154 protein-coding genes, 2 pseudogenes and 1 riboswitch (1 of these 157 running past the window's edge) are annotated in these 198,205 nt (G+C 73.4%); of the genes and pseudogenes, 99 read left to right on the top strand and 57 right to left on the bottom strand.

The features are described 5' to 3' along the window. Window positions 1-158: 158 nt before the first annotated feature. From ACIP82_RS03025 to ACIP82_RS02990, 8 genes are all read right to left on the bottom strand, one after another. Window positions 159-1,385 (bottom strand): cytochrome P450, encoded by a 1,227-nt coding sequence (locus ACIP82_RS03025; RefSeq protein WP_363604260.1) that lies wholly within the window; start codon window positions 1,383-1,385, stop codon window positions 159-161. Continuing rightward, on the bottom strand, window positions 1,382-8,755 hold the full coding sequence (locus ACIP82_RS03020; RefSeq protein WP_400650210.1) for an amino acid adenylation domain-containing protein: 7,374 nt from the start codon (window positions 8,753-8,755) through the stop codon (window positions 1,382-1,384). The genes ACIP82_RS03025 and ACIP82_RS03020 overlap by 4 nt, the downstream gene beginning before the upstream one ends. 18 nt (window positions 8,756-8,773) lie before the next feature. Then, on the bottom strand, window positions 8,774-15,067 hold the full coding sequence (locus ACIP82_RS03015; protein ID WP_400650207.1) for an amino acid adenylation domain-containing protein: 6,294 nt from the start codon (window positions 15,065-15,067) through the stop codon (window positions 8,774-8,776). 184 nt (window positions 15,068-15,251) lie between these two features. Further along, window positions 15,252-17,561 carry a lantibiotic dehydratase gene (locus tag ACIP82_RS03010; RefSeq protein WP_400650205.1) on the bottom strand — a complete coding sequence of 770 codons (2,310 nt, stop codon included), beginning with the start codon at window positions 17,559-17,561 and terminating at the stop codon, window positions 15,252-15,254. 10 nt (window positions 17,562-17,571) lie between these two features. Next, window positions 17,572-17,835, bottom strand: coding sequence for an acyl carrier protein (locus tag ACIP82_RS03005; protein WP_363604266.1), 264 nt, complete (start codon window positions 17,833-17,835; stop codon window positions 17,572-17,574). Beyond that, window positions 17,832-18,848 carry a pyridoxal-phosphate dependent enzyme gene (locus ACIP82_RS03000; RefSeq protein ID WP_363604267.1) on the bottom strand — a complete coding sequence of 339 codons (1,017 nt, stop codon included), beginning with the start codon at window positions 18,846-18,848 and terminating at the stop codon, window positions 17,832-17,834. Before ACIP82_RS03000 ends, ACIP82_RS03005 begins: the two co-directional genes overlap by 4 nt. Beyond that, complete coding sequence (locus ACIP82_RS02995) at window positions 18,845-20,356, bottom strand: amino acid adenylation domain-containing protein (protein WP_363604268.1); 1,512 nt, start codon at window positions 20,354-20,356, stop codon at window positions 18,845-18,847. The genes ACIP82_RS03000 and ACIP82_RS02995 overlap by 4 nt, the downstream gene beginning before the upstream one ends. Further along, entirely contained in the window at window positions 20,356-22,725 is a 2,370-nt protein-coding gene (locus ACIP82_RS02990; protein WP_400650201.1) for a lantibiotic dehydratase, read from the bottom strand. The genes ACIP82_RS02995 and ACIP82_RS02990 overlap by 1 nt, the downstream gene beginning before the upstream one ends. A 239-nt stretch (window positions 22,726-22,964) precedes the next feature. Between ACIP82_RS02990 and ACIP82_RS02985 the strand changes: the two genes are divergently transcribed. From ACIP82_RS02985 to ACIP82_RS02930, 12 genes are all read left to right on the top strand, one after another. Next, window positions 22,965-23,180, top strand: a complete 216-nt coding sequence (locus ACIP82_RS02985; protein WP_363604271.1) for an MbtH family NRPS accessory protein — start codon at window positions 22,965-22,967, stop codon at window positions 23,178-23,180. Between the two features lie 164 nt (window positions 23,181-23,344). Next, window positions 23,345-23,779, top strand: coding sequence for a PPOX class F420-dependent oxidoreductase (locus ACIP82_RS02980; RefSeq protein WP_363604272.1), 435 nt, complete (start codon window positions 23,345-23,347; stop codon window positions 23,777-23,779). 156 nt (window positions 23,780-23,935) lie between these two features. Beyond that, window positions 23,936-24,664 carry a DUF5995 family protein gene (locus ACIP82_RS02975; RefSeq protein ID WP_400650198.1) on the top strand — a complete coding sequence of 243 codons (729 nt, stop codon included), beginning with the start codon at window positions 23,936-23,938 and terminating at the stop codon, window positions 24,662-24,664. A gap of 337 nt (window positions 24,665-25,001) precedes the next feature. Continuing rightward, window positions 25,002-25,589, top strand: coding sequence for a lytic polysaccharide monooxygenase (locus ACIP82_RS02970; protein WP_363604275.1), 588 nt, complete (start codon window positions 25,002-25,004; stop codon window positions 25,587-25,589). Window positions 25,590-25,720: 131 nt separating this feature from the next. Further along, window positions 25,721-26,404: a hypothetical protein gene (locus ACIP82_RS02965; RefSeq protein ID WP_400650195.1), complete on the top strand. Its 684-nt coding sequence runs from the start codon at window positions 25,721-25,723 to the stop codon at window positions 26,402-26,404. Window positions 26,405-26,525: 121 nt separating this feature from the next. After that, on the top strand, window positions 26,526-27,401 hold the full coding sequence (locus ACIP82_RS02960; protein ID WP_400650192.1) for a hypothetical protein: 876 nt from the start codon (window positions 26,526-26,528) through the stop codon (window positions 27,399-27,401). A 240-nt stretch (window positions 27,402-27,641) separates the two neighbouring features. Next, on the top strand, window positions 27,642-29,063 hold the full coding sequence (locus ACIP82_RS02955; RefSeq protein ID WP_400650190.1) for an MFS transporter: 1,422 nt from the start codon (window positions 27,642-27,644) through the stop codon (window positions 29,061-29,063). Between the two features lie 147 nt (window positions 29,064-29,210). Beyond that, the gene (locus ACIP82_RS02950; protein ID WP_363604281.1) at window positions 29,211-29,510 is read left to right on the top strand and encodes a hypothetical protein; all 300 of its coding nucleotides are present in this window, start codon (window positions 29,211-29,213) and stop codon (window positions 29,508-29,510) included. After that, window positions 29,507-30,454: an acyl-ACP desaturase gene (locus tag ACIP82_RS02945; protein ID WP_400650187.1), complete on the top strand. Its 948-nt coding sequence runs from the start codon at window positions 29,507-29,509 to the stop codon at window positions 30,452-30,454. The genes ACIP82_RS02950 and ACIP82_RS02945 overlap by 4 nt, the downstream gene beginning before the upstream one ends. Before the next feature lie 140 nt (window positions 30,455-30,594). Then, window positions 30,595-30,999 (top strand): acyl-CoA thioesterase, encoded by a 405-nt coding sequence (locus ACIP82_RS02940; RefSeq protein ID WP_400650184.1) that lies wholly within the window; start codon window positions 30,595-30,597, stop codon window positions 30,997-30,999. Between the two features lie 66 nt (window positions 31,000-31,065). Then, window positions 31,066-32,670 (top strand): AMP-binding protein, encoded by a 1,605-nt coding sequence (locus ACIP82_RS02935; protein WP_400650181.1) that lies wholly within the window; start codon window positions 31,066-31,068, stop codon window positions 32,668-32,670. 204 nt (window positions 32,671-32,874) lie between these two features. Next, on the top strand, window positions 32,875-33,543 hold the full coding sequence (locus ACIP82_RS02930; RefSeq protein WP_400650179.1) for an enoyl-CoA hydratase/isomerase family protein: 669 nt from the start codon (window positions 32,875-32,877) through the stop codon (window positions 33,541-33,543). 245 nt (window positions 33,544-33,788) lie between these two features. Here ACIP82_RS02930 and ACIP82_RS02925 read toward each other — a convergent pair whose 3' ends face one another. Beyond that, window positions 33,789-34,118: a hypothetical protein gene (locus ACIP82_RS02925; RefSeq protein ID WP_400650176.1), complete on the bottom strand. Its 330-nt coding sequence runs from the start codon at window positions 34,116-34,118 to the stop codon at window positions 33,789-33,791. Window positions 34,119-34,524: 406 nt separating this feature from the next. On the opposite strand from ACIP82_RS02925, the gene ACIP82_RS02920 reads away from it, so the two are divergent. The 3 genes from ACIP82_RS02920 (at window position 34,525) to ACIP82_RS02910 (ending at window position 40,461) form a co-directional block, all read left to right on the top strand. Then, window positions 34,525-35,559, top strand: coding sequence for a hypothetical protein (locus ACIP82_RS02920; RefSeq protein WP_400650173.1), 1,035 nt, complete (start codon window positions 34,525-34,527; stop codon window positions 35,557-35,559). 118 nt (window positions 35,560-35,677) lie between these two features. Next, entirely contained in the window at window positions 35,678-37,537 is a 1,860-nt protein-coding gene (locus tag ACIP82_RS02915; RefSeq protein WP_363604292.1) for an HSP90 family protein, read from the top strand. Continuing rightward, a complete protein-coding gene (locus ACIP82_RS02910; RefSeq protein WP_400650170.1) occupies window positions 37,537-40,461 on the top strand; it encodes a hypothetical protein in 2,925 nt (974 codons plus the stop codon). The genes ACIP82_RS02915 and ACIP82_RS02910 overlap by 1 nt, the downstream gene beginning before the upstream one ends. Window positions 40,462-40,653: 192 nt before the next feature. On the opposite strand, the gene ACIP82_RS02905 is transcribed toward ACIP82_RS02910, so the two are convergent. Beyond that, window positions 40,654-41,970, bottom strand: a complete 1,317-nt coding sequence (locus tag ACIP82_RS02905) for a carbohydrate-binding protein (protein ID WP_400650167.1) — start codon at window positions 41,968-41,970, stop codon at window positions 40,654-40,656. A 281-nt stretch (window positions 41,971-42,251) separates the two neighbouring features. On the opposite strand from ACIP82_RS02905, the gene ACIP82_RS02900 reads away from it, so the two are divergent. Continuing rightward, window positions 42,252-44,342 (top strand): NB-ARC domain-containing protein, encoded by a 2,091-nt coding sequence (locus tag ACIP82_RS02900; RefSeq protein WP_400650164.1) that lies wholly within the window; start codon window positions 42,252-42,254, stop codon window positions 44,340-44,342. A 20-nt stretch (window positions 44,343-44,362) separates the two neighbouring features. On the opposite strand, the gene ACIP82_RS02895 is transcribed toward ACIP82_RS02900, so the two are convergent. Together ACIP82_RS02895 and ACIP82_RS02890 are read right to left on the bottom strand one after the other, a co-directional pair. Then, window positions 44,363-46,012 carry a translation initiation factor 2 gene (locus tag ACIP82_RS02895; protein ID WP_400650162.1) on the bottom strand — a complete coding sequence of 550 codons (1,650 nt, stop codon included), beginning with the start codon at window positions 46,010-46,012 and terminating at the stop codon, window positions 44,363-44,365. 382 nt (window positions 46,013-46,394) lie between these two features. Further along, complete coding sequence (locus tag ACIP82_RS02890; protein WP_400650159.1) at window positions 46,395-47,297, bottom strand: LysR substrate-binding domain-containing protein; 903 nt, start codon at window positions 47,295-47,297, stop codon at window positions 46,395-46,397. Between the two features lie 200 nt (window positions 47,298-47,497). Here ACIP82_RS02890 and ACIP82_RS02885 point away from each other — a divergent pair, with 200 nt between their 5' ends. The 3 genes from ACIP82_RS02885 to ACIP82_RS02875 are packed head-to-tail and all read left to right on the top strand — an operon-like array spanning window position 47,498 to window position 50,346. Continuing rightward, a complete protein-coding gene (locus ACIP82_RS02885; RefSeq protein WP_400650157.1) occupies window positions 47,498-48,385 on the top strand; it encodes a DMT family transporter in 888 nt (295 codons plus the stop codon). Between the two features lie 9 nt (window positions 48,386-48,394). Next, window positions 48,395-49,702, top strand: a complete 1,308-nt coding sequence (locus tag ACIP82_RS02880) for a sensor histidine kinase (RefSeq protein ID WP_400650154.1) — start codon at window positions 48,395-48,397, stop codon at window positions 49,700-49,702. Next, window positions 49,690-50,346, top strand: coding sequence for a response regulator (locus ACIP82_RS02875; protein WP_400650152.1), 657 nt, complete (start codon window positions 49,690-49,692; stop codon window positions 50,344-50,346). Before ACIP82_RS02880 ends, ACIP82_RS02875 begins: the two co-directional genes overlap by 13 nt. Here the strand turns inward: ACIP82_RS02875 and ACIP82_RS02870 are convergent. Continuing rightward, a complete protein-coding gene (locus ACIP82_RS02870; RefSeq protein WP_400650342.1) occupies window positions 50,328-51,497 on the bottom strand; it encodes a glycosyltransferase family 4 protein in 1,170 nt (389 codons plus the stop codon). The genes ACIP82_RS02875 and ACIP82_RS02870 overlap by 19 nt on opposite strands. Beyond that, window positions 51,404-52,891, bottom strand: coding sequence for a hypothetical protein (locus tag ACIP82_RS02865; protein WP_400650149.1), 1,488 nt, complete (start codon window positions 52,889-52,891; stop codon window positions 51,404-51,406). Before ACIP82_RS02865 ends, ACIP82_RS02870 begins: the two co-directional genes overlap by 94 nt. Before the next feature lie 144 nt (window positions 52,892-53,035). On the opposite strand from ACIP82_RS02865, the gene ACIP82_RS02860 reads away from it, so the two are divergent. The 9 genes from ACIP82_RS02860 (at window position 53,036) to ACIP82_RS02820 (ending at window position 64,727) form a co-directional block, all read left to right on the top strand. Then, a complete protein-coding gene (locus ACIP82_RS02860) occupies window positions 53,036-53,665 on the top strand; it encodes a TetR family transcriptional regulator (RefSeq protein WP_363604307.1) in 630 nt (209 codons plus the stop codon). A gap of 84 nt (window positions 53,666-53,749) precedes the next feature. Then, a complete protein-coding gene (locus tag ACIP82_RS02855; RefSeq protein ID WP_400650146.1) occupies window positions 53,750-55,333 on the top strand; it encodes an FAD-dependent monooxygenase in 1,584 nt (527 codons plus the stop codon). A gap of 189 nt (window positions 55,334-55,522) precedes the next feature. Then, window positions 55,523-56,539 carry a GNAT family N-acetyltransferase gene (locus tag ACIP82_RS02850; protein WP_400650143.1) on the top strand — a complete coding sequence of 339 codons (1,017 nt, stop codon included), beginning with the start codon at window positions 55,523-55,525 and terminating at the stop codon, window positions 56,537-56,539. Further along, window positions 56,532-57,320 carry an aminotransferase class IV gene (locus ACIP82_RS02845; protein WP_363604312.1) on the top strand — a complete coding sequence of 263 codons (789 nt, stop codon included), beginning with the start codon at window positions 56,532-56,534 and terminating at the stop codon, window positions 57,318-57,320. Before ACIP82_RS02850 ends, ACIP82_RS02845 begins: the two co-directional genes overlap by 8 nt. A 207-nt stretch (window positions 57,321-57,527) precedes the next feature. Beyond that, window positions 57,528-58,322 carry an ABC transporter ATP-binding protein gene (locus tag ACIP82_RS02840; RefSeq protein ID WP_363604314.1) on the top strand — a complete coding sequence of 265 codons (795 nt, stop codon included), beginning with the start codon at window positions 57,528-57,530 and terminating at the stop codon, window positions 58,320-58,322. After that, window positions 58,319-60,868, top strand: a complete 2,550-nt coding sequence (locus ACIP82_RS02835) for an FtsX-like permease family protein (RefSeq protein ID WP_400650139.1) — start codon at window positions 58,319-58,321, stop codon at window positions 60,866-60,868. Before ACIP82_RS02840 ends, ACIP82_RS02835 begins: the two co-directional genes overlap by 4 nt. Before the next feature lie 264 nt (window positions 60,869-61,132). Beyond that, window positions 61,133-61,612: a hypothetical protein gene (locus ACIP82_RS02830; RefSeq protein WP_363604317.1), complete on the top strand. Its 480-nt coding sequence runs from the start codon at window positions 61,133-61,135 to the stop codon at window positions 61,610-61,612. After that, entirely contained in the window at window positions 61,609-63,204 is a 1,596-nt protein-coding gene (locus ACIP82_RS02825; RefSeq protein WP_400650136.1) for a multicopper oxidase family protein, read from the top strand. The genes ACIP82_RS02830 and ACIP82_RS02825 overlap by 4 nt, the downstream gene beginning before the upstream one ends. Window positions 63,205-63,368: 164 nt before the next feature. Next, on the top strand, window positions 63,369-64,727 hold the full coding sequence (locus ACIP82_RS02820) for a DUF2252 domain-containing protein (RefSeq protein WP_363604320.1): 1,359 nt from the start codon (window positions 63,369-63,371) through the stop codon (window positions 64,725-64,727). Window positions 64,728-64,732: 5 nt separating this feature from the next. Here the strand turns inward: ACIP82_RS02820 and ACIP82_RS02815 are convergent, their stop codons facing one another. Next, a complete protein-coding gene (locus tag ACIP82_RS02815; protein ID WP_400650133.1) occupies window positions 64,733-66,307 on the bottom strand; it encodes an MFS transporter in 1,575 nt (524 codons plus the stop codon). A gap of 85 nt (window positions 66,308-66,392) precedes the next feature. On the opposite strand from ACIP82_RS02815, the gene ACIP82_RS02810 reads away from it, so the two are divergent. The 3 genes from ACIP82_RS02810 (at window position 66,393) to ACIP82_RS02800 (ending at window position 71,659) form a co-directional block, all read left to right on the top strand. Continuing rightward, window positions 66,393-67,052, top strand: a complete 660-nt coding sequence (locus ACIP82_RS02810) for a TetR/AcrR family transcriptional regulator (protein WP_363604323.1) — start codon at window positions 66,393-66,395, stop codon at window positions 67,050-67,052. A gap of 357 nt (window positions 67,053-67,409) precedes the next feature. Beyond that, window positions 67,410-71,339, top strand: a complete 3,930-nt coding sequence (locus ACIP82_RS02805) for a hypothetical protein (RefSeq protein WP_400650130.1) — start codon at window positions 67,410-67,412, stop codon at window positions 71,337-71,339. A gap of 182 nt (window positions 71,340-71,521) precedes the next feature. Continuing rightward, window positions 71,522-71,659, top strand: a complete 138-nt coding sequence (locus tag ACIP82_RS02800) for a hypothetical protein (RefSeq protein ID WP_400650127.1) — start codon at window positions 71,522-71,524, stop codon at window positions 71,657-71,659. Here ACIP82_RS02800 and ACIP82_RS02795 read toward each other — a convergent pair. Then, window positions 71,656-72,192 (bottom strand): GNAT family N-acetyltransferase, encoded by a 537-nt coding sequence (locus ACIP82_RS02795; protein ID WP_400650124.1) that lies wholly within the window; start codon window positions 72,190-72,192, stop codon window positions 71,656-71,658. The two genes, ACIP82_RS02800 and ACIP82_RS02795, sit on opposite strands and share 4 nt — an antisense overlap. Window positions 72,193-72,572: 380 nt before the next feature. Between ACIP82_RS02795 and ACIP82_RS02790 the strand changes: the two genes are divergently transcribed. Together ACIP82_RS02790 and ACIP82_RS02785 are read left to right on the top strand one after the other, a co-directional pair. After that, window positions 72,573-74,438: a histidine decarboxylase gene (locus ACIP82_RS02790; protein ID WP_400650121.1), complete on the top strand. Its 1,866-nt coding sequence runs from the start codon at window positions 72,573-72,575 to the stop codon at window positions 74,436-74,438. 110 nt (window positions 74,439-74,548) lie between these two features. Further along, window positions 74,549-75,292: a pyridoxamine 5'-phosphate oxidase family protein gene (locus ACIP82_RS02785; protein ID WP_400650119.1), complete on the top strand. Its 744-nt coding sequence runs from the start codon at window positions 74,549-74,551 to the stop codon at window positions 75,290-75,292. Here ACIP82_RS02785 and ACIP82_RS02780 read toward each other — a convergent pair. Together ACIP82_RS02780 and ACIP82_RS02775 are read right to left on the bottom strand one after the other, a co-directional pair. Next, window positions 75,267-76,274 carry a diacylglycerol kinase gene (locus tag ACIP82_RS02780; protein ID WP_363604328.1) on the bottom strand — a complete coding sequence of 336 codons (1,008 nt, stop codon included), beginning with the start codon at window positions 76,272-76,274 and terminating at the stop codon, window positions 75,267-75,269. The two genes, ACIP82_RS02785 and ACIP82_RS02780, sit on opposite strands and share 26 nt — an antisense overlap. Continuing rightward, the gene (locus tag ACIP82_RS02775) at window positions 76,271-77,839 is read right to left on the bottom strand and encodes an FAD-binding oxidoreductase (RefSeq protein ID WP_400650116.1); all 1,569 of its coding nucleotides are present in this window, start codon (window positions 77,837-77,839) and stop codon (window positions 76,271-76,273) included. Before ACIP82_RS02775 ends, ACIP82_RS02780 begins: the two co-directional genes overlap by 4 nt. Before the next feature lie 74 nt (window positions 77,840-77,913). Between ACIP82_RS02775 and ACIP82_RS02770 the strand changes: the two genes are divergently transcribed. Both ACIP82_RS02770 and ACIP82_RS02765 read left to right on the top strand, forming a co-directional pair. Next, window positions 77,914-78,513, top strand: coding sequence for a TetR/AcrR family transcriptional regulator (locus ACIP82_RS02770; RefSeq protein WP_363604331.1), 600 nt, complete (start codon window positions 77,914-77,916; stop codon window positions 78,511-78,513). Next, complete coding sequence (locus ACIP82_RS02765) at window positions 78,510-80,120, top strand: glycerol-3-phosphate dehydrogenase/oxidase (RefSeq protein WP_400650113.1); 1,611 nt, start codon at window positions 78,510-78,512, stop codon at window positions 80,118-80,120. Before ACIP82_RS02770 ends, ACIP82_RS02765 begins: the two co-directional genes overlap by 4 nt. Window positions 80,121-80,128: 8 nt before the next feature. Here ACIP82_RS02765 and ACIP82_RS02760 read toward each other — a convergent pair whose 3' ends face one another. Next, complete coding sequence (locus ACIP82_RS02760; RefSeq protein WP_400650110.1) at window positions 80,129-80,422, bottom strand: hypothetical protein; 294 nt, start codon at window positions 80,420-80,422, stop codon at window positions 80,129-80,131. Between the two features lie 214 nt (window positions 80,423-80,636). On the opposite strand from ACIP82_RS02760, the gene ACIP82_RS02755 reads away from it, so the two are divergent. Continuing rightward, entirely contained in the window at window positions 80,637-81,212 is a 576-nt protein-coding gene (locus tag ACIP82_RS02755; protein WP_363604335.1) for a TerD family protein, read from the top strand. Here ACIP82_RS02755 and ACIP82_RS02750 read toward each other — a convergent pair. Next, the gene (locus tag ACIP82_RS02750) at window positions 81,194-82,471 is read right to left on the bottom strand and encodes an FAD-dependent monooxygenase (protein ID WP_400650107.1); all 1,278 of its coding nucleotides are present in this window, start codon (window positions 82,469-82,471) and stop codon (window positions 81,194-81,196) included. The two genes, ACIP82_RS02755 and ACIP82_RS02750, sit on opposite strands and share 19 nt — an antisense overlap. Before the next feature lie 207 nt (window positions 82,472-82,678). Between ACIP82_RS02750 and ACIP82_RS02745 the strand changes: the two genes are divergently transcribed. From ACIP82_RS02745 to ACIP82_RS02725, 5 genes are all read left to right on the top strand, one after another. After that, window positions 82,679-84,736, top strand: coding sequence for an FAD-dependent oxidoreductase (locus tag ACIP82_RS02745; protein WP_400650106.1), 2,058 nt, complete (start codon window positions 82,679-82,681; stop codon window positions 84,734-84,736). A gap of 109 nt (window positions 84,737-84,845) precedes the next feature. Beyond that, the gene (locus ACIP82_RS02740; protein WP_400650103.1) at window positions 84,846-85,385 is read left to right on the top strand and encodes a PadR family transcriptional regulator; all 540 of its coding nucleotides are present in this window, start codon (window positions 84,846-84,848) and stop codon (window positions 85,383-85,385) included. A gap of 108 nt (window positions 85,386-85,493) precedes the next feature. Next, a complete protein-coding gene (locus ACIP82_RS02735) occupies window positions 85,494-86,270 on the top strand; it encodes a hypothetical protein (RefSeq protein WP_400650100.1) in 777 nt (258 codons plus the stop codon). Window positions 86,271-86,426: 156 nt separating this feature from the next. Further along, a complete protein-coding gene (locus ACIP82_RS02730; protein ID WP_400650098.1) occupies window positions 86,427-86,861 on the top strand; it encodes a hypothetical protein in 435 nt (144 codons plus the stop codon). Between the two features lie 243 nt (window positions 86,862-87,104). Next, on the top strand, window positions 87,105-89,543 hold the full coding sequence (locus ACIP82_RS02725; protein ID WP_400650095.1) for a PKD domain-containing protein: 2,439 nt from the start codon (window positions 87,105-87,107) through the stop codon (window positions 89,541-89,543). A gap of 179 nt (window positions 89,544-89,722) precedes the next feature. Here ACIP82_RS02725 and ACIP82_RS02720 read toward each other — a convergent pair whose 3' ends face one another. Further along, window positions 89,723-94,213, bottom strand: coding sequence for a LamG-like jellyroll fold domain-containing protein (locus ACIP82_RS02720; RefSeq protein ID WP_400650092.1), 4,491 nt, complete (start codon window positions 94,211-94,213; stop codon window positions 89,723-89,725). Window positions 94,214-94,596: 383 nt separating this feature from the next. Here ACIP82_RS02720 and ACIP82_RS02715 point away from each other — a divergent pair, with 383 nt between their 5' ends. The 6 genes from ACIP82_RS02715 to ACIP82_RS02690 all read left to right on the top strand — a co-directional run bounded on the left by ACIP82_RS02715 (window position 94,597) and on the right by ACIP82_RS02690 (window position 105,172). Continuing rightward, window positions 94,597-101,616, top strand: coding sequence for an RHS repeat-associated core domain-containing protein (locus ACIP82_RS02715; RefSeq protein WP_400650090.1), 7,020 nt, complete (start codon window positions 94,597-94,599; stop codon window positions 101,614-101,616). A 266-nt stretch (window positions 101,617-101,882) separates the two neighbouring features. Beyond that, window positions 101,883-102,314: a hypothetical protein gene (locus ACIP82_RS02710; RefSeq protein ID WP_400650087.1), complete on the top strand. Its 432-nt coding sequence runs from the start codon at window positions 101,883-101,885 to the stop codon at window positions 102,312-102,314. A 197-nt stretch (window positions 102,315-102,511) separates the two neighbouring features. After that, window positions 102,512-102,835, top strand: a complete 324-nt coding sequence (locus ACIP82_RS02705; RefSeq protein WP_400650084.1) for a hypothetical protein — start codon at window positions 102,512-102,514, stop codon at window positions 102,833-102,835. 201 nt (window positions 102,836-103,036) lie between these two features. Continuing rightward, entirely contained in the window at window positions 103,037-103,432 is a 396-nt protein-coding gene (locus tag ACIP82_RS02700) for a hypothetical protein (protein ID WP_400650081.1), read from the top strand. 551 nt (window positions 103,433-103,983) lie between these two features. Further along, a complete protein-coding gene (locus tag ACIP82_RS02695; RefSeq protein ID WP_400650080.1) occupies window positions 103,984-104,190 on the top strand; it encodes a hypothetical protein in 207 nt (68 codons plus the stop codon). Window positions 104,191-104,746: 556 nt separating this feature from the next. Continuing rightward, window positions 104,747-105,172, top strand: a complete 426-nt coding sequence (locus tag ACIP82_RS02690; RefSeq protein WP_400650077.1) for a spore-associated protein — start codon at window positions 104,747-104,749, stop codon at window positions 105,170-105,172. A gap of 112 nt (window positions 105,173-105,284) precedes the next feature. On the opposite strand, the gene ACIP82_RS02685 is transcribed toward ACIP82_RS02690, so the two are convergent. After that, complete coding sequence (locus ACIP82_RS02685; protein WP_400650074.1) at window positions 105,285-105,944, bottom strand: hypothetical protein; 660 nt, start codon at window positions 105,942-105,944, stop codon at window positions 105,285-105,287. A 121-nt stretch (window positions 105,945-106,065) separates the two neighbouring features. On the opposite strand from ACIP82_RS02685, the gene ACIP82_RS02680 reads away from it, so the two are divergent. The 9 genes from ACIP82_RS02680 (at window position 106,066) to lanL (ending at window position 118,504) form a co-directional block, all read left to right on the top strand. After that, a complete protein-coding gene (locus tag ACIP82_RS02680; protein WP_400650073.1) occupies window positions 106,066-106,461 on the top strand; it encodes a hypothetical protein in 396 nt (131 codons plus the stop codon). 754 nt (window positions 106,462-107,215) lie between these two features. Next, the gene (locus ACIP82_RS02675) at window positions 107,216-108,691 is read left to right on the top strand and encodes an aldehyde dehydrogenase family protein (protein ID WP_363604358.1); all 1,476 of its coding nucleotides are present in this window, start codon (window positions 107,216-107,218) and stop codon (window positions 108,689-108,691) included. Window positions 108,692-108,766: 75 nt separating this feature from the next. After that, on the top strand, window positions 108,767-110,341 hold the full coding sequence (locus ACIP82_RS02670) for a GMC family oxidoreductase N-terminal domain-containing protein (RefSeq protein WP_363604359.1): 1,575 nt from the start codon (window positions 108,767-108,769) through the stop codon (window positions 110,339-110,341). Between the two features lie 64 nt (window positions 110,342-110,405). Continuing rightward, entirely contained in the window at window positions 110,406-111,620 is a 1,215-nt protein-coding gene (locus ACIP82_RS02665) for an LLM class flavin-dependent oxidoreductase (protein WP_400650068.1), read from the top strand. 12 nt (window positions 111,621-111,632) lie between these two features. Beyond that, on the top strand, window positions 111,633-112,775 hold the full coding sequence (locus ACIP82_RS02660) for a substrate-binding domain-containing protein (protein ID WP_363604362.1): 1,143 nt from the start codon (window positions 111,633-111,635) through the stop codon (window positions 112,773-112,775). After that, window positions 112,772-114,388, top strand: a complete 1,617-nt coding sequence (locus ACIP82_RS02655) for a sugar ABC transporter ATP-binding protein (RefSeq protein WP_400650065.1) — start codon at window positions 112,772-112,774, stop codon at window positions 114,386-114,388. The genes ACIP82_RS02660 and ACIP82_RS02655 overlap by 4 nt, the downstream gene beginning before the upstream one ends. Beyond that, the gene (locus ACIP82_RS02650; RefSeq protein WP_400650062.1) at window positions 114,385-115,434 is read left to right on the top strand and encodes an ABC transporter permease; all 1,050 of its coding nucleotides are present in this window, start codon (window positions 114,385-114,387) and stop codon (window positions 115,432-115,434) included. Before ACIP82_RS02655 ends, ACIP82_RS02650 begins: the two co-directional genes overlap by 4 nt. Before the next feature lie 146 nt (window positions 115,435-115,580). Next, complete coding sequence (locus tag ACIP82_RS02645; protein ID WP_363604368.1) at window positions 115,581-115,748, top strand: SflA family class IV lanthipeptide; 168 nt, start codon at window positions 115,581-115,583, stop codon at window positions 115,746-115,748. Window positions 115,749-115,885: 137 nt separating this feature from the next. Beyond that, on the top strand, window positions 115,886-118,504 hold the full coding sequence (gene lanL / locus ACIP82_RS02640; protein WP_400650059.1) for a class IV lanthionine synthetase LanL: 2,619 nt from the start codon (window positions 115,886-115,888) through the stop codon (window positions 118,502-118,504). 527 nt (window positions 118,505-119,031) lie between these two features. Here lanL and ACIP82_RS02635 read toward each other — a convergent pair. Further along, complete coding sequence (locus ACIP82_RS02635) at window positions 119,032-119,784, bottom strand: SDR family NAD(P)-dependent oxidoreductase (RefSeq protein WP_400650057.1); 753 nt, start codon at window positions 119,782-119,784, stop codon at window positions 119,032-119,034. A 359-nt stretch (window positions 119,785-120,143) separates the two neighbouring features. Beyond that, window positions 120,144-120,398, bottom strand: a pseudogene (locus tag ACIP82_RS02630) (YciI family protein); the annotation flags it as partial. A gap of 87 nt (window positions 120,399-120,485) precedes the next feature. After that, a riboswitch (ZMP/ZTP riboswitch) is annotated at window positions 120,486-120,571 on the top strand. A 48-nt stretch (window positions 120,572-120,619) separates the two neighbouring features. On the opposite strand from ACIP82_RS02630, the gene ACIP82_RS02625 reads away from it, so the two are divergent. After that, on the top strand, window positions 120,620-121,453 hold the full coding sequence (locus ACIP82_RS02625) for a bifunctional 5,10-methylenetetrahydrofolate dehydrogenase/5,10-methenyltetrahydrofolate cyclohydrolase (RefSeq protein ID WP_400650055.1): 834 nt from the start codon (window positions 120,620-120,622) through the stop codon (window positions 121,451-121,453). A 294-nt stretch (window positions 121,454-121,747) separates the two neighbouring features. On the opposite strand, the gene ACIP82_RS02620 is transcribed toward ACIP82_RS02625, so the two are convergent. Together ACIP82_RS02620 and ACIP82_RS02615 are read right to left on the bottom strand one after the other, a co-directional pair. After that, on the bottom strand, window positions 121,748-122,158 hold the full coding sequence (locus ACIP82_RS02620) for an Imm10 family immunity protein (RefSeq protein WP_400650052.1): 411 nt from the start codon (window positions 122,156-122,158) through the stop codon (window positions 121,748-121,750). 71 nt (window positions 122,159-122,229) lie between these two features. After that, a complete protein-coding gene (locus ACIP82_RS02615) occupies window positions 122,230-122,706 on the bottom strand; it encodes a DUF1453 domain-containing protein (RefSeq protein ID WP_400650050.1) in 477 nt (158 codons plus the stop codon). 71 nt (window positions 122,707-122,777) lie between these two features. On the opposite strand from ACIP82_RS02615, the gene ACIP82_RS02610 reads away from it, so the two are divergent. Both ACIP82_RS02610 and ACIP82_RS02605 read left to right on the top strand, forming a co-directional pair. Beyond that, a complete protein-coding gene (locus ACIP82_RS02610; RefSeq protein ID WP_400650048.1) occupies window positions 122,778-123,395 on the top strand; it encodes a TetR/AcrR family transcriptional regulator in 618 nt (205 codons plus the stop codon). 121 nt (window positions 123,396-123,516) lie between these two features. Beyond that, the gene (locus tag ACIP82_RS02605; protein WP_400650045.1) at window positions 123,517-124,392 is read left to right on the top strand and encodes an aminoglycoside phosphotransferase family protein; all 876 of its coding nucleotides are present in this window, start codon (window positions 123,517-123,519) and stop codon (window positions 124,390-124,392) included. Window positions 124,393-124,660: 268 nt separating this feature from the next. Here ACIP82_RS02605 and ACIP82_RS02600 read toward each other — a convergent pair whose 3' ends face one another. Next, window positions 124,661-125,131, bottom strand: a complete 471-nt coding sequence (locus tag ACIP82_RS02600) for an ATP-binding protein (protein WP_400650043.1) — start codon at window positions 125,129-125,131, stop codon at window positions 124,661-124,663. A gap of 189 nt (window positions 125,132-125,320) precedes the next feature. Here ACIP82_RS02600 and ACIP82_RS02595 point away from each other — a divergent pair, with 189 nt between their 5' ends. From ACIP82_RS02595 to ACIP82_RS02555, 9 genes and pseudogenes are all read left to right on the top strand, one after another. Then, window positions 125,321-126,151, top strand: a complete 831-nt coding sequence (locus ACIP82_RS02595; protein WP_400650041.1) for a Scr1 family TA system antitoxin-like transcriptional regulator — start codon at window positions 125,321-125,323, stop codon at window positions 126,149-126,151. After that, window positions 126,148-126,336, top strand: coding sequence for a DUF397 domain-containing protein (locus ACIP82_RS02590; RefSeq protein ID WP_400650039.1), 189 nt, complete (start codon window positions 126,148-126,150; stop codon window positions 126,334-126,336). The genes ACIP82_RS02595 and ACIP82_RS02590 overlap by 4 nt, the downstream gene beginning before the upstream one ends. A gap of 85 nt (window positions 126,337-126,421) precedes the next feature. After that, a complete protein-coding gene (locus ACIP82_RS02585) occupies window positions 126,422-126,610 on the top strand; it encodes a DUF397 domain-containing protein (protein ID WP_400650037.1) in 189 nt (62 codons plus the stop codon). Between the two features lie 87 nt (window positions 126,611-126,697). Continuing rightward, window positions 126,698-126,886, top strand: coding sequence for a DUF397 domain-containing protein (locus ACIP82_RS02580; RefSeq protein WP_400650034.1), 189 nt, complete (start codon window positions 126,698-126,700; stop codon window positions 126,884-126,886). A 586-nt stretch (window positions 126,887-127,472) separates the two neighbouring features. Beyond that, the gene (locus tag ACIP82_RS02575; RefSeq protein WP_400650031.1) at window positions 127,473-128,003 is read left to right on the top strand and encodes a DUF6879 family protein; all 531 of its coding nucleotides are present in this window, start codon (window positions 127,473-127,475) and stop codon (window positions 128,001-128,003) included. 27 nt (window positions 128,004-128,030) lie between these two features. After that, a pseudogene (locus ACIP82_RS02570) lies at window positions 128,031-128,234 on the top strand (helix-turn-helix domain-containing protein); the annotation flags it as partial. A gap of 62 nt (window positions 128,235-128,296) precedes the next feature. Continuing rightward, on the top strand, window positions 128,297-129,529 hold the full coding sequence (locus tag ACIP82_RS02565; protein ID WP_400650029.1) for an ASCH domain-containing protein: 1,233 nt from the start codon (window positions 128,297-128,299) through the stop codon (window positions 129,527-129,529). After that, a complete protein-coding gene (locus ACIP82_RS02560; protein ID WP_400650026.1) occupies window positions 129,522-129,944 on the top strand; it encodes a low molecular weight phosphotyrosine protein phosphatase in 423 nt (140 codons plus the stop codon). The genes ACIP82_RS02565 and ACIP82_RS02560 overlap by 8 nt, the downstream gene beginning before the upstream one ends. A gap of 36 nt (window positions 129,945-129,980) precedes the next feature. After that, window positions 129,981-130,184, top strand: a complete 204-nt coding sequence (locus ACIP82_RS02555; protein ID WP_400650024.1) for a DUF397 domain-containing protein — start codon at window positions 129,981-129,983, stop codon at window positions 130,182-130,184. Between the two features lie 67 nt (window positions 130,185-130,251). On the opposite strand, the gene ACIP82_RS02550 is transcribed toward ACIP82_RS02555, so the two are convergent. Beyond that, window positions 130,252-130,743: a pyridoxamine 5'-phosphate oxidase family protein gene (locus ACIP82_RS02550; protein ID WP_400650022.1), complete on the bottom strand. Its 492-nt coding sequence runs from the start codon at window positions 130,741-130,743 to the stop codon at window positions 130,252-130,254. 419 nt (window positions 130,744-131,162) lie between these two features. Here ACIP82_RS02550 and ACIP82_RS02545 point away from each other — a divergent pair, with 419 nt between their 5' ends. From ACIP82_RS02545 to ACIP82_RS02535, 3 genes are all read left to right on the top strand, one after another. Further along, window positions 131,163-131,873, top strand: coding sequence for a hypothetical protein (locus ACIP82_RS02545; RefSeq protein WP_400650019.1), 711 nt, complete (start codon window positions 131,163-131,165; stop codon window positions 131,871-131,873). Between the two features lie 195 nt (window positions 131,874-132,068). Beyond that, window positions 132,069-132,218, top strand: a complete 150-nt coding sequence (locus ACIP82_RS02540) for a hypothetical protein (protein ID WP_400650017.1) — start codon at window positions 132,069-132,071, stop codon at window positions 132,216-132,218. Window positions 132,219-132,510: 292 nt separating this feature from the next. Next, window positions 132,511-133,155 carry a dihydrofolate reductase family protein gene (locus ACIP82_RS02535; protein ID WP_363604601.1) on the top strand — a complete coding sequence of 215 codons (645 nt, stop codon included), beginning with the start codon at window positions 132,511-132,513 and terminating at the stop codon, window positions 133,153-133,155. Window positions 133,156-133,299: 144 nt separating this feature from the next. On the opposite strand, the gene ACIP82_RS02530 is transcribed toward ACIP82_RS02535, so the two are convergent. Then, window positions 133,300-133,503 carry a hypothetical protein gene (locus ACIP82_RS02530; protein WP_400650014.1) on the bottom strand — a complete coding sequence of 68 codons (204 nt, stop codon included), beginning with the start codon at window positions 133,501-133,503 and terminating at the stop codon, window positions 133,300-133,302. Here ACIP82_RS02530 and ACIP82_RS02525 point away from each other — a divergent pair. After that, the gene (locus ACIP82_RS02525) at window positions 133,502-133,984 is read left to right on the top strand and encodes a hypothetical protein (protein ID WP_400650012.1); all 483 of its coding nucleotides are present in this window, start codon (window positions 133,502-133,504) and stop codon (window positions 133,982-133,984) included. The genes ACIP82_RS02530 and ACIP82_RS02525 overlap by 2 nt on opposite strands. Before the next feature lie 114 nt (window positions 133,985-134,098). Here the strand turns inward: ACIP82_RS02525 and ACIP82_RS02520 are convergent, their stop codons facing one another. The 3 genes from ACIP82_RS02520 to ACIP82_RS02510 form a co-directional block, all read right to left on the bottom strand. Further along, window positions 134,099-135,430, bottom strand: coding sequence for a M64 family metallopeptidase (locus tag ACIP82_RS02520; protein ID WP_363604403.1), 1,332 nt, complete (start codon window positions 135,428-135,430; stop codon window positions 134,099-134,101). A 262-nt stretch (window positions 135,431-135,692) separates the two neighbouring features. Further along, window positions 135,693-136,163: a GNAT family N-acetyltransferase gene (locus ACIP82_RS02515; protein ID WP_400650009.1), complete on the bottom strand. Its 471-nt coding sequence runs from the start codon at window positions 136,161-136,163 to the stop codon at window positions 135,693-135,695. Window positions 136,164-136,229: 66 nt separating this feature from the next. Continuing rightward, a complete protein-coding gene (locus ACIP82_RS02510; protein ID WP_400650006.1) occupies window positions 136,230-137,417 on the bottom strand; it encodes a GDSL-type esterase/lipase family protein in 1,188 nt (395 codons plus the stop codon). Window positions 137,418-137,758: 341 nt separating this feature from the next. Here ACIP82_RS02510 and ACIP82_RS02505 point away from each other — a divergent pair, with 341 nt between their 5' ends. The 3 genes from ACIP82_RS02505 (at window position 137,759) to ACIP82_RS02495 (ending at window position 139,599) form a co-directional block, all read left to right on the top strand. Continuing rightward, window positions 137,759-138,742: a DUF4331 family protein gene (locus ACIP82_RS02505; RefSeq protein WP_400650004.1), complete on the top strand. Its 984-nt coding sequence runs from the start codon at window positions 137,759-137,761 to the stop codon at window positions 138,740-138,742. 120 nt (window positions 138,743-138,862) lie between these two features. After that, window positions 138,863-139,237, top strand: coding sequence for a type II toxin-antitoxin system RelE/ParE family toxin (locus ACIP82_RS02500; RefSeq protein ID WP_400650001.1), 375 nt, complete (start codon window positions 138,863-138,865; stop codon window positions 139,235-139,237). Next, a complete protein-coding gene (locus ACIP82_RS02495; protein WP_400649998.1) occupies window positions 139,234-139,599 on the top strand; it encodes a helix-turn-helix domain-containing protein in 366 nt (121 codons plus the stop codon). The genes ACIP82_RS02500 and ACIP82_RS02495 overlap by 4 nt, the downstream gene beginning before the upstream one ends. Window positions 139,600-139,717: 118 nt before the next feature. Here ACIP82_RS02495 and ACIP82_RS02490 read toward each other — a convergent pair whose 3' ends face one another. Continuing rightward, window positions 139,718-139,993, bottom strand: a complete 276-nt coding sequence (locus tag ACIP82_RS02490; RefSeq protein ID WP_363604410.1) for a hypothetical protein — start codon at window positions 139,991-139,993, stop codon at window positions 139,718-139,720. Further along, on the bottom strand, window positions 139,990-140,334 hold the full coding sequence (locus ACIP82_RS02485) for a hypothetical protein (protein WP_363604411.1): 345 nt from the start codon (window positions 140,332-140,334) through the stop codon (window positions 139,990-139,992). Before ACIP82_RS02485 ends, ACIP82_RS02490 begins: the two co-directional genes overlap by 4 nt. A 389-nt stretch (window positions 140,335-140,723) precedes the next feature. Between ACIP82_RS02485 and ACIP82_RS02480 the strand changes: the two genes are divergently transcribed. Together ACIP82_RS02480 and ACIP82_RS02475 are read left to right on the top strand one after the other, a co-directional pair. Continuing rightward, window positions 140,724-141,836 (top strand): right-handed parallel beta-helix repeat-containing protein, encoded by a 1,113-nt coding sequence (locus ACIP82_RS02480; protein ID WP_400649994.1) that lies wholly within the window; start codon window positions 140,724-140,726, stop codon window positions 141,834-141,836. Continuing rightward, entirely contained in the window at window positions 141,833-142,216 is a 384-nt protein-coding gene (locus tag ACIP82_RS02475) for a hypothetical protein (RefSeq protein ID WP_400649993.1), read from the top strand. The genes ACIP82_RS02480 and ACIP82_RS02475 overlap by 4 nt, the downstream gene beginning before the upstream one ends. Before the next feature lie 250 nt (window positions 142,217-142,466). Here the strand turns inward: ACIP82_RS02475 and ACIP82_RS02470 are convergent, their stop codons facing one another. The 4 genes from ACIP82_RS02470 to ACIP82_RS02455 all read right to left on the bottom strand — a co-directional run bounded on the left by ACIP82_RS02470 (window position 142,467) and on the right by ACIP82_RS02455 (window position 146,811). After that, the gene (locus ACIP82_RS02470; RefSeq protein ID WP_363604414.1) at window positions 142,467-142,637 is read right to left on the bottom strand and encodes a hydrophobic protein; all 171 of its coding nucleotides are present in this window, start codon (window positions 142,635-142,637) and stop codon (window positions 142,467-142,469) included. Between the two features lie 74 nt (window positions 142,638-142,711). Further along, entirely contained in the window at window positions 142,712-143,065 is a 354-nt protein-coding gene (locus ACIP82_RS02465) for a hypothetical protein (RefSeq protein WP_363604416.1), read from the bottom strand. Further along, window positions 143,062-143,535 (bottom strand): hypothetical protein, encoded by a 474-nt coding sequence (locus ACIP82_RS02460; protein ID WP_363604417.1) that lies wholly within the window; start codon window positions 143,533-143,535, stop codon window positions 143,062-143,064. The genes ACIP82_RS02465 and ACIP82_RS02460 overlap by 4 nt, the downstream gene beginning before the upstream one ends. Before the next feature lie 102 nt (window positions 143,536-143,637). Next, window positions 143,638-146,811, bottom strand: coding sequence for a putative bifunctional diguanylate cyclase/phosphodiesterase (locus ACIP82_RS02455; RefSeq protein WP_400649989.1), 3,174 nt, complete (start codon window positions 146,809-146,811; stop codon window positions 143,638-143,640). Between the two features lie 168 nt (window positions 146,812-146,979). Here ACIP82_RS02455 and ACIP82_RS02450 point away from each other — a divergent pair, with 168 nt between their 5' ends. Next, a complete protein-coding gene (locus tag ACIP82_RS02450; RefSeq protein WP_400649986.1) occupies window positions 146,980-150,459 on the top strand; it encodes an amino acid adenylation domain-containing protein in 3,480 nt (1,159 codons plus the stop codon). 91 nt (window positions 150,460-150,550) lie between these two features. After that, a complete protein-coding gene (locus ACIP82_RS02445; RefSeq protein WP_400649983.1) occupies window positions 150,551-151,339 on the top strand; it encodes a leucyl/phenylalanyl-tRNA--protein transferase in 789 nt (262 codons plus the stop codon). A 28-nt stretch (window positions 151,340-151,367) separates the two neighbouring features. Here ACIP82_RS02445 and ACIP82_RS02440 read toward each other — a convergent pair whose 3' ends face one another. Continuing rightward, the gene (locus ACIP82_RS02440) at window positions 151,368-151,838 is read right to left on the bottom strand and encodes a PH domain-containing protein (protein ID WP_363604425.1); all 471 of its coding nucleotides are present in this window, start codon (window positions 151,836-151,838) and stop codon (window positions 151,368-151,370) included. A gap of 166 nt (window positions 151,839-152,004) precedes the next feature. Here ACIP82_RS02440 and ACIP82_RS02435 point away from each other — a divergent pair, with 166 nt between their 5' ends. Continuing rightward, window positions 152,005-152,763 carry a serine hydrolase gene (locus tag ACIP82_RS02435; RefSeq protein ID WP_363604427.1) on the top strand — a complete coding sequence of 253 codons (759 nt, stop codon included), beginning with the start codon at window positions 152,005-152,007 and terminating at the stop codon, window positions 152,761-152,763. Window positions 152,764-152,864: 101 nt separating this feature from the next. Here the strand turns inward: ACIP82_RS02435 and ACIP82_RS02430 are convergent, their stop codons facing one another. The 6 genes from ACIP82_RS02430 to ACIP82_RS02405 form a co-directional block, all read right to left on the bottom strand. Beyond that, on the bottom strand, window positions 152,865-153,998 hold the full coding sequence (locus ACIP82_RS02430) for an FAD-dependent monooxygenase (RefSeq protein ID WP_400649980.1): 1,134 nt from the start codon (window positions 153,996-153,998) through the stop codon (window positions 152,865-152,867). A 73-nt stretch (window positions 153,999-154,071) separates the two neighbouring features. Then, entirely contained in the window at window positions 154,072-154,674 is a 603-nt protein-coding gene (locus ACIP82_RS02425) for an ATP/GTP-binding protein (RefSeq protein ID WP_363604431.1), read from the bottom strand. 3 nt (window positions 154,675-154,677) lie between these two features. Further along, window positions 154,678-155,100, bottom strand: a complete 423-nt coding sequence (locus ACIP82_RS02420; protein ID WP_400649977.1) for a DUF742 domain-containing protein — start codon at window positions 155,098-155,100, stop codon at window positions 154,678-154,680. 7 nt (window positions 155,101-155,107) lie between these two features. Next, window positions 155,108-155,551 carry a roadblock/LC7 domain-containing protein gene (locus ACIP82_RS02415; RefSeq protein WP_363604433.1) on the bottom strand — a complete coding sequence of 148 codons (444 nt, stop codon included), beginning with the start codon at window positions 155,549-155,551 and terminating at the stop codon, window positions 155,108-155,110. Next, window positions 155,551-158,727, bottom strand: coding sequence for a nitrate- and nitrite sensing domain-containing protein (locus ACIP82_RS02410; protein ID WP_400649973.1), 3,177 nt, complete (start codon window positions 158,725-158,727; stop codon window positions 155,551-155,553). Before ACIP82_RS02410 ends, ACIP82_RS02415 begins: the two co-directional genes overlap by 1 nt. A 403-nt stretch (window positions 158,728-159,130) precedes the next feature. Next, complete coding sequence (locus tag ACIP82_RS02405) at window positions 159,131-159,823, bottom strand: FadR/GntR family transcriptional regulator (RefSeq protein WP_400650339.1); 693 nt, start codon at window positions 159,821-159,823, stop codon at window positions 159,131-159,133. A gap of 223 nt (window positions 159,824-160,046) precedes the next feature. On the opposite strand from ACIP82_RS02405, the gene ACIP82_RS02400 reads away from it, so the two are divergent. The 4 genes from ACIP82_RS02400 to ACIP82_RS02385 all read left to right on the top strand — a co-directional run bounded on the left by ACIP82_RS02400 (window position 160,047) and on the right by ACIP82_RS02385 (window position 163,561). Continuing rightward, window positions 160,047-161,831, top strand: coding sequence for a 2-isopropylmalate synthase (locus tag ACIP82_RS02400; RefSeq protein WP_363604437.1), 1,785 nt, complete (start codon window positions 160,047-160,049; stop codon window positions 161,829-161,831). Then, window positions 161,828-162,229: a YbaK/EbsC family protein gene (locus ACIP82_RS02395; RefSeq protein ID WP_400649970.1), complete on the top strand. Its 402-nt coding sequence runs from the start codon at window positions 161,828-161,830 to the stop codon at window positions 162,227-162,229. The genes ACIP82_RS02400 and ACIP82_RS02395 overlap by 4 nt, the downstream gene beginning before the upstream one ends. 460 nt (window positions 162,230-162,689) lie before the next feature. After that, window positions 162,690-162,899 (top strand): hypothetical protein, encoded by a 210-nt coding sequence (locus ACIP82_RS02390; RefSeq protein ID WP_400649967.1) that lies wholly within the window; start codon window positions 162,690-162,692, stop codon window positions 162,897-162,899. Continuing rightward, entirely contained in the window at window positions 162,899-163,561 is a 663-nt protein-coding gene (locus ACIP82_RS02385; protein ID WP_400649964.1) for a restriction endonuclease, read from the top strand. Before ACIP82_RS02390 ends, ACIP82_RS02385 begins: the two co-directional genes overlap by 1 nt. A 231-nt stretch (window positions 163,562-163,792) precedes the next feature. Here ACIP82_RS02385 and ACIP82_RS02380 read toward each other — a convergent pair whose 3' ends face one another. Together ACIP82_RS02380 and ACIP82_RS02375 are read right to left on the bottom strand one after the other, a co-directional pair. After that, entirely contained in the window at window positions 163,793-164,158 is a 366-nt protein-coding gene (locus ACIP82_RS02380) for a S26 family signal peptidase (protein ID WP_363604444.1), read from the bottom strand. A gap of 40 nt (window positions 164,159-164,198) precedes the next feature. Next, the gene (locus ACIP82_RS02375; RefSeq protein WP_363604446.1) at window positions 164,199-164,645 is read right to left on the bottom strand and encodes a protein phosphatase; all 447 of its coding nucleotides are present in this window, start codon (window positions 164,643-164,645) and stop codon (window positions 164,199-164,201) included. Between the two features lie 113 nt (window positions 164,646-164,758). On the opposite strand from ACIP82_RS02375, the gene ACIP82_RS02370 reads away from it, so the two are divergent. Continuing rightward, the gene (locus tag ACIP82_RS02370; RefSeq protein WP_400649961.1) at window positions 164,759-165,154 is read left to right on the top strand and encodes a hypothetical protein; all 396 of its coding nucleotides are present in this window, start codon (window positions 164,759-164,761) and stop codon (window positions 165,152-165,154) included. Window positions 165,155-165,218: 64 nt separating this feature from the next. On the opposite strand, the gene ACIP82_RS02365 is transcribed toward ACIP82_RS02370, so the two are convergent. Next, the gene (locus ACIP82_RS02365; RefSeq protein WP_400649958.1) at window positions 165,219-166,577 is read right to left on the bottom strand and encodes a LuxR C-terminal-related transcriptional regulator; all 1,359 of its coding nucleotides are present in this window, start codon (window positions 166,575-166,577) and stop codon (window positions 165,219-165,221) included. A 328-nt stretch (window positions 166,578-166,905) separates the two neighbouring features. Here ACIP82_RS02365 and ACIP82_RS02360 point away from each other — a divergent pair, with 328 nt between their 5' ends. From ACIP82_RS02360 to ACIP82_RS02350, 3 genes are all read left to right on the top strand, one after another. Continuing rightward, the gene (locus ACIP82_RS02360) at window positions 166,906-167,838 is read left to right on the top strand and encodes an NADP-dependent oxidoreductase (protein ID WP_400649955.1); all 933 of its coding nucleotides are present in this window, start codon (window positions 166,906-166,908) and stop codon (window positions 167,836-167,838) included. 301 nt (window positions 167,839-168,139) lie between these two features. Beyond that, window positions 168,140-168,877 (top strand): MIP family channel protein, encoded by a 738-nt coding sequence (locus tag ACIP82_RS02355; protein ID WP_363604453.1) that lies wholly within the window; start codon window positions 168,140-168,142, stop codon window positions 168,875-168,877. A gap of 83 nt (window positions 168,878-168,960) precedes the next feature. Next, complete coding sequence (locus ACIP82_RS02350) at window positions 168,961-169,764, top strand: SDR family NAD(P)-dependent oxidoreductase (RefSeq protein ID WP_400649950.1); 804 nt, start codon at window positions 168,961-168,963, stop codon at window positions 169,762-169,764. A 119-nt stretch (window positions 169,765-169,883) separates the two neighbouring features. On the opposite strand, the gene ACIP82_RS02345 is transcribed toward ACIP82_RS02350, so the two are convergent. The 4 genes from ACIP82_RS02345 to ACIP82_RS02330 all read right to left on the bottom strand — a co-directional run bounded on the left by ACIP82_RS02345 (window position 169,884) and on the right by ACIP82_RS02330 (window position 173,747). Beyond that, window positions 169,884-170,987, bottom strand: a complete 1,104-nt coding sequence (locus tag ACIP82_RS02345) for a PP2C family protein-serine/threonine phosphatase (RefSeq protein ID WP_400649947.1) — start codon at window positions 170,985-170,987, stop codon at window positions 169,884-169,886. 166 nt (window positions 170,988-171,153) lie between these two features. Beyond that, window positions 171,154-171,576 carry a MarR family transcriptional regulator gene (locus ACIP82_RS02340; protein ID WP_363604456.1) on the bottom strand — a complete coding sequence of 141 codons (423 nt, stop codon included), beginning with the start codon at window positions 171,574-171,576 and terminating at the stop codon, window positions 171,154-171,156. 71 nt (window positions 171,577-171,647) lie between these two features. Further along, window positions 171,648-172,895: a M48 family metalloprotease gene (locus ACIP82_RS02335; protein ID WP_400649943.1), complete on the bottom strand. Its 1,248-nt coding sequence runs from the start codon at window positions 172,893-172,895 to the stop codon at window positions 171,648-171,650. A 90-nt stretch (window positions 172,896-172,985) separates the two neighbouring features. Then, a complete protein-coding gene (locus ACIP82_RS02330; RefSeq protein WP_400649941.1) occupies window positions 172,986-173,747 on the bottom strand; it encodes a universal stress protein in 762 nt (253 codons plus the stop codon). A gap of 218 nt (window positions 173,748-173,965) precedes the next feature. On the opposite strand from ACIP82_RS02330, the gene ACIP82_RS02325 reads away from it, so the two are divergent. Continuing rightward, window positions 173,966-175,093 carry a CapA family protein gene (locus tag ACIP82_RS02325; RefSeq protein ID WP_363604460.1) on the top strand — a complete coding sequence of 376 codons (1,128 nt, stop codon included), beginning with the start codon at window positions 173,966-173,968 and terminating at the stop codon, window positions 175,091-175,093. A 314-nt stretch (window positions 175,094-175,407) separates the two neighbouring features. Here ACIP82_RS02325 and ACIP82_RS02320 read toward each other — a convergent pair whose 3' ends face one another. Beyond that, window positions 175,408-176,127 carry an alpha/beta fold hydrolase gene (locus tag ACIP82_RS02320; RefSeq protein ID WP_363604461.1) on the bottom strand — a complete coding sequence of 240 codons (720 nt, stop codon included), beginning with the start codon at window positions 176,125-176,127 and terminating at the stop codon, window positions 175,408-175,410. Window positions 176,128-176,815: 688 nt separating this feature from the next. Between ACIP82_RS02320 and ACIP82_RS02315 the strand changes: the two genes are divergently transcribed. Continuing rightward, entirely contained in the window at window positions 176,816-177,328 is a 513-nt protein-coding gene (locus ACIP82_RS02315; protein ID WP_363604463.1) for a hypothetical protein, read from the top strand. Window positions 177,329-177,346: 18 nt separating this feature from the next. Here the strand turns inward: ACIP82_RS02315 and ACIP82_RS02310 are convergent, their stop codons facing one another. Together ACIP82_RS02310 and ACIP82_RS02305 are read right to left on the bottom strand one after the other, a co-directional pair. After that, complete coding sequence (locus tag ACIP82_RS02310; RefSeq protein ID WP_363604464.1) at window positions 177,347-178,048, bottom strand: siderophore-interacting protein; 702 nt, start codon at window positions 178,046-178,048, stop codon at window positions 177,347-177,349. Between the two features lie 65 nt (window positions 178,049-178,113). Beyond that, window positions 178,114-178,761, bottom strand: a complete 648-nt coding sequence (locus tag ACIP82_RS02305; RefSeq protein WP_400649935.1) for a TetR/AcrR family transcriptional regulator — start codon at window positions 178,759-178,761, stop codon at window positions 178,114-178,116. 257 nt (window positions 178,762-179,018) lie between these two features. On the opposite strand from ACIP82_RS02305, the gene ACIP82_RS02300 reads away from it, so the two are divergent. From ACIP82_RS02300 to ACIP82_RS02275, 6 genes are all read left to right on the top strand, one after another. Beyond that, entirely contained in the window at window positions 179,019-179,801 is a 783-nt protein-coding gene (locus ACIP82_RS02300; protein ID WP_400650336.1) for a 2,3-dihydro-2,3-dihydroxybenzoate dehydrogenase, read from the top strand. 154 nt (window positions 179,802-179,955) lie between these two features. Beyond that, window positions 179,956-181,158, top strand: a complete 1,203-nt coding sequence (dhbC, locus tag ACIP82_RS02295; RefSeq protein WP_400650334.1) for an isochorismate synthase DhbC — start codon at window positions 179,956-179,958, stop codon at window positions 181,156-181,158. Next, window positions 181,155-182,861, top strand: a complete 1,707-nt coding sequence (locus ACIP82_RS02290) for a (2,3-dihydroxybenzoyl)adenylate synthase (protein WP_400649932.1) — start codon at window positions 181,155-181,157, stop codon at window positions 182,859-182,861. The genes dhbC and ACIP82_RS02290 overlap by 4 nt, the downstream gene beginning before the upstream one ends. Before the next feature lie 13 nt (window positions 182,862-182,874). Beyond that, window positions 182,875-183,507 carry an isochorismatase family protein gene (locus tag ACIP82_RS02285; protein ID WP_363604471.1) on the top strand — a complete coding sequence of 211 codons (633 nt, stop codon included), beginning with the start codon at window positions 182,875-182,877 and terminating at the stop codon, window positions 183,505-183,507. Between the two features lie 5 nt (window positions 183,508-183,512). Continuing rightward, window positions 183,513-183,737, top strand: a complete 225-nt coding sequence (locus ACIP82_RS02280) for a phosphopantetheine-binding protein (protein WP_363604473.1) — start codon at window positions 183,513-183,515, stop codon at window positions 183,735-183,737. Beyond that, window positions 183,737-184,564, top strand: a complete 828-nt coding sequence (locus ACIP82_RS02275) for an AMP-binding protein (RefSeq protein WP_400649929.1) — start codon at window positions 183,737-183,739, stop codon at window positions 184,562-184,564. Before ACIP82_RS02280 ends, ACIP82_RS02275 begins: the two co-directional genes overlap by 1 nt. A gap of 74 nt (window positions 184,565-184,638) precedes the next feature. On the opposite strand, the gene ACIP82_RS02270 is transcribed toward ACIP82_RS02275, so the two are convergent. Beyond that, complete coding sequence (locus ACIP82_RS02270; protein ID WP_400649926.1) at window positions 184,639-185,775, bottom strand: M20 family metallopeptidase; 1,137 nt, start codon at window positions 185,773-185,775, stop codon at window positions 184,639-184,641. 121 nt (window positions 185,776-185,896) lie between these two features. Here ACIP82_RS02270 and ACIP82_RS02265 point away from each other — a divergent pair, with 121 nt between their 5' ends. From ACIP82_RS02265 to ACIP82_RS02255, 3 genes are read left to right on the top strand one after another with little or no spacing between them, the layout of a single operon-like run. Continuing rightward, entirely contained in the window at window positions 185,897-193,126 is a 7,230-nt protein-coding gene (locus tag ACIP82_RS02265; protein WP_400649924.1) for an amino acid adenylation domain-containing protein, read from the top strand. Next, the gene (locus ACIP82_RS02260) at window positions 193,119-193,316 is read left to right on the top strand and encodes an MbtH family protein (RefSeq protein ID WP_363604479.1); all 198 of its coding nucleotides are present in this window, start codon (window positions 193,119-193,121) and stop codon (window positions 193,314-193,316) included. Before ACIP82_RS02265 ends, ACIP82_RS02260 begins: the two co-directional genes overlap by 8 nt. Continuing rightward, on the top strand, window positions 193,301-194,716 hold the full coding sequence (locus ACIP82_RS02255) for a DHA2 family efflux MFS transporter permease subunit (protein ID WP_400649921.1): 1,416 nt from the start codon (window positions 193,301-193,303) through the stop codon (window positions 194,714-194,716). The genes ACIP82_RS02260 and ACIP82_RS02255 overlap by 16 nt, the downstream gene beginning before the upstream one ends. Window positions 194,717-194,866: 150 nt before the next feature. Here the strand turns inward: ACIP82_RS02255 and ACIP82_RS02250 are convergent, their stop codons facing one another. Next, window positions 194,867-198,205 carry the 3' portion of a S8 family serine peptidase gene (locus ACIP82_RS02250; protein ID WP_400649918.1) on the bottom strand. 360 nt of this gene lie beyond the right edge of the window, so the window shows 3,339 of its 3,699 coding nt (coding positions 361-3,699); its start codon lies beyond the right edge, outside the window; the stop codon is at window positions 194,867-194,869.

The following is a 198,205-nucleotide window of genomic DNA, read 5'->3' as shown; positions in this document are numbered from 1 at the left end:
GGGGGGGGCGGGGGGGGGTGGGCTTTGGGGGGGGGGGGGGGGGGGGGGGGGGGTTGGGGGGTGTGTGGGGGGGGGGGGGGGGGGGGGCGGGCGCGGCGGGGGGGGGGGGGGGGCCCCCCCCCCCACGGCGGGGTCGGCAGCGGTCTGCCGGGGGGCGCTCAGTACCGGACGGGCAGTGCGGTCAGGCTCCGGTTGAGCAGTGACAGCTGCCAGTTGAGCCGTTGCCCGTCCAGGGCCAGGCCCGGGTAGTCGCGCAGCAGGGTGGCGACCACCACGCCGGCCACCAGCCGGGCGAGCGCGGCGCCGATGCAGAAGTGCGCGCCGAAGCCGAAGCCCAGGTGGGTGGTGACCTCGCGGTGCAGGTCGAACCGGTCCGGGTCGGGGAACCGCCCGGGGTCGCGGTTGGCGGCGGCGGTGACCAGGAAGATCCGGTCCCCGGCGCGGATGGTCCGGCCGTCCAGCTCGAAGTCGCGGGCGGCGTTGCGGATCGACATCTTGGACGGGCCGTCCAGCCGCAGCGTCTCCTCCACGGCCGCCGCCACCAGCTCCGGTTCGGCGCGGACGGCGGCCAGCTGCTCCGGCTGCCCGAGCAGCGCGAGCAGGGTGTTGGCGATGAGGTTGCTGGTGGTCTCCCCGCCGGCGAAGGCCATCTGGGTGAGCATCCCGACGAACTCCTCCTCGCTGACCGAGTCGCCGATCCGGCCGCCCGCGAGGACGGAGCTGATCAGGTCGTCCTTCGGTTCGGCGCGGCGCTCGGTGACCAGCCCGCCCAGGTACTCCTCCAGGCTGACCAGGGACTGCAGCGAGGTGCGGTACTCGCGCTCCTCCTGGGCGGCGCCGAGCACGAGGTCGGCGACCCGGGCGTTCCAGTACCAGAACGACGGGCTGTGCGACTGCGGGACGCCCAGCCAGCGGGCGAAGACCAGGGCCGGCAGCGGCTTGGCGATGTCGGCGGCGAGGTCGCCGGTGCGGCCGGGGGCGGCCCGGCGGGTGAGCATGGCGCCGGTGGCCCGTTCGGTGAAGCCGCGGTAGCGGGCCACCGCGCGGGCGGCGAACTGCTCCTGGAACACCTGGCGCAGCCGGCGGTGGGTCGGCGGGTCGTTGAACACCATCCAGCGGGAGAGGATGCCGAACGCGCGCTCGGCGTCCTCGCGGGCGCCCTGCGGGACGGCGTCCATCAGCGGCCGGACCCGGTCGGCGGAGACCGCCGGGTCGCGCAGGCACTGCATCACCGGCTCGTAGCCGGTGACCAGCCAGGCCCGGTGCATGGCGCTCCAGTACACCGGCCGGTGGTCGCGGAGCGTGTTGAGGTACTCGTACGGGTCCGCGTTGACGGCGGGGTCGAGCAGGTACCGCTCGGTGAAGCGGACGGTGGTGAGGGTCATCGCCGGGCCTCCGCGCCGGTCGTGGCCGAGCCCGTGCCGCTCGCGCCGGTGGTGTCGCTGGTGCTGTTCATGCTGCTCGTGCCGTTCGTGCCGTTCGTGCCGTTCGTGCCGTTCGTGCCGATGGTGTCGAGCAGGGCCGCGAGGCCGCGGACCAGGGGCTCGGCGAGCATGGACATGTGGTCGCCCTCGCTGATGTGGACGGTGAGCCCGCCGAGCGCCAGTTCGCGCCAGTGGTCCACGTACGCCCGGTAGTCGACGTCGAGCCCGGGCATCGGCTCGCCGGCCGGCAGCCCGGCGGCCTGGGTGCCGACCACCAGGTGCACATGGCCGGGGTAGGGGCGGACCTCGTAGTCGGCGAGGGCGGTGAGCAGCGAGTGCCAGACCTCGATCGGGGCCTGCTCGACCAGGGCCGCCTCGCCGGGGCTCATGCCCGCGCCGAGCAGCAGGGCGGTGAGTTCGGCCGCCGCGGTGTCGCGCCCGGGGGACGGCGGCAGGGTGCGCAGCCGGTCGCGCATCCGCAGCGCGTCCCGCATGTCGCGGCCGACGCCGGCGAGGCGGGCCCGGGCCGCCGGGTTGGGCAGATAGGGCTCGATCAGCACCAGCGGCTCGACGGTGTGGCCGGCCTCGTGCAGCTGGGTGGCCATCTCCAGGGCGATGTTGGCGCCCATCGACCAGCCGAGCAGGTCGTGCGGGCCGTGCCCGCCGTGGTCGGCGATCTCCCCGGCGTAGTTGGCCGCGATGCCCGCGATGGTGCTCGGGTCCACCCCGCCCAGCAGGCCGCGGGCCTGGAAGGCGTGCACCGGGCGGCCGGGCGGGAGCTCCCGGGCGAGCGGTACGAACCAGGCGGCGCTGCCACCGCTGGGGTGGACGCACCAGAGCGGGGCGCCCTCGCCTTCGCGCAGCCGGACCTCCGAGGTGACCGCCACGGGGGCGGCGTCCGGGGCGGTCGCCTCGGCGCGGGCGGCGAGCCGGGCGAGGGTGGGCCGTTCGATCAGATCCCGGACGGAGACGGTCAGTCCGCGCTCGGCCGCCATCGCGGCCACCCGGACGGTGGAGAGCGAACTCCCGCCGATCCGGAAGAAGTCGTCGTGCACCCCGATCAGGGAGAGGCCGAGCACCTCCCGCCAGATCTCGGCCAGCACCTTCTCGGTGGCGGTGGCGGGGGCGACGTACGCCGTGTCGGTGCTGGCCCGTTCGGCCGGGGGCAGCGGCAGCGCCCGCTTGTCGATCTTCCCGCTGCGGTTGACCGGGAGCTCGTCCAGGAAGACGAACCGGCCCGGCACCATGTAGGCGGGCATGGTGGTGCGCAGCGCGCCGGTGAAGCGCTCGACCGTCGGCTTGGTGCCGCCCCGGGCGACCACGTAGGCGACCAGGGCCGGTTCGCCGGGCAGGTCGGTCCGGTGCAGCACCACCGCCTGGCGCACGTCGGGCAGTTGCCGCAGCGCGTGCTCGATCTCGCCCAGTTCGATCCGGAAGCCGCGGAGCTTGACCTGGGTGTCCCGGCGGCCGAACACCTCCACCGCGCCGTCGGGCCGGACGGTGCCGAGGTCGCCGGTGCGGCAGAGCCGCTCGCCGGGGGCGCCGTACGGGTCGGGCACGAAGGTGGCGGCGGTCAGCGCGGGCCGGTTCAGGTAGCACCGGGCGATGGCCTGGCCGCCCAGGTAGACCTCACCGGTCACCCCGACCGGGACGGGCCGCAGGTCCTCGTCGAGGACCAGCACCCGGGTGTTGCGGATCGGCGTGCCGATCGGCGGGCGCCCCTGGCCCGGGGAGAGTTCGGTGGCGACGGACCACACGGCCGTCTCGGTGAGGCCGTAGGCGTTGTGGAAGCGCCGGCCGCGCGACCAGGTGTCCGCGAGCTCCGCCGGGCAGCCCTCGCCCGCGACCTGGAGCACCTCGATCGCGGGGAAGCGGTCCTCGCCCAGCACGGTGAGCGCGCTCGGCGGGAACATGGCCCGGTTGACGCCGTGGGCGAGCAGGGTGCGGGCCAGGTCGGGGCCCGGCCGCAGGTCGTCCTTGGACGCGGTGACCAGCCGGCCGCCGTTGGCCAGGGCCCAGGTCAGCTCCATGACGGAGACGTCGAAGCCGAAGGAGGCGAACTGGAGCACCCGGTCGTCCGGGCCCGGCTGGACCAGGTCGCGCTGGCCCTCCAGCATGTTGGTCAGGCCGCGGTGCGGGACGGCGACGCCCTTGGGCGTGCCGGTGGAACCCGAGGTGTAGATGACGTACGCCATGGTGTCCGGGCCCGGGGCGAAGGCCGGCCGCGCCGGGGGGCGGCCGGTGGACGCGGTCCAGGTGGCGGGGTCGTCCAGGAGCAGGACCGGGCCGTCGAAGGGCACGGTGCCGGCCAGCGAGGTCTGGGTGAGCAGCACCCGCATCCCGCTGTCCGAGGCCATGAACGCGAGCCGGTCGGCGGGGTGTTGCGGGTCCAGCGGCAGGAACGCGCCGCCCGCCTTCAGCACGCCGAGGGCGGCGCACACCTGGTCGGGCCCGCGGTCGGTGCAGATGCCGACCGGGGTCTCCGGGCCGACGCCGAGCGTGCGCAGCCGCTCCGCCAGCCGCCCGGCCGCCCCGTCCAGCTCGCGGTAGGTCACCTGCCGGTCGCCGTGCTCGACGGCCACCGCGTCCGGGGTGCGCGCGGCGTGTGCGGCGACGTGCTCGTGGAACATCAGCGGGCTGTTCTCCCGGGCCGGCCCGTTGCCCCGGGCCAGCGCCGTGTCGAGGGCGGCGCCGGTCAGTGCGGGCGGGGTGACCCTGCCGTGCGGGTCGGCGACCATCGTCGCGAGCAGGGTGTGGAGCACGTCCGCGAGCTGCTCCGTGGTGGCCGGGGAGACGTACTCCGGGTCCACGTCGATGGTGAAGGCGCCCACGCTCGCGTTGATCATCAGCGGGAACATGGTGCGGGCGATCTCCAGGGACTCGTCCCAGGCGTCGTGGGAGAGCCGGTGGAAGTTGACGTAGTTGAAGACGGCCTCGACCATGTTCGGCTCGCCGGGGCGCAGTTGGGCCATCCGCGCCAGCGGCATCCGGCGGTGCGGCAGCATCTCCTGTTCGGCCGCGAACACCGCGCGCAGGTACTCCAGCCAGCTGCCGCGCGGACGCGCCACGCCGAACGGCACGGTGTTGAGGAACAGCCCGCGCATCCGGTCCGCGCCCGGTACCTCGGGCCGGCCGTTGGTGACCAGGCCGATCGAGTGGCCGACCGCGTCCTCGTCGCGTTCCGCGAACAGGCTCATCACGTGGTGGAAGGCGGTGGCCAGCACGGTGCGCCGGGGCACCCCGGCCGACTGGGCGAGGCGCCCGATCGGCTCGGCGAGCGCGTCGTAGGAGCGCCGCACCTCGTGGACGGGCGCGTCGTCGGGGGCGGGGGCGCCGCGCCGGGCGAAGCGGACCGGGCGCAGCTCGGCCAGGGAGGAGCGCCAGAACTCCAGCGCCTCCTCGCTGTGCAGGGTGGCCCGTTCGAGGGCGACGTACCCGGCGAAGGCGGGGGCCGCGGGCGGCGCCGGGGGCCGGCCGTGCGCGACCGCCCGCCGGTGCAGGTCGAGCAGGTCGGCGATGAGCGAGGTCAGGCTCCAGCCGTCCAGCACGACATGGCAGTCGGTGAGCACCAGCCGCAGCTCGTGGTCGGTCAGGTGGTGCAGGTGGATGCGGACCAGCGGCGGGGCCGCCAGGTCGAAGCGGCGGGCGAACTCCTCGTCGACGAAGCGCCGCAGGGCGGCCCGCTGCTCCTCCCTCGGCAGCTCCCGCAGATCGGTGTAGCCGACCGGCAGCGCGGCCTCGGTGTGCACCAGTTGGAGCGGCTCGCGGTAGGAGACCAGGTCGATCGAGGAGCGCAGGATGCTGTGGCCGCGGACCACCGCGTCCACCGCGGCCTGGAAGGCGGCCAGGTCGAAGCCCTCCGGGGTGGTGATCTTGAGGTCGGTGACGTTGTGGTACGCGCCGCGCCGGGGGTCGGCGAGCATCTCGTGCAGCATGCCGACCTGGAGCATGGTCAGCGGGTAGGCGTCGTCGAGGCCGTCCGGCAGCCGGGCCGCGTCGGCCGGGTCCAGCTGGGAGAACGGCGCGACCGGGTCGGGGGCCTCGACGGCCTCGGTGGTCAGCCGGGCGAGGTCGGCCAGAGTGCGGGCCCGGAACAGGTCGGCCACGGTCAGCCCGAGGCCGGCCGGGCGGGCCAGGCCGATCACCCGCAGCGCCAGGATGGAGTCGCCGCCGAGGTCGAAGAAGTTCGCCGTCCGGCTGACCCGTTCGGTGCCCAGCACCTCGGCCCAGATCCGGGCCAGCGCGATCTCGGTCGCCCCGGCCGGCGGGACGTGGCCGCCGGCCGCGGCGGTGCCGTCGCCGGCCACCGCCGTCAGCGCCCTGCGGTCCACCTTGCCGTTGGCGGTGATCGGCAGCCGCGGGTGGCGGACGAACAGCGCCGGCACCATGTACTCGGGCAGGGTGAGCCGCAGCCGCTCGCGCAGCGCCGCCGCGTCCAGCGGCCGGCCCTCGGTCATCACCACATGGGCGACCAGCCGGGCGCCGCCGTGCGGTTCGGAGCGGGCCACCACGGCGGCGTCGGCCACCCCGGGCTGACCGCGCAGCGCGGTCTCGATCTCGCCGGGCTCGATCCGGTAGCCGCGGATCTTCACCTGGTGGTCGGCCCGGCCGACGTACGCCAACTGGCCGTCGGGCAGCACCCGGACGAGGTCCCCGGTGCGGTACATCAGGGCGCCGGGCGGGCCGAACGGGTCGCTGGGGAAGCGCTCCGCGGAGAGCTCCGGCCGGTTGCGGTAGCCGCGGGCGACGCCGCCGCCGGTGACGTACAGCTCGCCGGCCGTGCCCTGCGGGACCAGCCGGCCGGCGGCGTCGAGCACGTAGCCGTGCTGGCCGGCGAGCGGCCGGCCGATCGGGGAGCGGACCTCGCCCGCCACGTCCTCGGCGGTGATCAGGCGGTACGTCACATGCACGGTGGTCTCGGTGATCCCGTACATGTTGACCAGCGCGGGCCGCCGCCGCTCGGGGGCGGCGAACCAGTCGCGGTAGTCGCGGACGTCGAAGGCGTCGCCGCCGAAGACCACCGTGCGCAGCGCCAGGTCGGCGAAGTCGGCGCCCTGCTGGGCGAGATGGGCGCGCAGGCCCTTGAACGCGGCGGGCGTCTGGTTGAGCACGGTGACCCGCTGCTCGCGCAGGACGGCGTGCACGGCGGCCGGGTCGCGGACCTCGTCCTCGGTGAGCACCACGACCCGCCCACCGCTGCTCAGCGGCCCCCACAGCTCCCAGACGGAGAAGTCGAAGGCGGGGGAGTGCACCAGCGTCCAGACGTCCGCGGGGCCGAACGCGAAGTGCTGGTCGGCGGCGCCGAGCAGCCAGGCCAGGTTGGCGTGGGTGATCTCGACGCCCTTCGGCCTGCCGGTGGAGCCGGAGGTGTAGATGACATAGGCGAGGTCGCGCGGCGCGGGCCGCGCGTCCCCGGTGTCCGGGCCCTCTTTGGTGTCCGGGCCCTCGGCCGCCGGTCCGGCGCCGTCCAGCGGGATCACCCCGACCGGCAGGCCCTCGACGGCGGCGCGGCCGGCCTCGTCGACGACCACCCAGGAGACCCCGGCGTCGGCGACGGTGAACTCCCGGCGGGCCCGGGGGTGGGCCGGGTCCAGCGGCAGATAGGCGGCGCCGGCCCGCCAGACGCCGAGCAGCGCCACGGCCAGGTCCACCGAGCGGCCCAGGCAGACCCCGACCAGCGACTCGCGGCCGATGCCGGCCGCGCGCAGCCGCCGGGCCAGCGCGGAGGCGGCGGCGTCCAGCTGGGCGTAGGTGAGCGTCCGGCCGCCGCCGCTGACGGCCACCGCGTGCGGGGTGCGGGCGATGTGCCCGGCCAGCCGCTCGGGTGCGGTGCGCGGGGCGGGCCCCGCGCCGGTGTCCGGGTTGGCCGGGCCAGCGGGGCCCAGCAGCCGGGCCCGCTCCTCGGCGGTCAGCGGGTCGACCGTGCCGAGCGGGGCGTCCGGCGCCTCGGTGAAGGCGCGCAGCAGCGCCACGGTGTGCGCGGCCAGGGCGGCCACCGAGGAGGCCTCGAACAGGTCGGGCCGGTGGACGAAGACCAGCTCCAGGGCGCCGCCGCTCTCGCGCAGCTCCAGCGCGAGGTCGAACTTGGCGGTGGTGAGGTCGATCGGGAACGCCCGGCCGGTGGCCCCGCCGAGGACGAGGGAGCCGCGCTCCACCGCGGCGTGCGTGAACAGCACCTGGAACAGCGGGTTGCGGGTGAGGTCGCGCTCCGGGCTCAGCTCGTCCACCACCCGCTCGAACGGCAGGGTCTGGTGCGAGAGCGCCCCCAGGACGCTCTCCCGGGTGCGGGCCAGCAGGGCCGCCGGGGTCGGGTCGTCGGACAGGTCGGCGCGCAGCACCAGCGTGTTGACGAAGAACCCGGCCAGCTGCTCGGTCTCGGGCCGGTCCCGGTTGGCGACCACGGTGCCGATGGCGATGTCGCTCTGCCCGCTGTGGAAGGCCAGCGCGGCCTGGAACGCCGCCATCACCGTCATGTACGGGGTGGTGTCGGTCCGCCGGCCGAGGGCGGCGAGCGCCTCCGACAGCTCCGCCGGCAGGACGGTGGTGTGCACCGCGCCGGTGTGGCAGGGGGTGGCCGGGCGGGGGTGGTCGGTGGGCAGGTCGAGCGGGGTCAGCCCGGCCAGCCGGGTGCGCCAGTAGGCGAGGTCGGCGCTCTCGTCGGCGCCGCGCAGCCAGACCGCGTAGTCGGTGTACTCGATCGGCAGCTCGGGCAGCCGGGGGGCGTCGCCCGCCGTCCTGGCCCGGTAGAGCTCGCGCAGGTCGCGCACCAGCAGGTCCAGCGACCAGCCGTCCGAGACGATGTGGTGCATGGCCAGCACCAGGACGTGGTCCTCCTCGGCGGCCTTCAGCAGGGTGGCCCGGAAGGCGGGCTCGGCGGCGAGGTCGAAGGGGCGGACGGCGGCCGCCCGCACGGCCTCGGCGAGGTCGTGCTCCGCGGCGCCGGTCAGGTCCACCAGGTCCAGGCCGGCCCCGTCGGCCGGGTGCACCCGCTGGGCGGGCACGCCGTCCTGGGCCGGGAAGGTCGTCCGCAGCTGCTCGTGCCGGGCGACCAGGTCGCCGACCGCCGCGTCCAGCGCCGCCAGGTCGAGCGGGCCGCTGAACCGCCAGGCGGCGGGCAGCAGATAGGTGGTGGCGCCGGGGTCGAGCTGGTCGAGGAAGTAGAGGCGCTGCTGCGCGGCGGACAGCGGGGCGTACTCGGGGCGGGGGTCGAGCCGGGGGATCCCGGCCGGCGCGGCGGCGGTCAGTCCGCGCAGCCGCTGCTCCAGCAGCCGCCGGGCGGCCGGGGACAGTCCCGCGCGAGCGGTCTCGGGCTGCATCTCCGAAGTGGTCATGGCGCGTTCCGTCCAATCTCAGTCTTGGTAGTCCACCGTCAGGGAGAGGTCGATCTCGTCCTCGCTCATCGCGGAGATCAGTTCGACGAGCTGCCGCTCCACCTCGGCGGCGAGCAGCTCGACGGTGGGGTGCTCGAACAGGTCGCGCACCTGGATGGGGCAGTCGAAGGCGGCCCGCAGGCGGGACGCGGCGGCCACGGCGCGCAGCGAGTGCCCGCCGAGGGCGAAGAAGTCGTCGTGGACGCCGACCCGGGCGATGCCGAGGACCTCGGCCCAGATCTGCGCCGTCACCGTCTCGGTGGGCGTCCGCGGCGGTACGAAGACCGCGGGGGCGGGGAGTTCGGGCTCGGGCAGGGTGGCGGTGTCGAGTTTGCCCTGGACGGTCAGCGGCAGCGCGTCGAGCAGGACGAACGCGCTCGGCACCAGGTAGCCGGGGAGTTCGGAGCGGCAGTGCGCGGCCAGTGCGTCGGCGGCCAGCCCGCTGCCCGCGACATAGCCCACCAGGGCGTGCTCGCCGCGCAGTTCGCGGACCAGCACGGCGGCGGAGTGGACGCCAGGGTGGCGGCGCAGCACCGCCTCGGCCTCGCCCGGTTCGACCCGGAAGCCGCGGATCTTCACCTGGTTGTCGCTGCGGCCGACGAACTCCAGGTCACCCGAGGCGAGTCGGCGCACCACGTCGCCGGTGCGGTAGAGCCGGTCGCCCTCCTCGCCGAACGGGTCGGGGACGAACCGCTCGGCGGTCAGGCCCGGCCTGCCCAGGTAGCCACGCGCCAACTCGGGCCCGCCGACGAGCAGTTCGCCGGGGACGCCGATCGGTACCAGGGCGCCGTGCGGGTCCGCCACGTACGCGCGGCGCGAGCCCAGCGGGCGGCCGATCGGCACCCGGCCCTCGACCGGGTCGGTGAGCCGGTACGCGGTGGCCGAGATGACCGACTCGGTCGGGCCGTAGGTGTTGACCACCGGCACCCCGGGCAGATGGGCGAACCAGCGCTCCAGCGGCCCGGCGGGCAGCACCTCGCCGCCGGTGACCAGCAGCCGCAGGCTCGCGAGGTCGGCGGCGACCACGTCCAGCCGGGCCACCACCTCCTCCCAGTAGGAGGGCGTGAGTTCCATGACGGTGACGCCCTCGGCGCGCACCCGGGCGGCCAGTTCCTCCACCGACCAGATCTCGTCCGGGCGGATCACCACCCGGGCGCCGGTGCCCAGCGCGGGCAGGATCTGCTCCAGCGAGGCGTCGAAGGAGAGCGAGGCGAAGGTCAGCACCCGGTCCCCGGCGGTGATCCCGAACAGCTCGCGGGCGGCGGCGACATGGGCGGCCAGGGCGTGGTGCTCGACCCCGACGGCCTTGGGCCGGCCGGTGGAGCCGGAGGTGAAGATGGTGTAGGCGAGATCCCCCGGGTCGGGGGTGTGCCGGGGGCCGTCCGGGGCGGGCCGCACCTCCTCGACCGGGACCAGCGTCACCCCGAGCGGGGCCAGCGCGGGGGCGGTCGCGGCGTCCGCCACCACGTGGCCGACCCCGGCCTCGTCCAGCATGAACCGCAGCCGCTCGGCGGGCAGGCCGGCGTCCAGCGGGACGTAGACGCCGCCGGCCCGCCAGATCGCGGCCAGCGCGGCCACCGACCACGTCCCGCGCCGTACACAGACACCCACCGGGCTGCCCGGGCGCACCCCGGCGGCGGCCAGCCCGGCGGCCAGCCCGCCGGTCAGGCCGTCCAGTTCGCCGTAGCGCAGGGAGCGGCCCTCGCAGACCAGCGCCACCGCGTCCGGCTCGCCGGCCACCGTGAACGGCGGCACCGCGACGGCCGGTCCGTCCGTCGCCGGTCCGGCCAGTTCGGCGCGCTCGGCCGGGGAGAGCAGGTCCACCCGGTCCACCGGCGTGCCCGGGTCGGCCAGGACGGCCGCCAGCACCCGGCCCACGTGCCCGGCGAAGCGGCTCGCCGTCGAGGCGTCGAACAGGTCGGCCGCGTACTCGACGTTGAGCGCGAAGCGGTCCGGGTACAGCAGGAAGGTGGTGGTCAGGTCGAACTTGGCCGAGCCCCACGGCAGGGTGAAGTCGGCGGCCTCCAGGCCCTCGATCCCGGGCCCGCCGGTGGCGCTCTCCTGGACGTCCACCATCACCTGGAACAGCGGGTTGCGGGACAGGTCGCGCTCCGGCCGCAGCCGCTCCACCACCCGCTCGAACGGCACGTCCTGGTGGTCGAAGGCGCTCAGCACCGTCCCCCGGACGCGGTCCAGCAGCTCGGTGAAGGTCGGCCCGCCGGACAGGTCGCCGCGCAGCACCACGGTGTTGACGAAGAAGCCGATCAGCCGCTCCAGCTCCACCCGGCCGCGCCCCGCCACCGGGGTGCCCACCGGCACGTCGTGCTGCCCCGACCAGCGGGCCAGCACGATCTGCACCACCGCCAGCAGCACCATGAACCTGGTCGCCCCGTGCTCCCGGGCGAAGGCGTCCAGCCGGGCGGCGAGCCCGGGCGGCAGCGCCAGGTCCACCGCGCCGCCGCGCCCCGACCAGCCCGCCGGGCGCGGCCGGTCGGCCGGCAGCTCCAGCACCGGGACGCCGGCCAGGGCCGTCTCCCAGTAGTCCAGCTGCCGGTCCAGCCCGCCGCCCTCGGCCCGGTCGCGCTGCCAGACCGCGAAGTCGCCGTACTGCACCGGGACGGGCGGCAGCACGGCCGCCCGCCCGGTCAGCCGGGCCCGGTAGTAGGCCGTCAGCTCCTCGATGAAGACGTCCTTGGACCAGCCGTCGGTCGCCACGTGGTGGAAGACCAGGACGGCGACGTGGTCGTCCGGGGCCAGCTCCCAGACCCCGGCCCGCAGCATCGGCGGGCGGTCCAGGTCGAAGCGGCGGGTGGCCAGCGCCGAGGCCCGCTCCCGGACCGCGGCCAGCCGGGCCGCCTCGCTCGCGCCCTCCGGGGCACGGTGCCACTCCAGCGGCACGCCCATCGGGTCGCAGACCTGCTGCGCGGGGCGGCCGTCCACCTCGACCAGGGCCGTGCGCAGCACCTCGTGCCGGGCCGTCATGTCGTCGAGCGCGCCCTGCCAGGCCGCGCGGTCCAGGCCGCCGCGCAGCCGCCAGGAGAACCAGAGCACGTACTCGTCGCCGACGTCCGAGGTGCGGTCCAGGAACCAGAGGCGCTCCTGGGCGAAGGAGAGCGGCAGCGGGCCGGAGCGGTCCACCGGGACGACCGCGCCGCCGGCGGCCTGCCGGGCGGCGGCCACCCGGGGGCCGAACGCGCGGACGGTGGGGTTCTCGAACAGGGTGCGCAGCTCGATGTCGCGGCCGAGCCGTTCGGCGACCCGGGAGACCGCCATGGTGGCGAGCAGCGAGTGGCCGCCCAGGTCGAAGAAGCCGTCGTCGAGGCCGACCCGGTCCACGCCGAGCACATCGGCCCAGATCGCGGCGATGATCCGCTCGTCGTCGGTGCGCGGCGCGGTGTAGGCGGCGCCGCTCGCGGACCGGTCCGGGCGGGTGTCCGGCAGGGCGGCCCGGTCCAGCTTCCCGGAGGCGCCGACCGGCAGCGCGTCCAGCGTCAGGAAGTCCGAGGGCACGGCGTACCGCGGCAGCCGCTCGGCGCACCAGGCCCGCAGCGCGGACGGTTCGAACGGTCCGCCGACGACGTAGCCCGACAGGCTCTGCCCGGTGGCGGTGTCCGGCCGGACGGCCGCGGCGACCACCCCGGGGTACTCGCGCAGCACCGCCTCGACCTCGCCGAGCTCGATCCGGAAGCCGCGGATCTTGACCTGGTCGTCCCGGCGGCCGACGAACTCCAGCTCGCCGGAGGGCAGCCACTGGACGAGGTCGCCGGTCCGGTAGAGCCGGCCGCCGTCACCGCCGAACGGGTCGGGGACGAACCGCTCGGCGGTCAGCGCGGGCCGTCCGAGATAGCCGCGGGCCACCTCGGGGCCGCCGATCAGCAGCTCGCCGGGGACGCCGACGGGGACGGGTTCGTCGTCCTCGTCCACCACGTACACCCGGCGTCCGCCGAGCGGGCGGCCGATCGGCACCCGGCCCTCCAGCGGGCCGTGGGCCTCGTAGGTGGCCGAGGTGACGGTGGTCTCGGTCGGGCCGTAGGCGTTGACCACCCGGACCTCGGGCACCGCGGCCCGCCAGGCGGCCAGCGCGCCCACCGGGACGGACTCCCCGCCCAGGATCAGCAGCCGCAGCGGGGCGAGCGCGGCGGCGGCGCGGCGGTCCAGCGCGAACGCCAGCTCGGTCCAGTAGGTCGGCGGGACGTTCACCACGGTGAGGCCGTACCGTTCGACCACCTCGGGGACCTGGGTGGGCAGCCACGGCTCGTCCGGGCGGATCACCACCCGGGCGCCGCAGGTCAGCGCGGGGAGCAGCTGGTCGAGCGAGGCGTCGAAGGAGAACGAGGCGAAGGCGAGCACCCGGTCCCCGGCGGTGATGCCGAACCGGGCCCGGGCGGCGGCGACATGGCTCGCCAGCGAGCGGTGCTCGACCCCGACGGCCTTGGGCCGGCCGGTCGAGCCCGAGGTGAAGATGACGTGCGCCAGCTCGCGCGGGTCGGGGGTGTGCCGGGGGCCGTCCGGATCCGGCCGTACGGCGTCCACCCGGACGACGGCGGGCCCGAGCGAGGCGGCCAGCGCGGCCGTCGCCGGGTCGGCCACCAGGCAGGCCAGATTGGCCTCCTCGACCATGAACTCCAGCCGCTGGACGGGCAGATCGGGGTCGAGCGGGACGTACACGCCGCCCGCCCGCCAGACCGCGGCCAGCGCGGCCACCGACCAGACCCCGCGCCGCAGCAGCACCCCGACCGGGCGCCCGGGGCGGACCCCGGCGGCGGCCAGCGCGGCCGCCAGCCCGCCGGTCAGACCGTCCAGTTCGGCGTAGGTCACCTCCTGGTCCGCGCAGACCAGTGCGACGTCCCCGGGCCGGCCGGCCACCGTGACCGGCGGCGCCCCGCCCAGCGGACGGTCGGCGGCGGCCGACCACTTCTCGGCGGGAAGGGCGTGCGCCGCGCCGGGCATCGGGTCCAGCCGCCCGGCGAGCTCCCGCACCGGGGCCTGCGGTTCGGCCAGCACCGCGCGCAGCAGCTCGACGTAGGCGGCGCTGAACGCCCGCATGGTCTCCGGGTCGAACAGGGCGGTGGCGTACTGGAGCCGGGCCGCGATGCTGCCGTCCGGCAGGAGGTTGAGGTCCAGGAAGACGTCCAGCGCGGTGCCGGTCAGCGGCGGCGGCACCAGCTCCACGTCCAGGCCGGGCAGCCGGACCGGCTGGTGGGCGGCGTTGAGCAGGGTGAACGAGGCCTGGGCGAGCGGGTGTCGGGACAGGTCGCGCTCACCGCCCACCGCGCCGACCACCCGGTCGAACGGCGCGTCGGCGTGCGAGAGGTCCTTCAGCACATCGGTGCGGACCCGGTCCAGCAGCGCGCCGAACGACGGCCCGCCGGAGAGGTCGGTGCGCAGCACCACGGTGTTGACGAACGGGCCGATCAGATCCGCCACCTCGCCGTGGCCGCGGTCGGCGAGCGTGGTGCAGACGGCGATGTCGTTGCGGCCGCTGCACCGGCTCAGCAGCGCCTGGTAGACGGAGAGCAGCAGCATGTAGCGGGTGGCCCGGTGCTCGCGGGCAACCCGGTCCACCCCGGCCACCAGCTCGGCCGGCAGGCTGAACCGGACGACGTCACCGGAGCCGTCCCAGAACCGGGGCCGGGGACGGTCGGAGGGCAGGGTGAGCGGGGCGGCCCCGGTCAGCCGGTCACGCCAGTAGCCGAGCAGCCGCTCCATCCGGGGGCCGCTCAGCCGCTCGGCCTGGGCCCGGGCGAAGTCCGCGTACTGCAGCGGCGGCGGCGCCACCGTCTCGCCCCGGTAGCCGGCGGCCAGTTCGCGCAGCAGCACGTCCCAGGACCAGCCGTCGACGGCGATGTGGTGGACCACGACCAGCAGCAGGTGCTCGTCCGCGGAGATCCGGGCCAGTGTCATCCGCAGCGGGTGCTGGGTGGCCAGATCCAGCGGGCGGGCCAGCTCCCGGGCGAACAGCTCCTCGACGCTGCCGGCCTCGGTCCGCTCCAGCACGGCGCCGCCCGGCCCGTCCACCACCGGCACCGGCTCGCCGCCGACCGCAGTGAAGCGGGTGCGCAGCACCTCGTGGCGGTCCACGATCCCGGTCAGCGCCCGTTCCAGCGCCGGCTCGTCGAGCGGGCCCCGGATCCGCAGCGCCAGCGGGAGCAGCGAGCCGGAGGAGTCCTGGGCGAGCTGGTCCGTGAACCACAGCCGCCGCTGGGCGAAAGATGCCTTACGCGTGTCGTCACCGTGCTTCGCCCCGCCGGGGGCGGCTGCGCCTGCAGTCACTGTGGGCCTCCATGCCGTGTTTTCCAGCAGACTGCCGTCCGGGGGAGGCCGGTCACCAGGGAAGAAGACGCAGCCCCGAACGCAGCCCGCCCTGCGCGTCCGTCCCGGCCGGGGGACACGCCGGCGCGGCGGGCCGACCGGGGCCTCCGGTCCGCCCGCCGCGCCGGCGGTGCTGTCGTCCCTGTCAGCTCTGCTCTCCAGGCTCCCCCTGCCGGCCCTCGTCGACCGCGACGAAGCGCAGTTCTGAGGTGTAGGAACGGCCCTGGTCGTCGGTCAGCCAGGTCTGCTCGGGGGTGGGCAGCATCTCGGTGAGGACGACCCGGCCGTCCGGGTCCTTGCGGGCCAGCCGGCGCATCGCCTTGGCGAAGACGGTGACGTAGACCGGGCTGTCGAAGTCCACGTAGAACGGGCGGGACTCGGTGGGCGAGAGCACGAAGACGAACCGTGGCAGGCCGTGCTCCTCGCGCCAGCGGCGGGCCCGGACGAACCGGCGTCCCTCGTCCTTCTCGGCGGCGAAGTCCAGCCCGGCGGCCGGCAGCCGCCAGGTCTCCCGGGCCACCACCAGCCGGTCCACGGTGACCCGGGTGGAGTGCTCGCTCTCCGGCAGCACCTGGAAGAGGTCCATCGCGAGGGTGGTCAGGACGTGCGAGAACACGTCCACGGCCGGGAATTCGGCGCCGTCGGGCAGCACGACCAGCAGCTCGCCGTCCCGCTCGGTGACCGTCACGTCCGCGCTGGGCACGGTGCGCGGGCGGTTCGGGTCGGCGGTGAAGTCCACCAGGGCCACCTGGTAGTCCTCCGGCCGGACCAGGGCGTGCCGGACCCGCGCGGAGAGCCGGGAGCGGTGCTCCTTGGGCAGCAGCGGCATCAGCCGGGGGCCGGGGTGGTCGCGGTCGGTGAGGGCGGTGAGCTCGCGCCGGTCGGGGTGCTGGTGGACGAAGAGCGAGGCGCCCAGCGTGTTGGAGGCCAGGTGCAGTTCGCCGAGGACGAGTTCGAAGTCGCCGCGGGCCACCGCCGCCGCCCCGTCGGCGGCGATCATCACGTCCGGGCTGAGGTAGCGGGCCGCCGTCCAGCCGCCGCCCGGGCCGCCGAACCGCTCCCGGACCGGGCCGGCGATGTCCGCCAGGGTGAGACGGACCCGCCGGGCGCCCGGCGGGGGTGCCAGGATCTCCGCCCAGTGGTCGCGGAACGCCTGCTGGAGCCCGGCCGTCGCGGTGCGCGCGTCGCCGTGCAGGACGGGCATACAGGCGAACCAGAAGCTGGCGAGGTCCACCGGGCCCCGGGCGGCGTGCTCGGCGTACACCTCCCGGGCCCGGGCCATGACCGCCTCGGCCAGCCGCGCGGTGAGCCAGCCCGCGCTGGTCAGCAGCGGCTCCAGCGGCGCCAGCGCGCCCCGGACGGCCGGGCCGAGCCTGGCCGTGGCGGCACGCCGGCAGTCGGAGTAGACCAGGGACCGGCAGGGGGCCGTCCCGGCCGACTTCTCGCGCACCGCGGCGGTCTCCGTCAGGGTGGCGAACTCCTGCTCCAGCGCGGCCAGTTCGGTGACCAGCTGGTCCGCTCCGGCGGCAGCGCCGACCCGGGCACGGCCACGCTCCAGGGCGTCCAGCACGGCCAGGCCGCGCTGCCGCGCCGCCCGGTCGCCGACCGTGTCCAGCCAGGCCCGCAGGTCGCGTTCGGGGTGGGTGCCGGCCGGTACGTCCAGGCGCCAGTGCGCCCAGCGGCGGGCCACCAGGTCGGCCAGCACGGCGGGCACGTCCGTCCCGGGCAGCGCGGCGGCGATCTCCCGGGCCGGGCGGACCCCGTCGCAGAGCGCGAGCACGGCGCCGGTCCGTGCCGGTACGGTCTGCGGCGGGCGGCCCGGGACGGTCACCCGGGTGCCGTCGCCGTCCAGCCGGACGAACGGCACCCGCCGGGGCGCCACCCACTCCCGCAGGGCCGGGTCCGCGCCGACCGTCGCGGCCAGCGCGTCGACCGCCCAACTGGCCCAGTACACCGTGGACCCGGCGGTCAGTCCGGTCCCGGCGTCCACCGCGACCCCGGCCGTGCCGGCGTCCCAGCGGCCCCAGCCGACCGGGCCGAAGAAGCCGATGGTGTCGTTCTTGACGCAGAACCGCTGCCAGTAGTGGGCGACGAGCTCCTCGCGCTGGCGGGGCATGCTGGTGCGGCCCGCGGCAGTGGGCGTCCAGTTCAGGAACGGCGCGATGCCCGAGTCGAGCACCGGCCGGTTCTGCCAGGCCACGGCCTCCCGGAAGGCGGGGGTCCGGGCGATCTCCTGGAGGGTGTGCGCCGTCTCCACGGCGGCCTCGGCGAACAGGGCGGCGAACGCGTCCCAGTCACCGCCGGAAAGCCCGTCCCGCGGGCCGAACTTGTCGGCGGCCTCGGCGACGCCGGGCGGGGCCAGCCGCAGCACCCCGTCGGCCGGGAACCCCGGCCCGCGCAGCGCGAACTGCTCCCAGAGCCGCCAGCGGCCGCCCGGCAGAAAGGTGTCGGTCACGGCGGGCTCCTCAGGACTGGGCGAAGTCGGCGTCGACGACGGCGGCGAGGTCGGCGGGCGAGGGGTAGGCGAAGACCAGGGCGACCGGGACCTCCACGCCCAGCGCCTCGCGCAGCCGGCCGGTGATCTGGAAGGCGCTCAGCGAGTCGCCGCCGGCCTCGTAGAAGTCGCTGTCCCGGTCGAGGCGGGCCGCGCCCAGGGTCTCCCGGTAGACGGCGACCAGCAGGTCCTCGGTGCTGACGGCGGTGCCGGCCGGGGTGGTGGCGGTGCTCATGAGATCTCCTTCAGGCGGGAATCGAGGGGGGTGACGTGATGGGAATCCGGGTGGGAACCGGTAGGCGGATCGCGGTGCGCGCCGGGGTGGGAGCGGGCCGCCGCGGCGCTCAGGGCCGCGGCGGTGTTGCCGCCGGAGACGATGGCGACGGCGCGGCCCCGGTGGCCCGCGACCAGCACCCCGGCCAGCGCGACGGCGCCGCTGGGCTCGGCCTCGATCCCGTACCGGCCCAGCAGGGCGGCCGCGGCGAGGATGTCGGTGTCGTCCACCGCGACCAGGTCGTCGACCCGGTCCCGGATGATCGGGTAGGTCACCGCGCCGGGCTGCTGCCCGCGCAGCCCGTCGGCGACGGTGCTGCTCGGCGGCAGCCGCACCGGGCGGCCCGCGGCCAGCGAACGGGCGTAGCGCGCGGCGGCGGCGGGCTCGACGCCCACCACCCGCACCGGGTGGCCCTGGGCGGCCAGGCAGACGCCGGCCAGCAGCCCGCCGCCGCCGGTGGGGACGTAGACGGTGTCCAGGTCGGGCGCCTGCGTCAGGATCTCGCCGCCCACCGTGCCCTGGCCGGCCACCACCAGCGCGTCGTCGGAGGAGGGCACGAACACCGCGCCGGTCTCCCGGGCCAGCGACCGGGCCCGCTCCTCCCGCTCGGCCACACCGCCGGCCACCGCGAGGGTGTGTGCGCCGAGGGCCTGGATCAGGGCCGCCTTGGCCGGGTTGGCACCGGCCGCCATGACGACGGTCAGCCGGATTCCGAGCCCGGCGGCGAGCCCGGCCAGCGCGATGCCGTGGTTGCCGGAGGAGCCGGTGACGATGCGCCGGGCCCCCAGCGCGAGGACGGCGTTGGCCGCGCCGCGCAGCTTGAACGAGCCGCCGTACTGCAGGTGTTCGGCCTTGAGTAGCAGCCCGGGCAGCACCGGCGGCGCCGGCAGCAGCGGGGTGCGCAGGACGTGCCCGGCGATCCGTTCGGCGGCGGCCCCGACGTCGGCCGGGCCGAGACCGGTGGCGGTGGTCATGCGGTGCCTCCCACGGGGGTGAGGGCGCGGCGGTCGGCCTTGCCGCCGCGGGTGGTGGGCAGTTCGGCCAGCCGGACGAAGCGGCGCGGCATCAGATGCGGCGGCAGGGTGCGGCCCAGGTGGGCGCGGAGCGCGGCGTCGGTGGTCTCCGCCAGTTCGCCGGTGACATGGGCGACCAGGTACACCCGGCCCTGCTCGTCGCTGGGCGCGGTGACCACCGCCCCCGCCACCCCGGGGTGGGTCAGCAGCGCGCCCTCGACCTCGGCCGGGTCCACCCGGTAGCCGCGGATCTTCACCTGGCGGTCGCCGCGGCCCAGGTAGCGCAGGCCGTCCGGCCCCGCCGTGGCGAGGTCCCCGGTGCGGTACAGCCGGCTGCCGGGCGGGCCCAGCGGGTCCGGGACGAAGCGCTCGGCCGTCCTGGCGGGCTGCCCCCGGTAGCCGCGCGCCACCCCCGTCCCGCCGATGCACACCTCGCCGACGGCCCCCTCGGGCACCGGCGCCAGGGCGTCGTCGAGCAGCCGTACCACCACCCCGTCGATGGGCGTGCCCACCAGGTCGGCGGTGGTGTCCGGCTCCGGCGGCACGGCGTAGCGGGTGGACGTCATGGTGCACTCGGTCGGGCCGTACTGGTTGACCAGGGCGCCGTCGACCAGCGACCGGCCGCCGGCGGTCAGGAAGGGCCGCAGCGACTCGCCGCTGGAGACCACCAGGCGGACCCCGGCGAGCAGCCGCCGCGGCTCCGGCTGCCCGGCCAGGAAGGCGAGGAAGGAGGGCGTGACGCTCAGCAGCGTGTTCACGCCGTGGGCGCGGACGGCCTCGCCGAACGGCTCGGGCCGCAGCAGCCGCGCCCTGGGGACGATCACCAGCCGGCCGCCGGCCAGCAGCGGGGCGAAGGTGTCCCGGACGGACGCGTCGTAGCCGAGCGGCGCGACCTGGAGGGCGGTGGTGTCCGGGCCGAGGCCGTAGTCGCGGGCGACGAAGCGCAGATAGGAGTCCAGGCCGCGGTGCTCGATCAGGACGGCACTGGGCTCGCCGGTGCTCCCGGAGGTGTGGCTGACGTAGGCCAGGGTGTCGGGCCCGGGCGCGGGGAACCCGCCGGGGGCGGCTGCCCCGGGGGAGAGCCGGTCCAGCCGGTCCAGCAGCAACGGCCGCCCGGGGACGGGCAGTTCGAGGCGTTCGGCCAGGCCGGAGGTGGTCAGCAGCAGATCGGCCTGCCCGCTGCGGACCAGCGCGGCCAGCCGGGCCGGCGGCTGCTCGACGTCCAGGGCGAGGAACGCCGCCCCCGCCCGCACCACGGCGGCGACGGCCGCCACGGCGTCGGCGCCGCGCTCGACCGCGACCGCGCAGACCACCTCGGGGCCGGCCCCGCGGGCGCGCAGGGCGGCTGCCAGGGTGTCGATCCGGGAGACGAGTCCGGCGTAGCTGAGGTCGCCCTCGGGGGTGCTGAGCGCCACCCGCCCCGGGTGCCGGGCGGCGTGCGCGGCGAGGTCGTCGACGAAGGTGCGCATCACGCCCCCTCGGGGGTGGCGGCGTCGGTGCCGGTGCCGGTGGCCTCGGTGACGCTCCGGTCCACGGCGACGAACCGCAGCTCGGAGGTGTAGCCGTCGCCCTCGTCGTCGGTCAGCCAGGCCTGCTCCGGCGTCGGCAGCATCTCGCTGATCTTCAGCCGGGCCGACGGGTCCTTGCGGGCCAGCCGGCGGGCGGCCTTGGCGAGGATGGTCAGATAGACCGGGCTGTCGAAGTCGACGTAGAACGGCCGGGGTTCGGCCGGCGAGACGACGAACACGAACCGGGGCAGGTCGTGCTCCCGCTGCCAGTGCCGGGCCCGGACGAAGCGCCCGGCCTCGGTCTTCTCCTCGGCGAAGGCGAGGCCGGCCACCGGGAACGTCCAGGTCTCCCGTGCCACGACCATCTTGTCGATGGTGATCCGGGGCGTGTGGTCGCCCTCGGGCCGCAGGGTGAAGCGGTCCATCACCCGCTGGGTGAGCGTGTTGGCGTAGGCGTCCAGCAGCGGGAACTCCGCGCCGTCCGGCAGCACCGCGACCAGCCGCCCGTCCCGCTCCTCGACCAGGACGTCGCCGCTCAGCACGGTACGCGGCCGGTGCGGGTCGCCGGTCTGGTCGACCAGGGCGACGTAGTAGTCCTGCGGCCGGTCCAGCGAGGGCCGGCTGCGCGCCGACCACTTCAGCGGCAGCTCCTTGGCCAGCATCGGCAGCAGCCGCGGCCCGGGGAAGTCCCGGGTGGTCTCGGCGACCAGCTCGGCCCGGTCGGGGTGCTGGTGGACGAAGAGCGAGGCGCCCATGGTGTTCAGCGCGCAGTGCATCTCGCCCAGCACCAGCTCGAACTCGCCGCGCGCCACCGCCTCCTGGTCCTCGGCCAGCACCAGCACGTCCGGGCTGAAGTAGCGGGCCAGCGACCAGCCGGCGCCGGGCTCGCCGAACTCCGCCGCCACCCGGTCGGCGAGGTCCGCCGCGGCGAACCGGACCGTGCGCGCGCCCTCGGGCACCGCCAGGATCCGGGCCCACTTGGCGCGCAGCTCGGCCTGGACGGCGGCGATGTCCGCCGCCGCCTCCGGGTGCGGGGAGGGCAGGCACTCCAGCCACATCGAGCCGAGGTCCACCGGCCCGCCGGCCGCGCGCAGCCGCTCGTACACCGCGCGGATCCGGGCGCCGACGGCCTCGGCGAACCGGTTGGTCATCCAGCGCGCCGCGGTCAGGCAGAGCTCCAGCGGCGCCAGTTCCCCGAGGACGGCGGTGCCGACGGTGGCCGTCGCCGCGCGTCGGGCGTCGGAGTAGACCAGCCCGCGGCACGGCGCCGTCCGCTCGCCCTTGGCCCGCTGGGCGTCGGTCGCGGTCAGCGCGGCGAAGTCCGCCTCCAGTGCGGCGATCGCCCCGGTGAGGGCGTCCGCGTCCGTCCCGGCGGCCTGCACCGCGTCGCGCCCGCGCTCCAGCACGGCCAGCTTCGCCAGCGCGCGCTCGCGCGGCTCCCGGTCGCCGACGCGCTCCAGGACGGCCCGCAGCGCGCGCTCCGGGAAGGTGTCGGCCGGTACGTCGAGGCGCCAGTGCACCCACCGCTTCCCGGCCAGCCACCGGACGGTCTCGGTGGCCTCCGCCACCCCGGTCCCGACCGCCCCGGCGATCGCGGCCACCGTCCGGGTGCCGTCGCACAGTTCCAGCACGGCCCGGGCCGCCTCGGTGATCTCCTGCGGCGGCCGGCCCGGCAGCCGGACGGCGCCGTCCACCACCCGGACGAACGACACCCGGTAGGGCGGGATCCAGGCCAGCAGCGCCTCGTCCTCGGCGAGCGCCTTGGCCAGCGCGTCGATCGCCCAACTCGCGAAGTACACCCGGGAGTCGGCGAGGAAGCCGGTGCCGGGATCGACGGTGACGCCGCGGCTCGCGAGGTCCCAGCGGCCCCAGCCGACCGGGCCGAAGAAGCCGATGGTGTCGTTCTTGACGCAGAACCGCTGCCAGTAGTGGGCGACGAGTTCCTCGCGCTGGCGGGGCATGCTGGTGCGGCCCGCGGCGGTGGGCGTCCAGTTCAGGAACGGCGCGATGCCGGTACGGAGCACGGCCGGGTTCTGCCAGGCCACCGCCGCCCGGAAGCGCGGCAGGGCGGCGATCTCCTGGAGCAGCTCGGCGGTGTGCACGGCGGCGGTGTCGAAGGCCGCGCCGAAGGCCCGCCACTCCGGGCCCGCCAGGGCGTCCTGCGGGCCGAACTTGTCGGCGGCCAGGCCGAGTCCGGCCGGCGCCAGGCGCAGCACCCCCTCGGCCGGGAAGCCGGGGCCGCGCAGCGCGAAGTGCTCCCACAGCCGCCACCCCCCGGCGGGCAACTGCACGTTCACCGGGACGTGCTCCTTCTCCGGGACGTCCGACATGGCGGAACTCCTTCCAGGGGGTTCGGCGGGTTTGGGCGCCTGCTACGGATCGGCCCGGGCCCGTCCGATCCGTGAGACGCGCCCTCTGGCAGCACACTGCCGGGCCGGGCACCGCACCCACCAGAGAAGAACCGGCAGCGACGCGCGCCGCTCCCGCCGCGTGTTTGCCCCTGGGCCCGCCCGGCCGGCCCAGGGCACGCTGGGCTCGCAGACGAGCGAGTACAGGAGGACACACAACGATGAGCGACACCGACACCGACGGGACCGGCTACCTGGTCGTGCGCAACGACGAGGACCAGTTCTCCATCTGGAAGACGGACCGCGAACTGCCCAGCGGCTGGCACCCCGAGGGCACCACCGGCACCCGGGAGGAGTGCCTCGACCACATCGGCCGGATCTGGACGGACATGCGTCCGCTCAGCCTGCGCCGGCGGATGGCGGAGGCCGGCGCCTGAACGGAGGCCACGTCCGGGCGGAGGCGGTCTCGCGGGGCCGGGTCCTTCGGGGCCCGGCCCCGCGCCGTCGTGCGGCCGTCGCGGTGGCTTTCCACGGCGTGCCCCGGCTCCGACGCGGGCCCCGGCTCCGCATGGTGTGGGCCGGCGTCGGGCAGGCTGGGCGCATGGTCGAAATCTCGAAGGACGTGCGCGCACGGCTCGAAGCGGGCCACATCTGGTACGTCGCCACGGTCAACGCCGACGGCTCACCGCACGTGAGCCCGATGTGGGTGGGGACCGAAGGGGACCTGGTGCTGTTCAACACCTCGGTGGGCCGTGTCAAGGAGCGCAACCTGCGCCGCGATCCGCGGGTCTGTCTCTCCCACGCGGACGCGGCCGACCCCTACGACCGGGTGCAGATCCGGGGCCGGGTGGTCCGCTTCGTCGAAGGGCCGGAGGCGGACCGGAACATGGACCACCTCGCCGGGGTCTACCTCGGGGCCGACCACTACGAGTGGATCGTGCCCGGCGAGCGGCGTGTCGTCGTCCTGGTCGAGCCGTCGCGGATCCGCCGGGTGGTGGGCGTCGAGCCGTTCCCGCCGGGCGCCGTGCCGTCCTGAGCCGGGCGGCGGGGCGGTCCCGGGCGCGGCGTGGTGGGGCGGTTCGGGTGATGCCGGGCGGTGTCCGCGCAGCGCGGCCTTTCGTGGTGGCGGGCGGTGTGTATACGTGGCAGGCGAGCCGAACGCCGCTCGCCCGTCACCACGGAAGGAACAGGTATGACCCACTCGCAGATCCGGGCCGCGCGGAGCGTCGAGGAGGTCATCGAGCGGATGCGGGCGATCGAGGCCCGGCTGGACCCGCGGGACGGCGTGGCCTGTTTCAACCGTATGTACCTGCGGGTGACCGAACTCGTCGGCCGGAACCTGCGGGCGGGCACCTTCCAGGACCGGACGTTCGTCGAGCGCCTGGACGTGATCTTCGCCAACCTCTACTTCGACACCGTGGACGCCGCCGAGGCCGGCCGGCAGCCGAACGAGGCCTGGCAGCCGCTGTACGACGCCCGCGCCGACCGGACCGTCTGGCCGATCCAGTTCGCCTTCGCCGGGATGAACGCCCACATCAGCCACGACCTCCCGCTGGCGCTCGTCACCACCTGCATCGAATGCCGCACCACGCCCGAGACCCCGCCCGTCCACGCCGACTATCTGACGGTCAACGACCTGCTCGCCCAGGCCGAGGCCGAGGTCCGGGCCTCCTTCGAGGCCGAGATCGGGAAGGTCGCCACCCGGGCCGCCGAACCGCTGAAGCACATCGTCGGCAGCTTCGCCATGGTCCGGGCCAATGACGCCGCCTGGGCCACCGCACAGGCCCTGTGGCACGAGCGCAACCTGCGCCCGTTCTACGACGCCACCCTGACGGCCGGCACCGCCGGCGCGGCCCTGGCCGGGCGGATGCTCGTCACCCCTGTCGTGGCGCCGGTCGGGCAGTCCGGCGGGAGCGACTGACCGAGCCCGAGCCCGAGCCCGAGCCGGAGTTCGAGTCCGAGCCCGAGTCCGAGTCCACGACCGATGGCCCCGGCCCCGTGCAGCGGGCGCTGTCGGTGAATACGGAGTCCTGATCACGTCGCCCCGCCGGGCAGCTGCTCGGCGGGGCGACGTCGTGCGAAGCGGGCCGGGAGCAGAGCCGGAAATGGTTCAGACCATTGACGGCCCGGGTGGCGGATTCTACGGTGTGGGCACCGACCTGGCGCAGGCATGCCAGCGATCTCCGGAGGCCGCCGCACCCCCACGCGCGCGCGTCTGTGTCCGGCGCACTCTCCATCCACCCCCACGGAGGAGCATCATGCGCAAACGTCATCTCGCCGGCGCGGCCGTCGCCGCGATCGCGATACCGCTCACGCTGGCCCTGCCGGCGCAGTCGCACGGCTTCATCAACCTGCCGCCCAGCCGGTCCGCGCTCTGCGGCGCGGGCGTCGTCACCAACTGCGGCGACATCCAGTGGGAGCCGCAGAGCGTCGAGGGGCCGAAGGGCTTCCCCGGCCGGGGCCCGGCCGACGGCACCATCTGCGCCGGCGGAGACGCGCGATGGGCCCCGCTGGACGCCCCGCGCAACGGCAACTGGCCGACCACCCAGGTGACGGCGGGTCAGCAGCTCACCTTCACCTGGAACATCGAGGCCAGGCACGCCACCACCACGTTCAAGTACTACCTCACCAAGCCCGGCTACGACGCCACCCAGAAGATCACGCGGGCCGGTCTGGACCTGACCCCGTTCCTGACCGTCGCCTACAACGGCCGACAGCCCGCCGCCACGACCACCCACACCGCGACCGTTCCCAGCGGCCGCACCGGACACCAGGTGGTGGTGGCGGTCTGGGAGATAGCCGACACGGACAACTCCTTCTACTCCTGCACCGACGTCCGGTTCTGACCGGAGCGCGGGGCTGACGTCGTCGTCGGCCCCGTCGTCCCGCCGCCCTGTCGCCCCCTGCCGGCCGGGGGCGGCAGGGGGCGCGGGCGGTGGGGTGACACGCCCCGGCCCGGTGCGGAAGGATTCGTCGGGTGAGTACCCCGTTCATGGAGCACGGCCAGCACCCCGCCACCTGGGTGGGCGCGGCGATTCCGAGACCGCTGATGGTCGCGCTGGAGAAGCGCGGCGGTATCCCGCACACCGTGCGAGGGGAGATCGGCCGTCAGATCGAGGGTGGTGTCGCGCCGCAGCGGCTGCGTGACCGTGTCGAGCGGCGCTGGTTCCTGCGCTACTCGCACCTGACCGGCGAGGCCCTGCTGTCGCGGGCCGACGACATCGCCCTGGAGCTGGTTCTGCCGCCGCAGTGCCCGCGCGGGGCGTGCGAGGACGGCTGGCTGCTCGACGACTCGGGGAGCTGCCCGGAGTGCCTGCCCAACGCGACGGTGGTCGACGTGGCGGACAACCTCTCCCACGGCCGGCAGGCGGGACCGGAGACGTACCGGCGTGCCGCCGCGTCCGTGCGGGCGCAGCTGCGCAGCGGGCACCGGTCGCTGCACGCGGCGGAGGAGCGGGCCCGGGCGGAGCGGGACGAGCACGGGCGCCGTGTCCCGGTGACGATGCGGTGCGCCGGCTGCCAGGAGACCGTCGTGCCGGCGCTGCGCTGGCAGGGGCGACCGTACTGCCGTCCGTGCCTGGGTTCGTGCCGGGGCTGCTCGGCGATCCAGCCGGTGGTGATGCTGAGCGAGGAGCACCTCTGCGCCGACTGCGGCGCCTGAACCCGACCGGCCCGGATCGGGGCTGAGCTCCGGGGGTGTTCTCGCCGGGGAGGGGTTCCCGTCCGCCGGCCGGGGTGGGCTGGCTATCTTGATGGTCCACTGACACGAGAGGGAGCGGGCGATGGGGACGATCAGTCGGAGGGTGGCCGCGGTGGCGGCGGCGGGGGTTCTGCTGGGTGTCCTGACCGCCTGCGGGTCCGGAGGGTCCGGTTCGTCCCGGGACACGGCGAAGGCGGCGGCGGGCGGTGCGTCCGCCACGAGCGCGTCCGCCGGTACGAACGGCGGGGCCGGGGCGGCGGCTTCGCCCTCGGCCGCTGCGGGCGGGACCACCGCCGGAGCGGCCGACGGCGGGACGCCCGCGCCCGGGGCGAGCGCGCCGGCCGCCGGAACGGGTGGCGCCGGAACGGGTGGCGCCGGTAAGGGCGGTGCCGGTACGGGCGGTGCCGGTACGGGCGGTGGTGCCCAGCCGGCCGCCGGGGCCGACCTGGACACGCCGCTGCTCGACGACAAGCTCGTCCTGCAACTGCTGCCCGATCAGAAGGCGATGACCGGCTGGGAGGAGGAGAAGCGCCGGGTGGACACCGCGGACCACACCCTGACCTGCACCGGCGCCGAACCGTGCGGCGGCAAGCCGCTCAGCGGGACGGCCCGGTTCTCCTCCGGCGACGTGACGGTGCGCTTCGCCGTCGACACCCTGCCGAGCAAGGCCGCCGCCAAGGACAAGCTCAAGGAGGCGTACGCGGGCTTCGGCGGCGAGCAGTACAAGCCGATCGACCTGGCCGCCCTCGGCAGCGAAAGCCGTTCGTTCCGGGGTCAGTTGGCCGGTCGCGAGGGCGTCGGAATCGTGCTGCGGGCCGGTACGGTGGTCGCCACCGTGACGACCGAGGGCGAGCCCGTCGATCCCCAGGTGACGCAGCGCCTCGCCGTGCTGTTCGTCCAGCGCATCGAGCAGGCCCAGGCGGGCCGGACCCCGGACGCCGCCCTCGGCGCGGCCTGAGCCGGCCTTCCCCGGCGTGTGCCGGACGCCGAACGCCCCTGCCGACGGCCTCGCCGTCCCTCGCGCCTGAACCGGTGCGAGCAGTGGTGCGGCAGCCGTATCGGCATGAGGCCGACGGTCCATCAGGCATGGGCATTGGACGGGACGGTGGGGATTGACACTGGCGGGTAACAAAGCGCATGGTGATCGGGCCCACCGGTGTGCGCCCGTCCGCCCGTCCGCCGAGGGAAGGACGCATGCATGGCCGACCTGCCCGTCGGCTCCGACAAGAGCCTTGACATCGTGGCGAGTTCACCCGGAAGGCCGCCCGTCGGACTGGTGCTGCTCTGCTGCCTGGGGGCGTTCGTGGCCTTTCTGGACAGCACCATCGTGAACGTGGCGTTCCCGAACATCGCCAAGACCTTCTCCGGCTCCGACCTGCCCACCCTCTCCTGGGTGCTCAACGGCTACAACGTGGTGATCGCGGCCTTCCTGATGCCCGCCGGCCGGGCGGCCGACCGGCTGGGCTGCCGGCGGGCCTTCGCCGTCGGCCTGACCACCTTCACCCTCGCCTCGGTGGTCTGCGGGGCCGCGGGCTCGGCGGCGGTGCTGATCGCGGCCCGGCTGGTGCAGGCGGTGGGTGCCGCGATCCTGGTGCCGACCTCACTCGCCCTGCTGATGCCGATGTTCCCGATGGCGCGGCGGCTGATCGCGATCACCATCTGGGGCGCGGCGGCGGCGCTGGCCGCCGGGATCGGCCCCGGCCTCGGCGGACTGCTCGCCGAACACTGGTCCTGGCGGGCGGTCTTCCTGGTGAACCTCCCGATCGGGACCGTCGCCGTGTGGGCCTCCCGGCGCCTCACCGAGCAGCGTGAACCCCGTGGCCCGACCCCGGACGTGCTGGGCGCGGCCCTGCTCGGCGCCGCGCTCGGCCTGCTCGCCCTGGGGCTGGTCAAGGGCCCGGACTGGGGGTGGACGAGTGCGGGCACCCTCGGCTCGCTGGCCGTGGGCGCGCTGTTTGCGGTCGCGGCGGTGGCCCGCAGCGCCCGCCACCCGGCGCCGGTGATCTCGCTCGACCTGCTCCGCTCGCGCAGCGCCGTCGGCGGCAACATCGGCTCGATGCTCTTCTCGGTCACCTTCTACGCCGTCATCCTGAACAACATCCTCTTCCTGACCGGGCATTGGCACTGGTCGCTGATCGCGGCGGGCCTGGCCACCACGCCGCCGCCGATCGCCACGGCGCTGATCGCCCGGCCGGCGACCCGGTTCGCGGACCGGTTCGGGGACCGCCCGGTGGTCGTCGCCGGCTGCCTGATCTACATCGCCGGCACCCTGCTGCTGCTCTGGGGCGGCGGACGGAGCCCCGACTTCCTCACCCACTGGCTGCCCGGGGCGGCGGTGATGGGCCTCGGGGCCGGCCTGGTCTGGCCGGTGCTCGGCGCGGTGGCCCTGGCCGGGGTCGAGCCCGCCCGGCTGGCCACCGCGAGCGCGGCCAACGCGGCCTTCCGGCAGCTCGGCGCGGTGCTCGGGACGGCCCTCGCGGTGTCCATCGTGACCTCCTCCGCGGCCGACGTGCTGGGCGGGGCCCGCACCACCTGGTATCTGGCGATCGGCTTCGCGCTCGCCGTCGCGGTGCTCACCGCCCTGACCGTCCGCCGCGGTGCCCGGCCGGCACCCGCCTAGCGGCCGGGAGGAGGGCGGTCACCAACCCCGGTGCAGGAGAAAGGGGTTGATCCGGCATGCCTGGATATTTTGACTGATGAATCGTCAGTTATTATGTAACTTGGATCACTTGGCTGTTGCGGTTACCAGCCAGTATGGTTCTGAGCCATGGTGACGCCCGAAGTTGAGTCCTACATCCGGCAGAAATTCGGCGAGCACGCCGGCCTCGCGGACGACGAGGTTTTCGCCGACGACGTGACGCTGGCCGCGGTGATCGGCCGCAGCCCGAAGATGACCAACAGCATCGACCTCATGGAGGCGTTCGCCCGGACGGCCAACGGCCTCCGCAAGGATTACGGCGTGCGGGTGCGGCTGCCTTCCCTGCCCCTCGACACCCCGACCACCACGGTGCTGCAGGTCTTCCTGGCGGAGTTCGAGAAGCAGAAGGCCAAGGAGGAGGCCGCGTGAGCATCAGCGAGGCGGACACCGCCGTTCCGGTCATCCGAAAGCCGATCGTCTCCAGCGCGCCGCCGGCCATCATCACCGACCTCTGGGACGCGCTGACCGTCCGCAGGATGTCCCTGGTCGACGTGGTCTGGGAGCAGCAGCGGCTGCACGAGTCCCGCCGGTGGAGCGTCGTCGAGCTGCTGTCCGCCGTCGACCTGGACAGCCTCACCCCGCTCGACCGCAACCTGGTCTGGAACGCCGGCCGGGCCGAACTCACCACCAAGCCCGGCGCGGACCGGCTGGAGCGCCAGGCCGAGGCCGAGGTGCGCCGCTGGGAGAGGACCAACCCGGCGCTCGCGGCGGTCATGGAGGCCTGCGGCACCTGGAGCCGGTACTGGAACGAGGAGGAGGCCCACCACGAGACGGTCTTCAACCGGCTGGCCGACGTCAGCGGGATGGAACCGATCGACGACGAGACCTTCCTGGCGTTCCGCAAGGTGTTCCCGGACGACGACATGCTGCGCACCCTGGTGCTGCTCGCGATCTCCGAGATCACCGCCGCGGTCAACTACGGCCAGTGCCAGCACGTGATCCAGGACGAGGGCCTGCGCCGCATCTTCAAGCAGGTCGCCGCCGACGAGATCCAGCACCGCAACTACTTCGTGTCGTTCGCGAAGGCGTTGGTGGACAGCGGCGAGTACCCCGCCAAGGACGCCTTCGCGGTGGCCCACCTCTTCCTCCGCGAGGACGGCGAACTCCAGGGCAGCGCCCGGGACCAGAAGGAGGACCGGGGCACCCACGTCAACTGGTGGGACCACCTCGACACGGCCGACACCGGCTACCGGCCCGAGGCGCTGGAGAAGAAGGAGCAGCTGGTCTGTGGCGCCCTGAAGAAGATCACCGGAATCGAGGTCCACTCCCGCGAGGAGGTCGAGGACACCTGGATGGACCTCCTCGACAACTGACGTGGCCGCGGCCCCGGTTGTCGCGGTCCCGGTTGTCGCGGCCCCGCCCGCGGGGCGCCGGCGGGGTATCCGGCCGGCCAGGATTCTTTCGGCACGAGCAAAACGGACGGTCCGACGTGTTCTTCGGCGAAACACGCCTCATGCTCCCGGTGCGCCCCAACGACCTCGACGCGCTGGGGCACGTCAACAACGCGGTCGCCCTCGAGTACCTGGAGGCCGGGCGGTGGGACTGGCTCGGCGGACAGGGTCTCGTCCACGGCGACCGAGTGATCGCGGTGGTCGCCCGTGCCGAGATCGACTACCGGGCGGAGATCCCGCGCGGCCGGGTCGAGGTCCGGACCGCCCTGGAGTCGCCCTCGGTGGAGGAATGGGACGAGGACGGCCTCACCTTCCGCGCCCGGTTCCGCCAGCGGATCCACCTGCCCGAGGCCGGCGGCTCCGGCGACCCGGCGGTGGACGCGCTGGTGACGGTGGCCTTCCTGGACGCCGGGAAGCGGTGCCTGGTGTCCCTGCAGGACTTCATCGCCGCTTCCGCCAAATTCTGATGGATCATCAACAGCTGTGCGGTGAAGGCGTGATGTGCGCACTGACGGAGGAGTGGGAGGGGTCAGGTGCTCGAGTACATCCAGCGCAACCAGGAGTGCCCGCCCGAGCGGGGGCTCTATCTGTACGACAAGTTCGACGACCCGCCGGAGTTCACGGCCTACCGGGACTTCCCCGAACAGGTCGCCGCCTACGCGGACTTCTTCCGTGAGCAGGGGATCGAGCCCGGCACCCGGGTGGTCTTCCCGTACGAGACCTCCCTACCGGTGATCCTCGCGTTCCTGGGGCTGATGGAGCTCGGTGCCGTCCCGCTCTCGGTCAAGCCGTTCGTGCTGAACACGCCAAGGGACGGCTACCAGGAGTTCCTGGCCCGGATCGCGGCGGACTTCGGCGCGGCCCGGATCCTGGCCGTGCCGACCCTGGCCGCCGTCGACCCGCCGGCGGACGTGCTGCCGCTGCCGCTGCCACCGGCCGGGATCCGCAAGGCCGGTGCCCGACTGCGGACGCCGGGGGCGGACGAGCCGGCGTTCGTGCAGTTCTCCTCCGGGTCGACGTCCTTCCCCAAGGGCGTCCCGGTCACCCAGGGGCGGCTGCGCGCCAACCTCGCCATGATCACCCGTACCGACGGGCGCCGGCCCGAGGAGCGGGTCAGCAGCTGGTTGCCGCTCTACCACGACATGGGTCTGGTCGGCGGCATGCTGTCCTGCTTCGCGGCCGGCTGCGACCTGCTGCTCGCCGAGCCGGTGACCTTCCTGTTCGACGCCCGCGGCTGGTGGGAGCACCTGGGGCGGGAGCGGGCCATCGGCACGGTGATCCCGAACTTCGCCGTGGACTACTCGCTGAAGCTGATGGAGGGCCTGGACGAGGAGGAGATCGCCGCGATCGACGTCTCCGGGATCCGGTCGGTCTACCTGGGCAGCGAGCCCATCAACCTGCCGAACCTGGAGGCCTTCCTGGACCTGATGGCACCGGCGGGCCTGCGGCGGGACGTCTTCATGCCCTGCTACGGCATGGCCGAGGCGGTGCTGCTGGTGGCGAGCAGGCCGGTGGGCGGCGAGATCCGGGTGGTGGACTCGCCGTCCGGTGTGCCGGCGATCTCGGTGGGCCCGCCGATGGCGGAGTTCACCGTCCGGCTGCGGGGCGAGGACGGGCGGCTCTGCGGGGAGCGCGAGCTCGGCGAGATCGAACTGGCCGGTGGCAGCCTGGCCGAGGCCTACTTCGACCGGTCGCACCCGATCCGGGGCGCGGACGGCTACTACGCCACCGGTGACATCGGCTTCCTCGACGGCGGGGAGCTGTTCATCACCGGCCGGATCAGCGACCGGATCAAAGTCGGCGGCCGCAGCCTGTTCGCCGCCGACTTCGAACAGGCCCTGGAGCGGCTGCCGTTCGTCCGCGAGGGCCGGACGGCCGTCGCCCAGATCGGCACCGGCATCGTCGTCCTGGCCGAGGTGGACCGCGAGGCCCGCGAGGACATACCGGGCAGCCGGGCGCGGATCGTCGAGTATCTGGCGGGCGCGATCGGCGTCACCGTGCGGGCCGAGGACGTGCACTACCTCAAGCCCGGACAGCTGCCGCGCACCAGCAGCGGCAAGCTCCAGCGGCGCGCCATCGTGGCCGCGTACGAGCAGGGGCGGCTGGAGGGGCTGACCCTGACCGGGTCGGCGGGCTGACACCGGGGTTCGGGGCTGCGGGGTGCTGGGCGGGCAACGGCTGACGGATGACAAGTTTCAGATAACAGATTTCGAAATCTGTTATCTGTTATCTGAAACCTGTCATCTGTTGCCGCCGCCCGTCGTCCACCCCCCGCCGTCCCCGGCGCTTCACCGTCCGTGCCGTGGGGCACGGACGCCACCATCACGCGACAGGAGTGACGCATGCCGAAGCTGGAGCGGGACGGCGAGGTCTTCGTCCTGCATCTCGACGCCGACGACGAGAACCGGTTCCACCCCGACCGGCTCACGGTGCTGGAGGCCGCGTTCGACGAGGTGGAGGCCGCGTCGGGCCCGAGGGCGCTGGTCACGGCGGGCAGCGGCAAGTTCTGGTCGAACGGACTGGACCTCGACTGGCTGCTGAACAACGGCGACCGGTTCGCCGCTTACCTCGACCGGGTGCACGCGCTGCTCGCCCGCACGCTGGCCTCGCCGGTCGTCACCGTCGCCGCTCTGAACGGGCACACCTTCGCCGCCGGGGCGATGTGGGCGCTGGCCCACGACAGCCGGGTGATGCGGGTGGACCGCGGCTACTTCTGTCTGCCCGAGGTGGATCTCGACCTGTCCTTCGAGCGGGGCATGTCGGACCTGATCCGGGCGCGGCTCGCTCCGCAGGTCGCGCACGAGGCGATGACCACCGGCCGCCGCTACGGCGGCGGCGAGGCGCTCGCGGCCGGGATCGTCGAGGAGGTCGCCGACGAGGCCGGGCTGCTGGCCGCCGCCGTCGAGCGGGCCCGGGCGCTGGCCGGCAAGACCCGTCCGGCGCGCGGCCGGATCAAGGAGATGCTGTACTCCGAGACCCTCGCGTCGCTGCGCACCCCGACCGTGGTGTGACGACGCTTCGGGCAGAGCGCGTCGAGCCCCGGGCCACCGTACGAGCGCCAGTGGTCCGGGGCTTCGGCTCGCTCGGCTCGCCGTCGGCGGGTGTCCGTGTCGGCATCCGGAGCCGGCGCCGGAGTGCCGTGACGCCCTGAGGCCAGCCCGGCCGCGCCCCGGCCGAGCCCGGTACGCCCGTCGGTCGGAGCCCTCGCCGCGCCCGCCGCAACTGCGTTCACCTGCAAGGAGGTTGGGTTTCGGCCTCAGCGGCAGGTGGGCAACTCGGGCAGGCCCAGCGCCAACCAGGAGTCGGCCTCGCAGTGTCGAAGCCGCCATCCCTCCAACGTCCCACCCGCCTCGGCCAGTTCGAGGCAGGAGGCGCGCAGTGCGGCCTCGGCCTCCAGCAGGCAGCCGGCCGTCACGAACACCACCGCGTCCACCGCGTCCGCCGTCACCCGGATCCGGGCGTGGTCGAGTCGGGCCGGCCCCCGGAGCCCGCGCTCCAGCCCGTCCCGCACGGCCGGCGCCGCCACCGGACCGCCGGGCCGCGGCCGCCCATCCGGAGTGTCCAGATGGATGCGAATCGCGTACATGCTCCACAGAGTGACGGATCGCCGGCCCGGCCGGTCGCGCCCGCCGCCGTCACAAATCTGCCTGGCAGCAACATGTCACCGTAACGCGTGGGCGGGTGGCCTTCACTACCGTGGTCACGCGGCCGACCGGCTTGCCTCCCCGCACGGTTCGCGCACCGGGCCACCTGCGTCCCCCCGGGCCACCCGCTTTCCCCCGTCACGCCCCGGCCTCCTCCCCGCCACACCCCAGCCCCTTCCGCGATACCACCCGGCGGTATGCCCATCGGCGGTGACCTGGGCCGGAGCACCGGTCGGGAGGGCCGGGGCTGCCGGGCGGCGGGTCGGCGGCGCGTGATATGTACTGCGTCTGGGGTGGCCGGCGTGCGGCCATGCGAAAGATGCCAATGATGTTCGAGGGGGCCACACCATGCCGCTTTTCCGACGCCGCTCCGACGAGGACGCTCCGGAGGGTCGGTCCGGCCGGTGGGGGCTCGGATTCGGCAGACGGACCGCCTCCGGTACCACCGCCCGCGGCACCGTCGAGCCGGTGCTGGACCAGGCCCTCGGCGACGAGGAGCTGCGGCTGATGCTGGCCCAGGCGGCCGCGGGGGACTGGGTCGCGCTGGGCCCGGCGCTGGCCGCCGTCGAGGACGCCACCGAGCTGACCCGGATCCTGATCGCGCTGTCCGAGGTCGGCGGCGTCGAGGCGTGGACGGACAGGGCCGTCGCCGCCGAGCCCGGCGACGCGCTGCCGCTGCTGCTCTCCGGAGCCCGGCACGTCTCCTGGGCGTGGGAGGCCCGCACCCGGGCCCGGGCCGCCCATGTGACGGAGGAGCAGTGGAAGCTGTTCCACCAGCGGCTGGAGACCGCCGAGGAGCAGCTGTTCGAGGTGGCCGAGCGCGAGCCGAGCTGGCTCGCCCCCTGGTACTTCCTGCAGATCAGCGCCCGCGGCGCCTCGCTCGGCCGGGACGTCGCCCGGTACCGGTTCGAGGCCGCGCTGCGCCGCCACCCCGGGCACCTGGCCTCGCACAAGCAGCGGCTCCAGCAGCTGTGCGCCAAGTGGGGCGGCTCGCACGACCAGATGCACGAGTTCGCCCGCGCCTCGATGCTCGCCGCACCCGAGGGCAGCCCGCTCGGCGAGCTGGTCGCCCTCGCGCACCTGGAGCGCTGGCTGGACCTCGCGGACGGCGAGGACCACGCCTACCTCACCAGCCCGGCCGTCCGGGCCGAACTGCACGAGGCGGCCCGGCGGTCCGTCCTGCACCCGGCGTACCCGCGTCCGCGCGGCTGGCAGAGCGCCTACAACACCTTCGCGATGGCCTTCTCGCTCGCCGACGAGCGGGAGACGGCGCACACCCTGTTCGAAGCGCTCGACGGGGCCGTCACCGACTCGCCCTGGGGCTACCTGGCCGGCGACCCCGTGGCCAACTTCCGCGCCCACCGCGACCGGTGCGCCCGCTAGGACCGCCACCCGAGCTGCCCGACCTGGTACCGCCCGCCCGAGGCCGCACCCCGGCCCCGCCCCGAACGCCTGCACACCCCCGAACACCTCCACACCCACGCGAGCGAAAGAGCCTCCGGTGTCCCCATCCGAGAACCCGACGAGTGCGCACACCTTCCAGGTGGACCTGCGCGGCCTGGTGGACCTGCTCTCCCACCACCTCTACTCCAGCCCCCGGGTCTACCTGCGTGAACTCCTGCAGAACGCGGTGGACGCGATCTCCGCCCGGCAGGCGCTCGACCCGGCCGCGCCCGCCCGGATCACCGTCGTGGCCGGCGACGACCTGACCGTCACCGACACCGGCATCGGCCTCACCGAGGCCGACGTCCACACCTTCCTCGCCACCATCGGCCGCAGCTCCAAGCGCGACGCCGAGGGCCGCCTCGACGGCGCGGGGCTGGCCCGGGCCCGGGGCGACTTCATCGGCCAGTTCGGTATCGGCCTGCTGGCCTGCTTCGTGGTGGCCGACGAGATCACCGTCGTCACCCGCTCCGCCGCCACCCCGGACGCCCCCGTCATCGAGTGGCGCGGCGGCTCCGACGGCCGCTACACCATCCGCACCCTGCCGCCGGAGGCCAAGCCCGAGCCCGGCACCACCGTCCGGCTGGCGCCGCGCGCCGACGCCGCCGAGTGGACCCGCTCCGACCGGGTCCTCGCGCTCGCCCGGGACTTCGGCAGCCTGCTCCGCCACGAGGTGACCGTGGTGGACGCCCGCGGCACCGCCACGCCCGTCAACCGGACGCCGCCGTGGGCCGACCGACACGGCTCCCCGCTGGCCCGCCGCGACGCGCTGGCCGAGTACTGCCGTGCCACCTTCGACTTCACCCCGCTGGACACCATCGAGCTGGACCTCCCGCTGGTCGGCCTGCGCGGCGTCGCCTACGTCCTGCCGGACGCCGCCCCGCCGTCCCGCCGCTCCGGCCACCGGGTCCACCTCAAGGGCATGCTGCTCTCCGACCAGGCCGACGAACTCCTGCCCGAGTGGGCGTTCTTCGTCCGCTGCGTGGTCGACACCGACAGCCTGCGCCCCACCGCCTCCCGCGAGGGCCTCTACGCCGACGAGACGCTCGCCGCCGTCCGGGACGCGCTCGGCGCGCGCATCCGCGACTGGCTCACCGGCCTGTCCGCCAGCGACCCGGCGCTGCTGCACCGCTTCATCGGCGTGCACCACCTCGCCGTCAAGGAACTGGCCCGCTACGACGACGAACTGCTGCGGATGCTGCTGCCGTGGCTGCCGTTCGAGACCACCGACGGCAACGTCACGCTCGACGAGTTCGCCCGCGCCCACCCGGTCGTCCTGGTCACCCGCACCGTCGAGGAGTTCCGCCAGGTCGCCCCGATCGCCGGCGCGGCCGGCCTCGGCGTCGTCAACGGCGGCTACACCTACGACCGCGACCTCGTCCACCGGCTGCCCGAGATCCGGCCCGGCACCTCGGTGGCCGACCTCGACCCGGGGACGGTCACCGCGCACCTGGACACCGTCGACCCGGCCGCCGAACTCGCCGCCTCGGCCTTCCTCACCATCGCCCGCGAGGTGGTCGGCCGCTTCGACTGCGACGTCGCCCTGCGCAGCTTCCACCCCACCAGCGCCCCGGCGCTGCTGCTGGACAACCGCGAGGCCCGGCACGAGCGCACCCGCGCCCAGCTCGCCGAGGAGGCGGACGGGCTCTGGGCCGACATCCTGGGTTCGCTGCGCGCCGAGGTGCCCCGCGCCCAGCTGGTGCTCAACCACCTCAACCCGCTGGTGCGCCGGGCCGCGTCCATCACCAGCCGCGAACTCGCCGTCACCGCCGTCGAGGCCCTGTACGGCCAGGCGGTGCTGCTCACCCGCCGCCCGCTGCGGTCGAGCGAGAGCGCCCTGCTCAACCGGTCGTTCATCAGCCTGCTCGACCACGCCATGCTCGGCCACGAGTCGGCCGGCCCGCAGAAGGAGTCGTAATGCTGGACACCACCGACGCGGTGATGGCCGCCCTGCGGGAGAACGACGCCCGCCCGTACGGCCGCGTGCGGACCGTCACCGCCGAGGAGATCGTCGACGCCGCCGAGCAGTTCGACGACACCGGGGTGCGCTCGATGGCGCTGCTGGAGCTGATGGAGGCGTACGAGTACGACGGCGAGCGCAGCAAGGCCCCGGTGGTCTTCGCCCGGGTGCTGAAGCTCTGGGACACCGATCCGGACGGCTTCGGCGACTGGGCCCGCCACCAGGTGTTCTGGCGCTTCAAGTGGGTGGCCACCGCGCTGATCGGCACGCCCGACGTCCCGCTGGCGGCCGTCCGCCGCTGGCACACCGAGATGCGCGAGCGCTACCGCGCCGCCGGGTACGGCCTCCAGCCTTACTACGCCCAGCGCTTCCACCTCGCCGCGCACACCGGCGTGGACGCCGAGGACGCCTTCGAGCTGTGGGCCGCCCGCCCGCGTACCGAGCTGAGCGACTGCCACGCCTGCGAGATCCGCTCCCAGGCCGCCCACCACCTGCGCGCCGGGGACGACCGGCGGGCGCTGGAGGCCTGGCGGCCGGTCTTCGCCGGCGAGAGCACCTGCGCCGAGGAGCCGTACCTCAGCCACGCCTACGCGCTGCTGCCGCTGCTGCGTCAGGGCCGGCTGGACGAGGCGCGCTCCAGCCACCTGGTCGGCTACCGCTTCGCCCGGGGCAAGTCCGGCATGGCGCGGGCGGTCGGCCTGCACGTGGAGTTCTGCGCGCTGTCCGGCAACGAGCCGCGCGGGCTGGAGATCCTCTCCGAGAACCGCGACCTGTTCGACGTGACCGGCGACCCGATCGGCCGGCTCGACTTCCTCACCGGCGTCGAGGTGCTGATCGCCGGTCTGGCCCGGCGCGGCCACGGCGAGCTCACCGTCAGCGGCCCGCCCGGGGTCTCCTGGACGGTCGACTCGCTGCTGGCCCACCTGCGCACCGAGGCGGACGCGCTGGCGGCCCGCTTCGACGCCCGCAACGGCACCGACGCGGTGGGCGCGCGCCGCCGGGCCCGGCTGGAGCGGGAGCCGCTGCTCGCCGAGCCGCTCGCCCTCGGGGTGCGGGCCGCCGCCTCGCCCGAGCTGGCGGGAGCCCCGGCCGTCACGTCCGCGCCCGCACCGCGCCGCGAGACCGAGCCGGAGCCCGAGGACTTCGCCGCCCTGGTGGTAAGGGCCCGTGAGCTGGACGCCCTCGGCCACCCGGACGCGGACCGGCTCTGGCGGAGCGTCACCGCGCGCTTCACCGCCGAGGACTACGTCCACACGGAGGGCACCGAGGCCGGCCCGGCCGGGCTGCTGCGCGCGGAGATCGCCGAGCAGCGGGCCCACACCGCGCTGGACCGGGACGACTTCGCCGCCGGCAAGGCCGGACTGCTGGAGGCCGCCGAGCTGTTCGAGCAGGAGGGGCTGCTCGGCCAGGCCCTGGTGGTGCGCACCCGCACCCTGGTGGTCGAGCTCGGCGACGTCGAGGGCGTGACGGTGGACTGGCCCGCCCTGGACGCGGCCCTGCACCGCGCCGAGGAGCTGCTGGCCGACGAGAACGGTCTGGCCGCGGACGACTATCTGATCGTCCTTCAGTGCCGGGCCTTCGCCGCCCACCACGACCTGGTGCGGTCGCTGCCGGAGCCACCGGCCGAGGCCGTCGAGCGCTTCGAGACGGCCGTCGCCGCGTACCGGCGGGAGAGCGCCGAGCGCGGCTCGGCCCGGCGCGCCGCCACCGCCCACCAGTACAGCGCGGACGCGGCGGCCCGGCAGGGCCGGCTGGCCGAGGCCGCGGCCGAGCTGCGGCGGACCCTGGAGCAGCTGGACGCCGCCGAACTGCCCTGGCAGACACCGCGGGTGCTCGGTCTGCTGGGCCAGGTGCTGCTCCAGAGCGGCGAGTCCGCCGAGGCCGTGACGGTCCTCCACCGGGCCCTGGCCGAGGCCACCCGGTGGGCGGACGACTCCTACCCGTTCGCGCCGACGTACATGATGCTCGGCCACGCGAGCGCGCACCTCGGGGACACGGGCGCGGCCGTCCGGGCGCTGTCCGAGGCCGCCGCGAGGTACGACCGCAAGGGTGCGGCGGGCGCCGAGGAGGCGGCCCAGGTCCGGCTGCAACTCGCCGACCAGCTGCGGGAGAGCGGCCGGGCGGCCGACGCGGTCGCCGTCCTGGAGTCGGTGCTGCACGACGCCGGCGCGGCGGAGCTGGACGAGCGGATGCTGGCGCAGGTCCGGCTGGACCTCGCCCGGGGGCTGTTCGCGCTGGAGGAGTTCCGGGACTCGGCGGAGGAGTACCTGCGGCTCGCCGACCTCGTCGCGGGCTGGGAGGACCAGCAGACCCACACCGTGGTCGCCTGCGAGGCGACCGTCGCGCTGGCCGAGGCGGGCCGCTGGGAGGCCGCGCACGCCGCCCGCGAGCGCGCCCTCGCCGCCCACGCCAAGGCGCCGCGCGCCGACCAGATGGCCGCCACGCTCCGGGAGTTCGCCCGGCTCACCATGCACGCGGAGGGCCCCGGCGGGCTGGACTCGGCGCTGGAGCGCCTCGTCGAGGCCGACGCCGTGCGGGCGCGGGCCGAGGAGGAGGGCCAGCCGTTCACCGCCTGGCACCAGAGCGGCGCCGCCCACTTCGAACGGGCCCGGGTCTACGCCGTCGCCGGCCGTCACGAGGAGGCGCTGGCCTCGGCTGACCTCGCGATCACCGCCTACGAGGCGGGCGGCGCCGAGGCGGAACTGCCGCGGGCCGAGGCGGTCCGGGTCGCCGCGCTGATCGAGGGCACCGACCTCGGCCGCGTCGACGCCGCCCGGGCCAGGCTCGGCACCGCCATCGAGCGCTGCCGCCGGGCCGACCTCGGGGAGGCGGCCGGCATCCTGGCCAACCTGCGCGACCGGCTCGCCGATTCGCCGTCCTGAGCCGGTTTCCCGTGGCCGTCCCTGCGACCGTTTCCGAGCCCGTGCCGCGGTTTCGCCACCCGGGAATGCGGCACGGCCGCGCGGGGGGTTCGCCCGGTCATGAGAATCGGAGAGATCGATGTGCTGCCCGTCCACGACGCCGTCGGGGTGGAGGCGGCCCGGGAGATCCCCCTCGCACGCGGTTCCGGCCGCTCAGCAGGGGCCGTCGTCGGACCAGACGCCCCACTGGCCACTGGCGGACGGGTTCTCGTTCAGCGTCCACCACTTGGCGTGGTACTCGTGGCTGTTGTAGGAGACCTTGCTGCCGGTGGTGTAGGTGGTGGCGGCGCTCCACGCCGGGTCGGCGCAGGTGCCCGGGCTGGTCGGCGGCGGGCTGGTGGGCGGGGTGCTCGGGCTGGTGGGCGGGGTCGCGCCGGCGAACTTCACGGTGTACTTGGTGAAGTCCCAGTCGTTCTGCGCCACGCTGGAGCAGGAACCGGAGAGCCCGGGGTCGACCGGGCCGGGGCACTGGCGGTCGCGGTTGACGGACCAGTAGGTGTACCGGGCCAGCTTGTGCGCGGTGGCGAAGTCGAGCACGGTCTGGAAGTCCGCCTGCCGGAAGTACTCGGCGGCGTCGGTGCGGCCGTTCATCAGTGAAACGCCCTCGTGCGCGTAGGCGTTGGACTCCGTCCAGCCGAAGGTGGTCTGGAGGATCTGGTTGAACTTGACCAGCGCGTCGGTCTGCGCGGACGCGCCGTTGAAGCCGCCGTCGAACGGCATGATCGAGTAGTTGTCGGGCGTGAAGCCCTGCGACTTGGCCTCGTTGAGCATCTGCTGGCCGAACCAGCCGGTGCCCGCGCTGGTGCCGGCGGTGGTGATCGAGATGTACAGGCCCGGGTTGTTCTGCTGGAGGATCCGGGCGGCGCCGATCTCGTTGTGGATGGCGGCGGAGTTCTCGTACTCCGGCTCCTCCAGGTCGATGTCGATCGCCTTGAGCTGGTACTTGGTGATCACCTTCTGGTACCCGGCGGCGGTCGCCTCGGGCGTGCCGCAGCCCTGGCCGAGCTTGTTGCCGCCGTAGCCGCCGACCGACACCGAGACGTCGCCGCCCTTGGCGCGGATGGTCTGGATCACGGCGGGCATGGTGGTGTCGGTGTCGATCGAGGAGGTGCCGCCCCAGGCCGGGCTACAGCCGCCCTTGTCCAGGATGAAGGCCAGCTGGAAGGCCTTCTGCCCGGTGGCGTCCATCACCGCCGCAGCGTCCGGCGGGCTGTTGTCCTCGGGCATGAGGTACGGCGCGGACGCGTACCAGTTGCTGCCCAGCCCGGTACCCGCGTCGGCGGGCCCGGCCGCGGCCAGCGCCGCCCCGGTCCCGGCGAGCGCGGCGAGCCCGCCGGCCACCAGCCCGAGCACCCCGGCGACGGCCACGGCGGTCCGCCGCCCGCTCCGGCGCCGTCCGGGCCCGGTCCGCTCGGGGGTCTGCTGTCCGAACAGCTGGGGATTCCGCTGTGGGGGAAGAGCGCGTTCCATCGGAAACCTCTCCAGGAAACGGCAGGGGAAGGCCCACCCGCGCCAACTGTGGGGGCGGCGCGCCGGGCTCAACAACCCACCGGCGGGCCGTACTTGCCGTGGGTCCTCACTGGTATAGACCTGTCCGGAAACCGCCGTCAACCCCGTCTTGGTCAAGACCCGCCGTCCCCCCCGGCCGCCGGGGCCCCGGCGTGCGGCCTGCGGTGCCTGACGGTCGGACTGCGTGCGCCGAACCGTGTCGACCGGCACCGTGCCGGACGGTTCGGCCCTAGAGTTGGCGGGTGGCCAAGGAGACGTGGAACAGGGTGGACGGGCAGGCGCGGGCCGGGTCCATCGTGCAGGCGCAGAGCATTGGGCAGCTGCATGTGTACGGGCCGGAGGGGGCGGTGTCGGCCCCGTGCCAGCTGCCGCCGGAGCTGGCGCACTTCGAGGACCGGGCGGACGAGCAGGCTCGGGTGCTGGAGGCGGTGGCGGAGGGGTCGGGGTCCGGGGGCGGGCCGCTGGTGGTGGCGCTGAGCGGGATGGGCGGGGTCGGGAAGACGGCGCTCGGGTTCCGGCTGGCCCGTGAACTGCGGCAGCGGGGAAGCTGCCCGGACGGTGTGCTCCACGTCGATCTGGACGACCTGCGGCGGGACGGCGCGGTCGAGGTCGCCGACGCGCTCGGCGGCCTCATCGGCTCGCTGGACCCGGAGACCGCGGTGGCGCGGAGCTTCGCCGACCGGGCCCGCCAGTACTGGGATCTCACCCAGGACAAGCGCCTGGTGGTCGTGGTGGACAACGCCCAGAGCGGGGCCGAGGTGCAGCCGCTGCTGCCGTCCTCGTCCGCCGGTGTGGTCATCGTGACCAGCCACGGTCCGCTCTACGACCTGGACGGGGCACGGTCGGTGGAACTGCCGATCGGGCCGCTGTCCGGCGAGGACGCGGTGAGCCTGCTGCGCGCGACCGTCGCCGACTCCCGGCTGGTCGCGGACCCGGAGGCCGCCGCCGAACTGGCCCGCCGCTGCGAGGGCCTGCCGGCCGCGCTGCAGGTGGCCGGCCGCTGGGTGCGCAAGCACCGTCACCGGGAACTCCGCCGCCTGGTGGAGGAGTTGACCGCCGAGCTGCACCGGAACGGATTGCCCGTGGTGGAGGCCGTCTGGGACGCCGCGTACGCCGGCCTGGACCCCGACGCGGCGCGGCTGTACCGGCTGCTGCCCCACCACCCGGGGCCGGTGGTCACCGGGCACGTCGCGGCCGCGCTGCTCGGCGTCGGGCTGGAACGGGCCGAGGACGCGCTGGCGGAGCTGGAGACCGCCGGACTGCTGCAACGGCGGCCGGACGGACTGGGCATGCACGCCCTGTTGCGCGGTCACGCCCTGCGCCGGGCCGGGCGGCGGTCCGAGGACGGTGAGGCGGCGGCCGGGCGGCACCGGCTGGTGCGCTGGTACCGGCGGCAGGCGGGCCGGGCCGACCTGCTGGCCGCCGGGCCGAGGCTGACGGTCTCCGGCCCGGTGCCGGACGGGCCCGCCCAGGGCGAGGCGCCGGACGTGGAGTTCACCGACAAGTACCGGGCGATGCACTGGCTGGAGTCCGAGCGGCTGGCGCTCTACGGCTGCGTGCGGATCGCGTACGAGGACGGGCTGGACGCCGACGCGGTGGCGCTCTGCGAGGCGCTCTGGACGCACTTCCTGGACCACCAGCACTACGCGGACGTGACCGACGCCTTCGGCCACGGTGTCGCGGCCGCCGTGCGCGCCGGGGACATCGCCGCGATCGTCCGGATGCGCTGCCAACTCGCCCGCCCGCTCTGGGAAAAGCACCGCTACCAGGAGGCGGCGGAGGAGCTGCGCCTGGCGGTGAACGGCTCCGGGCTGCTCGGCGACGAGCCGCCGGCGCGCAAGCTGCGGGCCTCGGCGATCGAGTTCCGGGGCAAGCTGGCCTCTGTGCAGGGCGACTGGGCCGCCGCCGCACCGGACTTCGAGGCGGCGCGACAGGAGCACCTGGCGATCGGCAACGACTACGGCGTGATGCTGCAGACCTACCTGCTGGGCCGGGCGGCCGTGGGCATGGGTGAACCGGGGCGTGGCGTCGAGCTGTTGACGCAGGCGCACGCCATGGCGACGGCCCTCGGCCGCGAGCGGATGACCTCGCGGACCGGCTTCGAACTGGGCGGGGCACTGCGCCTGGCGGGCCGCCGGGAGGAGGCCGCCCGGCTGTACGAGGCGGCGCTGGCCGGGGCCCGGGCGCGCGACTCCGTCCAGGACGAACTGCGGGTCCTGGAAACGCTGGTGGAGTTCTGCGAGGAGTCGGGGGACGAGGGCGGCGCCGACGGGCACCGGGCCGCCGTGCGGGAGCTGCGCGAACGGACGGGCGATGCGCGGCCGGCCGAGTAGGGCGTTCGCTTGACGCTTCGTCAGATCGGCTGCTGTAGATCGGAGTCGGCGGCGGGCTCCAGCCGGGCGCGGTAGGGTGTGCCGCCGATGCGGCAGATCAGCTCGGTCGGCGGCCAGTGCTCCGGGCCGCCCCCGGTTTCGCTTCCGGCCCAGGCGTGGACGGCGGAGAGCACGGCGGCCGGGTCGGTGAGCCGCACCCGGCCGCCGTCCCGGTGCGGTTCGATCCGGACGGTGAACGGCTCGCCGCCGCGGCGTCGGAGCAGACAGACGGTGGGGGAGAGGACGATCCCCGCGGTCCGGCAGCCGGGGTACTCGGCGAGCATCACGGCGGTCCAGTCCGCGGCCGTCCGGTACTCCTGGTGCCAGGCCGGGGAGGGCGCGCCGACGCGGCGGTAGAGCAGGGCGGCGCTCTCCAGCTGGCGGGTCCCGGCACGCCCGTACTCGGCGGCCCGGTGGTGGAACGGCAGGTCCGTCCAGGTCGGCAGCCGGTCGATGCCGACCTCCCGCCCGTCCACCCGGGCCCGGACCGCGAAGGCCGACGGGGCGGGCGGGGCGGCCGGTGGGACGGGCAGCGGCCGGGGCTGGACCGGGTACGGCGGCGGGACCAGTCCGAGCAGCTTGTAGAGCTCGGGGCGGAGGGTGTCCAGGGACTCCCCGGGGAGGGCGAAGGCGGCCTCGGCGAAGCGGCGGGTGCCGACGGGGGCGTCCGTGGGCGGGTCGAGCAGGGCCGGAGCCGTCTCCGGGTCGGCGAGGTCCAGCTGGGGCACCGCCGCCAGCAGCCGTGCCATCGGGCTGTCCGGCACCAGCTCGCCCCGGCCGTCACAGGCGGCGACCAGGTGCCGGTCCAGCGCCGCCGCGTAGAGCGCCACCGAACCGTGGTCGGTCACCACGGTGTCGGCGGCGACCAGCAGCGCCGCCCACTGCTCGTACGGCCCGGCCAGCACCATGCCCGCGTCCAGTGCGGGCCGCAGCCGGCGGGCGAGGTCCATCCGGCCGGTCCTGCTGTACTCGTTGGGGTGCACGATCAGCGCCAGCTGGAAGGCGTCGTGCGGCAGGCAGGAGGCCAGCAGCGCGGGCAGTTCGGGGCGGCGGGCCAGCAGCGACTCCGGGCCCCAGGTGGAGGAGAGCACCACCAGCCGGCGCCCGCCCGTCCCGAGCGCGGCCCGGAAGGTGTCGCGGCGGTCGCGGGAGACCAGGACGCGGTCGAGGGTCGGGTCGCCGGCCACCATCGCGCGGTCGGTGGCCGCCGGGCACTGGTCGGCCAGCCGTTCGACCTGGGCAGGGTGGGCGAGGGCGTGCAGGGCGGCGGTCGGGCGGCCGTCGGTGAGCAGGAAGGCGGGGTCCAGGCCGGACGGGAGGGCGGCCGAACCCTCGTCGGGGAGCGCCTTGTTGAAGCCCGCGCCGTGCGGCAGCAGCACCTGGTGGCCGCGCAGGGATCCCAGGTCGCCCTTGGGGCTGGCGGTCAGGATCAGATCATGCCGGGACGCCAGCGCCCGGTGCCAGGGCAGGCAGCGGGCGCCGGAGGACTCGACGGCCGCCAGCGCGTCGGTGTCGAACTCCGAGCCGGGGACGAGGGTGAAGCGGCAGCGGACGCGTTCGTCGCCCTCGAAGACCGGGAGGAGGTCCAGCAGCCGGTGCAGCGCGGCCGCCGACCGGACCGCGAACAGCACGTCGGCCACCGCCGACCGGCCCGCCCGCTGGCTGGCTGGCTGGCTGGCTGGCTGGCTGGCTGGCTGGCTGGCTGGCTGGCTGGCTGGCTGGCTGGCTGGCTGGCTGGCTGGCCAGGCTGTGGTATACCACAACTCAGCACCCCCTGTCGAGGGTGCCCGGGCAGCCGCTCGGGGTCCCCGGCGAGGTGGTACGGCGCTGGCATAGGGGCGATGGTAACCGGCCGGGCGGCGCGACGGGCGGGATCACCCGGACCGGAGCCCGGCGCTGCCGGCTCTCCATCTGTCCCCCTCGATCGGACGCCTCGTCAGTACTCCCCGAAATCTATCGCGGCAGGTCAGCGCCCCGGTCGGGCGGGGCAGCGGTCGGCCCCCGGTCGGGCGGTCAGCCCCGCGCCGCAGGCACCCCCGCCGCCGCCCCGCGGTCACGGGCGGTGGCCAGCAGACCGGCGACGGCCGGGGACCACGGACGGCTGCCCGGGCCGGTGAGGGTGAGGGTGCGGTGGACGGCGGGGCGGAGGGGGACGAGCACGCAGTCCGGCGGCAGCATGGTGAGGGCGAGGGCGGGCATCACCGAGACGCCCACGCCCGCGTGCACCATGCCGATCAGCGTGTTGAGGTCGCGGATCCTGTGCCGGGGCGCGAACCGGGCGCCGGCCCGCCGGTACGCCTCGCGGATACGGGCCTCGCAGCCGCCCTCGGAGAGCAGGAAGTCGTCGTCCTCCAGGTCGGCCACGTCGACGGCGGGCTGCCCGGCCAGCGGATGGTCGCGGCGGAGGAGCGCGTGCATCGAGTCCGCGCCGAGCGGGATCGCCCCGGGCGGTGCCGGGTCTGCGTCGACCAGCACGGCGGCGTCGACGGTGCCGGCCTCCAGCCAGACGGCCAGTTCGTCGTCCTCGCCCTCGAAGACCCGGACGGTGACCCGGGGGTGTGCCGCCCGCCAGTCCCGCAGCAGTCCGGGCAGCAGCCCCTGGCAGACGGTGGCCGGCGCGGCCAGCCGTACCGTCCCGGTGAGGCCGCCCGAGTGCAGGGTGGCGATGGACCGGACGGCGGCGGCGGAGGCGACCGCCGTCCGGGCGTGCGGAAGGATCCGCTCGCCCAGCGCCGTCGGGCGGGCCGGGGTGCCACGGTGCAGGACGGGCGCGCCGAGGGTGCGCTCCAGCGCGGCCACCGCGTGCGAGACGGCGGACTGGCTGATCCCCAGCTCGCCCGCCGCCGCGCCGAACCCGCCCGCGTCCGCGACCGCGATCAGCGCTCTGAGCTGGGCCAGATTGACCTCCGAGGTCATGAGACTTCCTCATCTCTCCCGCACTGGAACTTGTTGGACTCATGATTCGCCCGCGCGCCACGCTCTGTCCACGCGGCCACGGCGACAAGGACAGCAGCCGCGGTGACCAGGACCACAGCCACGGCGGCGGAGACAGCAGCCGGGGCGACCGGACGGAAGAGGGCGGGTGAGGTGCGGTGCGGCGCTGGTGGCCGGGCTTTGTGGCACTGTCGGCGATCTGGGGCGCGAGCTTCGCGCTGATCAAGGTGGCCGTCGACGCGGGGGTGCCACCGCTCTGGGTGGCGTGCTGGCGGTGCGTCCTCGGGGCGGCGGCGCTCTGGGCGATCCTGGCGCTGCGCCGCGAGGCCGTCCCGCGCACTGCCGCCACCTGGGGTCATTCGGCGGTGGTCGCGGTGCTGCTCAACGCCGCGCCGTTCGTCCTCTTCTCCTACGGCGAGACCAGGGTCAGCTCCGTCCTCGCGGGCGTGATGAACGCGACCACCCCGCTGTTCACCCTGCTCTTCGCGGTCGTCACGGTGGCGGAGGAACGCCACCCGGGGCCGCGCCGACTGGTCGGCCTCGGGCTCGGCTTCGCCGGGGTGCTGACCGTCCTCGGGGTGTGGCGCGGACTCGGCGCGGGGGAGGCCGCCGGCGGTCTGCTCTGCCTGGCCGCCGCCTGCTGCTACGGCGCCGGCTTCGCCTACCTGCGCCGCCATCTCGCCGCCCGCCCCTACTCGGCGACCGCCCTCTCCGCCGTCCAGATCACCTGTGGCGGCGCCGAACTGGCCGTCGTCGCCCCCTTCGCGGCCGGCGCCCCGCACTGGCCCGGTCCCGGCCCGGCGGCCGCCCTGCTGGTGCTGGGTGTGCTCGGCACCGGCGTCGCCTACATCCTCAACCTGGGCCTGGTCCGCACCGCGGGCACCGCCGTCGCCGCCGCCGTCACCTATGTGACGCCGCTCTGGTCGACCGCCCTCGGCGCCCTCCTGCTCGCCGAACCGGTCGGCTGGAACGCCCTGGTCGGCGGCCTCGCCGTGATCGCCGCCGTCGCCCTGACCAGGCAGCCGACGGTGCCCGCCGCCCGCCGGAAGGCCCGTCAGCCGGTTGGCTAGAGTGGCCGGATGAGCGAGGAGCAGCAGCCGGTGGCCGTCTGGGCGGCGCTGCGCGCGCACCCCGGGCGCTTCCCGTTCACCGTCCGCGCGCTGCGCTGCTGGGCCTATCTGCTCAGCGGCGCGCTGCTCGGGCCAGTGGTGCTGGTGGTGCTGGCCGGGCTGCTGCTGGTGGGCCTCCCGCTGTCCGTCGTCGGCATCGGCCTGCCGGTCCTGGCCGCCCTCGTCCTGTCCGGCCTCCCGGCCGCGGCCCTGGAACGGCGCCGGCTGCGCCTGGTCGAGCCGGTGGTGGTGCCCGACCCGCACCGCCCGCTGCCCGGGGCCGGCCGCCCGGCCTGGCTGCGCACCCGGCTGCGGGAGCGCGCGACCTGGCGCGAACTCGCCCACACCGCGCTCCTCGGCACGGTGCTGAGCGCCGTCTGCCTCGGCTTCACCGCCCTGCTGCTGTTCTCCGCGGCGCTGGTCACCACCCCGGTGGTGGTGTGGGCGCTCGCCCCGGAGACCGTGATGGTCATCCCCGGCCGGGCGATCCCCGGCCCGGTCGAGGCCCTGCCCGCGACGGCCGCCGGGCTGGCCGGCCTGCTGTTCTGCGCCTACACGGGTGCGCTGCTGACGACCGCCCACGTCCTGCTCGCCCGGCTCCTGCTCGGGCCCCGGGACGAGGACCTCGGCCGCCGGGTGCTGGAACTCACCCGCTCCCGGGCCCGGCTGGTCGACGCCTTCGAGGCCGAGCGCCGCCGGATCGAACGCGATCTGCACGACGGCGCCCAGCAGCAGCTCGTCGCGCTCAGCATGACGCTGGGCCTGGCCGCCTACGAGCTGGGCGAGCGGGGCGGGCGGGGCGGCGACGACCCGGCCGCCACGCTGGTCGCCCGGGCCCGCGACGAGGCCCGGCGGGCTCTGGAGCAGCTGCGCGGCCTGGTCCGCGGCATCCACCCGCAGGTGCTCACCGACCACGGACTGGCCGCTGCCGTCGCCGAGGTCGCGCTGCGCCACCCGATCCCCGTCGAGGTCGACATCGACCTCCCGGAGCGGCTGCCCGGCCCGGTCGAGACGACGGCCTACTTCACCGTCACCGAGGCGCTCACCAACGCGGCCAAGCACAGCGGCGCCACCACGATCACCGTGCACGGCCGGGTCGAGGCCGCCCGGCTGGTCCTCCAGGTGACGGACGACGGCCGCGGCGGGGCCGACCCGGCCACCGGGGCCGGACTGCAGGGGCTGGCCGACCGGGTGGCGATCCTGAGAGGAAGACTGATGGTGACGAGTCCGATCGGCGGGCCGACCAGGCTCCGGGTGGAGGTGCCGTGCTCCGGCTAGTCATCGCCGAGGACGCGGTGCTGCTCCGCGCCGGGCTGGTCGAACTGCTCACCCGGGGCGGCCACCAGGTCGTCGCGGCCGTCGGCGACGCGGACGCGCTGGCCGCCGCCGTGGACGCGGACCGCCCGGACGTCGTCATCACCGACGTCCGGATGCCCCCGGGCTTCCACGACGAGGGCCTGCGCGCCGCCCTCGACCTGCGGGAGCGGCACCCTGGCCTGCCGGTGCTGGTGCTCTCCCAGTACGTGGCCACCCCGTACGCCACCCGGCTGCTGGGGGCGGCCGGTGCGCAGCCGGCCGGGCTCGGTTACCTGCTCAAGGACCGGGTGGGCGAGGTGGCCGACTTCCTGGACGCGCTGCGCCGGGTGGCCGCCGGGCAGACCGTGATCGACCCGGAGGTGGTCCGGGTGCTGCTCCGCCAGCAGTCGGGGGAGCGGCCGCTGGCCCGGCTGACCCCGCGGGAGCGGGAGGTGCTGACGCTGCTGGCGGAGGGGCTGAACAACCAGGCCATCGGCGGGCGGTTGAGCATCACCGAGGCCTCGGTGGTGAAGCACTGCGGCAACATCTTCATGAAGCTGGACCTCGATCCGGCCGAGGGCAACCGGCGGGTCCTCGCGGTCCTGGCTCATCTGCGCGGGGAGTGAGTGGGCGAGGCCGCCTCGCCGGTGTCCTGGGCACCCACGAAGCCCACGGAGCCTGCGGGGCCCACGGCGTCCTCGGCCTGCTCGGTCTCCTCGGGGTCGAGCAGCCGGGCCAGACGGTGTGCGGACGCCTCCCACGACCACTCCTCCTCGACCCATCGCCGCCCGGCCGCCCCCGTCCGGGCGCGCTCGGCCGCCGGTGAGCGCAGTATCCGGCCGACCGCCGCCGCGACGCCCGCAGGGCTCCGCCCGTCGACGACCGTTCCGCTCACCCCGTCGAGCACGGCGTCGGGCGCGCCGCCGGAGTCGCCCGCGACCACCGGCAGCCCGGCGGCCGCGGCCTCCAGGAAGACGATGCCCAGGCCCTCCGCCTCCAGCCCGGCCCGGCGGGTGCGGCAGGGCATCGCGAACACGTCCGCCGCCGCGTAGTACGCGGGTGTCGCCGCGTGTTCCAGGCCGCCCGCGAACACCACGGAGCCCGGCTCGGTGTGACGGCGGGCCAGCGAGCGCAGCCGCCGCTCGTCCGGGCCCCGGCCGACCAGGACCAGGACGGCACCCGGGACGGTCCGCCGGATCAGCGGCAGCGCGCGGATCAGGGTGTCCTGGCCCTTGCGGGGGACGAGCCTGGCGACGCAGAGGATCACCGGCGCGGCCGGCCGTGCGCGGGCGAGGGCGGTGTCCTCGGCGGTGCCCCCGGCCGGGCGGAACCGGGCGGCGTCCACGCCGGGGACCAGCCGTTCCAGCCGGGCCTGCGGACCGAGCGCGGGGGCGATCCGCTCGCGGGTGTACGCCCCGAGGTAGGTGACCACGTCCACGCTCCCGCCGATCCGCCGCAGCAGTCGGCGGGCCCCGGGGGTGCGCGCCCACCAGATCTCGTGGCCGTGCGTGGTGGCGACCGTCCGGCGGATCCCACCGGCCTGGCGGCGCAGTGCGGGCGTCATCGCGGCGAGCGGGGCGGCGGCGCCGAACCAGACCCGGTCGCAGTCGTGGGCGCGGGCGATCTCGGCGGCCCGCCGGGTGACCCGGCCGGTGGGCAGCAGGGTCCGGGACGGGTCGCGGATCACCGGGAAGGGGAGAGCGGCGTCGTAGCGGTCCGCGCCGGGTTCGTCCGAGGTGTAGACGACGACCTCGCCGGCGGGCAGGCGGGTGGCCAGGGCGTGGACGAAGGTCTCGATGCCGCCCTGGCGGGGCGGGAAGTCGTTGGTGACGACGAGAGTGGTGCCCATGGGATCGGTACAACCTCGGTTCGCGGGTCGACGGGGGAGTTCGGTCCGAAGGAGTTCGGCTCGAAGGGATGCGGGGCGAAGGAGTTCGGCTCGAAGGAGCGGGGAGCGGGCCGGCCGGCGGACCGGGACCGGGCCCAGACGGCGAGGGCGAGCGGCAGCGCGAGGTACCCGAACCGCCCGGCGGGGGCCAGCAGGAAGGCCAGGCAGAGCCCGAGGGCCAGCCGGTCGGCGGCGCCGACGACGTCCCGGGGCGGGCGCAGCACCAGGGACACGGCGACGGCGAGCCCGGCGAGCAGCAGCAGTGCGACGGCGGCGGACCAGCCGACGGGGCCCAGGTCCGCGAGCAGCCGCCCGGGCAGCGGGCTGCCGGCCGGGGTCGGCAGATCGCCGCGCCCGGTCGGAAAGGCGAACACCTGCCGGAGCATCGGACCGGGCGAGCGCAGCGCGCCCGGCAGGACGAGGACGGCCGTGCCGGCCACCGCGACCGCGGTTCCGCGCAGGGCCGCCCGCCGTCCCGTGGTCGCGGCCAGCAGCCCGGCGACGACCGGGAGCGCCGGCCAGGCCGTCCACTTGAGCGAACAGGCGGCGGCGAGCGCCAGGCCGGCGCCGACCGGGCGGCCCCGGGCGGCGCCGGCCAGCGCCAGGCAGCAGAGGCCGGTCATCGGCAGGTCCACCCCGCTGACGCAGAGCGGCAGCGCGACCACCGGGGAGGCGGTCAGCAGCGCGACCCCGGCCCGCCGGGGGCCCGAGGCACGCAGCAGACAGCCGAGGAACACGGCCGCGCACCAGAGGCGGGCGTCGCCCAGCAGCCGCGCCGGCCACCCCTCCACCCAGGGCAGCGCCTGCGCCCAGGGCAGGGCCTCGGACAGCGCCCGGGGCAGCCCGAAGGCGGCCATGCCCGGCAGGTACGGCGTGTACTCGGCGAGGGTGCGCGGCTCGGCCGCGTACGGGGTGCCGTCGTCGAGCAGCCGTGCCGCCGAGCGCTCGATCACGCCGACCTCGCTCTGCCCCTGCCCGGTCAGCACCAGGAGCAGCAGCGGGACGAGGACGGCCCCGCAGAGCGCGACCGCCACCGACGCCGCCCGGGCCCGCCGACGGGGCAGCACGACCACGGCGACCGCCGCGGCCAGGTAGCCGATGGCGGCGCAGACGCCCCAACTCCGGTGCGGTCCCAGCCCGGAGACGAGCGGGAGGGCCCCGGCCCAGCCGGCCGCGACCAGCCAGCCACCGCACCACAGCGCCCTGCGGCCCGAGCCGCCCCGCGCCCATGGATCCCACCGGTCCCACCGCGCCCACCGACCCTGCCGGGCTTGCTGATTCATCACCCCTTCATTGCATCGGCCCAGGTCAGCGCGGTCATGACGGTCAGGTCGAGACTTGTGGTCGGGTTTCCCCTACCACCACCCCGAAAATCTTGCCGTATCGGCAACTTTTCCATTCCGGCAAGATGGTCTACGGTGGCTGGCATGACGCAGGGGGAAGACGCCCGGATCGGGCTGCGTGAGCGCAAGAAGCGGGAGACGCGCGTCTCGCTGAGCCAGGCCACGATTCGGCTGTGCGTCGAACGCGGCTGGGACGACGTGACGGTGGAGGACATCGCCGACGCGGCCAACGTGTCCGTGCGCACGTTCCGCAACTACTTCTCCGGCAAGGCCGAGGCGATCGCGGCCGGCCACCTGGAGCGCATGCTGCGGATCGCGGACACGCTGCGCGCGCGTCCGGCCGCCGAGCCGCTGTGGGACTCGGTCCTCCACGCCGTGCTGGCCCAGTTCGCGCAGGGGGACGAAGCGGGCGCGAGGTCCGCCCAGGACCAGCGCTGGCGGGACGGACTCCGGCTGATGCTGGCCGAACCGGCACTGCAGGGCGAGGTCGTCAAGGCGAACGCGGCCGCGCAGGAGGTGCTGGCCGAGGCGGTCGCCGAGCGCACCGGCACCGACGCGGCCCGCGAGGTGTACCCGAAGCTGGTCGCCGCGGTGATCGGGGCGGGCAGTGCCGTGGCCGTGGAGCACTGCCTGCGTGCCGATCCGCCCACCCCGCTCGTCCCCGTGCTGCGCGACGTGTTCGACCGGCTCGCCGCCGGTCTTCCCACCCCGTAGGAACCCGTGCGAACCGATCAGGCCCGGCCGTCGCCGGGCCGATCCGTCCTGCCCTTTTCCGGGCCCAACAGAGAGGACGCGCCAATGACCGCCGATGTGGTCATCGTCGGAGGAGGCCCGAACGGGCTGATGCTGGCCTGTGAGCTGAGCCTGGCCGGTGTCCGGCCCGTCGTACTGGAAAGCCTGTCCGAACCCGGCGAGGAACCGAAGGCCAACGGGCTGCTCGGCCAGGTCGTCCCCATGGTCGACCGGCGGGGCCTGTACCAGCGCCTCGGCGGCGACCCGGGGCCGCCGCGGCCGAACTCCGCCTACTTCATGTTCGCCTCGCTGCCCCTGAACCTGGGCATGCTGAAGGACAGTCCGCTCCACGGCCTGCCGGTGCCGCAACGCCGCATCGTCCAGGTCCTGGAGGAACGCGCCACCGAACTCGACGTGGACATCCGGCGGGGGCACCGGGTCGTCGCCATCGCGCAGGACGACGAGGGCGTCACCGTCGACATCGACGGCCCCGACGGCGCCTACCGGCTGCGGGCCCGTTACCTGGCCGGCGCGGACGGCGCGCACAGCATCACGCGCAAGCAGGCCGCCATCGGCTTCCCCGGCGTCAGCTACGACCGGACGACCAGCCGGGCGGCCCATGCCACCGTCCCGGCGGAGTGGGTGGATCCCGCGACCGGGGCGCTGAACGTACCCGGTTACGGTGCCGTCCTGCCGTTCCTGCCGCACCGCACCGAGCAGGGAGGGTTCTCGTACGCGCCGTTCCCCGGCCACCCGCCGCTGGTCAGCACCATGGAGTGGGACCAGCCCGAGCCGGACGGGCCGATGAGCCTCGACGAACTGCGGGCGAGCGTCCGCCGGGTGCTCGGCGCCGACGTCCCGCTCGACCCGCCCGCCGGTGCGGGGCCGCATGTGCTGCGCCGGTTGTCCGGCGGCAACACACGTGTCGCCGAACGGTTCCGGGACCGCCGGATCGTTCTGGTCGGCGACGCCGCCCACGTGTACGCCGCGGGAGGCGGGCCCGGGCTCAACCTCGGCCTGCAGGACGCCGTCAACCTCGGCTGGAAGCTCGCCGCCGAGATCCGGGGCAGCGCCCCGCCCGGACTCCTGGACAGCTACGAGCCCGAGCGCCGGGAAGCCGCCCGCCGCATGGTCATGAACGCCCAGGCGCAGTCCGCGCTGATCGCACCCGGCAGCGACGTCACCGCGCTGCGGGAGCTGCTCGCCGAACTGCTCGGACACCGGGACACGGTGCAGCACCTCGCCGACCTCGTCGCCGGTACCGACGTCCGGTACGACATGGGCGGGAACGACGGGCACCCGCTGGTCGGCCGGTTCGCGCCGGACCTGGACCTGCGCACCCCGGCCGGGACGGTCCGGCTGACGGAACTCGCCAGATCCGCACGGCCCCTGCTGCTCGACCTCACCGAAGACTCCTCGGCGGCCCGGGCGATGGCGCCGTGGCGCGACCGCGTGGACATCGTCACCGCGCAACCCCAGGCCCCCGCGCCCGTGGCCACCGCCCTGCTGCTCCGCCCCGACTGCTACGTGGCGTGGGCATCCGGCTCACCCCGCCCGGACCAGGCGGGCCTGGAGGCGCTCCGGGCCGCCGCGCGGCGCTGGTTCGGCATCGCGGACGCCGAGCACGACTCCCGCCCGATGGAACGCTGACTCGCCAACCGGCGTGCATGCAGTGCTTCCTTCCTCTCGCGAACCGCATCCGTGAACCGCGCCCGTGAACCGCATCCGCAAACCGCATCGGACCGGGGCATCCGGCCCGTTGGCATTCGTATCCGACCCTGACGCTCGGTGTCCAGTGAATTACGTTCGGCGACCGGAGCTCGCTATCGTGGGCGTGTGGTGAGGTCCTGGGATGCGGCGGTGGAGCGGGCGCAGGAGCGGCTGGGGGCGGTGGCCCGGCTGCGACCGGTGGCGTCCGGCGATGACGGGCGGCGGTTCGCCCGGTGGGACTTGGCGTCCCTGGCCGAGGGGGAGTCGGGCGAACCGGTGGACCCGGACGCGCTGACCCCGCCGGCCGAGCGGCGGCTGCGCGAACGGCTGGGCGAGAGCGGCCGGGAGTGGCCGTGCGGCGAGCTGTACCGCCGCCGCTACTGGGTGCTGGGCCGGGACGGCGAGCCCGTCGGCACGGTGGCGGTGGACAACTGGACCAGGGGGCCGGGCCAGTTGGCCGTCTCCTCGCTCTACCTCCGCCCGGGGGCGCGCGGCCTGGGCCTCGCCGGGGAGACCCTCGCCGAGGTGTACCGGGCGGCGACCGCCGAAGGCCTGCCCGGCTACCGCCTGGAGGCGCACTGGACCTGGCAGCACGCCGTCCGCTACTACCTCCGGCGCGGCCTCTGGGTGGTCTCCTGGAAGCACGCGATCGGCTTCGCCCGGATGCCCCAACTCCCGCCCTACCGGGTACGGGAGGAGGGCGGGCGGCTGCTGTTCCTGGTCGCCGACCGCCCGCACGACCCGCCCGACCCGCAGGACCCGGACGACCCACCCGGCCCGGACGTCCGGAGCGAAGCCCCGCACGGCACCCTCCACTCCTGGACCCCACTGCTCGCCGCCGGCCGGGAGGGCCGCTGGCTGCGGCTCGACGAGACGGCCGCCTACCGCCAGGCGGACGGCTGGGTGCGCGGCTACGCCCGCACCACGCTCGCCCTCCATCTCGCCCTCGCCGGCCACCCGCTGGTGCGCGGACCGCAGTGGTGGGCGGAGGCGTGGCGCTGGTCCGACACCGGCGAACCGGAGGGCCTCGCGTACAAGATCGAGCACTTCGAGCAGCTCGCCCGGGACGGCGGCCGACGGGTCGTCACCCCCTACCGCCCGGTGGTCACCGCGTCCCGGCGGCTGGGAGACTCGGGGGATGGCTGAGATCGAGATCGACGGGGAGCCGGCCGACGCCGGGCAGGTCGCCGCGCTGGGGCTGCTGAACTACGGGCACTTCACCACGGTGCGCGCCGAGGCCGGCCGGGTCCGCGGCCTGGGCCTGCACCTTGACCGGCTGGTCCGGGACGCCCGGGTGCTGTTCGCCGCCGACCTGGACCGCTGCCTGCTCCGCGACCGGATCCGCCGGGTGCTCCCGGCGGACGGCGCCCCGGCGATCGTCCGGGTCACCGTCTTCGACCCGGCCCTGGGTCTGGAGCGTCCGGGCGCGCCCGCCGCGCCCCGCCTGCTGGTCACCACCCGCCCGGCCCCGACGGCGGCGCCCGGCCCGCTGCGCGTCCGCACGACGGCGTACACCCGCGAACTGCCGGAGGTGAAGCACGTCGGCCTGTTCGGCCTGATCCGCCACCGCCGGCTGGCCCAACTCGATGGCTACGACGACGCGTTGCTGGTCGACGCCGACGGCCGGGTGACCGAGGGGGCCACCTGGAACATCGGCTTCCACGACGGCCGGCGACTGGTCTGGCCGGACGGTCCGAGCCTGCGCGGCGTCACCGCCGCCCTGCTGGCCCGCGCCCACCGCGGCCCACAGCTGCGCGAGCGGGTCGAGGCGGCCGGGCTGGACCGCTTCGAGGCGGCCTTCGCCGTCAACGCGGGCGTCGGCGTCCGCCCGATCGCCGCGATCGACGGTACGCGCTTCGATCCCGCCCACCCCGCCCTCGCCGAGCTGCGCGCCGGGTACGAGCGGATCGACGGCGAGGAGGTCTGAGCCCGGGACCACGTCCGGCCCCGGAGCCGGCCCCGGAGCCGGTCCGGTGCCGGCTCCCGCGCCGGTCCCGGCGGCAGGTCCGGTCGCAGGGTGGGTGGGGATAACCCCACCCTTCTCTCGCCAGCGGCCTGCATGGTGTGGACCATGCGCCATTCCTAGGGTGGAACACGTCGACGACCTGCGACGATCACCGAAGGAAGGCCCACCATGGCACCCCGCCACGACCGTTCACAGACCGATCAGTACGGGCGTCCCGCCCAGGCCGCGATCGAACTCCGGACGGTGCGGCGCAGCTACGGCCGCGGCAACGAGACCGTGCACGCCCTGCGCGGCATCGACCTCGCGCTCGGCCACGGCACCTTCACGGCGGTCATGGGCCCCTCGGGCTCCGGCAAGAGCACCTTCCTGCAGTGCGCGGCCGGCCTGGACCGCCCCACCTCCGGTGATGTGTACCTCGGCGGCGAGGAGATCTCCCGGCTGAGCGAGAACCGGCTCACCAAGCTGCGCCGCAGCCGGATCGGCTTCGTCTTCCAGTCCTTCAACCTGCTGCCCTCGCTGACCGTGCTGCAGAACGTGCTGCTCCCGCAGCGCCTGGCCGGTGAGCGCCAGGACCGCCGCCGCGCCCAGGAGCTGCTGGCCCAGGTCGGTCTCGGCGAGCACGCCGGCCGCCGCCCCGGCCAGCTCTCCGGTGGACAGCAGCAGCGCGTCGCGATCGCCCGCGCGCTGATCACCCGCCCGGACGTGGTCTTCGCCGACGAGCCGACCGGCGCGCTGGACACCCGCACCGCCCACGAGGTGCTCGGCCTGCTCCGTCACGCCGTGGACACCATGGGCGCGACCGTGGTCATGGTGACCCACGACCCGGTGGCCGCCTCGGTCGCCGACCGGGTCGTCTTCCTGGCCGACGGCGCCCTGGTGGACGAGCTGTACCGCCCCGACCCGAAGACGGTCGCGGACCGGATGGTCACCCTGACCGCCCGCCCGGTGGGAATCGCGGCATGAGCAACGGACTCGCGCGCGCCTCGGTGCGCTTCAGGCCCGCCTCCTTCGTGGGCACCTTCCTCGCCCTGCTGCTCGGCGCGGCCGTCATCATGGCCTGCGGCACCCTGCTGCAGACCGGCATCACCGCGAGCGTCCCGCCGGTGCGGTACGCGGGCACGCCGGTGGTCGTCGCCGCCGAGTCGACCGTCTCCTTCACCCACAAGGTGGGCGAGGACACCGAGACCGAGGAGCAGGCCGTCCCCGAGCGGGCCCGGGTGGACGCCGCGCTCGCCGGGCGGATCGCCGCCCAGCCCGGTGTCGCGGCCGCCCGCCCCGACACCGCCTTCCCGATCACGGCCGGTCAGGGCGGGGCCGACAGCGCCGCCGCGGCCAACCCCGCCCTGACCGGCCGCGCCTTCGCGGCGCTGGGTATCGCCGGCAACGGCGACAAGCTGGTCGAGGGCCGCGCGCCCGGCGCGGGCGAGGTCGTCCTGGACGCCGACACCGCGCACGCCGCCCACCTCGCGCCCGGTGCCACCCTCACGCTCACCGCGCCCGGCGGCGCCGGCGGCTACCGGATCTCCGGCCTCGCCGCCCCGCAGAGCGCCGGCCCCACCGCCTGGTTCGCCGACGCCGCCGCCGGGCAGCTCTCCGGCCACCCCGGCCGGGTGGACGCGATCGCCGTCCAGCCGCGCGAGGGCGTGGACGCCAAGACCCTCGCCGCCCAGGTCCGCCAGGCCGTCGGCGGTGATGCCAAGGTGCTGACCGGCGACGACCGCGGCACCGTCGAGCAGCCCGAGCTCACCGAGAGCCGCACCATGCTGACCGCCCTCGGCGGCTCCTTCGGCGGCACCGCCACCATGACCGCGGTCTTCGTGGTGATGAGCACCGTCGCCCTGGCCACCGGCCAGCGCGCCCGTGAGTTCGCGCTGCTGCGCGCCATCGGCGCCACCCCGCGCCAGATCCGCCGCACCATCGCCACCGAGGCGATGCTGGTGGCGCCCGTCGCCGGCGCCCTCGGCATCCTCCCCGGACTGGCCCTGGCCCACTGGTGGTTCGGCGAGATGGTGACGCGCGGCGCCGTTCCCGAGGACGTCTCGCTGAGCGTGGGCCCGATCCCGATGCTCGCCGCCGTGGGCACCTGCAGCCTGGCCGCCCTGCTCGCCGGCTTCCTGGCCTCCCGCCGCCCGTCCCGGATGCGGCCCAGCCAGGCCCTCGGCGAGGCCGCGATCGAGCCCGGCGGCCTGGGCAGGGTGCGGACCGTCATCGGGCTGGTCTTCACGGCCGGCGCCGTGGTGCTCTCCGTCGTCGCCTCGACCCTGGACGGCAGCGACGCCGCCAACACCGCGCTCGGCGTCGTGATGTGCTTCCTGATGGCCGTCGCCCTGCTCGGCCCCTTGGTGGCCCGGATCGCCGCGGGCGTGCTCGGCGCCCCGCTGCGGGCCGGTGGCGCCCCCGGCTCGCTGGCCGCCGACAACACCCGGGCCAACGCCCGCCGGCTGGCCTCCGCGATCACGCCGATCGTCATGGTCACCGCCTTCTGCGGCACCCTGCTGTTCATCCAGACCACCATCAGCCACGCCACCGGTGAGCAGGTGCGCACCGGCATCACCGCCGACCACGTGGTCGGCCCGACCGGCCCCGGCCTGCCGGCCACCACCGCCGGCCAGGTGGCCGGGGTGCCCGGCGTGGACGCCGCCGTCGGCGTGCTGCACACCGGCGCCGTCTACCGCGCCGGCCAGGTCCTGGCCACCGCCACCGCGCTGGGCGTCAACGGCGACCCGGCGAAGCTGCCCCGGGTGCTGGACCTCGGGGTGAAGAGCGGTTCGCTGGCCGACCTCGGCCGCTCCGCGGACACGGTCGCCCTGGACGCGGGCCTCGCCGACACGCTCGGCGTCAAGGTCGGCGGGCGCGCTCCGCTCTGGCTCGGGGACGGCACCAAGGTCCAGCCGACGGTGGTCGCCACCTACGAGCGCGGCCTCGCCTTCGGCCAGGTACTGCTGCCCCGCGCGGCCGTCGCCGAACACGTCACCGCCGGGTACGACAGCCAGGTGCTGGTCGCCGACGCCCCCGGCGCGGACCGGGCCGCGGTCGCGGCGAAGCTGGCGGGCCTCGCCGGCACCACCGTCACCGACCGGGCCGGCTACGCCGCGCAGGCCGACCGCGCGCAGGAGCTCAGTGCCTGGGCCAACACCGTGATGGCGGGCGTGCTGGGCGGCTTCGCGGCCGTCACCGCCGCCAACACCCTGGTGATGACGGTGCTGGACCGGCGCCGCGAGGTGGCGCTGCTGCGCCTGGCCGGCACCACCCGGCGGCAGGTGCGCGGCATGATGCGCTGGGAGGCGCTGCTGGTCGCCGCGACGGGCCTGGTGCTCGGCGGCGCGATCGCCTGGATCACGCTGCTGCCGATCGCCCGCGGTATCGCCGGCGTCGCCCCGCACATCCCGGCCGGCATCGCCCTGCCCCTGGCCGTCGGGGCCGTGCTGCTCTGCCTCGGTTCGACCGGCCTGCCGGTCCGGGCCCTGCTGCGGACCCGACCGGTGGAGGCCGGCGGCGGTCGCCAGTAGCGGAGGGCGGGAGTTCGACGACCGGCCCTAGGCCGAACGGGCGGTGCGCGGCGGCGCACCGCCCGTCCGGGTGACAAACCTGCCGCAACCAGGCGCAATGGGGTGTCCGAAGACGTCACAATCGTTGATTGACAACGGCCGTGACGTGATGTCAGTTACGCCCTCCGTCGCGCCGTCCGGCGGTTTCCGGCCCGGCCCGCTCCTCGGGCCGCCGGCCGCCCCGACCGGCGCGTTCCCGCCCCGCCGAGCAGAGAGAAGCCCGACATGAGCAGTCCTCCCGCGGCCCCCGCGCCCCGCTGGCCGCTGATCCTGCTGCGCACCACCGCGACCTCGCTGGCGGCCCTCGGCCTCCTGCAGACCATGCTGGCCGGCAGCTTCCTCAACGGCACGTACGAGTCGCTCAAGGACCACGAGGTCGCCGCGATGACCCTCGCCACCGTGGTGATCGGCCAGTTCGCCGTCGCGGCGCTGGTCCGCTGGGTCGGCCGCGGGCCGCTCTGGCCACTGTGGACGACGGCGCTCCTGGCGGTGGCGGTCACCGGCCAGACCTTCGCCGGGTACGAGCGCGAGGTGGGCGCCCATGTGACGCTCGGCGTGCTGCTGGTCAGCGCTCTCTTCTTCGGCGCGGTCGGCGCCTGGCGGGCGCCGCTGCCGGCCCGCGCGGACGTGGCGGCCGAGCCGGACGGCGGGGACGGCACCGGGCGGCTGCCCCGGCCCGGCGGACCAGTCGAGGTGGCCAAGTGAATCGCCGCCGGTTCCTGGGCCTCGGCTCGGCGGCGGTCGGCGCGGGCGCGCTGACGGCCGTCGCCGTCCCCGCGGCGGCCCGGATGTTCCGCAAGGGCAGCCCCGGCCGGCTGCTGAGCAGTGAGGTGGACCTGCCGGAGCCGTTCCGGCTGCCGCTGCCGGTGCCGCCGGTGCTGGCACCGGTCCGCACGGAGGGCACCACCGACTTCTACGAGATCACCCAGCAGGTCGCCAAGCTGGAGATCCTGCCCGGTCTGCGGACGGACGTCTGGACGTACGGCGGTATCTTTCCCGGGCCGACCCTGTCGGTCCGGGCCGGCCGGCGGACGGCGGTGCTCCACCGCAACCAACTGCCGGTGCCGACCACGGTCCACCTGCACGGCGGCCACACCCCGGCGGACAGCGACGGCTACGCGATCGACCTGACCCTGCCGGCCGGGGCCACCGGCTCCCGTGGCGCGGGCGGTATGGCGGGGATGCCGGGCATGGAGCGGTACGCCGACGACCCCGCCGACACCCCGCTCGGCAACACCTCGAACGGCGAGCGGACCTACACCTATCCCGGCAAGCAGCGGGCGGCCACGCTCTGGTACCACGACCACCGGATGGGCTTCACCGGCCTCGCCATCTGGAGCGGCCTGATCGGATTCCACCTGATCCACGACGAGGAGGAGGACGCGCTGCCACTGCCGCGCGGTGAACGCGACCTCCCGCTGATGCTCGTCGACCGCTCGTTCGGGGAGGACGGCGCCTTCCGCTACCCGACCGTCGACGCCGAGCGCCTTGTCCCCGGCGTCAGAGCCGGTTACATGAACGGGGTGCTCGGCGACGTCATCCTGGTCAACGGCGCGCCCTGGCCACGGCACCCGGTGGACCGGGCGCGCTACCGGCTGCGCCTGCTGAATGCCTCCAACGCCCGCGTGTACCGCCTCGAACTGGACCCGCAGCCGCCCGGCGGCGACGCGCTGGTGCAGATCGGCGGCGACGGCGGTCTGCTGGAGGCCCCACGGGCGCACGATGTCGTGGACATCGCTCCGGCCGAGCGCTTCGACCTCGTCGTCGACTTCTCGCGCTTCGAGCCGGGGACGTCGGTGCGCCTGATGAACCGTTTCGGCACCGGCTCGGCGAGGGAGGTGATGCGGTTCGACGTGTCCTCCCGTACCGTCTCGGACGACTCGAGGGTGCCCGAGCGGCTCTCCACCATCGAGTGGCTCGACCCCGCGGACGCCGTCATTACCCGGAACTTCCGCTTCCGCCTCAGCAAGGGCGACGGCTGGACCATCAACAAACGGCTCTACCTGCCCGGCCGGGCGCTGGCCCGGCCGACCCTCGGCGCCGTGGAGCGCTGGCGGTTCTTCAGCGACCTGCACCACCCCGTCCACGTGCACCTGAACCAGTTCCAGGTGCTCTCGCGCAACGGCTCCGACCCGGGCCCGTACGACGCCGGGTGGAAGGACACGGTGGACCTGCGGTCGGCCGAGGCGGTGGAGGTACTGGTGCGCTTCACCGACTACCCGGGGACGTACATGATGCACTGCCACAACCTGGAGCACGAGGACATGGCGATGATGGCGGACTTCGTCGTGGAGTAGGGACCACGGTCCCACCCCCGTCGATCCCTCTTCTGAATTCACCCGTTCGGCTGAGCGCGGGTGGGCGTGTCGCACGCCCGCCCGCGCTTCGACATGCCGGGCCTGTGCCGTTGTTCTAGCGTCGCGAGGAGGTAAAACCCCTTCCACCGGCCGAGGAGCAGCGCATGACCAGTCCCGCCGAACGCCGCCGGCGCGGCCGCGCGGCCCGCGAACGGGTGTCGCGCTCCTCCCACGGCCGCTGGATCCCGGCCGCCGACCGCCCCGACCCCGTCGGGGTGCTGGAACGCCAGGGCGCCGACCGGGTCGCCGAACTGCTGCCGATCCGCTACGGCCGGATGGCCGACTCCTCCTTCGCCTTCCTCCGGGGCTCCGCCGCCGTGATGGCCGCCGACCTCGCGGCCGGCCCGGACACCGGGCTGATCGTCCAACTCTGCGGTGACGCACACCTGCTGAACTTCGGCGTGTACGCCTCGCCGGAACGCGCGCTGCTCTTCGACGTCAACGACTTCGACGAGACCTACCCCGGCCCGTTCGAATGGGACGTCAAGCGGCTGGCGGCGAGCGTCGCGGTCGCGGCCCGTGACAACGGCAACGACGAGGACAGCGCCCGCCGCGCCGCCCTCGCCGCGGCCCACGGCTACGCCACCGCGATGCGGCGGCTCGCCGGGCACGGCGAACTCGACGTCTGGTACGCCCGCATCGACACCGGCGACCTGCTGCCGCTGCTCCGGAAGCCCAGGCAGCGCAAGCGGGCCGAGGCGAGCCTCGCCCGCGCCCGGCGGCGCACCAGCCTCCAGGCCTTCGGCAAGCTCACCGAGACGAAGGACGGCCGGCGCCGCATCATCAGCGACCCGCCGCTCATCCAGTCGCTCCCGAGGACCGAATTCCGCGCTGTCGGCCAGGTCTTCAGCGACTACCGCGCCACCCTCGCCGACGACCGCCGCGTCCTGCTCGACCGGTACCGGTTCGTCGACGCCGCCCGGAAGGTCGTCGGCGTCGGCAGCGTCGGCACCCGCTGTTACATCCTCCTGCTGGAGGGGCGCGACGAGCGCGATCCGCTCTTCCTCCAGATCAAGGAGGCCGGCCGTTCCGTCCTGGAGGACCACCTCCCCGCCGTCCGCCCCGACGCCGAAGTGCCCGTCGCCCACGGCGGACACCGGGTCGTCACCGGCCAGCACCTGATGCAGGCCGCCAGCGACATCTTCCTCGGCTGGACGGCAGGCCCGGCCGGCCGCCACTTCTACGGCCGCCAGCTCCGCGACATGAAGGGCTCCGTCGAGGTCGCCGACCTGACGCCGGGCGGCTTCCGTGCCTACGCCGACCTCTGCGGCCGCACCCTGGCCCGCGCCCACGCCCGCTCCGGCGACCGCCTCTCCATCGCCGGCTACCTGGGCGGCGCCGACACCTTCGCCGAGGCCGTCGCCGACTTCGCCGTCCGCTACGCGGACCAGACCGTTCTCGACCACGCGGCCCTGCTGGCGGCGATCGAGAACGGTTCGGTCAAGGCGCGGCGCGGCATCTGACGCCGCTACCGGGCGGCCGCCCTTTCGGCCGCGTTCTCGGTCGGGGTCGGAGCGGCGCCGGTGCTGGGCGCGGTGGCGGCGGGCCGGCCCAGCCAGGCGAGCGCCGCCACGGCGCCGGCCAGGGCGAGCAGGGCGCAGCTCAGGGTGGCGACGGTCATGGCGGTGGTGAAGGCCTCGTCGGCGGCGGCGACCAGCCGGCCGGCCTGGGCGGGCGGCAGCCCGGTGGCGAGCAGGTGGGCGGCGGTCAGGTCGTGGCCGGCGGCCTCGGGCGCCCCCGGCAGTGCGGTCGTCAGGTGGGCCCGGTAGGAGGCGGAGACGATGGTGCCGACGGCCGCGATGCCCAGGACGCCGCCGAGTTCGCGGACCACGCTGTTGACCGAGGCGGCCATCGGGGCCTTCTCGCGGGGCAGCGCGGCCACGATGGACGCGCTGGCCGGTGCCGTGATCAGGCCCATCCCGGCGCCGACGACCCCCATCGTGAGGGAGAGCAGGGCGAACGGCGTGCCGGTGGTGACGAGTGACAGTCCGGCGAGGCCGAGGGCCACGGTGGCCAGCCCGGCGGCGATGGTGTGCCGGTGGCCGAAACGGGCGGCGCTGCGGTCGCTGGTGCCGGCGGCGACGGCCATCGACAGGGCGAACGGCAGGGCGCCGAGACCGGCCTCCAACGGGCTGTAGCCGTGCACCAGTTGCAGGTACTGGGTGTAGACGAACAGCACGCCGAACAGGGCGAAGAAGGTGATGGCGAGAACGGCGCAGGCGGTGCTGAAAGCGCGGTTGGCGAACATCCGCATGTCCACCATGGGGTGGGGGGCCCGCAGTTCCCAGAGGGTGAACGCGGTCAGCAGGGCGACGGCGGCGCCGGTCTCGACCAGGGAGGTCGCGGACAGCCGGCCGCGTTCGGGGCCCCGGACGATGACGTCGACGAGCGCGACCAGACCGCCGGCCGAGAGCAGCAGCCCGGGGCCGTCGAGGCGGCCGGCCCGGCGGCCCGGGAGTGCCGGGATGAGGGCCAGGGCGGCCACGAGCGCGGCGGCGACCAGGGGCACGTTGATCCAGAAGACGCTGCCCCAGGCGAAGTGGTCGAGCAGGAGGCCGCCGGTGACCGGGCCGAGCACGATGCCCAGACCGGCGGTCGCGGCCCAGATGGCGATGGCCTTGCCGCGCTGCCGGGCGCCGAAGAGCATCACGATGATCGACAGGGTGGCCGGCATGACGAACGCCGCGCCCAGGCCCATGAGTGCGCGGTACCCGATGAGCGGTCCGACGGTGGTCGTCGTCGCGGCGGCGATCGAGCCCGCGGCGAAGACCCCCAGACCGCCGACCAGGGCGCGGCGGTGGCCGATCCGTGCGCCGAGACCGCCGGCGGCGATCAGCATCGAGGCGAACACCAGGGTGTAGGCGTTGTTGATCCACTGGAGATCGGCGGTGGAGGCCCGGAGCGCCTCGGCGAGCGTGGGGAGGGCGGTGTTGAGCACCGTGTTGTCGATGGTGGTGACCACCAGGGCGGCGCAGAGCGCCGCCAGTGCCGACCAGCGGCGCGGGTGGCCGTCGTCGGGATCGGGGTTCTCCTGGAGGCTCATGGTTTCCTCATCTGCGTAACCTTACGTATGTAAGTTTTCGGAGGGAAAGCTAGTCCACTCGGCTAACGCATGTAAAGTCAGGCTCATGAAGAAGGTCTCCGCAGTCGCCGAACCCGCTCCCGGCCAGGAGGAGGAGCCGCCGGCCCGGCCCCGGAACCGGCGTGGCGAAGGGGTGCGGCTGCGCGAGGAGATCGTGCGGGCGGCGACCGCGCTGATCGTGCGCACCGGGTCCGATCAGGCGGTCACCCTGCGCTCCGTGGCGCGTGAGGTCGGCATCGCCGCCCCCTCGATCTACGCCCACTTCGCCGATCGGGACGCCATCGTCGAGGCCGTGGTGGCGGAGGCGATCGCGCAGCTGCACGAGATGGTGACCACCGCCGTCGCCGCGCACGACGACCCGGTCGAGGCGCTGCTCGCAGGCTGTGGCGCGTACGTCGAGTTCGGCGTCCGGGAACCGGCGCGCTATCGCGTCCTGTTCGGATGGGCCCGGCCCAAGCCGAAGTCGCCCGACGGTGAGGACGCGGGAGACCGAGGGCTCGACGCGTTCCAGACGCTGGTCGACAACCTCGAAGCCTGTGCCCGCGCCGGACGGTCGGCCAGTACCGACCCCTTCGGCGACGCCGTGACCCTGTGGACGGCGCTGCACGGCCAGGTCATGCTCCGCGCCGACCTGCCGGACTTCCCTTGGCCCCCCACCGACACGGTGGAGCCGATGGTGCGGCGCCTCGGCCGCATCGCGCCCTGACGGCTCGAAGAACAAGCACCGCACCGGGCCGAACGGCACGACGCCGGAAAGACGGTCAAACGCGCCGGGTCGGTCAAGGAACACCAAACCCACCGGCGTTGAGCGCCAAGCCCGAGGCCCCTGATGGCCCGAAATATTCGCATCGCGCACGAGGGTTTCTCATGACACTCTCATCTTCGCCGGAGTCCGTGATCAAGGTGTGAGTGCGGCTCGCTAGACTCCGGCTGCCCTGAGCTCCCGTGATGGTCATGGGAGTCGGGCATTTCCTGAGATGGGGGAAGCATGAGAATTCTGCCGTCAGGCAGAAGCATGCGACACAGGAGGAGACGGGCGGGCATAGCCGCTCCGGGGGTCCTGTTGTTCGCAGTTCTGGCCACATTGGGAGGCCAGATCAACCCGGCCGCCGCAGCGGTGAACCCGCCCGCGGCCACCTCGTCCGCGAGCGCACCGGCGGGATCGCCGACGAGCGCGCCCGCCGAGCAGAGCCCGGGCGCCAACCCGGGCGCCAACCCGAGCGCGGCGCCCACCGCCGGTCCGACGGCCACGCCCAAGGCGGATCCGAAAGCCGAGCACGAGGCCGCCGTCCAGCAGCTCAAGGAGGCCGACCCGACCGGCCCCTGCCCGGCGTCCCTGACCCCGGGCACGGTCTCCAGCTGCGCGATCGACCCGAACGGGACGGTCTCCGTCGCGTTCACGGTGACGCAGCCCAAGGACCTGGTCTACATCCAGGCCGTCGCGGTCTACTGGACGGTCTACCCGCAGGTGACCGCGCCGGACGGCACCGCGGTCAGCTGTGACAGCCTCTCCAGCGTGCTGCGCTGCGCCACCAGCCAAGCGGGCACCTACACGCTGCAGCTCCGCAACGGCGACTTCCGGTCGAACGGCGTCTCGGTGTCGTACCTCCCGCTGCTCTCCGGTCCCAGCTGCACGACGGTGGCCGCCGCCGACCGCAACCTCGGCGCGCGGAAGAACTTCCACAACACACTGGCGCAGGGCTCCGCGGGTGACTGCTACACGCTGGACCTCGCTGCCGACGACACGCTGCGGACCTATGTCTCCGGCCTGCCCAACGAGCAGATCTTCGACGCCACCGGCACCGAGCTGTGCAAGGACCACCGTTTCGGCGACCAGATCGTCTGCAAGCTCACGGGGACGGCACCGTTCCGGGTCCTGGTGCAGCGCACGGGGGGTGACTCCGTGGCCTACGACCTGGCCATGGAGCGGCTCTCCCCGGCCGAGGGCTGTCTGACGGTCGAGCCCCAGCCGTTCGGGTCCGCCCCGGACCTGACGTCGACGGTGCGCTGCCGCCTCCTCCACGTCACCGCGGCCGGCAAGTACTCCTTCGCCCAGGTCACGGCCGACGGCTCCACCCTCGCCGGCGAGCTGTACACGGCCGACGGCACCCGGTTGTACGGCGACTGCTACAAGGCCGTCGGCTGCGAGCTGACGCCCGGCAACTACACCTGGGCGCTCGAGGCCCGTAACTTCGACACCCCTGCGTTCGGCATGGTCTTCCGCTCGGACAGCGAGACCCGGGGCTGCACCGCCACCAAGGACGACGGCCTGGTCTCCGGCCCGGCCGCCGGCACCTTCGGCGCGCGCGGTCAGGCGGACTGCCTGACCCTGCCGACGGCCACCGGGAACGGCGTCTACCTGCTCAACCGGCCGCCCACGGACGGCGAGAGCGCCACCGCCGCCGTCTTCGACGCGGCCGGTGCCAGGCAGTGCGACAACGGCGGCTACCCGTCGCAGGTCTGCAAGCTGACCGGTACCGCGCCGTTCCGCTTGGTGCTGACCGGCACCCCGGGCAAGGCCTACCAGCTGGTGGTCCACCGGACCGGCAACACGGCGGGCTGCCAGGCCTGGCCGCAGAGCCCCTTCGACGGCAGCTGGGGCGCGGAGTTCACGGTCACCGCGGCCGTGAAGCAGGCCTGCCTGGGCCTGCCGGCCAACCAGCACTCCACCATGGAGCAGTTCGACTACACCAACACCCAGAACAGGGTCAACGCCTCGTTGCAGGTCGTGGACCCGCAGGGCACTGTGGTCTGCTCCACCAGCACCAGCTCGGCCTTCAGCTGCGTTTTCAACGCCGGTGTGGCGTACACGGCGCTGCTGGTCAACAACGCCTGGGGCGACAGCTACAAGGTGGTGCGGCGCGACATCTCGCCCACCGCGAACTGCCTCACCCCGAGGTCGACCGCCGTCGGCGGGCAGTCCCTCCCGATGGACCTCTCCTCGGCGCTGGACGCCCGGTGCGTCCGGGTCACCGCCGCCGCCTCGGACAAGATGTGGCTGGTGGCGCGTCCCACGGGCGGCGCGGTCGAGTCGCAGGTCATCGACGCCAACGGCAAGTACGTCTGCACCCAGTGGGCCGGCGGCGTGAGCCCCTGCCTGCTCACCGGCTCGACCTCGTACACCATGGTCGTGCTCGCGGCCGGGTACAACGGCACCACCATCCACGCCAACGTGGACACCTGGAAGGTCGGCACGGCGAGCGGCTGGGCGCCGGAGTGCACCGCGCACCAGGCGTCGATCGCCGGGTTCCCGGGGCAGAGCGGGGTGTTCACCGAGTCCTCCTCCGCCTACTGCGCGGTGCTCGACATGAAGCCCTCGCAGGCGTTCAAGGTCTTCGGCATCAGCAGCGCGACCGGTACCGCGCAGCCGTTCATCCGGCTGCTGAGCCCGGTCAAGTGGACCGGCGACGACTACACCTACCAGTGCTCCAACAACTACGGTGAGTTCGGCGCCCGCTGCCAGAGCCTCAGCAGCGCCGACGCCGGTCAGGCCATCCTGATGATCATCCCGTCCGGTGCGGCGACGCCGGTCGAGTACAGCATCCAGGGCTCCTGCGAGTACCCCAACTGCACCGGCCCGGCCGCGCCCCTGACCGTGGCCGGGGCGAGCCCCGCCACCGGCGCCGCCGGGACGCAGGTCCAGGTGGAGATCCGTGGCAGCGGCCTCACCCTGGGCAGCAAGCTGAACCTGTGGCGCGCCGGCGTCTCGACCCAGCCGGCCATGAAGCCGCTTTCGGTCAACGCCGACGGCACCTCGCTGCACGCCCTGGTGGACACCAACGGCCTGGAGCCGGGCAGCTACGACATCCAGGCCGATGGCTACCGGCCGCTCCTCGCCAACGGGTTCACCGTCACGGCGGCCCAGACGCCGACCAAGGGCAAGTTCGTCCCGGTCCCGCCGTCGCGCATCCTGAACACCGTCTCGGGCGTCGGCGCGCCGGCCGGCCGGGTCCGCCAGGGCGGCGTGGTGACGCTGCAGGTGGCGGGCGCCGGCGGGATCCCGGCCAGCGGCGTGACCGCGGTCGTGATGAACGTGACGGCCGTCAACCCGACGCGCAACAGCGCCATCTCGGTGTACCCGAGCGGCCAGGCGGTGCCCGACCTGCCGACCGTCAGCTTCGCGGCCGGGCAGAACGTGCCCAACCTGGTGACCGTGCCGCTGTCCAACGGCAAGGTGGACCTGCGCAACGCCTGGGGCGAGGTCGACCTCGGCGTCGACGTCGCCGGGTACTACACCGACGGCGGCGCCGGCTCCCTGCTGAGCCCGATCAACCCGACGCGCATCCTGAACACCGTCTCGGGCGTCGGCGCGCCCGCCGGCCGGGTCGGCTGGGGCGGCGTGGTGCCGCTGAAGGTGACCGGGGTCGCCGGGGTCCCGGCCAGCGGCGTGACGGCGGTCGTGATGAGCGTGACCGCCGTCAACCCCTCGCGGACCGGCTACGTCACCGTGTACCCGGACGGCCAGGGGGTGCCCGACGCGTCGAACGTCAACTTCACCGCCGGGCAGAACGTCTCCAACCTGGTGACCGTCCCGGTGGGCGCGAACGGGAAGGTGGACCTGTACAACGCCTGGGGCGAGGTCGACCTCGGCGTCGACGTCGTCGGGTACTACTCCGACAAGGGCGCCACCTACTCGTCGTCCAACCTCGTGCGGCTGATGGACACCCGTACCGGTGAGGGCGCCCGCATCGGCACCCTGGGCGGGGCGGGCGACGTGGTCAGCCTGAAGGTGGCCGGGGTCGAGGGCGTGCCCTTGACCGGCGTCACCGAGGTGCTGATGAACGTCACGGTCGTGTGGCCCACCAACACCAGCTTCCTGACGGTCTACCCGCACGGGACGGGCCGTCCGGATGCCTCGAACATCAACTACCGGCCGGGCGACGTCGTTTCCGCGCTGGTGATGGTTCCGGTGGTGGACGGGCGGGTGTCGTTCACCAACCAGTGGGGCAGCACTCATGTGGTCGCCGACCTGATCGGCTACTTCTCGGCCTGAGCCCGCTGAGCCCACGGGGTCTGCTGATCCGGTGGTGGAAGCCTGCCGCGTCGTCCGGATGCCCCGGACGGCGCGGCAGCGCTGTTTTCCGGGGAACTCCCCTTCGGCCGATGTCGAGGGCCCGTCGTGGGATCCGACCACAGCGCGCCGACGGGGCGCGCGGGGTGGAAGGAACGCCCGGGATGAAGTACCTCGCGACGGTCTACGGCAACCAGGTCACGTGGGAGGCTTTCCCCGCCGAGGCGGGCCCGGAGACGATCGCCGAGCAGGAGGCGTTCAACGCCGAGTACCGGGAGAGCGGCGAACTGCTCGGCACCTAAGGGCGACCGCCCCACTCCTCGGCGAGCAGGCCGAGGATCACCTCGTCGGCGAAGGTGCCGTAGACCCAGGCGTTGCGGCGCAGCGTGCCCTCCAGGGTGAAGCCGGCCTTCGTCGCGGCGCTGATCATCGGGGCGTTGTCCGCCAGCGTCTCCAACTGCAGCCGCTGCAGCCCGCGGACGGCGAAGCCGTACTCGCAGAGCGCCCGGACCACGTCGCCGCCGAGCCCGCGCCCACGGAACGACGGGCGCAGCGAAATGCCCAGGTGGGCCGTCCGGTTGTGCGCGTCGATGCCCCAGAGCAGCGCCTCGCCCGCGAGGTCCCCGGTGGCCAGCTCCTGCACGGAGAAGAAGGCGACGTCGTCGGACGGCTCGCTGACGGAGTACGGGGAGTGTTCGGGGAGCGGTGGGATGGGCCGCCAAGGGCGGGAGTCGGCGCGCGAGCGGGTCGCCACGTCGTTGTACAGCTCGGCGTGGAGTACTGCCACGTCGTCCTCGTGCCGGGCCCGCAGCCCGATCTTTTCACTTGTGATCACCCGGTATTGCTATCGGAAGCCACCTGGCCGCACAACCGGTTTTCGGCGCTCGTCCCCGCCCCGGCGCCGGAAGCCGGCGTGGGTGGTTGGTCGGGGCGCCGCGTGGCGGTCGGCCATTCGCGTGATCGCTCGGCCGTTCGCGTGACTGGCCGCCGGGGCCGGTGTGCGCCGCCATCACCGGCCCGGGCGGCGGTGGTTGGGAGGAAACGCCGCCGTCGATCCGGTGGCGGGGCGGCTTGTGGGGCGGCGGGAACGGGGGTTCTGGCGAAGACTCGGTGTGCCGGTGGTCGGCCGTGCTCCCCGTGGGACTCCGCGGGCCGACAGCGCGCTTCGCCCGACGCCACCGCCAACCCCATCTCCCCATCTCTTCAGGATTTGCCATGACGAACGTCCGTACTCGCTCCAAGCTCGCCCCGTTCCCGTTCGGTCCCGACGGCCAGACCTGGGAAAAGGCCCTGTCGGACCAGGGCGTGCACAACGGCAAGGCCGATCTCGTGTCGGCGCCCTTCGAGGACCCGCGCGACGTGTACAAGACGGGGGACCCGGGCCTGAAGTACCAGGATTTCGAACTCCAGATCTCGGGCTTCACGGACAAGCAGCGGAACGAGGCCCTCGCCGCGCTCGAGAAGTACCTGGCCGAGAAGCACAAGCACATGCTGGGTTACCAGTTCACCCAGGACATGAACGGCTACCAGCAGGATCTCGGCCGCTTCCTGGCGAACCACACCAACAACATCGGCGACCCGTTCGTCATCAAGGGCGGCTACCAGGTCAACACCCGGATCGCCGAGCGCGCCGTCCTCGACTACTACGCCGCCCTGTGGCGCGCCACCTGGCCGCACGACCCCGACAATCTTGATTCCTACTGGGGTTACATGCTCTCGATGGGCTCCACCGAGGGGAACATGTACGGGGTGTGGAACGGGCGCGACTACCTCAGTGGCAAGGCGTTGTTCTCCGAGCACGACCCCAAGTCGTCGACCGCCCCGCTGCGGTGGGTCCAGGCGGCCGTTCCCCAGGGGAAGCCCGACACCTACTACCAGCCCGTGGTCTTCTACTCCGAGGACGCCCACTACTCCTTCGCCAAGGCGGTGCGCATCCTCGATGTGGACACCTTCTCCACGCTGGGCGAGCGGCTGTACCAGGGGAAGTGCCCGCTCAAGGGCTCGCAGGGCAAGTGGCCCACCGAGGTGCCCTCCCGCAACGGAGAGTCGGGGACCTCCGCCGACGGTCCGGGCGAGATCGACGTCGACGCGCTCGCGACCCTGGTCGAGTTCTTCGCCGCCGAGGGCCACCCGATCCTGGTCAGCCTCAACTACGGCTCCACCTTCAAGGGCGCGCACGACGACGTCCGGGCCGTGTGCGACCGCCTGCTCCCGATCTTCGAGAAGTACGACCTGATCGAGCGCGACGTGCTCTACATGAACGACGCGAAGGGCAACGCCAAGCCCGAGAAGCGGCGGGGCTTCTGGATCCACGTCGACGGGGCGCTCGGCGCCGGGTACGCGCCCTTCCAGCGCATGGCGTTCAAGGACAAGGACCTCGGCTGGACCCCGGACGTGGACCTGCCGGAGTTCGACTTCGGCCTCAAGGCGAAGAGCGCGAAGCACGGCGAGATCGACATGGTCTGTTCCATGTCGCTGAGCGGCCACAAGTGGCCGGGCGCGCCCTGGCCGTGCGGCATTTACATGACCAAGGTCAAGTACCAGATGAAGCCCCCGAGCCAGACCCAGTACATCGGCTCCCCGGACACCACCTTCGCCGGGTCGCGCAACGGCTTCTCGCCGCTGGTGCTCTGGGACCACCTGGCCCGCCACTCGTACAAGGACCAGGTCAAGCGGATCAAGGAGGCCCAGGAGCTCACGGACTACCTGGAGCAGCAGCTCAAGACGCTGGAGAAGGAGGGGGGCCTGGTGCTGTGGACCGCGCGCACCAAGGGCACCCTCGCCGTCCGCTTCCGCCGGCCCAGTGACGAGACGGTGGCCAAGTGGTCGCTCTCCACGCTGACCGTGAAGTACCCGGACCAGAAGAGCGGCGGCCAGATCGACCGCCCCTACGCACACGCCTTCGCGCTGCCGGGCGCCAGCAAGAAGCAGATCGACGAGCTCGTGGCGGACCTCCGCAAGGACCCGGTGCTGACCAAGCCGCCGGCGCTGAAGCCCACCACCCCGCGGCCCATCGCCCAACTCGCCGAAGGGGCCGTCCCGATCGGGCTGGTCCACATCACCGGACGCGGCATGCAGTAGCGGTACGGCCCCGAGCCGCGGACCGGCGGCACGGGGACGTCGGGCGTCGGCCGGACCGGAATCCGGCCGACGCCCGCGGAGCAACGAGTAACCACCAAACAGGAGATGTCATGGAGCTGTCCGCCGCCGGTCTTGCCAAGCACACGCCCCCTTCGAAGGACACGAAGGACATCAGGCAAGTCCTCAAAGAGGGCTTCGTCTGTCACGTCGCGTACATCGACCCCACGTCAACGCCCAACCGCCCACTGGCGGTGCCGATGGTGTACGGGTACAAGGAGGGCAAAGACCCCGAACTCGGAACGCTGTACGTGCACGGCGCGAAGGACCATCCCAAGTACCCCAATCCTTCTCGACTGCATGTCCTGGCGAGCAGAAGCGGGAAGGAGGGGGTGCCCGTCTGCCTGACGGTGACCCTGCTGGACAGCCTGATCATCGGACGCTCGCCGTACCACAACTCCGTGGGCTACCGATCGGTGGTGGTGAAGGGCACCGCGTACGCGATCGAGGAGAAAGAGGTCTGCGACGCGCTGAAGACGCTCGTCGACCACGTCGTCCCGGGCAGCTGGGAAACCGCGCGCAAGCCCAATGAGTACGAGGTTGAAGGGGATTCGAAGAATCCGGACAAGTACCCCGGGACCGTGGTCCTGCGCCTCGGCCTGGACACGCCGGCCGAGGTCACGTTCAAAGCCCGTACCGGCGGGCCGAAGAGCGAAGAGAAGGTGGATGTGGACAGCGACTACTGGGCCGGGACGCTCCCGATCACGGAGGTCTACGGACCCCCGAGCCCGGCGAGCAATCTCAAATCCGGTATCAAGACCCCCGACTACCTCACGAAATACTCCCGGAAGGGGTGACGCCCGGGCGCGGCATCGTCGGTGGCGCGGCCGGACGGGGCGTCAGGACGTGCAGGGCGCCCCGGGTGACGGTGACGTCGATCGGGAGCGGGGCGATGAACTCGCCGTCGGCGTAGGCGGTGATGCCGGGGGACTCGACGCGTACCGATGCGGTGCGGTGGGTGGTGACCTCCGGGTGGTGGACGTGGGTGCCCTTGAAGATGCTGGGGAAGAAGCGGGCGATCCGCAGCCGGGGCATGGCCGCGACCAGGGTGAGGTCGAGGAGGCCGTCGGTGTGGTCGGCGGCCGGGCAGATGATCATGCCGCCGCCGTAGCTGCGGGTGTTGCCGATGGCGGCCAGGGTGAGATCGCGTTCGATGACGGTGCCGTCGGCGAGGGTGAGGCGGAACGGCAGCGGGCGCAGGTTGGCGAACTCCGCGAGGATGGCGAGGTTGTAGCGCATCCGGCCGCGCGGCCGTCGCAGGCGGTTGGCGCGGTCGCTGACCAGCGAGTCGAACCCGGTGGCGAGGACGGAGCCGAACCACCGGGACGCCCCGTCGGCGCCGGTGATCCGGCCGAGGTCCACGGCCGTGGTGTGCCCGCCCGCTATCACCTCGGCGGCGGCCTCGGGGGAGCGGCGCGGGAGACCGTACTCGCGGGCGTGGTCGTTGCCGGTGCCCGCCGGGACGATGCCGAGCGGGACGGCGGTGCCGGCCACCGCCTGGAGGGCGAGGTTGACCATGCCGTCGCCGCCGACCACCACCACCGCGTCGTAGCCGTCCGCCACGGCCTGCCGGGCGAGACGGCGGGTGTCGTCCGCCGAACCGCCCGCCAGGGAGGCCGTGTCGACGCCGAGCGCGCGCAGCCGGGCGGTGGCGCGGCGGGCGGCGGGTTCGGCGTGACCGGCGCCCGCCGCCGGGTTGGTGAGCACGGCCACCCGGCCGATCCGTCCGGGGCCGTCGGCGTGACCCGGCTCCTTGACGGGACCCCCCGGCCCGGTCATGGGATCAGCTTGCCGGGGTTGAGGATGCCCACCGGGTCGACGGCGGCCTTGACCGCGTGCAGGATCCGGACGCCCAACTCGCCGATCTCGTCGGCCATCCAGGGCCGGTGGTCGGCGCCGACGGCATGGTGGTGGGTGATGGTGGCGCCGGCCGCCGCGATGGCGTCCCCGGTGGCGCGCTTGGCGGCGGCCCACTGGGCGAGCGGGTCCGGGCCCTGCGCCGCGACCACGGTGAAGTAGAGCGAGGCGCCGGTCGGGTAGACGTGCGAGATGTGGCAGAGCACGAGGGAGCCGGGGAGCGCGGTGGTCAGCGCCGACGTCACCGCGGCCCGGAGGGCGGGCAGGCGGCGCCAGTCGGTGGCGGTCTCCAGGGTCTCGCAGAGGGCGCCCGCGCCGAGCAGCGAGTCGCGCAGATAGGGCGCGTTGAAGCGGCCGTGCTCCCACGCCCTGGCCGGTGCCTCGCCGAGCGAGGTGCCGCCGGCGGCCAGCAGGACGGCCCGGGTGAGCCGGTGGCGGGCGGTGACCTGCTCGGCGTCGCCCTCGAAGACCGTCACCGCCAGGCAGCCGCTCACGGCCGCTTCCCCGCCGATCTGCTCGGTCATCGCCAGGTTGACCGCCGTCTCGGCCTCGTCGGAGAGCCGGATCACGGTCGGGCCGGTGCCCCGCTGCTCGACCGCGCGCAGCGCGTCCGCGCCGGTCGTGAAGTCCGGGAAGTTCCAGGCCTCGTAGGCCTTCACGGCCGGGACGGGGTGCACCCGCACCCGGACGGCGGTGATCACGCCGAGGGTGCCCTCCGAGCCGAGGAACAGCTCGCGCAGGTCAGGGCCGGCCGCCGAGGCGGGGGCGCGGCCGAGGTCCAGGACCCCGGCCGGGGTGACGACGCGCAGGCCGCGCACCATCTCGTCGAAGCGCCCGTACCCGGCGGAGTCCTGGCCGGAGGAGCGGGTGGCCGCGAAGCCGCCGATGGTGGCGAAGCGGAAACTCTGCGGGTAGTGGCCGAGTTCGAAGCCGCGCTCGGCCAGCAGCGCCTCTGCCGCCGGACCGGTGAGACCGGCGCCGAGGACGGCCTCGCCGGAGATCGCGTCCAGGTCGAGCAGCCGGTCGAAGCGGCGCAGGTCGAGCGAGACGACGGCGGTGAAGCCCCCGCGCTCGGGGTCGAGGCCGCCGACCACGCTCGTCCCGCCGCCGAACGGCACCACGGCGATGCGGCGTTCGGCGCAGAGCGCGAGGACGGCCGCGATCTCGTCCTCGCTCCCGGGCAGCACGACGGCGTCGGGCGCGTCCTGCGGGGCGCGGCTGCGGCGGCGCAGCAGGTCGGGGGTGGACTTGCCGCCGGCCCGGGGGAGCCGGTCGGCGTCGGCGTCGCTGAGGTGCGCCTCGCCGACGACGGCGGCGAGCGCCTTCAGGTCCGCCTCCGTCAGCAGCGAGGGGCGCAGCACGACCTCGGCGGCGGTGGGCCCGGGGCCCGCGTCGCCGGTCACGCCGAGGGCGGCGGCCAGCAGGGCCTTGATGTCGGCGGGCAGTTCCCTGGCGAGGGCCGGATCGCCCCAGGCGTCCCACTTCATCGGGGGGAGCGGAAGCGCGGCGCCGGCCGGTCCCGCTTGCGTCTCGGATGCCATGCGTTACAGTTTCACACATCATGTCAAGTAGTAACGCTGAGCAGCCAGGGGTGTCCGAAGCCCGCAGCACCGACGACGCGATCCTCGACGCCGCCGCCGACCTGATCGTCCATCTCGGCGTGCGCCGAACACAGTTGGCCGAGATCGCCCGCCGGGCGGGGGTCAGCCGGCCGACCGTCTACCGGCGCTGGCCGGACGTCCGCGCCGTCATCGGAGCGCTGCTCACCCGCGAGATCCGCGCCACCCAGGCCACCGTGGCGCTCACCGGGGAGGACCGCGCGGCCTTCGTCGACGGGGTCGTCGAGGTCGCCGTCCGGCTGCGCGACCACCCGGTGCTCGGCGCGCTGCTGCGCTCGGCCGACTCCGACACGCTCTTCGAGTACGTCGTCGAACGGCTCGGCACCAGCCAGCGCGGCCTGCTCGAAGCGCTCCGCGCCGGTATCGAGCAGGGGCAGGCGCACGGGTCGATCCGGGCCGGCGAGCCCGTCGAACTGGCCGCCATGGTGCTGCTGATCGCCCAGTCCACCGTCCAGTCGCACCGCATGGTCGCCCAGTTGCTGCCCGAGGCGGCGTGGCGGCGCGAACTGGCCAGAGCACTGAACGGATACCTCGCGCCATGACCCCGAACGCCCGGCCGCCCGCCCAGCGTTACGCCGGCCCGACCGTCGGGCCCTTCGCGGGTACGACCCGGCTCAACGCCCGCCGCCGCACGGTGGAGCTCGAAGCGCTCGCCGGGCGCCCGGCCGTCGACCTGCTGGTCATCGGCGGCGGCGTGACCGGCGCCGGGGTCGCCCTGGACGCCGCCGCGCGCGGGCTGCGCACCGTCCTCGTCGAGGCGCGCGACCTCGCCTTCGGCACCAGCCGGTGGAGCTCCAAGCTGGTCCACGGCGGCCTGCGCTACCTCGCCTCCGGCCGGATCGGCGTGGCCCGGGAGAGCGCCGCCGAACGCGGCGTCCTGATGACCCGCACCGCCCCGCACCTCGTCCGCCCGCTGCCCCAACTGGTGCCGTTGCTCCCGGGGTTGATGCGCCCCGGGCAGGCCGCGCTGGTGCGGGCCGGCTTCCTCGCCGGGGACGCGCTGCGCCTCGGTGCCGGTACGCCGGGCACGTTGCTGCCCCGGGTGCGCCGCGTCGACGCGGACCGGGCGCGCCGGCTGGTGCCCGGCCTCAGAGCGGTGGGCCTGGCCGGCGCCCTGGTCGCGCACGACGGCCAACTGATCGACGACGCCCGGCTGGTGGTGGCGCTGGCCCGGACCGCCGCGCACTACGGCGCCACCGTGCTCACCCGGGTGCGGGCGGGCGCCGTCACCGGCACCTCGGCCCGGCTCACCGACGCGCTCACCGGGCAGTCGTTCACCGTCACCGCCGGTGCCGTCGTCAACGCCACCGGCGTCTGGGCGGGCGAGGTGGACCCGTCGATCCGGCTGCGGCCCAGCCGGGGCACCCATCTGCTGTTCGACGCCGCGGCCCTCGGCCACCCGACCGCCGCACTCACCGTGCCCGTCCCCGGCTCCACCAGCCGGTTCGTCTTCGCGCTGCCGCAGCAGCTCGGCCGGGTGGCGGTCGGGCTGACCGACGAGGACGCGCCCGGGCCGATCCCGGACGAGCCGGTGCCGACCGACGCCGAGACCGGCTTCCTCCTGGACACCGTCAACGCGGCCCTGCACACCGCGCTGACCAGGGCGGACGTACGCGGCGCCTACGCCGGACTGCGGCCGCTGCTGGACACCGGCGGCGGTGGCACCGCCGACCTCTCGCGGGAGCACGCGGTGCTGGAGTCCCCGTCCGGCGTGATCACCGTGGTCGGCGGCAAGCTCACCACCTACCGGCGGATGGCCGAGGACGCCGTGGACACCGCCGTCCGGCTGCGCGGGCTGTCCGCCCGCGCCTGCTGGACGGCCCGGCTGCCGCTGGTCGGCGCCCCCGGGCACCGGGACGGCCACCCGCTGCCGGTGGACGGCGCGCCCGCCTCGCTGCTCGCCCGGTACGGCGGCGAGGCCCGGTCCGTCCTGGCGGTCGCCGAGGCGCGGCCGGGTGCCGCGTGTGCCCCGATCGCCGAGGGCATCGACGTCACCCGCGCGGAGATCGCGTACGCCGTGACGCACGAGGGCGCGCTGGACGTCTCCGACGTGCTCGACCGCCGGACCAGGATCGGTCTGGTCGCCGAGGACGCCGAGCGCGCCCGCCCGGCCGTCGAGGAGATTCTGACGGACCGTCAGGCGGGTTGACGGCGCCGTCAGCGCTCCACGTGCTCGGCCATCGGCCGCACCGTCCCGCCCAGTTCCAGGACGCAGGCCAGCGGATGCCCGGCCACACCCGTGCGCTCCAGGCGCACCGAGAGCGGCAGCGGCGGCTCCTCCGCCAGCTGGGCGGCCAGCGTGAGCGGATAGCCGCCGTGCCCGTGGACGCGGTGGAAGGCGCACTCCTTGCCGTCCACCAGGACTTCCGTCTCGGTGATCCACCCGGAGCGGACGTTCACGGTGACGGAGTGGCCGGCCTGGTCGAGGTGGAAGCTGTGCCGCTGACGCATGGGGACCTCCCGCGCGGGGGCCTGGACGGGCGTACCGCCCGCACGGTCAGTGTAGGTCGGCCGCCGCCGCGGGGCCGGGCGGGAGGACGGGTGAGGGGGCGGGGGAGTGAGTGAGCGCGGGGTGGCCGGCGGACGCCACCGTCTGCGGGTGGATTCTCGTGATCTCTACAGTGTTGTAGATTCATCGAAAGGGAGAGCAACCGAGGAGGGCATCGTGGGAGTTTCGCTGGCCAAGGGTGGCAACGTCTCGCTGAGCAAGGAGGCGCCGGGCCTGACCGCCGTCATCATCGGTCTCGGCTGGGACGTGCGCACCACGACCGGGGCCGACTACGACCTGGACGCGAGCGCGTTGCTCTGCAGCGCGCTCGGCAAGGTGGTCTCGGACCAGCACTTCGTCTTCTTCAACAACCTGCGCAGCCCCGACGGCTCGGTCGAGCACAGCGGCGACAACCTGACCGGTGGCGGCGACGGCGACGACGAGCAGATCAAGGTCAACCTGGCCACCGTCCCGGCGGACGTGGCCAAGGTGGTCTTCCCGGTGTCGATCTACGACGCCGACGCGCGGCTGCAGAGCTTCGGCCAGGTCCGCAACGCGTTCATCCGCGTGGTCAACCAGGCCAACGGGCAGGAGATCGCCCGTTACGACCTGACCGAGGACGCCTCGACCGAGACCGCGATGGTCTTCGGCGAGCTGTACCGCAACGGCACCGAGTGGAAGTTCCGCGCCATCGGCCAGGGCTACGCGTCCGGCCTGCGGGGCATCGCGACCGACTACGGCGTCAACGTCTGAGCCGCTGAGGCGTTCTGACGGTGTTTCGGCGGCTGCCCGAGCGCGTGGCCGCCGAACCCGCCGGTGCCGGCGAGCTGGTGCCGCCACCATGCGGTCATCGCGGCCTCGTCCATGGTCGCCCAGTCCGGTGCCGCGGTGACCTGCGCCTGCCCGAGGCGGCGGCCGATCTCCACCAGCTCCTGCCCGGCGGCTCCGCGTTCGCGGTCGTACGTGGAGAGCAGGCCGGTCCAGCCGTCCGCCGCCCGCCAGGCGTCCTCGAAGGCGCAGGCGTCCTGGACGGCCTTGACCGCGCCGCTGGTGTTGTGCGGGCGGACCACGGTGGCCGCGTCCCCGGCCAGCAGCAGCCGGCCGGCGGTGCGGCGCGGGGTCGCCAGGTCGTAGATCGGCTGGAGGAAGGTCCGTTCGCGCGGGGTCAGGCCGATCACCCCGGCCCAGTAGGCCGGCAGGTGCCGCTCGGCGAGCTGCGCCAGCTCGTCGAGCCGTGCCGGGGTGAGCGTGCCGGCCGGGATGCTGGTCGGGCCGTCCAGCGGGAGCCAGTGCGGCGTGGGGGCGTAGAACACCCAGTTGACCTGGGTGGAGCCGGGCGTCAGGCCCGGGATGCGGTAGAGCACCACCTGGCCGCCGCGGTAGCAGACGGTGATGACCTCGTTCTCCGGCCAGAGCGCCGGGCCGCCCGGCAGCTCCTCCAGCAGTTCGGAGCCGAAGCTGCCGCGCCAGCAGACGTAGCCGGCGTAGTCGGGGCTAGCCTCGGGGCAGACGGCCTCGCGGACCACCGACCGGTAGCCGTCGGCGCCGATCACCAGGTCGTGCCGCTCCCGTTCGCCGTCCGGGCCCGCCACCCAGGCGTGTTCGTCGTCGCCGCCCACGCCCGTGACCGTCGCGTCCAGCCGGAAGGCCACGGTGTCGGGAGTGCGCTCGCGCAGCGCCTGCCAGAGCACACCCCAGTGGTAGGAGTGGAACGGCATCGCCTGCGCCCAGAGCCGCCGCCCGCGCGGGTCGGCGCCGCCGTCCCGGCCCTCGCGGGTCACCCAGTGCCGGGTGGTGATCCGGTGGCGGCGGATGCCGTCGTCGAGGTGGCCGGCGCGGACCAGTTCGGCGTAGCGGTCGTCGTGGACGCAGAGCCCGACGCCGCGGTCCTCCAGCCGGCCGGGGCTGCGCTCCAGCACCACCACGCGATCCGCGCCGCCGCGGGCGGCCGCCCGCGCGAACGCGCACCCCGCGATGCTGCCGCCGACCACGGCTATCGATCGGTCTCGCATGGCCGTTCCCTCCCCGAAGAGCTGCGAAGACTTCACTTCGATACGACAATACGCACACCGTGGCCTGGGCTGGTGGGCAGTTGGCGAATTTCGGGCCGGGGCGGGTGGGGCGAGTGTCGGAGTCTTATGCAACTTGTTGCATAGCGGTCGGACCTTCCCCTACCGTGTGGTAACAACGAGCCGCCGCACGCCGCACAGGAGACGTCGATGAGCGCCACCGCCCAGCAGCCCCAGGTGTCCCCCGCGCCCTACCCCCACCTCCTCAGCCCGCTCGACCTCGGCTTCACCACCCTCCCCAACCGCGTGATCATGGGCTCGATGCACGTCGGCCTGGAGGAGGCCCCCGGCGGCTTCGACCGGATGGCCGCCTTCTACGCCGAACGCGCCCGCGGCGGCGTCGGCCTGATCGTCACCGGCGGCATCGCCCCCAACGAGGCCGGCCGCCCCTGGGAGGGCGGCGCCATGCTCACCACCGAGGCGGAGGCCGCCCGGCACCGCGTCGTCACCGACGCCGTCCACGCCGCCGGCGGCCGGATCGCGCTGCAGATCCTGCACTTCGGCCGCTACGCCTACCACCCGGACCTGGTCGCCCCCAGCGCCCTCCAGGCCCCGATCAGCCCGTACCCGCCGCACGCGCTCACCGCCGAACAGGTCGAGCGGACCATCGAGGACTTCGTCCGCTGCGCCGCTCTCGCCCGGGCCGCCGGGTACGACGGCGTGGAGATCATGGGCTCCGAGGGCTACCTGATCAACGAGTTCATCGCCGCCGCCACCAACCACCGCGAGGACGAGTGGGGCGGCCCCTACGAGCGGCGGATGCGCTTCCCGGTCGAGATCGTCCGCCGGGTCCGCGAGCGGGTCGGCCCCGACTTCATCCTGATCTACCGCCTCTCCATGCTCGACCTGATCCCCGGCGGCTCCACCCTGGCCGAGGTCGTCCGGCTCGCGCAGGCCGTCGAGGCCGCCGGCGCGACCGTCATCAACACCGGCATCGGCTGGCACGAGGCCCGGATCCCCACCATCGCCACCTCGGTGCCGCGCGGCGCGTACGCCTGGGTGACGAAGAAGGTGATGGGCTCGGTGAACGTGCCGTTGGTCGCCACCAACCGCATCAACACCCCGGAACTGGCGGAGCGGTTGCTCGCCGAGGGCAGTGCCGACCTGGTGTCGCTGGCCCGGCCGCTGCTCGCCGACGCCGACTTCGTCGCCAAGGCCCGGGCCGACCGGTCCGCCGCCATCAACACCTGCATCGGCTGCAACCAGGCCTGCCTGGACCACACCTTCAGCGGCCGGATCACCTCCTGCCTGGTCAACCCGCGCGCCTGCCACGAGACCGAACTCGTGCCGGGACCGACCAGGCGGCGCAAGCGGATCGGCGTCGTCGGCGCCGGACCGGCCGGCCTCGCGTTCACCGTCTCGGCCGCCGAACGCGGCCACACCGTCACCCTCTTCGACGCCGCCGAGACGATCGGCGGGCAGCTGAACATCGCCCGGCGCGTGCCCGGCAAGGAGGAGTTCGACGAGACGCTGCGCTACTACCGCACCCGACTGGCCGAGTTGGGCGTCGAGCAGCGGCTCGGCGCGCTGGTGGACGCGGAGCGGCTCGCCGCCGAGGGCTTCGACGAGATCGTCCTCGCCACCGGCGTCACCCCGCGAACCCCCGCCGAAATCCCCGGAGTCGACCACCCCAGCGTCCTCGGCTACCTGGACGTGCTGCGGGACGGCGCGCCCGTCGGCGAGCGGGTCGCCGTCCTCGGCGCGGGCGGGATCGGCTTCGACGTCGCCGCCTACCTCACCGACCAGGGCGACGGGGCCAGCCTCAACCCGGCAGTCTTCCAGCGCAATTGGGGCATCGACCCCGAGTACCGCGAGCGCGGCGGCCTGCGCCGGCCCGAGCGGCCCACGCCCCCGCGCAGCGTCCACCTGCTGCAACGCAAGACCACCAAGGTCGGCGCGGGCCTCGGCAAGACCACCGGCTGGATCCACCGCACCGAGCTGAGGCACCGCGGCGTCACCATGGTCGCCGGGGTGACCTACGAGTTGATCGACGATGCCGGCCTGCACCTCGTCGTGGACGGCGAGCGAAAGCTGCTGCCCGTCGACACCGTCGTCCTCTGCACCGGCCAGGAGCCGCGCCGCGAACTGGACGCCGCCCTGCGCGCCCTCGGCCTCACCCCGCACCTGATCGGCGGCGCCGACGTGGCCGCCGAACTGGACGCCAAGCGGGCCATCCGGCAGGGCACCGAACTGGCCGCGGCGATCTGAGCCGGCTCGCGACCGGAGCCGGCTCACGGCCGGGCCTCCCGGGGCCGGACTCTCCGGGAGGCCCGGGCCTCCCGGAGAGTCCGGGCCGGCCCGTCCTAGGATCGGCCGCATGTCCCTGCCGCACGCCATCCTCACCGCCCTGCTGGAGAAGCCGTCCTCCGGGCTGGAGCTGACCAGGCGGTTCGACAAGTCGATCGGCTTCTTCTGGTCCGCCACCCACCAGCAGATCTACCGCGAACTGGGCCGGCTGGAGACGTCCGGCCTGATCCGGGCCCTCCCGCAGGCCGGCCCGGTGCGCGGGCAGAAGAAGGAGTACGAGGTGCTGCCCGCCGGTCGTGCCGAACTGGCCCGCTGGACGGCCGACGGCGGCGAGCCCAAGGCCGTCCGCGAACCGCTGCTGCTGCGTCTGCGTGCGGCGGCGGCGGTCGGAGCGACCGGCCTGGACGCCGAGCTGACCCGCCATCTCGCGGTGCACCGAGCGCAGTTGGCCGACTACCAGGAGATCGAGCGGCGGGACTTCCCGGCCGAGAAGGCCGCGGACGAGAACCGGCTCCAGCACGCCGTGCTGCGGGCCGGGATCGGCCTGGAGAACTTCTGGGTGGAATGGCTCACCGAGACCCTCGCAACCCTCCCTCCGGAACGGCCCTGACCTGCGACACCGCCGTCCCGGCGGGCGGCGGACCGGGCCCGGTGGGAGACTGGACGCCTGTCCCTGCCCGAACTCTCGACCGGGGGCCGTATGTCTCGTATACCGCGCATGTCCCAGCCGAGGCCTCTCCTCGCCCTCGCCGCCGCGGCCGTCGCCACGGTGGTCACCCTGGGCACCGCCGACATCGCCGCCGGGGCCGCCGTCCGGCCGGTCCCGGCGGCCGGCCCGCTCCGGCCCCCTGCCGCCGCCCCGGCCGACGGTCTGCCCACCGCGGACCAGTTGAAGGCCGCGCTGCTCACCGCCGCCGAACTGGGCCCGGACTTCACCGAAGCGCCGGCCGCGGCGAGCCCCTCGCCGGGCAGTGCCCCGGCCCCGGCCGGCGGCTGCACCGGGCTGACCGCCCTGCTGCACCGGCACAACACCCGGCTGTCGCCCCAAGCCGTCCACCAGGAGACCGAGTTGGACGGTCCCGGCTCGAACCCGATGGTGACCGAGGCCCTCACCGCCGAGGATCCCGCCGGGCTCACCGCCGATCTCGCCGCCGCCACCGACGCGTTCACCAACTGCCACAGCCTGACCTTCGGAGCCGGCACCGACCAGGCCGTGACCTTCACCGTCACCCCCCTCGTCCTCGGCGACCGCCCTGGCACGCCCGCCGTCCGCCTCGACGGCACCCTCTCCGGCGTGCGGCTCAACGGCTGTCTCGGCATCGAGCGCTTCGGTTCCGTCGGCCTCTTCTACGGCTTCTTCCAACGCGACAGCGACTCCCCCCAACTCGCCTCCCTCTACTACCGCGCCGCCGTCGCCAAGGCCGAACGCACCCTGGGCACCCCGGCCGGCAGCGCCGCCTCCCCGGCCGCCACGACGGTGGTCTTCAGCGGCTGAGCACGACGGCCGCCGCCCGCCCGGCCCTCCTCGGCCCGCCGCCGCGACGGCCGGTGCGGGTGCCCCCGGTGATGGAACCGTTCGGCCGGCTGCCGCGTCCAGATCTCAGAGACCGGTCGCCCTCGTGCGCCAGGACAGCTTGCCGGGAGACGCGTCATGAGTTCTGCGAGAAGCCGGGCGGCGGGTTGGGCGTTCGCCGTCGCGGCCGGCGTGGCGGGGATCGTGGCGACGGTGGCGGCCCCGTTCGGCGCCCTGTCCGAGGGCTTGTCGGCGGACCGCGATTCCGTCCTCGGCGGCCGGGTCGAGATCGGCCTCGTCGGCACCGCCCACCCGGGCGGCTTCGGGGAGTTCGGGACGTCCTCGCTCGTGCTGCCGACGTTCGACTCCGTCGCCGACGCGCTGCGGGCGGAGGTCGCCCGCCTGGCGGGGAACGGCTGGCAGCTGCCCACCCCGACCGCGAGCGCGACCGTCTCGATCGTCAGCCCCGGCGGCACCGGCGCGGCCACCATCGAACTCGCGGACGGCGCCCTCGGCACCTCCACCGACGACCGGACCGTCAGGTCGGCGGAGTCGCCCCATCAGACGCCCTGAGGGGTCCTGAGGAACCATCAGGGCCTGGCTGTCCGTATGCGTCACAGGGGGAGGCCGGGGCGCCGGCGGGCTCGCCGGCCCGGGTGGCGGGGATGGGGCGCCGTGCGCGGGAAATGGGGCACCTCTGTGAAGGGTGTGCGGATGCCTCGTGGATACTGATTGCCAAGTCATGGGGATGGTTCGAATACTTGGCATCCCTAAGGCGATACAAAAGTCAGTACTTTAACTATGGGGGGATCAACTGTGTTCATTCGACGCCGCGTTGGCCTAGCCGTCGCCGTCGCGAGTTCGGCGATCGTCGGCATCACACTGCCGCCGGTCGCCCACGCCGAGGTCGCCGTTCTCTTCGTGGACAACGCTTCAACCGCGAACTGCTCAAATGCCGGTACCGGCACCCAGGCACAGCCGTACTGCACCATCCAGGCGGCCGCAGACGCCGCGCAGCCGGGGCAGACCGTCCAGATCGCGAACCACGAGTACCCGGAGCAGGTCACGGTCAAGCGCTCGGGCCTTCCGGGCAAGCCGATCACTTTCAAGGCCGACATCCCCTACCAGGTGCCGGCCACCAGCGTGGGCACCCGTTCCTGGAACGGGAACACGCCTCCCGCCCCGCACGGCTTCGTGCTCTCGGGCGTGCACGACATCACCGTGACGGGCCTGCAGATCATGGCCCCGCAGGAGGGCGTGCTCGTCCAGGACGCCGAGCGGATCGTGCTGGACCGCAACATCATCGCTGCCGGTGACCCCGTCTTCAACGGTGTCTCCTCCTACCCGCAGCCGACCCCCAACGTCCGGATCACCGGGAAGACCGCGGACACCACGGTGAGCCGCAACTCGATCTACTCCCCGGCCATGGTCGGCGTCGCCGTCGAAGCCGGTGTGACGGGGACGGTCGTCACCACCAACCAGGTGACCCGCAGCCGTGCCCAGGGCGTCGTGGTCACCGACGCCCCCGGAACGGTGGTGGCCAGCAACACCTTCGCGGACAACTGCCGCAGCGACATCGTGCTCGCCGGGAACTCCTCGGGGGCCTCGGTCGAGAACAACGTTCTCACGAAGCGCCGTTACGTCTTCTGCGCCGACCCGAGCCCGGTGACCGACCTGCTGTCGGTCTCGGCCGGCTCGACCGAGGGCACCAAGGCCGACTACAACGTGGTCGCGCCCGGGACGGGGGGTGTCGGCTACTCCTGGGGCGGTACGTCCTACCGGACCCCGGCCGAGTTCCGGGCCACCGGCCAGGGCGCGCACGACACCGACGTGGACCCGCAGATCGGCGGCGTCGCCGGCGACTACGTCCCCACCGCGGCCGAGGGTCTGACGGACGCCGCCGACGCATCGGCCCCCGGGATGCTGGCCACCGACTTCTACGGCAAGCCGCGTGCCGACCACCCGAAGATCGCCAACACCGGTACCGGTGTGGGCTACTACGACCGAGGCGCGGTCGAGCTCCAGGACACCATGGGCGTCACGCTGTCGTCGATGGTCTTCACCCGGGACAACCACCCGCTGAACGCGCAGTTCCAGGCCTGGTACAACGCGGGCTGGGCCCCGGCCGGCGCGAAGCTGGACTTCGGTGACGGCAGCGAGCCGATCTGGATCGAGGCCGGCTACCGCAGCTACGATCACGACTACCCGGCTGCCGGCACGTACACGGCGACGCTCACCGCGACCAGCGACACGGGTCTGACCCGCACGGCCACCAGCACGGTGACCCTCGCTCCGGTTCGGGAGATCAAGCCGGGCTTCTCGGTGGCCACCCCCGACCGGACCGTTGCCCGGGTCACGGTGACGGACAAGACCTCCAGCCCCTGGCCGGTCGCCGCGTACGTCTTCGACTTCGGTGACGGTACGCCGCAGGTGGTCAGTGAGGGCCGGGCCGCACCGACCGACATCAGCCACGACTACGGCGTCGCCGGGACGTACACCATCACCGAGACCGTCGCCGACGACCATGGTCGCTTGGCCACCACCTCGGTCCAGACCTATGTGGCCGGTCCCCTGCCCGGGGTGCCGTTCGCCGGTAACTTCGCCGGCCCCACCACGCACGTGGGGGTCTTCGACAACGGCCGCTGGAGCGCCAGCTCCCAGAAGGTGTCGAGCCCGGCGGGCATGACCTGGCAGTTCGGCGACCCGGGGGACATCCCCGTGGTCGGGGCCTGGGACAACGTCTGCCAGTGCCGACTGGGCATCTACCGCCCGAGCACCGGCACCTTCGCCCTGCAGCACGCCGACAAGTCCGTCTCCACCGTGCAGTTCGGTGAGCCGGGCGACCTCCCGGCGGTGGGCGCCTGGGACCACAACGGCCACGACCAGCTCGCCATCTACCGTCAGAGCACCGGCACCCTCGCCGTGCGCCACGACAACGGCACCGTGACCACCCTGCGCTTCGGTGAGCCGGGCGACCTCCCGGTCGTCGGTGACTGGGACGGCGTGCGCCACGCCCAGCTCGGCCTCTTCCGTCCCGGCCGGAACGCGGGCGACCCGAACCAGTTCATCCTGCGCCACGACGACGGCAGCGTCTCCACCGCCTACTACGGCGCCAAGGGTGACGTTCCGGTCGTCGGCGACTGGCTGGGCCGGGGCCGGACCACCTTCGGCGTCTTCCGCCCGAGCACCCACGTCTTCGCCCTCAGCAACGCCTACGGGGGCCAGGCCGACTCGGTGTTCACGATCTACGCCTGACCAGGTGTCGCACGGCCGGGGCGCGGGAAGTCCGCCGCCCCGGCCGTGCGGCGTCCGCAGGGCCTGTCGCCGCCACGACCCGTGCGGCGGCGGAGTCCGGCCGGTGACCATGGCCGTGGCCCCCTGCCGAGCCAAGCTCGGCAGGGGGCCACGGTGAGGATGCGGCGGATCAGAGGTGTCTACTTCGTCTGGGCCTCGAAGAACCAGCGCTGGTTGGGGTTGCCGTTGCACTGCCAGACGCCCAGTGCGGTGCCGTTCTGGTCCTTCCAGTCGGGGAGTTCGAGGCAGGTGCCGGAATCCGGGTTGTAGAGCGACCCGTCGTAGCGGCGCACCCACGTCTGCGCGGCGGCGTCGCCGCAGGGCTGGAACGTGACGGTGCTTCCCCAGCCCGCCGGCTTGTCCTTGGTACCGAGGCACCTGGTGGTGCCCGGGACCTGGATCTGGTTCGTGGCGGTCAGGGTGAAGTGCTGGGCGTCACCGTTGTAGCAGTCGTACAGGGCGGCGTTGGCGCCGATCGTGCCACCCCAGTTGTCGATGCACTTCCCGGCGTTGTAGACGCTGCGGATCTGGACCGTGGAAGAGGTCGTGGCCAGCGTGTTGGCCTGCTGGTCGGTCAGCGGGTACGGGTACACCCGGACGTCGCTGACGGCGCCGTTGAGCCTGCTGTCGGGGCCGGGGTACGTGGAGGTCGTCTCGCCGCCGATGTTCAGGCTGCCGTTGACCTTCCAGGCGGTCGGGACGTTGGTGACGCCGGCGGCCTTGCCGTTGACGAACAGGGTGGCGGTGCCGGTCCCCGCGTTGTATGTGCCGACCAGGTGGGTCCACACGCCCACCGAGGGCGCCTGCCGGTCGACGGCGGAGTAGTAGGCGCCGGTGTTGTAGGAGTCCGCCCCGGACATGACGAATGCCCACTTGCCGAGCATGGCCGAGTACTGCAGGTAGAACGGGCTGCGCTCGTTGCCGGCCATGGAGACGGCGGTCTGGTAGCCGTTGGTGTTGTTGAGCTTCACCCAGGCGGCGATGCTGTAGCTCTGCGTCGTGTCCAGCCCGGGCTTCTCGACGGTCGGGCCGACGGGGGCGGTCGAACGGTAGACCTTGGTGCCGTCGAAGGCGGTGGCCTTGTTGGCCACACCGTTGTGGTCGGTGGTGAGTGTGACGTTGTTGCTCGGGTACAGCTTGTTGGTGTCGCCGGTGTCACCGCTGGTGCGGCCGTCGAGTGCCCACCAGAGCGGGTTCACCGTGGTGTAGCCGATCGTCTGGGGGCCGACCTGCCAGGTGAAGCCGGCGTTGGGGGTGCCGGGGTTGGTGGTCTGGCCCCACCAGATGTCGATCCGGCCGTCGTTGCGCTTGCCCCACAGGGTCGGGAAGCCGCTGCCGGTGAGGTCGCCGTCGGAGCCGAGGGTCGGCCAGCCGTCGGTGGGGACTCCCCCGATCTTGGTTGTGGTCGCGATCCGGGTCAGCGTCGGCACTGTGAGGCTCTTGCCCGTGCCGTCGACGATGGGGTAGCCCTCCTGGGTGGTGGCGGTCACGGTGCCGGTGTCGAAGGTGTAGGCGAGGATGTCGCCCTGGCCGCCGTCCGGTGCTGCCTGCAGGTTGCGGGCCCACAGGCCGGGGTGGCCCTGCTTGGCCCAGTCGCCGGGGCTGATGAGCTCCTTGTCCTTCCAGCCGGAGGCTGCCAGCTGGACCGGCTTGCCGAGGGTGTTGTTCGCGGTGGCCGGGTAGTACCAGAGTGCGGCGTCCGTACCGTTGTTGGTGCTCTCGACGGTGAGCACGCCTGTTTTGTTTTTGAAGCTCAGCTTCGGATCGAGGTCGGCGTTCACCGGGTCACCGAGCGCGGCGACGCGCAGGGTCTTCGTCCAGTCGGTCGCGTTGTAGCCGGGCGTGGTGCGCCAGGAGCAGTTCTCCGTCGGCGACTGGACGCAGCCGGGCTTGAGGAGCTCCTGCTTCTTGTTGAGCCGGCCGACGGTGCCGTCGTTGCCGGGGTTCTGATAGATCCAGAGGTTGGCGTCGCCCGGGGCGTGCGCGAGGACGTCGTCCACGTTGTGGCCGCCGGTCAGCGTGCCACGGTGGGCGAGCTGGACGTTGGCCCAGCCCTGGTTCGTTGGGGCGTCCGTCGGCGCTGCCACGGCGGACACGGCCGGGCTTGTGGCCTTCGGGTTGCCGGGGGCGTTGAAAGCGCGAAGGTAGCCGGCCTCGTCGACGGCGAGGACATCGGGCGCGCTGTCACCGGTGAGGTCGCCGAAGGCGGGCGGCGGTCCGTCCGGGTTCCATGGGACGTAGAACGCGTACTGGGCGATCGGGGACCGGTTGCGGGCGTTGTCCATCACCTGGACGTACGCGATGTTGGTGCCCCAGTGCGTCGGCAGCACGTTGATGCCGCCCTGCGGGAGGTCGGAGCCGCAGGACCAGCCGGCGCCGGTGAGCTGCGGGTCCCAGGACCAGCGGGCGCAGATGACGCCGGAGGCGGTGCCGTTGTTCGGAGCCGGGTCGGCCGCGGTGAACGGGACGACGCCCCACTCGCCTGCGCGCTTCCTGGTGACCTGCCCGTTGCCGGACGGCGGGAACCGGTTCGCCAGGTCGGCCTCGGACAGCTGGGTGTAGACGTTGGGGACCGCCAGGGTCGGCGGAGTGAGGTCGATGCCGAAGCGGCAGGTGGGTGTCGCATTGGGGGACAGCCCGACCAGCTCGTCGCGCGCGTGGGCGCTCCAGCCGTAGACGTGGCCGTCCTTGACCACGCTGGGCGGGACCTGGAAGCTCGCGACCCCGCCGTTGGCGACCTCCGGCGAGTAGCCCTCGGCGACGTTCGGGGCACCAGGCAGCGAGTAGTCCCAGATGTGGGCCCAGGACTGGAGCGCGTTCTGTACCGGACTGTGCACGTTGACGTTCAACGAGACGTTGCCGTTGAAGTTGGCAGAGGAGTTCATCCAGGCCACCGACGAGCCGTCACAGCCCTGGTTGTCGGCCCACGGAACGGCCGTGTTGGGGACCGGCCAGGCGTTCGGGTTGGTGGGGGTGTCCGGGTAGCGGTCGTACTCGACGACGACGACCGGGTTGTAGGTCAGACGCTTGAAGGCGAGCTTGTTGCTCTCGTTGCCCGCGAAGAGGCCGAAGGTGAGCGTGTCCCGCGAGGGCGCGTAGTTCTGGTACGTGGAGGTCACGTCGTACTGGAACTCGCGGTTGTCGTGGCAGGCGGCGTCGCCCGAGCCCGCCACGTCGGCGCGTCCGACGCGCCCGCCGACGGTGCCGGGCGGATTGTTCCAGGTGGTCCCGTTGTTGATGGGATCGGTGAGGTACAGGTCCACCGGGTAGGTGGTGGTGCAGGAGAAGTCCGAGGACTCGTACTCCCAGACCGACATGGTGGCCTTGTGGATGACGATGTCGTTGTACCAGCGGGTGTCGAACTGGAAGTAGGAGCGTTCGATGCCGGTCTTGGCCAGGTACCCCTGATAGCCGACCCCGGGCCGGGCGTACTGGCCGTCGGTGCTGGTGGTCTTCAGGAAGTTCGGCGTGGTCGGGTACGCCTGCTGGGTCCAGGTCCAGGCGTTGCCCTCCCGGCGGTCCGGAATCCAGTTCGGGTCGATGAACCAGGGGCCCTGACCCTTGCCGAGCACGGACTGATCGGTGGTCAGCTCGATGCCGTCGGCGCTCACCGTGGTGGGCATGGCGGCGACCTTGGCACCCGCGCCCGGGCCGGCCGCGCTGCTGGGCTGAGTGGACTTCTGCGGTGCGCCGCCGGAGGGTTCGGTGCCGTCCTGCGCGGGCGCGGCCTGCGCGGACTTCCCGGCCGGGGCGGCCGGGGACTTGGCCGCCGGGGAGGTCGCCGTGCCGGAGCTGTCCCACATCTGCGGTGCGGGCGCGTGCCAGCGGACGGTGCCGTCCTCGGCGGTGGCGGTGAGGTTGTTCGAGGCGTCGGTCTGGACGGTGACGCCCTTGGTGGTGGTGCCGAAGCGGATCTTCTGAAGCTTCGGGTTCGCCGCTGCCTCGGGCGTCTTGACGATCAGGACGGTGCTGAGGCCGCCGGCCTTGGTGACGGTGGCCTTGAGATCGACGCCGGGGGCGACCTCGGGGTAGACCAGGCCGTCGCCGTCCTCGTCGACGGCCGGAGTGGTGAGCGGGAACGGTGAGTCGATGCTGAGCGTCTCGCCGTCGGACCCGGTCAGGGTGCCCAGGGGGCCGGGGCCGCCGGCGGACAGGTGCACGTCGGCGGCGGCGGCCCTGGGACGGTAGCCGCCGCTCTGGTCCGGCACCAGGGTGGCGTCGAGGGCGGCCCAGCCGCCGTCCTGCTTGACCCGCTGCTGTTCGGGGTGCTCGGTGCGGGAGAGGTGGCCCTCGGGGGTGGCGACGGTCTCGCTGAACTCGTCGGTCAGTTCCGGGACGGGTACCGGCTTTCCGGTCGCCTTCGCCCGGGCGAGCGCCTTGTCGGTGGCGGAGGTGGCGGCGGGCTTCTCCTTGGTGCGCTCGGCGTCGGCGGCGGCCATGGTCTCGGCCAGGCTCGCTGACGAGGCTGCCGAGGGAGCGGCGGGTGTGGTGGGCCCGGTGTCGGCGAAGGCGGCCGGAACCACGGAGGTCAGGGCCAGGACGAGGCCGACGGCGGTGGCGGATGCGCGCCGGGAAGGGCGTCTTGGACGGTGACGCACGCCGGAGCGGGCGTCGGGCGGAGCGGCAGGCATGGTGAGTCCCCCCACGAAGGTGATGGTCCGGGCTGCGCATGGGAAATCTGTGGAGATCACGCGCACGGGTCCCCAGCAAGCTGCCGGATGTGTAAACGGTTCGTCAACCCTTCTGGTCGACAGCCATGTCCCGCTTTGGGGACGGCCGAACCATTTGGCACGGGCGTGACATCGATCACCCTGGCGATAGGTCGACAATCCGCTCGACTTGAGGCCCCCGGACGCTCTACCCTCCGCCAAAGTCGCCTGTTCGCAGTCAATCTGACGTACGATCACCTGGGGGGGTATCGGTGTTTGCTCATCGTGTTCAAAGGGTCCGAATTGCGGGGAGGGAAGGTCCTCCGTCGGAACGGCGGAGATCCCGTGTCGCTTTTGTGGCGTCCATGGCAATCCTGGCTGCTCTGTTGTCGCCGATCGCTCCGGCGTTCGCCGCGCCGTCGGCGGACGCGGACCAGGACAGGATCTGGACGCCGCCGAATACGCCGTTGCCGAAGACGGCTTCGGTGCCGGGCACGGCCGAGACTCCGAAGTCCGTTCCGGCGGCGACCGGTTCTCCGAACTGGGTGCCGCCGAACGCCCCGGTCCAGGCGTCGCACGGCACCGCGACGACGGTGCTGGAGGCGGCTCCCGCTGCCGGTAGTACGGTGACGCGGAAGGACGCGGGCGGTGCCGACGTGAGGGAGCCCGCCGCCGGCGCGTCGAAGCGTGCCGGGGACCTGCCGGTCTGGCTGGCCCCGGTCGCTCCGGATGCGCCCGCGAAGGCCGCGGAGGAGGGTGCTCCCGTCCAGGATCCCGCCGCACCGGCCGTCGCACCCGTTCGCGTGGACGTGGCCGATGCCAAGGCGGCCGCCGCTGTCGGCGTTCGGGGCGTGCTGCTCGCGCTGTCCAGGAGTGACCAGGCGGACGTGGCCAGGGTTCGCGTCGGTGTGGACCTCGGCGCGGTGGGCTTCGGCGGTGACTTCGCCGAACGCTCGCACCTGGTCGCACTGCCCGCCTGTTCACTCACCACCCCGGAGGTGGCCGGCTGTCTGGTCCGGACCCCGGTCGCGTCGCACTACGACGCCCAGGCCAAGAAGCTCGTCGCCGATGTGGAACTTCCGGCGGTGGAGGGGCTGGCGGCAGGGCAGCGTGCCCGGGCGAAGTCTGCGGACCTCGTCCCGTCGGCCGCTCCGGCGTCGGCGGTCCAGGCACCGACGGTCCTGGCGCTGGAGGGTACGGTCTCCAGCGGTACAGGTACGTACAGCGCCACCTCGCTCTCGTCGAGCCAGGCGTGGACGGCCGGCAGTTCGTCCGGCTCGTTCAGCTACAGCTACCCGATCCAGTCCCCGCCGACCCTGGGCGGTGCCGCGCCGCAGGTCGCCCTGGGCTACGACTCCGCCTCGGTGGACGGCAGGACGGCCTCGACCAACGCGCAGGCGTCCTGGATCGGTGACGGCTGGGACCTCAACTCCGGCTTCGTCGAGCGGTCCTACAGGCCGTGCGACAAGGCCGGGATCGCCGGTTCCGGGGACCAGTGCTGGGGTGGCGCGAACCTGACGCTGTCACTCGACGGGCACTCAAGCGAGCTTGTACCCCACGACGCCTCCTGCGTCGGCGGATCCGTCACCGACGAGCAGTCCAAGTGCACCTGGCGGCTGAAGAAAGACGACGGCACCAAGGTCGAGTTCCTGACCGGCGCCGCCAACGGCACCTGGAACGGTTCGTACCTGAAGGCCACCGACACCTCGGGCACCGCCTACTACTTCGGCCTCAACCAGTTGCCGTCGGCCTCCGGCGCCCCGGGAAAGACGGGGCCCGAGAGCAAGTCGGCCTGGACGGTACCGGTCTACTCGCCGAACGTCGGCGACCCCTGCTACGACACGGCCAAGGGCAAGGGCTCCTGGTGTCAGATGGCCTGGCGGTGGAACCTCGACTACATCGTCGACGTACACGGCAATCTGACCACCTACGGTTACGCGCCCGAGGTCAACTGGTACGCGCGCGGTGGCGGCCAGAACCCCGGCTCGGGGGTGAACACCCTCTACACCCGTGGCGGTGTGCTCGCCTCGATCGGCTACGGCCAGCTGCTGTCCGACCAGTTGGGCGCGGGCGGCACCTATCTGCCCGCATCGAAGATCGACTTCGACTCGGGTGAGCGGTGCCTCGCCGGCACGGCGGCCTGCGATCCGTCGCAGCGGACCGCGGCGAACGCCTCGAACTGGCCGGACGTTCCGCTGGACAAGCAGTGCGCCGAGCAGGGCACCTGTTCCAGCACCGGTCCGAGCTACTGGTCGACGAAGTGGCTGAACACCATCACCACGTCGGTCCGCTCCGGCGGACCGTTCCGCCCGGTGGATCGCTACGAGCTCACCCATGCCTTCAAGTCGCCGGGGAACTCGACCGAGAACACGAAGATCCCGTGGCTGGAGAGCGTGCGGCGGATCGGTAAGGACACGTTCAACGGCCCGGACGACAAGGACCTGCCGGAGGTCGTCTTCGCCAGTGCGATGCTGCCGAACCGGGTCGACGGCCTGGTGCCGGCGCGGCCGCGGTACAACCGTCCGCGGATCGAGGTGATCACCACCGAGACCGGTGGCACCGTCACCGTCGGGTACGCGAGGGAGTCGTGCTCGCGGACCGAGGGCAGGATGCCGTCCTCGGCCGACGCCAACTCGATGAGCTGCTACAACGTGAAGTGGTACGACACGGCGGTGAAGGCGACCGTCGACGACTGGTTCCTGCGCTACCCGGTGCAGTCGATCACCGTGGACCCGAACGGCAACCTGGTTCAGGGCTCGGTGGCGCAGGTCACCAGCTACACCTACGGTCCCGCCGCGTGGCACCGCAACGACGGCGCGCTGACGGAGTCCGACTACCGGACCTGGGACCAGTTCCGCGGCTACGCGAGTGTGACCGCGGTGACCGGATCCGGTACGGACGGCGCCCGGTCGAAGACGTCGACCAGCTACTACCAGGGCATGGACGGCGACTTCAAGGCGAACAACCTGGCGAAGGCGGCGACGGTGGCCGGCCCGACCAGCGGGCCCAAGGCCGACAGCGACTGGCTGTCGGGCCGGGTGCTGGAGACGGACGTGTACGCCGACGCCGACGCCACGACGCCGACCTCGTCGACGGTCAACACCAGTTCCGGCGAGTTCTCGACCGCTACGCACAAGCGCACGAACCTGCCGGACCTGGAGGCCCGTTATGCGGCCACCACCTCCACCAGCGTCAGCACGGTGAAGACCACCGGCGGCACTCGCAGCATGACGACCGTCACCAAGAGCGACAAGGACCACAACAACCGGATCACCAGCTCGCTCAGTACCGCCGACGGCACGCCTGACGTGTGTGCGCGCACCGAGTACGCCGCCGGTGCCAACCCGCAGATGACGGGGCTGGTCAAAGAGGTCCTGACCGTCTCCGGTGCGAACGCCTGCCTGGCCACGGCCACGGCGGCGAACACGGTATCCGGCGCGCGGACGCTCTACGACGGGGTGGCGTTCGGCAGCGCCGGTGCCAAGGGCGAGGCGAGCGGCACGCAGGTGCTCGACCGCTACGACGCCTCCGGCGCGGCCCAGTACGTGACCACCGGTGCCACCACCTACGACGCCTACGGGCGGGTGACCAGTGCCACCGACCCGACCGTCACCGACAGTACGAACCCGAACGGCGCCGTGGTGACCACCGCGTACGGCTCGGCGAACGCGGGTGAGCTGCCCAACCAGACGGTGACCGGGACTCCGGCCCCGGCGGGCGCGCCGGACGCGGGCGCCAAGCGCACCACCACGGTGACGCTGGACCCGGCCCGCGGCCTTCCGGTCACGACGACCGACCCGAACGGCCGTAAGGTCACCCAGTCCTACGACTCACTGGGCCGGTTGAAGGCGGTGTGGACGCCCGGTCGTGACACCGCCCTGAGTGCCAACTTCACTTTCGACTACCAGGTGAAGGGCACCACCGCGCCGTCGGCGATCATCAGTAACAGCCTGCGGCCCAGCGGCTCGTACTCCGTGGCAACGCAGATCATGGACGGCCTCGGCCGGGTGATCCAGACGCAGGGCCAGCCGGCGGTGTCCGCCTACCACGGGCGCATGGTCGCGGACACGTTCTACGACTCGCAGGGCCGCGCCAACCAGGCCTACAACACCTACTACGAGGACACCACCGGCCCCGGCACGGTGCGCTGGCGGCCCGACGGCGCGATGGTCCCCAACCGGAGCGTGACGCTCTTCGACGGCATGGGCCGCCCGACGAGCACCCGGTTCATCGCCCTGGGCGTGCTGCAGAACACGACAACCACGGCCTACCCGGGTGCGGACCGGGTCGACGTGACCCCGCCGGCCGGGTCCACCGCGACCAGCACCGTCACCGACGGCCGCGGCCGCACCGCGCAGCTGTGGCAGTACCGGACGCCGACCGCGACCGGCAACCCCGCCGACGCCGACGTCACCACGTACACCTACACGCCGGGTGGCCAGCCGGCGACCCGGGTGGACGCGGCGGGCAACTCCTGGAGCTACGGCTACGACCAGCGCGGCCGTCAGGTCCGTGCGGACGACCCGGACACGGGTGTGTCGACCCGTTCCTACGACGGTGCGGGCCGGCTTGCGGCCACGACGGACGCGCGTGGTCAGAGCGTGGCGTTCAGCTACGACCTGCTCGGCCGCAAGACCGGTACGTACAACGGCAGCGTGAGCCCCGCCAACCAGCTCACCGGCTACACCTACGACACCGTGGCCAAGGGCCAGCCGGCCGGCTCGACCCGGTACGTCGGCGGTGCGAGCGGCGCGGCCTACACCAAGGCCGTCACCGAACTGGACACCGCCTACCGGCCGACGAAGACCACCGTCTCGATCCCCGGCAGCGAGATCGGTAAGACCGGCCAGGTCGTTTTCAACTACTCGGCCGCCTACAACCCGATCAGCGGTGCGATGGTCTCCGAGGGCCGCGCCGCCGCCGGCGACCTCGCCGACGAGTACCTGACCTACAACTACGAGGACTACGGCCTGCTGAACGACATGGGCGGCGCCGGCATCACCTACCTGCGCCAGGCCGACTGGGACGCCTACGGGCGCAACATCCGCTCCACGGTCAACCCGTGGGGCACCCAGATTGTGGCGACCAACACCTACGACGAGCCGACCGGCCGCCTGCTGACCCAGTACATCGACAAGCAGACCGCGACCACCGGCAGCGTCCAGAACACCGCCTACGCCTACAACCAGGCCGGCCAGATCACCGCGCTCAGGTCGGTCCCGAACAACACCCCGTCCGCGACCGACCTGCAGTGCTTCAGCTACGACTACCTGGGCCGCCTCACCACCGCGTGGAGCGACACCGGGCAGCTCAACCAGCCCACGCCCACCAGGGCCGGGCAGGGCGCCTGTGCGAACGGCACGCCCACCAGCGGCGCCGTCGCCCCGGCGAAGACCACCGTCGGCGGCAGCGCGGTCTACTGGCAGGAGTACACCTACGACTCGACCGGCAACCGCACCAAGCTCGTCAACCGCGACCCGGCCGGTGACCCGGCCAAGGACGTGCGCACGGACCAGACCTTCCCCGCCCCCGGCACCCGCAACACCCCGACCACCGCGGCCGGCACGGGTGGCGGCACCGGCGGCCCCCACGCCCTGACCACCAGTAAGTACACCTTCGGCTGGAGCCCGGGAGCGCAGGGCACCGACGAGTACGACGCGGCCGGCAACACCACGAAGATCGCCAATCCCGGTGGCAACAAGGAACTCAAGGCCGGATTCGTTCTCAAGTCCGGGGAGTCGGTGCGTTCCAACAGTGTCCAGCTCTCCATGCAGACCGACGGCAACCTGGTCCTCACCTCGCTGCGCACCGGCCTGGCCCTGTGGTCGAGCAGCACCCAGAACCATCCGGGGGCCTGGGCGACCATGCAGGACGACGGCAACTTCGTGGTCTACGACCCGCAGCGCGTCTCGCTCTGGTCGTCCAAGACCGCCGTCGGCGCCAACAGCGGCTACTTCGCGGTGGTCCAGGACGACGGCAAGTTCATGGTCTACGCGCCCGGCTGGCAGTCCAAGTGGGACTCAGCCACCTGGAACGCCACCGACGCTGCCAACGGTGCCACTCTGACCTGGGACGTCGAGGGCAAGCTCGCCTCCCTTGCCCAGGGTTCCGCCACCACCACCTACGTCTACGACGCAGACGGTAACCAGCTCGTGCGCCGAAACCCGGGCAAGGTCACGGTCAACCTCGGTGGCGGTGACGAACTCACCTACGACACCAACACCAGGACCAGTACCGGCGCCCGTTACTACACCATCCCCGGCGGCATCACCCTGGTCCGCCAGGGCCCGACCAAGCTCACCTACCAGTTCTCCGACCACCACGGCACCAACAGCCTGTCCATCGACTCCGCGACCACCAACGAGTCCCGCCGCAGCACCGACCCCTTCGGCGCCCCCCGCGGCCCCGGCTCCCGCACCACCCCGTGGGCGGGCGACAAGGGCTACGTCGGCGGTCTCAAGGACGACGTCACCGGCTTCACCAACCTCGGCGCCCGCCAGTACCAGCCGAGTACGGGACGCTTCCTGGGTACGGACCCGGTGCTGCTGAAGATGGACCCGCAGCAGTGGAACGGATACGCCTACGGCAACAACAATCCCGTCAACGTCACGGACCCGAGTGGCCTCTGCCGGGCCGATATCTGCGGCGTCGGCACTCCGATCGGCGGCACTGGCAGCGGCCCTGACAATCCGGTCCGTTTCGTTGAGACGGGCCCGACCGACCCGGACACTCCGTCTGCGGGGAGTGTGTACAAGGGCCAGCCCGTCGGGGGGCAGCGCATGAAGAGTACGGTTCCCTCGCCGTCCTGCGATCGGTGCGGTCGGCTGTCCGTACTCCCGGAAAATGCAATAAAGGCCATGCCTCCGGGCGGGGACGACGTCAAGGGGAGCACGACCGAGATGATCGCCGACAAGACAGAGATCAACTATGAGGTCTCTTCCGGGTTCAAGGTTTCGCCGCAGGACGACGAGCTCCTCTTCCAGGAGAAAGACACACGCTCAAAGCAGAGGACTTCGCAGTTCACCAAGAAGCTGGGTCTGTCCGGTTCACACAAAATCAGTGTAGGCGCGGAGATCCCGGGGGTTCTTTCCGGTGGCAGTGAGTTCACCATCTCGTTGAATGGCGAACTCACGTGGCAGGACACCGACCAAACCACAGACTCGACCGAGCGAGGCGTGGCCGGTCACCTGAAGGTCAAGGCCGGCCAGGGCTATGGCTACTCCCCGGTGGGGACGACCACCATCTACAGGACCACCTATGTACACGCGGATGGCAGTGTGACGACCAAGGAATGGGGAACGTATGACATCAAAAGTTGGGTTCTGGTTGCCTATAACCGGACGCCGATCGAGATGATGGATGAGAATTCCAGTCTGGGCCACTGACAGGGGAAGGTCTGATGAACTACAGCTCGGCAGTCCGGTGCACGGTCCGTGCCGCCCTTCTCGTCCTACTCGTCGGGGCAAGTGCGTGCAGTGGTTCGCATGGCGGCGCCGAAGGCGCGACGAACGGCCCAGCCGCTTCGGAGGCCTCGACAGGACTGCCCTTGGCTGGTGACACAGTCCGGCCGACGTTCCCGGAGTCGACCAGACGGCGAGTGCTGGAATCGGCGGCGGAGGAGGGAAAGGCTCCGGGCGATGGTGGGGTCACCGTGATGGAGTACGACGGTGGGCATGCGCCGTCGCTTATCTGGCAGACGGCGAGCAGCGGCGACATCTGCGTCGCCGAGGTCGACGGTGGGGTCACCGGGTGCTCGAAAGCCGTAGAGATCGAGAAGCGGCCCACCCCGGGGGTCGGAACAATGCTGCGCTTTAGGCTGGTCGACAGCCAGGGGCGTCAGGCATGGACGGTCCTGCTCATCGCCGGCGGCGAGTCCGTCGAGAAGATCTCCTGCCGGCAGCAGGACTTCCCGGTGCGGAAGGCGTTCACGGCATCGGTCGGTGGTGTCCTGCGAACCGTCTACACCACTGTGGTGCCACGCGATCTCTCGGGTGACTACCGGGTCGATGTTCGGCGGGACGGACAGCCGTTGGCGGACCATGTGGTGATCAACCCGGAACAGGTTGCAGCTGTTCAGTGCTGAGCGTAGTCCTGGTCCATGGCGCTCCCTCCTTCTCGGTGAGAAGGAGGGAGCGTTTCCGTCCTGAGGCGAGATACCGCGGGGCCCGTGGACCTGATCGGCGGCGGCTGGGTCGAGGCCGCGGTGGGTGACGCCAGGGAGGAGCGCGGCGAGCCGGGGTGCGTCCAGCAGGGGCCGGTGAGCTCGTACACGGCGCCGGTGTGGCCTTCGGTGGTGAGGGCGTGGGCGGCCGGGTCGAGATCGGCCTCGTCGACACTGCCCACCCGGGCGGCTTCGGGGAGTTCGGGACGTCCTCGCTCGTACTGCCGACGTTCGACTCCGTCGCCGACGCACTGCGGGCGGGGGTCGCCCGCCTGGCGGGGAACGGCTGGCAGCTGCCCACCCCGACCGCGAGCGCGACCGTCTCGATCGTCAGCCCCGGCGGCACCGGCGCGGCCACCATCGAACTCGCGGACGGCGCCCTCGGCATCTCCACCGACGACCGGACCGTCAGGTCGGCGGAGCTGCCCCATCAGACGCCCTGAGGGGTCGTGAGGAACCATCAGGGCTCGGCTGTCCGTATGTGTCACAGGAGGAGGCCGGGGCGCCGGCGGGCTCGCCGGCCCGGGCGGCGGGAAGGGGTGCCGCGCGCGGGAGGGAGGATCTGCGGGGGTACAGCGATTCACCCTGCTGGCTTCAGGAAAAGCCATCAACCGCAGTACATTGCGTGACCCCGTGGAGTATGCATGGTAGAGCGTGTGAGGCTTGTCTATTGCGAGCAATCCGAATTGGGTGCTTCGACAGGAACGTTGGAGCCCCTCGGCCTCTCGCTTGCTGAGGGTGCGAGTGCTCCCAGAGTCATCGGAGGCTTGAGTTCATCAATTAAGGCGAAAATGGGAGGAGGGGAGGTTAAGGTATTTGATGGGATTATCAAATGCCTTAATCGCGACGGCAATGAAGCGGATGTAACTGCCATTTCCGAGGGTGGGGGTGAGGAGGAATTCTGCTGCGAGGGCTCGCCTGGGATTTATCGAGTCGGGGGGCGTATTGTAGCTAAGTATGCCGAGATTCCATTCGATGCGACTGGTCCAATGGCGGGTCGACTTTACAGGTCGATTATCGCTGTTTATCTGGAAGGGTGATGCTCTAGCCCTGAGGTGATTTAGATGGACCTCTCGGACGACTGCCGGGTCGATGTCCGGCGGGACGGAAAGCCGTTGGCGGACCATGTGGTGATCAACCCGGAACGGGTCGCAGCTGTCCAGTGCTGAGCGTCGTCCTGGTCACCTCAAACGCAGCGAGGGGAGCGAGGGTAATGTCAGTGGTTCGGTGGGGCTCGACACTCGGTTGACACCATTGATGTTGGCGCTTGTGAGCCCCGCCTCTCGAGCTTTAATTCATTACTTCACCTGGCGCTGGAGATGGAAATATCTGAGTTCATTCTGGCAGTTCCCTGGTTCGTTATTTCGCTGTCCCGCGCGCAGGGTAACTGAGGTGGCAGTTTAGATGGGCTGGGAATCCTTCATCTTGTGGGCGGTTTCATGTTCTTTGCGTTCGGTATTACTGTCCTTGCGGTCAGGATCTTTTAGATTCGATCGTCGGGGGGATCGCGCGGTCTCCGGCGGTGAAGAGGGGTGCGCTGGCCGGTATCTCTGTATGCTGCGTCCTTGCGGGGATGTTGTCGGGAGTTCTCATGGATGTCGCGTTTTTTCTGATTCCCCTGCTTCTGGGCATAGCCATCGTCACGGACTTCCAGGAATGCAGCAAGCTCTTCATGCAGCCAAGTAGGAGGTCTGCGAAGGAGGGGCCCGCCGGCGTTCACCTGCTCGCGGGGTGGGTCTTCATCGTGCTGTCGGCCGTTCCTCTTCTGTCGGCGCTGATCAGGTTCCTCGTGGGCTGATCGAACGTCAACCACAACAGTTGAGGTGGATCGCGGTGTGACGGGGGTGGTCTCGACAGGAACGTCTGGCGTGGGGCCTCCGGGCTCCATGCCGGACGTTCCTGTTGGGTTCTCCTGTCGTGGCTCTGCGGGCATGGCTGCCGATGGTCCGGTCGACGACAAAGCGGGAAATGTCGTCGTCGGCGGCGACCTGCCCGGCGAGGCCACGGGCGAGCAGTCGGTCGAGGACCGGACGCCCGAGGGCGCCGGAGGCGGCGGTGGCGACGATCACGGCGCCACCCGCGACGCCCGGGTGGCGGTTGGTCAACCCGATCTCCCTTCCGGGGATTCGCTGTTGCTCACCGCGCCCTTTCGCATTCGTACAAGACGCAGGGTTCGCCGGTGGGCCAGTCTCGCTCAGGGGCGGTCGTATCGGGCAACCGGCACCGTCCTCCGGGGGCCCCGGATCCGCTGCCCCGCCACGTCGGGCGCCGGCCCGGCCGACGTCGTGCCGCGGGCCCGGACCACCCCGTCCGAAGAGCGTCGCGAACAGCAGGAGCGACAAGAGGAGACAGTCATGTTCTTCCGAACGTCAGCCCGGGTAGCAGCTCTTGTCGCCACCGCCGGTACGGCTCTGGTCGCGGTGCCCGCGACCGCCGGCGCCGCGACCACCGGCTACACCCCGCAGTCGGCCTGTGGTTCCAGCTATGAGACGAAGGACTCCTTCGATCTGCCGGGCGGTACTTCGACGGTGTACCTGACCTACAGCAGGTCGACCGGGCAGAACTGCGTCGCCACCATCAAGAACACCAGGATCGGCACTCCGACGCTGACCGGCGCCTACCTGACCTTCGGGGACGGCAGCGGCAGGCAGGAGGACGCCAGGAACTTCAGCTACTACGCCACGGCCTACATCTACGCGCCCGGGCAGTGCATCTACTACGGAGGCGAGGACTACAACTCCGGTGGCTGGTGGGGCAAGGGGCCGGGCTGGTGCGGCTGAGGCGGACCGGGCCCGGTCCGCCCCGACCTCGCGTTGACCCGCGCCGGACGCACTGAGGCCGGTAGGCGCTGATCCGCCGCCCGTGCCGTCGGTCGGGAGAGGTCTCTCGGCATCACTGCGCGGTGCCGTCCGGGTCTTGCCGCAGCTGGTCGACGAGCCGGTCGATCGCCGCCCGCGCCTCGCTCAGGGGCACGCCGGTCGCCTTGCGCCAGGTCCGGATCGCCTCGACGCGGTCGCCCGCGAGTGCGTGGGCGACGGCGAGCCTGGCGTGGAGGGGGTGGCCCGGGAGCCGGGCGGGGACGGGGCGGCCGCGTGGTTCGCCGGCCCGGCCGCTGGGGTCGTGCTCGTCGAGTGCGGCGTGCAGACCGTGGAGCGGTGTCCGGTCGGCCGGTCCTGCGGTGCGGACCGCCACCAGTTCCCAGTCGTAGTCCGTACCGCCGGGCTGGTCGTCCTCCGCCCCGAGGCCCAGCAGGCCGGGGTCGTCGATCAGTTGGCAGACGTTGTAGAGCAGGTCGTGCTGCATGGCCCGTACCACGTCGGTGAGATCGTCCGGGTCCACGCCGCACGCGAGGATCCGGTGCAGGGCGGCCGGGACCGGGTGCTCGGGGGCACCCTCGGACGGCCGGTTCCTGAGCCAGGCCTCGATCCACGAGGGCTGCCCGCCGGTGCGGCCGTCCTCGTCGACGACCAGGCTCCACAGGGCGTTGGCGAAGGCCTCGTGCGGACGGGCCGGCGGGCCCTCGGGGCCGGGATCCTCGTACCGGGTCGTCATCCGCCCACACTCCCACAGGGGACGCCGGGCGAACCAGCCGTCGCGGCTTGCCCGGGGGACGGACCGGGTGGCAGTGTCCGTTCCGGCCGGATGCCCGGCGGAACGGACGAATGAGGGAGACATGGTGGAGGCGGACCCCCGGACCGTGGCGGCCGCACCGGCTGGGGTCGCGCGAGCCCGGGCCGGGATCGCGCAGGGCCTTCCGGCGCCGCTGGTGGCGCTGTGGGAGGTGACGGACGGCCTGCTCACCGACGCCGGTACGGCCGTGTACGCGGCCGGCTGCATCGGTGAACGCAACACCACCTACGAAGTCGCGCAGTACGCCCCGGGGTTCGTCCTTGTCGGGGACGACAGCGGCGGCCGCGGGTTTCTGCTGCGTGCCGACGATCCCGGCTCGCCGGTGTTCTCCTCGGACCTGGGCGATCTGGACCCGGCGGACTTCGAGGTCGAGGCACCGGACTTCGCGTCCTGGCTCGAGGTGGTCTGCCCCGGTCCGCTCCCCGGTCTGGTCCCCTGACGAACGGCACCCGTACCCGCCGCACCCCGGCCGCACCACCGCAGTCCCTCGCGGCCGCCGCGGTCTGTGGGGAACGGCCCCGCGGCGGCCGGTCGGACCTCGCCGGGGCGCCGGGCGCCGGGCGGGTCCGGGAGGAGGAGCCGGACCCGCCCGGGACCCTGCTGCGCCCCGCCGCAGCACCGTCCAACCCGCCGTCGGGCATCCAAACCCGGCAGCTCGCGCGGGCCGCCGTGAGCGCTCCCGATGGATCGTCGGGTACGTGCGTCGGTTCACGCATGCGGTCCCTCTCCCTCGCTCGACGGCCGGTCCGAATGCGTACCCGCGGTGGATCCGGCTCCCCGGCCCGTCCGGCCGCGCCGGGGGCGAGGCGGTCTGTGCCACCTGTCGCGGAACCGGCCCCACCGGGACGCCGTCCGCGCCAGTGTTGCGGTGGTGCGAACGGGCGTTGCGGCGGGATCACGTATCCGCCAACAGGCCGATCCCATCATGTGGAAACCTTGATTCGGCCCCTCCGATCGTGGAAACCTCCTGTCGCCAGCACGCGCCGAGCCGAAGGGAGCAGTCAGATGACGACGCCTCAGCTGCTCACCCGAGCCGCGTCCTGTTGTCGGCGCTGACGCCTTCGGCGCCCTCCCTCCGTCCCCGGCCGGCCAGACCGATTGCCGTGTGGTGAGAACGGGTGCCGTCCGACGCGCCCCCGTCCGCCGTCGCCCCGGCGTGACCGCACGCCCACCGACATCCCTTTCCTCCTGATTTGCGAGCAAAGATGGCCCCGCAGCTCACCCCCGTCGTCCGCACGTTCCTCGACAGCCGCCCCGGCTTCCTGCTCGGTGAGGAGACCGGTGTCCGGGCCGCCTCCGGAGCGGTGCTCCCGGTGCTCGACCCCTCGTACGGCACACCGTTGGCGGAGGTCCCGGCGGCCGGGCCGGAGGACGTCGACCGGGCCGTCCGGCTGGCCGGGGCCGCCTTCGCCGACGGCCGCTGGCGGGCCAGGCCGCACCCCGAGCGGGCCGCCGTACTGCACCGGATCGCCGACCTGCTCCAGGCCAACGCGGAGCACTTCGGGCAGCTGGAGTCGCTGGACGCGGGCATCCCGCACGCGACGGCCCGGCACCTCGCGTACGGCGCCGCCGAAACGTTCCGGCACTACGCGGGCTGGACCGGCCGCCTCTACGGCGACGTCAACCCGACCGCGCCCGACGTGCACTCGTACACGCTGCGCCAGCCCGTCGGCGTGGTCGCGGCGATCGTGCCGTGGAACATGCCGCTGCTGATGGCCGCCTTCAAGCTGGCCCCCGCGCTGGCGGCGGGCAACAGCGTCGTCCTCAAGCCCGCCGAGCAGACCCCGCTGAGCGCCCTGCTGCTGGCCCGGCTGGCGCTGGAGGCGGGCCTGCCGCCCGGCGTGCTCGCGGTGCTCACGGGGGACGGCACGGCCGGTGCGGCGCTGGTCGACCACCCGGGGGCGGACCTCGTCGCCTTCACCGGCTCCACCGAAACCGGCCGGGCGATCCAGCGCGCCGCCGCCACGGGCGTGAAGCGGGTGCTGCTCGAACTGGGCGGCAAGAGCCCCAACATCGTCTTCCCCGACGCGGACCTGGACGCCGCCGTCGCCGCCGCCGGAGCGACCGCCTGGCAGCACTCCGGCCAGATCTGCTTCGCCGGCACCCGGCTGCTCGTCCACCGGTCGGTCCACGACGAGGTGGTGGAGCGCGTCCGCGCGGACGCCGCGAAGCTCACCGTCGGCCCGGCGTTCGACGAGGGCACCGACCTCGGGCCGCTGATCTCCGCCGCCCAGCTGCGCCGGGTCTCCGGCTACCTCGACCTGGCCCGCGAGGCCGGCCTCGACCCCGCCGGCCGGGTGCTCGACCGGCCCGGCCACTACGTCACCCCGACCGTGCTCACCGGGGTCGACCCGCACTCCCGGCTCGCCCAGGAGGAGATCTTCGGGCCGGTGCTCTCGGTGTTCGCCTTCGACACCGACGAGGAGGCGCTGCGCCTGGCCAACGGCACCGCGTACGGGCTGGCGGCCGGCGTCTGGACCAGGGACCTGAGCCGGGCCCACGCCTTCGCCCGGGACCTGCGCGCGGGCACCGTCTGGGTCAACACCTATGGCCTGCACGACTTCTCTGCCCCCTCGGGCGGCGCGGGCCAGTCCGGGCTGGGCCGCGAGCACGGGCGCGAGTGGATCCACGCGTACACCGAGCCGAAGGCCGTCCACGTCCAGCTCTGAGCACCGGGGCAGGCCCGTGCCCGCGCTACCCCACCAGCCCCGCAAGCCCCCCCACGAGGCAAGGAATTCATCACCATGGCAGAGTCGGCCGACTATGTGATCGTCGGCGGCGGCACCTCCGGCCCGGTGCTCGCCGCCAGGCTGGCCGAGGACCCGTCCGTCAGCGTGCTGCTGCTGGAGGCCGGCGGGCCGCTGACCCAGCGCGAGAGCCTGGCCCCCGCGCTCTGGCCGTACACCCTGGGCGGCGCCCTCGACTGGGGCTACGCCACCGTGCCGCAGCCCGGCCTGGACGGGCGCCGGGTGCCCTGGCCGCGCGGCCGGGTGCTCGGCGGCTCCTCCGCCCTCAACCTCGGCGGCTGGATCCGGGGCAACCGGGCCGACTACGACGCCTGGGCCGCGTACGGAGGCCCCGGCTGGTCCTGGGACACCCTGCTGCCGCTCTACCGCCGCGCGGAGGACAGCGGACGCGGGCCGGCGCCCTGGCGCGGCACCGGCGGACCGGTCCGGCTCCAGGAGGCGGGCCCGGCCGGCCCGTTGTACGAGGCTGTGCAGGCCGCCGTCGAGCAGGCGGGCTACGGCGGGAGGACCGACGTCAACGGGCCGGACCAGTTCGGCAGCGACACCCAGGAAATGATCTTCGTCGACGGGGTCCGGATCACGCCCGCCGCGGGCTACCTGGCCGATGCCGCCGCCGGGCACCGCCCCAACCTGACCGTCCGCACCGGAGTGCACGTCACCCGCGTCCTGTTCGAGGGCGATCGGGCGACCGGCGTGGCGCTCCAGGGCCCCGACGGGCCGGCCGAGATCCGGGCCCGCCGCGAGGTCGTCCTGGCGGCGGGCGCGATCGGCAGCCCGCAGCTGCTGCTGCTCTCCGGTCTCGGCCCCGCCGACGACCTGGCCGCCCTCGGCATCCCCGTCCGCGCCGACCTGCCCGGCGTCGGCGGCAACCTGCACGACCACCTGCGGGTGCCCTTCGTCGGCCTCGCCGCGCCGGGCGCCCCCGGGCCCGCCCCGGCCGTACCCACCGAGGAGAACCTGCGGCTCTGGGAGGACGGGCGGCGCGGCCCGCTGCGCGACCTCGCGGGCGGGGGAGTGGCCTTCCTGCGCACCGACCCCGCGCTCACCGCCCCGGACGTCGAACTGCTGCTCGGCACCGGACCGCAGCCCGGCCACGACCCCGCCCGCACCGGCTACCTGCTCGCCCCGGTCGTCCTCCAGCCGCGCAGCCGGGGCCGGTTGCGGCTCGCCTCCGCCGACCCGGGGGACGCCCCGCTGCTCGACCCGGGCTACCTCGGCGACCCGGCCGACCTGAACACCCTGGTCGCCGGGTTGCGCGCGGCCCTGCGGGTCGCCGCCCAGCCGGCGCTGCGCCCCTGGACGGCCGAGCAGACGCTGCCCGCCGACGCCACCGACGAGCGGCTCGCCGCCCACGTCCGGGCCACCGCCGACACCGTGTTCCACCCCGTCGGCACCGCCCGGATCGGCCGGGACGACGACCCGGACGCCGTGGTCGACCACGCCCTGCGGGTGCGCGGCGTCCAGGGCCTGCGGGTGGCCGACGCCTCGGTGATCCCGGTGATCACCCGGGGCCACACCATGGCGCCCGCCGTCCTCGTCGCCGAACGCGCCGCCGACCTGATCCGGCGCTGACCCCGTTACCGACCCCGGCCCCGGCCCGACGCCGGTCCCGTCCCCGATCCCTGGGAGCCCCCGCATGACCCCCGCCCCCGACGCCCCCGACGCCCGCGTCCGCCTGCTCTGGTACCTGACCAGCCCCGACGGCCCGCTGCCCTGGGAGGAGAGCGGCCGCTGGCCCACCGGCTTCGGCCACCTGCGCGAGCTGGCCCGCACCATCGACCGGCTCGGCTACTACGGTGCCCTGCTCGGCACCGGCCGCGACGACGGCCTGACCGTCACCGCCGCCCTGCTCGGCGACACCGAGCGGCTGCGCTTCCTGCCCGCCGTCTACCCCGGCCTGCACTCCCCGGCCAAGCTCGCCCAGATCGCCGACACCCTCCAGCGTTTCTCCGGCGGCCGGCTCCTCTTCAACGTCGTCAACGGGCAGGACGCCACCCTGGCCGGGTACGGCGTCCACTACGAGCACGACGAGCGCTACGACTTCAGCGCCGAGTACTGGGACGCCTACCGCCGGGTCCACCGGGGCGAGCACCAGGCGTACGAGGGCCGCTACGTCCGGCTCGCCGCGCGGCCCGACGACGAGGGACCGCTCTCGCCCTGGCCCAACGACCCGGTGCCGGTGCCGCTCTGGGGCGCGGGCACCTCGCCCGCCGGAGTCGCCCACTCCGTCGGGCTGCTGGACACCTACCTCAGCTTCGCCGACACCCCCGCCCGGCTCGGCGAGAAGTTCCGCCGGGTCGGCGCCGAGGCAGCCAGGCTCGGCCGCACCCTCAACTACGGCACCCGGTTCCAGATCATCGTCCGGGAGACCGAGGACGAGGCCTGGGCCGCCGCCGAGGACCTGCTCCACCGCACCGGCCACCGCACCGCCGTGGACCTCGCCGGGTGGAACCTGCGCGGCCGGTCCCTCGACGACTTCCGCACCGAGGACCCGGCCGTCGAGCGCCGGCTCGCCGCGCTGCGCGCCGGGCGGCTGCCGGAGGTCCGCGACCTGGAGGTCCACCCCAACGTCTGGACCGGGCCCAGCCTCTTCGGCTTCGACGTGGTCTCCCCGGCCTCCGGCACCTACCTGGTCGGCAGCGCGGAGAACGTCGCCGCCCGGATCCGCGAGTACCGCGCGGCGGGCGTCGAGTCGTTCATCCTCTCCGGCTTCCCGCTGATCGAGGAGGCCCACCGGGTCGCCGACCTGCTCTTCCCGCTGCTCGACCTGGACCCCGCCGACCCCGCCGACCACGCCGACCCTGCCGCTCCCGCCGCGACGCCCGCCGCCGCACCCGCCCTTCACGCCTGAGGACCCGCCACCATGCCCAGCCACCGCGTACTCACCGCCGCCGCGCTCGCCGCCGCCACCGCCCTGGCCGCCACCGCCTGCGCCCGGCCCGACCACGGCCCCGCCGCCGGAGCCGGCTCCGCCCCGCCGGGCGCCGTCAAGAACCAGGCCGCCGTGGACGCCGCCAAGGCGTTCCTGGCGCCCTACCTCACCCGGACCGCCACCTGGAACGGCCCGGCCGACTCGCCGCCGGTCGCCCCCGGCAAGACCATCGTCTACCTCAACCGCTGGACCTTCTCCGAGACCAACACCTACGTGGTGGAGACGGCCAGGAAGATCGCCGACTCGCTCGGCTGGAAGTTCGTCGCCGTCGACGTCAGCAAGGACTTCAACGCGGGCGTCACCCAGGCCCTCCAGCTCAAGCCGGACGGTCTGATCTCCATGGTCACCGAGGGCGACGCCGACAGCGCCGCACTCGCCCAGATCGCCGCCGCCAAGGTGCCGCACATCGACTTCACCCTCGGCACCACCGACTACAACCTCAGCAACCCCGGCATCAGCCACATCATCGACTACCACTACTACGACCAGGGCCGGATCACCGCCGCCCAGGCCGTCGTCACCACCGGTGGCGACGCCCGGCTCGGCCTCTTCCGGACCGCCCCCAACTCCTCCAACCGCCAGGAGATCCAGGGCATCAAGGACTGGTTCGCGCAGAACGGCGGCGGCGCCGTCGCCGCCGACCAGCAGATCCCGGACGGGCTCCACGGCACCCCCCAACTCGGCCAGGCCGCCGTCGCGTTCGTCCAGGGCCACCCCGAACTCAACGTCCTCTGGCACGAGTACGACGGCATCGCGATCAGCGCGGTGCCCGCCATCCGCGCCGCCGGGCTGGCCGCCAAGGTGCCGCAGATCTCCAACGAGGGCGATGCGCCCACCCTCAACTTCATCCGCACCGGCGCCGGCCAGATCGCCGACGTCGCGCCCTCGTACGGCTGGGCCACCTACGCGGCCTTCGACGACCTCAACCGGATCTTCAACAACGTCGAACCGCCCAAGGACGACGGCGTCCCGCTGCGCCTGCTCACCAAGGACAACCTGCCGCCCGAGGGCGAGCGCTTCGACGGCGGCTACGACTACGCGGGCCACTACCGCAAGTTGTGGGGTGTGAAGTGAGCCGGGCCCCGAGCGCCGCCCCGAGCGCCGCGCCAAGTGATGCCCCGACCGCCTCGGCCGGGGCCGGGAGCGCCGCCGCGCTGGAGGTCCGCGGGCTGAGCAAGTCCTTCGGCGCCAACCGGGTGCTGCGCGACCTCGCCTTCGCGCTGCGCCCCGGCGCCGTCACCGCGCTGCTCGGCGAGAACGGCTCCGGCAAGTCCACCCTGGTGAAGGTCCTGGCGGGCGTCCACGCCCCGGACGGCGGCGAACTGGCCGTCCACGGCGAGCCCTTGGCCCTGCCCCTCACCCCCGACCGGGCCCGCGCCGCCGGGCTGCGCTTCCTCCACCAGGACCTCGGCCTGGTCGAGGAGTTGACCGTCGCCGACAACCTGGCGCTCACCCTGCGCGAGCGCCGCCCGGCGCTCGCGCCCGTCAACCGGCGGGCCGAGGCGGCCCGCGCCGCCGAACTCCTGGACGCCTTCGCGGTGGCCGCGCCCGCCGGAGCCCATGTGGCCGACCTGCCCGCCTCGCAGCGCGGCATGCTGGCCGTCGCCCGGGTCTTCGGCGACGTGGGCGCGACGCCCGTCGTCTTCCTGGACGAGCCGACCGCCGCCCTCGCCGCGGACGACGTGGCCCGGCTGTACACGGCCGTCCGGCGGATCGCCGAGCGCGGCGCGAGCGTGGTGCTGATCTCGCACCGGCTGGAGGAGGTGCTGGAGGTCGCCGACCAGATCCTCGTCCTGCGCGACGGGCGCCTGGTGGCCGACCGGCCCAATCAGGGCCTGACCGTCGCCCGGCTGGTGGAGGACATGACGGGCCGCCCGCCGGCCCCCGTCGACACCGCCGCGCCGTCCCCGGCCGCGGGGGAGCCGGTGCTGGCCGTCCGGGGCCTGCGCGGTGCCCGGCTGCACGGCGTCGACCTGGAGCTCCACCCCGGGGAGGTGCTCGGCGTCACCGGCCTGGTCGGCTGCGGGCGCAGCGAACTCGCCCGGATCGTCGGGGGCTCCCAGCGCCCCGCCGGCGGCGCGGTCGAGGTCGACGGGCGACCCCGGACCTTCCGCTCGGCCGCCGACGCGATCGCCGCCGGGATCGTCAGCGTGCCGCAGAACCGCCACCTCCAGGGCGTGATCCTCGACCTCACCGTCCGGGAGAACCTCACCCTCGGCGACCTGCGCCCGGTCAGCGGGCGCTGGGCCGTCAGCGGCGCCCGGGAGCGTGCCGAGGCGCGGCGGCTGATCGAGGAGTTCGACATCCGCCCCGGCGACCCCGAGGCCGACGTCCGCTCGCTGAGCGGCGGCAACCAGCAGAAGGTCGCGCTCGCCCGCGCCGTCCGGCTCGCGCCCCGCGTCCTGGTCCTCGACGAGCCGAGCCAGGGCATCGACATCGGCGCCCGGGAGGGCATCGCCCGGGTCGTGCGGCGGCTCAGCGAGGACGGCGTCGCCGTGCTGCTCGCCACCTCCGACCTGGACGAGCTGATGGACCTCGCCGACCGGGTCGTCGTCCTGGACCGGGGCCGGGTCACCGCCACCGTCCCGATGGCCGGCACCGGGCGCGCCGAGCTCTTCCACGCCATCACCGCCTCGGCCGGTGCTCCCGCCGCCGGCTCCGCAGCCCAGAAAGGCACCGCCGCATGAGCGCGCAGGCCGCTGCCTCGTCCGCCCCGTCTACTTCGTCCGCCCCTTCTGCCCCTTCTGCCCCTTCCGGCCCTTCCGGCCCGTCCGCCCCGTCCGTCCGGTCCAGGACCGCCCTGCGGCTGGCGGCCCAGTGGTCGCTGGCCGGGCTGCTGCTCGCCTTCGTGGTCTTCTTCTCGATCGCCCGGCACGGCCAGTTCGACACCGGCACCAACGCCCGGGCGATCCTCTACGCCCAGTCCGTCACCGTGGTCGTCGGCATCTCGGCGATGATCTCGGCGACCGTCGGCGAGATCGACATCTCGATCGGCGCCGTGATGACCATGAGCGGCGTCCTCACCGCCTGGGCGTACGGCCAGGGCTGGTCCACCCTCCCGGCGGTCGGCCTCGGCCTCGCCTCCGGCCTGGCCGCCGGGGCGCTCAACGCGCTGCTGATCGTGCGCGGGCGGATCAACTCCTTCATCGCCACCCTGGCCGTGACCACGCTGCTCACCGGCTTCGCCCAGCTGGTCACGGGCGGGCTGACGCTCTACAAGTCCATCCCGAACGGCTTCAACGACGCGGTGGCCTCCACCGTCGCGGGCATCCCGCTGATGGTGCTGTACGCCGCCGCGATCGCCGGTCTGCTCGGCTATCTGATCTCCCGCACCCCGTTCGGCCGGCGGATGCGCGCCAGCGGGACGGGCCGGGAGGCCGCCGAACTGGTCGGCATCCGGACCTCGCGGTATGTCACGGCCGGGCTGATGACCGGCGCGTTCGTCGCCGCGGTGGCCGGGGTGCTGAACACCGCCCGCCTCCAGTCGGCCGGCCCCGACGGCGGCTCGGCGGTGATGCTGGGCTCGATCGCCGCCGTCTTCCTCGGCGCGGTGGTCTCCCCGCGCGGCCATCTCAACGTCGGCGGCACCGTCCTGGCGGTCCTGACGCTGGGCATCGGTATCTCGGGTCTGACGATGATGGGCGCGCCCTCCTGGGTGCCGGACGTCTTCAACGGCCTCGCCCTGATCGCCGCCCTGCTGATCTCCCGGGCGGGCCGCCGCACAACGAGGTGACCGCACGGACCACGCGGGCCCTGCTTGGAAATTCACTGCCGTGAGGCGCCAACGTCGCGTTGTCACATCTCTATTGCGCACCCATGGGGATGGCTAGCATGGGCGCTCCGCAAGGGATCAGCCAAGGTGAATGGGAGGAACCACCCATGAGTGCACTGGTACTGGACATCCGCGACGCCGGCCTGCTGGACATCGACGACGAGGTGATCGCGTTCGAGGACGAGTTCGACGCGGACCTCGCTCCGGCGGCGTGTCTCGCCGACCCGTTCGTCACCTACGTTCCGACACGGTTCGACTGTGCGGTGAACTCCTGACCTTCGCCGCGCACATGGCCACCGGGGACACCGGGGACACCGGGGCCACCGGGTGACCGCCGCGCGGGCGACCGTGCGGCGGTCACCCGCGCGGTGTGCGGAGCGCGCCGGGCCGGACCGGGGGGAGTGGAGGACGAGTGCCGTCAACAGCACCGGCGGGCGCACAGCCGGACCCGGGTACGGCCGAGGCCCTGCGGGAACGGATCGCGGCCCTGGTGGCGTCCGAGCCCGGCGTGCGGCGTCAACTGCATTGCGATGACGACTGGTTGTACCTGCACGACCCGGACATGCCGGTGCTCGCCCACGGCTGGAAGCTGCATGTCTCGGCCCGCCCCGACCAGTTCCCCCGGCTGCTCGACCTGGTGCTCCCGGTCCTGCTCCGCCGCACCTGCGACGCCAAGTTCGCCGCCGGCGTCGCCGTGCTGCGCGAGCTGAACTCCGGGCTGCGCGCCGCGGCCGCCGTCGGCAAGGCGGTCACGGTGTACCCGCCCGAGGGTGAAGTGGTCTCGCTCGGAACGGAGTTGGCGAACGCGCTGGCCGGCTGGGACGGGCCGAGGGTGGTCAGCGACCGGCAGGTGCGGGCGGACGCTCCGGTCTACTACCGCTACGGCCTGTTCCGGGTCGCCGCCGACGACTCGGCGCTCACCATGGCCGGCCCGGACGGGCGGACGTTTCCCGGCCTGGCCGAGGCCAGGTACCGCCAACCACCGTGGGTGAGCGACCCGTTCGCCCCGTACCCCGCCGCTCGGCCGGCGACCACCCGGGTCGGCGACGGCCGCTACCGGATCACCGCCGGGATCACCCGCTCGCCGAACGGCCATGTGTACCGCGCGGTCGAGGCCGCCACCGGGCGGGAGCTGGTGGTCAAGCAGGCGCGGGCCTTCGTGGCCGAGGACGCCGCCGGCATCGACGCGCGTGGCCGCCTCCGGCACGAGCGCCGGGTGCTGGCCGCGCTGGCGGGTGTGCCCGGGGTGCCGCAACTGGTCGACTACTTCCGGCACGGCACGGACGAGTACCTGGTGAGCAGCGGCTGCGGGCCGCGCGACCTGCGCCGGGACGTGCTCGAATCCGGTCCGTACGACGCTTCCACCGGCGGCGGGGACGGCCGCGGGCGTGACTGGTGGTCGCTGGCGCGCGGCCTGGTGCGGGTGCTGGACGCGGTGCACGCGCACGGCGTGGTGATGTGCGACCTGAAGCCCGCGAACGTCGTGCCGGACGCGTCGGGCGGGTGTTCGCTGGTGGACTTCGGGGTCAGCGCCCTCGACGGCGAGCGCCCCGGCGGGGCGACCCCGGGCTACGGGCTGCCCGGCGCGCTGGACGCCCAACCCGCCGACGACTACTACGCGTTGGGGACGACGCTGCACTACGCGCTCACCGGTCTCGACCCGGTCGTGATCGACCCGGACCACGCGACCAACCGCGACCGCACCCTGGCCTGCCTCACCGGCGTGCTCTCCGATCCCCACCATCCGGCGGCCGCACTGGTGGTGGGCCTGCTGAGCTTCGACGCGGAGGAGCGCACGGCCGCCGCGGCGGCGCTGCGGGGCGGCGGGAGGCTGCCCGTCCGCGCCTCGGTCCGCCCGCCCCGCGTCACCGCCGGGCTGCTCGGCGACCTCGTCGACCACACGGTCACCGACTGCGTGCGGATGGCCCGCGAGCTGGTCGCCGCCGACCCCCGGGGCGGGGAGCCGCGCGTCCTGCTCTCGTTCTACGACGGCGGCGCCGGCCTCGGCCTCGAACTGCTGCAGCACGCCGAGCGCCCGGACGCCCGCGCCGCCGCCGCCTCGCTGGCGCGCTGGACGGCCGCCCACCCGGCACTCGGCCGTCTCAACCCCGCTCTCTACGAAGGCCGGACGGGCGTCGACCTCTTTCTCGCCCACGCGGCCGATCTGCTGGGTACCGCTCCGCCGGCCTTCGTGGAATGGCACCCGGCCGACGGCTGCCCGACGGACCAGACCGCCGGAGCGGCCGGCATCGGCACCGGCCGGCTGCTGCTGGCCGAACGGGCGCGCGCGGCCGGCCGCGCCGGGGAGGCGGAGCGGCACCTCGCGGTGGCGGCGGCGTGTGCCCACCGTCTGGTCACCGGCCCTCCCGCCGGGCCCCGGGAGACGCCCAACCCCGGCACCGCGGCACTCGCCGAGGGCTTCGCACACGGCCGGGCCGGCCTCGCCCACTTCCTCCTCGCCCTGCCCGATGCCCTGCCCGATGCCCTGTCCGATGCCCCGTCCGGCGCCCTGCCTGACGCCGGGCCCGAGGCCGCCGCGCGCCGCATCGTCGACGCCCTCGCCGACGACATCCCGCGCCTCGTCGAAGCCGCCGCCCGCCCCGGGGCCATCCGCCGCTACGGCTCCTGGTGCCGGGGCCTGGCCGGCATCGGCACGGTGCTCGTCCAGGCGGGCCGCCACTACGGCGAGGACGGGTACGTCACCCTGGCCACCGACGCGGCGGCCGCCTGCCGCGCGCTCGCCCCGAGGATGGGCCTGGTCGTCCAGTGCTGCGGCCTCGCGGGCGTCGGGGAACTCCTGATCGACCTGGCCCTGACCACCGGGGACGAACAGCACTGGCACGCCGCCGAGGAGATCGCCGGCTTGATCCTGACCCGCGGCGGCGGTCCGGTGGGCTCTCCGGTCTTCCCCGGCGGCAACCCCACCACCGAGTCCGCAGCCTGGGCCGTCGGCACCGCCGGGGTGCTCTCCTTCCTGCGCCGCCTGCACCGCCGCGGCGGCCCGAGGCTCGGCATGCTGCTCCAGAGCTGATCCGCGACCACGGCGGCAAGACCGTCGCGGTTGCCCAGGTCAGCGCCGCGTGGCTCGGAGTGGGAAGTCGGCGGGTCCGACTTCCTGGTCCGTCGGCCGACCGCCCCGAGCCGGCCTCGGCCGTGGCCTGAACGAGCAGCGAGGAACGCGGCGCTGCTGCGAAGCGCATTCCGCTGCCGCAGCAGGCACGGGGTGAGCAGACAGCCGGGCGCGCCGATGACCACCGGCTCCGACGGTTGCAGCCGACCCGCTCGGCCTTGCTGGGCTTGTGGCTGAAGCGGGCCGGCGGATCGTGCGGGAGACGAGCTCCACCGATGACCACGGGGCCGGGGCCGGGGCGGGGGGGCAGGGTTCCCGTCGGCAGCTGCTGCGGACGGTGAGTGCGAGGGACTGTGGCGCCTGCCCAGCCGGTGCCGAGAACGCCCGGTACGTGTCCGTCAACGATGGGGCCGGTGACGCGGTGTCCTGCCGGACGCCTCCGAGCCGGTGTCGTACGGCCGGGGAGCCGCCCGGCAGGCCGGGGGGAGTCAGACGGCCGTGCGGCCGCCGTCCACGGGCAGTACGGCGCCGTGGACGAAGCTCGCCGCGTCGCTGGCCAGGTAGGCGATCGCTTCGGCGATCTCCTCCGGTTCGGCCGGTCGGCCGGCCGGGGCCTGGGAGGCCAGGGCGCCGAGCTCCTCGCCCATGCCGACCGTGCCCTCGGTGCGCACCGGCCCGGGGCGGACGGCGTTGACCCGCACCCCGCGCGGGCCGTACTCCGCGGCCCACGCCTTGGTCAGCAGTTCGACGGCCGCCTTGCTCGACCCGTACAGGGCCATGCCCGCGGCCCCGTACGCGGCGACCATGGTGCTCACATTGACGATCGCACCGTGGCCCCGTTCGGCCATCGCCGGCGCGAGTTCCGCCACCAGGTGGAACGGCGCCTTCACATTCAGCGCGTAGACGGTGTCGACCTCGCTCTCCGTCGCCTTCTCGGTGGGCCCGAACGGGTAGACGCCCGCGTTGTTCACCAGGATGTCGACCCGGCCGCCGCCCAGGTCCACGGCTTGCCGGGCCAGTTGCCGCACCAGCCGCGCCTCGCGCAGATCGGCGGCGACGAAGTCGGCGCTGCCGCCGCCGGCGCGGATGGCGGCGACCACGGACTCGCCGCGGGAGCCGTCGCGGCCGGCGACCAGTACATGCGCTCCCCGCTGCGCCAGCAGCGCCGCGGTGGCGGCACCGATGCCGCTGGTCGCGCCGGTCACCAGGGCCACGCGCCCGGTCAGATCAAACGAACCCATGAGGTTGTCCTCCGTGTCGGAAAGGGTGAGCTGACATACGGGGAAGCGCTCCTTCCCCGAGGGATTCCGTTCTCGTCATCGGCGATTCCCGGGGCCCGCTTGACCAGCGACCACAGCGTGCGGCGGCCGAACAACCGACCCCGGTTGAGGTTCCCGTCCGGGGAGCGGATCGTGGGAGCGTCCCGGTCCGTCGTGCCGCGCGGCCCCGAGCAGGCGCGCGGCAGCCGAGCAGCCGTGCGCCACCCGAGCAGGGGCGAGCACGAGCACCCGAGGGGAACCCATGGCGTCCAGCAGACGCAGTCGCCTCCGCGCCGCCGCGGCGTTCACCGCGGCGGTCCTGGTGGCCGGCTGCTCCTCCTCTCGTCGAAGGCGAACGCGCGGGCGGCGGCGGAATCCGGCAGGTCGACGATGTGCACGCTGCCGGTGGGCGTGCCGCCGTCGCTGGAAAGGGTCGGGCCGCGGGCGATCATCTCCGTCGCGTACCGGTCCATGTAGGCCCAGTGCTCTTCCAGCAGTTCCTCGCGCAGCCCCTCGGAGCCGGGCCGATCGCGGTGGTGGACGAGGAACTCCGTGCCCGTAGGCTCTCTTGAACGAGGTAACCAGGTCGAGCGGATTTCATGGCGACGGCCGCTCGGCAGCCTCAACCGTTGACGGTCCTGCTCGTGACGACCTCGAACGCCGGGCCCTGTCCGCTAAAGTGAGGGCCGGGCCGTGACTGGCGCTGAGGTGGAGTACCACCGGGGAGCGGCCTGGCACTCTGTCGATGCCGTGCGCCTGGGCGACTCACCGTGAGGCTCAGGAGTGGCACGTGGCTTGGACAGAGACAGCTCGCCTGATGGACGGCACCGGTCTTGCCCGCCGCATCATCGAGAGCAGCACCGCGGCTGCCGCAGACCTCCGCCGACGCACCGGGACCGCCCCGTGCCTGGCTACCGTGTTGGTCGGAGAAGATCCGGCTTCGGTGACCTACGTCCGAATGAAGCGAGCCCGGTGCGAGAAGTCGGGCATCACGCCACGGCACGTGGCCCTGCCCGCCTCGATCAGCACCAGCGGCCTGATCGAAGCCGTCACCGACCTCTCCCAGGACGCCGGCGTGCACGGCATCCTGCTGCAACACCCCGTGGGTGCACACATCGACGAACGCGCCGCCTTCGAAGCGATCGCTCCGGACAAGGACGTCGACGGGGTGACCATGCATTCCTTCGCGGCGATGGGCTTCGGCCTTCCGGGCTTCGTGTCCTGCACCCCCGGAGGAATCATGCGTCTGCTGGAGGAGTACGACGTGGACCTCGCCGGGAAGCACGCGGTCGTGGTAGGACGCAGCGCGATCCTGGGCAAGCCCGCAGGCATGCTCCTGTTGGGACGCGATGCCACGGTGACGTACTGTCACTCGCGTACCACCAATCTGTCCGCGATCGTTCGGGAGGCCGACATCCTGCTCGCCGCGGTTGGACGGCCGCGTTTCATTACCGGCGCGGACATCAAGCCCGGTGCGGTGGTGATTGATGCGGGATACAACCCGGGCAACGTCGGGGACGTGGACTTCGAGACCGCCAGGAACCGGGCAAGTCTGATCACCCCCGTCCCCGGAGGTGTCGGCCCCATGACCATCGCCGTGCTCCTTGCCCAGACGCTGGAGGCGGCGTCACGTCAGCTCGGGACGAGTTGACGTGGGCTCTCGTGGGCCGGGCCGTCGCCCACGAGAGCCCTGGCTCACCGACACACCCCGGGCCCGCACCCGCACCAGCCGCCTCGAAGTGCTTCGCCCCGCCTGACCAGAGACGGGGCGAAACGACAGAGTTCGAATTCCACCAGCATCGTGCCGGGGCCCGATGCGCGGCCGCGGCATCGTCCCCGGTTACCGGGGCGGGTGGTGTAGTCGTTCTCGCCGTTCCACTCGTTTTCGACCCGCAGAGCGACCGGCTTCGGTAAGGGCGGACGGGGGCGAGGGTGGGTATGGCCGTCAGACGACGACGCGAATGGGCAGGGCGTCGGCCCGTCCGTAGGCCAGGACCTCCGGGAGGACCTCGCGGAACCGGGCGAGGTCCTCGGCCGGCGCCTCGATGGTGGCCTCGATCTCGGGGTCGTCCAGCCCCAGGGCCGCCAGGTCCGAGGGGTCCAGGCTCACCCGGAGGACGTTCCCGGTCAGCACGACTTCGCGCACACATCCGTACGCGGTCCCCTGATCGGCCGTGACCAGGCAGTGGGTGTCGAATCCCAGGGCGATGTCCTGCTCGTCCGGCTCTTCTTCGCCGGACATGAACAGCAGGATGAAGCCGCTGCCGTCCGCGTGCTCGGCGAGGCCGGCCTCGGCGAAGTAGCTGTCGGGGTCCGTATCCGCAGCGGCGGCCCGGGCGGTGAACCGATAGGTCATGGCACGGTTCTATCAGGGGCGCTCATCGAGGTCGGGCGGAGGGTTGGACGGGTACGGGGCGTGGCAACGGGTCAGCGGGGGCGCGCCGGGGCGAAGGGGATGCCGGAGGTCAGGCCGCGGTGGCCGATCATCAGGGACTCGCCGAGGAAGCTCACCCCGATGGAGAGCTGGACGGGGCGTGCGTTCTCGTGCATGCCCAGCTTCGCCGCCAGGGCGCCGAAGCCGGCCGTGACCGCCAGGGTGCTGATCACGGCGAGGAAGGTCCGGCCGGTGTAGCGCTGCCACAGGACGCCTTCCCTTTCGAGGAGTTGGACGGTGGCCCCGCGGAGTGCGCCGAGTACCGCACCGAGGGCGCTGCCGGTGATGACCCAGATGAGGTCGGTGCCGGTCAGGTCCTTCGCCTTGGTCAGGGACAGGATGCCGATCCCGGTCAGGATCACCGGGGCCGCGAAGAGGTCCCTCGCGTTGACCGGTTCGCCGGTCAGCCGTTTGATCACGACCGCGGTCACGACCACCGCGACGATCGCGGTGAGCAGCCAGGGGTTCACGCACGTACCACCCATCTTTATGGCAGGGTCGAGCTAAAAAGATGTTAGCCCGACCGTGCTATAACGGCAATGTGCCCAAGATCGTCGATCCCGTCGCCCGCCGCAGATCAGTGGCGCAGGCCGTCCTGTCCGTGGCCGCCCGGCACGGGCTGGAACACGCGTCGCTGCGCAACGTCGCCGACGAAGCCGGACTCGCCATCGGCTCGGTCCGCCACTACTTCGCCGACCACGAGGAGTTGATGACCTTCACGATGCGCGAGCTCGGTCAGCGCATCGGCGACCGCGTCCGCGCGCACGCCGAGCGGCTTCTCGCCCCCGACGGCGCCACCGACCGGCGGGCCGTGACGGAGGAACTCCTGGCCGAGTTCCTTCCCCTGGACGAGGTCCGCCGCCAGGAGGTCGCACTCTGGCTCGCCTTCACCGCCGCGGCACACACCCGCCCCGAACTCCGGCCCTGTGCGGCCGAGATGCAGGACGGCATGCACGCCCTGCTGTCCCGCGTGCTGTACGAAGCCCGGCGCGCCGGCGGGCTGCCGGGCGGCCTGGACATCGAACTGGAGAGCACGCGACTGGCCGCCCTCCTCGACGGACTCACGATGCAGGCGACGCTACGACCGGACCGTTACCCGCCGGAGCTGCTCCAGCAGGTGGTGCGGCGGCACCTGGACGCGCTCAAAGCGGGCAGCTGACCTCCGGGCGGTGAGCTCGGCATGCCCGGTCCGGGGGGTGGGTGGCACGGCCAGGGCCGCTTCGGACCGCTGCGCGAAGAATCGTGCGGGCATCGTCCGGAGGATCACGCAGACTGGCACCGTGACTGACATCAGCGTCGAGCTCGTACGCACTCTGGTCTCCGAACAGTTCCCCGAGTGGGGTGACCTTCCGGTCCGGCCGGTGGTCCGTCAGGGCTGGGACAACCGGACCTTCAGGCTCGGCGAGCAGCTGGTCGTGCGCCTGCCCAGCGCCGAGGGCTACGTGGCCGGCGTCGAGAAGGAGGACCGCTGGCTGCCCGTTCTGGCGGAGCACCTGTCGATACCCGTACCGGTACCGGTCGCGACCGGTCGCCCGGCGGCGGGCTATCCGTTTCCGTGGTCGGTGCGGCGCTGGTTGCCGGGAGAGACGGTCGAGGCCGCCACGGGCCTTGACCGGATGCGGCTGGCGCGCGACCTCGGGGCGTTTCTGACCGCCCTCCGGAACGTCCCCGCAGAGCAGGGCCCGGCCGGCGGCGGTCACTCCTGTGGCCGGGGCTGCCACCCCGGCGTCTACGGCGACCAGGTCGAGTGCGCGCTCGACCGGCTCAAGGATGTCGTCGATGTCGCGGCGTGCCAGGCCATTTGGGCGAGCGCGCTGGAATCGGCCTGGCCGTTCCCGCCGGCCTGGTTCCATGGTGACGTCGCCGTCGGCAACCTGCTCACCACCGACGGAAAGCTGTCCGCGGTCATCGACTTCGGCACCTGCGGCGTCGGCGATCCCGCCTGCGACCTCGTCATGGCGTGGACGTTCTTCGTCGGTGACGAGCGGAGAGCATTCCGGGAGGCCGTCGACCTCCCCGACGACACCTGGCGACGGGCGCGGGGGTGGGCGCTGTGGAAGGCGCTGGTGACCATGGCCGGACTGTCCAGCCCCGACCCCGAGGGCGCCCAGAGCCGGATTCTCGTCCAGGTGATCGAGGACCCGTTCATCGACTGATCAGGGGCCGGCCCGGCCGAGCTCGGTGTATCTGGGGGGAGAGGAATGGGAAGTCGGTGGGGCCGACTTCCCGGTCCGGTTTCAGGGGTTGGGAGTTGGGGGTGGTGCTGGGCTTGGGGTTGGAGGGGCGGTGGTGAGGGTCTGGATGCGGGGGACGGGGTCTGGGAGTCGGTGGGGAGCGGCCGGGTAGACCCAGGCCGTGAGAGCGAGGAGGAGGATCAGCGGGAGAAGGGTGAAGGCGCCGACGGCGCTGGGCGTGAGGGGGCGCTCAGGCGGCATGGGGGGCCTGGGCGGGGAGGTCGAGCTCGGCCCAGACCGTCTTCGCGTTCGGCAGGCGGGGGATGGTGCCCCAGCGGTCGGCGAGCGCGTCGACCAGGGTCAGGCCGCGCCCGGTCTGGGAGTTGGCGGTGCAGGTCGTCGGGATGACGGGGAGGCGGTCGCCCCGGCAGTCGGACACCTCGATCCGGAGGACGGTGCCGCCCTCGGGGGTGGTGGTGAGGGTGAGGGAGAGTTCGAACCTCCGCCCCGGGAGCCGCCCGTGGGTGCACGCGTTGGCCGCGAACTCCGCGATGATCAGGAGCGCGGCGTGGAACGGCTCGGTGGCGGTGGCATCCAGACGCCAGGAGGTGAGCTGGTGTCTGGCGATGCGTCGGCAGACCGCAGCGCCCTTGGGGGAGGCGGGGAGTTGGGTGGTGTGGGTGCGTGGAGTCGCGATGTCGAGGGGAATTTCGGACTTCATGAGACAAAGCCTGCCGGGTTGGAAGTACCCTGACCATGCCACAGGTGAGTACTGAGCGTGCTTGTGCGAGTGCGCACGGTTGCTTGTCTGGGTCGATGGGCGTGACCTGAATCAGACGCAAGATACGGGGTGATCGCAGTGGGTGGAGTGCGTGGTGGCGGAGCGAGTGGCGAAGCGCGGCCGGAGCCGTTGGAGGATCCCGAGGGTACGACGGACTTCTTCCGGGCCCTGGGAAAGCAGATCAAGCTGCTGCGGGAGCGGTCCGGCCTGACCCAGAAGGAGTTGGGCGAGCAGGTCGGCTACACGGAGGCCCTGATCGGCTCGGTCGAGCGGGGTCGGCGCACCCCGCAGCCGGAGTTCCTGGACAGCGCGGACAAACTCCTCGACGCGGGCGGCCTGTTGAGCATCGCGAAGGACGATGTCGCCAGCGCAAAGGCCAAGGCGCGGGTGCGTCACCCGGCCTGGTTCCGGGACTTCGCGGGGCTGGAGGCGGAGGCCGTCGAGATCCACGACTACAGCACGCTCGACATCCCCGGGCTGCTGCAGACGGAGGCGCGGGCGCGGGCGCTGTACGGGATGCGCCAGCCGCTGCAGGCGGAGGACGTGATCGAGCAGCGGGTCGCCGCCCGCATGGCGCGACAGGAGATCCTGACGTGCTGGCCTCGGGCCATGTTCAGCTGGGTGATCGACGAGAGTGTGCTGATGCGTCCCCTGGGCGGGTGGGACGTGCACCGGGGCCAGTTGCGAAACCTGCTGACGGTGGGGCAGATGCGCGGCATGTCGATCCAGGTGATGCCGCTGGACCGGACGGAGCACGCGGGTATGGGTGGCCCGTTCATTTTGCTCACCCCGAAGGGGAGAGCGCAGGTCGGATACGTCGAGGGGCAGCAGACCGGCAGGCTGGTCACGGACATGGAGGATGTCCGTATCATGGCCGCACGGTACGGCACCCTCAGGGCGCAGGCCCTCGCTCCGCAGGAGTCCCTGACCTTGATCGAGAAGATGCTGGGAGAACGATGAGCACGGAACTGGCGTGGTTCAAGAGCAGCTACAGCGGCAACGACGGTGGCGCCTGCGTCGAGGTCGCCGAGGCGCCCGGCACCGTCCATGTGCGTGATTCCAAGGACAAGAGCGGTCCGCAGCTGGCGTTCGAGCCGGCCGCGTGGAAGGCGTTCGTGGAGTTCGCCGCCGCTGCCTCGATCTGAGGCTCCCCAACGGCTCGTCGCTGGTCAGCGGCGGGCCGTTGGCGTACCGTCGAGCCGTCCGCGTTGTCCCAGGGATGGGGGAGCAGTGAGCACGGAACTGGCGTGGTTCAAGAGCAGTTACAGCAGCAACGACGGTGGCGAGTGCGTTGAGGTCGCCGAGGCGCCCGGTACCGTCCATGTGCGTGATTCGAAGGACAAGAACGGTCCGCAGCTGGCGTTCGAGCCGGCCGCGTGGAAGGCGTTCGTGGAGTTCGCCGCCACCGTCGAAGTCTGAGTGACTTCCGTCAGTGGCCCGTCGCTGGTCAGCGGCGGGCCACTGACGTACCGTCGATGGACCGTGTTGTCCCGGGATGGGGGAGCCATGAGCACAGACCTGGTGTGGTTCAAGAGCAGCTACAGCAGCAACGAGGGCGGCGACTGCGTCGAGGTCGCCGAGGCGCCCGGTACCGTCCATGTGCGTGATTCCAAGGACAAGAGCGGTCCGCAGCTGGCGTTCAAGCCGGCCGCGTGGAAGGCGTTCGTGGAGTTCGCCGCCACCGTCGAAGTCTGAGCGGCTTCCCTCAGCGGCCCGTCGCTGGTCAGCGGCGGGCCGCTGACGTACCGTCGATGGACCGTGTCGTCCCGGTACGGGGGAGCCATGAGCGCAGATCTGGTGTGGTTGCCTCTGGCCGGCGGAAACGTCCTTGACACGCCGCAGAGTTGACGGTCTTCCTTCCTGGTGCATCCTGCCTGTTTCGGGTTGTTCGGGACCGCTGTTGGTCACCCGTTGGTCACGTGACTATCGGGCACCGTGGCCCCCCACTTCGCTGCCGATGTCCTGACAGGCGGTGCATGTGCGCGCCACGATGGGTCACGCGCAGCCATGCAAGATCACGCAAGCAAAGTGACAGGAGGGGTGGCAACGCCAGTACGGTTCGTAGGTATCGATCCGGACACGGGGAAGTCGGGAAGCCCTACCGCCTGGGTCGATGAGGACGAGCGAGAGATCTTGCTCCAGGGGTGGGACCCCAGTACCAAGAAGCTGGCGGAGATCCATGCCGCCGGCCACGGGCCCGACCACGACAACACGATCCCCGACGACGAGTCGGTGATCAGGATTCCGTTCCGGATGATTCCGGTCTTGAGGAAGGCTTGCGATGACGCAGAGCGCTCCCAACTTCGATGAGCTGCTGAAGGCTGCCCGGGTCTCTGCCGTGCACCTTGAGATGCGCGACGCCTACGGCGTTGAGGACGAGGCGGAAGACTTCGCCAACTGGCTGTCCTCTGGCCAGAGGGACGTTGATCCGGAAGGCGAGTACTGGAAGCCCTGGGCCGAGGCGATCTCCGAGAAGGTCAGCCAGGGAGTGACGGTCAGGCGTGCCCGGATCATCTCGGAGCCGGTCACTGACTACATCAAGTACGAGCATGCCGGGACTGTCGTGAACCTCTCGGCCGGCGAGCAGGTCCGTTGGCTGCCGCGCCGTCTGGCGTCAGACATTGCCCTGCCGGGCAATGACCTCTGGATCTTCGACGGTGACAAGGTCCTGTTCAACCACTTCACCGGTACAGGCGATTGGGCGATGCCCGGCCTTGAACTGCGGACCGAACCAGCAGTCGTAAAGCTCTGCGTGGCCGCGTTCGAGACCGTTTGGGAACGCGGCGTCCCTCACGAGAAGTACGAGGTCTGATCTACGACGACACCGGATAGCCGGCTCATGTCTCTGTCGCCGTCTTCGTCTGCTCAAGCAGCTCGCGAAGCAGTCGCTAGAAAGCTCCGAACCCTCAAAGGCGAAGCTCGACTCAAGGGCAGTGAGTTGGCCGCCCGGTGTGGCTGGAGTGAGTCCAAGGTCTCACGAATCGCCCACGCGAAGACCCCACCATCCGATGACGACGTTCTCCGGTGGTGTATGGCCTGTGGCGCGGAGGACCAGGCCGCAGACATCATCGCAGCCAATCGCCAGGCCGACGAGATGTACGTCGAGTGGCGCAAGGTCCACCGAGACGGGATGAAGTACGCCCAGGACAGCGAGACGGAAGAGCTGGAGCGGACACGACTGACCCGTGTCTACTGCTCCAATGTGGTCCCGGGGCTCGCGCAACGAAGCGGCTACGCTACAAGCCTGTTGGCGGCCACACCGGGATCGAGTACACCGTCAGCACCTACACTGAGCAGCAGGTCAGCCCCGAGTTCCGCGCCGAGTTCATCCGCACCCTTGAGCACCTGGACGAGATCCGATACTGGCTCTCTCCCGCCAGCGGCACCGCGCACATCCGCCTGCCCTGCCCGGTCTGCGGCTGGGCGGAGAAGTACGCCGACCGTACCCGACTGCTGGAACTGGACGACAGCGGAGCCTTGTTCGAGGCGGTGTGCTTCGACCACGGTCGGTACGAGGCCGACATCACGCCGCTCGGTGGCGGCTACATCGACCTGGCCACCCTGTACCGCAACGTGGTCAAGGAACGGTCTTACCGGTCCGATGACGGCGCGCTTCACGTCATGGTGAAGGGCGGCGACTGGGCGCCCGGTTGCCAGCTGGTGGACGGAGCGCACGCCGCCATCGGCGAGGCCTCCGGCCCGCTGCCCCTTCGCATCTTCGCCCCTCAGATCCTCGGCAGCGACGGAGGGAAGCTCTCGAAGAGCCTCCTTCGTGAAGCTGCCGACGCCGGACTCGTGGTGGAAGGCGTCCCCTCCAGGTGGCTGCTCGACCCCTCCGACTGGCCCGGCACCCACGCGGACTACGTGAACGCGCTCTCGGGACTCGGCGAGCTGATGCTGAGCAACCCGAGGCACTTCTACCGGTCCTACACCACGACCGCATTGGAAGCCCTCATGACCACCCGCCAGCCTGCCCAGTCCCAGTCTCAGGCGCATGGCCGTCCCCGCAACATCCAGATCTACAAGCAGTACTTCGACCTGATCGCCAGTGGCGAGAAGACCGTTGAGGTCCGCGTCGCCTACGACTCCATGAAGCGGATCAAGGCCGGCGACCTGCTCAACTTCACCTGCCGGGAAGAGCAGTGCCTGACCCGGGTGACCCGGGTCGGGACTTACCGGACGTTCAAGGAGATGTTCGGGACCGAGGACGTGAAGGCGGTCAGCCCGCGCGCGACCGAGGCCGAGCAGCTGCGAGCGATTCAGGCGATCTTCCCAGCGGCCAAGGAAGCCCTCGGAGTCATCACGTTCGAGATCGAGAGGGTGAATCCCGATGAGTAGTGACAGGCGGAAGGTGCTGGTCGTTTGTAAGGGAAACCACTGTCGTTCCCCGATCGCAGCCCTGATCATCGCCGAGCGATCCGGAGGGGCACTTGACGTGCGGTCGGCGGGCATCCGCAACTGGCATGTGGGCAAGCCCGCGCACCCGCTGATGATCGAGGCCGCCGCCGCGTTCGGCTACGACCTGACCGAGCACCGAGGCGCCGCGCTCGACGCGGAGCTTCTCAAGTGGGCTGACGACCTGATCGCCATGGACGACGAGACCGCCCTTGCCGTCGAAGTGCTCGCCGGTCCGGACCGGCCGGTGAGGATCCTGGCGTCGGGCATCGCCGACCCGTGGGGCGGTGGTCCCGAGAGCTTCGCCGAAGCCATCGTGGAGATCCAGGAAGCCGCAACACTGTTCTACGCGGCATAGGCCGCCCGTGGCCGCCCCGGCGTCCGTCGTTCCCCCGTGGCGGATGGCCGGGGCACCATCACGTCCACCAGCTGTCTCCGAACCCCTCGGCAGACGCTGTTCCTGGAGATCAACGAAGCCACCGAGGTGCCCGGCACCGTCCATGTGCGTGATTTCAAGGACAGGAGCGGTCCGCAGCCGGCGTTCGCCCCGGCGGCCTGGCGGGCATTCGTCGAGTTCGCCGCCGCCGTCGAAGTCTGAGCGGCTTCCCTCAGTGGCCCGTCGCCAGCGCCGCATCGGACAACGTTTGCCCTGTTGTGACTAGGACTCAGCGTTTGAGGGGCGCGTTGGCAAGGGGCCCCTGTTCCAGCCAGGTTCCGTCGCGCATGATGACTCGTCCGGGTAGTTCCTGCTCGCCTCGCCAAGCACGCACCGTCTTCGGCACCACGCGCACATACAGGTACGACCCTTCCTCCGCGCGTGGGTCCCACCCGAACTTGTCGGCGAACGCCTGGGCTGCATCTGCGGGCACATCCTGGGCCGAGAAGCCCTCCGCCTCACCCTGGAGGAGCACCACATCGAAGGTGTCCGGCAGTGCCAGTCGTACGCGCGGCTCTTCGCGGACGTTGCGCGCAGTCACTGAAGTGCCGCTGGTGCACATCCACACTGCTCGCCCGTCCCACAGGAACCACAGGGGTACCTGGTGCGGCCCATGCTCAGGGTGGGCCGTCGACACCCATACGTCCCGCTCGGCGATGAGCCGTTCCAGAGTGTCGCGTACCCGCTCCGCCGTCTGGCGCTGAATGCTTGCCGTGGTCATGATCGGCGATCCTAGCCACCGGGTTTCAGGCGCGCATGAGGCGCGCGACCTACGTCCAGCGGCCGACGAACCACTCAGCCCTCGCCCCGGGGCGGCCAACGGGGTGCTCGGCGTGGACAACGGAAGTGCTCGGTCACATGACGCGTCGCCCCGGTGATCGCCAACTCGGGTGTCGGCCCGTCAAGCTATGCCGCCCGGCTCGGCCGGCTGCCGGTCCCTCAGCTGGTCGATTGCGCTTCCGCCGTGATCGGCACCGGGCTGCCCAGGGCGTTGCAGTCCGGTGACACGGAATGCTCTATTCCGTCGATTGCTCGCACTAGGTTCGGTCGTGCAAGCCGCCGCATTGCCTCGCGGTTCCCGCACGAAAGAGGTTGGCAGTGTGCGCGCCCTCACCCCGTACTGCGCTCAGGAGAACCCGCATGTCCCCCTTGACGACCCGCCGCGCGGCCACCGTTCGCACGCTGGCCGGCACCGTCCTGGCAGCCGCTCTGATCGTCCCAGCCGCGACAGCCTGCAGCTCCGCGTCCGACGCGCACGGCACTACCGCGGCAACCACGCCTGCCGCGCCCGTCACGCCTGCGCCCGTCACGCCTGCCGCGCAGGGCACCGCCGCTCCGGCCACCGCGACCGGCACACACAGCACCACACCGGCTGCCCCGCCCGCTTCGCCGGCCTCGCCCCGGGCCACCGCACCGGCCACCACGGCCAAGGCGAAGCCCCCGGTCCACACCCAGCCCCTGGTGGACGGCAGCACGGCCGAGGTCCAGGAGGTCGGGGCCCAGCACTACGTCGCCAGGATCGTCCACAACGGTGATGTCCTCGCCACGCTGGAGACGACCGACTCCGACGCCGGACTGGACGCCAACGACATGTTCGTCGTGCTCTCGCTGGACGGCCAGGTCCACTCCTGGATGGGCGGCGGGCACCAGGGACCGGGCACGTTCAAGCTCGCGGGCGGTTGGACGGCCAAGGTCACGAAGATCGGCGAACTCCGGTACCGCGCGCAGATCCTCGGCAACGACAACGCCGTGAACGGCACGCTGGAGTCGAACCAGCAGGACGTCGGAGGCGTCGCCAACGGCGTCTACATCGTGCTCACCGCCGGCGGCGAGATCAGCGCCCACATGTAATGAAGCACTACTGGGCAGCGGCAGGTCACTGACGTACCGTCAATGGGCCGTGCTGTCCCGGGACGGGGGAGCCATGAGCACAGACCTGGTGTGGTTCAAGAGCAGTCACAGCGACAACGAGGGCGGCCAGCGCAGGCTGATCCGGCGCATCCGCAGCTTCAGGCCGCTCGGGGCTGGGCCGCCTGGGCGCTGGTCATGAACGCCCGGGTGGCGCAGGCGCTGGAGCTGTTCCAGGTGATGGGTCGCGAGGTGGCCGGCCCCTGGCGCTACTACGACGATCCGCAGGAGGCCTTCGACCGGATGCGCGAGATCGCCGTGCAGGCGATCGCTCGGGCGAAGGCCTAGGTCGTTTGCCCTCGGCGATTCCACCAGCTGGAGCAAAGGGCGACTGTAGATCAGGTGGGCGGGTGCGCCTGGTCCCACGGCACCACCATGGGGGGACGGATGACCGACGTCGAGGTGCGGTGGCGCGGATGGCCGTCGAGATGGCGCATCTGCAGCTCCATGTACGGCGTGGCCTCCCGACGCGCCTTGAAAAAAGTTACGGGCCGTTGTCAATCCGGCCCCGTCAGGTTCGACATCATGATGTGTGGTGCCTCGCCACACGATGACGCGACAAGACCTGACGAGGAAACACGTGAATCAACTGCTCAGAGTCATGAACTTCAACGTCTCGAGTGACGGAATCGGTGCCGGTGAGCACCAGAGTCTCGACAGACCGTTCGGCTATGACCACCCCGAGAAGCTGTTCGCCTGGGCCGGAGCCACGGCGAGCTGGCCGATGCGCACGGATCCCGGGGGGAGCCGGGGCCTCGACGACTACTTCACGCGAGACTTCGCACGCAACATCGGTGCCGAGATCATGGGCCGCAACAAGTTCGGGCCCCAGCGCGGGCCGTGGCAGGACCACGAGTGGCGTGGCTGGTGGGGTGACGAGCCCCCGTTCCGCACTCCGGTGTTCGTCATGACTCACCACAGGCGTCCGTCGTTCACGCTCTCCGACACCACGTTCCACTTCGTCGACGGCGACCCGGCCACGGTCCTCGAACGGGCGCGGGAAGCGGCGGAGGGCAAGGACGTCCGACTCGGTGGCGGGGTTACTGTCATCCGGCAGTTCCTTGATGCCGACCTCGTCGACACCATGCATGTGGCGGTCTCGCCGGTGAAGCTCGGGTCCGGGCTGCGACTCTGGGAGTCCCCCGATGAGCTGCTCGACCGGTTCCACCTGGAGGTCGTGCCCAGCCCGAGCGGCGTTACGCACCACCTGTTCTGGCGGAGGTGACCGCGAGGGCCCACTCGGGATGCCGGCGCGGTGGATGTCGGCATCTCATTGACATCCTCTCCGTGCTTCAGCGCGGGGAGGATGTCAAATCACCGGCGAGAACCGACCTGTCCCACGTAGCCCGCACGGGGACGCACCCGACGCCTACTCGTCGGAGCGCTGTCGATGGTGCTGCTGGCCGGGGTGTGCGTGTTCGCCGCGTCGGCCAGCATCGTGCCCACGTCGTCGCAAGCGGCGGCCGGCGACCCGTTCGATTTGGCGGATCCGGCGGATCCGCAGGTCCTCGCCGTTGCCCTCGAAGAGGACGTCGCCGGGGGCGTTGGTGCCATCTGCTTGGATGGCGGACATGAGCGACGCCGCGCAGATGTGGATCACCGCAGTCCCCCCGTTCGGGCCGGACGAGCGCGGTGTCCTGATCGGGATCGACCTCCAGACCGACGACCCCGGTCAACTCGTGATCTCCGCCCTGACCGACCGGGGGCACGAGGGCGAGGAGGGCGTCTTCTACCTTCTCCCGGACGACCTCTGGGCCCGGTACGAGCGGACCGGTGACCGGCTCGCCGTCCGCGTGCTGGCCTGGCCCGAGTCGATCGACCAGCAGCTGGCGGGGGGCGACGACGCCTTCCGGGAGGCCGTCGCCGGTCTGCGGCGTGACGACCTCGTCGACGGCCGGGTCACTCTGCTGCGCCGGGAGATCGAGACGGACTTCCTCGCCGCCCCCGAGCAGGGTGTCCTGCTCATCGAGCATGCCGGCCGGGCGACGCTGCCGGAGCTGTTCGCCGCGTTCGAGCAGGGCGAGACCGGGTTCGCGGTCATCGGCGCGGACTGATGGGCGTCTTCCGGGACTTGGCGGCGCGGTGCGGGAGCCGGACGTGGCCCGACCGGCTCCCGCCGCGCCCTGGTGGACGGCGTGACGGGAGCCGGGTGTGCCGGGCGGCTGCGGTCAGCGGGTGACGTTCCAGACCAGGCTGCGGGTGAGCGCGGGGGTCAGGGCCGGGTCGATGACGGACGGGGTGGGGTCGGTCGCGACGGCGCTGAGCTTGTGCGTGGTGGGCTTGGAGCCGGCCTTGCCGAGGTCGGACATGGCGATCGTCCTGCGGTCGCGCAGGGCCGTCACCTCCTTGCCGTCGAGGTACCAGCGCAGGCGGGTGCCGGAGACGGGGAGGTCGACGGTGAGGCGGTCGGTCGCGGTCAGCCGGGTGGTGGTGGGCGTGGCGCTGGAGAGGGTGGAGGCGTGGCGGTAGAAGCCGGCGATCATCGCCTCGCGGCCGGGGAGGTTGAACTCGCGTCCGAGCGACCGCATGACGGAGTTGTCGGTCGGCCGGTAGAGGCCGGACGGGTAGTTACTGGCGCCCGCGTAGGCGCCGACGGTGCCGCCGTCGGGTGAGGTGCGGCCGAGCCAGCGGTACCACTTGGCCTGGTCGTGGCGCATCCGGTCGGCGGTCAGGGTGGTGATGTTGGCCTGGGCGGGTTCCGCGCCCTTGTAGGGGCCCTGGCCCTCGGCGACGTACTCGTCCGCGAGCTTGCCCAGGGAGTGGCCGGTCTCGTGCACCGCTATCTGGCCGGACGCGCTGTTGCCCCCCGCCACGGTGGCGATGCCCTCGTAGCCGAGCGGGGACTGGATGCCGCTGTAGCCGGCGCCGCCGTACTTGGCGGTGTTGGCGACGACGATGACGAGGTCGGCCTGCGGGGCCTTGGCGGCGTAGCCCTCGACGGCCTTGACGTCCACGCAGAGCAGCCGCTCGATGTTGCTGCACCAGAAGTTCGAGCCGAGCGCGGTCTTGCGGACGGTGCTCTGCTTCGGGTCGCCGGAGACGCCCGACTGCGCGGAAACGGCGTTCACGGCCCACACGTTGAACAGTTTGCGGTAGCTCGCGTAGGGCTCGACGGCGCTGATGTCCTTCCACTTCGCGGCGGCGTCGGTGCGGAACTTGCCCTGCTCCGCCGCCGTGTAGCCGTCGCCGATCACGACCACGTCCAGTTTGGTGTCCGTGCTCCCGTTGTTGACGATCGAGGTGACGGTGCCGTCGCCCGCGGCGGCCGCGGCCATGGACTGGGCGCCGACGAACGGGGAGGCCGCAGGGACCCTGGTCCGGCTGATGGCGCCGTCCTCGGCGAAGACCTCGACCTCGGGATCCTCCAGGGGCGCGGTGATGCCGATCGGGGCGGCCGGAGCGGCGACCGCGGGGCCGACGCCGATGGCGATGCCGGCGCCGAGGGACGCCAGCGTCGTGGCGCCGGCCAGGAGGACCGAGGTGAACCTGCTGTTGCGCAAGGGAGTTTCTCCGAATCGGTTGGCAGCGTCGAGCGGTGACGAGCGGGCGTGACCGTGCGGTCGGCCGACCCGGCATCCCGGGGGGGGCCGGTACGGAAGATGCCTTGCACCTGACAACACCGAAATGACGGAGCGTCGGCTAACTGACGGTCATGGCGCGCCCACCACCTCACTGGTGGATACGGGCGGATCCGCTCGGTCGGTTCACCCTGTGCTCGACAGTGGCAGCGCCTCAGGGAGGTCGCTGCCGCCGGGAGTGCCGTCAGCCGAGCGTCTTGCGCATCTTGACCGAGGTCGTCTCGTAGCCGAGCGACTCGTACAGGCCGCGCGCGCCCGTGTTGAACCCGAAGACGTTCAGGCCGAGGGTGCGCGCGCCCTGGGCCCGGGCGTACTCCTCGCCGAGGAGCATGGCCGCCCGGCCGAGGCCCCGGCCGCGGTGGTCGGCGTCGATCGCGATGTCCCACACCCACCAGGCGCCCGCGTCGTCGCTGGTGTCCGGCCCGATCCAGAGGTGGCCGACGGCCGCACCGGCGTCGTCGAGCACGTCGAACACCGCGTGACCCGGCGTCGGTGCCCCGGACGGGAAGGAACGGGCCATGCCCTCCTCCGCCTGCCGGTGGGCGTCCTCGGGGGTGTGCCCTGCGGCCACGAGGTCTTCGGCGTACGCGGTTCGGCTGCGGTCGAGCCAGCCGGGGAGGCGGTCGGCGTGCAGGTGGCGGAGGGTGGCGGGCACGGGGTCAGCCTCCCACACCACCCATCGCGGGCCTCACCTCGCCCCCCGGGCCGCCGAACCCCGGTGTCAGCCGCGCCGCTCGGCGAAGGGGCCGCCGGCGGTGAAGGCCAGCCCGGCGAAGCGTTCGCCGATGCGGCGGTGGGTGGCGGTGTCCGGGTGGAGCTGGTCGGGCAGCGGCAGTTCGGCGAAGTCGGCCTGGCCGTACAGCTCGCGGCCGTCGAGGTAGTGCAGGTTCGGGTCCTCGGCCGCCCGCTGCGCCACGATCCGGGCCAGTTCGTCCCGGATGACGCCCAGGGCCAGCTTCCCGTTCGCGCGCTCCGCCGGATCGCCGGCCGCCCGGAACCGTATCTGTCCGGTGCTCATGCCGCTGAAGTCCGGGGCGCTGGGGCCGGGCGTGTCCTCGTGGATGGGGCACAGGATGGGCGAGGCGACCAGCAGCGGTGCGGTGGGGTGGCCTTCGCGGACGGTGTCGAGGAAGCCGTGCACGGCGGGGGTGAAGGCGCGCAGGCGCATCAGGTCGGTGTTGACCAGGTTGATGCCGATCTTGACGCTGATCAGGTCGGCGGGGGTGTCCCGCAGGGCGCGGGCGGTGAACGGGTCGAGCAGGGCGTTGCCGCTCAGGCCCAGGTTGATCAGCTCCACACCGCCGAGGGAGGCGGCGACGGCGGGCCAGATCGCGGTGGGACTCGCGGCGTCGGAGCCCTGACTGATCGAACTGCCGTGGTGCAGCCAGACCTTGCGGCCCCGGTCCGGCACGGGCTCGACGGGGGCGTCGGTGCGCAGGGCGATGAGTTCGGCGGTCTCGTTGTGCGGCAGCCAGATCTCGACGTCCTTGACGCGGTCGGCCAGGCCGGTGAAGCGGACGGTGCCGGGCGGGCCGGGCTCGGTCGTGGCGGTGCGGGCGGTCATGTCGATGGTGAGGGTGTTACCGCCGGTCACGGTGGACTGGCCGGCCGGGCGGCCGTCGACGAGCAGGTCGTACACGCCGTCCGGCCGGGGCGGGGCGCCCACGTAGACCCGCTTGGTGGGCAGCGTGTCCAGCTCGACGGCGGTGGCCCTGGTCCGGAAGACCAGCCGCACGCCGGAGGGCTGGGATTCCGCCATGGCGAGCTGCCCGTCGGTGTACTGGGCGCGGGCCCGGGCGGGGAGCCGGTGCGGCAGCACCCCGTGCGCGGTGCGCTCCAGGTCGAGCGCGCCACGCAGGAGGTCCGCGGTGACGGGTGTGGTGATCCAGTCGTGCTCGGTGGTGTGCATGATCTCAGCCTATTGATCGGAGTGTTCGGAAGGTCCGGAGGGTTCTGCGTCCTCGGCGGCTCCGAGGTGCCGGTGCGCGTGGTCAGGGCGCGCGCGGCCAGGGCGTGGGCCGGTTCCGCAGCGGGGCGTCGAGCGCGTCCAGGACCCGGGTCCAGGTGTCCTGGGTGTCGGGGCACTCGGGGCCGTGGACCACCATGACCGGCCGCGGATCCGGGCCCGTCCGCCAAAGGGGCGGACGGGCGGGTTCTGTGCGGGTGTCCTCCCCGGCCGGTACCGCTCGCGCTGGTACGACGGTGCGGACAAGCCAGGGGGGTTGCGCAGAGACGAGGTAGCCCAGCGCCATGTCCCACCACCTCAGCGGTCCCAGCCTTCGCTCCCCCCGGGGCGACGCCCGGCTCGACCTCACCGACCTCTTCGCCTTCCCGGCCTCCGACGCCTCCGGGCGCACCGTTCTGATCATGAACGTGAACCCGTACGCGCCCACCCGGGCCGCCGAGTTCCACCCCGACGCGGTGTACCGGATCAACATCGACAACGACGGCGACAACCGCGCCGACGTCGCCTACTCCTTCGTCTTCTCCGCCCCTGACCCCGCCCCGGGCGCAGGCACCGGAGGTCAGACCGTCACCGTGTACCGCGCGACCGGCGGCGCCGCGCAGAAGCACGAGGCGGGCGGGGAGAAGCTCTTCGCGGACGTCCCGGTCGCCTTCGGCGACGCACCCGACATCGCGGAGGCGGGCGGCTACCGGCTCTCCGCCGGCCTGCGGAGCGACCCGTTCTTCGCCGACCTGGAGGGCATCGTCAACAACTTCCAGTGGACCGGCAGGGATGCGATGGAGGACGCCAACATCTTCGGCATCGCGCTCGAAGTGCCCGACGCGGACCTCGGCCCGGACCCGACGATCGGCGTCTGGGCGCGGGTCAGCCTCCACGTGGACGGCCAGTTGCTGTCGGTGGACCGGGGCGCCCACCCGTCCCTCACCGCGTACTTCAACGCCGAGGAGGTCAAGGACGCCTACAACGCGGGCGAACCGGCCGACGACTGGGAGAAGTACCGCGAGGCGTGGACGGCCGTGCTCCAGCACGCCGGCGACTACACCACCCAGGCGGCCACCGAGACGCTGAAGCTCGTCCTGCCCGACATCCTCCGCTACGACCGCTCCCGCCCGGCCGGCTACCCCAACGGCCGCACGCTCAGCGACGACGTGACGTCCGCCCGCCTCACCATGGTCTCCGGCGGCAAGATCACCAGTGACCACATCCCCCCGCACACCGACCTGCTCCCCACCTTCCCCCACCTCGGCCACCCGCACCCGGTCAAGTGACCCCCGGGGGCTGCCCGTTCACCCCGGGCAGCCCCGCCCGGGGCGTATCCTCCTGGCGAAGCCCTGGGCGGATGGAGCGATCCAGCTGCGGGGTATATAGATTTCTGTATAGTTGTGAGCGTGAGCGGTCCATGGCAGATCGAGATCGAGCCGGAAGTTCGGCAGTGGCTGGAACTCCTCCCGGACACCCAGTACGACAAGGCTGAGCGGGCGGCCGACATGCTTGCGGCCCAGCCGACCACATTGGCGGAGCCATACTCCCGCCATCTCGGTGGCAAGGTGCGTGAGCTGCGATTCACCATGGACGGTACTGCCGTGCGGATCACCTACTGGCTTGCCCCTGACCGGCGCATCGTATTGTTGACGGTGTTCCGAAAGACACGGCAGCGTGAGGCGGTCGAGGTCGAACGCGCCCGGCAGGCGCAGAAGGTGTGCGAGGCGGACCACGGTCCTGCGGAGCACGGCTATGACCGGAGCAAGGAGGAGAGTCCGTGAACCACTCCCAGTGGAAGACCCGTCGGACCAGGATGCTCCTGGGGGAGTCGGTCGAGGAGTCCTCGGCCTACGTGGAAGCCGGGTACGCGTTCGCGCTGGGTCAGGCCGTGTATGACCGGCGGGCGGAACTCGGCCTGTCGCAGACCGAACTGGCGCGGCGAGCGGGCATGACCCAGCCGCAGATCTCGAACATCGAGGGCGGCGACTCCGTGCCGACTCTGCCGTTGCTGACCCGTCTCGCCAAAGCCCTGGATGCCTCCCTGACCATCGATCTGGACGGCGACACCTCGGCCTTCGCCTTTTCCGCACACCACCGGGGTCCGTCCGGCGAAGCGTCGCCGGGTGGGCGTTCAGCGGCTTGAGGTCCGGGCCGGGAGGCTGCGGTGCGGTGTTCACCTGCCTCCCGGGGCATGGGCGCTCGGCCACCTGCCACGTCTGGGCAGGGTGCGGGGCGGGTGGCCGGGGGAGCGATCCGGTGCCTCACCCCTGTGGGGACCGTCTGGCCAGCCTTGGCTGGTCACCGTCGCGAGCGACGTAGAAATTGCCGAGAGATTCTGCCGTTCCGGCGTTCTTCAGTTCCTCGGGCACCACAACCTCGTGCAGTGTTCTGCCCTTTGACGGTCTTACTCCGCCGTCCGTGGGGGTGTCCCGGTCCAGCGGGCGGTGTCCGGCCGGTCCGGAGGCGGCCACGATGTTTCCGTCTTCGTCAACGAGAACGAGCAGCCGCGCCGCGTGGCCGCTCTCGTGCGAGGTCATGTCACGCCGCCTCCCTCCAGGTGGAACCAGATGTCGGCGGTCGACGGATTCCAGACGCCCTGGATGTAGGAGGTCTGCGCCCCGCCGAACACGGCGGTGTTCTCGGTGCCCTGCCATTGGATGACGAGGGTGCGAGGATCTCCACCGCCGCCGCTACTGCTGTCCAGTACCGCCGTGGCAAACTGCGGACCGTTGTAGACGCCGTTGAAGGTGTAACCGAACTCCGCGGCCTGGCCGTGTGCCAGGAACAGGCGGGCGGCTCCGGGGGCTGGATATTGCCACGTCATAATGTGACCTCCGAAATTGGCTGCGGCACCTTTTCGAAGGGTGCCAGTACTCACGTCTGGCACGTCCTGCGAGCCAGACGTGATCCGCGGGCTCGGCGGAGGCTTGTGGGGATCAGGCCGGCCGGGCTCTCCGGGCAGGTATTTGTCTCGAATGGCCAGTATTTCGTCTGCTTTCAGTCAACCGCCAGGCCGCGTGAGATGCAACCCGCCTGCGGGCATTTCTCGATCCCGGGCCGACGTGCCGGCTCCATGGTTTGGTGACGCGCTGACACGGCCATCACGCGGTGTTAGTCAATTTTTGCAACCGCTCCGGAAAGCCTCCGGATTTCCGCCGGCCATTCGGCCTCCCGTCGTCGGCCGGGCGAGCCGGGCGAGCCGACGCGTCAGCCGTTGACGTCGATCGCCGTGCCGTACAGCCGGGTCACCCGCAGGGGGTGACCCGGGTGGGGATCGAACCCCCGGCCGCCGCCGCGACCGTCATCAACGTCGCGACCACCGGGGCCGACGCGCCGGGGTGCGGCCCGGTCGCCGCGCCTTGCGCATCGGTTCCGTTCGCCTACAACGAGGCCGCCCCCGGGGACACCGTCAGGGTGCAGGCAGGCACCTGTGTCATGACCACCCCTTTGGTCATCCGGAAGGCCGCTCTGCATTTCGAAGGCGCCCGGGCCGGCGTGGACGCCCGCACCCGCACCCCCGGCGGTCCGGGTGAGACGGTCATCACGACCACGCTCAACACCCCGATCCAGGAGGACATGTGGATCGCGCAGGCCAACGGGGTGTCGATCGACGGTTTCACCTTCACCGGCAACGCCGACGGCGCGGGGGTGAGCACCAGCGAGAACTTCAGCGGCTACCAGGTCAAGAACAACATCTTCTCGAACAACCTCAAGGGATTCGCCCCGTCGTCCAACGGTGCGATCGCCTCGGTCTTCCAGCAGAATCTCTTCTTCAACAACAACAGCTCCACACTCCACCCCGGAGCGCAGGGCGACGGGGTCTTCACCTTCCGGCCGCTGGCGAACGCGACGTTCTCGAACAACAAATTCCAGGACAACGGCAACTCGCCGATCAATATCGCCGGGGGTGAAGTCCCCGGGGCGACAAAGAACATCGCCATCAACGACAACAGTATGGACGGCGAGTTCCCGGTCGTCTTCGTCGCCGTCTCGGACGTCGTCGTCACGCGGAACAGCATGATCGGCGGCTTCAGCGGTGTGCAGGTGTCCGGCGCCTGCCACAACATCGCGATCACGCACAACGTGATCGCCGACAAGACCCACGGCGGCATCCTGCTCTTCACCGGGTTCGCCGCGGTGACGAACACGAATATCACCATCGAGGACAACACCATCGAGCGGACCGGAACGTTCACCGGCCGCTTCGGCGTGGAGATCTCTCCAACACCAGTGGCATCACCATGCGCGACAACCGCATCATCGACTCCGGTCACGATGCCATCGGCTTCACCCTGCGCGGCCAGACGACACCCAGCTCCGGTGCCACGATCACGCAGAACACCACCACCGGGCCGGCCGGGCAGCCCCGGCCCGAGTTGATCTGCGCCACGATCGACCACGAGACGGTCTGCCTGAACTTCGAGGTCACGGGCTCGATCACGCTGAAGAAGCGCGTCGTCACGCCCGGTCCGTACACGGTCGGGAAGACGGTGCGGTACTCCTGCACCGTCACCAACGCCGGCAGCACCGAGCTGCACGGCGTGCTGGTCAACGACGACCGCGTCACCAGCGTCACCTGTGACGCGACCACGCTGGCGCCCGGGTCCGGCACCACCTGCCACGGCACGTACACGATCACCAAGGCCGACGCCGAAGCGTGCAAGAACACCAAGGGCGGCGGCGATGGCAAGGGCTGCGCCGTCACCGACGTGGCGGTGGCGACGGGGAACCGACCCGCAGGGTCACCAGGTCGTCAGTGAGCCCGCCAGGGCCATCGTCGTCGGCGAGCACCACAAGCCCCCGCACAGGGCGGCACCCCGCGAAGGGTCCTCCGCCGAGGAGGGACCCGACGGCCGGGAACAGGCCTGACGGCCGGGGGAACCCCGCTCCGTAGGCCGCTCACCTCGCGCCCCGTGCCGGACGTCCGGCCCGGGGCGCGCGCTGCTTCCCGGCCGGTCGGCGCGGCGGCCAGGTGGGTTCGCACTCCGGGTCATCGGCAACGACAGGCGGTCACCAGCGATACCAGCGAGCGTTGCCACCGCGGCCGGAGGCGCCGTGGACGAAGAAGCCGAGGAACCACACCACCAGGCCGGCGAGCGCCACCCACCACAGCAGGTGGATCGAGAACCCGATGCCGGCGATCAGCACGATGACGAGAAGAGCGAGCAGCAGAGCAATCATGACGGATCACCTTCCGAACCGGCACCTTCCCGGTTCGGGTACGGATCATGCGGACGGGCGCGGTTTGGAGAAGCTCAGTCCGTGGCCTTGGGATGGCCAGTTCCCGCGTAAGTGATCCAGGCAGTGCGGTTGGCGTCGTCCAGCAGGTACCGGATGCGTCCGCCGCCGGTGACCTCGTACTGCCGGCGTTCCAGTTCCTGGCCCTTGAAGATGCCGGTACCGAGCTTGCCCTTGAGGCGGTGCTGACGGTCGGGGTTGTCGGCGGCGCGGGGAGTGGCACGGATCTTCTCGAAGGCACGACGCAGGTTGCCCGCTGCCTGGCGGCCCAGGTGTTCCCAGCCGTCGGCGGCCTCGGTGTTGGCGAAACGGAGGTCGTACTCGCCGCCGATCGGCGGCGGCGCGGCCCGCTCTCCGCGCTTCGGGCTCACTCTGCGACCTCGGGCACGGGGACCGGCCCGAGGTCGCCGTCGGGCTCGCGGGTGAGGAGGGCGAGCAGGGCGGGGTCCGCGTAGATCTCGGCACTGTGTCGCCACTGAGTGAGCAGGAGCGCGATCGGGGCCAGGTTGTCCAGGGCCACCGCGCCGCGCGCCGTGTCCACCAGCTCGGAGAGCAGGGTGTCGATGTCCTCGGTGGGCAGGAAGGTGCTCCACGGCAGGGCTTCGGGCAGTGCCTGGCGGAGGGCGGCGATGTTCTCCGTCCGCACCAGCCCGGCCAGCAGGCGCGAGGTGAAGTCCACGACCGAGGCGTCCCGCTCCATCTGGTCGACGCGCATCAGGGCGAGGTCTCCCGCGTCGCGCCGCCGCAGCCGTAGCGCGCGGACGGCGTCCAGCCTGCGCGTGGTCGCGGCGGGATGGTGGAGCAGCTCGCTGAAGGGCACGTCCTCGTAGGCCGCAGGCATGACATCCACAGTAGCTCGGATGTCGGTCGCCGGGGTGGGCGACCGCGGCCTGTTCCCGTACGCGCGGGTGTTCGCTCGACGCCGTTGGGGCGTCGCGGTCGGTCACGTGGTGTCCTGGCGGGATGGTGTCAGGCCGGTGTCGGCCAGGATGAGGGTGCGGGCCTGGGCGGAGGTCAGGGGGCGGGCGAAGAGGTAGCCCTGGCCGAGGGGGCAGCCCATGGCGGCGAGCAGGTCGCGCTGGTCGGCGTTCTCGATGCCCTCGGCGATGACCTGGACGTCCAGGGTGTCGGCGATCCGGGTGATGCCCTTGACCAGGGCGTACTGCTGCGGGGACGCTCCGAGGCCGTCGATGAAGGACTTGTCGATCTTCAGGACGGAGATCGGGAACTCCCGCAGGTAGCTCAGCGAGGAGTAGCCGGTGCCGAAGTCGTCGATCGCGATGCCCACGCCCAGGTCGGTCAGGGTGCGCATGTCGGTCCTGATGCGCTCGTCGCGGCGCATCAGGACGGACTCGGTGAGCTCCAGCACCAGCGAGTGGGGGTCGATCCCGGAGGTCCGGAGGGCGCCGCGCACCACGTCCACGAAGCCCGCGTCGCGGAACTGGCGCGCCGAGACGTTGACGTTGACCCGTAGCGGGGGGAGGCCATCGGCGAGCCGCCGGTCGGAGCTGGTCCGCTGCCAGGCGGCCACCTCCTGGGCCGCGTGCTCCAGGACCCAGGCGCCGAGCGGGACGATCTGGCCGCTCTCCTCGGCGAGGGCGATGAACTCGTCCGGCAGGATCATGCCGCGGCGGGTGTGCGGCCAGCGGACCAGGGCCTCGAAGGCGACCAGGCCGCCCGTCGCCAGATCGACGATCGGCTGGTAGTACAGAGTGAAGGCGGACTCGGCGATCGCCGTGTCCAGGTTCTCGTTCAGCTCGTGCCGCTCGACCAGGCCGGTCTGTAAGGCGGGCCGGTAGTGGCACCACTGCCGCTTGCCGGCCGCCTTCGCCGAGTAGAGCGCCAGGTCCGCGTGGGTGAGCAGCTCGGCCGCGTCCACGCTGTCCTCGGTGGTCGCCACGCCGACGCTGGCGGTCACCCGGACGGCGCCCGCGCTCAGCTTGAACGGCTCCGCGAAGGCCGCCAGCACGGTGTCCGCGATCACCCCGACGTCCTCCGGGCGCAGCGCGTCCTCCACCAGCACCGCGAACTCGTCGCCACCGAGGCGGGCCGCCGTGTCGGAGGTGCGCAGCGCGGTGGAGACCCGCAGGGAGACGGCGACCAGCAGTTCGTCGCCGACCGCGTGCCCCTGGGTGTCGTTGACCACCTTGAAGTCGTCCAGGTCGACGAAGAGCACGCCGATGACCGCGCCGGTGCGCTCGCCGCGGGAGAGGGCGTGCCCGAGCCGGTCCTGGAAGAGGACGCGGTTGGCGAGACCGGTCAGCGAGTCGTGGAAGGCCCGGTGGGTGAGCTCGCGCTCCATCTGGCGCTGTTCGGTGACGTCGCGCAGGGTGAGCACCAGGCCGCCGACGGTCGGGTCGGCGCGCAGGTCGTTGCAGCGCACCTCGGCCTCGATCGGGGTGCGGTCGTGGCGCAGCAGGCGCCAGTGCTCGCGCCGCTGCTCCCGCCCGTCGGCGCCGTCCTGCCCGCGCATCCGGGCGAGCGCGTGGTCGACGGCGCGGCTGTCCTCGGGCGGGACGAGGTCGGTGATCAGGGTGCCGTCCAGGCTGGGGTAGCCGAGGACCTGCTCGGCGGACGAACTGGCGTACCGGACGCCGTCGTCGGCGTTGAGGATCAGGATGACGTCGCTGGTGCTCTGGACCAGGGTGCGGAAGTAGGCCTCGCTGTTGCGGAGGTTGATCTCCTGGCTCAGCATGACGCGTTCGACGGCCAGCGCCGCCTGGGCGGCCAGGATCTCCAGCGAGCCCCAGAGGCTGGCGAGCTCGTGCTCGGTGCCGGTGACGATGAGCGCGCCGATCAGCGGGTCGCCGGAGGGGCGTTCGGCCAGGGTGAGCGGGCAGAGCAGGGCGTACGGCATCCCGCCGAAGCGGGCCGAGAGGTCGGCGCCGATGTCGTCGACGGCGAGTAACCGGGTCTCGCGGTAGGCGGCGAGGGCCAGCACCTCGTCGGAGCCGGGGGCGGCGGGCGGGGCGAAGGGGGCGTGCCGGGTGGCGCCGCGCTCGGCGTGCCGGACGTGCAGCACGCCCGCCTCGGTGACCGCGAGCAGCGCGACGTGCCCGGCCTCGGCGGGCATCAGGGTGGAGGCGGCGGTCTGGACGGCGTCCGCGACCTCCTCGACGGTGACGGCGGCGGTCAGTGAGGCGCCGGCCTCGCGCAGCGCGCGTTCGCGGGCGATGGCCTGCCGCCGGGCGTGGACCACCACGGCGAGCCGGGCCAGCACCAGCAGGTAGAGGACGGCGGAGAACGCGCCGATGACCCCGGCGTTGCTGGTGTTGCCGTGGATCGCCTCGATGATCAGGATGGCCGGGGCGATCAGCGCGGCGAAGGTGAGCAGGGCGAGCCGGCCGGCGCTGATGTCGGGCTGCTGGCTGGGGACGGGTCTGGTCAGCTGGACCATGGACGGATGCAGGGCGGCCGCGCCCCACGCGGTGTAGAAGGCGGCCCAGCCGAGGTCCACGGGCGTGCCGATGTGCCAGCCGCCGTGCAGCTGGGTCAGTCCGTACAGCACGTCGGAGACCAGCATGCCGACGGTGCCGACGGTGAGCAGCTGGAGGGCGCGGCTGGTGCCGCCGCGTGGCACCAGCAGCCGCAGCAGCAGGGCGAGGACCACCACGTCGCCCAGCGGGTAGGCGATCGAGGTGGCCCGCTGGATCCAGGTGAGGTCGGGGTTGCGGGTGTAGGGGAGGATCAGGTAGATCCAGGAGAGCAGGGCCAGGCCCATGGTGAGGATGAGGGCGTCGAGCAGGCTGGCGCGGTCCTGATGGGCCGTCCGCCAGCGGATGAAGCCCAGCACGCCTGCGGCGTACAGCAGGTACTCGGCGAGGTAGAAGATGTCGGCGACGGAGGGGAACGGGTATCCCAGCCGCAGGAACTGCAGCTGGATCACCTGCACCACCTCGCCCGCGGTGAAGCTGAGGTTGGCGAGGGCCAGCAGGTACCAGAACCGTGCGTGCGAGGGGCGGTTGAGGCGGACGCCGACCACGATGGCCACGACGCCGCTGAGGCCGATGCCCGTCCACCAGATGATCCGCTGGGAGGGGTTGGTGTAGTAGATGCCGGTGAGCAGCACCATCCACAGCAGGTAGCAGGCCGTCAGGCGCTGTCGCCGGCGTGTCAACGAGGCTACCTCCTCCGCGACTTCACCCCGCCGAGCGGGCGGGGGACTTCGGGTGAGGGCGGGTTCGGGAGTGGGTAGAGGCATAGGGGAACGGCCCGGGGGAACGTCCGGCTGAACGGCGGTGGAAAGGCGCCGGAAAGACGGTTGGGCGTTCGAGTCGAGCGGTGGGTGCGTATAGTCAGAAATGTCGCACCTCCCAGCATTCTGCCGCCACAGCACGAGGTCAAGCCGGTGGATGAGGCACCAGACAGCGCAGAGGGCGCACGAACGGATGTGAATTCCGGTCGTCACGCCGTGCTTTGCAACAACAACGGTCAGTATGCGATCTGGCCCGGTGACTCAACGGTCCCCGGCGGTTGGCGAAGCGTGTTCGGGCCGGCCGGGCGCGCCGACTGCCGCGCGTACGTGGAGCGCGAGGCGCGGTTCGGCGGGCGGCGTGACGGGCCCGGGCTTCCCGGGCGGGGCGGTGGCGGGCCGGTGCGGGCCGGGTTCGCGGACACCGTGCACGGGCTGTTCCGCGCGCGGGCCGCCCACGACCCGGACGCGGTCGCGGTGCTCGCCGAGGACGGCGCGCTGAGCTACCGCGAACTGGACCTGCGCAGCGACCGGCTGGCCGGCGCGCTGCGGGCCCGGGGCGTCGGCGCGGAGCGGGTGGTGCCGGTCTGTCTGGAACGCGGGACGGGCCTGGTGACGGCCTGGCTGGGGGTACTGAAGGCCGGCGGGGCGTTCCTGCCCCTGGACCCGGCGCACCCGCGCCGGCGGCTCGCGCGACTCGTCGAGGACTGCGGGGCGGACGTCGTGGTGGCGGAGGCGGGCGCGTTCGGCCGGAACGGGGGGCGGGGCGGCTTCGCGGGGGCGGAGGTGCTCTCGGTGGACACGGCGGCGGCCCCGGTGGACCCCGGTGCCAGCGCGGTCCCGCACGCCGTCCCGCACGCCGTCCCGTTCGTCGACGAGGCGGTGCCCGACGACCTCGCCTACCTGATCCACACCTCGGGTACCACCGGCACCCCCAAGGGCGTTGCGGTCACCCACCGTTCACTGGTCTTCACCCTGGACCGGGTGATCAACGCGTACGGTCTCACCCCGCGCGACCGGGTGCTGCAACTCGCCGCGCTCGGCTTCGACACCTCCCTGGAGCAGGTGTTCGCGACCCTGCTCAGCGGCGCCACCCTCGTCCTGGGCGGGGTCCGGACCTGGGCGCCCACCGAACTCGTCCACCGGATGGGCACCCTGGGGCTGACCGTCGCCGACCTCACCCCCGCCTACTGGCACCAGGTGCTGGAACTGCTCCCCGAGGGCGGGCCGGCCCCGGAGGGCCTGCGGCTGCTCGTGGTCGGCGGCGACACCGTGCACGCCGACGACTGCCGCAGGTGCCTGGACCGGCTGCCGGGTGTCCGGCTGGTCAACGCCTACGGCGTGACCGAGGCGGCCGTCACCTCCCTGCTCTACGAGGTCACCCCGGCCGTCCTCGACGACGCCGACGGGGCCGCAGGGACGGGCGCCGCGCCCGTCCCGATCGGCAGACCGCTGCCGGGCGTCCGGGCGCGGGTGCTGGACGCCCGGCTCAGGCCGGTGCGCCCCGGTGAGAAGGGCGAGATCCACCTCGGCGGGCCCGGCCTCGCCCGCGGCTACTGGCGGTCGCCCGTCCTCACCGCCGAGTCCTTCCTGCCCGACCCGTACGCGCCCGTCCCCGGCGAGCGGATGTACCGCACCGGCGACACCGGCCGCTGGCGCCCCGACGGCGGGCTGGAGATCCTCGGCCGCTCCGACGACCAGGTGAAGGTCCGCGGCTACCGGGTCGACCCGGCCGAGGTCGAGTCGGTGCTCGCCGCCCACCCCGAGGTCCGGCTGGCGAGGGTCGCCGCCGACCGGCACACGGACGGCGCGTACGTCCTCACCGCCTACTACACGCTCGCCGACCGGGACGGCTCCGGCTCCCGCGCGCGGCGCGACCGGATCCGCGCGTACCTGGCCGACCGGCTGCCGGACTTCATGGTCCCCGCCGAGTTCGTCCTGCTGGAAAGCATGCCGCTGACCGCCGCCGGGAAGATCGACCGCCGCCGGCTGACCGGCGGCGGACTGCGGCAGCGGCGGGGGGAGGACGGGTGGGGCGGCATCGCCGGCCGCCGCGGCGGGAACGGCGGGAGCGACCGGGACCGCGAGACCGCCGCCATCGAGACCGCGGTCGCCCCGCTCTGGTCCGAACTGCTCGGCGTCGAGGACGTCGGCCCGGCGGACGACTTCTTCGTCCTCGGCGGCAACTCGCTGCTCGCCATGGAGATGCTGGCCCGGGCCCGCATCATGTTCGGCATCGACGTCACCCGGATCCGCTTCCTCGCCCGCGCCCTGCTGCACGACGCCACCCTGCGCGCCTTCGCCGCCGCCACCCGGCGGGCGCGCTCCGGCCGCGACGGCTTCGGCGAGGCGGCCGTCGACTGGGCGGCGGAGGCCGAACTCGGCGTTCCCGTCCGGCAGTCCTGGCAGCCCGCGCCCTCCCGTGCCGAGCCGGCCGAGATCCTGCTCACCGGTGCCACCGGATTCTGCGGCGCCCACCTGCTGAACACCCTGCTGCACACCACCCGGGCCCGCGTGCACTGCCTGGTCCGCGCACCCGACGAGGAGCACGCGCTGGAACGCATCCGCGCCGCGCAGCAGCGCTTCCTGCGGCACGACCTCGCGGACCCGAGGGTCGTCCCGCTGGTCGGCGACCTCGCCGAACCGCTCCTGGGCCTGACGAGGAGCCGCTTCGAGCGCCTGGCCCAGAGTCTGGACGCCATCCACCACCTCGGCGGCCAGGTCAACTTCATCTACCCCTACCGCCAGCTGCGCGCTCCCAACGTGGGCGGCACCCGCGAGATCGTCCGGCTGGCCGGCCACACGCGTGGCATCCCCGTCCACTATCTGTCCACCCTCGCCGTCCTGGCCGGGTTCGGCGCGGCGGGCGTCGGCGAGGTCTCCGAACGGACGCCGCTCGCCCACCCCGACCGGCTGGCGGTCGGCTACGTGCAGAGCAAGTGGGTCGCGGAGCAGGTGCTGCACAACGCGGCGGCGGCCGGGCTGCCGGTCACCGTGCTGCGCACCAACGACGTCACGGGGGACCTCGCGACGGGTGTGATGAACACCGGGACGGAGATCTGCGCGCTGATCAAGTACATCGCGGACACCGGGAGTTGCCCGGACGTCCGGTTGCCGCTCGACTTCGTCCCGGCCGACCGCTTCGGCCGCGCCGTCGCCCACATCGCCGCCCACGCCCCGGCGGAGGGCGAGGTGTACCACGTGACCTCGCCGCTCCCGGCCGATCCGGCGGACCTCGCGGAGCGCCTGCGGGCGCACGGGTACGCGGTGGACGAAGTCCCGTACGGGGACTGGGTGCGGGGCCTGGTCCGCTTCGCGGCGGGCCACCCGACCCACCCGATGACCCCGTTCGTCCCGCTCTTCGTCGACCGCGGCCCGGGGACCGAACTCTCCATCAGTGAAATGTACTTCCGGCCGACGTTCCCGCTCTTCGACCGGTCCAACACGGAGCGGGCGCTGGCCGGCAGCGGCATCGAGCTGCCGCCGGTGGACGAGGAGCTGATCGACCACTACCTGCGACGGCTGACGGTGGAGGGCTTCCTCCTTCCGCCGGCCCGGGCGGTCCGGCGGTGAGCGATCGCGGCGGGTGCGGCGGTCGCGGCGGTGAACGGGTACGGCGGTGAACGGGTGATGCCGTGGTGAACGGGCGTGCGGGGGCGGCCGGATGAGCGAGATGAGCGAGGTGTTCGCGGGGCTGGACGTGGCGCGGGCGCCGACCGGCGGGCCGGCCGCGTTCGGGGCGGGGCTGGACGCCGAGGTGCTGTTCGACGCCTACCGGCACGGGCTCTTCCCGCTGCCGGCCGTCGACGACTACACGATCGCCTTCAACGAGGCCCGGTTCGAAGACGCCGTGGCGGCGGGGGAGGTGGCGCTGCTGCCCGCCACCGGGGGCGGGGGAGGCGTCGGCGCGGATCCGTACGCGCTCGCGTGGTGGTCCCCCGATCCGCGGCCGGTGATCGCGCCGGACGGCGTGCGGCTCGGGAGCCGGTTCGCCCGGCGGTTGCGGAACGGCCTGGACTGGTGGACCAGCGCGGACCGGGCGTTCGAGTCCGTCCTCGCCGGCTGCGCCGAAGGCCGCCGACCGGCCTGGCTCACACGTGAGTTGCGGGCCGCGCTGGTAGGGCTGCACGAGCGCGGCGCGGCGCACAGCGCGGAGGTGTGGGAGGGCGGGGAGCTGATCGGCGGTGTCTTCGGTGTCGCCGCGGGCCCCGTCCTCAGCCTCGACTCGATGTTCCACCGCCGCTCCGGTGCCGCCAGGGTCGCCGTCGCCGATCTCGCGGCCCGCTTCGCCGCCGCGGGCGGCCGGCTGCTGGACGCCCAGTGGGACAGCCCGCACGTCCGCAGTCTCGGCGCCGTCCCGATGCCCCGGGCCCGTTATCTCGCGGAGCTGGCCGGGCCACCCGCACCGCGCCCGCTGCCGGCCGGACCGCTCCCGGCGGCCCGGCTGGGGTGAGGACGGGCCGGCTGCCCGGCCCGGCGGCTCAGCCCTCCCCGCGCCGCTCCTCCAGCAGACCGAGCAGCCTGGCCACCTCGTGGTCCACGTTGACGTGCTTGTCGTCGACGAACGGCAGCAGGATCCCCTTGCCTCTGTGCGGGTACGCGTAGGTGAAGAAGTCCGGCGCGCCCTTGCCGAGGCCCGAGTTGGGGTTCGGCACCTTGCGGAACTCCTTGATGTCCGCCCAGGCGAGCCGGCGCCGGCGGACGATGCCGCGGACCCGGACGCCCTCCTCGGTGACCAGGGTCGCGGCGCGCGCGGCCGAGATGATCAGCAGGAACAGCAGGCCCAGGATGATCAGCGTGCCGGCGGTCTTCGTCGAGGAGGCGAACTCCTGGTCGGCCCAGAGCGGTACCAGCGCGCCGCCGGAGGCCAGCAGGATGGTGAACGCGAAGCCCCCGATCCGCATGGTGGCCACCCGGTACTCGTGCGGAAGCCGAAGCTGTTCGGAACTCATGCCGCCCCCTGACGAAGGTCATCCCCGGTAATCGACCGGTTCCGCAGTGTAAGGGCTTCGGGGTGCCCGCCGATAGGCTTGAGGAGGACCGGATGTGACGGTACGTCAATTTCGCCGCCACGCTCGGTGAGGTTTGCCCGGGGTGGGGCCGGGCAATCAGCCGGGCATGTTGTCTGTGGTGGTGGCGCCCTGGGAAGGGGAGCCGGTGTTCGTCCGGGCTCCCGACGAACCGCACGACGCGGCGAGCACGATGAAGGTGGCCGTGCTCGCGGCGCTGCACCGGAGCGGGGCCGACCTGGACGCCGAGGTGCCGGTGGTGAACCGCTTCGTCTCCGTGGCGGGCGGCGAGTTCGCCAACGACCCCGGCTGGGACAGCGATCCGGAGCCGTGGGCGCTGCTCGGCGGGACGGCACCGCTGCGGCTGCTCGCCGAGCGGATGATCACCCACTCCTCCAACCTCGCCACCAACCTCTGCCTCGCCCGGGTCGGGCACCCGGCGGTCGCCGAGGTCTGGCGCCGCGCGGGCGCCACCCGCAGTGCCAGCCCGCGCGGGATCGAGGACTACCCGGCACGTGACCAGGGCGTGCACAACCGGGTGAGCGCGCTGGACCTGGTGCGGCTGCTGCGCTCGCTGGCGGGGGAGCCGGAGCTGCTGGCGCTGCTGGAGCGCAACGCGTTCCGGGTGGACCTGGCGGCCGGGCTGCCGCCGGGGACGAGGATCGCGTTCAAGAACGGGTGGTCCCCCGGGGTCCGGCACGGTGTCGGCCTCGTCCACCCCGGGGACTGCCCGCCGTACCTGCTCGCCGTCTGCTACACCGGGCCGCTGGCCTCGGGCGAGGACGAGACGGCGGCGGATCCGGCGGCCCGGCTGCTGGCCCGGATCTCGGCGGCGGTCTGGGAACGGCGCCGGGAGATCGCCCGGTAGGCGGCCTGGCCGGCCGCCGTTCCGGCCCGGCCCCGGACGCGCGCGACCCCGCGCGGGCAGCGGCCCGTGCGGGGTCGAGACGAACGGCCGGACGGCGGCCGTCAGTACGGCTTGACCAGGACGTGCGCGGCGCCCGGGATACCGACCTTCAGCAGCTCGTCCTCCTCCGGGGTGGTCGGCGTGCCGGTCTCCTGCTTGAGGACGGCCCGCGACATCGCCTGCACCCACATCGCACGCGGGCGGCGGCGCTCCTCCCAGGCGGCGAGCGCCGCGGACACGTCCTCGGTGGCGTCCAGGCTCTCGGCCAGCACCAGCGCGTCCTCGACCGCCATGGCCGCGCCCTGGGCGAGGTGCGGGGTGCTGGCGTGCGCGGCGTCACCGGCCAGGACCACCCGGCCGACGTGCCACGGCTCCTCCACCGTGACCTGCGAGATGCGCGAGTAGACCACCGCCGACGGGTCGGTGACCAGGGTCAGCGCCTCGGCGACCGGGCCGCCGAAGCCGGCCAGCCGCTCGGCCAGCTGCTCGTGGGCGCGCTCCGGGTCCGGGCGGAAGTCCTCGGCCTCGGCGAACACCGAGCCCAGGTACATCAGTTCCTCGGTGATCGGGGTGAGCAGCGCCTTCGCCTTCAGGTTCCCGGTGGACATCACCACACCCTGCACCTCGGGCGAACGCGGCAGCGTCACCCGCCAGTTGGCGAAGCCGGTGTACTCGGGCGCGTACGCGTCTCCGTACAGGCGCTTGCGCAGCGGCGAGCCGATGCCGTCGAAGCCGACCACCAGGTCGTACCGGCCGCTGTGGCCGTCGGTCAGGGTGACGTCCACGCCCTGGCCGTCGTCGGCGAGTTCGGCGATCGTGGCGCCGAAGCGCACGGACGCGCCGGCCGCGGTGGCGGCGGCGCTCAGCACCCTGGCCAGGGCGGGCCGCGGGATGCCGTTGTTGGAGGGGGCGTCGCCCATCCGGGGCTGCGGGATCTTGGCGAGCGTGGTGCCGGCCGGGTCGCAGATGGTCAGCACCTCCCACTCGAAGCCGGCCGCCAGGCACGCGTCCAGCACGCCGATCTCGCGCATCACGTGCAGCGCGTTGGACGGCTGGATGATGCCGACGCCGAGCGCCTCCAGCTCGTCGCGCAGCTCGGCCACGTCGACCTGGTGGCCGCGCCGGGCGAGGGCGGTGGCCAGGGTCAGGCCGCCGATGCCGCCGCCGTGGATCAGTACGCGCAGGGGTGAGGTCATGACGGGGTTCTCCCGGGGAGGTCGGTACAGGAACGTCGGTGCGGGAAACAGGGGAGGGAGGGCGCGGGGCCGGTCAGCCGACGGGCGCGGCCCGGACGGCGGAGAGGTCCATCAGGTGGTCGACCAGGGCCAGCAGCAGATCCCGGCCGAACGAGCGCTCCCGCACGTCGCCGAGCAGCATCGGCACCTGCGGGTCGAGGTCGAGGGCGGCCCGGATCTCGTCCGGCGTCCGGGTGTTGTGCGCGTGGAAGCAGTTGATCGCCACCACGAACGGGATGCCGCGGCTCTCGAAGAAGTCGATCGAGGCGAAGCTGGTGTCCAGCCGGCGGGTGTCGGCGATGACGATCCCGCCGAGCGCGCCGTTCACCAGGTCGTTCCACATGAACCAGAAGCGCTCCTGCCCGGGCGTGCCGAACAGGTAGACGACGAGGTCCGCGTTGACGGTGATCCGGCCGAAGTCCAGGGCGACGGTGGTGGTGTTCTTGCTGTCCACGCCGGACAGGTCGTCCACCCCCACGCTCGCGCGGGTGAGCAACTCCTCGGTGCGCAGCGGCGCGACCTCGCTGACCGAGCCGACCAGGGTGGTCTTGCCGACGCCGAAGCCGCCCGCGATCAGGATCTTCACGGCGGCGGGCGCGGCGGGGGGAGCGGGCGGGGTTGGTGCGGTTGGTGCCATGGTTCAGAGTCTCCGGAGTCCTTCGCGTACGGCCGTCAGCAGACCGAGGTCAACGCCCCCGCTCGCCCGGGCCACCGAGAGCGGCGCCCGGGCCAGCAGCAGGCCCTGGGAGATCAGGTCGTCCAAGAGGATCTTGGTGACCGAGACCGGCAGGTCCAGCCCGGCCGCCACCTCGGCGACGGCGGCCGGACGGCGGCACTGGTTCAGGATCATCCGGTGCTCGGGCTGGAGGTTGCGCGGCCCGGACCGGGAACCCCGGGCCAGGGCCACGCGGGCCTCCTCCTCGACCGTGGTCAGCACCGTGATCAGTGTGAGGTTGTCGCGCTCGGGCGCGGTGCGGCCGCGGGTGATGGTGTACGGGCGCACCATCGATCCCGAGCCGTCGTCCTCGTCCTCGTCGGACACCTCGCTCCAGTGGGGCCTCACCGCGCGATCACCCGCGGCCGGCGTGTGTGCTGCGGGCGGCGAACGCGTCGAACTCGCTGCGCGCGGGGGTGCTCATCTTCTGGCCGACCTGCTGCACCAGGGTGTGCATGGCCACCGACATCACCTCGGCGTCCACCTCCTGGGAGGCGATCACGGCCAGGTGGGTGCCCTGGGCGGCGGCGATGATGAACAGCCAGACCTCGGCCAGCTCGACGATCACCTGGTGCACCGGACCGCCGTCGAACAGGGCGCCGACACCCCGGGCGAGGCTCTGCTGGCCGGTGGCGACGGCCGCCAGGCGCTCGGCGTCGGCCCGGTCGATGCTCCGGGAGTGGCTGACGACCAGGCCGTCGTCGGAGAGCAGGACGGCGTTCCTGGTTCCGGGCACCGAGTCGACGAGTCCGTCCAGCAGCCAGTCCAGGTCCTGGTGGGTGGCGATCGTACGGTTCATCACTGGTCATCCGTCCTAGTGGTTCGGGAATCCGCGGCGGGGAGGGCCCAGGGGGACGGGCCCGACGCGGGAGTCGGGGGACCGGCGGCTGCGGTGGGGGACGCCGGGTGTGCGGTGGCGGCGGGCAGCCGGTGCTGCCCGGAGTCCTGGTCACCGTCCTGGCCGCGGGCGGCGCGGGACTGGCGCTGGAAGGCGCCGATCGCGGCGCCCGAGCGGCGCACCGGGCGCGGGCCCGTCCTCGGGGGCCCGTCCTGCCGGTGCGGCTGCTCGGCGGCCGCACCGAAGCCGCCCGGCGCGCCGGGGGCGTCGGGCCGCGGCGGCACCCGCAGCTCGGCGGCCAGGCTGGCCTGGCGGACACGCTGCGGCAGCGGCGGCTGCTCGCCGGTGGGCTCGCTGACCGGCACCGAGGAGGCGTACTCGCGGCGCTCGGCGAGCCGGTAGTGGTCGGCCGGGCGGTACTGCTCGTCGGCGTACGGGGCCTCGGCCGGCGTCACCGTGGCGTAGGCGATGTCCGGGTAGGCGGGGGTGTCGTACCCCTGCTTGTCGTACGCCGCGGAGCCGTGGGCCGCGGAGCCGTGGGCGGGGTTGTCGTACGCCGGGTTGTCGTACGTCGGGGAGTCGTACCCCGTCGCGCTGTACCGGGGGGTGCCGTACCCCGGGGTGGTGTGGTCGCCGTACCCGGTCTGGGCCGAGCCGTACGACTGCGCGCCGTGCTGCTCCATGCCGTACCCGGGGCCGCCGTGGGCGGAGGCGCCGGACGGCTGGAAGCCCGGGAAACCGTGCGCGGCCGTGCCGTCCGCCGGGGAGCTGTGCTCGACCGGCTGGTCGGTCTCCAGCGGCTGGATGTACTCGACGTGCGCGAACGCCTCGACGGGGGTCGGCGCCGAGCCGGGCAGCAGGGCCTGCACGGTCTCGTCGTCCAGGCCGTTCAGGCTGTTCTGGTTGTTCAGATCGTCCAGGCCGTCCGAGCCGTTCAGGTCGTTCAGGTCGTCCAGGTCGGCGATGCCGGCCGCGTGGTCCGGGCCGTCCGCGGGCTCGCTCGCCGCGGTCAGCGCGGTGAGCGCCGCCTTGCGCGAGCGCCGGGCGAGCGGGATCGGCTCGACGGGCGTCGCGTCCGGCAGCCCGGCGTCGCCGTCGATCACCAGTTCCTCCGGGACGAGTACGACCACCCGGGTGCCGCCGAAGGCCGACGGCCGGAACTCGATCCGCAGCCCGGTGTTGGCGGCCAGCCGCGCGACCACGTAGAAGCCGAGGCGGATGTCGTCCGCCCGGGCCAGCACGTCCATCCGGGGCGGACTGCTCATCAGCTCGTTGGCCGCGTCGTACTGCTCGGGGTCCATGCCGAGCCCGCGGTCCTCGATCTCCACCGCGAGGCCGCGGCCGACCATGGCGGCCCGGACCTCCACCGGCGTGGGCGGCTTGGAGAAGGTCGCCGCGTTCTCCATCAGCTCGGCGATCACGTGCGCGACCGAGCCGACGGCCCGCTCGGAGAGCCACGGGTGGCCCTCCACGTCCAGCATGATCCGCCGGTAGTCCTGCACCTCGCTCTGCGCGGCGCGCAGCACGTCCAGCAGCGGGACGGGCTTGCGCCAGCGCCGCTGCGGCTGGCCGCCGGCGAGGATGACCAGGTTCTCCTCGTAGCGCCGCAGACGGGCGGTGAGGTGGTCGAGGTCGAAGAGGCCCTCCAGGACCTCCGGGTCCTCGTGCTTGCGCTCCAGCTCGTCCAGCTTGCGGAGCTGCTGACCGATCAGCAGCTGGGTGCGGCGGGCGATGCGCTGCAGCAGCCGTTCGAAGCCGCGGTGCTGCTCGGCCTGCCGGACGGAGGTCTCCAGCGCGGAGGTCCGGGCCAGGTTGAGCGCATGGCCGAGGCGGGCCAGCTCGTCGGTGCCGTTGCCGTGCGGGCCGGCGGTGATGGCGTGGGTCTCGGCCTCGACGTCCACCTGCTCGCCGCGCGACAGACGCTCCACCACCTCGGGGAGGGTGCGCTCCAGCTCCTGCGCCTGGGTGTGCAGCTCCTGGATGCGGCGGCGCAGCGACCGGGTCAGGCGCCAGGTGGTCAGGATCACCGCGATGACCGCGACCAGGCCGATGAGGCTGGTCAGCACGACCTTGGTGAGCAGCGAGAGGAAGGAGTCCTTGCCGACCTCGACGATGCCGTCGGTGCGGGCCTCGATCGCCTTCACCAGCTGCGGGTTGAGCTGGTCCAGGGCCTGGCGCCACTGGTCCTGCGACGCGGGGAGTCTGACCGTCCCGCCGGACTCCGGCGTGGTCGGCTTGGTCAGGGCCTGCTCGACGGTGTCCTTGGCCTGCCAGGCGGGGCTGTTCATCAGCTCCTGCCAGGCCTGGTCCTCACCGGCGGGGATGTACGGCACGACCTGCACGCCGAACAGGTGCTGCTGCGCGCCGATGGACTGCTGGACCTGCTGGTAGTCGGCGACGCTCAGCCGCCCGGACGGCCAGCCGCGGGCCAGGATGGCATCCTCGCGGGCCAGCATCTCCTTGGCCCAGAAGGCGTTCACCAGGGTCTTGGAGATCCAGGTGACCTCGCCGTTGTCGACGTGGCTGAGCGCGGTGAACAGCCGCAGGTCCACGGCGATCAGGTCGGTGTAGTACGTGAAGACCGTCTGCTGGTCGGTGGCGGCGCGGTCGACCGCGGCGCGCTGCTCGGCCAGCTTGCCCATCGCCTGGCGCGCCTCGGTGACGGCGCTGAGCACCTCGGCGGGCGCGCTGTCGGCGGTCTCGCCGGAGAGCGCCTGGAACTGGCGCACGGCGTCGTCGGTCAGCGCGCGCTGGCGGCGCAGCGCGTCGGTGACGCTGCCGGGCCGGGCGAGCGCCTCGGCGCTGAGCCTGCGCTCCTCCTGGAGGTTGTAGTAGACGATGTTGGAGGGCTTCCCGGCCTTCTGTGCCAGCAGGCCCTGGGCCGCCTGGCGCTGGAAGTCGAGGAAGGTCTCGCCACTGGTCCCGGCCCAGAGGGCGACGAGGGAGAGGCTGGGGACGATGGCCAGGACGAGCAGAGCCGTCCGCAGTGACAGGCGCGGACGCCTGCGGGGGGCCTTCGGCGTCGGGGGCCGCCGATTCGCACGCGCGCGCAGAGCTGACTCCTTGGGACTGGCGGCCGACCCTTCCGGGCCGAACCGTCCGGGGGGCACGGGCTTTGACGAAGCGATACTAGTCATACGGTGTGATGGGAGTGAAAACTCGTTCGCCGCCTGGACGGTGGCCGCACACCGCCTGAACACAACGTCACCGGTCGGTTGACGGTTGGTGGTCGAAGCATCCTTGTGATGGCTGATGACCCGACGTCAGTGCAGGTGGGGGCGGTGGGGGCGGCAGATGCGGAGAGTGTGTGCCCGCGGGGAGCGGGCCGTCCGCAGCCGTAAGGAGCGGGCCTGCCGAGCCTGTGGGCGGCGGGTCGTCGCGCCCGCCGAATCCGTGGGCGGTGGGCCCTCCGTGCGGGGATGGGGCGGGCCTGCCGCGCCCGAGGGCGGCGGCCCACCGTGCCCGCGGAGGGCGGGCCTGCTGTGCCCGAGCGGGAGGGGTGAAGGTGCCCGCGCGCGCAGGACCGGAGTGTCCGCCCGGTCAGGCCGCGAGCAGGCGGGCGCGGGTGGCCTCCAGCTCGGCCGCCAGCCCCTGCCCGGCGCCCTCCGCGTCGCCCCGGCGTACGGCCTCGACCAGTTCGGCGTGCGCCGGGTGGCCGTGGTTCGGATCGCCCTTGCGTAGCTCCAGCAGCCCGACCAGCTCGACCAGACGCTCCTTCAGAACCGGGACGAACTCCGCGAAAAGGTCGGAAAGGACCGGGTTGTGCGCGGCCGCGACCACCGCCGTGTGCAGCGCGATGTCCGCCGTCACGAAGGCGGCGTCGTCCCCCTCGCCCGCCGCCAGGCGGGCCGTCAGCGCCTCGTCCATCGCGGCCAGGTCCGCCTCGGTGCGGCGCACGGCGGCCAGCCGGGCCGCCTGCACCTCGACCACCGTGCGGACCTCGTAGACGTGCGCCAGCTCCGCCCTGCGCAGCCGCGCCGACCAGTCCTCGCTCGGCCGGTCCGCCGTCACGAACACCCCGGCGCCCTGGCGGCTCTGCACCATGCCGGCCCCCGCCAGCGCGCGCAGGGCCTCCCGGACGGTCGAGCGGCCGACACCCAGCTCCTTCGCCAGCGTCACCTCGCCGGGCAGCTTGCCGCCGACGGGCCAGTGCCCGGCCGCGATCTGCTCCTCGATCCGCCGGGTCGCCTGATCGACCAGGGGGGAGGGGCGGAGGGGGCCGAGCGGGGACATCGCGTTCACCTGCCAGGTTGTCTGAGGACTTGGTTCGTGGTTACTGTACCCCGCATGAAGCCGTGGAGTCTCCTTCTTGGTGGCCGCAGCGGGGTCTGACCGGACCGGCACCCCGCTGCGGGGCGCCGTGCTGCCGGTCGTCCTCCGGTGCCGCACCCGGCCGACGCGACCGCACCGTCGCCGCCCGGGTGCCGCACCCCGTCGTGAAGGACTCACGAGACCCATGCGATTCCCCACCCTCCGCACCCCCGCCGGCCCCGTCCCGGCCACCGCCCCCGCCTGGAACCCGCAGCGCGGCAGCGCCATGCCGCACCACCGCTACCGCCCGGCACACGAGCGCGTCCAGTTGCCCGGCGGCCGGCCCGCCGACCGGCCCCGGGAGTGGCCGGGCCGGCGGATCGAGCACGCCCCGCTCTGGGTGCCCGTCGACCTGCGCGACGGCAACCAGGCGCTCGCCGAGCCGATGGACCCGGCACGCAAGCAGCGGATGTTCGACCTCTTCCTGGCCATGGGCTTCAAGGAGATCGAGGTCGGCTACCCCTCCGCCAGCCGCGCCGACTTCGACTTCGTCCGGCAGCTGGCCACCGTGCCCGGCGCCGTCCCGCCGGACGTCACCGTCGTCGTCTTCACCGCCGCCCGCGCCGACCTGATCGACCGCACCTTCGAGGCCGTCGAGGGCCTGCCCCGGGTCGTCGTCCACCTCTACACCGCCACCGCGCCGGTCTGGCGGGACGTCGTCCTCGGCCGCGGCCGCGAGGAGCTGCGCACCCTGATCACCGGGGCCGCCGAACACCTGGCCCGGCGGGCGGAAGGCCGCCCGGGCGTGCGCTTCGAGTTCTCGCCCGAGGTGTTCAACCTGACCGAACCGGACTACGTCCTGGAGATCTGCAACGGCCTCACCGCCCTGTGGGACGCCGACCCCGACCGGCCGGTGATCCACAACCTGCCCGCCACCGTCGAGATCGCCACGCCCAACATCTACGCCGACCAGATCGAGTACATGCACCGCCACCTGGACCGGCGCGACGCGGTGATCCTCTCCGTCCACCCGCACAACGACCGCGGCACCGGCGTGGCCTGCGCCGAACTCGCCGTCCTGGCCGGCGCCCAGCGGGTCGAGGGCTGCCTGTTCGGCAACGGCGAGCGGACCGGCAACGTCGACCTGGTGACCCTGGCGCTCAACCTCCACACCCAGGGCGTCGATCCGATGATCGACTTCTCCGACATCGACGAGATCCGGCGCACCGTCGAACACTGCAACCGCCTGCCCGTCCACGAACGCCACCCCTACGTCGGCGACCTCGTGCACACCGCCTTCTCCGGCACCCACCAGGACGCCATCAGGAAGGGCCTGGCCCACCACGCCAAGACGGCCGCCGACCTGGGCGTCCCGGCCGGCGAGGCGCCGTGGGCCGTGCCCTACCTGCCGATCGACCCGGCCGACCTCGGGCGGGACTACGAGGCGGTGATCCGGGTCAACAGCCAGTCCGGCAAAGGCGGCATCGCCTACCTGCTGCAGACCGGACACGGACTGGACCTGCCCCGCCGGCTCCAGATCGAGTTCTCCCGGGTGGTCCAGGAGTCGACGGACGACAGCGGCCGCGAGATCGGCGCCGACGAGCTGTACGCGCTGTTCCGGGCGACGTACCTGGACGCGGCGCCGGCGGCCTCGTGGCGCACGGGGGAGCGTGCCGGGCAGGGAGGCGGTGGCGGCCACTGGGCGGAGGTCACCCTCGACGGCCGGGCCTGGCGCGGCGAGGGCAACGGCCCGCTGGACGCCGTCACGGCGGCCCTGCGGGAGGCCGGGACGGCCGTGGACATCCTGCAGTTCAGCGAGCACGCCGTCCGCACCGGCCCCGACAGCGACGCCGTCGCCTACGTCGAGGCGCGGGTCGCCGGGGAGGCGGTGTGGGGCGCCGGGCGCGACACCTCCGTCCTCACGGCGGGCGTACGGGCGGTGCTGAGCGCCGTCGGCCGTGCGGGGGCCCGGGAGATGACGGCCCGATGACAGCCGGTCTCCCCGCCCGCAGCCTGACCGTCGCCGCCGCCCTCGGCTGCGAGGTCGGCGCCATCGCCGGCAGCCTGGTCTTCCAGTGCGACGGGGCGCCCCTGCTGGTCATGACCAGCGGCGCCCACCGCGTCGACACCGCCTACCTGGCCGACCGGCTCGGCACCGGCCCGATCGAACGCGCCACCGCCCAACAGGTCCGCGACGCCACCGGCCAGGCCATCGGCGGCGTCGCCCCGACCGGCCACCCGGCCAGACTGCGCACCGTCGTGGACACCGCCCTCGCCGGGCACGACGTCCTCTGGGCGGCCGCCGGCCACCCGCACACGGTCGTGCCGATGACGTACGACGAACTGCTGCGCCTCACCGGCGGGACACCGTCGGAGGTGCACGCCTGAGCGGGCCCGGCCCCGGTTCGTTCCGTTCCGCGCGGGCCCTCCCGGCTGCCGCCCGTAGCCGGGAGGGCCCGCGTCGCTGCCGGACGCGAGCATCCTGCCGTCCGCCCCGTCCGCACGCCATCCCAGAATTCTGGTGGGTGACCGCCCCGGCCGCCGCCGACCGAACCCCCGGTTTCCGCCAAGTTGCCTCCGGGGCGCCCTTCTTCGGTATCCGCGCAGCTCGGAGTGGCTGACCGGCCGGGGCGTCCGGCAGACCCGGAACGGTGGCCGGGCGGAACCGCCGAGGCCGCACGGCGGGCGCGCGCCGACGGCGCCGGGGCGCACCGGGCGGGCGCACATGTCCGGTTCGGGACGGTCGAGTTGTCCGTATGCCGAGGACCGGCCCTCCCGTGTCGGCCGCCACTGCTACACCAAGGGGCGGGCCGAGGCGCACCGGGCGCCCGCCCTCTCGGGAGGCACAGTGGCGAACGACGACGGCCGGGTGTGGGTGCGGGGCCACTTCCGGCGCAAGCCCGCGTCGGGAGGTGGCGGGACCACGAAGGCGAGCGGGTGGGTGATCGCCGGAGCCGTGGCCGTGTTCTGGCTCTGGGGCCACTACGTCGGCTTCACCGACGACGCCGGAGCCCCGCCGCCGACCGCCGCCACGCCGTCCGCGGTCGGCACCCCCTGATGGCCCGGCGCCGGCCCCTGCTGCGCAAGCCACGCGGCCCGGTCGAGCACGTCGCCGCGGCCGCCGTCGGCGTCGCGCTCGCCGTACTGCTGCTCGGCGCCGCGCAGAGCCTCCTCCGGTCCTGGCCCTTCCTCGCCGCCGTCGCCGTCCTCGCCCTCGCGGCCGCCGCCCGCCAGCCGGCCCTCGACCGGGCCCGCACCGAACGCCTGGCCGCCCTGCGGCTCACCCTCGCCCAGGTGGACGCCCTGGACGACCAGGCCTTCGAGTACGCCCTGCGGGACCTGCTGATCCGCGACGGCTGGAGCGCCCGCAAGGTCGGCCAACAGGGCGACCAGGCCGCCGATGTGACAGGCCAGCACCCGAGCCACGGCCGCATCGTGCTCCAGGCCAAACACACCAGGGTCGGCGCCAAGGTCGGCGTCCACGTGATGTACGAGGTGAAGGGGACCGCAGGACCGGTGCACGGTGCCGACATCGCCGTCGTGGTCACCAACGGCACCCTCACCCGCGATGCCATGGCCTGGGGCGACCGGCACCGCATCCACTGGATCGACCGCCCCCGCCTGGAGACCTGGGCCGACCGGGGCACGCCGCTGCACGACCTGCTCGCCCTGCCGGGCCGCCCGGCGAAGCGACGGATCGGGTGGCGGCGGGTGGCGTGAACCGCGGCGGGTTCCAGGGCGGTTCGGTGTCGTTCACACCCGCGATGGCGAAACTCCCGTGCTCCGCGCCGAATGCGTCGACCGCGTCGACGCGGTCCCGCAGGGCGACACGCCGCCCGTGGAACGAAGTCGTGATCTCCCCATCAGCCGCAGGCCAACTGTCATTCAGCAGCGCATGGTTGACAAGGTGAATGTGAGAACTGACCGACGGCCGGGCCACCCCGGGGCCGGTCAGGACGGGCTCTCGGGGTCGGCCCCGAGGGTCTTGCCGTCGACTCCCGGCCGGGGGACGCCGTCGACCGCCACGCAGATGCCGAAGACGCGGGCCTGGCCGGTCCAGCCATTGACCCGGCCGCGGTTGTTGCTGATCTGGACCCGCCTCCGGGCCGGATCCACGGCCGAGACCAGATGCAGGTACACCGCCCCGGCGACGCGGGCCAGGACGATGTCCCCGACCTCCAGCTTCGACGCGTCGACCGGCGCGACGACCACCTGCTGCCGACTGCGGATCAACGGGACCATCGAGGAGCCGCTGGGCCGGAATCCGACGACGGCCCCGGCGGCGACCCGGCCCGCCACTGCGTCCAGCACACCCATGCGGTGATCGTGGCAGACCTGGCCGGGTCACCCAACCGATTTACGCCCCGCCCTGGCGGAACCGCGCCACGAACGTGCGCTGCCAGGGCGTTTCGACGGCGTGCGGGTGGTAGTGCTCCCGGACGAACGCCACCGCCCGGTCGGCCGGGACCCCGTCCAGGACGGCCAGGCAGGCCAGCGCGGTGCCGGTACGGCCGCGGCCTCCGGCGCAGGCGAGCTCGACCCGGTCCGAGGCCGACCGCCCCCACGCCTCGCGGAACGCCCCGGCGGCCTCGGTGCGGTCGGCGGGGAGCCGGAAGTCGGGCCAGCGGAGCCAGCGGCTCTCCCAGTCGACCGCCGGTGGCCTTCGCCCCAGCAGGTAGAGCCCGAAGCCGGGTCGGGGCCCCGGAGGCAGCGGCCGGCTCAGGCCGCGCCCCCGGACGAGCCGGCCCGACGGCAGCCGCAGCACTCCGGCGGCCGTGGGCTCCCAGGACGGCGTGGTGGTCATGGGCCGAGCGTACTTCGTGCCCCGGGTTGTCGGCGGTGTGGCCCTGTGTCGCCAGGTTTCCCTGTCCGGTCCCGGTCTGGGTGCTCCGGCCGCCGCTCGGCTAGTGTGCGTGCATGGGGCTGACGGAAGAGAAGGCCGACCACCTCGCTCCGGAAGCGACGCCGCCCCACGGGGCCGTCTGCCCGCGGTGCGAGGAGTCCTCCCGGCTGGCCGTCTTCGAGGAGTACCGCCGGCCGGTCGTACGCTCGGCGGGCCGGGTCCGGCTCCTGGCCGCGGCAGCCCTCGGGGCGTACGGCTGGGGACTGCTGCTCCAGGGGCACACGGGGTTCGGTGCGTCGTTGCTCGCAGGCGCCCTCGCGGCGGGGGCCCTCATCGCCAGGGCGCTCACCCGGGCGGGGGCGGGGTGGCGGACGCAGGTCCTCTACTGTCCACGGTGCCGCGTGCGCTTTCGTCCCGGCGACCCGGTCACCGCGTTGACGATGCCGTCCTCGTTCTCCGCCCCGTGGTGAACCACCGGGCCCGTGCGGGCGCCACCGGCAACGGCCCCGCGCTGCACTTCGGCGGACTCCCCGGTCAGGACGCGGCGTAGAGCGCGGCGGTCGTCGGCAGCCCGGCCCGGTGGGCCAGCGCGGCGGCCTCTCCGCGTGATGCCACGCCCAACTTGGCGAGGATGTTGGCGACATGGAACTTCACCGTGGACTCGCTGATGTGCAGCGCCCGCGCGATGTCCCGGTTACGGCGGCCCTGGGCGAGCTGGTCCAGGACCTCCAACTCCCTTGGCTGCAAACCTTCCAGGGGATCCGGGCCGGAGGGCGCGGCCGGTGCGGTGAGCGGCAGGTCGACGGTCACCGTGGTGCCCCAGCCGGGCACGGCGTCCACGGCGAGGCGGCCCGCGAGGGCGGTGACGCGGTCCGCCGTCCGGTGTGCGGCGAGCCCGTCCGTGACGAGCAGGCCGGGGCCGTCGTCGCGTACCACCGCGCGCAGGGTGTCGTCGCTGATGCGCCAACTCACGTGCAGGCGCGTCAGATCGTCCTGTTCCAGCATGATGAGCACGGTGGAGCGGACCGCGGCCCGGGCGGTGTGCGCGGTGTCGGCCGGGATGGACGGGGTGGCCGGGGTGGGCGGTGCCAGGTCGAGGCGGACGGGGCTGTGCCGCAGCAGTGGGCGCAACTCGTCGGCGAGGCGGGCGAACGCGGTGTCGGCGGGCTCCTCGCTGAGCTCCCGGTCGAGGTCCGCGCCGGCCCGCAGGTCCAGCAGGGCGTTCACCGCGAGTTCGGTGGCGCTGCGGCGGGCGGTGGCGTCGTCCAGGGCGGTGGACCGCAGGGGCGCCAGGATCGCGGACAGCGCCGAGGCGTGGGTGCCGGTCAGGTCGGCGATCGCGCGGGCCCGGGCGCCCGCCGAGGCACGGGAGGCGGCGGCGTGCACGGGGGCGGCGTCGGTGGCGCGGTGGTCGGAGTGGATGGTGACCAGCTCCCACACCTGCTGGAGGACGGCGAGCGCCTGCCCGGGCAGCGGCTCGGCGCTCTCCAGGACCAGGACGAGCAGTGCGCCGGTACCGTTCGCCGACGCGGTGATGGTCGAGGCGGCGACGACGGGCCGGGACCGGCCCGCCAGGACGGCGGTGCCCTGCCACGGCCGGCCGACGGCCACGGCGTCCGTCAGCCGGGCGAGTTCCAGGCTGGTGATCCCCCCGGCCAGCTCGGTGGCGCCGAACGCCTTCACGGGCGTGTAGGTGCAGATGCCGCTGAGGTGGGCGATCGCCGTGTGCGGGACGAGGCCGGCGAGCACCTCGGAGAGCCGCCGCAGCAGGTTCGGCCGGGGTGTCCGCAGCACCTCCACGGCCCGCGCCAGCGCCTCCTCGGGCCGCCCCCAGCCATCCCGCCACCGCTCGTGCGCAGCGCCCGCCGTACTGCCCGCCCCGTTGTCCGTCATGCCGTTCAGCCTAGGGCCTGTCGTCGAACTCCCGCCTGCGTGGCGACGCTCCCCCAGCCTTCGGCCGGGAGGTGCCCCCACCGCAGTGGCTTCCTCCTCCGCCTTGCGATGCACGCACCCCAACGCCGCCACGCCCGCCCTCCGGGCGGACGACGGGAGTTCGACGACAGACCCTGGGCCCGGTCGGGCCGGCCCTGGCCGTTCGGCCGGGCGGAACCGGCCGAACGGCGGGCCGGGCACCGGTCGGTGGGGCGTCAGGCTGGAGCCGTCGAGTTCACGAACTCCCTGACACGTGAACTCCCTGACACGTAAAGGACTGTGCGATTCCATGACGAAGGCCATCAGCTTCTCCGAGTACGGCGGCGTGGACGTGCTGCGCCCGGTCGATGTCGAACTGCCCGCCCCCGGTCCCGGCCAGGTGCGGATCGCCGTCCGCGCCGCGGGCGTCAACCCGCTGGACCACAAGCTGCGCAGCGGCGCGATGACCGAGGTGTTCCCGGTCGAGCTCCCGCACGTCACGGGGTACGAGGCGGCGGGTGTGGTGGAGGCCGTCGGCGGGGCCGTGACGCGGTGGCGGCCGGGCGACGAGGTGTTCGGCCTGACCCACGGCGGCGCGTACGCCGAGCACGCACTGGTGGAGGCCGACAGGCTGGCCCGCAAGCCGGCCTCGCTGAGCTGGGAGGAGGCCGCGGCGATCCCGGTGGCGGCGGAGACGGCCTGGCGGGCGCTGGCCGTGTTGGGCGCGGAGAGCGGCCAGACGCTGCTGGTGCACGGCGCGGCCGGTGGGGTCGGCACGTTCCTGCTGCAGTTCGCCCGCTCGCGCGGGATCCGGGTGATCGGTACGGCGAGCGAGGCCAACCACGCGTATCTGCGCGAGCTGGGCGCCATCCCGGTCACGTACGGTGACGGGCTGGCCGGGCGGGTGCGGGCCGTCGCGCCGGACGGGGTGGACCGGGCGCTGGACGCGGCCGGGCAGGGCGGGGTGCTGCCGTTGTCGATCGAGCTGACCGGTGCCGCGGAGAAGGTGGTGACGATCGTCGACTGGGCGGGTGCCGCCGATCACGGGGTCCGGTTCACCGGGGGGACGACGGAGGCCGTCGAGTACCACGGGCCGGCGCTGGCGGGTGCGCTCGCACTGCACGAGGCGGGCACGCTGCTGCTGCCGCTGCACCGGGTGTTTCCGCTGGTGGAGGCGGTCGAGGCGCACCGGCTGAGCGAGCACGGGCACCTGCGGGGAAAGATCGTTCTGACCGTCGGGTGAGCCCGCTCGGCGCCGTCGATCCGTCGGCAGGCCCTGCGGGTCGCCGGCCGGGCCGCGATCCGGGCCGAGATTCGGGTCACGGCCTGAGTCGCCGTCCGGGCCGCGGCGTGGCGCCCCGCGATCTGACTGGCAATCTGTCCGAAATTGTCCCATTCACCCGCTTAGGGTAATTTGGCGGGCGGATTTCCCGGGAACGCGGCGTTGGGCCGTTCGGCCGATGTGCGGTCCTCCGTTCGGTTACGGAGGGTTGACCGGGAGCGGGCGGTGCGGTGCCGCCCGCCCGATCCGGACAGGAGGTCAGATGGACAGGCGCGCGGTGATCAGCGAGTTTCTCGGAACTCTGCTGTTGGTGCTGCTGGCGGTGGGCGCCGCGGTAGTGGCGGGGGAGGCGATCGGTTCCGTCGGGATCGCGCTCGCGTTCGGCCTGGTGCTGCTGGCGCTCGCGTACGCGCTCGGGCCGATCTCCGGCTGCCACGTGAACCCGGCGGTGACGCTCGGTTTCCTGCTGGCCCGCCGGATCGACGGACGGACGGCGGTGTCGTACTGGGTCGCGCAGTTCCTCGGCGGTATCGCCGGCGCGGCGCTGGTCCTGCTGGTGGCCAAGCAGATACCGGGCCTGGAGACCCACGAGAAGCTCGGGACCAACGGCTGGGGTGACCGCTCGCAGGTGCACATCAACGCCGGCGGCGCGTTCCTGACCGAGATCATCCTGACCTTCCTCCTCGTGTACGTGGTCCTGTCGGTCACCCACCGGCTGGCGGCCACCGGCTTCGACGGGCTGCCGATCGGCATGGCGCTGGTGGTCGTGCACCTGGTCGGCATCCCGCTCACCGGCACCTCCGTCAACCCGGCGCGCAGCCTGGGCCCGGCGCTGTTCGCGGGCGGTGCGGCGCTGTCGCAGCTGTGGCTGTTCATCCTGGCACCGCTGATCGGCGGCGCACTGGCGGCCGGGGTGCACCTGCTGACCCATCCGCAGCCGAACCTGGCCGTGGCCGAGGCCGCGGCCACGGACGCACGGGTGGCCGCCGCCGGGCGGTGAACCCAGCCGGACGAAGCCCGGTGCGACGCTGAACTCGGCGTTGTACCGGGCTTTCTGACGTCCGGTCGGTAGAGTCGGGCGCTATGGCGGATCTGAGTGGGGCCTCGGGGCCCGGGCGGCTGGCGGGCAAGTCCTGTGTGGTGACGGGCGCGGCGAACGGCATCGGCCGCGCGGTCGCCGAACGCTTCGCCCGGGAGGGCGCGTCGGTGGTCGCGACGGACGTCGACGGCGACGGCCTGCGGCGGCTGGCGGAGCGGCTGCCGCAGGCCGTCACCACGGTGGTCGGCGACGTCTCCCGGGACGACGACGCCCGCCGGATGATCCGCGCCGCCGTCGAGCGGCACGGCCGCCTCGACGTCCTGGTGGCCAACGCGGGCGTGATCCCGCTGATGGAGATCACCGAGGCCGGGGCCGACGACTGGGACCAGGTGATGGCCGTCGACGGCCGCGGGATGTTCCTCACCTGCAAGTACGCCGTGGAGGCGATGAGTGGCACGGACGGCGGAGCCGGCGGGAGCGGTACGGGCGGCGCGATCGTCTGCGTCTCGTCCATCTCCGGCGAGGCCGGGCAGCGCGGCCAGGCGATCTACGGGCCGGCGAAGTTCGTCGCGTCCGGGCTGACCAAGCACCTCGCGGTGGAATGGGCGGACCGGGGCATCCGGGTCAACGCCGTCGCCCCCGGGACGATCACCACCGAGCGGGTGGCCCGGCTGTACGACGAGCCGGGCGGGCCGGAGTACCTGGCGGCGATCGAGAAGCGGCACCCGATGGGGCGGCTGGGCATACCGTCCGAGGTGGCCTCGGCGGTGCTGTTCCTGGCCTCGGACGACGCCTCGTTCGTCACCGGGGTCGTGCTGCCGGTGGACGGCGGGTATCTGGCGCAGTAGGGGGCCCAGGCGCGGGCGTCGGGGCTAAGGGCGCCGCTCCCCGCGCGCGGGGTTGGTCCCGCCGGCTTCTTGCCGCCGTGAACCTTCCGTGCCCGCTCCCCGCGCGCTCGCCTCGCCGGCTACTCCGGCAGTCGCTCGACCGCGACGATCGCCGCGTCGTCGTCCAGCCGGCCGCCGACGTGGGCGAGCAGGTCCTGGCGGAGCCGGTGCAGCAGGACGGTCGGGGGCTCGGTGTGCCAGGCGGCGACGCGTTCGGTGAGCGGGTAGAAGCGGCGCCGCGTGTCGCGGGCCTCGATCACGCCGTCGGTGTAGATCAGCAGACGGTCGCCGGGCAGGAACGGGAACACCTCCACCTCGTACGCGGCCGGGGCCAGCTCGCCGAGGCCGAGCGGCGGGGCGGGCCGGCGGGCGGCCAGTGCGGTGATGCCGTCGGCGTGCAGCAGGAGCGGGGGCGGGTGGCCGCAGTCGATCAGGCGGAGCACCGAGTCGTTGTCCGGGATGTCCAGGATGACGGCGGTGATGAAGGACTCGCTGCGGTTGTCGACACAGTCCTCGGCCCGGTCGGGCGCGGGGTCGCCCGCCCCGGCGCGGTCGGTCCGCTCGCTCGGCTGGGCGAGGTCCCAGCAGACGCTGCCGTCCAGATAGGCGGCGAGGTCGGGCAGGTCGGCGTGGAGGTGGGCGGCCGCGCGGAACGCGCCGAGCAGCAGGGCGGCGTCGCCGAGCGAGGAGAGGCCCTTGCCGCGTACGTCGCCGACCAGCAGCCGGGTGCCGGTGGCGGTCCGGGCCGCCGCGTAGAGGTCGCCACCGACCTGTGCCTCGGCCTCGGCGGCCAGGTAGACGGCGGCGAGGTGGAGCGGCCCGATCCGGTCGGGCAGTGGGCGCAGCAGCACCCGCTGGGCGGCCTCGGAGACCGAGCGGACCTGGGCCAGCTGTCGTTCGTGTCGCTCGCGCAGCGCCCGCAGGCCGATCACCAGCGCCGAGACCACGATCAGCGAGCTGAGCTGAGCCTCGATGTTGGAGGTCGCCAGGCCTTCGCGCAGAACGCCGATGAGGGTCAGCGCGGCGATCGCGAGGGCGGCGACACCGGTGGTGGCCCACACACCGGCGAAGGAGGCCGTGATGGCGGGGGCGACGACCAGCAGCGGGCCGAGGTGGATCTGCGGCGGCGACAGGACTTCGACGACGGTGATCACCGCGATCAGCGCGAGCGGGAGCGCCGTCATCGCGCGGCGGTCGGGCCGCCACGTCCGGTGGCGGTCACGGGGACGCTGCCGAAGTGGCACCTTTCCTCTGTACACCGTGGGGGCGGCCCACCGCACTTCGGGGGGACGTTTCCCGGCACGCGGGCTCCGGCGGGCGTGCTGCTGCGGCGCCTCCGGGCCGGTCGGGTCAGCCCTCGGCGCCGTACCGCGCCAGGTACTGGGCGAAGCGGGCGACGTCCTCGTCCGACCAGTCGGTGAAGCGGGCGGTGAAGGAGATCCGGCGCTGTTCGTTCGCCTCGCGCAGCAGGGTCAGCCCGGCCTCGGTGGCGCGCAGGATCTGGCCCCGCTGGTCGTCCGGGTCGGTCTCGCGGCGCAGCAGGCCGAGCTTCTCCAGGGCGCCGACCTGACGGCTGACGGTCGACTTGTCGAGCATGAAGTGCGAGGCCACGTCGGCGGCCCGGCAGCCGCCGCGCTCGTTGATCAGGTCGAGGATGCTGTAGGTGACCAGGGAGAGGTCCGGGTGCAGCTGGGAGGCCTTGTGCCGGGCGCGCCGGGCGAAGGCGGTCAGCTCGCGCTGGATGGTGTCGATCGACGTCTCGCGGCCGGGCACGGTGGTCCTACCTCCTCGGGAATTTGTTGCACTATACAACGATTCTCGGGTCCACTGCCGCCTGCCGGGGCTCAGCCGGTCTGTCCCGCCCGATGTCCCGCCCGATCGACCGCCACCTGCCAGGCGCGGGCGGCCGCGATCCGGCGGGTCGCACTCGGATGAGTGGCGAACAGTAGCTCAAGCATCCGGGGCGGGTCGACATCGGACACGTTGGCCAGTGCCAGTCTGCGCTGCATCGCGATGAACTGCTCGGTGTCCGAGGTGAGTTCGAGTGCATGCCGGTCCGCCCTGGCCTCGATCCGACGGCTCACCGCGCACTGTACCGGCCCCGACAGGGCGCCCAGCAGCGCGGCGCACGCCGCCAGCAGCGGCAGCGAGCGCGGATCGGCCGCGTCCGCCGCCCCCGCCGCCGACAGCAACGGGCCCCAGCCGGTGAGCAGCCCCAGCAGGCAGACCACCACGACGGCCCCGGCCGCGCCCAGCAGCGTCCCGGTCAGCACGTCCCGGTGCCTGACGTGCCCGAGTTCGTGCGCCACCACCAGCTCCACCTCACGCGGCTCGGCGGTCGACAGCAGCGTGTCGTACGCGACGATCCGGCGGGTCGCGCCCAGCCCCGAGACGTACGCGTTGAGCGCCGTCGTCCGGCGGGACGCGTCCGCCACCAGCACGTCCCGCACCCGGACGCCGTCCCGCTCGGCGAGCGCGAGCAGCGCCTCGCGCTGGGGGCCCGGCGGCATCGGCGTGAAGCGGTTGAACACCGGCTCGACGAGCAGCGGATAGAGGAAGGACAGGGCCGCCGTCAGCAGCGCCGCCGCGCCCGCCGCCGGGAGCCACCAGCGCTCCGGCGACCAGGCGGTGAGCGCGAACAGCCCGAACACCACCGGCAGCGCCAGCACCAGGGCCAGCGCCAGCCCGCGCAGGGCGTCCACCGCCCAGCCGCCCCAGCCCTGCGTCACCAGCCCGAACCGGGCCCGGACCGACCGGGCGCCCGCCCCGAAGGGCAGCTGTGCCGCCTGGCCGAGGACGACCAGGACCGCCGCCCCCGCCAGCACCTCCGCCGTCCGGGAACCGCCGAACCGGCCGCCCACCGCCGTCACCAGGCCGGCCCCGGCCGGGGTCAGCCCGAGGGCCAGCGTCAGTGCCAGGCCGGTCAGCCGGCCGCCCAGCGCCCAGGGCAGCTGGGCGCGGCGCAGCGCGCGGCCCCGGGCGCGCTGGGCGGGGGTGAAGTCGGCGGCGGGGGGCGCCAGGTGGCCGGTGCTCTCGGTGCTGCTGCTCTTCGTACCGCTGTTCTCCGTACCGCTCTCGGTGCTGCTCTCCATGGGGGTGCCTGCCGCTCCCGGTGTCCGTCGCCGTGCTCCCGCGCCGTCCGGCGCCTTCCGGGGTTCAGCATGACGCACCGCGCCCGGTCCTCACCCCTCCGCGGGCTCGGTGGCCCCGTGGGTGCCCGCGCGGAGCAGCTGGTGGCCGAGGTCGACCAGCGCCCGGCCGACGGCGAACTCGTCCCCGACCGCCGGGGCCGGTTCGTCGCGCGGATTGCGCCGGGCCTGCGCGTCGCTGTGCAGCAGGGTGCCGTCGGCGTCGAGGACGGCGTGCACCCGGGTGGTGTCGCGGTCCTCGACCACGTGCAGGTTCAACTGCCAGTCCTTGGTGCGGACGGTGCTGCCGCCGGTCGCCCCGGGGCCGGTCGTCGTGTCCGTCGCGGCGACCGCCCTCGGCGCCGCCGAGGCGGTGCCGTCCGCGCGGACGATCACCACCGGGCAGGCGCCGTGCACGGCGCAGCGGACGCTCACCGAACCCAGCAGCGTCCGGGCGAACGTGCCGCGCCCGCGGCTGCCGAGGACCAGCAGGTCGGCGTTCTCGGCGGCCTCCAGCAGCACCTCGGCCGCGTGCCCGAGCACCAGGCTCTCCCGGATCTCCACCGGCCGGTCCGCGCCGACCACCTCGTCCACCTCGGCGGTCAGGGTGCGGCGCGCCGACTCCTCGAACCCGTTGTCCGTCATGGGCGCGAACCACCCGTACAGCGCCGGGTACTCCCACGCCGCCACCACGTGCACCACCGCGCCCGTCAGCGTCGCCTGCCCGACCGCCCAGCGCAGGGCCGCCTTCGAGGGCGCCGAGCCGTCGATCCCGACCACGATCCGCCGGCCGCAGCCTGCTTCCCCGCCGCCCATGACCCACCACCTCGACCTGCCGTGCCGTCCCCCCTCCACGCTGCGCGCGGGTGCGGCCCGCGCGCCAGGGACGGGGTGGCCTGTTCGGGCGGGCCGGTTGGGCCCGGCGGGCCCGTTCGGGCGTTCGCGTCGTTTCCTCGACGCGGCCGTGGGGCGGAGGGGGCGCGGGGGAGTGGCGTAGGCTGACCGCTCTCGAATCGACCCCGGGGGGACGTTCCATGCGCCGTGTCGCGGCCGCTGTCGCACTGCTGCTCGGGCTGATACCCCTGGCCGCCTGTGGACCCGACGACCCCGCCCCGGCCCCCGCCGCCGACGCGGCCAAACCCCCGGCCACCGGCACCGGCGGGGCCGACGGCGCGACGCCCTCCGGCAAACCCAGCGCCCCCCGCCCCGACGGCAGCATCACCGTGGCGTTCGCCGGTGACGTCCACTTCGAGGGCCGCACCGAGGCCCGGCTCGCTGTGAAGGCGCCGGACCAGGCACTCGGCCCGATCTCCCAGACCCTCTCCGACGCGGACCTCGCCGTCCTCAACCTGGAGACCGCGATCACCGACCGCGGCGCCCCCGAACCGAAGACCTACACCTTCCGCACCTCGCCCAAGGCGCTCACCGCGCTCAAGGACTCCGGCGTCGACGTCGTCTCGATGGCCAACAACCACGCGGTGGACTTCGGCGCGGACGGCCTCACCGACACCCTCGCCGCCAAGGCCTCCTCCCCGGTCCCGGTCATCGGCGTCGGGCGCAACGCCAAGGAGGCGTACGCCCCGTACGTCACCACCGTGCGCGGGGTGAAGGTCGCCGTGGTCGCGGCCAGCCAGGTCGAGGACCTCACCAACCAGAAGTGGCGGGCCGGCGCCAACAAGCCGGGCATCGCGTCGGCCCTGGACACGGCGGCGCTGACCAAGGCGGTCGAGACGGCCAAGCAGCAGGCCCCCGTCGTCCTCGTCTACCTGCACTGGGGCGACGAGGGCAAGGCCTGTCCGACCGGTGCCCAGACCGCCATCGCCAAGAAGCTCGCGGCGGCGGGCGCCACCGCCGTCGTCGGCACGCACGCCCACACCATGCTGGGCTCGGGCATGCTCGGCAACACCTACATCGGGTACGGCTTCGGCAACTTCCTCTGGTACGGCACCTCCAACTACGCCTTCTCCAACGAGACCGGTGTCACCACCCTGACCCTGACTGCGGCGGGCAAGGTGACCGGAGAAACGTTCACCCCGGCCACCATCGACGGCCAGGGCGTCCCCGTCCCGCAGACCGGCCCCGCCGCCGAAGCCGCCCTCAAACGCCGCGACGCCCTGCGCGGCTGCACCGGCCTCACCCCGGCCCCCGCTGCGGCACGCTGAGCGCGCTCACGGCATCGGTGGCCGTCGCGCTGCTTTCCGGATCGCGGGCCCTCTCGTCTGACATGTCCGACCCGATGAAAGTTGCTTCCCGGAGCGCGACCCCCGGCTAAAGTTGCAGCTCAGTAAGCTGCTCCCCGCACGCGCGGGGTTGGTCCCACCCTCGGCGCGCTGCCCGGCATCCTGGTCGCCTGTTCCCCGCATACGCGGGGCTGGTCCCGGAAAGCGCCATATCTTCCCTGCCCGCCACGTCTGTTCAGCGCTTCGAGGTGCCGCTTGCCCCGTCGGATCGACAGCTGGGACGGGGCGAGTCATCGTCACGGGGTGGGGAAGTCGGAGGTGGCGATCCGGCCCAGGAGAGTGGCAAGTCGCCGGGGCATGGAGAGGAACGGCGAGTGGCTGCTCGGCAGTCGGTGGACGGAATCGGCGCGCGTGGCGAGTTCGCGCTGCCGGGACGGTTCGAGCGCCTGGTCGCGGTCGCAGACGACGTAGCTGGAGGGCACGGTACGCCACCCTGCCGTGGTCACCCGCTCGGTGAAGGACCGGATGCTCTGCGGGCGCAGCCGGGCCACGGCGCGGTCGGCATCGGCCTCGGGCACGTCGGCGAAGAGTATTCGCCGGGCGTCCTCGTACGGCGGGGTGTGGCCCGTGCCGTCGCCCGGCGCGGGCGTTCCGAGGAACGTGAACATGCTCTCGCCCACGTCCAGTTGGAAAGCGGCGAGGTACACCGCCCCCACCACGTTCGCGGCATCCGCGATGACCTCCGTGGTGGGGACGCCGCCGTAGGAGTGGGCGACCACCACCACCGGGCCGTCGATGCGCCGGAGGCTGTCCCGGATGGCGTCCGCGTCGTCCAGCATGCCCGCCGGGCGGGCGCCGTCGTGCCGGCCGGCCGGGGGATTGGCGCTGGGCAGGTCGACGGTGTGGGACCGCCAGCCGTCGGCGTCGAGCGCGGCGCGTACGGAGTCCCAGCACCAGGCTCCGTGCCAGGCCCCGTGGACCAGCAGGAAGGTCGGCCGGTCGGTGTCAGCGTTCATGTGCGGTACCTCCGTTGTCCGAGCTGCGGATGGCGGGAGACCGTGGCACGAAGCGGGCCGCCCCGCCCAGGGCTCGCGGGCCGAGTGGCCGCACTCGGCACTCCCGACGATACTGCGCGGCCCCTGCACCACCGGCGGCCGGTTCGAGCGTCCGGGGGTGGCCGGCTCGTTGGCGTGATCGACCGGACGGCAGCGGGCAAGGCGACCGGGGAAACGTTCACCCCGGCCACCAGCGCCGCACGCTGAGCACCCATGTCATCGGTGGCCAGCACACTGCTTCCGGATTGCGGGCCCTCTCATCCGCAATGTCCGGCCCGGTGAAGTTGCTTCCCAGAGCACAACCCATGGCTAAAGTTGCAGCTCAGTAAGACTGCTCCCCGCACACGCGGGGTTGGTCCCAACGCGGACGACGAGACCCTCGCCGCCGCCCTCTGCTCCCCGCACACGCGGGGTTGGTCCCCAGTGGGTGGACACCGCCGACCGGGCGTGGGCCTGCTCCCCGCATGTGCGGGGCCGCTCCCCAGGGCTGAAATCGGGAGCTTGGTGCCAGGTGGGGGCGCTACGCTCTGGTGATCACGAAAACTGGGCGTTGAGGCTCGGCGGGGGGGCTGGTCGTATGACGGGTGTTGAGGTGGCGTCCTCCGGGGTGAGACGTGGTGGTGGGCGGCGGCGCTGGGTGGTCGGCGGGGTGGCGGCTGTGGTCGTCGCGGCCGTAGTGACCGGGGTCGCCTTTGTGGCCGGGGTGTGGGACGAGCCCGAGTTGAAGCAGTCGCTCTGCGGGTTGCCGAGGGCGGACAAGAGCCCGCTCGGCGTCGTGCTGCCCAAGGGGCGGCGGGGGGTGGAGACGCGTGAGGTGTCCGAGATGTCGGGGCACGGGAAGGTCTTGTGCGTGATCTCGGTGGACGGGGAAGGGGCCGTCACCGTCCTGATGTTCGGCCAGGATCCGAATCGGCCGACCTCGACCGATACGACCGGTATGGACACCAGGAAGATGATCGCCAAGGGGGTGGTGGCCAGTCTGGGCGGCGCCTCTCAGGTGGACTACTGCCCCGGTACGCGCGACCTGGCCGCGTTCGTCACGGTCATGTCGGACCCCGCTACCTGGCCGGAGTCCCCTGCGGAGCAGGCGGCGCACACCCGCGCACTGGCTTCGCTGGCGGCGACCGTGCTGGCCGAACAGCGGCACGAGGTGTGCTACTGACGGCTGCGAGGCCGGGCGTCAGCCCTTGTGGTCGGCTTCGCCCTGCTTCCAGTAGCCCTTGGCCTGGACGAGTTCGCGGGGGTAGCCGCAGGTGTCGAGGAGGTGTCGGCGGATGGTGGTGACGGCGGTGGACTCGCCGGCGAGCCAGGCGGCTTGAGGGTCGGGCGACGCCGTGAGGACGGCGTCGGTGAGGAGGCGGCCCTTGGGGGAGCCGTTGCGGGGGAGCCGGATGGTGGTGAGGTCGGCGCGGGTGGCGATGGGGAGGGTGTCGGCCGGGGCGGCGATCTCGACGTAGGCGGACACCCTTACGGTCGGCGGGAGTTGTTCGAGGATGGTGAGGGCGGCGGGCAGGGCGCTTTCGTCGGCGGCGAGGAGCAGGTGGGTGGCGCCGTCGAGGGGCGAGTAGCGGCCGCTGGGGCCGGCGAGGCGGGCGCGGTCGCCGAGGCCGGCGATGGACGCCCAGCGGGCGAGCGGGCCGTTGCCGTGGAGGACGATGTCGATGTCCACCTCGTGCTGCTCGGGGCGGTGGTGGCGGATGGTGTAGGCGCGGGAGTGGCCTTCGGGGATCGCCAACTTGACCCACTGGGTGGGGTGTTCGATGCCGAGGCCGGGCAGGGTGGGGCCGGTGGAGGTGAGCCGGACGAGGGTGGAGGTCAGCGGGGTGACGGCGATGACCTCGGCGTCGTGGGTCGGGCGGGTCGGGCGGGAACGGCCGAACACGGCGTACTCCTGATCGGGCCCGGAGGCGGACACGGGCCGGTGGAGGGAGGCGGGGAGGGGCGGGCTCAGCCCTTGAGGTGCTGGTCGAGCAGCGCGTCGACGAAGGCCCGGTCGAGCGGGCGGCGCAGCACCAGGGCGCGGTGGTAGAGCGGGGCGAGCAGGGTGTCGAGGACGACGGCGGCTTCGTCGGCGGAGACGGCCAGACAGGCCCGGGTGTGCGCGACGTCCCGGGTGCGCAGTTCGTCGAGGAAGCCGGTGTGCAGCAACTCCGCCGTGCGGGCGTCGAGTTGGGCGTGGCCGAGGAGGGCCTGGAGGACGCGGCCGGCCGGTTCCTCGCCGAGGAAGACGGCGAAGCGGTGGACGTACGCGCGCAGGTCGGCGGGGGTGGAGGGGGCCTCGGGCCAGGCGAGGGCGGGGGTGGCGTCCAGGACCAGGTTGTCGAAGAGGATGTCGACCTTGGACTTCCACCAGCGGTAGATCGTCTGCTTGGCGACCCCGGCGGCGGCGGCGATGCCCTCGATGGTGAGGGCCTCGAAGCCGTGCTCCATCAGGAGGTCGTCGGCGGCGTTCAGCACGGCCAGGCGCGCGGCCTCGCTGCGGCGGCTGCTGGTGGAGCTGCTGCCGGTGGCGGGGCGGGGCTGGGCGGCGATGGTGCTGACGTCCTCACGGGCGGGCCGGTGGGGTTGCCGGCCGGGGGGTCTGATCGGGGCCATCCTCTCATGCCCCTTCCGCCACACCAGCCGCAACGTTGCGTCCAGGTTCAAGGCCCGGTCGCGAAGGCTCGGCGTGGACCGCCCGGCGCGAACTCCGTACGCGGCCTCGCCTCCGGAGTGGAGGTGGCGGTCCGCAAGTTGACGGACCCGCAGCCCTCTCGGCCTGGTCGAACAGCTATGTTAGGTTAGCCTTGCCTAATGTCGCTGGTCGGAGGGGATTTCCTGTGCAGCAGTCCGAACTGGCCGGTACCGTTGCGATGGTCACCGGCGCCGGGCAGGGTATCGGCGCGGCCGTGACGCGTGCGCTCGTCGCCGCGGGGGCCGTCGTCGCCGCCGTGGACCGCAACCCGGGCCCGCTCGCCGCCCTCGCGGACGAGCTGGCGGGCGCATCCGTGCACGGGTCCGACGGCGTCGGGCGGCCCGTCCGGCCCTACGTCCTGGACGTCACCGACGCCGCCGCCGTCGAGGCGGCCGTCTCCCTGATGGAAAGTCAACTCGGCCCCCTGGGAATCCTGGTGAACGTCGCCGGCATCCTGCGTGCCGCGCCCGCCGTCGAACTCTCCGACGAGGACTGGGTGGACACCTTCGCCGTCAACACCAACGGGGTGTTCCATACCTGCCGGGCGGTCGGCCGCCGGATGGCGGAACGCGGTACCGGCGCCATCGTCACCGTCGGGTCCAACGCCGCCGGGGTGCCGCGTACCGGCATGGCCGCCTACGCGGCCTCCAAGGCGGCGGCCACCATGTTCACCCGCTGTCTGGGGCTGGAGCTCGCCCGCTCCGGCGTGCGCTGCAACATCGTCTCGCCGGGATCCACCGACACCGACATGCAGCGGGCGCTCTGGCAGGGCGACGCGGGGGCCGCCGAACAGCGGGTCATCGACGGCGATCCGGCCGGCTACCGGGTGGGCATCCCGCTCGGCCGGATCGCCGCGCCCGCCGACATCGCCGAGGCGGTGGCCTTCCTGGTCTCCGACCGGGCGCGGCACATCACCATGCACGACCTGTACGTGGACGGCGGCGCCACCCTGCGCGCCTGACCCCACGGCACACCAGGGCCCCGGGACACCCGGAACCCCGACACCCCGGAACCCCGGGACACCGCGACGCGCACCCCCGCCACCGCAGAGCCCGAACCACACCACCCGCCGGCCGGCCGACAACGGCGCCCGGCGGCCACTCGCAGACTGGAGAATCCAGGTGACCACGGTGCATCACGCCCCCGCCGGGACGGACCACACCGTCATCGGCGCGGCCAGCGGGCTGCTGGGCCAGTACCGGGCCGCGCCCGACGAGGCGTTCTTCGCCTCACCGACCCGCACGCTGCTCACCGAGGGCGTGCACGCCAGGGTCCCGCAGGACGGGCGCCCGCTGCCGGTGCGGGTCGCCGAGACGCTCGCCCGGGCCCGCCGCGACGGGGTCGAACACCCGCTGGTGGTCGGCGCGGTGGCGTTCGACCAGGACAGCCGGGCCGAGCTGGCCGTCCCCGCGCTGGTCCGCCGGTGCGGCGCGCTGCGCGACGACCCGCTGATCGCGCTGCCCGCCCCGGCGGCCGACCGGGTGGAGTGGCTGGTCCGCCCGGTGCCCGAGCCGGCCGCGTACGGTGCCGGCGTCGCGGCGGCCGTCGAGCGGCTGCGCGGCGGCGAGTTGAGCAAGGTGGTGCTCGCCCGGACGCTGGAGCTGAGTGCCGACCGCCCGCTCGACCTGCCCACGATCCTGCAGCGGCTGGGCCGCCGCGACCCGGGCGGCTACACCTTCGCGGTGCCCGCCGGCGGCGGCCGGACGCTGATCGGCGCCAGCCCCGAACTGCTGCTCTCCCGCCGGGGAACGGCCGTGCTGGCCAACCCGCTGGCCGGCTCGGTGCCGCGCAGCGCCGACCTCGGCGAGGATGTCCGCAGGGCGGCCGGGCTGCTGGAGTCCCCCAAGGACCTGCACGAGCACGCCGTCGTGGTGGACGCCATCCGCGCGGCGCTGGCGCCGTACTGCCGCACGCTGGACGTGCCGGAGCGGCCGACCCTGGTCCGTACGGCCGCGATGTGGCACCTGGCCACCACGATCACCGGCGAGCTGGCCGACCCGGCCGTCTCGGCGCTGGAGCTGGCCACCGCGCTGCACCCGACCCCGGCCGTCTGCGGCACCCCGACTCCGCTCGCCCGCACCGTGATCGGCGAGGTGGAGCCCTTCGACCGCGGCCTGTACACCGGCATGGTCGGCTGGGGCGACGCGGACGGTGACGGCGAGTGGGTGGTCACCATCCGCTGCGCGGAGGCGGAGGAGCGCACGCTGCGCGTGTACGCGGGGGCGGGGGTGGTCGCCGAGTCCCGGCCGGAGGCCGAACTCGCCGAGACCAGCGCCAAGTTCCGTACCTTCCTGGACGCCGCGGGGGTGCCGCGATGAGCAGCGCCCAGCCGGTGGAGTTCCCCGGATTCACCCCGTACCCCGCCGAGTTCGCCGAGCGCTACCGCGCCGCCGGGTACTGGCGCGGCGAGACCTTCGGCCGGATGCTGCGCGAGCGGGCCGCCGCCCACGGCGAGCGGATCGCGATCGTCGATCCGTCCGGCCTGTCCGGCCCTTCCGCTCCGGAGGGCGGGCGCCGCTGGTCGTACGCCGAACTCGACCGCCGGGCCGACCGGATGGCCGCCGGCCTGCTCGCCCGGGGGATCGGCAGGGGTGACCGGGTGGTGGTCCAGCTGCCCAACACCGCCGAGTTCTTCGAGGTGGTCTTCGCGCTGTTCCGGATCGGCGCGCTGCCGGTCTTCGCGCTGCCCGCCCACCGGTACACCGAGATCGGCTACTTCTGCGGGTTCACCGGTGCCGCGGCCTATGTCGTCCCGGCCGTCGAGAACGGCTTCGACTACCGTGAACTGGCCTCCCGCGTCCGGTCGGAGAACCCGTCGCTGCGGCTGGTCCTGGTGGCCGGCGAGGACCCGGGGGAGCACGTCCGGCTGGCGGACGTGCCGTCCGACGGGCCGGGGCCCGACGCCGAGCCGCGCCCGGAGGACGTCGCCTTCCTCCAGCTCTCCGGCGGCAGCACCGGCGTGCCCAAGCTGATCCCGCGCACCCACGACGACTACATCTACTCGCTGCGCGGCTCGGTGGAGCTGTGCGCGGTGGACGAGGACAGCGTCTACCTCTGCGCGCTGCCCGCCGCGCACAACTTCCCGCTCAGCTCGCCGGGCACGCTCGGCACGCTGTACGCGGGCGGCCGGGTGGTGCTCTGCCCGCAGCCGGGCCCCGAGACGGCGTTCCCGCTGATCGAGCGGGAGGGCGTGACCATCACCGGCCTGGTGCCGCCGCTGGCGCTGCTCTGGCTGGACGCGGCCGAGCGCGGGCGCGGCCTGGCCGGCGCGCCCCGACTGGACAGCCTGGAGGTGCTGCTGGTCGGCGGCGCCAAGTTCAGCGAGGAGGCGGCCCGCCGGGTCCGCCCGGTGCTGGGCTGCATGCTCCAGCAGGTGTTCGGGATGGCCGAGGGCCTGGTCAACTACACCCGGCTGGACGACCCGGAGGAGGTGATCGTCTCCACCCAGGGCCTGCCGATCTCCCCGGACGACGAGATCCGGGTGGTCGACGACCAGGGCGCGGACCTGCCCGCCGGCGCCACCGGCCATCTGCTCACCCGCGGCCCGTACACCATCCGCGGCTACTGGAACGCGCCGGAGCACAACGCCAACTCCTTCACCGGGGACGGCTTCTACCGCACCGGGGACCTCGTCCGGCGGACCGCCACCGGCCACCTGGTGGTCGAGGGGCGGGCGAAGGACCAGATCAACCGGGGCGGCGAGAAGGTCGCCGCCGAGGAGATCGAGAACCACCTGCTCGCCCACCCGGCCGTGCACGACGCCGCCGTGGTGTCGATGCCCGACCCGTACCTCGGCGAGCGCACCTGCGCCTATGTCGTGCTGCGCGCGGAGGCCCGCCCGACGCCGCCGAAGGCGATCGAGCTGAAGCGCTTCGTCCGCGGGCGCGGCCTGGCCGACTTCAAGGTCCCGGACCGGGTCGAGTTCGTCGAGGCCTTCCCCGCCACCGGGATCGGCAAGGTCAGCAAGAAGGACCTGCGCGCGGCCATCGCCGCCACCCTCCGCCCCGCCCCTACCAGCTGAAGGAAGCACCGCCGTGGGTCTGCCCCGCATCCCCTCCTATCCCATGCCCTCCGCCGACGGCCTGCCGGCCAACCGGGTCGCCTGGACGGTCGACCCGTCCCGTGCGGTGCTGCTGGTGCACGACCTGCAGAACCACTTCATGAACGCCTTCGACACCGGCGCCGCTCCCGTCACCGAACTCTTCGGGAACGTCGGCCGGTTGCGCCGGCAGGCCGACCGCCTGGGCATCCCCGTCGTCTACTCGGCGCAGCCCGGCGGCCAGAGCCCGGCCGAGCGCGGCCTCCAGCAGGACTTCTGGGGCCCGGGCATCCCGGACGACCCGCGCGCGGCGGCCATCGCCGACGCCGTCGCCCCGGCCGGCCACGACACCGTGCTCACCAAGTGGAAGTACAGCGCCTTCGTCCGCACCGGGCTGGACGAACTGCTGCGCGAGCAGGGCCGCGACCAACTGGTGATCACCGGCGTGTACGCGCACATCGGGGTCCAGGCCACCGCCTGCGACGCCTGGATGCGTGACATCCAGGCCTTTGTGGTGGCCGACGCGGTCGCCGACTTCAGCGAGGCCGAGCACCGTGCCGCGCTCTCCTGGGTGGCCGGCCGCTGCGGCCTGGTCACCACCACCGACGCAGTGCTGGAAGGGAAGTGACGGGTATGGCCTTCACCGTGGAGCGCATCCGGGCCGAGGTCGCGGACCTGCTCGGAGAGGACCCGGCGGACATCCCGCTGGACGAGAACCTGGCGGACTGGGGCCTGGACTCGGTGCGGCTGATGGCGCTCGCCGAGCGCTGGCGGGCCGAGGGCGCGGAGGTGGCCTACCTCCAGCTGGCCGAGCGTCCGGCCGTCGGGGCCTGGGCCGAGCTGCTCGGCGCGGCCTGATGGACACCGCGCTCGTGGCCGGGACGGCCGCCGCGCCCGTCGCCGGGCCTGCCACCGCCGGGCCTGCCACCGCAGGGCTGAAGCGGCCGCCGACCACCGCGGTCGGCCCGATCGAGGCGCAGGCCGCCCGGACGCCCGGTGCCGCCGCGCTGGTGCTGGCCGACGGCTCGGTGGTCCGCTACGGCGAGCTGAACGCGGCCGCCAACCGGATGGCCCGGCACCTGACCGGCCTCGGCGCCCGCCCCGGCACGGTCGTCGGCCTGGCGCTCACCCGCCCGGCCGAGCTGCTGCCCGCGCTGCTGGCGGTGGCCAAGTCCGGTGCCGCGTACCTGCCGTTGAACCGGGACGACGCCCCCGGCCGGCTCTCCTGGGTGCTCGCGGACGCGGCCCCGGTCTGTGTGCTGGGGGAGGGCGTGCCCGGTGCCGTCCGGCCGCAGGAGGGCGAGCTGGCCGGGCTGCTGGCCACCGACCCGCCACGGGCGCTGACCCCGCAGCACCCCGTCTGCCTGGGCTACGGCCCCGGCGGCCGGCCGGCCGGCGTCCCGGTCGCGCACGCGGAGGTGGACCGCCGGGTGCGGGACCTCCAGGCCGCCTACGGGCTGGGCGTCGGCGACCGGGTCCTGCAACTCGGGCTGCCGCTCTGGGAGTTCTTCTGGCCGCTGCGTACGGGGGCGGCCGTGGTGCTCGCCGACCCGGAGAGTCCGGCCGAGATCGGCGAGCTGGTAAGGGAGTTGGGTGTCACCGCGCTGCGGGCGGCTCCGGCGGTGCTCGGTGAGCTGCGGCCGGCACCGGCGCCCGTTCACCTGGCCGTCGCGGCCACCGGCTGAGCGGCCGCCCGCCGAGCCGCCGAGCCGCCGAGCCGCCCGCCGAGCGGCTGCGCGGGCAGCCGCCTGCCCGGCCGCTACCCGCCGAGCCGGGCCGCCGCGAAGTCGGCCGCCGTCCAGGCCATCGCGACCGCGCCGTCCAGGACGGCGCGGTCGGCCTCGGGGGAGACGGCGGCCTCGGCGAAGGCCGGCTCGTGCGGGGCGCAGGCGCCGCCGGTGATGTCCAGCACCGGGTGGATCGCGGGCACGGCGTGCGAGACGTTGCCCATGTCGGTGCAGGCGAACGGTCCGCTCTCGACCGGCTTCGGGCGGCCCAGCGCGGCCGCGTTCGCCCGCCAGAGGGCGAGCAGCCCCGGGTCGCCGCGGAAGTCCAGGTAGTCGGGCTCGGGCCGGGTGAGCGAGACCTCGCAACCGGTGGCGAGCGCGCCGGCCCGGAAGCAGGCCTCGACCCGCTCGCGCAGCGCCGTCAGGTCCTCGGCCGCCGAGGCGCGGATCTCGTACTCGGCGGTGGCGGTGTCCGGGATCAGGTTGGGGGCCGTCCCGGCGGCGGTGGTGATGCCGTGCACCCGCCACTGCGGCGGGAGTTGCTGGCGCAGCAGGCCGAGCGCGACCTGCGCGACGGTGAGCGCGTCGGCGGCGTTGCGCCCCTCGTGCGGGTTGAGGCTGGGGTGGGCGGCGCGGCCGGTGTACCGCACGGAGAGGGTGCCGAGCGCGAAGGAGCGGAAGTCGGCGACCTCGACCGGGCAGGGGTGGACCATCATCGCGGCGTCCACGCCCGCGAAGGCGCCCGCGTCCAGGAGCAGGGCCTTGCCCGCGCCGCGTTCCTCGGCGGGGGCGCCGATCACCCGGACGGTCAGTCCGAGCCGGTCGGCGTCCGGTCCGAGGGCGAGGGCGGCGCCGAGCCCGGCGGCGGCGATCAGGTTGTGGCCGCAGGCGTGCCCGAGGCCGGGCAGGGCGTCGTACTCGCAGACCACGGCGACGGTGACCGGCCCGGAGCCGGTGCTCGCGGTGAACGCGGTCTCCAGGCCGTGCGCGGGCGCGGTGACGGTGTAGCCGTGGGTGCGCAGCAGGTCGGCGCACCAGGCCGCCGCGCGGTGTTCCTCGAAGGCCGTCTCCGGGTGGGCGTGGATGCGCCGGCTGAGCGTCAGCAGCTCGTCCCGGTGGGCCTCGACGCGTGCGCGCAGGGCCGTTCTGACGTCGGTCGGGGTGGACAAGGGTGCCTCCGGAGGCGTCAGGGCCCGTGCTTCACCGGGCTGTTGACCAGACAGTATGTAGATAGCTTAGGCTAACCTAAGTAGGCGTTTCGTTCGCCGGACCCGAGGAGCTCTCAGAACCATGCGTCGCCACCAGGCCGCGTCCGACCCCGTCGCCGCCCCCGCCGCCGACGTACCGCTGCTCGCCACCCAGGCGGCCATCTGGTACGCGCAGGCGCTCGACCCCGACAGCCCGGTCTACAACACCGGCGACGCCGTCGAGATCACCGGCCCGCTCGACGCCGACCTCTTCGAAGACGCCCTGCGGCGGACCCTGGACGAGGCCGACGCCCTGACCGCCCTCGTCGTCACCGACCGGGACGGCACCCCGGCCCTGCGCCCGCGCCCCGGCCACACCTGGCCGCTGCACCGCCTCGACCTGCGCGCCGCCGCCGACCCGGCCGCCGAGGCCGAGGCCTGGATGCGCGCCGACCTCGCCAGGCCCGTGGACCTCACCGAGGGGCCGCTGTTCACCCAGGCCCTCATCCGCCTCGCCGACGACCGCCACTGGTGGTACCAGCGCGTCCACCACCTCGTCGTGGACGCCTACGCGCTCACCCTCCTCGGCGGCCGGGTCGCCGAGCTGTACACCGCGTACGCCACCGGCACCCCGCCCGGCGACCGCGCCTTCGGCACCCCCGCCGACACCGCCGCCGAGGAGGCCGCCTACCGGTCGGGCCAGGAGTACGCCGCCGACCGGGAGTTCTGGCGCGAGCGACTGGCCGGCGCCGAGGCCCCGGCCACCCTGCCCGGCACACCGGACGGCACCTCCGCCCAAGCCGCCACCCAAGCCGCCACCGCCGGCGCCGAGCCGCTGCGCCGCACCGCCGAACTGCCCGCCGGCACCCTCGCCCGGCTGGAGCGCGCCGCCACCGCCGCCCGCGCCACCTGGGCCGAACTGGTCATCGCCGCCACCGCCGGCTACCTGCACCGCCTCGCCGGCACCGAGGACGTCGTCCTCGGCCTGCCGCTCGCCAACCGCCGCGGCCCCGCCGCCCTGCGCACCCCCACCGCCACCGCCAACATCCTGCCGCTGCGCCTCGCCGTCCGCCCCCGGGACACCGCCGCCGAACTGCTGCGCCGCGTCGTGCTGGAGCTCCGCGCCGTCCGCCGCCACCAGCGCTACCCGCTGGAGGACCTGCGCCGCGACCTCGCCCGGACCGGCGACCGGCGCGCCCTGTTCGGCCCGATGGTCAACATCAAGGCCTTCGAACGCGACCTCGACCTGGCCGGCCTGCCCGGTACCGTCCGCAACCTCGCCGCCGGGCCCGTCGACGACCTCGCGCTCGCCGTCTCGCCCGGCCCCGACGGCGCGCTGCGCCTCGGCCTGGACGCCCACCCCGGCCGGTACGACGCCGACTCCCTCGCCGCCCACCAGGACGGCCTGCTCCGCTACCTCGACGGCCTCGCCGACCTGCTGCTCACCGACCCGCAGACGCCGATCGCCCGGATCGACCTGCTGGACGCCGACACGCTGCGCCGCGCCACCGCCGGCCGCGAGGAGCCCCCGGCCGAGCTGACCCTGCCCGCGCTCTTCGCCGCGCAGGCCGCCCGCACCCCGGCCGGGACCGCCCTGCGCAGCGGCGAAACCGCCCTCACCTTCGCCGAGCTGGACGCCGCCGCCAACCGACTCGCGCACCGGCTGGCCGCCCTCGGCGTCCGCGCCGGGACGCCCGTCGCGCTCGCCCTGCCCCGCAGCGCCGACACCCTGGTCGCCATGCTCGCCGTGCTCAAGGCCGGCGGCGCCTGCCTCTCCCTCGACCTCGCCCACCCCCGGCAGCGGATCGCCGGCATCCTCGACGACACCCGCCCGGTCTGCGCCGTCGGCACCGCGGCGGCGCTCGCCGCACTGCCCGGCGACGGCACGCCGCCCGCCGTCGTCCTGGACGACCCGGCGGAGCGCGCGGCGCTCGCCGCACTGCCCGCCGGGCCGCTGCCCGCACCGGACCCGGACCACACCGCCTACCTGCTGCACACCTCCGGTTCCACCGGCCGCCCCAAGGGCGTCGTCGTCACCCACGCCCCGCTCGCCAACCTGCACGCCGGCCACGGCGAGGACCACATCGCCCCCGCCGTCCGGCGCACCGGTCGCGAGCGGCTGCGCGTCGCCCACAGCGCCTCGTTCGCCTTCGACGCCTCCTGGGACCCGGTGCTCTGGATGGTCCACGGCCACGAGCTGCACCTGCTCGACGACGAGACCTACCGCGACCCGGCCGCCCTCGCCGGATACGTCGACCGGGAACGGATCGACTATCTCGACGTCACCCCCTCCTACCTCGAAGTCCTGCTCGCCGAGGGCCTGCTGGACGACGACCGGCACCGCCCCGCGCTCGTCGCGGTCGGCGGCGAGGCCACCCCGGACGCCCTCTGGCAGCGGCTCACCGCCGTGCCGGGCCTGCGCCCGCTCAACCTCTACGGCCCCACCGAGACCACCGTCGACGCATACTCCTGGACCCCGGGCCCCGACGGCACCCCGGTCGGCCGGGTGGTCCGCGGCTCGCGCGCCTACGTCCTCGACGGCTCGCTGCGGCCCGCGCCCGACGGCGCCACCGGCGAACTGTACGTGGCCGGCGCCTGCCTGGCCCGCGGCTACCTCGGCCGCCCCGACCTCACCGCCGAGCGCTTCCTCGCCGACCCGTTCGGGCCGCCCGGCGGCCGGATGTACCGCACCGGCGACCTCGCCCGCCGCCGCCCCGACGGCACCCTGGAGTTCCTCGGCCGCGCCGACGACCAGGTGAAGATCCGCGGCTTCCGGATCGAACCCGGCGAGATCGCCGCCGTGCTGGCCGCCGAACCGGGCGTCGCCCAGGCCGTGGTGATCGCCCGCCCGGGCCCGCACGGCAAGCGGCTGCTCGGCTACGCCGTCCCCGCCGCCGGTGCCGCCCTCGACGCCGGCCACCTGCGCTCCGCGCTCGCCGAGCGGCTGCCCGGCCACATGGTGCCCGCCGCCGTCCTCGTCCTCGACGAACTGCCGCGCACCGCCAACGACAAGCTCGACCACCGCGCCCTGCCCGAGCCGGCCGCCGACGGCCCGGCGCCCGGGGCCGCCCCCGCGACCCCGCAGGAGGAGGTCATCTGCGGTCTGTTCGCGGCCGTGCTCGACCTGCCCGAAGTGCCCGGCCGGGACGCCGGGTTCTTCGACCTCGGCGGTCACTCGCTGCTCGCCGGCCGCCTCGCCGCCCGTCTGCGCGACACCCTCGGCGCCGCCGTCGGCTTCGCCGACGTCTTCCGCCACCCCACCCCGGCCGCGCTCGCCGCCCTGCTGCGTGAGCGCTCGGCACCCGAGCCGCGCCCGGCCCTGACCGCCGTGGAGCGGGCGGAGCGCACCCCGCTCTCGCCGGCCCAGCGCGGACTCTGGTTCCTGCACCGGCTCGAAGGCCCCAGCCCCACCTACAACATCCCGCTCGTCCTCACCCTCACCGGCCCGCTCGACCGCGACGCCCTCGCGCTCGCCGTCACCGACCTCGCGGCCCGGCACGAGATCCTGCGCACGGTGTACGTCGAGCCCGGGGGCGGCGAGCGTCGGCCCGGCGACCCCGGGGCCGACGAGCCGTACCAGCGGGTGCTGCCGCCCGCGACCGTCCCCCTGCACACCGGGCCGACGCTCGCCGAGGCCGTCCGGTACGCCTTCGACCTGGCCGCCGAACCGCCGCTGCGGGTCAGCCTGTTCGAGGACGGCGACGGCCGGCACACGCTGCTCCTGCTGCTCCACCACATCGCCGGGGACGGCGCCTCCACCACCCCGCTGGCCCGCGACCTGGCCGCCGCCTACACCGCCCGCCTGGCCGGCCGCGCACCCGAACTGCCGCCACTGGCCGTCCAGTTCGCCGACCACGTGGCCTGGCAGCGGCAGCTGCTCGGCAGCGCCGAAGCGCCCAGTCCGCTCGCCGTCCGCCAGCTCGACCACTGGCGCAAGACCCTGGCCGGCCTGCCCGACCAGCTCGAACTGCCCACCGACCGCCCCCGGCCGCCCGTCGCCGCCCACCACGGCGCCACCGTGCCGTTCGCCCTCGGCGCCGACGCCCACGCCGCCCTGGCCGCGCTCGCCCGCACCACCGGCACCAGCGTCTTCATGGCCGTCCAGGCCGGCCTCGCCGCCCTGCTCACCCGGCACGGCGCCGGCACCGACATCCCCATCGGCACCCCCGTCGCCAGCCGGGACAGCGACGAAACCGCCTCCCTCGTCGGCTACTTCGTCAACTCGGTGGTCCTGCGCACCGACACGTCCGGCGACCCCACCTTCCGCGAGCTGCTCGACCGCGCCCGCACCGCCGTCCTCGGCGCCCACGACCACGCCGACCTGCCCTTCGACCGGCTGGTCGAGGAGCTCAACCCGCCGCGCTCACTGGCCCGGCACCCGTTGTTCCAGACCATGCTGGCCTGGCAGAGCGTCCCCGACGAGGAGTTCGCCCTCGGCGGCGGCCTCACCGCCCGGATCGCCGCCGTGCCGTCCGGCACCGCCAAGTTCGACCTCACCCTCAACGCGGGCGAACTGCGCGACGGCGGCATCGCCGGCTTCCTGGAGTACCGCACCGACCTCTTCGACCCGGCCACCGCCGAGGCCCTGTCGGCCAGGCTCGCCCGGCTGCTCACCGCCGCCGCCACCACGCCCGACACCACGATCGGCCTGCTGCCGCTGACCAGCGAGGAGGAGCGGCTGCGCGCCCTGGTCGAGTGGAACGGCCGGCCGGTCACCTCCGTCCCCGGCGCCACCCTGCCCGAGCTGTTCGAGGCGGCGGCGCTCGCCCACCCGGACGCCACCGCCGTCAGCTGCCGCGACGACTCCCTCGACTACCGCGAACTCGGCGCCCGCGCCGACCGGTTGGCCCGGCTGCTGGCCGCCCGGGGGATCGGCCCCGGCACCATCGTCGCGCTCGCGCTGCCGCGTTCGTCGGAGCTCGTCACCGCCCTGCTGGCCGTCGCCAAGTCCGGCGCCGCCTACCTGCCGCTCGACCCCGACTACCCGGCCGACCGGCTCGCCTACATGCTGGCCGACGCCGAACCCGCCGCGCTGCTCACCGACGCCGCCACGGCCGCCCGGCTGCCCGCCCACCAGGTGCCCCAACTCCTCGTCGACGGACCGGAGCCGGCGGCCCACCCGGCCACCCCGCTGGCCCAGCACGAGCGCACCCGGCCGCTGCGCCCGGACGACGTCGCCTACGTCATCTACACCTCGGGCTCCACCGGCCGGCCCAAGGGCGTGCCCGTCACCCACCACAACGTCGTCCGGCTGTTCAGCGCCACCGACCACTGGTTCGGCTTCGGCGCCGAGGACGTCTGGACGCTCTTCCACTCCTACGCCTTCGACTTCTCGGTCTGGGAGCTGTGGGGAGCCCTGCTGCACGGCGGCCGGCTGGTCGTCGTCCCGCACCTGGTCAGCCGCGACCCGGCCGCCTTCCTCGACCTGCTCGCCCGCGAGCGCGTCACCGTCCTCAACCAGACCCCGTCCGCCTTCTACCAGCTCAGCGCCGCCGACCGGGACCGCCCGGGCAGTGAACTCGCCCTGCGCTACGTGGTGTTCGGCGGCGAGGCACTGGAACTCGGCCGACTGGACGACTGGTACGAGCGGCACGCCGACAACGCCCCGACGCTGGTCAACATGTACGGCATCACCGAGACCACCGTGCACGTCTCGTACATCGCCCTGGACCGGGCGAGCGCCGCCGCCGGCACCAGCAGCACCATCGGCGTCAACATCCCCGACCTGCGGGTCTACGTCCTGGACCAGCACCTCCAGCCCGTCCCGCCCGGCGTCACCGGCGAGATGTACGTGGCCGGCGCCGGCCTCGCCCGCGGCTACCTCGGCCGCCCCGCGCTCAGCGCCGAACGGTTCGTCGCCGACCCGCACGCCGAACTCTTCGGCGAGCGCGGCACCCGGATGTACCGCTCCGGCGACCTCGCCCGCCGCCGCGCCGACGGCGTCCTGGAGTACTTCGGCCGGGCCGACCAGCAGGTCAAGATCCGCGGCTTCCGGATCGAACTCGGCGAGATCGAGGCCGTGCTGGCCGCCCACCCGGACGTCGCCGACGCCGCCGTGATCGTCCGCCAGGACGTGCCCGGCGACAAGCGCCTGGTCGGCTACGCCGTCCCGGCCCGCCCCGTCACCGCCGAGGACCTGCGCGCCCACACCTCCGGCGACCTGCCCGCGCACATGGTGCCGTCCGCCGTCGTCCTGCTGGACCGGCTGCCGCTCACCGCCAACGGCAAGCTCGACCGGCGCGCCCTGCCCGCCCCCGAGGCCCCGGCCGCGGGTGCCGGCCGCCCACCGCGAACCCCGCGCGAGCAGCAGCTCCGCGAACTCTTCGCCGAAGTCCTGGGCGTCCCGGCGGTCGGCGTGGAGGACGACTTCTTCGCCCTCGGCGGCCACTCGCTGCTGGTCGTCCGCCTCGCCGCCCGGATCCGGGCCGTCCTCGGCCTGGAGGTCGGCATCGGCACCCTGTTCCAGGCCCCCACCGTGGCCGCCCTGGAGTCCGCCCTCTCCTCCGACGCCCACGGCGCCGACGCGCTGGACGTACTGCTGCCGCTGCGCCCGGCCGGGCCCGGCAAGCAGGCCCCGCTGTTCGCCGTCCACCCGGCCGGCGGCCTCAGCTGGTGCTACACCGGTCTGATCCGCCACCTGCCCGCCGACGTGCCGATCTACGGCCTCCAGGCCCAGGGCGTCGGCGCCGCCACCGCCGGGCTGCCGCTGCCGCGGACCCTGGAGGAGCTGGCCGCGCACTACGTCGACCGGCTCCGCGAAGTCCGGCCCGACGGCCCCTACCGGCTGCTCGGCTGGTCCACCGGAGGCATCATCGCGCACGCCATGGCCACCCGGCTCCAGGAACTCGGCTGCGCCGTCGAGCTGCTGGCCATCCTGGACGCCTACCCCGCCGAGGGCTTCCGCGACCTGCCCGTGCCCGACCAGGCCGAAGCCCTGGAGGCGCTGCTCACCATGGGCGGCCACGGCCCCGAGGACCTCGACGGGCAGCCGCTCGAACTCGCCACCGTGACCGCGCTGCTGCGCCGCGAGGGCAGCCCGCTGGCCGGGCTCGACGAGGCCACGCTGGAAGCGCTCAACCACATCTACCTCAACACCAACCACCTGGTGCGCGGCTACGACCACCGGGTCTTCGACGGCGACGTGCTGTTCTTCCGCGCCACCGTCGACACCATCGACGAGACGCTCACCCCCGAGACCTGGACCCCGTACGTCTCCGGCCGGATCGACAACACCGATGTCGCCTGCTCGCACAAGGACATGACCCTGCCCGCCCCCATCGCGCACATCGCGCGCGTGGTCGCCGAACACCTGGAGAACCAGCCCCATGAGTGACGCCCCCGCCAACCCCTTCGACGGTGACGGCGAGTTCCTCGCCCTCGTCAACGACCAGGGCCAGCACTCGCTCTGGCCGGCCTTCGCCGCCGTCCCGGCCGGCTGGACCGTCGCCCACGGGCCGTGCGAGCGCGCCCGCGCCCTGGACTGGATCACCGAGAACTGGACCGATCTGTGCCCGGTCCGGTAACCGAGACCCCGGCGCGCCCCCTCCTCGCGGGGCGCGTCGCCGTGGTCGTCGTCTACACGGCCGCGATGTGCATGAACGGCCTGGACTCGACGATCGTCAACCCGGCCCTGTTCACCATCGCCGAGGACTTCGGCCGCCCCGTCTCCGCGGCCAACGCCGTCGAGGTCGCCTTCCTGGTCGGCCTCGCGGTCGGGCTCCCGGTGGCGGGCTGGCTGGGCGACAGGTTCGGGGTCAAGCGGGTTTTCCTGGGCTCGCTGGCGGCGTTCACGGCGGCCTCGGCCGTCTGCGCCGCCGCCCCCGATCTGGGCTCGCTCTCCGCCGCCCGGGCGGTGCAGGGCGTGGCCGGCGGGCTGCTCACCCCGGTCGGCATGACGCTGCTCTTCCGGGCCTTCGAGCCGCACGAACGGGCCGGGCTCGGCAAGGTGCTGATCGTGCCGACCGCCCTGATGCCCGCCCTCGGTCCGCCGCTCGGCGGCTTCCTCACCGAACACCTCTCCTGGCACTGGCTGTTCCTGGTGAACGTGCCGATCGGGGCGGCGGCCGTGCTGATCGGCGCCATCGGCCTCGCCTCGGAGGGCGAGCCCCCGGCCGGCCGCTTCGACAGCCTCGGCTTCCTGCTCGCCACCCCCGGCCTCGGCCTGCTCACCTACGCGCTCGGCTTCGGCCCGGCGCACGGCTGGGCCTCGCCGGCGGTGGCGGTCAGCGGGGTGCTCGGACTGCTCCTCCTCGGCCTCGCCGTCCGGCACCAACTACGGGCCGACGAGCCGCTGGTGGACCTTCGGCTGCTCGCCGACCGGGTGTTCGGCGCCGCCTCCTGGCTCGCCCTTCTGACGGCGGCCGGGCTGATGGGCGCGCTGTTCGTCTTCCCGCTGCTCTACCAGGCCGCCCTCGGGGCCTCGGCGCTGGACGCCGGGCTGAGCGTCTTCCCGGAGGCGATCGGCCTGATGGCGGCCTCGCAGGTGGTGGACCGGCTGCTGCCCCGGGTCGGACCGCGCCGTCTCGCCGTGCCCGCACTGCTGCTCGCGGCCCTCGTCCTGGCGGCGCTGGCCGTCCCGGGCGTCGGCGGGAACGCCTGGGCGGTGCGGGCGCTGATGCTCGGCATCGGGCTGGTTCTCGGCACCGGGGTGCTCACCGTCCAGATCGCCGGCTTCGCCGAGGTGCCGCCGCCCGCCATGGGCCAGGCGATGGGCCTGTTCACCATCGTCCGCACCCTCGGCGGCGCCCTCGGCATCGCCGTCACCGCGGCCCTGATCGGTGCCCTCGCCGACGACGGCACCCACGGCACCGAGCCCGGCCCCTACCGGGCGGCGCTGCTGGCCACCGCCGGGGCCGTGGCCCTCGGCGCCCTGGTCGCGGCCCGCCTCCCGAAGGAGGCCCCCGGCCCGCCGCCGCTGGACTGAGCGGCACCACGCGGCGGCAGGCCCGGACCCGCCGAACCGTATGGCGCGGGCCCGCCCCCGGATTCGGGGCGGGCCCGCGTCTGTCGCCGTTCACGGTCCGCCGGCCGGTCCCGACCGGCGGTCCCGCGAACCGCCGTCACGGCCCCGGCCTCACCTCAGCCGCGCCGCGTTCAGCAGGGTCTGGGTGACGGAGTTGCCGTTGCTGTCCGTGGCCTTCGCCCGCAGGGAGACGAAGCCGGAGTTGTGCGGCGGCGCGGACAGTTCGGCGGTGCTGTCGCGGTCCGGGTTCAGCCTGGTCCAGGTGGCGCCGCCGTCGTAGGAGGCCTCCAGGGAGGTGCTGGTGATCCTCCCGGCCCGGGTGGCGTTGTCCATCGGCGAGGCGGTGACGCCGATGCGCGCGTTGCGGTGGATCGCGCCATCGGAGTCCGCGCCCAGGTTGTAGTCGAGCTGGACGAGCGGGAGGTAGTCGTAGCCGTCCGGAGCGGTCGCGGAGGTGAACGTCCACTCGGTGGTGGTGCCGGTGCCGTAGGCGAAGACCCCGCTCTGGCCGGTCGTGGCGACCAGGCGGTACGGCTCGGGCTTCGCCGAGGCGGGGACGGTCAGGTAGAGCGCCTGGCCGTCCTGCCGGGCCAGCAGGGTGCCGCCCCGGTAGAGCGCCAGGTTCTCCTTGAGGTCGTCGCTCAGCGCGAAGCCGGAGCGGCCCGCTTCACCGTCGCCCCAGCCGGGGATGTTGACGACCATCCAGTCGCCGGTGCGGCTGGGCAGCCAGGTGCCGGTGTTCAGCCGCGGGTGCAGTGGCGCGGAGAACCACCGGTGGTCGGTGGTCGTGCCGGCCGCGTAGGTGCGCGGCACCGCCCGCTCCTCCACGATCGAGCCGAGGGTGGACTGCTCGTACCAGGTGAAGCCCTGCTGGGTGCCCACGTAGTCGACGCGGGCCCGCGGCATGGGCTGGTACTCGGCGAAGCCGAAGCCGCGGCTGTTGAAGTCCTGGAGGTCGTAACGGAATTCGCCGCCGAGGACGCGAGAGGGCGAGGTGAAGTTCTGCCGGACGGTGGCGAGGCCGGACTCCTTCGGCTGGTACAGCAGGTCGGCCGGGACGGCGCCGTCGTGGCGGTCGACCAGGTCGTAGACGTAGTCGCGGTGGTCACGGGCGGTGACGTCCAGGCGGTCGTCGCCCTTGGCGATCGCGGCTTCCAGCTTCTTGCCCTCGACCTTGGTCAGCGAGGCCACCTGGATGGGTGCGTCGGTGTAGTCGGCGTTGCCGTACCAGGTGCTGAGGCGGCCCTCGGTGTCGTTGACGACCAGCAGCAGCCTGGCACCGGCCGCGACCGCGGCCGCGGACTGCGCGGTGGGCGTGACGGTGGAGTTGGCGTCCACCACGACGGCCCTGCCCCTGGCGTCGATGCGGGCGTAGTCGGCGGCGGCGCCCTGGCCGGCGTGGACGGCGCGCAGGCGGCTGCGGCCGGGGGCGAGTGCCGTGGAGCCGACCTGCTGGACGAGGTCGGTGAACTCCGTACCCGCCCCGTTCACCTCCAGCGTGCTCTGGCCGAGCCGCCAGCGGGTGAGGAAGTGGAAGGCGCCGGTGGTGACGGGAGTGGTCTGCTGGGCCCAGATACTGGTGTACTTCAGCGGGATCAGCAGGACTTCGTCCAGGCCGCCGGTCTCCCTCAGGCCCCGGTACCACTCCATCCGGTACTGGGAGGCGGTCGCCTCCCTGGGCGTGCGGACCTGCACCTGGTGCGCCCGGCGGGCGTCGAGCGCGACCGTCCGGTCGGCGGTGAGCTCGACCTGCGGGTCGGACAGCACCGCGAGGCCGAGACCGTCCGGCTTCTCGGCACCCGGGAGGTCGGCGGTCGTCAGGACCGCGTAGGTGCCGGGCGCCAGCCGCAGGGTGGTGGTGCCGTCCAGCTGGGCGAGGAGGACGTCACCGGTGTGCAGGTCGTAGACCTCGGCCAGACCCTGGAGCGGGCCGCCGTCGCGGCCGGTCGCGTTGACGGTCAGGTTGTAGCGCTCGCTCTCGACGTTGATGCCGACGAGGGTGTGCGCCACGACGCCGCCGGTGGCCGGGTCGGTGGCCAGCAGCTGCCCGTCGAGGTTGCCGGTGGCGGGTGCCTTCGCCGGGTCGCCGGTCAGGGTGACGTCGGCGGTGCCGCCCGCGGGTACGGTCACCGAGTCGGCGGAGAGCTTGAACACGCCCGCGGGGGCCGGGGTGTCCAGCGCCAGCCTGAGGGTGACGTCCGCACTGCCGGTGTTGCGGTAGGTCACGGTCCTGGCGCGGGGCCGGTCGGCGCCGTGCGGCCAGGAGTAGAAGCCGGACCACGCGGTGGCGGTGGCGTGGACGGTGCCGAGCACCGCGGCCCTGGCGTCCAGCCGGCCGGCGCCGCCGTCGCCGACGGTGATGCCGGGCGTCAGGTGTGTGGTGCTGACCAGGTCGTCCTTGATCTGCCGGCCGGTCCAGTCCGGGTGCGCGGCGGCGAGCAGCGCGGCCGCGCCGGCGACGTGCGGCGTCGCCATCGAGGTGCCGCTCATGGTGGTGTAGTAGCCGCTTTCGTCGGTGTGCTGCGAGCGGGCGGCCACGATGTCCACACCGGGAGCGGTGAGTTCGGGCTTGGGGTTGCCGTCGAGGGCGCGCGGGCCGGTGCTGGAGAAGTCGGCGAGGTTGTCGCCGGAGTCGACCGCGCCGACGGTCAGCGCCGAGGTCGCGGAGCCGGGGGAGGAGACGCCCCCCGCACCGGAGTTGCCCGCGGCGATCACGAACAGCGCGCCGGTCCGGGCGCTCAGGGCGTCCACGGCCTGGCTCAGCGGGTCGCTGCCGTCGCCGACGACGGAGGGGTCGCCGAGGCTCATGCTGACGATCCTGGCGTGCTCGGTCTCGGCCGCCCAGGTCATGCCCGCGATGATCCAGGAGTCCAGGCCGGTGGCGCCCGGGCCGCCGAGGACCTTGCCGACGACGAGCCGCGCGTCCGGCGCGACGCCCTTCTCCTTGCCGCCGGAGGCCGCGCCGGTACCGGCGACGGTGGAGGCGACGTGGGTGCCGTGCCCGTGGACGTCCTCGACGGACTCGCCGGGGACGAAGCTCTGACTGCCCGCCACCCGGTCGGCGAGGTCGGGGTGCCCGGTGTCGATGCCGGTGTCCAGGACGGCCACCTTGATGCCCGCGCCGGTGTTGCCCCCGGACCACACCTCGGGTGCGCCGATCTGCGCGGTGCTGTCGGCCAGATTCGCCGTGGCCCTGCCGTCCAGCCAGATGTGGCTGACACCGCCGGCGAAGGCCGGCGCGGCGCCCCGGGCCGTGACGGCGGTCAGCTGCCGCCAGGCGGCGGCGGAGTCGTCCCGCCTGACGGTCGAGGCCGTGGCGTTGATCGCGGGGAGATCCCGCGAGGTGGTCAGCTTCGCGGCGGCCGGGCCGTCCGCGGCGCCGCGGGCACTCCTGTCGTACTGGACGATCAGCGGGAGTGCGGACGCCTGCGCGTCGTCGTAGCCGTCCGC

The organism is Kitasatospora sp. NPDC088548 (assembly GCF_044753005.1).
Lineage (GTDB): Bacteria > Actinomycetota > Actinomycetes > Streptomycetales > Streptomycetaceae > Kitasatospora.
The sequence above is the reverse complement of the archived record's forward strand: the minus strand, read 5'-3'. Positions and strand labels throughout refer to the sequence as shown.

What these genes read in the sequence shown, in the direction of transcription:
- ACIP82_RS03025 (WP_363604260.1), bottom strand. Translation starts at nt 1,385, where the DNA reads ATGACCCTCACCACCGTCCGCTTCACCGAGCGGTACCTGCTCGACCCC.
- ACIP82_RS03020 (WP_400650210.1), bottom strand. Translation starts at nt 8,755, where the DNA reads ATGACCACTTCGGAGATGCAGCCCGAGACCGCTCGCGCGGGACTGTCC.
- ACIP82_RS03005 (WP_363604266.1), bottom strand. Translation starts at nt 17,835, where the DNA reads ATGAGCACCGCCACCACCCCGGCCGGCACCGCCGTCAGCACCGAGGAC.
- ACIP82_RS03000 (WP_363604267.1), bottom strand. Translation starts at nt 18,848, where the DNA reads ATGACCACCGCCACCGGTCTCGGCCCGGCCGACGTCGGGGCCGCCGCC.
- ACIP82_RS02995 (WP_363604268.1), bottom strand. Translation starts at nt 20,356, where the DNA reads ATGCGCACCTTCGTCGACGACCTCGCCGCGCACGCCGCCCGGCACCCG.
- ACIP82_RS02990 (WP_400650201.1), bottom strand. Translation starts at nt 22,725, where the DNA reads ATGTCGGACGTCCCGGAGAAGGAGCACGTCCCGGTGAACGTGCAGTTG.
- ACIP82_RS02985 (WP_363604271.1), top strand. Translation starts at nt 22,965, where the DNA reads ATGAGCGACACCGACACCGACGGGACCGGCTACCTGGTCGTGCGCAAC.
- ACIP82_RS02980 (WP_363604272.1), top strand. Translation starts at nt 23,345, where the DNA reads ATGGTCGAAATCTCGAAGGACGTGCGCGCACGGCTCGAAGCGGGCCAC.
- ACIP82_RS02975 (WP_400650198.1), top strand. Translation starts at nt 23,936, where the DNA reads ATGACCCACTCGCAGATCCGGGCCGCGCGGAGCGTCGAGGAGGTCATC.
- ACIP82_RS02970 (WP_363604275.1), top strand. Translation starts at nt 25,002, where the DNA reads ATGCGCAAACGTCATCTCGCCGGCGCGGCCGTCGCCGCGATCGCGATA.
- ACIP82_RS02960 (WP_400650192.1), top strand. Translation starts at nt 26,526, where the DNA reads ATGGGGACGATCAGTCGGAGGGTGGCCGCGGTGGCGGCGGCGGGGGTT.
- ACIP82_RS02955 (WP_400650190.1), top strand. Translation starts at nt 27,642, where the DNA reads ATGGCCGACCTGCCCGTCGGCTCCGACAAGAGCCTTGACATCGTGGCG.
- ACIP82_RS02950 (WP_363604281.1), top strand. Translation starts at nt 29,211, where the DNA reads ATGGTGACGCCCGAAGTTGAGTCCTACATCCGGCAGAAATTCGGCGAG.
- ACIP82_RS02940 (WP_400650184.1), top strand. Translation starts at nt 30,595, where the DNA reads ATGCTCCCGGTGCGCCCCAACGACCTCGACGCGCTGGGGCACGTCAAC.
- ACIP82_RS02930 (WP_400650179.1), top strand. Translation starts at nt 32,875, where the DNA reads ATGCCGAAGCTGGAGCGGGACGGCGAGGTCTTCGTCCTGCATCTCGAC.
- ACIP82_RS02925 (WP_400650176.1), bottom strand. Translation starts at nt 34,118, where the DNA reads ATGTACGCGATTCGCATCCATCTGGACACTCCGGATGGGCGGCCGCGG.
- ACIP82_RS02920 (WP_400650173.1), top strand. Translation starts at nt 34,525, where the DNA reads ATGCCGCTTTTCCGACGCCGCTCCGACGAGGACGCTCCGGAGGGTCGG.
- ACIP82_RS02910 (WP_400650170.1), top strand. Translation starts at nt 37,537, where the DNA reads ATGCTGGACACCACCGACGCGGTGATGGCCGCCCTGCGGGAGAACGAC.
- ACIP82_RS02905 (WP_400650167.1), bottom strand. Translation starts at nt 41,970, where the DNA reads ATGGAACGCGCTCTTCCCCCACAGCGGAATCCCCAGCTGTTCGGACAG.
- ACIP82_RS02890 (WP_400650159.1), bottom strand. Translation starts at nt 47,297, where the DNA reads ATGACCTCGGAGGTCAATCTGGCCCAGCTCAGAGCGCTGATCGCGGTC.
- ACIP82_RS02880 (WP_400650154.1), top strand. Translation starts at nt 48,395, where the DNA reads ATGAGCGAGGAGCAGCAGCCGGTGGCCGTCTGGGCGGCGCTGCGCGCG.
- ACIP82_RS02865 (WP_400650149.1), bottom strand. Translation starts at nt 52,891, where the DNA reads ATGAATCAGCAAGCCCGGCAGGGTCGGTGGGCGCGGTGGGACCGGTGG.
- ACIP82_RS02860 (WP_363604307.1), top strand. Translation starts at nt 53,036, where the DNA reads ATGACGCAGGGGGAAGACGCCCGGATCGGGCTGCGTGAGCGCAAGAAG.
- ACIP82_RS02855 (WP_400650146.1), top strand. Translation starts at nt 53,750, where the DNA reads ATGACCGCCGATGTGGTCATCGTCGGAGGAGGCCCGAACGGGCTGATG.
- ACIP82_RS02845 (WP_363604312.1), top strand. Translation starts at nt 56,532, where the DNA reads ATGGCTGAGATCGAGATCGACGGGGAGCCGGCCGACGCCGGGCAGGTC.
- ACIP82_RS02840 (WP_363604314.1), top strand. Translation starts at nt 57,528, where the DNA reads ATGGCACCCCGCCACGACCGTTCACAGACCGATCAGTACGGGCGTCCC.
- ACIP82_RS02835 (WP_400650139.1), top strand. Translation starts at nt 58,319, where the DNA reads ATGAGCAACGGACTCGCGCGCGCCTCGGTGCGCTTCAGGCCCGCCTCC.
- ACIP82_RS02830 (WP_363604317.1), top strand. Translation starts at nt 61,133, where the DNA reads ATGAGCAGTCCTCCCGCGGCCCCCGCGCCCCGCTGGCCGCTGATCCTG.
- ACIP82_RS02820 (WP_363604320.1), top strand. Translation starts at nt 63,369, where the DNA reads ATGACCAGTCCCGCCGAACGCCGCCGGCGCGGCCGCGCGGCCCGCGAA.
- ACIP82_RS02815 (WP_400650133.1), bottom strand. Translation starts at nt 66,307, where the DNA reads ATGAGCCTCCAGGAGAACCCCGATCCCGACGACGGCCACCCGCGCCGC.
- ACIP82_RS02810 (WP_363604323.1), top strand. Translation starts at nt 66,393, where the DNA reads ATGAAGAAGGTCTCCGCAGTCGCCGAACCCGCTCCCGGCCAGGAGGAG.
- ACIP82_RS02800 (WP_400650127.1), top strand. Translation starts at nt 71,522, where the DNA reads ATGAAGTACCTCGCGACGGTCTACGGCAACCAGGTCACGTGGGAGGCT.
- ACIP82_RS02790 (WP_400650121.1), top strand. Translation starts at nt 72,573, where the DNA reads ATGACGAACGTCCGTACTCGCTCCAAGCTCGCCCCGTTCCCGTTCGGT.
- ACIP82_RS02785 (WP_400650119.1), top strand. Translation starts at nt 74,549, where the DNA reads ATGGAGCTGTCCGCCGCCGGTCTTGCCAAGCACACGCCCCCTTCGAAG.
- ACIP82_RS02780 (WP_363604328.1), bottom strand. Translation starts at nt 76,274, where the DNA reads ATGACCGGGCCGGGGGGTCCCGTCAAGGAGCCGGGTCACGCCGACGGC.
- ACIP82_RS02775 (WP_400650116.1), bottom strand. Translation starts at nt 77,839, where the DNA reads ATGAAGTGGGACGCCTGGGGCGATCCGGCCCTCGCCAGGGAACTGCCC.
- ACIP82_RS02770 (WP_363604331.1), top strand. Translation starts at nt 77,914, where the DNA reads ATGTCAAGTAGTAACGCTGAGCAGCCAGGGGTGTCCGAAGCCCGCAGC.
- ACIP82_RS02765 (WP_400650113.1), top strand. Translation starts at nt 78,510, where the DNA reads ATGACCCCGAACGCCCGGCCGCCCGCCCAGCGTTACGCCGGCCCGACC.
- ACIP82_RS02760 (WP_400650110.1), bottom strand. Translation starts at nt 80,422, where the DNA reads ATGCGTCAGCGGCACAGCTTCCACCTCGACCAGGCCGGCCACTCCGTC.
- ACIP82_RS02750 (WP_400650107.1), bottom strand. Translation starts at nt 82,471, where the DNA reads ATGCGAGACCGATCGATAGCCGTGGTCGGCGGCAGCATCGCGGGGTGC.
- ACIP82_RS02745 (WP_400650106.1), top strand. Translation starts at nt 82,679, where the DNA reads ATGAGCGCCACCGCCCAGCAGCCCCAGGTGTCCCCCGCGCCCTACCCC.
- ACIP82_RS02740 (WP_400650103.1), top strand. Translation starts at nt 84,846, where the DNA reads ATGTCCCTGCCGCACGCCATCCTCACCGCCCTGCTGGAGAAGCCGTCC.
- ACIP82_RS02735 (WP_400650100.1), top strand. Translation starts at nt 85,494, where the DNA reads ATGTCCCAGCCGAGGCCTCTCCTCGCCCTCGCCGCCGCGGCCGTCGCC.
- ACIP82_RS02730 (WP_400650098.1), top strand. Translation starts at nt 86,427, where the DNA reads ATGAGTTCTGCGAGAAGCCGGGCGGCGGGTTGGGCGTTCGCCGTCGCG.
- ACIP82_RS02720 (WP_400650092.1), bottom strand. Translation starts at nt 94,213, where the DNA reads ATGCCTGCCGCTCCGCCCGACGCCCGCTCCGGCGTGCGTCACCGTCCA.
- ACIP82_RS02715 (WP_400650090.1), top strand. Translation starts at nt 94,597, where the DNA reads ATGGCAATCCTGGCTGCTCTGTTGTCGCCGATCGCTCCGGCGTTCGCC.
- ACIP82_RS02700 (WP_400650081.1), top strand. Translation starts at nt 103,037, where the DNA reads ATGGTAGAGCGTGTGAGGCTTGTCTATTGCGAGCAATCCGAATTGGGT.
- ACIP82_RS02695 (WP_400650080.1), top strand. Translation starts at nt 103,984, where the DNA reads ATGGATGTCGCGTTTTTTCTGATTCCCCTGCTTCTGGGCATAGCCATC.
- ACIP82_RS02690 (WP_400650077.1), top strand. Translation starts at nt 104,747, where the DNA reads ATGTTCTTCCGAACGTCAGCCCGGGTAGCAGCTCTTGTCGCCACCGCC.
- ACIP82_RS02685 (WP_400650074.1), bottom strand. Translation starts at nt 105,944, where the DNA reads ATGACGACCCGGTACGAGGATCCCGGCCCCGAGGGCCCGCCGGCCCGT.
- ACIP82_RS02680 (WP_400650073.1), top strand. Translation starts at nt 106,066, where the DNA reads ATGGTGGAGGCGGACCCCCGGACCGTGGCGGCCGCACCGGCTGGGGTC.
- ACIP82_RS02670 (WP_363604359.1), top strand. Translation starts at nt 108,767, where the DNA reads ATGGCAGAGTCGGCCGACTATGTGATCGTCGGCGGCGGCACCTCCGGC.
- ACIP82_RS02665 (WP_400650068.1), top strand. Translation starts at nt 110,406, where the DNA reads ATGACCCCCGCCCCCGACGCCCCCGACGCCCGCGTCCGCCTGCTCTGG.
- ACIP82_RS02660 (WP_363604362.1), top strand. Translation starts at nt 111,633, where the DNA reads ATGCCCAGCCACCGCGTACTCACCGCCGCCGCGCTCGCCGCCGCCACC.
- ACIP82_RS02650 (WP_400650062.1), top strand. Translation starts at nt 114,385, where the DNA reads ATGAGCGCGCAGGCCGCTGCCTCGTCCGCCCCGTCTACTTCGTCCGCC.
- ACIP82_RS02645 (WP_363604368.1), top strand. Translation starts at nt 115,581, where the DNA reads ATGAGTGCACTGGTACTGGACATCCGCGACGCCGGCCTGCTGGACATC.
- ACIP82_RS02635 (WP_400650057.1), bottom strand. Translation starts at nt 119,784, where the DNA reads ATGGGTTCGTTTGATCTGACCGGGCGCGTGGCCCTGGTGACCGGCGCG.
- ACIP82_RS02625 (WP_400650055.1), top strand. Translation starts at nt 120,620, where the DNA reads ATGGACGGCACCGGTCTTGCCCGCCGCATCATCGAGAGCAGCACCGCG.
- ACIP82_RS02620 (WP_400650052.1), bottom strand. Translation starts at nt 122,158, where the DNA reads ATGACCTATCGGTTCACCGCCCGGGCCGCCGCTGCGGATACGGACCCC.
- ACIP82_RS02600 (WP_400650043.1), bottom strand. Translation starts at nt 125,131, where the DNA reads ATGAAGTCCGAAATTCCCCTCGACATCGCGACTCCACGCACCCACACC.
- ACIP82_RS02590 (WP_400650039.1), top strand. Translation starts at nt 126,148, where the DNA reads ATGAGCACGGAACTGGCGTGGTTCAAGAGCAGCTACAGCGGCAACGAC.
- ACIP82_RS02580 (WP_400650034.1), top strand. Translation starts at nt 126,698, where the DNA reads ATGAGCACAGACCTGGTGTGGTTCAAGAGCAGCTACAGCAGCAACGAG.
- ACIP82_RS02575 (WP_400650031.1), top strand. Translation starts at nt 127,473, where the DNA reads ATGACGCAGAGCGCTCCCAACTTCGATGAGCTGCTGAAGGCTGCCCGG.
- ACIP82_RS02560 (WP_400650026.1), top strand. Translation starts at nt 129,522, where the DNA reads ATGAGTAGTGACAGGCGGAAGGTGCTGGTCGTTTGTAAGGGAAACCAC.
- ACIP82_RS02550 (WP_400650022.1), bottom strand. Translation starts at nt 130,743, where the DNA reads ATGACCACGGCAAGCATTCAGCGCCAGACGGCGGAGCGGGTACGCGAC.
- ACIP82_RS02545 (WP_400650019.1), top strand. Translation starts at nt 131,163, where the DNA reads ATGTCCCCCTTGACGACCCGCCGCGCGGCCACCGTTCGCACGCTGGCC.
- ACIP82_RS02540 (WP_400650017.1), top strand. Translation starts at nt 132,069, where the DNA reads ATGAACGCCCGGGTGGCGCAGGCGCTGGAGCTGTTCCAGGTGATGGGT.
- ACIP82_RS02525 (WP_400650012.1), top strand. Translation starts at nt 133,502, where the DNA reads ATGAGCGACGCCGCGCAGATGTGGATCACCGCAGTCCCCCCGTTCGGG.
- ACIP82_RS02530 (WP_400650014.1), bottom strand. Translation starts at nt 133,503, where the DNA reads ATGTCCGCCATCCAAGCAGATGGCACCAACGCCCCCGGCGACGTCCTC.
- ACIP82_RS02510 (WP_400650006.1), bottom strand. Translation starts at nt 137,417, where the DNA reads ATGCACACCACCGAGCACGACTGGATCACCACACCCGTCACCGCGGAC.
- ACIP82_RS02505 (WP_400650004.1), top strand. Translation starts at nt 137,759, where the DNA reads ATGTCCCACCACCTCAGCGGTCCCAGCCTTCGCTCCCCCCGGGGCGAC.
- ACIP82_RS02490 (WP_363604410.1), bottom strand. Translation starts at nt 139,993, where the DNA reads ATGACCTCGCACGAGAGCGGCCACGCGGCGCGGCTGCTCGTTCTCGTT.
- ACIP82_RS02470 (WP_363604414.1), bottom strand. Translation starts at nt 142,637, where the DNA reads ATGATTGCTCTGCTGCTCGCTCTTCTCGTCATCGTGCTGATCGCCGGC.
- ACIP82_RS02460 (WP_363604417.1), bottom strand. Translation starts at nt 143,535, where the DNA reads ATGCCTGCGGCCTACGAGGACGTGCCCTTCAGCGAGCTGCTCCACCAT.
- ACIP82_RS02445 (WP_400649983.1), top strand. Translation starts at nt 150,551, where the DNA reads ATGAGCGAGATGAGCGAGGTGTTCGCGGGGCTGGACGTGGCGCGGGCG.
- ACIP82_RS02440 (WP_363604425.1), bottom strand. Translation starts at nt 151,838, where the DNA reads ATGAGTTCCGAACAGCTTCGGCTTCCGCACGAGTACCGGGTGGCCACC.
- ACIP82_RS02435 (WP_363604427.1), top strand. Translation starts at nt 152,005, where the DNA reads ATGTTGTCTGTGGTGGTGGCGCCCTGGGAAGGGGAGCCGGTGTTCGTC.
- ACIP82_RS02430 (WP_400649980.1), bottom strand. Translation starts at nt 153,998, where the DNA reads ATGACCTCACCCCTGCGCGTACTGATCCACGGCGGCGGCATCGGCGGC.
- ACIP82_RS02425 (WP_363604431.1), bottom strand. Translation starts at nt 154,674, where the DNA reads ATGGCACCAACCGCACCAACCCCGCCCGCTCCCCCCGCCGCGCCCGCC.
- ACIP82_RS02415 (WP_363604433.1), bottom strand. Translation starts at nt 155,551, where the DNA reads ATGAACCGTACGATCGCCACCCACCAGGACCTGGACTGGCTGCTGGAC.
- ACIP82_RS02410 (WP_400649973.1), bottom strand. Translation starts at nt 158,727, where the DNA reads ATGACTAGTATCGCTTCGTCAAAGCCCGTGCCCCCCGGACGGTTCGGC.
- ACIP82_RS02405 (WP_400650339.1), bottom strand. Translation starts at nt 159,823, where the DNA reads ATGTCCCCGCTCGGCCCCCTCCGCCCCTCCCCCCTGGTCGATCAGGCG.
- ACIP82_RS02400 (WP_363604437.1), top strand. Translation starts at nt 160,047, where the DNA reads ATGCGATTCCCCACCCTCCGCACCCCCGCCGGCCCCGTCCCGGCCACC.
- ACIP82_RS02395 (WP_400649970.1), top strand. Translation starts at nt 161,828, where the DNA reads ATGACAGCCGGTCTCCCCGCCCGCAGCCTGACCGTCGCCGCCGCCCTC.
- ACIP82_RS02385 (WP_400649964.1), top strand. Translation starts at nt 162,899, where the DNA reads ATGGCCCGGCGCCGGCCCCTGCTGCGCAAGCCACGCGGCCCGGTCGAG.
- ACIP82_RS02380 (WP_363604444.1), bottom strand. Translation starts at nt 164,158, where the DNA reads ATGGGTGTGCTGGACGCAGTGGCGGGCCGGGTCGCCGCCGGGGCCGTC.
- ACIP82_RS02375 (WP_363604446.1), bottom strand. Translation starts at nt 164,645, where the DNA reads ATGACCACCACGCCGTCCTGGGAGCCCACGGCCGCCGGAGTGCTGCGG.
- ACIP82_RS02370 (WP_400649961.1), top strand. Translation starts at nt 164,759, where the DNA reads ATGGGGCTGACGGAAGAGAAGGCCGACCACCTCGCTCCGGAAGCGACG.
- ACIP82_RS02365 (WP_400649958.1), bottom strand. Translation starts at nt 166,577, where the DNA reads ATGACGGACAACGGGGCGGGCAGTACGGCGGGCGCTGCGCACGAGCGG.
- ACIP82_RS02360 (WP_400649955.1), top strand. Translation starts at nt 166,906, where the DNA reads ATGACGAAGGCCATCAGCTTCTCCGAGTACGGCGGCGTGGACGTGCTG.
- ACIP82_RS02355 (WP_363604453.1), top strand. Translation starts at nt 168,140, where the DNA reads ATGGACAGGCGCGCGGTGATCAGCGAGTTTCTCGGAACTCTGCTGTTG.
- ACIP82_RS02350 (WP_400649950.1), top strand. Translation starts at nt 168,961, where the DNA reads ATGGCGGATCTGAGTGGGGCCTCGGGGCCCGGGCGGCTGGCGGGCAAG.
- ACIP82_RS02345 (WP_400649947.1), bottom strand. Translation starts at nt 170,987, where the DNA reads ATGACGGCGCTCCCGCTCGCGCTGATCGCGGTGATCACCGTCGTCGAA.
- ACIP82_RS02335 (WP_400649943.1), bottom strand. Translation starts at nt 172,895, where the DNA reads ATGGAGAGCAGCACCGAGAGCGGTACGGAGAACAGCGGTACGAAGAGC.
- ACIP82_RS02330 (WP_400649941.1), bottom strand. Translation starts at nt 173,747, where the DNA reads ATGGGCGGCGGGGAAGCAGGCTGCGGCCGGCGGATCGTGGTCGGGATC.
- ACIP82_RS02325 (WP_363604460.1), top strand. Translation starts at nt 173,966, where the DNA reads ATGCGCCGTGTCGCGGCCGCTGTCGCACTGCTGCTCGGGCTGATACCC.
- ACIP82_RS02320 (WP_363604461.1), bottom strand. Translation starts at nt 176,127, where the DNA reads ATGAACGCTGACACCGACCGGCCGACCTTCCTGCTGGTCCACGGGGCC.
- ACIP82_RS02305 (WP_400649935.1), bottom strand. Translation starts at nt 178,761, where the DNA reads ATGGCCCCGATCAGACCCCCCGGCCGGCAACCCCACCGGCCCGCCCGT.
- ACIP82_RS02300 (WP_400650336.1), top strand. Translation starts at nt 179,019, where the DNA reads ATGGTCACCGGCGCCGGGCAGGGTATCGGCGCGGCCGTGACGCGTGCG.
- ACIP82_RS02290 (WP_400649932.1), top strand. Translation starts at nt 181,155, where the DNA reads ATGAGCAGCGCCCAGCCGGTGGAGTTCCCCGGATTCACCCCGTACCCC.
- ACIP82_RS02280 (WP_363604473.1), top strand. Translation starts at nt 183,513, where the DNA reads ATGGCCTTCACCGTGGAGCGCATCCGGGCCGAGGTCGCGGACCTGCTC.
- ACIP82_RS02275 (WP_400649929.1), top strand. Translation starts at nt 183,737, where the DNA reads ATGGACACCGCGCTCGTGGCCGGGACGGCCGCCGCGCCCGTCGCCGGG.
- ACIP82_RS02265 (WP_400649924.1), top strand. Translation starts at nt 185,897, where the DNA reads ATGCGTCGCCACCAGGCCGCGTCCGACCCCGTCGCCGCCCCCGCCGCC.
- ACIP82_RS02260 (WP_363604479.1), top strand. Translation starts at nt 193,119, where the DNA reads ATGAGTGACGCCCCCGCCAACCCCTTCGACGGTGACGGCGAGTTCCTC.